Here is a 228327-nt window from a genome sequence, read left to right as displayed (position 1 = left end):
AAGCCGCGCAATCAAGAGATCGGCGGCAGTCACGATGAACAGGTAAAAGGCCGTCATGAACAGCACGCATCCCATCACGACCGGATAGTTGCGCTTTTCCACGGCCCCCGTGATCAAGGTTCCGATACCCGGACGCGAGAACACGCTTTCGACGAAAACCGCGCTCGACAGGATCGACCCAAAGCCGATGGCAAGCACGGAAATGGTGGGAACGATGGCCACGCGCAGGGCGTGACCGAAGATGATGTCGCGCTCTGTCATGCCAAAGGCACGGGCTGTGCGGATATGCGGGGCCTCCATCACCTCAAGCAACGAGGCGCGGATCAGCCGGGCAAGATAGCCGACCCAGCCGATCCCCACCGCGAAGGCGGGCAGGATCAGCGCGCGGATCTGGCTGCCGATGTCGCCCTTTTCGCCCGCGCCGATGGCGGGCAACCAGTTCAGCCAGACAGCGAAGACGATCAGCGCATAAAGCGCCACGACGAAGGACGGGACCGAAATCATGCTGACCGACAACACCCCGAGCAGCCGATCAGCCCAGGAATCGCGCCAGACCACGGCCGCACATCCCAGAAGGACGCCCATGATCAGCGCCCAACCCAGTGCCACGATCCCAAGGATCAGCGTATTGGGAAACACCTCAAGGATCTGGTCAAGAACCGGGCGCCTCGACCAGACATCGACACCCAGATCGCCCTGCAGCACATTGCCGAAGAAATAGAGGATCTGCGTCAGGATCGGTTGATCCAGCCCCATCCTTTCGCGCAGCGCCTCTTTCAGTTCCGGCGTCGCACGCGGGCCCAGCGCCAGCGAAGCCGGATCCCCCGGCACCAGAAAGACCATGCCATACATGGCCGTCATGACCACGATCAGGATCAGGACCGAAAGCCCCAGTCGCCGGATCGCATAGGCCAGCATCAGCCCGCCCCCCGCTTGCTACATGTGATCACGCGCTATCCTTTCGTGCCAGTCGCGGGAAAAGACGGGCCTGCCGTTCTCGGTAATCCTCAGCCGCATCTCCACGATGAAATGGGTGGCATCACAGGAGAGGGATCCTTCGCTCTCATGCCGGATCGTGGTGTCGGCGCGCTCGATCTGCACGGTATATCCCGTCTCGCAGCGCGCGCTCAGCGGATCGCCCTCGGTGATGCGATAGCGGGCATAGCCGGTGCCGCGATGCGTCTGCCCGATGGCAGGCATTTCGGTTGCATAGGTCCAGCGTGGGAAATCCACGACGCTTTCCCCGGACAGAAGATCACGCCGGACGGTTCGCCGGATCGCGGGCAGCGCCGGGTCGATGGGCAGATCGTGCTGCGGGGCGCAATCCGCCTGTTCCGCCGGATCGAAGCGGCGCAGCTTTGCATCCCCTGCCTGCGGCGGGCGGATCGGCAGTTGCAGCGCACTCTCGCCCAGCCGGATCGTCAGGGTTGCCAGTTCCGGGGAAGGCCAGGCAATCGGCCAGTAGACCGTTGAAATGGATACCGCGATCCGATGCCCGGCCGGGAAGCGGTGCGCGATATCATCCAGATCCACAGTTGCGGTGGTCACCTCGCCGGGGATCAGGGCCTGCGGATTGCCATGCCCGAAGCGGTGGCACAGGTTCAGATGGCCAATGGCCACGCGGGTGGATGCCCCGCCGGGCGCCACATCATTGACCCGCACCGAAACCAGCGCCTGCGGCTTGTCGCTGGAAAAGGTCAGGTGCAGTTGGGGCGCGCCCAGGATCTCCAGATCCTCTGCCAGAGGTTCCGTGACGAAGACCAGAGAGCCCCCGTCATCCTCGCGCTGGTCTGGCGCCCATTCCGCGTCATTGCCATAGCGCCCCACCTCGCCCGCGGCCAGACCGACCCAAAGTGGCGAGCAGATGGAAACCATGCCCTCCCCGTCAGCGCCCAGCCTGCCATCGGCCCCGAGGGGCAGTTGCCGCTGTTCGATCCGGGAAGATGGCCACTGATCCTCGGCCACCCAACGGCCCGGGCGTTCGGTATAGCAAGTCTTCGGTGGCACGCTGTCCTGCATCCAGGCCCGCAGAAGCGGCTCGTCCATGATGCCGGTATCGCGCCCCTTCATCCAGTGATCGCACCAGCGCAGCACCTCTTGCAGCCAGCCGATGGCAGGTTCAACGGTCACGTCTTGCGGGTAGGAATGCGCCCAGGGGCCGATCAACCCGCGCCGGGGGCCGGAAAGGCCCGCCAACAGGCGTGGCACCGCTTCCGAGTAATTGTCGGCCCAACCCGACACCGCGTAGACGGGAATGGTGATCCGGCTGAAATCCTCGCAGACCGATCCCTGCTTCCAGTAGTCATCGCGCGACTGGTGGCGCAGCCATGTCAGGATCCAGGGGGTGTTCGCCTCCATCCGCGCCTGCCACATCTCGCGCCAGGCATCGCCCACGATGGCGGGATCGGGGGGCAGATCCTGATGCGCGAACATGGTCGAGGACCAATCGAAATTGTCCTTCGACAGGCAACCGCCGACCCAGTGGATGTCGGTCGCATAGCGATCGTCGGTGGAACCCACGGTGATGATCGTCTTCAGCGCGGGCGGCTGGCGGGCGGCGATCTGCAGCCCGTTGAACCCGCCCCAGCTGATGCCGATCATCGCCACCTGCCCGTCGCACCATTCCTGGGCAGCGAGCCAATCTATCGCGGCGACGCCATCCAGCTGTTCCTGCACCGAATATTCGTCGTCGATGATGCCTTCGCTGTCTCCTGTCCCGCGGATATCCAGCCGCAGGCAGGCATAGCCGTGGCGGGCAAGATAGCGATGCATCTTCTCGTCCCGCGCCCGTGTCCCGTCACGCTTGCGATAGGGCAGATATTCCAGGATCAGCGGCACCTTTCCCGCCCCTTCGGGCAACCACAACCTTCCTGCCAGACGCACGCCATCAGGCATCGGCACCCAGATGTTCTCGATCTCCCTTAGCCCGTAGGGATACTCTGTCCGAACCGTCGCCCCCCTGCCCTTCGCCATCAGTTCATCGGTGCCCCGCCTTCGGCCTTGCGCCGCGTGACATAGGCGCTCAGCGCCTCGTCCACTGCGGCATCAAGGGGTGGATCCTCGGCCTGCGCCAAAAGCTCTTTCCAGACCGTATTCGCCCGCGCCCGCGCGTCGATCCCGCCGCGCTGCAGCCAGTTCGGGTAGTTGTCCCAGTTCGACACCATCGGCGCATGAAAGGCCCGCTCATAGCGTTCCATCGTATGCGCCGTGCCGAAGAAATGCCCGCCCGCCCCTGCCTCCAGAATGGCATCCAGCGCCAGGTCGGACTCGGTCGTTGTCAGCGGTTCGAACCAGGCATCCATCATCTGCAACATCTCGGCATCGAGGATCAGCTTCTCGAAGCTGGCCGTCAGACCGCCATGCAGCCATCCCGCCGCATGTTCCAGAAGATGCGCCCCTCCGGTCAACGCCCCCCACAGCGCCATCTGCGATTCATAGGCGGCCTGCGCATCCACCGCATTCGCGGCCGTCACATTGGATGATCGGAACGGCACGCCGATATGGCGGGCCAGTTGCCCCGATGCCTGCGCCGCCTTGGCATATTCGGGCGTGCCGAAGGCAGGCGAACCGGACCGCATGTCCACATTCGACGTGAACCCGCCATACATCACCGGCACGCCCGGCCGCACGATCTGTGTGAGGATAATACCCGCCATCGCCTCGGCATGCTGCAGCACCAGCGCCCCGGCCAGCGTTACCGGCGCCATCGCCCCAGCCAAGGTGAAAGGCGTGATCACATTCACCTGCCCATGCGCCGCCATCGCGATCAGGCCCTCGGCCATCGGCACGTCAAGTTGCAGCGGAGAGTTGGTGTTGATGATCCCCAGCAGAACGGGCCGCCCGCGCAGCCCGTCCACCGTTGTCCCCAGCATGATGGCCGCCATCTCGATCCCGTCCATGGTGCGCGCATGGCCAAGGGTCTGGGTCTGCCAGTTCTTGTCCAGATGCCGGATCTGCGCGTGGTAGATGTCCAGATGGCGCGTGTTCGCGGGCAGGTCCAGCGGCTCGAACGGACCGCCGCCCTCTTGGTGGATGACGTTCAGACCCTGCACGAGACGCAGGAAATCGCACATCTCGGCGAAGGTGCCGTCGCGGCGGCCCTTGTCATTGCACATGACATAGGCCGGCCCCCCGACCGAGGCATAGACGCAATGGCCGCCCCCGATCCTCAACGATTTCGCCGGGTTGCGCGCAGCCAGCGTGAAAGAGGCCGGCACCGTCGCCAGGCGTTCCGCCACCATCGCCGGGTCCAGGCGGACCGTCTCACCCTCTACCCGCGCCCCGGCCCCGGCGAACAGATCGCGCGCCGGACCATGCAGCACCCGCATGCCCTGCCGCGCCAGCACATCCAGCGCCGCCGCATGGATTGCTGCCACCTGATCATCGGAAATCACCCGGACCCATTCGGTCCGCCGCTCCACCTGGCCGAAGGGTCGTTGCGGAACCCCGCCCGAGGGGCGGCCGGCCTGCCGTCTGCGCCCCTCGACCCGTGTCATTCGGCGGCCTCCGGCATCTGGAAATCCCGCGGCGCGAAGGGCGCGTCCCGGCGCGGCACCGCTTCCGCCGCCGTCAACCCCAGTTCACGCGCCGTCTTGTGCCCCTGATAGACCGCATGGACGATCGCCCCCGGCGCCAGCGCATCCCCCGTCAGATGCAGCCTTTCGCGCGGCATCGTCCCGGCCAGCGCCTCATGCAGTGCGCTGCCCCCGGCCCGATAGCCCACGATCACCAGCGACCGCGCCGCCATTTCCCGTGCCTCGCCACTGAAGATCTGCGCAAGATGCAGGCGTTCCCCGTCGAACCCTGTCACCACCTCCAGCGTCCGCAGCCCGATGCCCTTCTTCGCAAAGGATTGATGCACCAGGGGCTGTTCATTTGTCATGAACCCCCAGGCCGCCGCCGCGCCTGCCGTGGTGATGTAGGTGACTGCCCGGCCTTGCCCCGCCAGATGCTCTGCAATCGCAGAGCCGAGGTAATAGTTGTCATAGTCGAATACGGCGACAGGGCCTTCCGGCACGACACCTGCCGCGATGTCATCGGGTGTATAGACACGCGGCGCTTCCAGCGGCACCGAGGGCAGTTCATTTGCCCCGCACAAATGCGGCAGCCACCTTGCGCCTGTGGCGATGACCACATGATCGGCCCCGAAATCCCGCACATCTTCCGCCGACAACGCGCTTTCCGGGTAAAGCGACACGTTGGGCAGTTTCTGCAACTGCCCCATCCGGTAATCCACCACCCGGTGCCACTGGTTCAGCCCGGGCAACCGGCTTTCCCAGCGCAGCCGCCCCCCGAACTCTCGCGCCCTGTCGGCCAGCGCCACCTGATGCCCCCGCCGTGCCAGCGTCAGCGCGGCCTCAAGTCCCGCAGGCCCAGCACCCACCACCAGAACCTGCCCCTTGCCGTCCTTGCGCACCACCTCGGGATGCCAGCCGCGCCGCCATTCCTCGCCTGCCGTCGGGTTCTGCGTGCAGCGCACCCAGACGCCGTCATGCCAGCTTGAAATGCACATGTTGCAGCCGATGCATTCGCGGATATCCTCGACCCGGCCTTCCTCGATCTTCTTGGGCAGGAACGGATCGGCAATCGAAGGCCGCGCGCCGCCGATCAGATCCAGAACCCCGCGCCTGACCATCGAAACCATTGTATCGGGGCTGGTGAACCGCCCCACCCCCACCACAGGCTTGTCGGTGATGGTCTTCAGGAAATCGACAACCGGCTCGTGGCTGCCTTCTGCCGTATAACGGCTGGCGGCGCAGTCGGTGGCGGAATAGTCCATCTTCACATCGAACAGGTCCGGTGCATTCTTCAGATGGCCGATCACCTCATGCGCTTCGCTCGGTGCCGTCTCGGACGGGCGGGCACGCAGTTCCTGCATCGACATGCGCAGCGCCACGGCGCATCGGCCATGCGTCGCTTCGCGCACGGCGTCGATCAACTGCTCCACCAGACGAACCCGGTTGCGGACGGAACCGCCATAGTCATCGGTGCGATGATTGTAGTCGGAAAGCAGGAACTGATAGGGCAGATAGCCCATCCCGGCATAGACATAGAGGATATCGAACCCCGCCCGTTCCGCCATCACTGCCGCTTCGGCATGCCAGCGGATCAGATCCCGGATATCCTGCGCGTCCATGACCTTGGGTCGCGCCGAGGACATGAATCCCACATGCGTTGCCATCCACGGCACGCCCGAGGGCGACAGCGGCGCGTGGCGCGTCGTGCGGTTCACCGCCGCCGCGCCGCCATGCCAAAGCTCGATCGCCGCCAGTGCCCCGTGCCGATGCGCAGCTTCCGTCATCAGTGCATGAGACCGCAGATCCGCCGCGTCCCACATCGTCGCGCAGGGGAAAGGGCTGTCATCGGAACTGGGATGGATGGAGCAGGCGCCGGTCGACACGACCGCCCATCCCCCCTCGGCCTTCGTTTCCCGAAAGGCCGCCCGCACATGCGGCGCGGCGTTCGTCATCCCCGAGGCATGAGGCACCTGAAAGAAACGGTTCCGCGCGACCTTTGGCCCGATCTGCACGGGCTGGAAGAGAAGGTCGTATCGCGGGTCGCGGGGCATGTGCCCTCCTGCCATCGAATCCTTGCTGAACGGTTGTATAGTATCAGCGTCGCAAGGTCTGGCAAGTCATTCCTTTCAGTCGGGCCGCCCTCCCTGCCTGGCCCCGCTTGACCCTCCCGCATCAAGGCCAATCAGGCGATCCAGTGACAGCCTGCCCGGCCCGAAAGCGATGATCGCCAACAGTGCCGCAGCCCAAAGCCCATGCGTGATCCATGCCCCCGGATAGACAAAGACCTGAATCACGGCCGTCATGCCAAGCAGGCCCAGCGCGGAAAGACGGGTGAAAAGCCCCAGGATCAGCAGGACCGGCAGGACATGTTCGGCAGCGGTTGCAAGGATGGCGGCAAGATCCGGCGGGATCAGCGGCAGGGCATATTCGTTCTCGAACAGGAAATAGGTCGATGGCTTTATGCTGATCAGGCCTTCCACCTTGGTCCGCCCGGATTGAAGGAAGACCATTGCAGGAAAGACGCGCAGGGCAAGGGTCACGGCATCGCGCGGCAGGCGGTCCAGCCGGGTGTTGAGGATCCGCACAAGGGAAAGCATCATTCGGTCTCCTGCAGGTCTGTGATTGCGCCACTTCCGATCAGGTAAAGCAGCAAGGGTTGCGGATCGTGGTCCGGATCTGCGGCAACCGCCGCCTCTGCCGCCACACCCAGGGTTTCTCCGCGGCCCAGGCCTTCCACCATCCGCGCCTCGGCCCCGGTCACAGGGCGCACAGGCACGTTGAAGGCCCGATCCCGCAGGATCAGGGCGATCTCTGCTCCGGCGGGGGCAACCGTCCCGGGGGCCGTGCCGGGCTGATTCTGCAGCCAGATCGACACCGCCGGATGGCCGAGGTGCAGCACGCGCACCGATGGTGCAAGCCGCAGCCGCAGTGCATATGGATCTGCCCCGGCAAGGCGCACCGGATCCATCGGGGGCGCATCGGCCGAATGAAAGGCCAATCCCCGCGCATATTCGATGCGGGCCACGTCGGCCATGTAGGGATAGCCCTTCAGGGGGGCAAACCCGGCCAGGAAATCCGGAAAGCTCTGCCCCCATTCCAGAAGGACAGGTGATGTCGGGCGATGGTCTTCCGCATAGATCCGCGCCATGGCGGCAAAGAACTCTGCCCCGACAAGGCGGCGGATGACGGGAAAGCGTCTCGCCAGCGCCTCGATCAGGCTGGTTGCCACGTTGTTGCGATAGACGGCGAAGCGGCGTTCAGCCTCGGCCGGATCGGTGGCGGTCAATCCGGCCGGAAGGGGCGCACCCTTCAGCGCGGCATCAAAGGCAAAGGTAAGCGTGCCATGCGCGGGGAAATCAGGAAGCCCGGGCAAGGTGATGCTCTCCCTGATCAAGAATGTGCTGCGCGCGCGCGGCCTCGGCGCGCAGCGTGGACCAGTCGGGAAGATCGTTGTCCCATTCGACAAGCGTCGGAAGCGGGCCTGTCCGCGCGATCACTTCGGTGAAGAGCGTCCAGACAGGATCGGCAACTTCGCTGTCATGGGAATCGATCAGGAACGGGCCTGAAGGCAACTCCTCCGAGGCGTGACCGCCAAGATGGATCTCGCCCACCAGATGCAGTGGAAAATCGGCAAGCCAACGGCGCGGATCCGTCCGGTGATTGGTGCATGAGACAAAGACGTTGTTCACATCCAGAAGCAGGCCACAGCCCGTCCGCCGGGCGATCTCGTACAGGAAATCGACCTCGGGGATCACGGATTGTTCGAACAGGACATAGGTGGAAGGGTTCTCGATCAGGATCCGGCGGCCAAGGGCAGCCTGCGCCTCGTCCACATGATCGCAGACAAGCGCGAGCGTCTCATCGGTATAGGGAAGGGGCAGCAGATCGTTCAGATAGTCCGTGCCATGGCTGGACCAGGCAAGATGTTCGGAAAAGCTTTCCGGCTGATATCGGTCGCACAGGCGCCGCAGCCTGGCCAGATGATCCGCATTCAGGCGACCCGGCCCGCCAATGGACAGGCCCACACCATGCAGCGACAGGGCATGATCCGCGCGGATCGCGGCTAGCTGGGCATGCGGCAGCCCGCCCGCTCCCATGTAGTTCTCGGCGTGAACCTCGAAGAATCCCAGGGCCGGGGGTTCGGCCATGATCGCGGCGAAATGGTCGGGCTTGAAGCCAAGGCCCGCGGCTTTGGGGAGGGTCTTCATCTGCGATATCCGGTCTGGCTGGGGGCGGGGCGGCAGGGCCGCCCCACCGATGCGGTTCAGGCGGGAATGTCGCGATCCAGTTCCTCAAGCGAGCCGCTGCGCGCCATGCCATCGGCACCGGCGGGCAGTTCCATCGTCACGCAGGTGCCGGCCGGAACCAGCTTCCAGGCATTGCCCTGATAGTCCACTTTCGAGGTGCCGGCGCAGGTCGTGCCCGGCCCTGCGGCGCAGTCGTTCTGGCCAGCCAGGGCCACGCCAAAGCACTTCTCCATGCCTTCCTCGGCATGAACGCCGGTCGCAGCGGCCATCGACAGCGCGCAGGCCAGCGACGCACCAAGGCCAAGGGTCGTTTTCGCAAGGGTCATCGGTATCTCCATGTCAGAACAAGCGGGCCACTTCCGGGCCACGGCTGTCCTTTCGCGAAGGGGGGCAGGGGCGTTACAGCCCGCTTCCATCACGGAGTCGTGTCCGCTGTCTGACAGGGCCGCCCGGTCGGGATTCAGCGCGCAAGTGCCAGCATTGCAGCGACGTCCACATGCGCTTCCAGGTGGTCGGCAAGGTCGTCCAGCACCTGTTCCACGCCCTGCGCATAGGACAGACCAGAGGCCTGCACGCCAAGCCCCGCAAGCCAGGCGCCGCGGAAGGCATCATCGGTAAACAGACCGTGAAGATAGCTTCCGGTGACGCGGCCATCCGCGCTGGTCGCACCTTCGGGCCTTCCCTCCAGCATGGCGAAGGGCCTCGCGCAATCGGGGCCCTCGCTGCGCCCGATGTGGATCTCATAGCCGGTCACCGTCAGCCCGGTGGCACAGTGCCGGGCCGAGGATCGGGTCAGGCGCTTGTCTTTCGTCATCACCGTCCGGATATCGAGATAGCCGAGACCCGCCGTTTCGCCCGGCGGCCCTTCGATCCCGTCCGGATCGGCGACAGACTGGCCCAGCATCTGATAGCCGCCGCAGATGCCAAGGATATGACCGCCCCGCCGCCTGTGGGCCATCAGATCGACATCCCAGCCCTGGGCGCGCAGGAAGGCCAGATCGCCGCGCGTGGATTTGCTGCCCGGCAGGATGACGACCACGGCATCGCCCGGAATCGCCTGCCCCGGCATCACCATCTGCACCGCAAGCCCGGGTTCCTGCTTCAGCGGATCGAGATCGTCGAAATTCGCGATCCGCGACAGGCCAAGACAGGCCACCTTGATCGGGCCGCCCTTTCCATTGTCGACCAGATCCAGCGCGTCTTCTGCCGGCAGCCGTGCAGCACCATGGAACCATGGAATGACGCCAAACCCCCACCATCCCGTGCGCGCCTCGATCAGGTTGTAGCCATCATCGAACAGACGGGGGTCACCCCGGAACTTGTTGACGAGGAAACCCGCGATCAGGGCGGCATCTTCGGGATCGAGGATCGCCTGCGTCCCCACGATCTGCGCGATCACGCCGCCCCTGTCGATATCGCCCGCCAGAATGACGGGCACATCTGCCGCGCGGGCAAAGCCCATATTGGCGATGTCATTGGCGCGAAGGTTCACCTCGGCCGGGCTGCCCGCGCCCTCGACAAGGACAAGGTCGCATTGTGCCTGCAGACGATGAAAGCTTTGCAGGACCGCCTCCATCAGGCGCGGTTTCAGCAAGGCATAGTCGGCGGCGCTGGTCGATGTGCGCCGCTGCCCCTGCACAACGACCTGCGCCCCGACACCGGTTTCGGGCTTCAGCAATACGGGATTCATGTCGCTGAGGAGGGCAACACCGCAGGCCAGCGCCTGCAGGGCCTGCGCGCGCCCGATCTCGCCCCCGTCGGCGGTGACGGCGGCATTGTTCGACATGTTCTGCGGCTTGAACGGCATCACCTTCAGACCGCGCCGCCGCGCTGCCCGGCACAGGCCAGCCACCAGAAGCGACTTGCCCACATTGGAGCCGGTGCCCTGAATCATGAGTGCAGGCATGGTGTCGGTCTTTCAGCCAGCGCGGCGCGTCATCGGGCCACGGCGTTCGATCTGGCGGAAAAGAAGCACGATCAGCCCGGCAAGGCAAAGGTAGACCAGCGCCAGCAGCAGAAGCGGTTCATAGACGATGAACGTGTCCTGCCGCACGCGGCTGGCCACGGCATAGATCTCCACCACCGTGATCGTGGCCACCAGTGGCGTGGCCTTCATCTGCAGCACGGTTTCGCCGCCAAGCGTCGGCAATACGGCGCGCACCGCCTGCGGCAACCAGATCCGCCACAGGATCATGTGGCGCGGCATCCCCATGGCGCGCGCCGCCTCCAGCTGGCCGCGCGGCACGGAACGGAAGGCCCCGCGCATCACTTCGCCCTCATATCCCGCATAGGACAGGGTCAGCGCCAGCAGGGCATAGGGCCAGGCCTGCCGCAGGATCGGCCACAGATCGCTTTGCCGGATCCACGGAAACTGCGGGAAAAGCGAACCCAGCCCGTAGTAGAGAAGCCAGATCTGCAACAGAAGCGGCGTGCCCCGGATCACCGTGCAGAAGATGCGGGCAGGGGCCGCCAGATACCAGGGCCCCGCCGCCTGCGCGAGGCCAAGGGGAATGGCAAGCATCATGCCCAGCACGGTGGACAGAACCAGCAGCCAGATCGTCCGCCAGATGCCTTCGGCCATCAGGGGCGCGTATTTCGGCAGCCAGTCCCAGCGCATCTGGGTTGCGCACCAGACAACCAGCGCCGCGCCGATCAGGCAAAGGAAGATGCGGTGGGGTTGCAGCCAGTCGCGCATCGGATCAGCCCCCCGCATTTCGCGGCTCGCCGCGGCGCGCCCAGGCTTCGATCCGGGCAAAGGCCCAGCCCGACAGCAGGGTGATGATCAGGTAGATCACACCGGCCGCAAGGAAGAAGGTGAAGAACGCCTTGGTGGTTGCCGCGGCCTGCCTTGTGGCGAAGGTCAGTTCGGAAAAACCCACGACAGCCAGCAGCGCCGTATCCTTTGTGGCAATCAGCCAGAGGTTCGCCAGCCCCGGCATGGCCAGCCCCAGCATGGCCGGAAAGATGATCCGCCGCGCCATCAGAAGCGGCGGCATCCCCATGGCCTTTGCCGCCTCCACCTGCCCCTGCGGGACAGCCAGAAGCGCGCCGCGAAGAACCTCGGTCGCATAGGCGCCCTGCACCACACCAAGCACGGTAATCCCGGCAGCCACGCCGGAAATCTGGATACGTTCATGGCCGAAGGCGATCAGGATCTGGTTCACCAGATCAGTGACGCCGAAGTAAAGGATCAGGATCAGGATCAGTTCCGGCACGGCCCGGACGATCGTCGTATACATCGCCAGCAGGTCGCGCGTGATGGGCCCGCCATGGATCTTGCCCCATGCGCCAAGCCCGCCCAGAACCAGACCCATGGAAAACGCCCCGACCGCGATCAGAAGCGAATTCCACAGCCCGGCCAGCAGCGTTGCCCCCCATCCGGGGGGCGAGAGGGCCAGAAGGTCCAGCGTTTCCATGCTGCCCCTCTCCTGCTTGCGTCAGCCCATCCTCAGTTGCCGTAGATGGACGAGGCGAAGTAGCCCGCAGTCACCTTTTCATAGGTGCCGTCGGCCAGAACCCCGGCAATGCCCTTGTTGAAGGCCGCCTTCAGCTCTTCCTCGCCCTTGCGCAGACCCACGCCGACGCCAAGGCCAAGGATCGCCGGGTCATCCGCGACGGTCCCCTTCACTTCGCAGCAGGCGGCGCCTTCGGGCGTGGCAAGGAAGGCGTCCAGCGCGATGCTGTCGGCCTGCGTTGCGTCGATCCTGCCCGCGATCAGATCCTGGTTGGCCTCATCCTGCGTCTGATAGGTCTTCACCTCGCCCGCAACAGGGGCAAAGTATTTCTCCACATAGGCCTGATGCACGGTCGAGACCTGAACCCCGATCACCTTGCCGGTCAGTCCCTCAGGTGTGGCATCCATCTCAACGCCCTTGGCACCGACAACGACCGTGGGGGTGTTGTAATACTTGTTCGAAAAGTCGATCGTCTGCATCCGCTCTTCCGTGATCGACATCGACGCCATGATCGCGTCGATCTGCCCTGCGGTCAGCGCCGGGATGATGCCATCCCACGCCACGGGAACGATTTCGCACTGCAGTTCCGCAGCGGCGCAGATCGCACCGATCATCTCGACCTCCCAGCCGACCCAGGCGCCGCTGGCATCCTGGCTGGCAAAGGGGGGATAGGCTTCTGCGGCAATACCCACCTTCACGGTTTGCGCGCTGGCAGCACCGGCGATCAGGCCAAGGCTCAGCGCAAGGGCGGCGGTCATGGTTCTCTTCATTGGTCAGACTCCCTGTTCTGGTTTCTTGTTTGTCCCTCTCAGCCCACGGACCGGAGGAATTGTTGCAGGCGCGGCGATTGCGGCGCACCGAAAAGCTGTTCTGGCGGACCCTGTTCCTCGACCAGACCGCTGGCCAGAAAGACGACATGGCTGGCCACTTCGCGGGCGAACTTCATCTCATGTGTCACAAGGATCATCGTCCGCCCTTCGGCCGCAAGGGCCCGGATCACCGCCAGAACCTCACCCACCAGTTCGGGATCAAGCGCCGAGGTCGGTTCGTCAAAGAGCATCGCCTTGGGTTCCATGCACAGCGCCCGCGCAATGGCGGCCCGCTGTTGCTGGCCACCTGACAGGAAGGCAGGATAGGCCCCGGCCTTTTCCGCCAGGCCGACCCGCGCAAGCAAGGTCATCGCGCGCTCCGTCGCCTCGGCCCTGGGCACGCCCAGAACATGGACCGGCACCTCGATCAGGTTGTCCAGAACCGTCTTGTGCGTCCAGAGATTGAAGTTCTGGAACACCATTCCCAGGCTGCGCCGGATACGTTCGATCTGTCGGCGATCCGCCGCGCCGCCTTCGGGGCGCTGGCGCACCTCTTCGCCTGCGATCACGATCTTTCCAGCGCTGGGCGTTTCCAGAAAGTTGATGCAACGCAGCATGGTGGATTTTCCGGATCCCGACCCACCGATGACGGCGATCACATCGCCTTCATGCGCGGTCAGATCGACACCCTTCAGCACTTCATGCGGACCAAAGGACTTGTGCAGCCCTTCGACGCGGATCGCTTCGGGGGCCTCGCTTGTCCTGCTTTGCGCGGCGGGTGCTGCCAAATCTGCGCTCCTGTACGTTTGGGGAACAAGTTAGACGGGCCATCCCGCCATCTGGCAAGCAAAATCGCGCAGCCGCCCGGGGCGGTTGAACTTGCCGTGAGGTCAACAGCCATTTGCCTTCATTCCGGGCCCTTTCGCCGGGATGCGGCAGGCTGCCGCACTTCCGCAGCGCTTCCCGCTTTCCACGTTGAACGGGAAACCACAACGCAAGCAGGAGGAGAGCGGAATGCCAAGACTTCATCGGGGAACATGGATCGTCGTTGCCTGTTCCGAAGGGGCGATGATTCTGGAGAATGCGGGCTGCGTTCGAAATCCCGACCTTCGCCTGATCGACAGGATGGATGCACCGGCCCCGCGTGTGCCTGAAACGCGCCGCCCCCTGCCGGAAGTGACGGATCGCGGGCGGCTCGCCACGTCGGCCTTTGCCGCCCAGGTCGTCAGCCGCCTTGCACGCGAAGCGGCGCGCGGCGGGGCACAGCGCCTTGTGCTTGCGGCATCTCCTCCGCTTCTGGGCGCGATCCGCGACCGGCTGGATGAAGACCTTCGCGCACGGGTCGTTCTGACGCTGCCCAAGACCCTGACAAGGCAGCCGCTCGGAAAGATCGTCGCCGTGGTGAACGAGGCACTTGATCGCGCGGCCTAGGCCCGGATCGTTTCAACCGTCAGATTGCCGTTGGTATAGACGCAGATATCGGCGGCAATCGCCATGGCACGGCGGGCGATGTCTTCGGCAGGCAGGTCGGCCTGCATCAGACCGCGCGCCGCCGCCAGGGCGAAGTTTCCGCCCGATCCGATGGCGGCGATGTCATGTTCGGGTTCCAGCACATCGCCTGCGCCGGTGATGACGAAAAGATCACGCCCGTCGGTGACGATCAGCATCGCCTCGAGATTGCGCAGATACTTGTCCATCCGCCAATCCTTGGCCAGATCGACACAGGCCCGCGCAAGCTGACCGGGGGCAGCTTCAAGCTTCTTCTCAAGCCGTTCCAGCAGGGTAAAGGCATCGGCGGTAGATCCGGCAAAGCCGCAGACGACATCGCGTCCACCCGGCGACAGGCGGCGCACCTTGCGCGCCGTTCCCTTGATCACGGTCTGACCAAGGCTCACCTGGCCATCGCCCGCGACGACCACTTCACCGCCTTTGCGCACAGCAAGGATCGTAGTGCCGTGCCAGCCGGGAAACTTGTCATCGGACATTGGGGCCTCCTGTCTTTCGCCCAATATGGGCATGCGCGCGGCAAAAGGAAAAGGGCGGCCACACCGGGCCGCCCCATCCTTGAGGGTGAGTCGGATCAGATCGCCGACTGGATCCAGGTCGCCAGCGCGGCCTTGGGTGCTGCGCCAACCTTGTTCGACACGACCTGCCCGTCCTTGAACAGGAACAGCGCAGGAATCCCCCGCACGCCAAGCTGCGCCGGGCTGTCGGGGTTTTCGTCGACATTGACCTTCACGATCTTGACCTTGCCCGCATATTCAACGGCAAGTTCCTCCAGCGCCGGGCCGATCTGGCGGCAGGGGCCGCACCATTCGGCCCAGAAATCCACCACCACCGGAACGTCCGACTTGCGGACTTCGGCATCGAAGGTGGCATCGGTGACGGCGACGGTCGCAGCGCCCATCTGACATATCTCCTGAATGGAATATCGGCCCGTGAAGCTATGGACCGCAGCGAGACTCGTCAAGGGATCGTGGTGCGGGAGAGTGCCGCACTCACGATATCGGGATCGAGGGGCATCAGGCGCGCGTGCCGGGTCCAGAGTATGGCGGTTTCGATCCGGCGATCAGGGTAGATCTGCGCCAGTGCCGCAGCATAGGCCCCCATCTGGCGCAGGATGCCTTCGGGCACTTCTGCGGATGTGGCGGGAAGCGTGCGGTTCGACTTGAAGTCGATGGCAAGAAGCCGGTCGGGGTGCAGGATCAGCCTGTCGATCGTGCCCCGCATGGGCTGCCCCAGCAGGGTTGCGGTGATCTCGACCTCTGTCAGGGCATCGTTCCGGAACAGGGCGGGATGGGCCTCGATGACGGCCTGCGCCTCGGCCAGGAGTTCGACGCGCGTTTCAGGATCCGGGATCAGGGTCGCGGCAAGCGCCGGATGATCGGCGACGTCGGCACCCGGAAGATGTTCCAGAAGCAGATGCAACGCCGTGCCGCGTGCCTTCGCGGCCTCTTCGTCCAGCCCTTCGCCAGGCAATGCCTTGGCCCCTCCAAGATCCGAGGGTGACAAGGGTTGTGGCGGGCGGGGCGGTTGCTCAGCGGGCTGAACTGCCCAGCCGGGCAAAGGTGGCAGGCTGTCGGCCTGAACCAGACCTGGCTTCGGATCAGGCCAGGCCCCATAGGCATGCCGCAGGCGGCCGCCGGGCAGCGCTTCGGCCCCGGCAGCCTCGATCCCCTGCGCAACCATGCGATACCAGGATTGTTCCTGCCGTGCCTCGCCCGCGCCGCAGACGATCAGCCAGGACCGCGCCCGTGTCAGGGCGACATACAGCAGGCGAAGGCGCTCCTCCGCGTCGCGTTCCTTGCGGCGGGCGCGGGCAGCGGCGATGCCGGCCGGGCTTTCCTCGGCGGGGGTGCGCCAGACAGGAACGATCTGGTCGGACAGAGCTTCGATCTCGACCACCTCATCCCTGTCGCGGGGGGTGGTGTCGCAGGTATCGGGCAGGATCACGATGGGGGCCTCCAGGCCCTTTGCGCCATGCACCGTCATCACGCGGATCCGATGGCCTTCACTGTCCATCTGGCGCTTCACCTCGACCTCGTCGGTCGCAAGCCAGACCAGAAAGCCGGTCAGGCTGGGTATGTCCGTCCGTTCATAGGCCAGTGCCTGCGACAGCAGTTCGTCGATGCCATCCTCGGCCTCTGGCCCCAACCTTTGCAGCAGGCGGCGGCGGCCGTCATGGCGCGTCAGCAGGCGCTCGATCAGATCATAGGGCCGCAGATAATCGGCCTGATCGCGCAGATCGGTCAGCATGGCATGTGTCGAGGCATGGATCGCGGCCTGGTCGCGCAGCGCCTCCCACAGATAGCCCTTTCGCGGATGGGCCAGGGCAAACAGCTCTGCCTCGGTCCAGCCACACAGAGGCGAACGCAGTACAGCGGCCAGGGACAGGTCATCCTCGGGCGTCGCAAGAAAGGCGAGAAGGGCCGAAATATCCTTCACCGCCAACTCTGCCCCCAGCTTCAGCCGGTCTGCCCCGGCAATCGGCAGGCCACGGGCCTTGCAGGCGCGGATGATCTCGGCGAACAGGTCAGACCGGCGTTGCACAAGGATCAGGAAATCGCCCGCATGCACGGCGCGGGAGGAGCCGTTTTCAGGGATGGCGATGCCGTCGCGGATCAGGCGGGCAATTTCATCGGCGATCTGTGCCGCAAGGCGGGCGGTGTGATGTTCTTCGGTGATCAGGTCGACGGGATTGCGCCAGTCATCCTCTTCGCCCGACTCGGCCTTTTCCACCAACGGCCAAAGGTCCACCCTGCCCGGCATGTCATCCCAGAAAGCGATATGGCTGGATCTGCCCCCCAGCGCCGCCGGGTAGCGATCACCAAAGGTCTCATCCACGACACGCAGGATCGCGGGCGACGAGCGGAAGGAATGTTCCAGTTCCAGCGACTGGAAGAATCGCTCCACAGCCTGAAATCTGGCGCGAAAGGCGGCCTGCTTTTCGTCAAAGGCCGCCACATCCGCGCCCTGGAAGGAATAGATGGATTGCTTCTTGTCCCCCACGACGAAAAGCGTCCTCTCCACCTCGCGCGCCCCGGAACCTGCGGTAAATTCGGCAGCCAGGCTTTCGATCACGCGCCATTGGTCCGGGCTGGTATCCTGTGCTTCGTCCACCAGGATATGGTCGATCCCGCCATCAAGCCGGAACAGAACCCAGGCCGCGACCGTGGGATCGGTCAGCAGGCCGGATGCGCGGGTGATCAGGTCGTCGAAATCCAGCCATCCGCGCTGCGCCTTGCGCTGTTCGTAAAGCGGCAGGAAGGCAGCGGCAAAGCGATGCAGCACCAGCGCCCGCTCCATCGCATTCAGCGCAATCCGCTTGCTGCGCGCCGCTTCGACCCGGCGCATCAGGTTCTCAAGGCGGTCAAGAAGCGGACCAAGGGCCGTGCGGGTGTCCTTGGTGGGAAAGCTGCCGATCTTTGCGGTAAAGGGTTCCTTGGCCTTTGCTCCGTTCAGAAAGACATCTTCCAGCACCGACAAGGTGGCTAGCCCCGGATCAAGCAGATCGAGCGGGGCCAGCTTCCCGGCTGCCTTGGAATCATTGCCACCCTTGGCCACCAGCGCAGAAATGACATCCGGCATCCAGGCCGGTTCGTCCCCCAGAAAGACCTCTGCCAGCAACCTGTCTGCAGTGTCATCCGGCTTCAGGCCGAAAAGGCGGCGGGCATCCTCTGGGGAAAGGGGCGTTGCGAATTTCGCGCGCCTGGCAGTGATCTGCCGGATCAGGGTTCCGAAATCCTCTCCCGTCCAGGCCCGGGCAACATCACCGATCACGTCCGGGGCCAGCCCTCCGGCCAGTTCCTCAAGGATGTCATCCTGCAGCAGGCGGGCGCTTCGGTCATCCAGTTCCACGAATTGCGGGGATACCCCGGCCTCAAGCGGAAAGCGGCGCAGCAGGCTGGCGCAGAAGGAATGGATGGTCTGGATACGCAGCCCGCCGGGCGTCTCGATGGCGCGCGCGAACAGGCGGCGGGCCTGGGCCAGCGTATCCGCATCCAGCCGCCCGCCCTCGCCCAGTTCTGCAAGGGCAGACCGCAGGGCCGCGTCCGGCTTCATCGCCCATTCGCCAAGACGGCGGAACAGCCGGTTCTGCATCTCGGTCGCGGCAGCCTTGGTATAGGTCAGGCACAGGATGTGCTGCGGCTCCACCCCACCCAGAAGAAGGCGCGCCACGCGATCCGTCAGCACGCGGGTCTTGCCGGATCCGGCATTGGCCGACAACCAGGTCGATGCCACGGGGCTGGCGGCCTGCACCTGTCTTTCTGAAGCGGCATTCGTCATGCGTCGGGGCCTACCGTTTCGGGGCTGGGTGGCGAGGTCGTGTCCCACTCGCCATGGCGCGAGAGATGGTCATAGTCGCCTTCGAACCGCTCCTTCAGAACGGCCCGCCGGGCGGTATAGCCTGCGCCGGGCCGCGCATAATGAGAAACAAGCGCGATCAGGCCCTCCCATGCCTCATCCGTGATCTGGGGCGTGATCTCGGTCTCTTCCACCTTCGGCTTCGATCCGAGTCCGACATAGGTGATCCGGGCCACCTCGGATCCTTCAAGCCCCGCAAAGGCATCCCGCTCGGCCATCGCAGCGGCCAGAAGCAATTGCTTGTCAAAGGCCTTCTGCATGGCCTGCGTTGGTGGCGTTCCGGTCTTGTAATCCATGATGTGCAGCCGCCCGTCCGGCAGGCGGTCGATCCTGTCGGGCGTGCCGACAAGCCGAAAGTCGAGAGGGGCAACAGCAACACCCCCCTTGCCTTCCAGGGCAACCGATGTGCCGCCATCCCGGCTGTCGACGGAAAGAAAGAAATCCGCCGCCCGCTCCAGCCGCGAGAGCCAGAGCGCGCGGGCAGCGGGCCATGGCACCTGTTCCCCAAGAATGCGGGCGGCCGTCTCCAGCAACCTTGCCCTGCCTCCGGCCGGATCCTCGCCAGCAGGTCGATCCTTGACGAAGGATTCAAGGATCAGGTGCAGGATCTGCCCCCGCAGGGCGGCATCGGGTTCATGCCGCAGCGGATCAAGCCGCCGCAACCGAAGGACATAGCGGCAGTAGATCGCATAGGGGTCGCGGATCAGAAGGCTGATGCGCGTCAGGGAAAGCTCCTTCGGGCGCGCGGTCAGGGGCGGCCGCGGTGACGGACGGCCCGCAGGTTGCAGCCTTGGATCCGCCTGCATCTCGGGCGTGGGCTGTTCAAGCGCCGCCGCCAGGGCAAGCCATTGGCGGCCCCGCGCGCGCATGGCGGCAAGCGCCTGGCGGCCCTGCCTTTCGGGCAACCCCTCCATCAGGTTCACCAACCTGTTGATCCAGCGCGAGGGGACAGTCTCCGCCTCGGCATCCCGAAGGGCGCGGGTCAGCACCACGCGCGGCGCGGCACAGGCGATCTGATAGTCATGGGCCGAAAGGCCAACCTGCCGCTCCGGCAGAAGAAGCCCGGCTTCCTTGCGCATCCGGCGGTTCAGCCACGGGTCGGGTTCGGGCAGTCTAGGCCATGCGCCATCGTTCAGCCCCCCAAGGATCACCAGATCCGCGCCCTGCTCGCGGGCTTCGCGCGGGCCGAGGATCAGAATTCCGGGATGTGCGGCGACAGTTTCCCGCACCTCTCCCCGCGCAATGACGGCATCGAACAAGTCGCGGTATTCGACAGGCGCAAGCACGCCTCCTGCATCCGCCTCGGTCGCGAGGCCGGACATGAGCTTTCGTGCCTCAACCCCGGCCTCCTTGTCCCACAAGGTGCCGCTGCCTTCCGCTGCCGTGCCGCGGGCAAAGGCTTCGGCCAGTTCGCATTGGGCCGCTACCAGATCGGCAAGGGTGCCGGTCGTGATCCCGGCTGCCCGTTCGATCAGGGTGGCAAGGGTCTGGGCCCATGGCAAAAGCCCGGTTTCCTTGCGCGTCGCGGCCCATGTCAGCAGGGCTTCCCCAGTCGGGAAGGCCGGGCCCTTGCGGCGAAGCTGCATCTCCAGAAGCCGCGTGAACAGCAGGTGATCCCCTCGATCCGCGCCGGAAAAGGCTAGCGGATGCTTCAGCACGGCAAGCAAGGCGTCCGAGGTCAGCCTGCGCCCCATGAGCGACGCGACATGGCGCAAAAGTCTCCCGGGGGCAGACAAGGCAAGCGGGCGCCCCGCGCTGTCATCGGGCAGGATCCCCCAACGATCCAGTGCAGCCGTCACCTGGCGGGTCAGCATCCGGTCAGGACTGATCAGCGCGGCGGTCGTCCCTTCTTCCGCCGCCTGGCGAAGGATCAAAGCAATGGCCAGGGCTTCGGTGCGCGGCGTCGGTGCCTCGATCAGGGTGACAGTCTCGGTCGCCTCGGCCAGATCAGGCAGTCCTGCCCCTTCGACCAGCCATTGATCCGTCACCGGTGCTGGCCGCAGCGAAAGGGAAATCAGGCGATTGCGCGCCGGGGCAGGGGCCTTGGCATCCGTCCAGGGGCGGATGGCACTGGCGGGGATGTCCAGCCGTTCCATCAGCCGCCGAAAGCGGAACTGCGGATGGTCCTCGCCCGTCATCGCATCGGTCAGCCGTTCCCAGACCCAGTCCGGCATGTCCGGATCAAGGCCCGGCAGGACAAGCGCCCCTTGCGGCAGGGCGGCGACGGCCTGCATCAGGGCCGCCGTGGTGCCGCGTGATCCGGTAGAGCCCGCAACGATGACGGGCCCCTCAGGCGGATCTGCCTGCCAGAGCGCGGCAATGCGGCTCACGGCAAGGCGCTGCCGCGTCTCTGAATCCGGCGCGCCTTCGCCCGAGAAATAGGGTGCGACAATCGAAAGAAAGGCCCGCGTGCGGGCCCAATGGGCGGAATGATCCGAAACATCCAGCGCGCCGATGATCTCTGGTGAAACGCCTTCCCCCTGCATTTCGTCCATCAGCCCGGCAAGACTGTCCGCCAGATCGAAAATCGCTGCGCGGGGTGCAAGGTCGGGTTGTGCATCCAGCAATCGCGCGATGAGTTGCGACAGTTCCAGCCGTCGGCGCAGGGGCGATACGGCGCTGGGCAGGCCCGGCAGGGCCATGCCTTCAGAGATATCGGTCAGGACGCGCAGCCGGGGAAGAAAGCCCGGCCCATCAGCACAGAAGGCGTCGATCACGCGGCGGCGCATCCTGTTGGTATTCAGGAACAGCGTAACGCCCGCCATCGCCTCTGGCGGGTGGGGGGCGAGGCGGGCACGCAGCCCGGCCACAAGGGCCGGCGCGAAATCGACGCCGGGTGGCAAGTGAAAGACGCGCGGGCCGGGTTCACGGAAGATCACGCTGCGCCCCCAAGCAGGTTCTCGGCCAGCACAATCCCTTCGGGCCGCCCCACATCGCACCAGCCCCCGTCATGGATCAGGCCATGGAGCCGCCCCTCGGCAATCATCCTGTCCCACAGAAGGTTCAGCGAGAAGACCTCATCGCTGATATCGGCAAGCGCCCCCGTCCGCAGAATCTGCGCGCCCAGATACACAAATCCCGCGGCACCCCTGGCTCGGTCCAGACGGCCATCCGGCCGCATCACGAAATCGCCCGTGCCGCCATGACCCGTGGCCTTTGCTGCGGGCAGCAGCAGCAGCAGCCCGTCCATGCGCGCGCCGTCCCATCCTTCGATCAGTTGGGTCAGGGCATTGGCCCCCGTCCAGACGGCATCGGTGTTCAGCGTCAGGACGGGATCCGATCCCAGCAGCGGCAGGGCAGCCTTCAGCCCGCCCCCGGTTTCCAGGATGCGTGGGGATTCCCGGGAAATCGCCACGCCGCGCGGGGCGAGATGTGCTTCCATCCGCGGGGCGAGGTAGTGGGTATTCGCCACGATGCGGGTGACGCCTGCCCCGTCGGCCAGCGCCAGGGCATGGTCGATCAGCGGCCTTCCCGCCACGCGGATCAGCGGCTTGGGGCAATCCGCCGTCAGCGCGCCCATCCGCGTGCCGAGGCCCGCGGCAAAAAGCATCAGCGGTGGGGATGAAGGCCGCATTGCGCGCCGATCCTTTCAAGCATTTCGGGGCTTGGTGCGGGCAGGTGATCCCTGCAGATCGCCGCAAGGGCCGACAGTGCCGGATGGTCCAGATTCCGCCAAAGCTGCGACCAGACACGGGGAAGCAAGGCAAGATAGCCGGGTTTTCCCGCCTTCAGGCAGAGCCGCGCGAAGATGCCTATGATCCGAAGCGCGCGCTGGGCACCAAGCGTGGCATAGGCGGCGGCGAAATCGCCGGGATTCACCCCGCCTGCGGCACAGAAACGGGCGATCATCGCCGCCTCGACCGGGGCGGATACATCGCGTCGCGCGTCCTGCAGCAGCGAGACCAGATCATATCCTGGCTGCCCCATCTGGGCGAGTTGGAAATCCAGCAGGCCCACCCGCGCCACTCCGACTCGATCCGGCAGCCAGAGCAGGTTTTCGGCATGGTAGTCACGCAGAATCATGATGCGCGGGCCGTCTGCAAAGGTCCGGATCAGCCCTGTCAGGGTCGCGATGAAATCCGCAGGGTCCGGGCTCTGCCCGGTGGCAGCAAAGGCATACCAGTCAAGCGCATAGGCCGCGCCCTCGGCCCAGTCGGCGGCCGAAAGATCCGGCAGGCCCGCCGGGGCCTCATGCGCCTGCAGCCGGACAAGCACATCCGTTGCCGCGGCATAAAGCGGGGCTTCCATGGCCGGATCCCTCGCGATCAGGCGGGCAAAGAGATCATCGCCAAGATCCTCAAGCAAAAGGAAGCCGTGATCGAAATCCTCGGCCAGGATGGCGGGCGGCGAAAGGCCCAGCCCGGCAAGATGATGTGCGATGCGGGCAAAGGCGCGGGGGTCGTCCCCCTTTCCCGGGGGCGCATCCATCAGAACGGCGCTGCGGTCCGGCCGCGTCAGGCGATCATAGCTTCGGTCCGAGGCATCCCCCGCAAGAAAGCGCCGCTCGGCACCGCCCCATCCGGCGCGGGCAAGAAAAGCGGTGGAAAGCGCCTGCCTGCCGCTCATGGCGCAAATCCTGCAATCGCGGCCCTCAGGTCCGCCCGGCCGCCGCTGATCGCAACGCGCCGCCCGTCCCCATCGACCGCAAGCCGCAGGCGAAGGGCGCCTTGCGGCAAATGCGCGCCCAATCTGTCCGGCCATTCCACAAGGCAGATCGCCTTTGAAAAGGCATCCTCAAGCCCAAGTTCCAGAACCTCGTCCGGGTGTGTCAGACGATAAAGATCCGCATGCCAGATCTCGACATCTCCGGCATCATAGGTCTGCACCAGGGTGAAGGTGGGCGAGGGGATATCTTCGAAACGGCCAAGCCTTTCCCGGATCAGCGCGCGGGCCAGATGCGATTTCCCTGCCCCGATCGGCCCTTCCAGCAGCAGGCAATCCCCGGCGGCAAGGCGCGGTGCCAGAAACGCCCCCAGGGCCGCGGTGGCGGCATCATCCTTCAGAAGGAATTCGGGATCAGGCAACGGCGCATCGGTCATGCCGACAGTCTTACCGCCCTGCAACGCCACCGCAAGCCGAAGGGTCCGCATCATCGGGCGGGGCGCTGATGGCCCGTGGCAGGCCAGCGCTGATGACCGGCTGAAATCCCACCAGCACTGCGCCATCGGTCAGCGGGGCAAAGCGGCAGGTGATCAGCCGTCCGTCCAGAAGTCGCGCTTCTGCCTGCCAGGGCAGGCGGCTTTCCAGGGTGGCGAAGTAATCCTCGGCTTCGGTCCACAGGTTTGTCGGCGCAGATCCTGCCTTCCACTGCGACAGCAGCGTGGAAACGGAAACGGCAACCATGCGCGTGCCGGGATCATGCCCCCAGAGCGCGGCATAGGCCGCGTTCGAAAGCACAAGCTGGCCGGTGATGGAAAACACCGCAATACCTTCCTCCATCCGGTCGATCACGGCCTGGCAAAGGTCCAGATCGGCCCGAAAGCGGCGATTGCGGATGATCTCGGTCGAGATGTCGTTGATCATCAGTGCAAGCCCACCGTCGATATGGCGGCGGCCCGTCACGCGATAGGTTTGTCCCCCTGGCAGTGCCCAGGTTTCGTCGAACTGGCTGCTGGCGGCGGCACGCTCCATGTCTGCGATCTGGCGTCGCCAGCTTTTCCAGTCCTTCGGTTCGGGCACCATGCTCCGGTCCCTCATCGCATCCAACATGGCAAGCAGGCTGGGGCGGCGCGACAGGAAGGCGGGCGGCAACCCCGTCAGATCGGCCAGCGCCGGGTTGAAGCTTTGCAGGTGCCGCGACTTGTCGAAGATCGCAAGACCCGTGGGCAGTTGCGCAAAGGTGCGCGCCATGGATTGCACCATGTCGCGCAGGCTGGCCTCGGCCTCGATCAGGTCGTCGATGGGATAGGCCAGTCCGGTCCCCCCATGAATGGCAAGGGTAAACCAGCGTGGCTTGCCGTTTTGCATGATCTGGAATCGCCCGGGCGTGGCAAGGGCTGCCTTGTCGGCATCCCCCTCCAGAAGGTTCCGGAAGGCGGCATTCGACCAGGTCACCCGCCCCGGAGCATCCAGCCGCCAAATCGGCAGGGGGGCCTGCTCGGCGGCCTGCTCGGCCTGCCGTCTGGCATCTGCCATCCTGCGTGCCCCGCTTCCGGGAAAGGCAGACAAAAGGGCCATCCCCAATGACGCCCCAAGAAGAGCAAGGGCCAGAAATTCTAGCCAGTTCCAGATTGTCAAATGCGTTCCGCCAGGTTGGTGCAACTCAACCCTAGCGTGATCATCCTTAACAATTAGTTAATATTGCGGCTCCGCTTCTGGTCCATGACCGGACGGTTTGCACGCAATGCAGCGAAGTCAGACCATGGCCTGACGGATCGCCCCGGCCCAGCGTCGCCGCGCTGCCTGCCGGTCTGCCAATGCGAGGCACGGCACAAACCGCTCGCTTTCGAACGCGGGCAGATCGGGGCAGCCCATGGCCGCAAGCGCCATTCCGGCAACCCCGATTGCGCCGATTTCCTCGACCCGGGCGGAAAGGACAGGCCTGTCGATCAGGTCGGCCTGAACCTGCATCAGGAACCGGTTCCCCGATGCGCCACCATCGGCGCAAAGGGCGCCAAGCGGCTGGCCGATCTCTGCCTGCATCGCTTCGAACACATCCGCGATCTGATGGGCGATGGCATCTATCGTGGCGCGGGCCAGATGCGCGGGCCCTGTGCCATGCGTCATGCCACCGATGGTGCCGCGCGCGCCATCGTGCCAATGCGGCGCGCCAAGCCCGGCAAGTGCCGGCACGAAGGTCACGCCCCCGGCATCCGGCACGGTCTGCGCCAGTGCAGACAATGCCGCCGCATCCGGAAGGCCCAGCAGCCGCGCGGCAAAGGCGGCGGCCTGAGCGGAAACCGTGATGTTGCCCTCAAGGGCAAAGGCCGTGCCCGCCCGATCCGTCCAGGCGATGGTCCCCGATATTCCGTTGGCCGGGGTCTTGCGGACGGGTGTCAGGGTCATCAGCGATGATCCCGTCCCGTAGGTGGCCTTCACGCCGCCGGGCTTGCGGATGCCATGGCCGTAAAGCGCGGCATGGCTGTCGCCCATCATCGCCCGGATCGGTATGCCTGACCCAAGCGCCGTGGTCCCCTCTGCCGTGTCCCCGAAATGGCTGTCGGATGGCAGGGCCTGCGGCAGGCAATCGACGGAGGCTCCGAACAGGTCTGCAAGCTCCGGGCTGAAGGCAAGGCGCGCCGTATCGAAAAGCTGGGTCCGGCTGGCATTGGAATGATCGGTTGCAAAGGTCCGGCCCGCGGTCAGGTTCCACAGCAGCCAGCTGTCCACGGTTCCGGCGCGCAGCCGCCCCTTGGCCAGAAGCGCCGCCACCTCAGGCAGGTTCCGCATCGCCCAGCCAAGCTTCGAGGCTGGGAACAACGGATTGATCCCAAGGCCGGTGGCCGCGATCACCTGCGCGTCATGGCCTGCCGCAATCAGGGCTGCACAGTCCGCAGCCGTCCGGCGGCATTGCCAGATCATCGCGGGGGCGATGGGCTGGCCGGTCTGGCTGTCCCACAGCACAAGCGTTTCGCGCTGGTTCGCGATGGCGATCGCATCGACCGGCGCAGTCCCTCCGCGGGACATGACCTCGGCAATCGCCGCCTGCACCGACGTCCAGATCTCCGTCGCGGATTGTTCGGCCCAGCCCGGCTGCGGATAGTCCGTCCTCAGCGGCACCGAGGCGCGGGCGATCACATGGCCGGATCCGTTGATCAGCAGCGCCTTTGTGTTGCTTGTGCCCTGATCAAGGGCAAGGATGCGCGGCCCGGTCATGCCTTGCGGTCCAGCGCACGCAAGGCCGCGGCAGCGATACCTTCCGGCGACAGGCCATATTCCTTGAACAGCCAGTCGACGGATCCCGTCGGCAAGAAGCCGGGAAAGCCCACCCGCTCGACCGGGACAGGCCGATGGGCCGCCGTGAACTCTGCGACCGCACCACCCAGCCCACCCCGGATGCTTGCCTCTTCCACGGTGACGATGGCCCCGGTCGCGGCGGCTGCGTATAGCGCCTCCTCGTCCAGCGGGTTCAGGGTCGAGAAGTTCAGGACGCGGGCAGAAATCCCCTGATCCGCAAGGCGCCCTGCGGCCCCCGCCGCCAGATGCACCGTCGTGCCGCAGGCGATCAGGGTGACATCCCCGCCCGGTCGCACCAGTTCGGCCTTGCCGGGCCGGAACTGGCGATCCGCGATGTGAAGATCGGGAACGGGCATCCGCGACAGCCGCAGATAGACGGGCCCTTCATGCGCGGCGGCCCATTTCACGGCCTCTGCCGTTTCCCAGGCATCCGCCGGGGTGATGATGGTCAGGTTCGCCAGCGGTCGCAGCCATGCGAAATCCTCGATCGAATGATGCGTTGCGCCCAGTTCCCCATAGGCCACGCCGGACGACTGCCCCACGAGCTTCACGTTGAAGCCTGCATAGGCGATATCGGCCTTCACCTGCTCCAGCGCGCGCCCGGTGATGAAGCACCCAGCCGCCGAGACGAAGGGGATCTGCCCCCCGTTGGCAAGGCCCGCCCCGATTCCCACCATCGCCTGCTCTGCGATGCCTACATTGATCAGCCGGTCCGGAAACCGTTTCTGGAAACTGTTCAGCTTCGAGGATCCGACGGAATCATTCACAACGGCCACGATCCGGGGATCGGCTTCGGCAAGCTGTTCCAGCGTGGAAACCCAGATGTTGCGGCAATCCTGAAATCCCGCGGCAACAGGCGCTGCATGTGCCATCAGACCAGTTCCTTCATCGCTTGTTCGAATTGCGCATCATTCGGCACGCCATGATGCCAACTGGCGACGTTCTCCATGAAGGACACGCCCTTTCCCTTTGTCGTATTCGCGATCACGCAGCGCGGTTTGCTGCCGGGCGCGGCACCCAGCACCGCAAGCAGCGCGGCGGGATCGTGGCCGTCGACCTCTGTCACGTCAAAACCGAAGGCGTCATAGCGCTTGTCCAGCGGATCGAGGCCCGATGTCTCTTCCGTGCCGGCCCCCTGCTGCAGGCGGTTTCGGTCAATGATCAGGGTCAGGTTCGAAAGCCTGCGATGCCCAGCCACCATCGCCGCCTCCCAGTTGGAACCTTCCTGCTGTTCGCCATCTCCCGTCAGCACAAAGGTGCGATAGCCCGCCCCGGCAAGCTGCCCCGCAATCGCGATCCCGGTCGCCACCGGAAAGCCATGGCCCAGCGGGCCGGTATTGGTTTCAATCCCGGGCAGGTAATTCCGGTTCGGATGGCCGTTCAGCAGGGATCGCGGCTGCATGTAGGTGGCCAGCCAATCCTCGGGAAAGTAACCCGCAGCGCAAAGCGCGGTATAAAGCGCGCCGGTCGCATGGCCCTTTGACATGACGAAACGGTCACGATCCGGCCAGTCGGGCCGCTTGGGATCGAAACGCATCACTCCGAAATACAGCGTCGCCAGTATGTCGATGGCCGAGAAATCGCCCCCCGGATGCCCAAGCTGCGCGCGATGCACCATCGCAAAGGCCGTGCGCCGCATCCACAACGCCTTTTCCCGGATCAACGGGATCTTGTCATTCATATGCATGTCAGAACCGGTTCGGTTGGAAAAGCTGCGGCTCGGGTTCCTGCCCGTGGTGATAGAAGGGCCAGCCGAGGTAACGCGACACGGCCTCGTTCACCACATCGGCATGATGCCCGCGCACCATCGCGACATGATGTTCGAACCCGTTCTGGGTCACGAACTTCATCAGTTTGCGCAGCCCCGCGACCCGCGTCACCGCGATACCGCCATCCATGGCAAAGGGATGATCGGTGAACTCCCCTTCGCCCAGATAGCATTTCACCGTGCCGCGACGATCATCGGTCGACAGCCGGAAGAATGTCATCGGGCCGGGCTTCACCTTGCCCTTCACCGCGCCAAAGCATTTCGACCGACCGATGCTTTCGCCCAGCACATCCAGTTCGCCCACCTCGGGCGTGTCGCCGATGAAGGATTTCGGATAGTTGCCGCAATGGGTGCAGACGCAAAGATCCTGCTCGTCGGCATAGTTGTTGTTCCAGTCAAGGATTGCGGGCGGCGCGCCCGAGGCAAGCGCAAGCGCATACATCGACAACGCCCCCATGATATCCACCTCACAGGCCGAGGGCATCAGATCCTCGCCCATCATCGACATGGTCAGGCAGGTCGCGCAGCCGAAATTGTCCTGCAGCGAACGCCAGCACTGGATGGCCGAGGCGTCGCAACCGTTCTCTTCGATCCAGCGGTTCACGGCCAGGGTCCAGCGGGCCTGCTTCTCGATCTGGGCGGGCTGGATATGGGCAGGGATGCGGCCATAGCCCTTGACGCGTTCAAGCGTGGCGATCAGGGCCGGGTCATCGCCTGCGATGGCGGATGCCGCCCCCATCATCTCGGACAGGTCCACCGTCACGACGGTGACGCCTGCCGCCTGCAGCAGCTTTTCTGAATAGCGCATGGTCTGGAAGGCCCCCGTCCGCGCCCCGATCGACCCAAGCCGCGCATTGCGCAACCCCCTGACCGTGCGGCAGACGCGGGCAAAGCGCTCCAGGTCGCGCCCGAATTCCTCGCCCCAGGTATCGCAGGTGTGGCTGGTGGTTTCCGTAAAGGGAACGCCATACTGCCAGAAGTTGTTGGTCACGCTGATCTTGCCGCAAAAGGCATCGCGGCGGGAATGGACATCGACCTTCGACAACTCGTCATTCGAGGCCTGCAGCAGGATCGGCACATTCAGCCGGGCACGGTTCACCAGTTCCGCCACGGCGATCTCGTCCCCGAAATTCGGCAGGCAGATCACCAGCCCGTCGATCCGCTCCGCCATCGCGCGGAAATGCGCTGCATAGAGATCGGCATCGGCGATGGACTGAACCGCCCCGTTGGCCGTTGCCTCGAAGGGAAGGATGACGGCGTCGATGCCCAGCCGCTCCAGTTGCGCCAGCACATCCTCGCGCGCTGATCTGCAGGGGGCGGGGCTGAAGAAGGCCCGCGATCCGATGACGACCCCAAGGCTGATTCTGCGGCGGAAGATGCTGGTCATGGGCCCCCCTTGAACTGCTGGCGCTGCGTTCCCTGCTGGCGCTGGCACATTTCGATTGCTTGCGTTTGATGCGTTTTACCGGGAAAACGCAAGTCACGCAAGATGGGCGCTGCACCTGCAATCAACGCAGTATTACGGACATCCCGCTACCAAGCCTTGCATTTCAGGGCCAGCATGCCGGGCTGGGCGGAGGAACCGCTTTTCTTTCGAATGCCCAAAAACGAAAGCAAAAGAAAACAATTGACATGATATGCGATGTTATGGGCTGATGAAGCCTAGCGAATCGGATAATTTCGATATCGTTTGAAAGGGAGGACACAATGAATCTGAACCGCCGCCATGTGGTCGGGGGGCTGGCTGCTGTTGTCGCCGGCATTCTGCCCACGCTTTCCTTTGCGCAAGGCAAGGGCGTCATCGCGATCATCACGCCCAGCCATGACAACCCATTCTTCAAGGCCGAAGCCGATGGCGCCGCCGCCAAGGCCGCCGAACTCGGCTATGAGGCGATGGTCCTCGTCCATGACGATGACGCCAACAAGCAATCGCAACTGTTCGATACCGTCATCGCGGCAGGCGTGAAGGCGATCATCCTGGACAATGCCGGTGCCGATGCCTCGGTCGCGGCAGTGCAGAAGGCCAAGGATGCTGGCATCCCCAGCTTCCTGATCGACCGCGAGATCACCGCAACCGGCGTTGCCGTCAGCCAGATCGTCTCGAACAACTATCAGGGCGCCCAGCTTGGGGCCGAGGAATTCGTCAAGCTGATGGGCGAAGCGGGCGAATATGCCGAACTGATCGGCAAGGAATCCGATACCAATGCGGGCATCCGTTCCAAGGGCTATCACGATGTGATCGACCAGTATCCCGACATGAAGATGGTCGCGGCGCAGACCGCCAACTGGTCGCAGACCGAGGCCTATACGGTGATGGAATCGATGCTTCAGGCCAATCCGGGCATCAAGGGCGTGATCTCGGGTAATGACACCATGGCCATGGGGGCCTGGGCCGCGCTCGAGGCGGCAGGTCGGACCGATGTCATCGTCGTGGGCTTTGACGGATCGAACGATGTCCGCGATTCCATCCTGAAGGGCGGGATCAAGGCCACCGTCCTGCAACCGGCTTACGCGCAGGCTCAGATGGCGGTCGCCCAGGCCGATGCCTTCATCACCAGCGGATCGACCGGGGTCGAGGAAAAGCAGCTCATGGACTGCGTCCTGATCAATGCCGACAACGCCGCCCAGCTTGAAACCTTCGCCCTGAAGGGCTGATCCGGATCGGCCCACTGCCCGGCGCGCAGTCTCGTCGCGCCGGGCTTTCCCCTGGAAGACAGACATGGCCCAAAAGACCTTTGTCGCGCTGATCCTTGGCGCAGCGCTTGCCCTTTCGGGCTGCAAGATCGTCAAGACCCCCGCCCCCGGCGCGGCCACGGCGGCCAGCGAACAGGGCGAAGCGGGCGATGACGCCCGGATCGCCGCCCTTCTGGACAGGACATATGAAACAGAGCTTCTGCCGCTTGTCGCCGAACGGGCGCTGCCCGTGGCCGATTTGCGTGCTGCCCTAGCAGGTGGGCTCGAAACAGCCGGTGCCGCACACGGCAACAAGGGATCCGGCGAAGGAGCGGCCTGGAACTTTGCCGTAAGGGGCGAAGGCCGCGTGGTCGAGGCGAACCTCACCTCTCGCGCCCGAAAGGCCATGCTGGATACCGATGGCGACGGCGCCCCCGACCTGACCCTTCAGCTTGGCCCGGTGATCAAGGGAACATCCCTGCGCGACGTCGCCCCCTTCTACCGCTTTGGCGATTTCCGCGACCAGATCGAATTCGCCAAGCTCGCACGCGCCCTGAACGATCGCGCCTCGGCGGCGCTTGACGTGCCAGAGGGCGATCTGACGGGCCGGATCCTCCGTTTCTCTGGCACGGTTGATCTCAAATCGGCGACGGATGCCTGGCTGGTGACGGCGGTCACACTGGATATCCTGCCATGACCGACCATCCGATCGGGCTTTCGATCCGGGGCGGCGTGAAGGTCTATCCCGGCACGCGCGCCCTGAAGGGCGTGGATTTCGATCTGCGCATGGGCGCCGTGAACGTCCTGGTCGGCGAAAACGGTGCCGGCAAGTCCACGCTGATGAAGGTCATCGCGGGCGTCGAAAGCCTGACCGAAGGCCGGATCGAACTGCAGGGCCGCGAAGTCCGCTTTCGCAACAAGGCCGATGCCGTCCGCGAAGGGATCGGCATCGTCTTTCAGGAGCTGAACCTGTTCCCGAACCTGACCGTGGCCGAAAACATCTTCATCGGCCATGAACCCGTCCGGGCCGGCCTCGATATCGACCAGCGATCCCAGGCCCGTGCCACCAGGGCTCTGATGGCCCGGCTGGAACAGGACATCGACCCGGATACCCCGCTCGATCACCTGCGCGTCGGCCAGCAGCAGATCGTGGAAATCGCCAAGGCCCTGTCGCAGGACGCGCGCATCCTGATCCTGGATGAACCGACCAGCGCCCTTTCCGCGGCCGAGGTCGAGGTTCTCTTCGGCGTGATCGAAGAACTGAAATCGCAGGGCGTGGGAATCGTCTATATCAGCCACCGCCTCGATGAACTGATCCGCGTCGGCGACTACATCACCGTTCTTCGCGATGGCGAGATCACAGGATCGCGGCCCATGCAGGGGGTGGATATCCCCTGGATCGTGCGGGCGATGATCGGTGAAAAGTCGAAGGAATTTCCCAGAACGGAAGCTCCGTCCTTCGGTGAGGAAATCTTTCGCGCCGATCACGTCACCCTGCCGCGTGCAGGCGGCGGATTTGCCGTGGATCGCGTCAGTCTCTCTGTTCGCCGGGGCGAGATCGTCGGGCTCTATGGCCTGATGGGCGCAGGCCGGACCGAATTCCTGGAATGCGTCATGGCCCAGCATCCCGCATCGGCCGGACGCATCTTCGTGGACGGCCACCCCGTCATCGAACGTGACGTGGCCGGTCGCATCGCGCGGGGCATCGCCCTGATCCCCGAAGACCGCAAGCGAGATGGCCTGGTCCAGATCATGGCGATCCGCGAAAACCTGACCCTGTCATCGCTGGGCCTCTTCACCCGCGGCTTTCACCTGAACCTGAAGGCCGAAGCCGCCCGGGCGCTGGATTTCGTCCGCCGCCTGGCCATCAAGATCGCCAGCCCCGAAAACCCCGTCTCCTCGCTTTCCGGGGGAAACCAGCAGAAGGTCGTCATCGGCAAGGCACTGATGACCTCGCCGAAGATCCTGCTGATGGATGAACCCAGCCGCGGCATCGACATCGGCGCCAAGGCCGAAGTCTTCACCACGATGCGCGCGCTTGCGGGTCAGGGGTTGGGCATCCTCTTCGTCACCTCCGATCTTGATGAGGTTCTCGCGCTTTCGGACCGCGTCCTCGTCATGGCCAACGGCAGGATTACCGGCGAATTCCCCGCAGGCACGGATCCCGCCACCGTCATCGCCGCTGCGACACCAAGCTTCTTGAAGGAACCCTCCGCATGACGACCAGACAGCAAGCTGCCGCATCAACCCCACAGAACCTGCTGCTTCTGGCCCTTCGCCTGCGGACCTTCGTCGCGCTGATCCTTGTTCTGGCCTATTTCTCGTTCATGGCGCCGAACTTCCTGACCGGCGCGAATGCCGTCATCGTGACAAAGCATGTGGCGCTGAATGCCCTGCTGGCCATCGGCATGACCTTCGTCATCATCACCGGCGGGATCGACCTGTCCGTCGGCTCCATCGTCGGCCTCTGCGCGATGGTGGCGGGTTGGCTGGTGCTGAACGGGGTGGATACCGGTCTGGGCTATACGATCTGGTTCAACACCTATGAAATCGTGGCGCTGACGCTTGCCGTAGGCATCGGGGTCGGCTTTGTGAACGGCCTGCTGATCACGCGCCTGAACGTCGCCCCCTTCATCGCCACGCTTGGCACGCTCTATATCGCGCGGGGGGCGGCGCTGCTCTCTTCGGGCGGGCGCACTTTCCCCAACCTTGGCGGAAGCGAGGAATTCGGAACCACCTCCTTCCCCCTGATCGGCACGGCTAGCGTTCTGGGCCTTCCCGTCATGGTCTGGCTTCTCGTGGTGGTTGCCCTTGCTGCGCATTACGTCTCGCGCCGAACCCCGCTGGGCCGCCACATCTATGCCGTCGGCGGCAATGAACGCGGGGCGGCGCTTTCGGGGGTAAAGGTCAACCGGGTCAAGCTCTTCGTCTACATGTTCTCGGGCTTCTGCGCGGCACTGGTCGGCATCATCATCGCAAGCCAGCTTCAGGCCGCGCATCCGGCTACAGGGGAAACCTTCGAACTGAACGCCATCGCCGCGGCGGTTCTGGGCGGAACCTCGATGTCGGGCGGGCGCGGGCGCGTCCTGGGCACGATCATCGGCGCCTTCGTCATCGGCATCCTGTCGGACGGGCTGATCATGATGGGCGTGTCCAGCTTCTGGCAGACCGTGATCAAGGGCGTGGTGATCGTGCTGGCCGTCGTCATCGACCAGGCCCAAAGCCGGCTGCAGGCGAGGGTAGCCCTGGCACAGGAGGCGTCGGCCAATCGCTAGGGGGCGGTCCCGCTTCACGGCGGTTGGATTTCCCCTTTCGGTCAACTACGCTCGGCCGCGATCACTTTCACTTAAGGGTGGACGAAGTTGAAACCGAAAGCCGATCCCGTGCGGCAGGAACCTGTGACAGGCTTGCTGTCCGAACCCCGCCGCCGCCGTATCCTCGACTGGATCCAGGAGGAAGGCTCGGCCCGTGTCCGCGAACTGGCGGTTGCCTTCCAAGTATCCGAAGCCACGATCCGCCAGGATCTGGAACGCCTGGAACAGGACGGCCAGATCACCCGCGAACATGGCGGGGCCTTTCTGAACACGGTGCCGGCGCAGGTCGGCACCATGACATTGCACCATCAGGAAAACATGGATCAGAAGCGCCGGATCGGCGTTCTCGCCGCCGATCTGGTCAAGGATGGGGAAACGATCATCCTCGACGCCGGAACCACCACGACGGAAATCGCCCTCCGCCTTGTGAACCGCCGAAACCTGACCGTCATCACAAACGCGCTGAACATCGCGATCATCCTTGGTGCCGTTCCGGGAAACGCCGTCCACATGCCGGGCGGGCAGTTCAAGGCCCCCACGCTTTCGCTTTCGGGTGACAAGTCCGTCGACTACTTCCGCAATATCTTTGCCGGGAAACTGTTCCTGGCCACTGCGGGCGTCGCGCTGGATGCCGGTTTGACCTATCCCTCCTTCGCCGACCTGCAATTGAAAGAGGCGATGATCAAGGCGGCCAGCAAGGTCTACCTCGTGGCCGACAGCACCAAGATCAACAAATCCAGCTTCACCCGCTTCGGCTCGCTGGAGATGATCCATTCCTTCATCACCGATTCCGGCATTTCAGACTCCGATGCCAATGCATTCCGCGCACGCGGGATCGAGGTTCTGATCGCCTAGCGCGCCGCGCTGGCGGTCACACGGTGAACCGCTGGTTCTCGCCCAATTCGGCCGCTTCGGGGGCCAGCAGATCCTTCGCCTCCCAGACCAGTTCCACGATCGCGCCGCATCGGTCAGGGCGTTCTTCCGGGGTCAGGAAGGGATCCGAGGCATTGGCAAAGGACAGTTCCGCCCCCGTCCGTTCCAGCAAGGTCTTGGCGATGAACAGGCCCAGACCCATGCCTTCATATTCGGGCCTCTTCTCCAGTTCCTGCGCCGATCTGCGCGATCTGACAAAGGGATCCCCGATCCGGCCGATGACCTGGGGCGGATAGCCTTCGCCATCATCGACGATGCGGATGGTGATGCGCCGGTCGGTCCATTCGCCATCCACCCAGACGGTCGTCCGCGCGAAGTCGACGGCATTCTGGATCAGGTTCCGCAATCCGTGGATCACCTCGGGCCGACGCAGGACGGTGGGCTGCCGTTCGCTGCCCGATGGCCCGGGCGCTAGCGAGAATTCCACCTGCTTTCCCCGCCCCATATGCGGCTCTGCCGCCTCGCGCAGCAGCGATGCCAGCGGCGCCTGCCGCAGATGCAGGTCGTCCTTTCCCGCTCGGCCCATGCCGCGCAGGATATCGCGGCATCTGTCGGCCTGATCCCGGATCAGCCTGGCATCCTCCAGAAGCTCGGGGTGATCGCCCAGTTCTTCCATCATCTCGGCGCTGACAAGCTTGATCGTGGCCAGCGGCGTGCCCAGTTCATGCGCCGCAGCCGCCACCACCCCGCCCAGATCCGTCAGCTTCTGCTCGCGCGCCAGCGCCATCTGCGTCGCCAGCAGTGCATCCGACATGGATCTGATCTCCATCGCGATCCGCCGCGAATAAAGGCCCAGAAAGACGATCCCGATCACGATCGCCAACCAGAACCCGAACTCGAACACAAGCGGCACGCGCAGCATCTCTCCGTCCGCGAAGTAAAGCGGCACGTTCACGAAAGAGATCAGCGAGGTGAAGAGGATGGCCAGCGCACCCAGCAGAAGCGTCGTCCGCAGTTCCAGTGCCGAAGCGGAAATCGTGACCGGCGCAAGGATCAGCAGCGCAAAGGGATTTGTCAGGCCGCCCGTCAGATAAAGCAGGAAGGAAAGCTGAGACAGGTCGAACAACAGCGTCAGCATCGCCTCGAATTCCGAAAGGCGCTTGTTCTCCGGATAGACGAAGATCGAAATAAGATTGGCGATGATGGATGCGCCCACGGCCATGTAGCAAAGGCCAAGCGGAAGCTGGATGCCATAGACATGATGCGCGACAGTGATCGCGGCCAGTTGCCCGGTGATCGCCATCCAGCGCAGCAGGATCAAGGTCCGCAGGCGAACCCAGTCGCTGCGGGTGTCGCGTGCGAAAAGGCCGAGGCTCGGGTTGATCATGGGCGTCTGTTTCTCATGCGCGACAAAGTTACGGATTGTTCCTGCGCCCCGAGTTGGCGATGAATGCAGCAGGGAATGCAAGGAACTTCAGGATGAGCAAACTTTATGCTGGTCTGGCGGCGGCGGTCGTCGTGGGCATGGTCGGTGGCCTGTTTGCCTACGGTCAGCTTGGCAAATCGGATGATCGCTTTGCCGAATGCCGGGCAGGGGCGGTTGGCGGTGATATCGGCGGGCCTTTCACGCTGGTGAATGGTGATGGCGCGACCGTCACCGAAAAGGACGTGCTTGCAAAACCCAGCCTTGTCTATTTCGGTTATACCTTCTGTCCGGATGTCTGCCCTCTGGATAATGCGCGCAATGTAGAAGCAGTCGATATCCTGGAAGAGCGCGGCTTTGACGTCACGCCGGTATTCATCTCCATTGATCCGGCCCGTGATACGCCCGAGGTGGTTCGCGACTTCGCGGCGAACCTTCATCCCAGGATGATCGGCCTGACTGGCAGCGAAGAACAGGTCAAGGCCGCATCCCAGGCATACAAGACCTATTTCCGCAAACAGGATTCGGATGATCCGGATTACTACCTGGTCGATCACTCGACATTTACCTACCTCGTCCTGCCCGAGACCGGCTTCGTGGATTTTTTCAAGCGGGATGAAACCGCCGAACAAATGGCCGAACGCACGGCCTGCTTCCTGACGCATTGACCTTTGGTTCAGTTTGACGCTGCCGCCATTCCCGCCTACCTTTTGCGGCAAGAACAGAACAAAGGGGAACCCGATGGCTGACGACCTGATTGCCGAGCTTGGCGCGGACCGTACGCTCCTGCTCGTCGATGATGACGAACCCTTTGTGAAGCGGCTTGCAAAGGCGATGGAAAAGCGCGGTTTCGTCCCTGAAACGGCGGAAAGCGTGGCGGCTGGCCGGGCCATCGCCATGGCGCGGCCCCCTGCCTACGCCGTCGTCGATCTGCGGCTCGAGGATGGAAACGGACTCGACGTCGTGGAAACCCTGCGCGAACGCCGTCCGGATTGCCGGATCGTCGTTCTTACCGGATATGGGGCAATCGCAACGGCCGTCGCCGCGGTAAAGATCGGCGCCACGGATTACCTGTCTAAGCCGGCAGATGCCAATGACGTGATGAATGCGCTTCTGTCCCGCACGGAAACCCTTCCCGCTCCGCCGGAAAACCCGATGTCGGCGGATCGCGTGCGGTGGGAACATATTCAGCGCGTCTATGAAATGTGTGATCGCAATGTATCGGAAACCGCGCGTCGCCTCAGCATGCATCGCCGGACTCTGCAGCGCATTCTGGCAAAACGCAGCCCCAAATAATCCCTTTATTGAATTCGCGGCGCAATTCGGCAATAACGGCAGGCATTCGCCATAAGGAGTGTGCCGAAATGAACCTCGACCTCAATTCGATGTCGCTGAAGGAATTGAAGGAACTTCAGTCACAGGTCGGAAAGGCAATCGCCGGTTTTGAAGACCGCAAGAAACGTGCGGCCCTCGCAGAACTGGAGGAAAAGGCCCGCGAACTCGGTTTCTCCCTGGCCGAATTGACTGGCGCGACCGCCCCGCGCAAGCGTGCCCCGGCTTCGGCGAAATACGCAAATCCAGCCGACAAATCGGATACCTGGTCCGGCCGCGGGCGCAAACCGCGCTGGTTTGCCGATGCATTGGCTTCCGGCAAAAAGCCCGAGGACATGGCGCTCTGATCAGGCCGCTGATTCGAGCCATTTGAGAAAGGCCCTGGTGGCCGCGCGCTGCGGCCCCGGGCTTGTGACGATGAAATAGGCGGGCAGGCGATCCTTGCTGTCATGCAGCAGGATCAGCCGCCCTTCTTCCAGATCATCCTCCATCAGCGCCAGGCTTTCCACTACTAGGCCCAGCCCCTGGCGCGCCGCGGCAAGCGACAACTCCTCGTTGACAAAATCCGTGCGGCTCAGGGTCCGGGGATCCAGACCAAGACTGCGAAGATAGTTCTCCTGCTCGGGCCAGTCGCGCGCCAGAATCCATTCCATCTCCTGCATCTCGGCAGTCGAAAGGTTCTCGCGCCCATCCAGCAGGTCGGGCGCGGCCGCAATGGCCATCCGCGCCGGGGCCAGAAATCGCGCGGTCACGCCGGGCCAATCGCCGTTGCCATAGCGGATGCCCAGATCCATGCCATCGCGCCGCAGGTCCGAAACGCGCGCGTCGGGATGCAGGGACAGGGCGATGTCGGGATGCAGGTCCCAGAAATCCTTCAACCGTGGCATGAGCCATTGGCTGGCGAAACTGGCCGTCAGCGTGATGCGCACCGGGCGATCCGATCCCCCGGCCCGCAGGGCGGCAACGCCCGATGCGATCGTGCCGAACCCGTCCGCCAGGGCCTGTGCAAGTTGCTGGCCTTCCGCGGTCAGCGCCATCCCGCGCCCATCCCGCGCGACCAGTGGCGTATCCATCAGCGCCTCAAGCGCGCGCACCTGCTGTGCCACCGCCGCATGGGTGACATTCAACGCCCGCGCCGCCTGGGAAAAGCCGCCAAGCTCCGCCACGGCGGCAAAGGCGCGCAGGGCAGAGAGCGGGGGAAGATCACGCCAGTTGATCGCCATATGATAGCCAGACTAACAGTTTTGAAAGTTTTCTGATTAGGAGATAGCAACAGAAAAGGCTAGAAAAGCCAAGTCCAGCGAATGGAAAGGGACATCAGATGTTACAGATCATTGCAGAAGCGCTGCTTCTGGCCACCGGCCAAAGCTTGCAGCACCAGACGAACCACAAGCGCCGCCCCGCCCCGCATGACGGCAGCCGCGGCGCCGAACGGCCGGGCCCCTTCACCCCGCCCAATCAACTGGGTGGCTGAACCGTGCAGGCTGCCAGCAGTTGTTCATGCCTTGCCACATAGTCCGCCCGCACCACAGCGGGCGGACGAAGCCGTATCTCCAGACCGCGCAGGATCAGCGCATCGGGCTTGCCGAAGAAACGATCCGCCTCTTCCCCTGAAAACCCGGCGATCTGCACCGCTTCAAGCCAGGCCGAGATCTTGTCGGCGGCCTTGATTGCCTTCTTGATCGCAGGCGGCAGCGTGGCCGGCAGCCCAAAGCGCAGATGCACCGCCGCCGTCAGACGCTCGTCCAGCGCCCCATAGTCCGGCCCGATGGCGGCCTTCACCGGGCTGATCATGTCGCCGATCACATATTCCGGGGCGTCATGCAGCAGCGCCGCCAACTGCCACCGCGTCGCTATGCCGGGATTTGCGCGGCTGAAGATCATCTCGACCAGCAGCGAATGTTCCGCCACCGAATAGGGCCAGTCGCCCCGTGTCTGGCCATTCCAGCGCGCAACGAAGGCAAGCCCGTGCGCGATATCCTCGATCTCGATATCCACAGGCGTGGGATCCAGAAGATCCAGCCTGCGGCCCGAAAGCATGCGCTGCCAGGCGCGGGGTTGTTTCATGACTGCGCGGCCTTCCCCTGTCGTCCTTCCGTTAATCACCGTTCCATTGTCGGTGACGTCATCCCGTGCTATCTGCCGCCCCAAATAAAGGTTCAAGGAGCAACGGCACATGCCGCAGGATTACATCGTCAAGGATATCGCGCTTGCCGAGTTCGGGCGCAAGGAACTCACCATCGCCGAAACCGAAATGCCGGGCCTCATGGCCTGCCGCGAGGAATTCGGAACGTCGAAGCCGCTGAAGGGCGCGCGGATTGCCGGCTCGCTGCACATGACGATCCAGACCGGTGTGCTGATCGAAACTCTCGTCGCCCTTGGTGCCGATGTGCGCTGGGCCTCGTGCAACATCTTCTCGACCCAGGATCACGCGGCCGCGGCGATTGCCAAGGCGGGCGTGCCGGTCTTCGCCATCAAGGGCGAAACGCTTGAGGAATACTGGGAATACACCGACAGGATCTTCCAGTTCGGCGGCGAAGGCGGCACCTGCAACATGATCCTCGATGATGGTGGGGATGCGACGCTCTACATCCTTCTCGGCGCGCGGGTCGAGGCGGGCGAAACCGATCTGATCGCCGTCCCGACCAGCGATGAGGAGGTTTGCCTCTTCAACCAGATCCGCAAGCGTCTGGCGGCCAGCCCCGGCTGGTTCACCAAGCAGCGCGCCGCGATCAAGGGCGTGTCCGAGGAAACCACCACCGGCGTGCATCGCCTGTATGAACTGCACAAGAAGGGTGAACTGCCCTTCCCGGCGATCAACGTGAACGACTCTGTCACCAAGTCGAAATTCGACAACAAATATGGCTGCAAGGAATCGCTGGTTGACGGTATTCGCCGCGCGACCGACACGATGATGGCGGGCAAGGTTGCCGTGGTCTGTGGCTATGGCGACGTGGGCAAGGGTTCCGCCGCCTCGCTCCGCGGCGCGGGTGCGCGCGTCAAGGTGACCGAAGTCGATCCGATCTGCGCCCTTCAGGCCGCGATGGACGGGTTCGAGGTGACGATCCTCGAAGATGAGGTGAAATCCGCCGACATCTTCATCACCACCACCGGCAACAAGGACGTGATCCGCATCGAGCATCTGCGCGAGATGAAGGACATGGCCATCGTCGGCAATATCGGCCATTTCGACAACGAAATTCAGGTGGCCGCCCTGAAGAACCACAAATGGACCAACATCAAGGATCAGGTGGACATGATCGAGATGCCTTCGGGCAGCCGCATCATCCTGCTGTCCGAAGGGCGCCTTCTGAACCTTGGCAATGCCACGGGTCACCCCTCCTTCGTGATGTCGGCCTCCTTCACCAACCAGGTCCTCGCGCAGATCGAGCTCTGGACCAAGGGCGCGGAATACGTGCCGGGCGTCTATATCCTGCCCAAGCATCTGGATGAAAAGGTCGCCCGCCTGCACCTCAAGAAGATCGGCGTTCGTCTGACGGAACTCCGCCCCGATCAGGCCGCCTATATCGGCGTCAAGCAGGAAGGCCCCTTCAAGCCGGACCACTATCGCTATTGAGCCGACCGGCCTCGATTGGCCCGCCATGCCCCGCCAGACCGCGTGTCTGGCGGGGTTTTTCCTGACCAGTCGATAAATCCTTTTGCATCCCGTGGTCCGCCCCTTAAGATTTCTATGCGGTTGCAGGACAGCCGATGACGTTCAGGGAGTGATTGAAGGCCATGAGCAAACGAGCCGAACTGATAGCGAAATACGCCGAAGATTTGAAAACCAAATGCAAGATGACGCCTGACATGGCCTTGCTTGAAAAGGTGACGATCGGCTGCGGCCCTGCAATCTACAGCGCCGACAGCGAAACCGTCGCAGGCTCCGACCAATCGGAACTCGAAACGGTGAAGAAGAACTTCCTGATGAAGAAGCTGGGCCTGCCGGATTCGCCCAAGCTGATGGAAGCGATCAATGCCGTGATTGATACCTATGGCCGCTCCGAAAGGAACAAGTATCGGCCCGTGGTCTATTACATGCTGGTCAAGCATTTCGGCAAGGAAAAGGTCTACGGCTGACCGGCCCGTCCCCTTCAAGGCATCCCATCCCCTGCCGGGTGGGTGCCTTTGACTAAAATGCCGCGTACTATGCCTTTGCTTCTGCGGTCGAATCCGGCCATCCTCAGACTAGGGCAGCAAGTCCGGATCCCTTCTTCATATCACGCGCGGTGCACGGGGGGCGCGTGGGGTGGATGGGGGGCTCCGTAGGGGTGCGGGCCCCCCATTTCCGTTCATCCTTCCAACCCGCCCAATCGGCACACGATCTGCCATTCCGCGTCAGACACCGGCTGAACGGACAGCCGTGTGTTTTTCACCAGCGCCATCTGCTCCAGCCCCGGCTCCAGCTTGCAACGGTCCAGCGAAACCGGGCGCGGCAGGGGGCGCACGGCCTTGACCATCACGCAATCCCATCTGGGATCATCCGTCGTGCTGTCAGGGGCGCTTTCGCGGATGACTTCCACGATCCCGACAATCTCCTTGCCGATGTTGGAATGATAGAAGAACCCAAGATCGCCGCACCGCATGGCGCGCATGTTGTTGCGGGCCTGATAGTTCCGCACGCCGGTCCATTCCTCGCCCGCCTCTCCCTTGGCTGCCTGTTCTGCCCAGCCAAAGACGTCCGGCTCTGATTTGAACAGCCAGAAGGGCATCAGCCGATCACCTTCTTCCATTCCCGCAGGTCGACTGACTGGAACAACCCCGCCTTCGCATAGGGATCATTCGCCGCCCAGTCCTGCGCCTGTTCCATGCGGTCCACCGACAGCACCACCAGCGATCCGCACATCTCGCCTGCGGCATTCAGAAATGGACCGGCCATCTCGACCAGACCCGAAGCCTCGATATGCGCCAGATGGGCCGCGCGGTTCTCCTGCCGGACATGCAGATGCCCGGGCTTGTCGATGCAGATCAGTGCCACACGCATGGATCACTCCTTCTTCAGCGGTCTGGAAAGCAGGGTCTGCATCGCAGTGGAAAGGTCAAGCCTGCCCTCGATCAATGCAGCAACCATGGCCGTCACCGGCAGGTCGATTCCCGCCTTTTCGGCAATGTCAGAGACTGCTTTCGCCGTCGCCGCACCCTCGACCGTGATTGAAGGATCGAACCCCTTCCCCGATCCGAGCGCCAGCCCGAACCGGAAGTTCCGCGATTGCTCCGACGTGCAGGTCAGCACCAGATCCCCCAGCCCCGAAAGCCCCGCCAACGTTTCGGCTTTCGCCCCCCGGGCGGTCGCAAGGCGCAGCATCTCGGCATAGCCCCGCGTCATCAGCGCCGCGCGCGCACTGTCACCCAGACCGGCCCCGATCACGACGCCCGCCGCGATGGCGATCACGTTCTTAAGCGCCCCACCCAGTTCCGCACCCAGCACGTCATCGCTGCGATAAAGCCGCAGAACCGGGGTCGAAAGCGCCGCCTGCAGGCGTTCGGATGCAGCGTCATCCGCGCAGGCCAATGTCAGCGCGGTGGGCAAACCCCGCGCGATATCCGCCGCGAAACTCGGCCCGGTCAGGATGGCCGCCACGGATAGGGGGCAGCAGGCGGCCAGGATGGCGGAAGGCCCGGTCAGGGCCGCCAGGTCGATCCCCTTGCAGCAGGCAACCAGCGGAAGGCCGTTCAACTGCCGCCCCGGCCCGGCAAGCAGCGGGCGCAGGGATTGCATCGGCACCGAAAGCAGAACCATGTCCGCAGCCGCAAGATCCCCCATTTCCGCTGTAACAGTGACGTTTCCGGGAAGATCGACGCCCGGCAATCGCGCCTCGTTGCGCCTTGTTCGTTCCATCTCGGCCACCTGCGCGGGATCACGTGCCCAAAGCGTCACCCGCCGCCCCTCACGCCCAAGCGCGATGGCAAGCGCCGTTCCAAAGGACCCCGCGCCTGCAATGCCGATCATGCCTTTGCCCCCTTCTTGCCAGACCCGATCATCGGCGCGGCCTGGCTGTCCAGCGGCCATCGCGGGCGGGCGACAAGATCCGCCTCATCGCCAAGCCCGGCGCGGAAGCGTTCGATCCCGGCCCAGGCGATCATGGCGGCATTGTCGGTGCACAAGGGCAGGGGCGGGGCGATGAACCGCACATCAACCTTGCTTGAAACAGTCTCTAACACCGCCCGAATGGCCCTGTTCGCCGCGACTCCCCCGGCCACGGCCAACGCCGGCTCTGCCGGTGAAAGCGCCAGATAGGACAGCAGCGCGCGCCCTGTCTTTTCGGCCAGGACCGCCGCCACCGCCGCCTGGAAACCGGCACAGAGATCCCGCCGATCCTGCACCGTGATCCCGCCCTTCTCGGCCACAAGGGCATCGCGGGCCCGCAGCAGGGCAGTCTTCAGCCCCGAAAAGCTCAGATCGCAGCCGGGCCGGTCCAGCAGGGGCCGGGGAAAGACGAAACGCCCCTCATCGCCCAGCGCGGCCTCGGCCTCCACGCTCGGCCCGCCCGGTTGCGGCAGGCCCAGCAGCTTGGCCGTCTTGTCGAAGGCCTCTCCCGGCGCGTCATCAATGGTTCCGCCCAGCCGATGAAACCTGTCCACGCCTTCCGCGATCAGGAACTGGCAATGCCCGCCCGAAACCAGCAGCATCAGATAGGGAAAGGCCAGCCCATGCGTCAGCCGCGGGGTCAGGGCATGCCCGGCCAGATGGTTGACACCGATCAGTGGCTTTCCCGCACCAATCGCAACCCCGCGCGCCAGCATCACGCCAGACAGCACCCCCCCGATCAGCCCGGGCCCCGCCGTCACAGCAACCCCGTCCACATCGTCAAGCCGCAGCCCGGCAAGATCCAGCGCCTTCTCCACGCAGTCATCCAGCTTTTCCGCATGAGCCCGCGCCGCGATTTCCGGCACGACGCCGCCAAAGGCGGCATGCAGCGCCGTCTGTCCCTGAACCACCGAAGAAAGCACCTCGGGCGCCTGCCCCGGGCGGGAACGCACGATGGCGGCGGCGCTGTCATCGCAGCTCGACTCGATTCCAAGGAAGGTCAGCGTTGTCATATCCGTTGCCCGCAGGGTTCTTGCCGGGGTAACACCCCAGACATGGCCCCGCAACACCAGCCCACGCCCATCCTCCTCACCCGCCCCGCCGCGCAAAGCGATCGCTTTGCCGAAGAACTGGCCGTCCGCTTCGGTTCCGCACTTCGCCCCGTCATCAGTCCGCTGATGGTCACCCGCATGATTCCGGCAGAGTGGCCGCCCGCCGATTACATCGCCGTCATCCTCACCTCCGAAACCGGGGCCGCCGCCGCCGGTCGCCTGCGGCAGGAAGGAAATACCCTGCCGCTGCGCGCCATCTGCGTGGGCGACAGAACCGCCGCTGCTGCCCGCAGCGCCGGCTTCACGCCCGAGTCGGCAAGTGGCGACGCCGAGGCGCTTCTCGCCCGCATCCTCGCCTCCGATGAGCCAGGCCCCTACCTGCACCTTCGCGGAAAGGATGCGCGCGGCGACATCGTTCCAAGACTTCTCGCCAAGGGGCGATCTGCCCATGCGGCCGTGGTCTATGAACAGGCCCCCCAGGAGCTGACCCCTCAGGCACGGTCCCTTCTGGCAGGGGTGCAACCGGTCATCGTGCCCCTCTTCTCGCCCCGCAGCGCGCTGTTGCTGGCCCAGAACGGCCCCTTCACGGCGCCGCTCTGGATCGCAGCGATCAGCCCGGCCGCCGCCGCCCGCGCGCAACAGCTGTCGCCGCAGCGCCTGGAACTGGCCGCTTCGCCAGATGCGCCCGGAATGCTTGATGCCCTGTCCCGGCTCATTCCCGAACCCTCTGCTTGAACCTGCAAGCTTAGGGGGATTAGGTTAGGTCAGAACCGCCCCGGCGGGGTGGCGAAAGGAGCCGGGCATGGCCAGAAACAAGACCGAAGAACCCGCCACCCAGCCGGAAGGCGATCTGATGGACGTGGTCGAGGCGACCGATCCGCAAAAGCAGGCTGAACCAGCCAGCGAAGACGCGCCGCCCCCTCCCGCAGAGCCGCAGCCTGCGCCGCAGAAGGAAATCCCTGCGCCAGCGCCGGCCCGCCAGGGCGGGGCAGGGGCCTTCTTCTCGATGGTGCTTGGTGGTGTGGTCGCCGCGGGCCTTGGCTTTGGCCTTGCCCGCGCCATGCCGGATCTTCTGCCGATTTCCGGCGGGAACGACTCTGTCACCGATGCCCTGGCAACACAGGCCCAGGAAATTGCCGCGCTGCGCGAGGCCGTGGGCGCCCTACCGCCCGCCGCGGCACCCGATCCGGACCTTTCCGCAGGTCTTGCCGATCTAGGCTCGGCCCTTCAGGCGCTGACAGACCGCGTGCAGTCACTGGAAGCGCAGGTCACCGATCTTGCCGGGAGGCCTGCCCCGTCAGGCGGGGCAGTTCCGCCCGAACTCGCCGCCGATCTTGCCGCCCTGAAGGCGCAGGTGGCCAGCCTTGGCGCTGGCGGCAGCCTGCCCGCCGATGTCATCGCCGCAGCCGAAGCCGCAGAGGCCCGCCTCAAGGCCGCCGAAGAAAGCGCCGCCGCCATGGCGGATCAGGCCAGGATCACCGTCGAAGCCACGCAGCGCGAAATGGCGATCGACAGGATTTCCGCCGCGCTGGATAGCGGGGCCGCCTATGCATCGGCCGTGGCGGATCTGCCCGAAGGCACGGTTCCCCCGGCCCTTGCCGATCACGCCGCCTCCGGCCTTCCGACGGTGGCAGATCTGTCGGACAGTTTCCCGCAAGCCGCCCGCGATGCGCTCGAGGCCGCGCTGCGCGCCAATATGGGCGAAAGCTGGACGGAACGGGTGGGCAGCTTCCTGCGCAGCCAGACGGGCTTTCGGTCCCTTTCCCCGCGCGAAGGGAATGATCCCGACGCGATCCTGTCGCGCGCGGAGGCTGCCCTCACCGCGGGCCGCGTTGCCGAAGCCGTGGCAGAACTGCAAGCCATGCCCGAAGCCGGCCAACCGGCGCTGGCAGACTGGCTGGCCCAGGCCCGGATCCGGATCGAAGCCGAAAGCGCGGTTGCCGCCCTTTCGGCCAACTGAAGGGGGGCGGAATGATCTGGTCGCTCACCAAGGTTCTGCTCTTCTTCCTCATCGTTGCCACGCTCACGCTTGGGGCGGGGCTTCTGCTGGATACGGGGGGCGGCATTCGCATCTCGGCCGCCGGATATGAATTCACGCTGGGTCCGCTGCAGGCATTGATCGCCTTCATGGTGATCGTGGTTCTGGTCTGGCTCCTGATGCGGTTCGTCGGGCTGCTGGTGGCCGTCCTTCGGTTCCTGAATGGCGATGAAACCGCCATCAGCCGCTATTTCGACCGCAACCGCGAAAGGAAGGGCTTCCAGGCCCTTTCCGAAGGCCTTTTGGCGCTTGCCGCGGGCGAGGGTCGCCTCGCGCTGAACCGGGCGATCAAGGCCGAGAAATACCTCGCCGATCCGCATCTGACGACCTTGCTCGTGGCACAGGCCGCCGAATCCGTGGGCGACACCGGCCGCGCGACAGAGGCCTACAAGGAGCTTCTGTCGTCCGAGACGACGCGCTTTGTCGCGATCCGGGGGTTGATCCGGCAGAAACTGGCGGAAGGCGATACCGAGACCGCGCAGAAACTGGCCATCAAGGCGCTGGAACTCAAACCCCGCCACCTTGAAACGCAGGATCTTCTGCTGAAACTGCAATCCGAAAGCCGCGATTGGAAGGGCGCGCGCAAGACCCTGACGGCCAAGCTGAAGGCGGGGGCGCTGCCAAAGGATGTCTATCGCCGCCGCGATGCCGTGCTGGCCCTGCAAGAGGCGCAAGGCATCATGGAAGAAGGCGCCAGCATCGACTCGCGCGAAGCGGCGATCGAAGCGAACCGCCAATCCCCCGATCTGATCCCGGCTGCGGCCATGGCTGCCCGCGCCCTTGTCGAAAAGGGCGACAGGAAGGGGGCGACGCGCGTTCTGAAAAAGGCATGGGATGCCAAGCCGCACCCCGATCTTGCCGCCGCCTTCGCCGAGATCGAACCCGAGGAAACCCCGGCTGACCGGGTCCGGCGGTTCCGCACCCTCGTCGCCAACCATCCGCAGCACGAGGAAACCCGTCTGCTGATGGCCGAACTCAACATCGCCGCCGAGGAATTCCCCGAAGCCCGCCGCGCGCTGGGCGATATCGTGGAGACCCATCCCACCCAGCGCGCGCTTGCCATCATGGCCGCCATCGAACGTGGCGAAGGCGCGGATGAGGCGGTGGTGCGCGGCTGGCTGGCCCGGGCGCTGACCGCGCCGCGGGGGCCGCAATGGTGCTGCGACAAATGCCAGGCCGTCCATGCGAAATGGGATCCGATCTGCGACAATTGCGGCGGTTTCGATACGCTTTCCTGGCGCGAACCGCCGGAACGCACCGGCCCCTCGGCAACCGGGGCCGAGGTGCTTCCCTTGATCGTTTCCCCCCCGAAACCAGAGCCGCAGGAAACGCCCGAGCCTTCTGCAACCAGCGCATCGGAACCGGAAACCATAGATCTGGAGGCGATCGTCCGCAGGGGGGGGTGACGGCAGGGCCAATCCACGGGCAGTTGCCTGAAATTCAAGCGTTTACCTAGGGTTAAACAATTTTACCTCAGCAATTAATCGGTGCTGCGTGCCGATTATTGCTTGCGCCACCGATGCATGCGGAAATAAAAATCCTACATGCTAACGTAAGCCGGAATTCTGAACCATAACGGGAGGAACTTTATGGATCGTCGCTCATTTCTGACCAAGGCTGCCGTCGGGGGTGTCGGGGCCGCGGCACTGGCCGCCCCGGCCATCGCACAGACCGCACCCAAGGTGACCTGGCGTTTGACGTCGTCCTTCCCCAAGTCGCTCGACACGATCTATGGTGGCGCCGAAGTGCTGTCGCGCATGGTGTCCGAGGCTTCGGAAGGCAATTTCCAGATTCAGGTCTTCGCGGCGGGCGAACTCGTCCCCGGCCTGCAGGCCGCCGATGAGGTGACTGCTGGCAACATCGAAGCCTGCCACACGGTCGGCTACTACTACTGGGGCAAGGATCCGACCTGGGCCGTCGCGGCCGCCGTTCCCTTCTCGCTTTCGGCACGTGGCATCAATGCCTGGCACTACCATGGCGGCGGGATCGACCTGTATAACGAATTCCTCGCCCAGCATAACATCGTGGCCCTTCCCGGCGGCAATACCGGCGTGCAGATGGGCGGCTGGTTCCGCAAGGAAATCAACACCGTGGCCGATCTCTCCGGCCTGAAGATGCGCGTTGGCGGCTTTGCCGGCAAGGTTCTGGAAAAGCTGGGCGTCGTGCCGCAGCAGATCGCGGGCGGCGATATCTACCCGGCGCTGGAGAAAGGCACCATCGACGCGGCCGAATGGGTCGGCCCCTATGATGACGAAAAGCTCGGCTTCCAGAAGGTCGCGCCCTACTACTACTATCCCGGCTGGTGGGAAGGCGGCCCGACCGTCCACTTCATGTTCAACAAGGCCCAGTACGACGCGCTGCCGCCGCATTACCAATCGCTGCTGCGCACCGCGGCGCAGGCGGCCGATGCGAACATGCTGCAGATGTATGATTACAAGAACCCCGCCGCCATCAAGTCCCTCGTCGCGGGCGGTGCGCAGCTGCGCCCCTTCTCGCCCGAAGTGCTGGAGGCCTGCTTCACCGCCGCCAACGAAGTCTACGCCGAGATGGAGGCAACCAACCCCGCCTTCGCCAAGCTGTGGGGGTCGATCAAGGCCTTCCGCTCCGAGAACTACACCTGGGCTCAGGTGGCGGAATACAACTACGACACCTTCATGATGCTGCAGCAGAACGCCGGAAAGCTCTGATCGCAGCCATCACAGGCCAAAGGAAAACCCCCGGTCGCAGGACCGGGGGTTTTTCATTCAGTCGCCCGCTGCCGGGGCCTGCAGGGCGGCGGGTGGCTGCCCCAGCCCGCCTCCGGGCGGCTGCAGGGCCGGGGGCGCGCCAAGCCCGCCCTGCGGTTGCAGCGCAGGTGGCGTTCCCAATCCGCCGGGGGCCGGGGCCGCGGCCCCGCCCGGTGCCTGCAATCCCGGAGGAGAGCCCAGCCCGCCACCCAATCCGCCCGGCTGTTGGCCAAGGCCGCCACCAAGACCACCACCCAGCCCGCCGCCAAGCGGCTGCAGGGTCGGCATCTCGATCTTCACGGTCGACGGGTCAATCACCGGCGCCTTGTAATGCAACACCAGCTGCGGGAACACGATCACCACCACCACCATCGCCAACTGGATCATGATGAACGGGATCGAACCGGCATAGATCTGATCCGTCCGCACCGGATCCTCCAGCTTGCCCGTCACCGTGTCCTTGTAACGCGATTTCGGCGCGACGGAGCGCAGGTAAAACAGGGCAAAGCCGAAAGGCGGCGTCAGGAACGAGGTCTGCATGTTCAGCGCAAGGATCACGCCAAGCCAGATCAGATCAATCCCCAGCGCATCGGCAGCCGGAACGATCAGCGGCACGATGATGAAGACCAGTTCGAAGAAATCGAGGAAGAAGCCAAGCACGAACAGCACAAGGTTCACCACGAACAGGAACCCGTATTCGCCGCCGGGGACAGAGGTCAGCAGATGCTCTACCCAGACATGGCCGTTCACGCCGTAGAATGTCAGCGAAAACACCCGCGCGCCGATCAGGATGAACATGACAAAGGCCGAAAGCCGCGTCGTCGCCGTCAGCGCACCCGTGATCACGGCCAGCGACAACCGCCGCTTCAGAAAGGCAAGCACAAGCGCGCCCACAGCCCCCATCGCCCCCGCCTCGGTCGGCGTGGCAAGCCCGATGAAGATCGTGCCCAGCACCAGGAAGATCAGCGCAAGCGGCGGGATCAGCACGATGATCACCTGCTGCGCCAGCCGCGACATGGTGTTCAACCCCAGCGCCTTGTCGATCAGCGTATAGGCATAGATCACCAGAACACCCACCACAGCGCCAAGGATATCGGCATTCGCTCCTTGCGTCGGATAAAGCCAGACATGCGCGCCATAGCCGATCGCCATCAGCGCGACAAAGGCCACCATCAGCGATGTCACCCCGCGCCCCAGCGTCCGAACCTCGGGCGGCAGGGCCGGCACGGCCTCGGGCCGAAAGATCGACAACAGGAAGATATAGACCATGTAAAGCCCGGTCAGGATCAGCGCGGGCAGGATCGCCCCGTGATACATGTCACCAACCGACCGCCCCAGCTGATCCGCCAGCACGATCAGCACCAGCGACGGCGGCACGATCTGCGCCAGCGTCCCGCTCGCCGCGATGGTGCCTGCCGCCACCCGCCGGTCATAGCCATAGCGCAGCATGATCGGCAGGCTGATCAGCCCCATCGCGATGACCGATGCCGCCACCACACCCGTCGTCGCCGCCAGCAGCGCGCCCACCAGGATCACCGCATAGGCCACGCCGCCCCGGATGGGCCCGAACAACTGCCCGATCGTATCCAGCAGGTCTTCCGCCATCCCGGATCGCTCCAGCACGATCCCCATGAAGGTGAAGAAGGGAATGGCCAGCAGCGTGTCATTCGACATCACCCCCCAGATCCTGTTGGGCAATGTGTTCAGCAAGGGCCAGTCCAGCGTGATCGACCCGCCCGACAAGGGCGCAAGCTCGACGCCGATGAAAAAGAACAAAAGCCCGTTCGCCGCCAGGGCAAAGGCCACCGGATAGCCCAGGATCAGGAACAGCACGAGGCTGGCGAACATGATCGGGGCCAGGTTCAGCGCGACGAATTCGATCACTTGCGCGCCTCCTCGATCAGGGCCTGCGCTTCAAGCTCGGCCTGTTCCTTGGCATTGTGGAACGGATGGGGGTCTTCGATAAGCCCTTGCATGATCGCGATTTTCTTTATGATCTCGGATAGGCCCTGCAGGCTCAGCAGAACAAAACCGGCCAGCAGGATCGCCTTCGCCGGCCAGATGATCAGCCCGCCGGAATTGGTGGAAACCTCTCCGCTACGAATGGATTGCGCGACATAGGGCACAAGGTAGTAGACCATCAGCAAGGCGAAGGGCATCAGAAAGAACAGATGCCCCAAAAGGTCGATCCACTGCCGCGTCCTGTCGCTGACGCGGCCATAAAGGACGTCGATCCGCACATGTTCGTTCTGCCGCAGTGTATAGGCCGCCGCCAGCATGAAGGCGGCCCCGAAAAGATACCACTGCAGTTCAAGCCAGGCATTCGACGAGGTGGAGAATACCTTCCGGATCACGGCATTGGTCGCACTGACAAGCACCGCCACCAGGATCAGCCATCCCATCACCTTCCCGACGATTTCATTGAACCTGTCAATGAAAGACGAGAGCCCCAACAGACCCCGCATCCGATCCCCCCTGAACTTCGCTCTCTTTTTTCTGTAACCTAGGTAGGGGCGCAGGGCAGGGTGCGTCAACGTTCCTTGTCGGAAATGGCGCAGTTTCTGGCGTATTTGACCCGCCTTTTCTGCTTTCCCCAAGGTCAATCAGGGGCTACCGCGCCCCTTTTGCCCGTTTTTGGCTCAATCGGTTAAACCATCCGCATGCTTGGGTTTTCCCTCGTCGAGATGGCCGGTAATCACCGTTAAGACGTCCCATTTCTGCCGTTATTGACGGGCAGATTCATCTTTGGGGCGTAACCAGAATTAACGCGTGAACCTTCCATCAGGGGGGTGCGTGACCAACCTATAGGACCTTGAACATGAGAATACTGGCGATCGACGACGATCCTGTGTTTCTCGAACTGCTGGCCGGAATGCTGAAGATGATCGGCTACGCACAGGTCACGACCATGCCCTCCGGCGAAGAGGCGCTGCACGAGCTTGATTTCTCGGGGATGCTCTATGATTGCATCCTGTCCGACATGCAGATGCCCGACATGGACGGCGCCGCGCTGACCGCGGCCATCCGCCAGCGCACCGCCTATCGGCAGACGCCGATCCTGATGATCACCGCCATGAACGGCAAGAATGCCGTCGATGATGCCTTCGCTGCGGGGGCCACCGACTACATCACCAAACCGCTCGACATCATCGAACTGCGCGCCCGCATCGGCATGGTGGATCGGCTTCTGGCCGAACGCCGCCGCCTTGCGGAATTCGCGCGCCTTGTCGGCCAGCGCGCCGCCGCCGCCGAAATCAAGGCCGAGTTTGACACCCCCATCCTGATCCCCGGCTTTGACCGTGGGATCGAATTCCTGGCGATGGAGAACTACCTTCTCACGCTGGGCGTGAAGCGGATGTATTCCACCTCGGCCTTCGCGATCAACATCAAGAATGCCAGCATCATCTTCAACAAGGCGACGGGCGCGACCTATGTCCAGATGCTGGGCGATGTCGGCGCGCAGATCGTGGATGCGCTCAAGACCGAAGATGTGATGATCTCCTACGCCGGAAGCGGCAATTTCGTCTGCATGACGGAACGGGATCCCGGCCAGTCGCCGGATGACCTCGAGATCCTGATCAATATCGGGCTGATGGATTTCGAAACCATCTATGCGGCGGATCGCCTGCCGGTGCCGCAGGTCCGCGTCGGGGAACCCGCGCGCAGCGCCTTCCTGTCGCCCACGAAACCGACGCGCATCCTGGAACGGGCCATCCAATCGGCGATGAACCCGCCCGAGAAGCGCTCGAAGAACGGTCAGATGGTCGCATGAACGCCATAGACTTGCGGCCGGGCTGGCAGTCCGACCATCCGCTTGCGCCGGCAGAACGCCTGTTCCGCCAGATGGCCGCGGAACGGCTGGACATCCTCAGCCGGGCCTGGGCGCGTCTGGACAGTGGCCAGCAGGTCCGCGAAGCCATGTTCGACATCCACCACATCGCCCACATGATCGCCGGCACTGCAGGGTCGCTCGGCCATGCGCGGATCGGCCTCCACGCGGCCGAGGTAGAGCGCCTCTCTCTCGAAGATGCGGGCCGCGAGGCCCTGCTTCACGCGCTGCGCCCGCTGATCTCGGGCCTTGCAGACCTGCTCGAGGACTAGGACGAAGGCAGCAGCGACGTGATCGCCTTGATCATGTCCGCCATCGTCAGCGGCTTCGACACACAGCTGTCGAATCCCCAGATCACATATTCGACGATCTGGTGCGACATGGCATTCGCCGTAACGGCGATGATCGGCACCCGCGCCGCGCCTGTCGCCGCCTCCAGCCCGCGGATCGCCTCCAGCGCGGCCTTGCCGTCCATCACGGGCATCGCGATGTCCAGAAGCACCACGTCGAACTTGCCCGGCTCCCAGGCCGTTACCGCCTGAAGGCCGTCTTCCACCGTCGTCACTATCGCGCCACAGCGCGTCAGCATCAGTTCCAGAACCGAACGGTTGGTTCCGTTGTCATCGGCGGCCAGGATGCGCAACCCGTCCAGCCGCGCCTCCACCGCTGCGGCAGGCGCGCGCATCGGCGCCTCCGGCGCAATCTCGGCCACCGGCAAGGGCAGGGTGATCCGGATCGTCGTGCCCACCCCCGGTTCCGATGTCACCGTGATGTCGCCGCCCATGCGCTGCACCAGCGTCCGGGTGATCGACATGCCAAGCCCCGTTCCCCCGAACCGGCGCGTCACCGAACTGTCGGCCTGGCGAAACTCCTCGTGCAGCCGCTCGATCTCCTGCGGAGACATGCCGATGCCGGTATCGCGCACCTCAAGCACAAGCGGCGTCCCGCGCCGCCCGGAAACCTCGACGGTCACCTCGCCACGATCCGTGAACTTGATCGCGTTGGACACCAGGTTGTGCAGGATCTGCTGCACCCGGAACGGATCGCCCATCCGCCGGGTTTCCGCCCCGGTGGAAACCAGCACCTCGAAATCCAGGCCCTTCTCTTCGGCCATCAGCCGGTGCAGGTCCTCGACCCTCTCCGCCAGATCGACCGGGCTGAAGGGCACCTCTTCCAGCTCCATCTTCCCGGCTTCGATCTTCGACATGTCCAGGATGTCGTTCAGGATGTTCAGCAGCGTCTCGCCGGATTTCCGGATCGTGCTGATCATCCGCTTGTGTTCCGGGTCCGTCAGCGCCGATTCCAGCACCTCGGCCATGCCCAGAACACCATTCATCGGTGTCCGGATCTCGTGGCTCATGTTGGCCAGGAACATGGATTTCGTCCGGCTCGCCTCTTCCGCGCGCGCCTTGGCCAGGTAAAGCTCTGTCACATCCGACCCGACCCCGCGATACCCCAGAAAGACGCCCTGGGAATCAAAGACCGGATGCCCGGAAATGCGGAACCACCGCTCCTGCGCATCCGGCGCATTCGGCGCGCGATAGACGAAGTTCCGATAGGGCCGATGCTCCCGCTGCGCATCCAGAACGATGCTCCAGTCGGCGCTGGCCCTTACCTCCGGATGGGCATCCAGCCATTCCTCGCGCGTCTTGCCGATCACGGATCTGGAAGTCAGCCCCAGCCGTTCGATATGTTCCGACCCCGAAAGGAAGGAAAACCGCATGTCCTGGTCGATTTCCCACAGCCAGCCATCCGTCACGGCGGCAATGTCGGAAAAGCGCTGCTCGGCGCTGGCGCGCTGTGCAAGGGCCTTTTCCAGATCGGCCTTCGCCCGCATCAGCGCGGCCTCGCGCGATTTCATCTCGGAAATCTCGATCTGGATCCCCGCCATGACCTTGGGCTTGCCATCCGCCTTGCGCCGCACCACGCGCGCCCGGTCCAGCACCCAGATCCAGTGCCCCTTGCGGTGGCGCATCCGGTATTCGGCCTCGTAGGAATCGTTCACGCCGCTGGTGCAAAGACGCAGTTCCGCCTCGACCCATTCCTTGTCATCGGGATGGATCAGTCGGCTCCAGGTCTCATAGGTGATAAGCGGCATCTCCTTCAGGTCATAGCCCAGCATCGCCGCCCAGACGTCGTTCACGATCTGGCCGACCGAATCGAAATCCCAGGTCCAGGTCCCGACCTGCGCCCCGTCGATCACGTCACGCAGGCGACGCTCCGCCAGCAGCAGCGCCTCGGGTGTCACTGCGGCGGATCCGGGTTCGAACCCGTCCCGCTCTTCGCTGTTGCGCTGTTGTTGCATCCGCCTCCCCAGAACCGACGCGTGAACGTCGTTCATCCCAACTGCAGGATGGTTTCTATCGTGGACAGGAAGGTTTCTGCTTTCAACGGTTTCGGCAGTGTCGCGTCAATCAGTCCGCCATTGCTGCGGATATCGGCCCGGTCCGCATCCGCGGTAAACCGGATGACCGGCGTGCCTGCATTGCTGGAATTTCCCGAACGCAGATAGCGGATGACGCGGTCGCCGGTGATGTGGGGCATGTTGTGATCGAACAGCATCAGGTCGTATTTCGTGCCCAGCGCCGCCTCCAGCGCGCTGCGGCCATCTCCGACGATGGTCAGTTCGATATTCGTCGTCCCGGCCAGGAACGCCATGACAATCTGCTGATTCACCTCGTCATCCTCCGCCAGGAGGACGCGGTATTTGTGATTCGGTTCAGCCGCGCTCATACTTTGGACCCTACTTGCGATCTCTCGCTCGAAAGCACCACACCACAACTCATGGGCGAGAATGTGGTGAAAAGACGGAAGGAAATAATTATTAAGAAAGAACCGGAATCCGGTTCTGATCAAGCCTGTTCTGATGGGCGGAATGCCTCAGTTCCGCAACAGTGTCTTCAGGGCATGCAGCAGTTCCTTTCGCTTGAACGGCTTTGCCAGATGGGTATCGAACCCGCCGATGATATAGTCCGCCACCTGATTTGGCATGGCATTCGCCGTCACGGCTATGGCCGGAACCGGCGCCATCCCTTGCCGCATTTCCCTGTCGCGGATCTCGGACAGGGCGCTCAGCCCGTCAAGAACCGGCATGGTGATGTCCAGCAGCAGCAGGTCGAACGGATCGCCTTCTTCAAGCGATCTGTTCCAGGCATGGATGGCCTCCCGGCCGTTCTCCACCATCGTGACCCGCACGCCGGTCCGGGCCAGCATTTCCGAAAGCACAAGGCGATTCGTCAGGTTGTCATCTGCCACCAGCAGGTTTCGCCCGGCCAGGCTGCTGATGTCGGGGGCAACTTCGGCAATCGGTGGCGCGATTGTGCGGGGGTCTGCCTCGGGCAGGGGAATGATGACCCGCACCTCGGTTCCCTCTCCCGGGCGGCTTTGCATCGTGATCATCCCGCCCATCAGCAGCACCAGCTGGCGCACGATGGAAAGGCCAAGCCCCGTGCCGCCAAAGCGCCGCGTCATCGACCCGTCCGCCTGTTCAAAGCTTTCGAAAACCCGTGACAGCTGCGCCTCGGTCATGCCCACGCCGCTGTCCACGATGTCGATGGTCACCGGCTTGCCCGCGCGGCAGGACAGTTTCAGCCGCACCCGCCCGGCCTCGGTGAACTTGATCGCATTGCTCAACAGGTTGTTCAGGACCTGAGTCAACCTATGCGGGTCACCCATGCGCGGAAGGTCAGCCCCCGCGCTGGTCAGAACCTGCAATTCCAGCCCCTTCTCCTCGGCCTTGACCCGATGCATCGCCTCGACCTGCGCCAGCACGTCCGACAGCACGATGGGCACGACCTCAAGCTCCATCTTCCCGGCCTCGATCTTCGACATGTCGAGGATGGAGTTCAGCACCGTCAGCAGCGTTTCCCCCGATCGCCGGATCGTCGCGACCATCTGCTTCTGTTCCGGCGGGGTCACGATACTGTCCAGCACTTCCGCCATCCCCAGCACGCCGTTCAGCGGGGTCCGGATCTCGTGGCTCATATTGGCAAGGAAGATGGATTTCGCGCGGCTCATCTCTTCGGCCTTCGCGCGGGCCTCCTCCAGCCGCGCGGTCGAGGCCAACTCATCCGTGATGTCGGAAAAGGACACGACAACCGTCTGCTCTCCATCCGCCGGGGTCAGCGGCACGGCATTCGCCGAAAGCACCCGCCGTTCCCCCTCTGGCAGATGCAGGGCAAATCGGATGTCCCGCACGATGCCGCCCTTGTCCATGGCCTGCCGGAACGGCAGCGCCTCGTCCGGCAGCGGCCCGCCATCGACGCATTCCAGCCGCCATTCCGGATCGTTGTGGCCCCGCCCGTGCAGTGCAGAGCGATCCAGATGCAGGATGCGTTCGGCTTCCTGATTGGCATAGGTGATCTGTCCGCGCTCGTTCAGCACCGCCAGCGCGGCGATGGAGGTATCCATCACCTCCGACAGATAGGCGCGGCCCGCCTGCAACTGCCGTTCAAGCCTCTTGCGCTCCGACACGTCCAGATGCACCCCGGCCATCACGCGCGGCAGGCCGTCCGCGCCCCATTCCGCAACGCGCGACCGCGACAGAACCCAGATCCAGTGCCCCGCATCATGGCGCATCCGGAACTCGATCTCGCTGAACCCGTCCGCGGCCGTGTCATGGTGCTGGTTCGGATCGGGCAGCAATCCCACGTCGTCGGGATGAACGATGTCGCGGAAATCCGCGATGTTGAAGATGCCCGGTTCGGATATGTCGCGGCCCAGCATCTCGGCCCAGTTGCCGCCCACGATCAGGGTGCCGGTGGCGATATCCCATTCCCAGGTGCCGACATCGGCCCCTTCCATGATGCCGCGCAGCCGCCGTTCGGCCCGGTCGCGTTCATCCAGCGCGGCGCTCAGCTCGCGGTTCGCCGCATCCAGCGCCAAAAGGTGATTGCGCCGCGCCGTGACATCAATCGCCAGCGCCACCGCCCCCCCGTCCGAGGTGCGGGTATGGATCCGGCGCATCCAGCGGCCATCGGGCAACTGGATCTCGTCCAGATCGAAAGACCGCTTGTAGGTCTGCAGTCGGTCCTTCACCCAGTCGTCGGGCGCCCCGTCCCCTTCCCTCGGTCCGAAAACCCCCAGTTCGACCCCCTTCCTCAGGATCGATTCCAGCGTCGTTCCGGGATGCACGAAGGGCGCAATCTCGGGGAACAGGTCGCAATAGGCCTTGTTGGCCACCACCACCCGCTCGCTGTCATCCAGGATGATCACCCCGTCCGGCAAGGCGCGCACCGCGTTCTCCAGCCGCTCGCGGGCTTCCGTCGCGCTCTGCGCCAGAAGCGCCATCGCCGCTTCCTGTTCCTTGATCTTCGTGACCACCGTCTCGATCGTCACGAAACCGGCCAGTTCCCCCGCGGAATCATGCAGCGGCAGCACGTTGAACTCGATCCAGTAGCGATTGCCATGCCGGTCCTGGTTGACGGTCTGCCCCGAATAGGCCTCGCGGCGCTGGATCGCCTGCGAAACCGCCAGCGAATTCCCGCGATCCTCGCCCGGCACGCGAATGATGTCGGGCAGGTACTTTCCCCGGATCTCGGCCAGTTGCCAGCCTGTCTGCCGCTCGAAGGCCGCATTGCACCAGACCACATTCTCATCCAGATCGGTGATGCAGACGAGGTTCGACATCGTCTCGACGATCTTTCCAAGCTGGACAAGCTCGTCCCGCATCCGCGTATCCGCGGTCACATCGCGCACCAGAAAGATCACGCTCGGGCGCTCATCCGGCGATTCCGACGGTTTCAGCGCGCCGGTCAGTTCAAACCACCGCGGCCCGTCCGAAAGATCCAGCCGATAGCGAACCCCTTCCACGCGCCCGGTCTCCAGCACGGTATCGAGGGCGCGCTGAACGACACGGCTGACATCGGGCGGCAGCAATGTGGCGAAATGCCGATGCCGCAGCACATCCGGCGGCACCATCATCAGATGCGCAGGGCCTGCAGAGAATTCCGCGAAATGCCCATCGGCCGAAACCTCGAACAGCAGATCGGGCAGGGCGGCCAGCGTCGCCTCCAGCCGCCGCGCGGTATCCTGATGGGCCTTCTCCACCTCGCGCCGCGCGATCACCGTCTCGATCACCTCGGCCGCGGACTTCAGACAGTCCAGCGTGGATGCATCAAGGCCGGTCTGGGGGCGGACATAGGCAAAGGCCAGAACCCCCGTCAGAACGCCTGAATTGTTGATGGGAAGCGCCACCAGTGCCCGCGCAGGCCGCAGCATCTGCAACGGAGACTCCGCCGGAAGGTCATTCAGATCCGCCAGAACCAGCGGCCGGTTCGCCTCCAGTATGTCGATGCCGGGACCAAGCATGTAATCCGGCGGGCAGTTCAGTTCTGCCATCCCTGGCGCGGTGAATTTGTGCGTACTGGTCAGATGCAGGCCATCCAGGCGGAACAGGCTCGCCCAACTGGCACCGGCATGTGTGGCAAGCTCTCCGATTGCGCCGGTCACCGCACCATCCAGTTCCGGCAGGGGCGTTCGCACCAGATCGCTCAACATGCGAACGACAGAGAATTCGTCGGGCACCCCGATCCTCCCGCTGAGCAACCGGAACACCACACCCGGCCACGTAACCCCCGTCGTCATATTCCTTAAAATGCCTGAAAGCACAATATCCCCAAGGTTGTATGCGGTGATCCACCGCAACAGCGATGCCTTCTTGCCGACGCCGCGAATAGGCGTAGCCTGCCGCCATGCACGAAGACTCGCTCTCAGATCGCCTTGGCACTGCCCTGACTGCCGTCACCGTTGCGGGCATGGCCATCGCGCTTTCTGCCCTCGTTCTGCCCGCCGTTCCGCCCGCCCTTTCCGATGCCGCCCTCCTCGCGGTCTATCTTGCCGGCGGTCTGCCTGCGGCCCTTGCCGCCCTGCGCGAACTCTGGTCGGACCGCAGGCTCGACATCGACCTTCTCATGGTTCTGGCGGCCCTTGCCGCGGCCTCTGTCGGGGCCGCCCTCGAAGGGGCGGTCCTTCTGACATTGTTCTCTCTCTCCTCCACACTCGAACACCGCGCCATGGGAAAGGCCCGCCGCGCGGTCGAGGCGCTGATGGCCCTCCGTCCGGAAAACGCGCTGTTGCGCGGCGATGACGGGCAGATCCGTGAAACTGCCGTCGGCGATCTGCAGATCGGGGATGTCGTCATCCTGCGTCCGGGCGCGCGAATCCCGGTCGACGGCACCCTGATCGAAGGCGAAGGCGATCTCGACGAATCCGCCATCACCGGCGAATCCCTTCCCGCGCACAAATCCCCCGGCGCCCGTCTCAGCGAGGCGACCGTCAACCTGAACGCCGTCCTTGCCATGCGGGTCGAACGCCCGCTTTCCGCATCGACCGTGGCCCGCATGATCGCCCTCGTGACCGAGGCCCAGGCGATGAAGGCCCCCTCCGAACGCTTCTCGGAATGGTTCGGCCAGCGCTACACCGTCGCGGTCCTGCTCGGCTCGGTCCTGCTGTTCCTGCTCTTCATCCGCATCGGCTGGCCGGTCGAAAAGTCGCTCTATCGTGCCGCCACCATCCTGGTGTCCGCCAGCCCCTGCGCCATCGTCATCTCCGTCCCCGCCGCCATCCTGTCGGCCCTGTCGGCGGCGGCCAGGGGCGGGGTCCTGTTCAAGGGCGGCGGCGCGCTGGAAACGCTGTCCGAAGTGCGGATCTTCGCCTTCGACAAGACAGGCACACTGACCACCGGCAAGGCCACCGTCACAGGCATCCTGCCGCTCGAAGGCGACGAAGCCGCGCTTCTCGCCCTTGCTGCCGGGGTCGAACGGCATTCCGAACATCCCATCGCCGCGGCAATCCTGATGGCGGCCGAGGAACGCGGGATCCGCCCGAATCCCGTCTGGAACACCCGCGCCTCGCCAAGCGAGGGGATCGAGGGGATGGATGAGACAGGCCCCCTCTGGGCAGGCAACCCCCGCCTCGCCGCCCGGATGGGCGCGCCACTCGATCACCCGCGACTGGCCCCCTTGCAGCAGGGGTCGCAGACGGTCGTCTATTTCGGGCGCGGCTCGCAACTCCTCGGCGCGATCTCCCTCGCCGACCAGCCACGCGAAACCTCATCCAGGGGGCTTGCAGCCCTCCGCAAGGCGGGCATTGAACGCCTCGTGATGATGACGGGCGATCGCCGCCCCGTCGCCCTTGCCATCGGGCAGAAGCTCGGGCTGGAAGATGCCGCAATCCACGCCGATCTTCTGCCCGGCGACAAGGTCCGCCTCGTGGACGGTCTGGCACAAGAAGGCCGCGTCGCCTTTGTCGGCGATGGCGTGAACGATGCCGCAGCCCTTGCCCGGGCGGATGTCGGCATCGCCATGGGCGTCGCCGGCAGCGAAGTCGCCCTTCAGGCGGCCGAAGTGGCCCTTCTCTCCGACAACATGGAACGCCTCGCTGCTGCCCATCGCCTCGCCCGCCGGACCGCGGCCGTGATCCGGCAGAACCTCGCCTTCGCGCTTGGGGCCATGCTGGTTCTGGTGATCGGCAGCACCTTCTTCGAACTGCCCCTGCCGCTGGCCGTCATCGGCCATGAAGGCGGGACGCTGCTCGTCGTGCTGAACGGCCTGCGCCTGCTCTTCGATCCGATCCGCGCCGACGGCAGGGCCTGATCCGGCCGCCACCTCATCCGGGCGCCGACCAGCCCTGCGCAAAAATGCCTATCTTTGGCCCAATCCCCGACATGCCGCGACGATTTCCTGAACGCCTCTCGTGCTGCCGCACCATAGGGGAGATCTGCGTTTGGAACATCAACGCGCACGGACCTGGGGCCGTCGTCTTGGCATCACCTGGCTGGCATTCGTCGCCGGGATCAGTGCCACCATGCCCGCCTTGTCGATCGACGCCCGTCGATCCGAGGCGCAACTCATCGCCTTCCGCGGCGAAGCGCATGCCCCGCCCGGCGCTGCCGCCCTCTGCGACACCTACGCCTGGGCCTGCATGCGCAGCGGCAAGCAGATGCTGATCGGCGAAGACACGCTTTCCGTCGTCCGCGCCATCAACTCCCGTGCCAACCGGTCCATCCGTCCCGTGACGGATGTCCAGCAATACCGCGTCGCGGAACGCTGGTCCCTGCCCACGGCGCGCGGCGGCGACTGCGAGGATTACGCCCTCTACAAGAAGCAGGCCCTGATCAAGGCGGGCATTCCGGCCGAACAGCTTCTCATCGCCACCGTCCTTGATCGCAAGCGCCAGTCGCATGCCGTTCTGGTGCTGCGGACGGGCGCGCAGGATCTGGTCCTCGACAACATGACCAACCGCATCCTCTCGTGGGAGAAGACGGGTTACACCTTCCTCCGTCTTCAGGATCCGCGCCAACCTTCGCGCTGGGTCTCGGTCCTTGCAGGGGGCATGTTCCCCGACAGCTGATCCCGCGGCAGGACTTCGCCACCCCCGCCCGCCGATCCCCCTGCCGGATTGACGCGATGTTCTCCGGCCCTTCCTTATGCAGGCGGTGCCAACTGCATGCCGGACAAGGGGAAGGATGGATCAACAGGATCACCAGGCCGCGCTGGACGACGCGGCCGATCTCGAATCCGACGGTCGCCACGACCAGGCCCTCGCGCTGTGTGATGACATCCTCCGCCGCGATCCGCGGCAAAGCGCCGCCTGGAAGATCCGCACGAAAGCGCTCATCGGCCTGCGCAGGCTGGATGACGCCCTTGCCTCGGCAGGCGAAGCCGCATCGCTCTTTCCCGCCTCGATCACCCACCGCCTGATGCAGGCCCGGATCCACGTCCTCAACCGCGACATGGCCACCGCCGCCGCGCTCTATCGCGGCATTCTCGCGGATCACCCCCGCAATCTGAACGCCATCCGCGAACTGATGGATCTTGTCCCCCTGACCCCCGGTGATGACATCCTCCGTCACCTCGCCGCCGCGGGCGAGGACGCCTCGCTCAAGCCCTTCGATCGCGCAACGACCTGGTTTCTCAGGGCGCAGGCCCACATGAACGCCAATGACGACGATCAGGCCTTCGCGCTGTTCGATGAAGGCAACCGCCAGATGCGCGCCCTGCACGGGCCGGACCGGCTGGAATATGTCTTCAACCGCTACCTTCCCGAACTGGATGCCGCCTTCCAGCGCCGCCACGCGCCCGCTGCCGCCGGGGATCCCTGCCCCCTCCTGCTGGTGGTGGGCCTTCCCCGATCGGGCAAATCGCTGATGGAAAAGCTGCTGGCCACGCAGCCGGGCCTCCTTGCCGTGGGCGAGACGACCTTCCTCTACGATCTCTTCCTCGAACTTGGCCGATCCGGCGGCCCGGACAGCAGCATCCGCCTGCTGCGCGCGCTCCCCCACGCTCCGATCCGCACGCATTTCGCCGCACGCATCCGCTCCGGCCCCGACAGATCCGCCACACGCTGCATCGACACGACACCCGGCAACCTCGAACAGCTTGGCCTCCTGGGCCCGCTTCATCCCGACGTGCCCATCATCTTTGTCCGGCGCGAACCGCGTGATCTGGTGGCCTCGCTCTACTTCAAGCAGTTCAACACCGCCCATCGCTACAGCTACGGGATCGAGACAGCGGCCCGCGCGGTCGCCCGCACGGAATACCTGGCCCGGCGCTGGCAGGAAACCATGCCCAATCCCATGGTCGAGATCTGCCATGACTCGCTGGTATCGGATCCCGTTTCCGTCGCCGCGTCTGCCCTGCGCCGTTTCGGCATGCCAGTCGACGAACCGGCCCTCCGCCGTGCGGCAGGCGAAAAGGGGGCCGAGATCGCCCTCTCGCCAGGTCGCTCCCTTGATGGCATCGGGGCGATCCGGCCAGACCTCGTCGGCTTCTCCGCGCGTTTCGCGCGCCAGCTTGCGCCATGCCTCCCGGCCTATGAGGCGGAAGCGGCCCGCCTGCGCTGATCCCGTCGGAAAAGCAGAAGGCCCGCACGATGTGCGGGCCTTTGCCATTCTTCCGAAGCGAGGGCTTACTTCTCGCCGGTTTCGACCTTGCCGTCGCCACCCTTGCCGTCACCACCCTTGCCGTCGCCACCTTTGCCGTCGCCACCCTTGCCGCCGCCATGGCCGTGACCATCACCACCGCCGGGTCCGCCGTTACCGCCGGGGCCACCCTTGCCGCCACCAGGTCCGCCGTTACCGCCGGGGCCACCATTGCCGCCGCCAGGTCCGCCGTTACCGCCGCCGGGGCCACCGTTGCCACCGCCAGGTCCGCCGTTGCCACCGCCGGGGCCACCATTGCCACCGCCAGGTCCGCCGTTGCCACCGCCGGGGCCACCATTGCCACCGCCAGGTCCGCCGTTACCGCCGGGGCCACCGTTGCCACCGCCAGGTCCGCCGTTGCCACCGCCGGGGCCACCGTTGCCACCGCCAGGACCGCCGTTACCGCCGGGGCCACCGTTGCCGCCACCAGGCCCGCCGTTACCACCGCCGGGGCCACCATTGCCGCCACCAGGCCCGCCGTTACCGCCGCCGGGGCCACCATTGCCACCGCCAGGTCCGCCGTTACCGCCGGGGCCACCATTGCCACCGCCAGGTCCGCCGTTACCGCCGGGGCCACCATTGCCGCCACCAGGTCCGCCGTTACCGCCGCCGGGGCCACCATTGCCACCGCCAGGTCCGCCGTTACCGCCGCCGGGGCCACCATTGCCGCCACCAGGTCCGCCGTTACCGCCGGGGCCACCATTGCCACCGCCAGGTCCGCCGTTGCCGCCGCCGGGGCCACCATTGCCACCGGCACCGCCGGCACCACCGGCGCCACCGGGACCACCGTTGTCGCCGCCAGGTCCGCCATTGCCACCGCCAGGCCCGCCGTTATCACCGCCGTCACCGCCGTCACCGCCGTCACCGCCGTCACCGCCGTCACCGCCGTCACCGCCGTCACCGCCGTCACCGCCATCACCACCGTCGCCGCCATCACCGCCGCCGCCCGGTGCGCCACCGCCACCCGGGTTGCCCGGGCCTTGCGTCGGATTGTCATTGCCGGGGTTCCCGCCCGCCGCCGGGATCGCGCCGGTCGGGCCGATCAGCTGTCCGCCGAGCGCGCCGCAGGTTTCTTCCACATATTCCAGGATGTCGACGAAATCGGGCCGGTTCCGGATCTGCGCCAGCAGCGCCTGATCCAGGGGCCTTTCGTTCAGGATATCGCACATGTCCTCGGGCAGGTTGATCGACCGGACCTGCGCGCCGGCCGTCTGCGGAAGGATGAACAGGGTGCCCATGAGAATGAAGGCAGACCCGAAACCACTGACCATACGCTTGCTGGGAATGTAGCGAGAACGACGATTTTTCATGACTGAACTCCTGAATCGCCAAACATCCAAACGGATGCCTGTAATTAACTTTCGTTAACGCCAGAGCCGCCATTCGGTCAAATTTTCGCCTTTTTGACGTCACTTTCCCCCCTGAATTGCGCCACATTTCACGCCCGGCGGTATTCTCGTGGAAAAATTCACAACCTGAAGTTGCCAACTGTTGAGAAAATCCGAACAGTGTTCCTGAATCTTGAAACGAATCGCTTGCGCGATCCCCGGTTTTCGGACTCAGCGGGTCCCAAGGCGGCCGAATCCCGGTCTGGCGGGGCCTTCTGACCAAAATTTCACATAATCTTGCCGCGCTTTTGCCAAACTTGTGGCAAAGCGGCAACATTTTGGCCGCAAACTGGACATTTTCCCTATCCCCACCTCACGCCAGACCGGGGGTGATCGCCGGAGCAGAGCCGGGAAAATCGTCCGGTATCACGGGGTTGCAGGCCCCGATCTGGCGCGGCGCGATAGTTCGCAACGCCATAAAACAACCGCAGATAGATTTAACCTCCAGGGCCGAAACGCCGCCCCCGCACCCTGCCCATCCTGTGATCAAAATTCCGGATCTGCCGCCGAAAATGGCCTTTCGGGCCCTGTCTCCAAGAGAAATTCCTTGACGGATGCCAGCGTCGACGTATGTGTGAATGAACGTTCATTCGCAGCTGCCAGACAAGAAGCCGGACACTTGACCCAGACCGATCGCATCCCCCCCCAGACTGAACACCGCACCGTCGAGATTCTCGACGGCGTGCGTCAGGCTTTTGCCGAAAAGGGGTTCGACGGGGCCTCGATGCAGGATCTCGCCCGCGCCTGCGGCATGAGCGTGGGGAACTTCTACCGTTACTTCCCCTCCAAGGCCGCCATCGTCGCCGCCCTCGTGACCCGCGACCTGACCGAAGTCGAACAGGAATTCAGCCAGATCATCGAAAGCCCTGATCCGATGATCACCCTGCGCCGCGCGCTTCAGCATCGGATCGAGGGGGAATGCTGCGCCACCGAAGGCCGCATCTGGGCCGAGATGATGGCCGCCTCCCTGCGCAAGCCCGAAGTCGCCGAGATCACGCTTCAGATGGAAACCGAGATCACGCGCTATCTGACCATCGTCTTCGCGCGCGTCCGGGGTATTTCGGCCGAAGAGGCGCGTCTGCGCTATGGCCCCCATGCCAGCCTTCTCGTGATGATGATCAAGGCCAGTTCCATTCATCGCGCCCAGGCGCATCACACCGGCCCTGATCTGGTGGCGCTCATCAGCCGTACACTCAACCACGTCCTCGATGAAATCGAAGTCGACGGCCCGAAAGGTCAGTAAATGCGTCTTGCGTTCCTTGTCCCTGTTCTGATTGCCCTCGCCGCCCCGGTTCACGCCGCCGATGACACGGCCGCAGAGGCCACGTCACCCATCCTTCCCGCCATCACCGTATCGACCGTGGAATCACGGATGCTGCAGGACAGGGTCATCGTCTCGGGCCTCGTGAACCCCGTGGAAGAGGTGCAGGTCGCCCCCCTGATCGAAGGTCAGCCCATCGAAACCCTTCTCGCCGATGTGGGCGACCGGGTCACGGCGGGCCAGACCCTCGCCACCCTGTCCAAGACGACGCTGGAACTTCAGAAAAGCCAGTATCTCGCCTCCCTCGCCTCCGCCCGGGCCACCATCGCCCAGGCCGAGGCGCAGCTGCTCGAGGCGAACGCCGCCGCGGACGAGGCGCAGCGCGTCAATGAACGCACCGCCGCGCTCAAGGCCCAGGGAACCGCCTCTCAGGCCGCGGCCGATCAGGCCAGCGCCAATGCCATCGCCGCAACGGCCCGTGTCACCGTCGCGACCCAGTCGCTCGAAGCGGCCCGCGCCCAGCTTGCCCTGGTCGAGGCGCAGCTCGCCAATGTCGATCTGCAACTGTCCCGGACCGAGGTGAAGGCCCCGGTCGCGGGCGAAATCACCCACCGCAACGCGGTTGTCGGCTCCATCGCCTCGGCGGCCGGTCAGCCGATGTTCACCATGATCCGCGACGCCGCGCTGGAACTCTCTGCCGATGTGGCCGAGATTGATCTGATGCGCCTCGCCTCCGGCCAGACCGTCAGCATGGTCGCCGTCGGCGCGCCCGACCGGCTTGCCGGATCTGTGCGCCTTGTCGAACCCACTATCGACACGACCACGCGCCTTGGCCGCGCGCGCATCACCATCGACAATCCCGAAGGCGTCCGCGCCGGGATGTTCATGGATGCCGAAATTTTGGTGGCCCAGCGCGAAACCATCGCCGTTCCCGTCACCGCCGTCGGATCCTCCCCCGAAGGCGCGACGGTGATGAAGGTGACGGGCGGAGAGGTCCGGCGAATCCAGGTCAAGACAGGCATCCGCGATGGCGGCTGGGTGGAAATCGCCGAGGGCCTGGCAGAGGGCGACATGGTGGTGACAAAGGCCGGTGCCTTCGTCCGCGATGGCGACCGCATCAATCCCGTCGTCGCCGCCACCAACTGATCAGGGGATCCGCCATGAACTTTTCCGCCTGGTCCATCCGAAACCCGGTCGCGCCGCTTCTGGCCTTTGTCCTTCTGCTGGTCCTGGGCTGGCAAAGCTTCAACACCCTGCCCATCACCCGCTTTCCGAATATCGACGTCCCGCTTGTCGCCGTCACGGTGAACCAGTCCGGTGCCGCCCCGGCCGAGATGGAAACGCAGATCACCAAGGAAATCGAAGATGCCGTCGCCGGGATTACCGGCGTCAAGAACGTCATCTCCACGGTGACCGACGGGGTTTCCACCACGGTCGTCGAATTCCGGATGGAGGTGCCCACCGACAAGGCGGTTCAGGATACCAAGGATGCCATCGACCAGATCCGCGGCGATCTGCCCGGCTCGATCGAGGCCCCTGTCGTCAGCCGGATCGACGTCGAGGGCCAGGCCATCATGACCTTTGCCGTCAGCGCCCCCGACATGACGATCGAGGAACTGTCCTGGTTCGTCGACGATACCGTGATCCGCAGCCTGCAGGGCCGCGCCGGTATCGGCCGGGTGGATCGTTACGGCGGGGCGGATCGCGAGATCCGCATCGAACTCGATCCCGTCAAGCTTGACAGCTACGGTATCACGGCCAGCGCGGTGAATGGCCAGTTGCGCGCCACCAATGCCAATCTCGGCTCGGGCCGGTCCGAACTCGGGGCAGGGGAACAGGCCATCCGCACGCTGGGCGATGCACGGACGGTGGAAAACCTCTCCAACACCACCATCGCGCTGCCCTCCGGCCGCCATGTCCGCCTGTCGGAACTGGGCCAGGTGAGCGACACCTATGAAGAACTCCGCTCGCTCTCGCGTCTGAACGGCGAACAGGTGGTCACCTTCGCGGTCTTCCGCGCGAAGGGCGCATCCGAAGTGTCCGTCGCCGAAACGGTGAATGCCCAGCTGGATGACCTGCGCGTCGATCATCCCGAGGTGCAGATCAAGCTTGTCGATGAAACCGTCTTCTACACCTACGGCAACTACGAATCCGCCCTGCACACGCTGATCGAAGGGGCGCTTCTCGCGGTTCTGGTGGTTCTGGCCTTCCTCAAGAACTGGCGCGCGACGCTGATCTCGGCCATGGCGCTGCCGCTTTCGGCCATTCCTACCTTCTACGTGATGGATCTGCTGGGCTTCTCGCTGAACCTCGTCAGCTTCCTCGCCATCACCCTGGCCACCGGCATCCTCGTCGATGACGCCATCGTCGAGGTGGAGAATATCGCCCGCCACATCCGCATGGGCAAGTCACCCTACCGCGCCGCCATCGACGCCGCCGATGAGATCGGCCTCGCCGTCATCGCGACATCGGCCACCATCGTGGCCGTCTTCGTGCCCGTTTCCTTCATGCCGGGCATCCCGGGCCAGTATTTCCGGCAATTCGGCCTGACTGTCGCCATCGCCGTGATCTTTTCGCTGATCGTCGCGCGCCTGATCACGCCGATGATGGCCGCCTACCTCATGCGCGCCAAGGACGCCGAGGAAGACCACCACGAAGACGGCCCCATCATGAAGGGCTATCTCCGCCTTGTCAGTGCCACCACCTCCGGTAGCTTCCTCCGGATCCCGGCCCGCTACCTCACGATGCTGGGCGCGATTGCCGTTCTGGCCGTCTCTGTCCACTTCATGCTCAAGGTTCCGGGCAGCTTCATCCCGCCCGAAGATGTCAGCCGTATCCCGATCTCGGTCGAACTGCCCCCCGGCACCACGCTGGAAGAAACCGACCGCACCACCCAGGCCATGGTCAAGGCCATCCAGCAGGTGGAATGGGTCGACAATGTCTTCGTCCTCGTCGGCTCCTCGCCGACCGGCGACCGCGACATCCGCCGCGCCTCGGTGACGGTGCTGCTCACCCGTCTGGATCACTCGCTGCTTCTGAAACTCTCGCAGATCGTGAATGGCGTGCCGCTCCTCGGGGCCATCGTGCCCGATGTGGAAAACACCGGCCGCACCGTGCCGCAGAACGTGATCGAGGCGCAGATCTTCGAAAAGCTGGCCCTCGTTCCCGATGTGCGGGCCTTCAAGCTGAACGACAGGGGCGAACGCGATCTGTCCTTCTCGATCCTTGCCGACAACGAAGCCGATCTGAACACCGCCGTCGCCCGCCTCGAAGAGGCGCTCTCCGGCGATCCGCTGCTGGCCAATGTCGCCTCGGAAGGGGCGCTTCCCCGGCCCGAAATCCAGATCACCCCCCGCGCGAACGAAGCCGCGCGCCTGGGCATCACCACCGCCCAGATCGCCGAAGTGGTCCGCGTGGCCACCATCGGCGATGTCGACGCGGCTTTGGCGAAACTGTCCATCGACAATCGCCTGATCCCGGTCCGCGTCCGCCTGAACAATGCCAGCCGCGAGGATCTGGGCCGCATCGGCGCGCTCAAGCTGACAACCGCCACGGGCGCCGCCGTGCCGCTTTCGGCCGTGGCCGACATCGCCATCGCCGAAGGGCCTTCGATGGTGGATCGCCTCAACCGCGAACGCCGCGCCACAATCGGCGCGAACCTTCCCGTCGGCGTGGCGCTGGGCACCGCGACCGCGCGCTTCAACGAGTTGATCGCCAGCGTCGAACTGCCCCCCGGCGTCCGCGTGCAAGAGGCCGGCGATGCCGAGGTGCAGCAGGAACTCATGGCCGCCTTCGGCAATGCCATGATCATGGGCCTGATGCTGGTGCTGACGGTGCTGATCCTGCTCTTCAAATCGGTGATCCAGCCCTTCACCATCCTCCTCTCGCTTCCCCTTGCCATCGGCGGGGTGGCGGCGGCGCTGATCCTCACCAACTCCGCCCTGTCCATGCCCGTGCTGATCGGCATCCTGATGCTGATGGGCATCGTCACGAAGAACGCCATCCTCCTGATCGACTTCGCGATCGAGATGCGCAATCAGGGCATGACGCGCTATGCCGCCGTGATCGAGGCCGGGCACAAGCGGGCAAGGCCCATCGTGATGACGTCCATCGCCATGTCGGCGGGCATGCTGCCCTCGGCGCTGGGCGTGGGCGAAGGCGGCTCCTTCCGCGCGCCCATGGCCACCGCGGTGATCGGCGGCATCATCGTATCAACGGTGCTGTCGCTGGTGATCGTGCCGGCCTTCTTCCTGATCATGGATGATCTGTCGCGCCTGATCACGCGCCTGTTCAGCCGGTTCATCGGCCCCAAGGAAGCCGAACCCGAAGATCCGCCCGCCCATGTCTTGGCCCAACGGATCGACGCGCTCGAAGCCCGTCTCGATGGCAGGCCGCCGACGCGCGGCGCACCCACGCTGCACGTCGCGGAATAGGAAAAGGCCCGGGGTTCGCACCCCGGGCCTTTCGCCTAAGCTATGCGCTCTGCGCGCACCCCCCTAAAACGTCAGCCCTGAAAACCGCGACGGATGCTGCGGCACCCCCGGCAGCACGCAAAGCATCTCATACAGAAGGTTCGCCCCGATCAGCGCGGTATTGCCCGAAGGATCATAGGGCGGCGACACTTCCACCAGATCGCCCCCCACGATGTTCAGCCCCGCGCAGCCCCGGATGATCTCCAGCGCCTGCCAGGTGGACAGGCCCCCCGGCTCCACCGTCCCCGTTCCCGGCGCGAAGGCGGGGTCAAGGCTGTCGATGTCATAGCTGATATAGACCGGCAGTTCCCCGATCCGTTCGCGCACGATCTCCATCAACCGCACCAGCGATTTGCCCCAGCATTCCTCGGCCTGCACCACCGTCCAGCCCTGCCTGCGCGCCCAGTCGAAATCATCCGCCGCATAGCCCGTGCCACGCAGCCCGATCTGGAACACGCGGTCGTTGATCAGGCATTCATCCTCCCACGCCCGGCGGAACGGGCATCCATGCGCCACCGTCTCGCCGAACATGTGTTCGTTGATGTCGGCATGGGCGTCGATATGGATCAGCGCGACCGGCCCGTACTTCTCCTTCATCGCGCGCAGGATGGGCCATGTCAGCGTATGATCGCCCCCCAGCGTCAGCGGGATCACGTCATGGGCCAGAACCTTGCGGTAATGGTCGGTGATGATGTCCACCGTCTTCTTCAGATCAAAGGTGTTGATCGCCACGTCGCCCAGATCGGCCACCTGCAGGTGATCGAACGGCGCCGCCCCCGTCGCCATGTTATAGGGGCGCAGCATCCGGCTTTCGTCCCTGATCTGACGCGGCCCCAGCCGCGTGCCAGAGCGGTTGGAGGTGCCATGATCCATCGGTATCCCGATGAACCCCACATCCAGCCCCTCGGGCGATGCCGCCGCAGGCAGGCGCATCATCGTGGCAGGCCCACCGAATCGCGCCATCTCGTTCCCGCCCAGCGGTTGGTTGAACACCTTCATCGGCCTTTTCCTTTCAGCCAGTCCCGGATGATCGCGTGATGCCGTTCCCCCGAATAGCTTGGGAAATGCCCGCCATGCACCACCCGCACCGGCAGCGCCAGAAGCCGTTCCATGGACGCGATGTATTGTGCCTGCTCCTGCGCGCTCGTCCCCTCGATCAAATCGCCATCATAGACGATGTCGCCCGAAAACAGCACGCCCGTCGCCGCCTCCCACAGCGCGATCCCCCCCGGCGAATGGCCGGGCGTGTGGATCACCTCGAACTGCCGGTCGCCCAGATCGACCACATCCCCATCCCACAAGAGCCGCGTCGCAGGCGCGGCCTGCACCGCATAGGTGGACGATTGGTAAGGATCAGGCGGCAGCGCGGTGAAGATGTCATCCGTCACATATTTGTCGGCAAAGGTGTTCTCGCGCGTCGGCGCGCGCAGCAGATGCGCCTCTGCCCCGTGGCAGGATCGGCAGGGGAATTCGTGATGGCATCCCACATGGTCAAAATGCGTATGGCTCGCCACCGCCTCAAGTGGCCGCTCTGTCACCACCGGCACCCATTGCCGCAGGCTGACCACACCCATCCCGCTATCCACCAGCATGTCGCGGTCCCGCCCCCGCACATGCCAGACGTTGCAGCGATAGAATTCCCGCACATGCGGCTCGTCGATCCAGGTGACGCCATCGCCCACCGGCCGCACGCGCCACCAATCCCCCGGCCCCATCCGTTCCATCATGCCTCCAGCACCACGAAATCCGTGGCCCCCAGATCCATCACCGCCCCCACAGCCACTTCTGCCCTCTGCGGCAGATGCACCACCAGCCGCAACCCGGGTGCAGCCACCGGCGCCACATGCGCCCGCAGATGCGTGCCAAAGAACACCGTCTCCACCACCCGGCAGGGGCCCAGCCGCAGCGGGCCCCCCTCCGAAATCGCCTCCGGCCGGATGCACAGCACCCCGTCCGGCACCGCCACCGGGCCAAATTCCGCCGCGCCGCCCTTCACGGGAACCTTGTTCACCTCGCCCATGAACCCCGCCGAAAACAGGCTTTTCGGGCGCAGATACACCTCCCTTGGCGGACCCTGATCCGCGATCCTGCCACCATTCATCACCACGATCCGGTCGGCAATCGCCATCGCCTCTTCCTGATCATGCGTCACATGGACAAAGGTCGTCCCCACCCGCCGCTGGATCGCCTTCAACTCATCCTGCATCGCCCGCCGCAGCTTCAGGTCCAGCGCCCCCAAGGGCTCGTCCAGCAGCAGCACATCCGGCTCCACCGCCAGGGCCCGCGCCAGCGCCACCCGCTGCCGCTGCCCGCCGCTCAGCTCATGCGGCCGCCGCGCACCGCGCCCCGCAAGCCCCACCAGCGCCAGCATCTCCTCGGCCTTGGCATCCCGCGCCGCGCGCGCCACCCCCCGCATCCGCAGCCCGAACCCCACATTCTCGGCCAGCGTCATATGCGGAAACAGCGCGTAATCCTGAAACACCGTCGTCGTCGGCCGATCCTTCGGGGCGACGCCCCCCATGTCCCGCCCGCCGATCAGGACGCTGCCGGACGTGGGTTCGGCAAACCCGCCGATGATGTTCAGAAGCGTGGTCTTGCCGCATCCTGACGGGCCGAGCAGCACGACGAATTCCCCTGCCGCGATCTCCAGATCGACGGCATCCAGCGCCAGTGCGCTGCCATAGCGCTGCGTCACCGCGCGGATGGATACACCGGCCGTCATTTCGTCCTCCGGAACACGAAAACCTCCAGCAGGACCACCAGCGTCACGGAAACCAGAAACACCAGCGACCCCACCGCGTTGGTCGCGGGCGAAATGCCCGACCGCAGCATCGACCAGATCTCCACCGGCAAGGTCACGTCGAACCGCGTCAGCAGGAAGGCGATGATGAATTCGTCCCAACTGAACGTGACCGACAGGAAAAAGGCCGCCGCCAGCGGCGCCGCCAGCATCGGCGCCGATACCAGGGCCAACACCTTCCATTCCGGCGCGCCAAGGTCACGCGCCGCCCGTTCGGCGTTTCTCTGATGATCCCCCATCGCCGCATAGGTGATGGCGAAACACAGGGGCAGGTTGATCACCACATGCCCCACCCCCGCCGTCCACAGCGACAGCCGCACCCCGGCCTGATTGAACACCGTCAGCAATCCCAGCGCGATGATCAGGTAATTCACCGTCATCGGCGCGATCAGCACGCCCCGCATCAGCACCGATCCCGGCAGCCGCACCCGCGCCAGCGCATGCGCCGCCAGAAACCCCAAAGTCAGCGCGATCAGTGACGAAATCCCCGCCACCAGCGCCGAATTCAGCAGCGCTTCCATCAGGTCACGCTCACCCAGAACACGGCCATACCACTCCAGCGTAAAGCCCTGAAAGGGCGGCACGGGCAAGCGGCCATCCTGAAAGGAAAAGGCCACCAGCACCACCACCGGCAGGAACACAAAGGCATAGGCAACCGCCAGATAGGCCCATGACAACGCGCGCATCGCTACACCCGATCCAGCCGCAGCCATCGGCTGCTTGCGAAATAGGCCAGCGTCACCACCGCCATCAGCACCACCGACAGGGCCGAGGCCAGCGGGAAATTCCCGCTTCTCCCCAGTTGCAGCATGATCAGTTGCGGCAGCGTCAGTTCCGCATTCCCGCCCAAAATCTGTGGCGTGATGTAATCCCCGATGCACAGCACGAATGTCAGAAAGGCCCCCGTCACCACCCCCGGCAATGTCAGCGGCAGGATCACATGCCGGAAGGTCTGCCACCGCCCCGCCCCAAGATCCGCCGCCGCGCGGGCATAGTTCGGCGATAGCTGGATAAGGTTCGCATAGATCGTCAGCGTCAGCAGCATCACGAAGAAATGCACGAAGCCGATCACCGTCGCCACCCGGGTTGCAGCAATCTCCAGCGGCTCGGCAATCAGCCCCAGCGACAAAAGCGCCTTGTTCACCACCCCGTTCTGCCCCAGCACCAGAAGCCACGCATAGGACCGCACCACATAGGATGTCCAGAACGGCAGCACCGCCAGCAGCAACGCCAATCGCTGCCACCGCGCGGGCACCCGAAAGGCGATGATCGCCGCCAAGGGCCAGGCCAGCACCACCGAAACCACCGTAACAACCACCGTGATCTCAAGGCTGTTCAACAGGGCCTTCAGCATCGTCCAGTCGGTGAAGATGCGGATGTAATTGCCGGGATCAAAACCCCGCACCACCTCGCGCCCTTCCATATGCGCGAAAGACAGCGCCACCATGGCGGCAAAGGGCAGCACGAAAAAGGCTGCCGTCCAAAGCAGGGCAGGGGCCACAAGGCCCCAACCCATCCGCCGTTCCGCCGCCGCCAATGTCACGGCGTCACTGGTTCAGCATTTCGGTCCACAGATCCTGCATCGCCGTATCCAGCGCGGCATCCGGGATCGGGTAAAGCTGCGCGCGCTTCAGGAAATCGGGCTGCTCCTGCCAGCGCAGGATCGCGCGCTGTTCCATCGACAGGGCATCGCCCGTCTTGGCATTCGCGGGCATCCCCCAATAGCAGGAACTCGTCGCCAGCTTCGCCTGCCCCTCGGGCGAGACGATGTATTTCACGAATTCCAGCGCCAGATCCGGCTGGGTGGACCCGGCCACCACCCCGATCGACTGCGCCCAGCGCAGCCCGCCCTGCTTCGGGATCGTCCAGTCCAGGTTGGGGTTGTCGGCGGCCAGCACCGCCGTCAGCCATTCCCCCCCGCCCACGACGATATCCACCTCGCCCGTGGCCAGCGCCGTCTGCGCCGAAACCACGTCCGACACCTGCTTCGATGCCGCCCGCAGCGCCATCAGCGGATCCTTCAGGCTGCCTAGCGTGTCGGGCGTGATATCGGCGGTGTTGATCCCCTGTCCCAGCGCCACAAGGCCCAGCACCGGCAGATAATAGTCATAGATCCCGATCCGTCCGTCATATTTCCCGCTGGTCAGGCTGGCCATGTCCTCCATGTCCGCGGGATCAACCTTGGTCTTGTCATAGGAGATCGTGTTGTAGCCGAACTTCTCGGTCACGGCATAGGTCTTGCCATCCACCATGTTGTTCTCGGCCATCACCAGCTCGGGAAAGAAATTCTGCGTCGGCAACTGGTCAGCCGGCAACTCGGCCAGATACCCCGCCTCCACCGCACGGCCCACATCCACCGCGTCGATGACCAGCACATCCCAATCCCCGGGTTGCGACTGGTCAAGGATCGCCAGCCCCGCCGCGGTGCCCTCATATTCCTTCAGGTTCACCTTCACCCCGAACTTCTCTTCAAAGGGTTCGATCAGCGCGGGATCGGTATGATCGCACCACACCAGCGCATTCAACTCCTGCGCAAGACCGGGGCAGGACATCGCAGCAAGGGTGGCTGCGGTCATCGGAAGGATCGCTTTCAGGGCCATTGTCGTCTCCATGTCGGGCTTCGGTCTGCGCTTCTCGTCGGCGCGATGTTGAAAAGAATTGAGTTCGTTCATTTTTGAAGTCAATGTCAAAATTCGGGCAATTCGTGAACGGAACCGATGGCTGGACTGCGCGAGAAACAGAAGGCAGACCGCACGCGCCGCATCCTCGAGGCGGCCTCGCGGCTTTTCCGCGACCGCGGCTATGGCGCGATCCGGATCGAAGACATCGCCCAGGCGGCCGAGGTCTCGGTCGGCACGCTCTACAACTACTTCACGAACAAGGGCGACCTCCTCCTCGCCATCGTCTCGATGGAGGTGGAAGAGGTGCTTGAATCCGGCCACGCCATCGTCGAAAACCCACCCTCCGACATTGCCGATGCCCTCGCCGCGCTGATCGGCATCTACTACGACCACTCCCTGATCTACCTGTCGAAAGAGATGTGGCGCACCGCCATGGCCCTGTCGATCGAGGCCCCCGAAACCCCCTTCTCTGCCCGCTATACCGAACTCGACAGCAAGCTCGCCGCCCAGGTCTGCGATCTGATCGCCCGGCTTCAGGCGCTGGGCTATGCCCGGGCTGGCGTGGATGCCCAGGCCATGGGGCAGGTCATCTTCAACAACCTGAACCAGATGTTCATCGAATATGTGAAGCAGGACGCCATGCCCCTCGCCACGCTGCATGCCCGCACCACCCGCCAGAACCGGGCCTTGGCGGAAATGCTGCGCCGGGGCTGACCCGCCCTTTACGCCCGACACCCGACGCGCCTACCTTTCCCCGATCACAGGGGGAACCCATGCTGCATGCCTACCGCGAATCCCAGGGCCGTCTCGTCGCCCTCTCCCCAGACTCCGCGCTTGCCGATGCGATCTGGATCGACCTGCACGCACCCACCCCGGACGAGGCCGCCGCCACCGCCGCGCTGGGCCTCCACGTCCCCACGCTCGAGGATATGGAGGAAATCGAAATCTCGAACCGCCTCTACCGTGAAGGCGGCACCGATTACATGACGATCCAGCTCACGGGCCATTCAGACACCAACGCCCCCACCGCTGGCCCCGTCACCTTCATCCTGACACCCGGTCGGCTTGTCACCGTCCGCCACCATGCCAGCCGCCCCTTCGAAACCTATCCCACCCGCGCCGACAAGGTCGGCCCCGGCTGCACCTCCGCCAACGCCCTGTTCCTCTCCCTGCTGGAAGAAATCGTAGGCCGCCTCGCCGACTTGCTGGAAAGCTCGGGCCGCAGCCTCGATCATGTCTCCCGTTCCGTCTACACCCCGGGCAAGCGCGGGCAGAACCAGAAGCGGCTGGAAGTTGCCCTCCGCCATATCGGGCGCGAGGCGGAATTGCTGGGCAACATCCGCCTTGCCCTGCTCACCCTGTCCCGCGCGCTGGGCTTCTATGGCCAGACCGCCCGCGAAAGGACGGGCGATGAAGGGCTGTCCGGCACCGTCGCCAACCTGACCCGCGACATCGATTCGCTCGAGGTGCATACCGATTTCCTGTCCCAACGCGTGGGCCTCGCCTCCGACGCGACGCTGGGGATGATCAACCTCGCCCAGAATTCCACCGTCCGCATCGTATCGGTCGTGGCGGTGCTGTTCTCGCCCCCCACGCTGATCGCGTCGATCTATGGGATGAACTTCGACATCATGCCCGAACTGGCGCAGCCCTTGGGCTACCCGTCCGCCCTCATCGCGATGCTCGCCTCCTCGGCCATCGCCTATCTCTACTTCCGTTGGAAGAACTGGCTCTAGACGGCCACGCCCTGCCGCCAGACACCCCGCAGCGCCCAGTCGGGCGACAGATGCACCATATCCGCCCGCGCGCCCGGGCGCAGATGCCCCAGATCGCCCCGCCCGATCACGGCAGCAGGCACCGAAGATGCCATGGCCAGCGCCCGCTCCGGCGCAATGCCCACCGCCTCCACCAACACCTGCACCGCACGCGGCAGCGTCAGGTCCGCCCCCGCCAGCGTCCCGTCCTCCAGCGTCAGCCGCCCTCCCGCCCGCAGGATACGCCGCCCACCAAGACGGAACTCCGTCCCATCCGTGCCCGCCAGCGCCATGCAGTCCGATACAAGGAACACACCCTCCCGCTTCGCCGCCAGCGCCACTCGCATCGTCAACGGATCCACATGCACCCCGTCCGCGATCAGCCCGGCAAAACCGCCCGCGCCCAGCACAGCCCCCACCATCCCCGCTTCGCGGTTGCCCATCTGGCTCATCGCGTTGAAGAGATGCGTCGCGCACCGCGCCCCCGCCGCCATCGCCGCCCGCGCCACCCCCGCGCTGCAATCCGTATGGCCCAGCGACACGATCACCCCGGCCGCCGCCATGGCGACGATCTGCGCTTCCGTCACCGATTCCGGGGCCACCGTCACCATCAGCGCGGGCAATTCCGCCGCCGCCTCCAGGATCAGCGCCAGATCGCGGGCCTCCATCGGCCGGATCAGGGCCGGATCATGCGCCCCCTTCCGGCGCGGGTCCAGATGCGGCCCCTCCAGATGCAGCCCCAGGAACCCCGGAACCTGCGCCTTGGTCGCAGCAATCCCCGCCTCAACCACCCGCGCCGTGGCATCGTAGGTATCGGTGATCAGCGTGGGCAGGCAGCCCGTCGCCCCCAACCTCGCCTGAACCGCACAAACCGTCTCTAACACGGCCCGATCCGTGGCCCCGTCAATGGCCACCCCGCCCGACCCGTTCACCTGCAGATCCAGGAACCCCGGCGCCAGCACCCCGCCGCCAAGGTCCACCACCTGCCCCTCGGCCGCGCCGAAACCCACGACCGCGCCATCCTCGACGATCAGCGCCCCCTCGCGGAACTGCGCCCCGTCAAAGACCCGCGCCCCGGCATAGGCGATGCGCCCCATCACACCGTCTCCGTCACCTTGCGCAGATGCGGCGGCGTATCGGGATCGAACCCCCGCCGCCGCGCCAGCGCCTCGACAAACCCGTAGAACCCCACCGCCAGAACAAGCGGCGCCACCAGCGGATGCAGCCCCCCGACCGAAGGCAGAGTCACGCAGCCCTTCGCCCCGGCCCCGGTGACGAACACATCCGCCCCCTGTGCCGCCAGCCGTTCCGCCGTCTGCACCACCCCCGCCTGCGCGGCATCCTCCACCGCCAGCGCCAGCACCGGGAACTGCGCCTGCACGATGGCCGAAGGCCCATGCAGCACCTCTGCCGCGGAATAGGCCTCTGCATGCAGGCCGCAGGTCTCCTTCAGCTTCAGCGCGCATTCGCTGGCAATCGCGAAGGCAGGCCCCCGTCCCAGCACATAGCCCGATTGCGCCCGCGCCATCCGCGCCGCCAGCGGCGACCAGTCCAGCGCAAGCGCGGCTTCAAACGCCTCAGGAATCGTCTCTATTGCAGCCAAAAGCGCCTCATCCTCGCGCCACTGCGCCACCAGCGTCAATCCCGCCAGGACCGAGGTCACAAAGGTCTTGGTCGCCGCCACCGATTGCTCCACCCCCGCCTGCAGGGGCAGGCAATGGCTTGACGCCTGCGCCATCGGGCTGTCGGCGAAATTGGTGATCGCCACCGACAGCGCGCCCCCCGCGCCCGCCGCGCGCATCATCTCCACGATATCCGGACTGCGCCCCGATTGCGAAATCCCCACGCAGACCGCGCCTTTCAGGCGCAAGGGCCGCCCATAGACCGATGCCACCGATGGCCCGACCGAGGCGACAGGCACCCCCGCCAGCAATTCCACCGCATATTTCAGATAGGTCGCCGCATGGTCCGAAGATCCCCGCGCCACGGTCACCACCAGCCCCGGATCAACAGCCCGCATCGCAGCCGCCGCCGCCATCAGCGCATCCCGCGATTCCGTCAGGAATCGTCTCGAAACCTGCGGAATCTCGCCCACTTCCCGCGCCATGTGACTTGTCATCATCCGTTCCTTTCCGCTTCGGGTGCCAGCTTCAGCTCCACCGCGAAGTCATAGGCGTCACCCCGGTAGAGCGACCTTGTGAATTCCACCACCCGCCCGTCCGGCAGATATCCGATCCGTTCGATCTTCAGCCCCGCCGCGCCGGGCGGCACATGCAGCAACTCCGCATCCCGCACCCCCAGATTGGCCGCCGAAATCCGCTGCACCGCCCGAACCGGCCGCATCCCCCGCGCCTCCAACGCCGCATAAAGCGAGGCATCCACCCGTTCCGGTTCCGGCAGGACCTGCGCCGAAATCGAGGCGCGCTCGATCGCCAGGGGCACCCCGTCCGACCTCCGCACCCGTTCCAGCCGCGCCACGCGATCCCCGGCGCCAAGGCCAAGTGCCATCACCTCTTCCGGCGCGGGCGCGTGCAAACCCCGCGCCAGCCATACCGATTCCACGCTCTTGCCACGCCGGGCCATATCCTCGGTAAAGCTTGTCAGCAGGCTCAGCGCCTGTTCCAGGCGCTCCACCCGCTGTGCCACGAATGTGCCAGACCCCCGCTTCTGCACCAGTTGGCCAGACCCGACCAACCCCTCCACCGCCTTGCGCACCGTGACCCGGCTCAGCCCCGTCATCGCCGCCATGTCCCGTTCGGCGGGCAGGCTGTCCCCCGGCTTCAACCGGCCTGTGTCGATGGCCTCTCCGATCCGCCTTTGCAGCTGCAGGTAAAGCGGCCCGCTTCCCACTTCCTCGAACCCGTCGGGGGAAAAGATCTGCTCCATCACGCCGCCTCCCGCGCCAGCATCAGCGCGCCATCCAGCGCCGTGCCAAGCGCCGCTTGAACAGGAAAGCGTCCCGCCATGCGTGCGGCAAAAACAGTCCCTAAACCGCCCAAAAACACCAGTGGCAGGTCATCGCCGCCCCGCAACAGACAGGCGGCCTCTGCTACATCCGCCTCGGCCCGCGCCATCACGGCCATCGCGGCCGGATCGTCGCTCTGCGCCACCCGCGGCGCCAGCGCCGCGAAATCCGCGGGCCGGGCGCGCAGCGAAAAGGCCACCACGCCATCCGGCCCGCCAATCTCTTCCACCAGTTCCGCCAGCAAGGGTGTCATCACCGTGAACCCGTCCACCGCCCGCAGGCTTGCGGCCAGCATCGCCCGCCCGATCCAGGCCCCGCTTGCCTCATCCCCCAGCACCAGCCCGCGCCCGCCGATCTGCCGGACCATGCCCGCCCGCTGCACGGCAAAGACCGACCCGGTCCCCAGCGCCGCCACCACGCCGTCACCGGCACCCAGCGCGCCCTTCACCGCCGTGATCGCATCCGTCACCACCGTGACGCGGGCAAAGGGCAGGGTCGCGCGCAGGCGTTCCGTGGCGCCCGCCGCATTCGCCCCGGCAAGCCCCAGCCCCGCGGCGGCAATCTCGCCGCCCCCGGCCTCGGCCAGCGCGCCTTCCATGGCGGCAATGATGTTCGCCGCCGCCCCCGCCGGATCCGACGCGATATTCGCAGGCCCCGCCGCGCCGCGCCCAAGGATCGCGCCGGCGGCATTCGCCACAGCTGCCCGGCACCCCGTGCCGCCCCCGTCGATCCCCAGAAAAAGCTGCATGGCGAATCCTTTCCCCCGCAAAGATACCAAAACAATACCAAATGGAAAGAACCTTTGCGAAAAACCCCAAAAACTGAATGCTGCACCTGCGAAATCACAAGAGGCTTTACAATTGGTATTATTTTGGCATTGTCAGGGAAACAGGAAGGGAATCACATGGCCGACCGCCCGACAGAGGCACGTCATCCCCATTCGGCAGGTCTGCATGGCCTGCCGGGCGCGGTTGCGCTGTCGCATCTGCTCGATGCGCAACTCGCCGCGCTGGCCATGGTCCGCCCTGCGATCCCGATGATCGACGCTGCCGCCACCGCCGCCGCCAGCAGCCTGCGCGCCGGTGGAAAGCTTGGCTATGCGGGGGCGGGATCCTCGGGCCTCATGGCGCTGGCCGATGCGCTGGAACTGGCGGGCACCTTCGGCATTCCGCCACAGGCCACGCCCATGCTCTTTGCCGGCGGAACCGATGCGCTGATCCACATGGTCGGCTCTGTCGAGGATGATCCCACCCTGGCCCTGGCCGATTTCCGCAGCTCCGGCCTGGGGCAGGGCGACACGATCCTCTGCGTCTCGGCCTCCGGTTCCACGCCCTATACACTGGTGATCGCCGATCTGGCCCGCAAGGCGGGGCTCACGGTGGTTGGCATCGCCAATGTCGCGGGCTCGAAACTGCTGGAACAGAGCCACATTTCCATCCTTCTGGACACGGGTCCAGAGGTGGTGAACGGCTCCACCCGCATGGGGGCTGCCACCGCGCAGAAGGTGGCGCTGAACATGCTGTCGGTCCGCATGGGCATCCTTCTGGGGCATGTCCATGACGGCTACATGGTCAATGTCCAGGCCGACAACGCCAAGCTGATCGACCGCGCCGCCCGCATCGTGGCGGCCATCTCCGGCCGTGACAGCGAAACCGCGAAACAGGCGCTCGCCCAGACGGGCGGCGCCGTGAAACCGGCGGTGCTGATTGCCGCCGGGGCCACGCCCGAACGGGCTGCGGCCGAACTCCGGAACAGCGACGGGGCACTCGGCCCGGCCCTCGCCGCTTTGAACCCATAAGGCCACCAACAGGGAGTATCTCCATGACGAAAACCTTCCGCTTCGCCCTTCTTGCCAGCACGCTGCTTGGCGGCGCCGCCTCGGCACAGGACGTGACGCTGACGATCGAAAGCTGGCGCAATGACGACCTGACGATCTGGCAGGACACCATCATCCCGGCATTCGAGGCCGCAAATCCCGGCATCAAGGTGGTCTTCGCCCCCACCGCCCCGGCGGAATACAACGCCGCGCTGAACTCCAAGCTGGCCGCAGGCAGCGCCGGTGACCTGATCACCTGCCGCCCCTTCGACGCCTCGCTGGAACTGTACAATCAGGGGCATCTGGCCGATCTCACGGGCCTTGCCGCCATGGCCAACTTCTCGCCCGTCGCCAAATCGGCCTGGCAGACGGATGACGGCGCGGCCACCTTCTGCGTGCCCATGGCCTCGGTGATCCACGGCTTCATCTACAACAAGGATGCCTTCGATGCGCTGGGCATCGCTGTGCCCACCACCCGCGACGAATTCTTCGCCGCGCTCGACAAGATCAAGGCAGACGGCACCTATATCCCCATGGCGATGGGCACCAACGACCAGTGGGAAGCCGCGACGATGGGCTACAACAACATCGGCCCGAACTACTGGAAGGGCGAGGAAGGTCGCCTCGCGCTGATCAAGGGTGAGCAAAAGCTGACCGACGCGCCATGGGTCGCCCCGTTCGAGGAACTGGCCCGCTGGAAGGACTATCTGGGTGACGGTTTCGAAGCCCAGACCTATCCCGACAGCCAGAACCTCTTCACCCTTGGCCGGGCGGCGATCTATCCGGCCGGTTCCTGGGAAATCGCGGGCTTCAACGCCCAGGCGGGCTTTGCCATGGGGGCCTTCCCGCCCCCGGTCGCGGCGGCGGGGGATACCTGCTACATCTCGGATCACACCGACATCGCCATCGGCATGAACGCCAAATCGCCGAATGCCGAGGCCGCGAAGACCTTCCTCGAATGGGTGGGCAGCGCGGAATTCGCGGCGATGTATGCCAATGCCCTGCCGGGCTTCTTCAGCCTGAATTCCACCCCGGTGGAAATGCAGGATCCGCTGGCGCAGGAATTCGTGTCCTGGCGCGGCAAGTGCCAATCGACGATCCGGTCCACCTACCAGATCCTGTCGCGCGGCACGCCGAACCTGGAAAACGAAACCTGGAACGCCTCGGCCAATGTGATCCGCGGCAGCGAAGCGCCCGCCGACGCGGCCAAGCGTCTGCAGGACGGGCTGGCAAGCTGGTACGAACCGCAGAAGTGATCTGCCAAAGGCCGGGGGGCCGCATCGGCCCCCCGGACCCCCCCCATCCCCAAACCGACAAGAGGGCGTCATGGCACGACGGAAGCCTTTCCGCTGGCATATCGGCGTATTCCTGGCACCTGCCGTGCTGGTCTACACCGCCATCATGATCATCCCGCTTTTCGGGACGCTGAACCTGTCGCTTTTCAATCTCGAAGGCCAGAACCGCATCTTCGTGGGCCTTGCCAATTTCGCCACGCTCTTCGGCGATCCGCGCTGGTCCGATGCCTTCTGGAACGCCTTGGGCAACAACTGCTGGTTCTTCATCATCCACATGATCGTGCAGAACCCCATCGGCATCCTGCTGGCCGCCCTGCTGTCATCCCCCCGCCTGCGCATGGCGGCCTTCTACCGCACCGCGATCTTCATCCCCACCATCCTGTCCTTTGTCATCGTGGGCTTCGTCTGGAAGCTGATCCTGTCGCCCATCTGGGGCATTGCCCCCGGAATGCTCGATGCGGTCGGTCTGAAATTCCTCTTCGCCCCCTGGCTGGGGAAAGAGGAATACGCGCTGACCACCCTTGCCCTCATCTCCGTCTGGCAATTCGTCGGCATCCCGATGATGCTGATCTATGCTGCCCTCCTCTCCATCCCCGATGACGTGATCGAGGCGGCCGAGATGGATGGCCTTACCGGCTGGGCGCAGTTCTGGAAGATCAAGCTTCCCCTGATCCTGCCGTCCATCGGAATCATCTCCATCCTCACCTTCGTCGGCAATTTCAACGCCTTCGACCTGATCTATGTGGCGCAGGGGGCGCTGGCCGGCCCGGATTTCAGCACCGACATCCTCGGCACCTTCCTCTATCGCACCTTCTTCGGGTTCCAGTTGCAGCTGGGCGATCCCTACATGGGGTCTGCCATTGCCACGGCCATGTTCGGGATCATCCTCGTGGGGGTGTGCATCTACCTCTTCGGCATCCAGACGCGGCTGCGCCGCTATCAATTCTGAAGGGGCGCGCCATGTCGAAAACCCGCAGCCACGCCGGACGCAGCATCGCCGCCCATGCGATCCTGATCACCTACACGCTGATCGCGCTGTTTCCTGTCTTTGTCATCGTCATCAACAGCTTCAAGTCCCGCCGCGCGATCTTTGCCGAACCCCTGATGCCCCCCATGCCCGGCAACTGGGATCTGGTCGGCTATACCACCGTGCTGGAGCAGGGGGATTTCTTCCAATACTTCCTCAATTCCATGACCGTGACGGTCGCCAGCCTGTTCTTCGTCCTGCTCTTCGGCGCCATGGCGGCCTTCGCGCTGTCGGAATACCGCTTCCGTGGCAACCTCCTGATGGGTCTCTACCTCGCGCTCGGCATCATGATCCCCATCCGCCTTGGCACGGTGGCCATCCTCGAACTGATGGTTTCGGCCGGTTTGGTGAATACCTTGACCGCCCTGATCCTCGTCTACACCGCGCAAGGCCTGCCGCTGGCGGTGTTCATCCTGTCGGAGTTCATGCGCAGCGTCTCTGACGACCTGAAGAACGCGGGGCGCATCGACGGGCTGTCGGAATACCGCATCTTCTTCACCCTCGTCCTGCCGCTGGTCCGTCCCGCGATGGCGACGGTCGCGGTCTTCACCATGATCCCGATCTGGAACGACCTCTGGTTCCCCCTGATCCTTGCGCCGAGCGAAGAAACCAAGACCATCACCCTTGGCAGTCAGGTCTTCATCGGCCAGTTCGTCACCAACTGGAACGCCGTGCTTGCCGCCCTATCCCTCGCCATCGTCCCGGTGCTGGTGCTGTATCTGATCTTCTCGCGCCAACTCATCCGCGGCATCACCGCAGGAGCCGTCAAATGACCATCCGCACCCTCGTTGCAGGCCTTGGCACCATGGGGCGCAGCCATGCGCTGGCCTATCACCGCAATCCCGCCTTCGATCTGGTCGGGCTGGTGAACAGGTCAGAGCCACGGTTGGACCCGGAAATGGCTGGCTACACTATCGAACCGGATTACAAAGCGGCTCTGACACGGCTGAAACCGGATCTCGTGAATATCTCCACCTATTCCGACAGCCATGCCGATTACGCCTGCATGGCGATGGAACAGGGCGCGCATGTCTTTGTCGAAAAGCCGCTCGCCACCACCGTTGCCGACGCCCGCCGCGTGGTCGATTGCGCCCGCGCCAACAACCGCAAGCTGGTGGTGGGCTACATCCTGCGCCATCACCCGTCCTGGATGCGCCTCATCAATGAGGCGCGCGCCTTGGGCGGCCCTTACGTCTTTCGCCTGAACCTGAACCAGCAATCGTCAGGCCCGACATGGGAGGTTCACAAGACCCTCATGCAGACCACATCGCCAATCGTCGATTGCGGTGTCCATTACGTCGATGTCATGTGCCAGATCACCGATGCCAAACCGGTAGAGGTGCGCGGGATGGGCCTGCGCCTGTCGAACGAAATCGCGCCCGACATGTACAATTACGGCCATTTCCAGGTGCTTTTCGCCGATGGCTCCGTCGGGTGGTATGAGGCGGGCTGGGGCCCCATGATGTCCGACACCGCCTTCTTCGTGAAGGACGTGGTCTCCCCCAACGGCGCCGTTTCCATCCGCATGCCGGAAAGCGCGCGGTCGGATGACCACGATACCCACACCAAAACCTCCACCATCCGCGTTCATCGCATAGGCCAGCCCGACGAAGACCTGAGCATGGCCGATGAACCCGGCCATCAGGACCTGTGCGAACGCGAACAGGCCTACATGGCCCGCGCGATCACCGAAGACATCGACCTGACCCGTCACATGGAAGACGCGGTCCAATCCCTCGCCATCTGCCTTGCCGCCGACGAAAGCGTCCGGTCCGGCCAGCCCGTCAAACTGTAAAGGACCTGCCCATGGGTGCCCTGACGCTCTCCCAAGTCACCAAATCCTTCGGCAAGACCGATGTCATCAAGGGCGTCGACCTGCATGTCGCGGAAGGCGAATTCTGCGTCTTCGTCGGCCCCTCGGGCTGCGGGAAATCCACCCTCCTGCGGATGATCGCAGGGCTCGAGGATGTCTCCTCCGGCAGCGTCACCCTCGATGGCCGCGACATCACGGATGAGGCCCCCGCGAAACGCGAAATCGCCATGGTCTTCCAGACCTACGCCCTCTACCCCCACCTGACGGTGCGCGACAACATGAGCCTCGCGCTGAAACAGGCGGGCGAACCGAAGGCTGCCATCGACAAGGCCACCGCCCGCGCCGCCGCGATGCTGGCGCTGGACCCCTATCTCGACCGCCGCCCCTCGGAACTCTCCGGCGGCCAGCGCCAGCGCGTCGCCATCGGCCGCGCCATCGTGCGGACGCCGAAGCTGTTCCTGTTCGATGAACCGTTGTCGAACCTCGACGCCGCCCTGCGCGTGCAGACCCGCATCGAAATCGCCCGCCTGCACCGTGATCTCGGCGCCACCATGATCTATGTGACGCATGATCAGGTCGAAGCGATGACACTGGCCGACAAGATCGTCGTCCTGCGCGCAGGCATCGTGGAGCAGGTCGGCTCCCCGATGGAGCTTTACAACAACCCCGCCAACACCTTCGTCGCGGGCTTCATCGGCAGTCCGCAGATGAACTTCCTGAAATCCGCCGCTCTGGGGGAACGGGGCGAAAGCACCGGCATCCGCCCCGAACACCTGACGCTGTCTCGCGAAACCGGCACAATCCCCGGCACCGTCAGCCATGTCGAGAAACTGGGTGGCGAAACCCTCGTCTATGTCCGCGCCGAACCCCATGGCCTTCTGACTGTCCGCCTCTTCGGGGAACATGATTACGCGGTGGATGAACCCGTCCACATGACACCCGATGCCAGCCGCGCCTTCCACTTCGATGCCGCCGGCCTGCGCCTGCGCTGATCCCTCATCTTGCAGTGACCTGAGTCCTTTTCGCCATATGCTGGGGGCAACCACCGGTCGTTGCGGATGGAATGTTCGAAAAATGCTGGAAATCGCCCTGATTTGGGGGTATGCGTTTTTGCAAGGCCCATGAATAGGGCCAATCAAGAGCGGTGCGCCGGCACATTTTCCGGCGGTTGAGGCGGAGTAGTGTCATGAGTTCGGCGATTGATTTCGCCGTCCGCACAGCAGCGGGCGGTACCACATATGGGCATGTTGCAGCCCCCGGCGAAAGCAGCTTCATTCAGTCAGGCCTGGGCGACAAGCTGTCGCTCAACATCAGCCCGCAAAGCGTGATCGGCTACACGCGCGAGGGCAATGATCTGGTGATCGAACTGGTCGATGGCCGCACGATCACCGTGGCCGACTGGTTCGATGCCCCCGCGGAAACGCCCAACCGGCTTTTCCTTTCCACCGATGGCATGGTGACAGAGGTCGCCCTCGCCGATGCGGGCAATGGCCAACTGGTCCCCTCCTTCGCCCTCGCCGTCGGCGGCGAGAAGTGGAGCCCGCTCGATGATCTCCGCTTCGGCGACGGCGATCCCGTCGTCACCCTGGCCGGAACGGGCGAGGATGATCCCGCCGGCATGGGCATCTTCGCACCCGCCCTTCTGGGCCTTGGCGGCGCGGGTGCTGCTGGCGCGGCGCTGATCGGCGGCGGCCTGCTCCTTGGCGGCGGTGGTGGCGGCGGCGGCGGTTCCAACCCGACCCGCAGCATCGACGGCACCGGCACCACCACCACGATCACCACCAACACCGCCCAACCCGCGATCGAGGTGACAGGCACCGGCATCCCCGGCGAAAGCGTTGTCGTTACCATCGGCACCCGCAGCGAAACCGTCACCGTGCAGCCCGATGGCACCTGGACGGCGGGCTTCTCCGGCGCCACCCTGCCGCTTGACGGCAATCACACCGTCACCGCCACCTTCGGAACGGGTGGCACCGCCACCACGCTGACCGGCGGCGCCTATATCATCGACATGACCCCCCCCACTGCCACCGTGACCGAGGGGACGCAGTCCACCGGCGATATCGAGAACCTCGCCGAATATGCCAATGGCGTCACCCTCCGTGGCACCAGCGAGGCCGGGGCGACGGTCTCCGTCACCCTCGGCGTGCCGGGCACCCCCGGCGCGATTACCCGCGACGCGGTGATGAATGCCGATGGCTCATGGTCCGTCACCTTCACCCCGCAGGAAATCGCGGGCGGCGAACGCACCCAGACCGTGACCATCATCGCCACCGACCGTCTCGGCAATGTCGGCACCCCGCTGACCGAGGTGATCGAGCTTGATACCATCGCCCCGCCGCTCTCCCTCAATGCCGTCACGGGCGACGATCTGGTGAACCGTGCCGAAAGCCTGTCCCAGGTCCTGATCACCGGCACCGCCACTGCCAACACCACCGTCACCCTGCAGATCCAGGGCATGGCCACGCCCGTCACCCTGCAAGTGAACGATCAGGGCCAATGGTCCCATGCCATCGCGGCGAACACGCTCACCGATGGCACCTACAGCTACACCGTCCGCACCGCCGATGCCGCAGGCAACCCGACGGAACGCACCGGCTCCTTCCGCGTCGATACCCAGATGTCCGTCGCCATCGACGGGGGCTTCGCCTTCGATGGCGTGGTCAACCTCGCCGAATCCCGGGGCGCGCTCACCCTCACCGGCACCGCCCCCGCCGATTCCACCCGGGTCGAGGTGCAGTGGCTCGGCCAGACATATCCCGCCACGCTGAACGGCAATGGCACATGGTCGCTCCAGTTCCCGGCCGGGCTGGCGACGGCCTCGCAGATGTCGGAAATCCGCGTCACCGCCTGGGATGCCGCCGAAAACAGCAACTTCGCCACGCTTCCCGTCCGGATCGACCTTGAAACCGCGCTTTCCGTCGAACAATACCCCGTCGGCTCCGATCAGGTCCTGTCCGGCAGCGAACAGCGCAGCGGCTTCACCCTCGATGGCGAAGGCGAGGCGGGCGCGCGCGTCTACCTCAACCTCAACGGCCGCGACCTTGGCCCCGTCACCGTGGCCGATAACGGGATCTGGTCCTACACCTTCACCGCCACCGATCTGCAGGGCCTGTCCCATGGCCAGCAGGCCACCATCACCGCCTATGCCGTGGACGCCGCCGGAAACCGCAGCACGCCCGACGTGACTCGCAGTTTCACCCTCGACACGCAGGTCGGCGACTTCACCTTCGCCGCGCCCGATCTGCAACTGGGCGCCACCCCCGACAGCCCGCGCGATGCCACGGTCCTGAACGCCACCGAACGCAGCGCGGGCCTGCCGGTCCAGGGCACCGTCGAACCCGGCGCAACCGTCACGCTCCGCGTGGTGGAAACCGGCTGGACAACCACCATCCCCGCCAGCCAGACGCAGGGCGGAACCTGGACCTTCACCCTTCCCGCCGCCGCCCTCCCGCAAGGCGCGGCCCAGACGGCCACCATCAGCGCCACGGCGACCGACGCGCAGGGCAACACCACCGCGCAACCGATGGAGCGGACCATCGCCATCGACACCGTCGTCGCCGATTTCAACGCCGCCGACATCCGCCTTGGCACCGGCACCGACAATGTCCTGAACGCCCGCGAACATGCCGTGGGCCTGCCCGTCGAAGGCCGGGCCGAGGCGGGCTCTTCCATCAGCGTCACGATGAACGGCCATACCGAACGCACCACGGCCAACGCCCAGGGCATCTGGTCCGTGACCTTCACCCCCGACCAGATCCCCACCGGCGAACGCACAGGCATTCCCGTCTCCGTCACCGCCACCGATACGGCGGGCAATGTCAGCGAAACGATCACCCGCAGCTTCGATCTGGATACCGTCGCGCCCACGACCCCCTCGGTCCTCAGGACCGAGGATTTCGCCGGCGGCTACAGCGCGATCACCACCACCAACACCAACGACGCCTATTCCTTCCACCGCGTCGATGCGACGGGCGCCGCCACGCGCGTCATCGCCGATGAAAGCCTGACGAACCGCGGCGAAGACCGCTTCGATTTCCGCAGCGACGTCCCCGATGGCAGCTATCTTGTCATCAACACCCGCGATACGGCAGGGAACGAGGCGAACACCCTCTTCATCAAGAACACCGCCACCGGCGTGGCCGTAGATCTGACGCGCGAAGGGCTGGCGGGCTTCGATCTCTCGGCGATCGACCTGACCCGCGCCCCCGATGCCCGCCTCACCATCACCGCCCAGCAACTCGAATCCCTCACCGGCCCCGATCAGCAACTGATCGTGAAGGGCGAGGCGACAGATCAGGTCACGCTGCACAACGTCACGCATCAGGAGCACAATGTCCGGGATGCGGTGACAGGCCAGGTCTACGACATCTACACCCTGGGCGATTCCGGCGCGCGCATCCTGCTCGAAGATGACGTGTCGCGCACGGTGATCGTCTGACGCACAGGCCATGATCCCCCCGCGCCGCCCCTTCCCATCGGCCAGAGCGGCACCGCTCCCCTTCCCCCGTGCCGTTTCCGGGGCGCTTCTGGCCGCGGCGGTGCTGCTTTCGGGCTGTCAGGGCGGGTTGCAGCCGCCCTCGATGCTGGCCATCGGCAGGGGGCAAGCCCCGTCCGATCCCGCCGCGATCCAGCGTCTCGCCCCCGAAGGCGGCACCGCCTCTCCGCTGATTGCCGATCTGGCCGCGCGGCCCTTCATCCTGCCCCAGGGCGGCACCATGGCCCGCCTCGCCGATGCCATCCTCGCCGCCGATCCCGGCGCGGATGCGGCAGAGCTTGGCCTTGCCCGCCTGCGCGCCGATGCCGTGGCCCGCAACGCCTGGCCCAGCCTCACCCCGACGCTGACGCTCGACAGTCTCGCCGGGCTGGCGGCCAATCTGGTGATCGACCAGCCCCTGCTCGACAATGGCCGCCGCAAGGCCGAACGCGCCCGCGCCCGCGCCGAGATCGACCTCGCCGCCGTGACATTGGCCGCCGGGCGGAATGCCCGCATCCACGAAGGCCTGTCGCTCTACCTCACCGCCGAACAGGCCCGCGCCCAAGAGGCCATCTCCACCCGGGCCACCGCGCGCCTTTCGGAATTCCACAGCATCGTCACCCAGCGCATCGCGGGCGGCCTCTCGGATCGCACCGAAGAACAGATCATCGCCCAGTCCCTTGCCGAAATGCAGGCCACCCTCGCCAGCGACCGGCAGACCCGCACCCAGGCCCTGGCCGATCTCGCACAACTCACAGGCGGGCAGGGCGCGGCCGATCTGACCGGCATCGACAGGCTTCCCCCCCTGCCCGCGGCCGAGGCGCTCTCCCTCCTGCGCGCAAGGGCCATCGCCGCCCGCGACCTGGCCGAGGCCGACATCACCCGCGCCGATGCCCTTCCCGGCCTTTCCGCCAATGCCCGCGTCACCGAAGACGGCGTCACCCCCGGCCTTGGCCTCGGCGGTGTCCGCCTCGGACTTGGCAGCCCCGCCATCCTGCGCTCTGCCGAAGCCATCCCTGACCTCGTCCGCCGCCAGACGGCCGAGGCCGAAGAACAGGCCGCCCGCCGCCGGACCGAACTGCAAGGCCGCCTCGAACAGCTCCGCACCCGGCAGGAACAGGGGCAGACCGTCCTCGCCCGCACTCTGGAAAACCTCGATCTCTATGCCGAACAATACCGGCTTGGCCGCCGCAGCCTGACCGATCTCACCATGCAGACAGCCGCCGCCGCCCGGCTGGAACGCGATCAGGTCGCATTGGCCTATGATGCCGCGCGGATCGAACTGGAACTCGCCCGCGATGTCGGGGCGCTTGTCGCTGGGGGGCGGCTGTGACGGAACGGCAGTCACCGCGCGTCATTTCCTTCGACATGCATCCCGCCCGCGCGGCGCAATCTCCGACCATGGCCCCGACCATGGCCCCCGTCCCGCAGCCCGCGCCCCCGCCTGCGGCCCCCTCCCATGCCTTCGCCCCGGCAACGCCCCCGCAACCCGCCGCGGGCCTGCGGTCGCGGGCGGAACTGGCCTCCATCCTCTCGGCCCGGCTGGGCGGGCGGCTGCTGACGTCGGATGTCGTTGACCTGCTCACCCTCACCGGCGCGCCCGACAGGCCCGGTCTCGATCACCTCTCCGCCGCCTTCCGCCGCGCGGGCTATTCCGTCGCGCTCGATCACGATCCCGCCCTTGGCGCGCTGCCCGCCCTGGCCGAAATGCAGACCGGCCAGATCGTCCTGATCCTCTCGCGCGACAGCGACACCCTCACCCTTTACGATCCCACCACCCCCGACCGCAGCGCCGAGGTTCCCCTCGCCGACTTCGCCCCCCATCACAGCGGCTGGGTGCTGCGCGCCCGCCTTCCCTTCGCCGAGGTCGAGGCCCGCCACGCCGAACCCGCCGCCGCGCCGCACTGGTTCTGGTCCGAATTCCGCACCCATCGCCGCCCCATGGCCGAAGTGGCCGCCGCCTCCCTCACCGCCAATATCCTGGCCACCGCCATCGCGCTCTATGCGCTGCAGATCTATGACCGCGTCATCCCCAACCAGTCGGAACCGACACTCTGGGTCCTGACGCTGGGCGCGCTTCTGGCCATCGCCTTCGATGGCGCGCTGCGCATCGCCCGCGCCGCGCTGATGGATACGACAGGGCGCAAGATCGAACTCGCCGTTCAGGATCGCCTGATGCACCGCCTTCTCGGCATGCGCGCCGCCCCCGGCGAACGCCAGCCCAGCCAGGTCTTCGCCGCCATGCGCGATTTCGGCTCGGTGCGCGAATTCTTCACCGCCTCCACCATCGGCACCCTGGCCGACCTGCCCTTCCTCGTGATCTTCCTCGCCCTTGTCACGCTGATCGGCGGCCCGCTCGTCTGGGTGCTGATCCTTGGCGGCATCCTCATGGTCGCCCCCGGCCTGCTCCTGCAACGCCGCCTCATCGCGCTGACCAACTCCACCCAGGGGGCCAATACCCGCGCGGCAAAACTGCTGTATGAAGCCGTCTTCGAACACGAAACCCTCACCACCCAGCGCGGCCAGGATCGCGTCCGCCGCCTCTGGGGCGAACTCGTCGCCCTCTCCGCCCTGCGCGCCTCCGACCAGCGCCACCTCACCACCCTGCTCTCCTCCTGGGCGCAGGGCGTGCAGCAGGCCACCTATATCGCCACCATCCTGATCGGCACCTTCATGGTCTTTTCGGGCAGCTTCACCGTCGGCACGATCATCGCCGTCTCCATGCTCACCTCGCGCACCCTCGCGCCGCTGTCGCAACTGGCGGGCATCCTTGCCCGCTGGACGCAGGTCAAGGCCGCCCTCACCGGGCTCGAGGCGATCGCCCAGTCGAAACAGCAGGAAGATCCCGCCCGCCGCTACCTCCGCCGCGAAACCATCACCGGCCAGTTCGACCTGCGCGAACTCACCTTCCGCTACGGCCCCGATTCCGCCCCCTCGGTCGATGTCCCCGCCCTTGCCATCCCCGCCGGCCAGCATGCCGCCATCCTGGGGGCCAACGGCTCGGGCAAGTCGACCCTGCTCAAGCTGCTTGCCGGCCTTTACGAACCCGGCGGCGGGCGCATCATGCTCGACGGGCTCGACATCGCCCAGATCCACCCACGCGACCTGCGCCGCCATATCGGCTATCTCGGGCAAGAGGTCCGCCTCTTCTCGGGCAGCCTGCGCGACAATCTCTCGATGTCCGATCTGGAACGCGACGATGACCGCCTTCTCGCCGCGCTCGATTTCGCGGGCCTCGGCCCCTTTGTCCGCAACCACCCCCACGGCCTTGATCTGGAAATCCGCGAGATGGGCGAAGGTCTCTCCGTCGGTCAGCGCCAATCCATGGGCTGGGCGCGGCTCTGGCTGCAGGATCCCCGCGTCGTGCTGCTCGACGAACCCACCGCCGCGCTGGACCAGACGCTGGAAACCACCCTCGTCTCGCGCCTGTCGCACTGGCTGCACGGGCGCACCGCCATCATCGCCACCCATCGCGTGCCGATCCTGCAACTCACCACCCGCACGCTGATCCTGCAGAACGGCCGCCTTGCCGTCGATGGCCCGCGCGATGCCGTGCTGGCGCATCTGGCACAGGGGGCGCGATGACCCTCTCCACCTTCACCCCCCCGCTCGAATCCCGCCTGCGCCTGCCCTCCGTCACCGTCCGCCTGATCGCGGCCACGGTTCTGGTCTTCCTCCTCTGGGCCGCCTTCGCCTGGGTCGCCGAAATCGTCCGCGCGCCGGGGCAGGTGATCCCCTCCTCACGCCCCCAGATCATCCAGAACCTCGAAGGCGGCATCCTTGCCGAACTCAACGTCTCCGAAGGCGACACGGTCGAGGCAGGCCAGATCCTCGCCCGCCTGCACGGAACGCAATACCAATCCACCGTGGATGACCTGACCGATCAGATCGCAGCGCTGGATGTCCGCCGCCTGCGGCTCGAGGCCGAGATTGCCGGGGCCGAGGATTTCACCCCCCCCGCCGATCTGGCCGCCCGGGTGCCTGACATCGTCGCCTCCGAACGCGCGCTGCTGGCCGCCCGCCGCGCCGATCTGCACGCCCGCCTGCAGGGCGCGCGCGCCATCCTCGTTCAGGCGGAAGAGGAAGAAGGCATGATCCGCCGCATGGCAGATCGCGGCCTTGCCCCCGAAATCGAATGGACCCGCGCCGAAAAGGCCCGTGCCGATGCCCGCGCCCGCCTGGACGAGATCATCACCCAGACCGATCTTTCCCGCGCCGACGATTACGCCAAGGCGCAGGCCGAACTCGCCTCGCTGCGCCAGCGCCTGAAACTCGGCCAGGATCAGCTGTCGCGCACCACCCTCACCGCACCCATGCGCGGCATCGTCAACCGCATCGCCGTCACCACCATCGGCGGCGTCGTCCGCCCGGGCGAAGAGATCCTGCAGATCATCCCGCTCGACAGCGGCCTCTTTGTCGAGGCCAAGGTCAAACCCGCCGATATCGCCACCCTGCGCGAAGGCCAGCCGGCCACGATCAAGCTTTCGGCCTATGATTACACGATCTGGGGCACGCTGCCCGCCACCGTCACCTTCGTTTCCGCCGATACCTTCCGCGACGAACGCACCCGCGATGCCGAACCCCATTACCGCGTCACCCTGCGCGTCGATCTGGCGGAACTGACCGATCGCCAGAAGGGCCTCTCCATCCGCCCCGGCATGCAGGCCGAGGTGGAATTCCAGACCGGCGGCAAGACCATCCTCAGCTATCTCACCAAACCGCTCTGGCGCGGGTCCGAGGCATTGCGCGAACGCTGACAGGCCAGCTTGTCGCAGGTCCGACAAACATATTGCGTTCTGTATATATGTTTGCCATCCCTCCCGCATGACTGCGCCCCGCCTGATCATGGCCCGCCTCCGGGCCATCGTCCTGTCCGCCCTTGCACTGCTTCTGGCCGTGCAGGTGGCGCTGGCGACCTTCCCGCATGAGGCACCGGTCGCCCCCGGCGAAATGCGCCTCACGCTCTGCGCCGATGGCACCGGGCCGAAATCCGTCGTCATCCGCATCGCCGATGGGACGGTCGTCGAAGGCAAGGGCAGCATCGCCAATGCCGATTGCCCGCTCTGCGTCATGGGCGCGGCGCAGACCACCGCCGAATTCGCGCCGCTGCAACGCCCCCTTTTCCGGGGTGTGGCCGTTGTCCACCCGTCCGTCGTCATCGTATCGGGCCATAGGGCACGCGACGCGGCCCATGCCATCCGCGCGCCCCCTATCCCTGTCCTGATCGCCTGAACCCGCCCCGCCAACGGGGCCAACAGATCAAGACGGACAGTGAACACCATGAAAACCCGAACCCTGCGCCTCGGCGCATGTGCCGCGCTGCTGGCCAGCGTCGCCCAGATCCTTCCCGCCCAGGACGTCACCGCCCTCGATCCCATCGTGATCCAGGCCCAGCGCCAGGCCCAGCTTCTGCGCAACCGCGCCAGCCGCAGCACCCTGATCCCGCAACAAAGCCTTGCCGCCCCCATGGCCGATGGCGGCGCGCTGATCTCCACCCTGCCGGGCGTCGATTTCAACCGCATGGGCGGCCATGGCGTCGATCTCGTCATCCGGGGCCAGCAGGCCAACCAGCTGACGGTGATCGACTCCGGCTCGCTCACCTATGGCGCCTGCCCCAACCGGATGGATCCGCCCTCGTCCACGCTCTCCATCCTCCGCGCCGACCGCATCATCGTCGATCGCGGCTATGCCAGCGTCACCAACGGGGCGGGCGGAACCGGCGGCACGGTCCGGCTGGAACGCGACACCCCCGAATTCGCCGAAGCCCGCCGCTGGACCGGCACCCTTGCCGCCGGGGCGAATTCCAACGGAAACGGCTACGAAACCGCCGGAACCTTCGCCTATGATCTGGGCGGCGGATTCTTCCTCGAAGCCTCGGCCGAGGTGAAGGGCGCCGACAACTACACCGATGGCGCTGGCCGCGAAGAACGCAGCGCCTATGATCAGCGCAGCACCGGCCTCACCTTCGGCTATGATGACGGCAGGCTCGACCTTGCCTTCGATATCGAACGCGACCTTGCCGAAGATGTCCTCTTCGCCGGCGCAGGCATGGACAGCCCGTTCTCCGAAACCGATGTCTACCGCCTGCGCGGCGGGATCGACCTGAACATGGGCGCGCTGACCCGGATCGAAGGCAGCCTCTATGCCAGCACCGTCGATCACGTCATGGACAACTTCACCCTGCGCCCCAATGCCGGAATGCGGATGCGCGTTCCCAGCACCTCCGATACAACCGGCGGCCGGATCGAGGCGCAACTCGCCTTCGGTGCCACCACGGCGAAGATCGGCCTCGATCACCAGGCGAATGACAAGCGCGCCATCGCCTATGGCGGCGGCGCGCCCCTGATCCCCCAGATCCTCGCCAGCGATCCCGCCGTGGCGCGCTTCGTGATGTGGCCCGATGTCACCATCGCCCAGACCGGCCTCTTTGCGGAAACCGAAACCGCGCTCTCCCAGTCCACCACGCTGAAACTCGGCTTGCGCTACGATCATGTCCGCGCCAGCGCCGGGCTCGCGGGCGGCCTTGCCGGTGCCCCGGCGCCCACGCCGAATTCGCTCTATACCCTGCGCTACGGCACCACCTTCGATACCGCCCGCCACGAAGACAATTTCGGCGCCCTCGCGCGGATCGAACAGCGGATCACCCCCGATCTGATGGTCTTCGCGGGCCTGTCCACCTCGGCCCGCACGGCCGATGCAACGGAACGCGCCATGGCCCGCAGCGAATGGGTGGGCAATCCCGACATCGCCCCCGAACAGCACAACCAGTTCGATCTGGGGGTCGAGGCGACAGGCAATAGCTGGGCGCTCAACGCCACCGCCTGGGTGGACAAGGTCGATGACTACATCCTTCGCGATCAGTTCTCCGTCGCGGGCGTCAGCACCTATCGCAACGTCTCGGCCCTGCTCGCCGGGGTGGAACTGTCGGGAAGCTGGGCCCGTGACGGCTGGGTGGTGAACGGCGATCTGGCCTGGACATGGGGTGACAACCGCAGCGACAACCGCCCCCTCGCGCAGATCCCGCCCCTGCAGGGCAGCCTCTCGCTCGCCCGGGATCAGGGCCTCTGGCAGGCGGGCGGCCGGGTGAACTTCGCCTCATCCCAGAACCGCATCGACCCGTCCCGCGATCCGGGGGCGACGGCGGGCTATGCCACGCTGGATCTCTTCGGCAGCTATGACCTCTCCGAAAAGGCCGTGCTGATCGCTGGCGTCGACAATGTCTTCGACAAGCAATATGCCCGCCACCTCAGCCGGTCCAACACCTTCGATACATCGGTGACGCGCGTCGCCGAACCGGGCCGCAGCTTCTATCTCAAGGTCGAAGCCCGGTTCTGATCCCTCGCCGGGACGGGCGGCACGTTGCCGCCCGTCTTGCACAGCCCCGGCCCGAGTGTCAAAAAGCACCGCCGGATGGCGGCAAACCGCTTGTGAACCGCCTGAAAACGGCTACTTTCTGCATCCCCGGATGATGCACGATGTCGGGGCAAGACCAAGGGGATGGTGACCATGAAACTCTCGATCGAACGCGGCACGCTGCTCAAGGCGCTGGCACAGGCGCAATCCGTCGTGGAACGCCGCAACACCATCCCGATCCTCGCCAACGTCCTGATCGAGGCGGATGGAAATCAGGTCAGCTTCCGCGCCACCGATCTGGATATCGAAGTGGTCGACCGCGCCCCCGCCATGGTGGAACGCGCCGGGGCCACCACCGTATCCGCCGTGATGCTGCATGAAATCGTCCGCAAGCTGCCCGATGGCGCGCTGGTCAACCTGGCCGAGGATGGCAGCGCAGGCCGCCTGACGATCACCGCCGGCCGCTCGACCTTCAGCCTGGCCACCCTCCCGCGCGAGGATTTCCCGGTCATGGCGACCTCGGAATATTCCACCAATTTCTCCGCCCCCGCGGGCATGCTGCGCCGCCTCTTCGACAAGGCAAAGTTCGCCATCTCTACCGAAGAGACGCGCTATTACCTCAACGGTGTCTACATGCACACCGCCACCGGCGAAGACGGCCCCGTCCTGCGCTGCGTGGCCACCGATGGCCACCGCCTCGCCCGGATCGACGCGCCCCTTCCCGAAGGCGCGCAGGGCATGGCGGGCGTCATCGTCCCGCGCAAGACGGTTGGCGAATTGCGCAAGCTTCTGGATGATGACGATGCCGCCATCGCCGTGTCCGTGTCGGAAACCAAGGTCCGCTTCGCCACCCCGGCGATCACCCTGACATCCAAGGTCATCGACGGCACCTTCCCCGACTACACCCGCGTCATCCCCACCGGCAACACCCGCCGGCTCGAGGTGGACGCCTCCGAATTCGCCAAGGCCGTGGACCGCGTCGCCACCGTCTCCTCCGAACGCTCGCGCGCGGTGAAACTCTCGCTCGACGAGGATCGCCTGATCCTCTCCGTCAACGCCCCCGACAGCGGCGCCGCGGAAGAGGAACTCGCCGTGGCCTATGGCGATGAACGCCTGGAAATCGGCTTCAACGCCAAATACCTGCTGGAAATCGCCAGCCAGGTAGACCGCGAAAACGCCGTCTTCCTGTTCAACTCCTCCGGCGACCCCACCCTCATGCGCGAAGGAAACGACACCAGCGCTGTCTATGTCGTCATGCCGATGCGGGTTTGATCGGATCCGAGGTTCTGGCTCTGGGAAACCATCCAATTCAAGACCCTTCGGGGCCATCGGGCAAGCCCGATGCAGACAAGCCCTCGCCAAAGGCGGGGGCTTTCTTGTTTGTCCCGACGCTTGCCGCTAATCCGGGCGCATGGGCCTGACCATCGCCACCCTCACCCTCTCGCATTTCCGCAGCCACCGTGCCGCGCGGATGGCGCTGGACGGGCGGCCCGTGGCCATTTCCGGCCCCAATGGCGCGGGCAAGACCAACATCATCGAGGCCGTCTCCCTGCTGTCCCCCGGTCGCGGCCTGCGCCGGGCCAGCGCGGATGAACTGGCCCGCAGGCCCGATGCCATCGGTTGGAAGATCCGCGCCGAAACCGCCGCCCCCCTGCACGAGCTGGAAACCTTCGCCGAAGGCGCCGACTCCCGTCAGGTCAGGATCGACGGCAAGCCCGCCCCGCAGGCGGCGCTGGGCCGCATCCTGCGCATCCTCTGGCTTGTCCCCGCCATGGACAGGCTCTGGATCGAATCCGCCGAAGGCCGCCGCCGCTTCCTCGACCGCATGACCCTGTCCTTCGCGCCCGACCATGCCGATGCGGTGCTGGCCTATGAAAAGGCCATGCGCGACCGGAACCGCCTGCTCAAGGACATGGTCAGCGATGCGCATTGGTATGTCGCGCTGGAATCGCAGATGGCCGATGCAGCCACCCGCATCACCGCCAACCGCCACCACGCCCTCTCCCGCATCGCTGCCGCGCAACAGGGCGCGGAAACCGCCTTTCCCGCCGCCGAACTGGCGCTGATCGGCCCCGAAGGCGAAGACATCCCCGAAGACCTCGCCCCCGCGCTTGCCGCGAACCGCCGCCGCGACATGGCCGCAGGCCGCACGCTTCTTGGCCCGCACCGCGCCGATCTCGCCGCCCGCTACGCCACAAAGGGCGTGCCCGCCGATCAATGCTCCACCGGCGAACAGAAGGCGCTGCTGATCTCCCTCATCCTCGCCAATGCCCGTGCGCTGGCCGCCGATCTCGGCACGCCCCCCATCCTCCTGCTCGACGAAGTCGCCGCCCATCTCGATCAGCACCGCCGCGCCGCGCTTTATGACGAGATCTGCGCCCTTGGCGCGCAGGCCCTGATGACAGGCACCGAACCCGGCCTGTTTGACAGTCTGGGAAACAGGGCGCAAAGCTTCGCCGTCGTCGAAGAGGGCGGCATGTCAAAGGTCAGCGAAACATGACACCCCAGCGCATCACCCTCATCACCCTCGGCGCGCGCGACCTGCCCGCCGCCCGCGCCTTCTATGCCCGCCTCGGCTGGCAGGAACACGGCGAAAGCCAGCCGGGCGTGGCCTTCTACCAACTCCACGGCATGGCCCTTGCCCTCTTCGGCCTGTCCGACCTCGCCAAGGACCAGGGCCGCCCCGATGCCCCCCTCGGCACCGGCGCCGTCACCCTGGCCCAGAACTTCGCGACCGAGGCAGAGGTGGACACCGCCTTCGCTGCGGCAATCGCCGCGGGCGCCACCGCCCTCAAACCCCCGGAAAAGGTCTTCTGGGGCGGCTATTCCGGCTATTGGGCCGACCTTGATGGCCATGTCTGGGAAGTCGCGATGAATCCCTTCTGGCCACTCGCACCCGACGGCTCCCTCACCCTTCTGGATCCGAAATGACTGTCACCGCCTACCAGCTCCTCCTCTATGCAGGCGGCATGGCCGCACTCTGGGCCGTTCCCGGCCCCGTCTGGGTGGCGCTCACCGCCCGCGCCCTGTCAGGCGGCATGGCGGGCGCATGGCCGCTTGCCGTTGGCGTTGCCTTGGGCGATCTGGTCTGGCCGCTCATGGCGATCCTCGGCCTGTCCTGGGTTCACAGCGTCTATGGCGATTACCTGACGGTCCTTCGCTGGGTCGCCTCGGTCATCTTTATCTTCATGGGCGTCATGCTCATCCGCAAACCGGCCGCCACCTTGAACGCCGATAGCCGCCTCACGAAACCCGGCCTCTGGGCGGGCTTTTCCGTCGGCGTCGCCGCCGTCATCGGCAACCCCAAGGCGATCCTCTTCTACATGGGCGCGCTGCCGGGCTTCTTCGATCTCGGCTCTCTCACGACCCCCGACATCATCGCCATCATCTGCATCTCGGCCTTCGTCCCGATGCTCGGCAACCTCGGCCTCGCCTGGTTCCTCGACCGCGCGCGCCGCCTCCTCTCCAGCCCCGCCGCCGTCCGTCGGCTGAACATCGGTTCAGGCGTCCTCCTCATCCTTGTCGGCCTCGTCATCCCCTTCACCTGACCGCAATATCTTGTGTCCAAGGCGTGACATTCCCCACCCGCCCCGCTATAAATCGCGGGCAATTCAAGGGATGCCCGACCTATGGCCGAAGCCGCGAAGAAACCCGCCGAATACGGCGCCGATTCCATCAAGGTTCTCAAGGGGTTGGAGGCAGTTCGCAAACGCCCCGGCATGTATATCGGCGACACCGACGATGGGTCGGGCCTGCACCACATGGTCTATGAGGTCGTGGACAACGGCATTGACGAGGCATTGGCAGGTCACGCCACCGCCGTCACCGTGAAGATCCACGCCGATTCCAGCGTTTCCGTCCGCGACAACGGCCGCGGCATCCCCGTCGACATCCACCCCGAAGAGGGCGTTTCCGCCGCCGAAGTCATCATGACCCAGCTGCATGCGGGCGGCAAATTCAACAACACCGATGACAGCGGCAACGCCTACAAGGTGTCGGGCGGCCTGCATGGCGTGGGCGTCTCGGTCGTCAACGCCCTGTCGGAATGGCTGGAACTGACGGTCTGGCGCAACGACACGGAATATCGCGCCCGCTTCGAACATGGCGAATGCGTCACCCACGTCTATCCGGTCGGCCCCGCCCCCGGCCAGCGCGGGACAGAGGTCCGCTTCCTCGCCTCGGCCAAGACCAACACGCCGGACGGCACCTTCTCCAACCTTGAATACAGCTTCAAGACGCTGGAAACCCGCCTGCGGGAACTGGCCTTCCTCAATTCCGGGGTCCGCATCATCATCGAAGACGAACGCCCTGCCGAACCGCTGCATACCGAGCTGTTCTACGAAGGCGGCGTCAAGGAATTCGTCAAATACCTCGATCGCTCAAAGACTTCCGTCATGGCCGAACCCATCTACATGCTGGGCGAAAAGAACGGCATCGGCGTGGAAATCGCCATGTGGTGGAACGACACCTACCACGAAACCGTCCTTCCCTTCACCAACAACATCCCCCAGCGCGACGGCGGCACCCACCTCGCGGGCTTCCGCGGCGCGCTGACCCGCACGATCAACGCCTATGCGCAGTCGTCGGGGATCGCGAAAAAGGAAAAGGTCGATTTCACCGGCGATGACGCCCGCGAAGGGCTGACCTGCGTGCTGTCGGTCAAGGTCCCCGATCCGAAATTCTCCAGCCAGACCAAGGACAAGCTGGTATCCTCCGAAGTCCGCCCCGCGGTGGAAAACCTGGTGAACGAAAAGCTGGCCGAATGGTTCGAAGAAAACCCCGGCCCCGCCAAGATCATCGTCGGCAAGATCATCGAAGCAGCACTCGCCCGCGAAGCCGCGCGCAAGGCGCGCGAACTCACCCGCCGGAAAACCGCGCTGGATGTGGCCTCGCTGCCCGGCAAACTGGCCGATTGTCAGGAACGCGATCCCGCCAAGTCCGAGCTTTTCCTTGTGGAAGGGGACTCGGCAGGTGGCTCCGCCAAACAGGGCCGCTCGCGCGCGAACCAGGCTGTCCTTCCCCTGCGCGGCAAGATCCTGAACGTCGAACGCGCCCGCTTTGACAGGATGCTGTCCAGCCAGGAAATCGGCACGCTCATCACCGCCATGGGCACCGGCATCGGGCGCGATGAATTCGACATCAAGAAACTGCGCTACCACAAGATCGTCATCATGACCGATGCCGATGTCGACGGCGCGCATATCCGCACGCTGCTTCTCACCTTCTTCTTCCGCCAGATGCCGGAACTGATCGAAGGCGGCTATCTCTACATCGCTCAACCCCCGCTCTACAAAGTCTCGCGCGGGAAATCCGAGGTCTATCTCAAGGATCAGGCCGCGCTTGAGGATTACCTCGTCGAAATGGGCATCGAAGGGGCCGTCCTGCGCCTGAACGACGGTCAGGAAATCGCCGGGGCCGACCTCGCCCGCGTCATCGAAGGGGCGCGCAGCTTCCGCCGCGTGCTGGATGCCTTCCCGACGCATTACCCCAAGAACATCCTCGAACAGGCCGCCATCGCAGGCGCCTTCGACCCCGGCCGCGCCGATGCCGATCTTCAGGCCGTGGCCGATCAGGTCGCGCGCCGGCTCGACCTCGTCGCCGCCGAATACGAAAAGGGCTGGACGGGCCGCATCACCCAGGACCATGGCATCCGCCTGTCCCGCGTCCTGCGCGGGGTCGAGGAACTCCGCACCCTCGACGGCGCGGTCCTCCGCTCGGGCGAGGCGCGCAAACTCTCCTCCGTCGCCGCCAACCAGCGCGAATACTACCGCGACCCCGCGCGCCTTGTCCGCAAGGACCGCGAACAGATGGTCTACGGCCCCACCGACCTGCTCAAATCCATCCTTGCCGAAGGCGAAAAGGGCCTCTCCCTGCAACGCTACAAGGGTCTGGGCGAGATGAACCCCGAACAGCTCTGGGAAACCACGCTCGATCCCGACGCGCGGACGCTGTTGCAGGTCAAGGTCGACGATCTGGCCGAAGCCGACGACATCTTCACCAAGCTGATGGGCGATGTGGTGGAACCCCGCCGCGAATTCATCCAGCAGAACGCGCTGAACGTCGAAAACCTGGATTTCTGATTGACACAATATGTAGCGTTTTCAGCTGAAATTCCAGAACCGGAACGGCAGAGTAGCGGAACGCGCTACATGTTGTGTATATCTTGCGAATCGGATCGAATTGTATGAAAATGGATAGGGCGCAGAGTTGCAGCTCTGCGCCCTATCGTAACCATCGTTGCCCGATGGTCGTGTGAGTACACACCGTGGATGTTGCATGCACGGATTCGCGCGTCAAGTCGGGTAACTCCACAACGGAGTCTACCGAATGCGGAACACCAAAAGTAACCGGCAGCCGAGCAACAAACTCAGCTATGAAGATGCGATCAATATTCACCTGCGGCATCGGGCAGGCGAATTCCAGAATCGCATTGCAGCGTCGTTTGACGTCAATCCCGGACGCGTAAACGAGGTCATCAAAGGCAAGCGTTTCCCGGAAGCACTCTCCGATCCGCGTCTCGCTTAGCAGTTTTCTTCGAGCGAAATGCTTAACTGTTCACCAACATCCGGGCGGCACGGTCAAAGGCCGTGTCGATCCGGGCCCGCGCTGGCCCGTGGATCCCCACATCATCCAGCGCGCGGCTCATGCAGCCCAGCCAATCCTCCGCGTCCCGCAACCGGATCGGTACATGGGCATGCAATTCGCGCAGGTTCATATGCCCGTGGCGTTCCGCATAATACCGCCGCCCGCCAAAGAACCCGCAGAGGAAATCGAACTGCTCCACCCGCACATGCGCCAGCCCATGCCCCTGGAAATGCAGATCCAGGATCCGCGCCCCTTCGGGTGCCGTCTCGATGATGTCGTAAAACCGCTCCACCAGCGCACGCACGACCGGCTCTCCGCCGATCTCTTCCACCACGGTCGTCATGGGGGCCTCCATCGCTGCCCCCATCAGACGCCGCCGCAACCGCCGCCGCAATGCGACACCCGCCCACAGCCCCCACATTTCCGACCTTGGGAAAACTGGCGATCCCGGCAGGACTTGAACCTGCAACCTTCCCCTTAGGAGGGGGACGCTCTATCCGTTGAGCTACGGGACCAACCGCCGCCTTGATGCGCGAAAACGCGAAGGCGCGCAACCATGCGGGATGTCAGGAAAGGAAAAAGGGGGAAGTGAATTTTGGCCCACCACTTCCCCCTCATGTCCGTTGCGTCTGGGTTGAGAGCTTGCAGGACGCGCAGGATATATGTCAGCCTATGGCTGTTAGCGGTAACATAACCCATGATCGCCCCTTGGACAAGGGGGTAGTTTAGGGCTAACAATGGCCCGAGACATGCAGTTCAGGATCATTCCCTGTGACCAAACCCCCCGTGATCGACCCTCGCCGCACCCTCACGCTTCGCGACGTCTCCGAAGCCTCGGGCGTAAGCGAGATGACGGTCAGTCGCGTGCTGCGCAATCGCGGCGATGTCTCCGACTCCACCCGCGAACGCGTGCTGGAGGCTGCGCGCACCCTGGGCTACGTGCCGAACAAGATCGCGGGCGCCCTCGCCTCGCAGCGCGTCAACCTCGTCGGCGTCATCATCCCCTCCCTCTCCAACATGGTCTTCCCCGAGGTGCTGACAGGCATTTCCGACATGCTGGAAGATACCGGCCTGCAACCCGTCGTCGGCGTCACCAACTATTCCCCCGAACGCGAAGAGGCGGTGATCTACGAAATGCTGTCATGGCGCCCCTCGGGCATGATCGTCGCAGGGCTGGAACATACCGAAGCCTCCCGCGCCATGCTGGCCCAGGCGGGCATCCCGATTGTCGAGATCATGGATATCGACGGCGAGGCCGTCGACAGCGCGGTCGGCATCTCTCACCGCCGCGCAGGCCGCCAGATGGCCGAGGCGATCATCGCCGCGGGCTACCGCCGCATCGCCTTCTGCGGCACGATGATGCCCTATGACCACCGCGCCCGCAAACGGCTCGAGGGCTTCGAAGAAGCGCTCGCCAAGGCCGGGCTCACTTTGGCCGACCGCGAATTCTATTCCGGCGGCTCCGCCCTGCTGAAGGGCCGCGAAATGACCGAGGCCGTCCTGAAACGCACGCCCGATGTCGATTTCCTCTATTATTCAAACGACATGATCGGGGCAGGGGGCCTGCTCTGGTGCCTGGAAAAGGGCATCGACGTGCCGGGCAAGATCGGCCTTGCGGGTTTCAACGGTGTCGAACTGCTGGATGGCCTGCCCCGTCGTCTGGCCACCATGGATGCCTGCCGCCTCGAAATCGGCCGCCGCGCGGCGGAAATCATCGCAGGCAAGCATGACGGCGTCATCGGGGGCGAGGTGATCGAACTCACCCCCACCCTGCAACCGGGCGACACGATCCGCCGCTAGGCCACCAACCGGCCGCCGGCAAATCCGGTAACACGCGCCGTCACGATCTGCCCTTCCGGCTGATCCGCGCCGAAATCGACTTCGGTGAACTGCTCCGTCCGCCCCATGCGCGGCCCTTCCATCAGCACGCGATGGGCAACCCCCACCTGCGCCGCCAGATGCACAGCCAGCGCGGCATCCCCCACCGCCCGCAGCCGCGCCGCGCGCTCCTTGATCTCTGGCCCCCGGACCTGAGGCATCCGCGCCGCAGGTGTCCCCTTGCGGGGCGAAAACGGAAAGACATGCAGGAAGGTCAGCCCGCAGTCCCGCACCAGATCGACAGACCGCGCGAACATCTCCTCCGTCTCGGTCGGGAAGCCCGCGATGATATCCGCGCCGAACACCATGTCGGGCCGCAACCGCCGCGCCTCTTCGCAGAAGCGGATCGCATCATCCCGCAGATGCCGCCGCTTCATCCGTTTCAGGATCAGGTCATCCCCCGCCTGCAAGCTCAGATGCAGATGCGGCATCAGGCGTGGCTCGGTGGCAATCGCCCCCATCAGCGCCTCATCCGCCTCGATGCTGTCGATCGACGAAATCCGCAGCCGCGGCAGATCCGGCACCAGACGCAGGATCCGCATCACCAGATCGCCCAGCCGGGGCTGCGCGGGCAAGTCGGCGCCCCAGGATGTCAGGTCCACCCCGGTCAGCACCACCTCGTTGAACCCGCGATCCACCAGCCGCTTGATCTGCTCCACCACCACGCCCGCAGGAACCGACCGCGAATTCCCCCGCCCATAGGGGATGATGCAGAAGGTGCAGCGATGATCGCACCCGTTCTGCACCTGCACATAGGCCCGATGCCGCCCGAACCCGTCGATCAGATGCCCCGCCGTCTCCCGCACCGACATGATGTCATCGACCTGCACCTTCTCGGTCACCCCGATCAGGTCAGCTCCGGGGATGGGCGCGCGCAAGCCCGCCCAGGTCTCCGCCTGCATCTTCTCGTGATTGCCGATCACCCGCGCCACTTCGGGCATCGCCGCAAAGGTCTCCGGCTCCGTCTGCGCCGCGCAGCCCGTCACGATGATCGTGGCCCCCGGATTCTCCCGGCTCAGCCGCCGGATTTCCTGCTTGGCCTTCCGCACGGCTTCCGCCGTCACCGCGCAGGTGTTCACGATCACCGCATTCTCCACCCCCGCAGCAGTGGAAAGCTCCTTCATCGCTTCCGTCTCGTATGCATTCAGACGGCAGCCCAGCGTGGCAAAAACCGGCGCACTCATCCCGCTGCCGCCAGAAAATCCGCCGTCAGCACCGCATCGAACACATGCGCCACCGGCCCCGTCATCCAGACCCCATCCGCGCGCCAGTCCAGCTCCAGCCGCCCGCCATCCACGTCGATCACCACCCGCCGCCCCGTCAGGCCCCGCAGATGCGCCGCCACCGCCGTCGCACAGGCGCCAGACCCGCAGGCCAGCGTGATGCCCGCCCCCCGCTCCCAGACCCGCATCCGCAGGTGATCCGGCCCCGTCAGCGACACGAATTCCACATTCGTCCGCGCCGGAAACAGCGGATCATGCTCCACCCGCGCGCCCCATCCCGCCACATCCACCGCCTCGGCATCCGGCACGAAGAACACCGCATGCGGGTTCCCCATCCCCACCGCCACCGGATCGCCGTCCATCGGCAGATGCTCCACATCCACCTCGCGCGCCAAGGGCACCTCGCGCCAGTCCAGCTGCGGCGGCCCCATGTTCACCGATACCAGCCCGTCACCCCGCCGCACCGCCGACAACCCGCCGCGCGCCGTCACCAGCGTCACCGCCTCGCGCCCCAGCTGCCGCATCATGTAATCCGCAACGCAGCGCGTCGCATTCCCGCAGGCCCCGGCCCGGCTGCCATCGCTGTTCCAGAAATCCAGCGCGAAATCCGCACCCTCGGCATCCCGGATCTCGGCCAGCTGGTCAAAGCCCACCCCCCGATTCCGGTCCCCCAGCGCCCGCGCCAGCCCCGGCGTCGTCACACCAGCCGCCGCCGCCCCGCGCCCGCGCGAGTCGATCACCACGAAGTCATTGCCAAGCCCATGCATTTTCATGAAGGGCAGGCCATCAGGGGCGCGCGTTTCCATCATGTCCGCCCATATACGCCCGCCCCCCCGAATTATCCAGAGCCGCGCATTTTTTGCCCTTGACCCCCCCGCGCGCGGCCACTAATCACCCCCCTCGTGGGGCCGGTAGCTCAGTTGGTAGAGCAGCTGACTTTTAATCAGCGGGTCACAGGTTCGAATCCTGTCCGGCTCACCACTTTCCAGATCAGCGCGAATGCCTGGGCTTCCCTGCCAGATCGGCAAGGATGATGGAAAGCCACAATGCCCCGTAATCCGCATTCATGTGATTGAATTCGCTGTCCGGATGCATCGCGCCCGGCGCCATCCCGATCACTCCGGCCAGCGTGGTTGACCCTTCACTCCATCGCCGGTCCGTTGTCCATTCGGATGACAAGGTCTCTTCAGGCTGCCGCAGGATCTGAAGGCCATTCAGGCCCAACGCTGACTGCACATCCCGCAGGCAATCTTCCTGGCGCATGAGACGGCCTTCCGTCTCGTCGGGGGTCGGCTGCCTTGCCGGAAGCGGGTTCGGCAGCATCAGGATGGGGGCCTCGCTAACCATGCGGATCATCCCGGCGACACGGCAGGCAAGGCATCTCGACAGCTCCGAGGTGACTGCGCGATAGACCTGCGCGCTTAGCCGCCGGTCCATCTTCGGCGGTCGCAATCCCAGGCCGACGATCAGGAACAGGTCATGGGCCTCTGGTCGAATCTCGGTCTGCCCCCCGCTCGAAAGCGTCACGAACTCTGCCAGCAACGGCTCCGTCGCGACCATCCTCCCTTCGAAAAGCTTCAGGCCATCCATATTGTCCCCGGGTGCCGCGAAAAACTGCACCGCCACGCCGGGATGATCCGCGGCGATCCGGTCCCACCCTTCCTTGATGGCACCGGCATGGCTGTTGCCGATCACGCAGATCCGCATGGCTCAGCCCCCCGCCTTCGTGCCAAAGGCCGCCAGCAGCGCCTCTTCACAGGCGACATCGCCCTTCGCCTTTCCCGGCTTTTTCCCCGTCGCCACCGGCAGCGGATATTTCGCCATCAGGCAGGCAAAGAACATGTCCATCACATGCGCCACGCCCGCCGGATTCACCCCGCGCTGGTTCGGTTCAAAGAAACTGCCGCGATAGGGCGTCGAACTGATGATCTCGTAAGACGGGAAATAATCCACGAAAGGCAGCGCCCGGCTCACGCTGCCCGCCACCGCCCGCAGCACCGCTTTCGATTCCGTCGTCGCCAGCAGCACATGATTGCCCGACATCGTCGCCGTCAACGGCACCGGCGACACCGTCAGCAGCACCGAAAGCCGGGGATTGGCCTGCCGCATCCGCCGGATCGCCTCCACCAGCTTTCGCCGGATGAAGACATAATCCTGATTGCGGAATTCATGCCGATCCGCGTCGAACTCCCCCGCCGCCGTGCCGGGGCACATCGGGTATTCATGGCCCTCCTCGCGGTTGAACCAGCTTTCCGTCAGGCCCAGCGTAAAGACGAAGACCCGCGCCTCGGTGATGCATTTCCGGAACGCCTCGATCGCCATCTCGCGCCCGGCCAGCATCTCCTGGGCCGAGGCGAATCCCCCCGGCTCGATCACCGGGCGGAACGGATCGTAGAACCGCCCGTCCTTCTCCCACACCTCCTCGGGCGGGGCGCTGTCGCCCAGCGCCCAACCCACCCATTGCGCCAGCAGCGAGGCCGTATAGATATTGCCCGTCCGCGCCGAAAAGACGCCAAAGCCGAAGGTCTTCGCCACATCCGCCGGCAATCCGGTTGGCGCGGGCTCGGCATCCATCCAGTTGAAACCCCGCCCTTTCAGCGCCCGCCCGATATGCTGCGCGAAACAGGAACCGAAGGTCGCCACCGGCGCGCGTGGCCCGATGCGGAATTTCGGCTCCCACAACCGCTCGATGTCGAACATGTTCTTCTGCGCCACGGCAGGCGACCAGAAATATCGCTCGTCCAGCGATTGATAGGGGTTCATCGAAAACTCCAACTCGTTACAGACAGGGCAGGCGGGCCATCACCCCCGCCGCACCACGCAAGGGTGAATAGGGCATGACAAGGCCCCCCCTTGCAACCCCCGCCGCGCCCGCGCGTCAGGTCGTCGCCACCACCGCATCCGGCACGATCCCCGACCGCGCGATATATCCCCGCACGTCCCGCCCCGCGAACAGGCCGTGATCGGCCACCAGCACCGCGCCCATCCCCGCCGCGCGGCCACCCAGCACATCGGTATGCAGCGTATCCCCCACCATGGCCAGCCGCTCCGGCGGCAGCCCCGTCCGCGCGCAGGCATCGTGGAACCCGTCGGCAAAGGGCTTGCCATACCAATGCGCCACGCCCCCCACATGATCCAGCACCGCATGGGCAAACAACCCCGGCTCCTGCGACAGCCCATCTTCGCGCGGGGCCACCAGATCGGGATTGGCCACCACGATGGGAATGGGCCGCCGCGCCATGGCCTCCATCAGCCGCGCCTGAAGGGCAGGGGTCCACCGCGCCGAAGACAGGAACAGCACCCCATCCGCCACATCGAACAGCGCAGGCTCCGCCACCGCATCCCCCACGCGCCCCGGAATGTCGGAAAACCCGTCCCCCTCTGCCGCGATCGCCGCCCAATGCGCGCCGGGCATCAGCATACCGATCCGGCTGACGGCGACATCCCGGCTCGACACCACCTCATCCTCGGTGAAATCAAAGCCCAGCCGCCGATACTTCACCAAGGCCTCCGCCCGCGTGTAACTCGCCGCATTGGTCAAGACGCACAGCTTCTTGCCCCGCGCCCGCAATTCCGCCATCCGCGCCACCGCGCCCGCAATCGGCGTCTCGCCCACGTTCAGCACGCCAAAGGCATCCAGAACGAACCCGTCCCAGCGATCCGCCACCTCGGAAAGATCCCGCGCAAACACAGGCTCCGCCGGAAACCGCGCCGCAGGCAGCCGCGCCCGCACCGCCTCATAGCGCAGGAACGCCGCTTCCGCGTCCCGCAATTCCTCAGACACTGGAATAGCCCCCTTCGATCATCATCAAGGCCCCGTTCACCAGCCCCGACGCAGGCGAGGCCAGATACAGCGCCATATCCGCCACCTCCACCGTTTCCCCGAACCGCCGCGCGGGCGTGGCCGCGCGCATCGGCCCGCCCTTCTCCTCCGGCCCCCAGACCGCCTTTCCCATCGGCGTCAGGATCACCGTGGGGCAGATCGCGTTCACCTGCACATTATGCCGCGCCCATTCCGCGCAAAGCGACTTGGTCAGCGCATTCAGCGCCCCTTTTGACGTCGCATAGGCCGCATGGTCATCCAGCGCGATCACCCCCGTCTGCGAGGATATGTTGATCACCTTCCCCCAGCGCTGCGCGATCATCGCAGGCCCCAAGGCCTGCGCCAGCAGGAACGGCGCGCGCACATTCACCGCCATCGTCTCATCCCAATCCGCCAGCGACAGCTCCACCGCCGGTGCAATCCGCGCAATCGCCGCGTTGTTCACCAGAATGTCGATGGTCCCCCAGGCCTCCAGCGCCTCGCGCGCGGCCCGCACAGGCCCTTCCGCCGTCGCCATCTCCGCCTCGATCACCAGACAGCGCCGCCCCCGCGCCTCAACCTCGCGCTTCACCTCCAGCAACCCGTCCGCATCCCGCGCCACGGCCACGATATCCGCGCCCGCATCGGCAAAGACGCGGGCAATCTCGAACCCGATCCCCTTGCTTGCCCCGGTGACCAGCGCCTTGCGCCCCGCCAGCGAAAACCGCCCCTCCCATTCCGCCACGGCATTCACTCCAGATTGGTATGCCGCGCGCGCATCGCATCGGGGGAAACCCCCAGCCGGTCGCGCAGCATCAGGATCAGCATTTCGAACACCAGATACTGCGCGCCCTCGAACAGCGATCCCATGGGCAGCACGCTCGCCACCGCAGGCCCCGTATCATCTGCCATCGTCTGCGCCGGGATCACCAGCACCCGGTCAGACCCCGCAGGCACCGCCGCCCCCGGCTGCGCCGTGACACAGGCCACCCGCGCCCCGGCCCCCTTGGCCACGCCCATCAACCCCAGCACCGTGGAAAAATTCCCCGGCCCCGCGCTCACCACCAGCACATCCCCGGCTCCGACCGGAGGGCAGGACATATCCCCCACCACATGCGCATCCATCCCCATGTGATAAAGCCGCATCGCCAAGGCCCGCATCATCAGCCCCTCACGGCCCACGCCGTAACAGACCACGCGCCGCGCGCCCGCCAATTCCTCCACCATCCCCGCCAGCGCGGCAGGGTCCACCCCCGCCGCCGCAACCCGCAACTCCTCTGCCGCGCGCGAAACCTGATCCGCATACCTCATGCGCGCCCCTCCTTCCGCGCGGGCAGGGGCAAACTCGCCTCCACCGCCGCCTCCAGCATCCCGCATTCGTCCAGCAGGTCCAGCACCGTATAGCGGCTCCGCAGGAACCGCGCGTTCAGCGTGGTCCGACGCAGGTAATCGCGCCCCACCCCGATCTCCTCTGCCTCGGCAGGCGCCCCCGCGCGGTGCAGCATCCCCACCATCGCCTCGGGCGCCAGAACCTGCGCCCGCAACCGCTCCGCCAAGACGGGCCAGCCATCCCGCACCCGCTCCAGCCGCGCCCGCAACGCGGCCCCTTCCACATGCTTGGCCCGCACTTCCTCCACCGCCCGCGCGGCAATCTCGCCGGGGCCAAAGGCCGCATGCACCGCCGCGATCTTCACGCCCAGCGACGGTGCCGCCGCCACCGCCGCCGCCACGTCCAGCCGCGCCAGATCCTGCCCCAGCAGCCAGTCGAACAGCCGCAGCGCCATCACGCAGCCCACCGCCACGCAGGCCCCATGGCTCACCCGCTCGCCGCCGAACTTCAGGTCATCCATCTCCCACAGATGCGCGATCTGGTGATCCGCGCCCGAGGCAGGCCGCGAAGACCCGTGCAACTCCATCGCCAGCCCCACCAGCGTCAGCCCGGTAAACAGCCCCTCCAGCGCCTGCGCCTCCCCCGCTGCAATCGCATCCGCCGCCCCAAGCCAGCCGCGCAATCCGCCCTGCACCAGGGGCCAGGCCACATCATCCACCGCCTCGATCCCCAGCGCATCCGCGATGATCCAGTCGCCCCCGGCAGGCACCTTCCCCGCAAGGTCGCCATAACCCCAGCCCGTCATCTCTGCAGGTGCCGCCGCGATCACGTCCAGATCGCCGATCACCGCCCTGGCAGGGCGGCACTGGATCGTCTTCTTGAACCCCCGGTCCGACAGGGGCGACCCGGCCGAGGTATAGCCGTCCATGCTCGCCGCCGTGCCCACGCAGAGATAGTCTCTATCAAGGCCAAAAGCCGCGTGTTTCACCACATCGTTGATCACGCCCGATCCCACCGCCACCGGCACCGACCCGTCCTTCGCCAGCACATCCCGCAGGCTGTTGGCCAGATCGACGGTCGGCTTCAGCCGGGGCCGCCCGGGCAGCACATGCCGCCGCACTTTCACCCCCGCCGCCTGCAGCGCCGCCTCGACCGCCGCTCCCGCCGCCTTCCAGGTATTCTCATCCGCGATGATACAGGCCAGATCGCCCCTGAACTGCCGCCGGAACAGGTTGCCCGCCTCCGCCAGCACCCCGCGCCCCACCAGAACCTCTGCCACCGTGGCCGACCGGGCCACCGCCCCCGCGATCAGATCCGCCGTCATGCCGTCACACCCCCCGAAGACAGCGTCACCCCATCCGCGCCAAACAGATGCAACCGATTCGCGGGCATCGACAGCCCGACCGTATCGCCATGGTCCAGCGCCGTATCCCCATCCGCGCGCACCACCACCTGGCCCGCCGCCGTCCGAACATACAGATAGGCATCCCCCCCCAGCGTCTCGCGCAGCACCACCGTGCCGCCCATCTCGCCCGCGCCCGCCGCCACCAGCCCCACATGTTCGGGCCGTATTCCCAGCCGCACCGCGCCCGGCACGGGTGCGGCTGTCCCGATCACCGCCTCCCCGCAGGTGATGCGACCACCCACGGAACGGATGTCGAGGAAATTCATGCTCGGCGCGCCGATGAAGCCCGCCACGAACTCCGTCCGCGGCCGGTGATACAGCTCCATCGGGCTGCCCACCTGCTCGATCCGGCCCGCATTCAGCACCACGATCTTGTCGGCCATCGTCATGGCCTCCACCTGGTCATGCGTCACATAGATCATCGTGGCCTTCAGCTCCGAATGCAGCGCCTCAAGCTCCACCCGCATCTGCACCCGCAGCTTGGCATCCAGGTTCGACAAAGGCTCGTCGAACAGGAACACCTTCGGCTGCTTCACGATCGCCCGCCCGATCGCCACCCGCTGCCGCTGCCCGCCCGACAATTGCGAAGGCTTGCGGTCCATATAGGGCTCCAGCTGCAAGACCCGCGCCGCCTCGGCGATTCGCCGTTCCCGGTCTGCCGGGGTGAAGTTGTTGATCTTCATCCCGAAATCCATGTTCTCGCGCACCGTCATATGCGGATACAGCGCATAAGACTGGAACACCATCGCCACATCCCGCTCCGATGGGGCAAGGCCGGAAACATCCCGCCCGCCAATCGAAATCGTCCCCCCGCTGATCGATTCCAGCCCCGCGATGGATCGCAGCAGCGTGGATTTCCCGCATCCCGAAGGCCCCACGAAAACCGCGAATTCCCCATCGGCAATGTCCAGGCTCACGCCATGCAGTGCCTGTTGGCCGCCATAGAACTTGTTCACCCCGACCAGCTTCACCTCGGCCATCCGCCGACCCTCCCCTTCCGCGACCTGCGCATTTTCCCGTTGACAGGATGCGCTTGCGATACATTTATATGCTAAGCGTTACAAATGGAAGTCAACCGTTCAAAACGCTCAACCGCTGGGAGGAAACCATGAAACTCAAGATGCACGTCAGTGCGCTGGCGCTTGCCGCGTCCGCATTCGCCATCGGTGGCCAGGCACAGGCCTGGACGCTGGAAGAAGCCGCCAAACCCTATGCCGGAACCGAACTCGAGGTGCTGTTCCTTGATCGCCCCGGCTACAACGCCGCGATCCAGATGCTCCCGGATTTCGAGGCAGCGACGGGGATCAAGGTCAACTACACCGTCGTTCCCTATGAAAACGCGCTGGGCGAACAAGTCCGCGATTTTGCCGCTGGCGGCGATCTCGACATCGCGCTGATCGACCTCGTCTGGATGGGCAACTTCGCCGAAAACGGCTGGGTCGTGCCGTCGGAAACCTTCATCAACAATCCCGAACTGGCCGATCCCGAACTCGACATGGCGGATTTCTTCCCGCTGGTCCTCGATGCCTTCGGGTCGTGGAATGGCGTGAACTACGGCCTGCCCTTCGACAACTATTCCGGCCTTCTCTTCTACAACCGCTGCATGCTGGAGGCCGCGGGCTTCGACAAACCCCCGGCCACCTGGCAAGAGGTGATGGATACCTACGGCCCCGCGCTCACCAAGGATGGCAAATACGCCTATGCCCTGCAGTCCAAGCGCAACGAAACCCAGTCGGCCGACAGTTTCGCCCGCTTCCTCTGGCCCTTCGGCGGATCCTTCCTGAACGCGGAATTCAAGTCGAACCTCAACTCGCCCGAATCGCAGGCGGGGCTGCAATTCCGTCAGGATCTGATGAAGTTCATGCCCGAAGGCATCGTCGCCTATGACCATGCCGAAACCGTCAACGCCTTCGCCCAGGGCGATGTGGCGATGATCACCGAATGGTCGGCCTTCTATTCCACCGTGGTTTCGCCCGAAACCTCGACCGTGGCCGATTGCGTGGAAATCGCGCCCGAACCGACCGGCCCCGCAGGCCGCAAACCCGCGCTGGGCGGCTTCTCCCTTGCAGTCGCAAGCCAGGCGGATGAGGCAGAGCAGGCCGCAGGCTGGCTCTTCATCCAGTGGGTGACGTCCAAGGCCAATGCGGGCAAGTATCTTGAAATGGGCGGCGTCCCGGCCCGTCAGTCGGCCTATGCCGATCCGGCATTGGCCGAAAAGTTCAAGTTCATCCCCGCCCTGGTCGAATCCTGGCAGGAAGGCGTGCCGGAATTCCGTCCGCGCTTCGCCGAATGGCCCGCCATCACGGAAATCGTGCAGGAATGGGGCACCAAGATGATGCTGGGCGAAGTCAGCATCGAAGAGGGCGCAAAGACCATCGGCGAACAGATGGAAGCCGTCCTCGCCGAAGCCGGATACTATGACGGCAAGAAGCCGCTGGCCCAGTAATCCGGCCTGCTGACAGTCTCTTACGTTCGAACCAAAGCCCCCGGCCCGCCATGGGCCGGGGATTTCCACCCGGAAGGACCGCCCGAATGACAGCCCAAGTGCCACGAAAGACGGTCATCGCCTTTCTCGGCCCCGCCGTCGCCGCCCTGCTGATCGTGGGGATTGCACCGCTGCTCTATGCGGTCTGGAAAAGCCTGCATTACTTCAACCTCACAAAGCAGGCCCAGTCGCGTTTCGTCGGGCTCGACAATTACATCAACGTCCTGACCGATATCACCTTCTGGCAGGCCATGGGCCGCACCGCGACGCTGTTCCTGATCTCCGTCCCGATCCAGCTTGCCCTCGGCCTGCTGATCGCCATCGTCCTGCACCGCCCCGGGCTCACCTTCTTCAAGACGCTGACCCGCCTCTCGCTCGTCCTGCCCATGGCCACCACCTATGCCGTGGTGGGCCTTCTGGCGCAGGTCATGCTCAACCAGAAATACGGCGTGGTGAACCAGATGCTGGGCTGGTTCGGCGTCGACGCGATCAACTTCATCGGCGACCCCACCAACGCCTTCATCGCCGTCATCATCTGGGACATCTGGCAATGGACGCCCTTCGTGGCCCTCGTCCTGCTGGCGGGCCTCTCCACCGTGCCCCCGGAAATCGAGGAAGCCGCGCAGCTTGAAACCAAATCCCAATGGCTCGTCCTGCGCTATGTGCAGCTTCCCTTCCTGATCCCCTCGCTCGTCGCCGTGCTGATCCTGCGCACCGCCGACACGCTGAAACTCTTCGACATGCCCTTCACCATGACACGCGGCGGACCGGGCGCCGCCACCGAATTCATCGCCGTCCTGATCGAACGCGTGGGCAACCGGCAATTCGACATCGGCCTCGCCTCGGCCCAGGCGATCATCATGCTGGCGATCACCATCTTCCTCGCCCGCCTCTACATCCGCTTCTTCTACCGCGAGGTGAACTGATGGCCGCCCCGATCCAACGCCGCGCCTATCTTGCCGAAGGGCTGCTGCTCGTCGCCATCTGCGCCTTCTGCATCTTCCCCTTCTACTGGATGGTCACCACCAGCCTGAAGACACAGGTCATCGCCCTGCAATCCCCGCCCGCCTGGATATTCACCCCCACATTGGCGAATTACTGGGAGGTGCTTTTCGAAGACAAGGTCGGCATCTCCCTCATCAACTCCATCATCGTGGCCACCTGCACCACCACCCTCGCCGTCATCCTCGGCACCCCCGCCGCCTATGCGCTGGCCCGCTTCGAATTCCGCGGCAAGCAGGACCTGTGGTTCTGGTTCATCACCAACCGCTTCGTCTCGCCCGTCGTCCTCGCCTTCCCCGTCTTCCTGCTCAGCCGCGAACTGGGCCTGCGCGACACCCATCTCGCGCTGATCCTGATGTATCTGACCTTCACCCTCCCCATCGTCATCTGGATCTGCACCGATCAATTCCGCTCCATCCCCCGCGAACTGGATGAGGCCGCGCTTCTCGAAGGCGCCTCGCAATGGCGCATCTTCCGCTCCATCTGCCTTCCCCTCGCCATGCCGGGCGTCGCCGTCTCCTCCATCCTCTCCTTCATCTTCTCCTGGAACGAACTTCTCTTCGCCTACATCCTCGCCCCCAAGGCCGCGAAAACCGCGCCCGCCATGGCCGTCACCTTCATGGAAGGCTATGACGTGCCCTACGGAAAGATCATGGCCACCTCGACCCTGATCGTCATCCCGGTGTTGATCTTCGCGCTCATCGCGTCGAAACATCTGGTGCGCGGCCTGACGATGGGCGCGGTGAAGTGATAGGATACGGATGGCCCGCGCCCCCAAACTGCCCCAGATCGACGCCGAACAGCGCTTTCTCGCGCGCGTGGCCTGGGCCTATTACGTCGAAGGCCTGACGCAGGAAAAGGTCGCCGAAAAACTCGGCGCCACCCGCCTCCGCGTGAACAAGGCCCTGTCCGAGGCGCATCGCATCGGCCTCGTCCGCATCACCTTCAACACCGCCTATGCCGCCTGCTTTGACCTTGAACAGGCGCTCTGCGCCAGGTTCGGCCTGAAACAGGCCTACGTCGCCCCCGCCCCGGCACAGGACAGCGACGTGCAGACGATCACCGGCGCAGCCCTTGGCAACCTCCTGTCCGAAATCCTCGCCGAACCCACGGTGAAAAGCTTCGGCATGTCCTGGGGCGGCACGCTGAACATCGCCACCCGCTTCCTTGCCGCCATCGAACGCCCGGATCTCGAGGTGATCTCCGTCATGGGCGGCCTGACGCGCGGGTCAGATCTGAACAGCTTCGAAATCACCACCCGCCTCGCCGATCTCCTCGGCGCGCAGCACAGCTACTTCACCGCCCCCCTCTACGCAGGCAGCGCCGAAAGCCGCGACACGATCATGCAACTCGACGTCTTCCGCGACATCCTCGAACGCATCCGCGCCGTCGATGCGCTGGCCATGGCGGCGGGCGATCTGTCCAAACGCTCCCTCCTCATGCGCGACGCCCTGCCCGGCGGCACCACGATCGAAGAACTCCGCGCCGCAGGTGGCGTCGGCGACATCCTCGGCACCGTGATCGACGCGGCAGGCCGCCCCATCGACCACCCGATCAACGAAAAGGTCATTGGCATCGGCATCCCCGACCTCGCCCGCATCCCCAACGTGATCCTCGCCGCTGGCGGCGCGCATAAGGTTCCCGTCTGCCGCGCCATCCTCGGCCTCGGCCTGATTGACACCTTCGTGACAGAAGAAAACACCGCCCGCGCCTTGGTGGCCGCATGACCCTGACCATCGGCATCGACCTTGGCACTTCGGGCGTGAAGGCCGTTATCCTGCAAGACGCCGAAACCGTGCTGGCCGATGCCGCCCAACCCATCGCCGTCTCCATCCCCCATGTCGGCTGGTCCGAACAGGAGGCCGACGATTGGGTCGCCGCCGTCTGGTCCTGCCTCGACCGCCTCGCCGCCACCGCGCCGCGCGAAATGGCCGCCGTTTCCGCCATCGGCCTCTCGGGCCAGATGCTCTGCGCCCTTCTCCTCGACAAATCGCTGAAACCCCTGCGCCCCGCGATCCTCTGGAACGACCAGCGCAGCATCGCCGAATGCGCCGAACTCCTGCAACGCTGCCCCGACATCGGAAGCCGCACCAACGGCACCCCCGACCCCGGCATCACCGCCCCGAAACTGCTCTGGCTGGCAAAGCACGAACCGCAGGTCATGCGCGACGCCCGGATGCTGCTGCTCACCAAGGATTACGTCCGCCTCGCCCTGACAGGCGAAGTCGCCACCGAACCCACCGACGCAGGCGGCACCCAACTGATGGATTGCCGCACCGGCGAATGGGACGCGCAGCTTTGCGAACTCGCAGGCTGGAACCCCGACCACCTGCCTCCCGTCACCTCCGCATGGAAAGCTGCCGGAGGACTCCGCCCCCACCTCGCCCAGCGCTGGGGGATGAAGCCCAACATCCCCGTCGCCGCAGGCGCGGGCGACAACATGGCCTCCACCCTCGGCGCAGGCGCCGCCCGCCCCGGCGACGCGGTCCTCACCATCGGCACATCCGGCGTCGCCTGCATCGTGGACGCCACCTTCCACCCCGGCCCCCAACGCGCCATCCTCACCTCCGCCCACGCCGCGCCCGACACCTTCCTGTCGATGGGCGTCGTCATGTCCGCCACCGCAGCACTGGATTGGACCGCCCGCCTCTCCGGCACCACCGCCGCCACTCTGGCGGGTGAGGCCGAGGCGATGGATGCCCGCAAGACCGACGCCTCCCCCGTCTTCCTCCCCTGCCTTACCGGCATCCGCACTCCGGCCAACAGACCACAGGCCACAGGCCGCCTCGAAGGCCTCCACCCCGGCGTGGACCGTGCCATGATGGGTTACGCCACGATGGAAGGCGTCGCCTTCCAGTTCGCCGATTGCATCGCCGCCCAACGTGAAGTGGGCGCCATCCCCCAACGCTTCGTCGCAGTCGGCGGTGGCACCCGCTCCGCCCTCTGGACCACCCTCATCGCCACGGCGATTGGTGAACCCGTGGCCCTTCCCGCGCGCAGCGACATCGGCGGCCCCGCAGGGGCAGCCCGCCTTGCCGCCGTGGCCGCAGGTGCCTCCACCGACGTCCTCTCCGCCCCCTTGCCCATGCGCGGCACCGTGGACCCCGACCCCGCGCTCGCCCAACGCCTCGCCCCCAGAAAAGCCCGCTTCGACGCACTGGTGGAAAGCGCCCGCCGCGGCTAGCCTGCCGCCATGAAGCTCACCACCTGGAACATCCAATACGGCTTCGGCGCGGACGGCACCTACAGCCTCGCCCGCATCGCCGACACGCTCCGCACCCGCGACCTCATCGCTTGCCAAGAGGTCGACCGCCACTGGTCCCGCACAAACCAAGACGACCAGCCCGCACTCCTCGCCTCACTCCTCCCCGACCACCACATGGTCTACGCCCCCGCCTTCGACATGGCGCTTCCCGGCGAGAAGGTGAAACGCCGCCAGTTCGGCCCGCTGATCCTCTCCCGCTGGCCCATCCTCTGGTCCCGCACATGGCCCCTGCCCAAGCGCCGCATGCTCGACCCCATCAACACCCAGACGGCGGCGCTCGAGGCCGTCATCGCCCACCCCTCCGGCCCCCTCAAACTGGTCAACCTCCACCTCGCCCATGTCGGCGTCGAAGAACGCCTCGACCAGATCGCTTTCCTCCAACACGTCCTCGCCAACCCAACCGTCGAAGGCGGCCCGTGGAGCGGCACCGACGACGAACCCTCCCGCAACTGGACCGAAGGCGAAGCCGAACCCCCCAACCCCAGCCGCGCCATCTGGGCGGGCGATTTCAACATGGAACCCGGCAGCGCCGAATACCGCGCCCTCGTCGCCCAAACCCCCTACCACCCCGGCGCACGCTACGCGGGCGGGCTGATCGACCCCGCCGCAGGCATGGGCCTCTACACGCATGAAAAGGTCATCGCAGGTCAAACCCGCCTCCGCCAACTCGACCACATCTTCCTGACCCCCGACCTCGCCCCTCTGGTCACCAAGGTCTGGACCGAAAACGAAAACCCCGCCTCCGACCACCACCCCCTGCACATCGACCTGGCCCTGTAGGGCGGGGTTCACCCCGCCCCCCAGCGCAAGGCGGGGTCAACCCCGCCCTACCACACCCACCAAAGAAAAAGGGCGCACCCGCAGGCGCGCCCCCTACCGTAGGGCGGGGTTAACCCCGCCTTACGTCAAAACGCCAATTCCCGATCGCCGCCCGCATCCTTCACCCGGTTCGGCAGACCCATCACGTTCAGCAGGTTCATGAACGGCTTCGGATTCAGCTCCTCCACATTCACCATCGTCCCCACATCCCAGGTCCCATCCGCCACCAGCAGCGCCGCCGCGACCGGAGGCACCCCCGCCGTATAGGAAATCCCCTGCGACCCGACCTCGGCAAAGGCCTCGGCATGGTCCGCCACGTTATACAGCATCACTTCCGCAGGCTTCCCGTCCTTCACCCCCCGCGCAATCGTCGCGATGCAGGTCTTCCCCGAATACCCCGGCGCCAGCGAGGCCGGATCAGGCAGCACCGCCTTCACCACCTTCAACGGCACCACCTCAAGTCCCTCCGCCGTCCGCACGGGCTTCTCCGACAGAAGCCCAAGGTTCTTCAGCACGGTGAACACGTTGATGTAATGGTCCCCGAACCCCATCCAGAACCGCACATCCGCCCCCGGATAGCGCGCCGACAGCGAATGCACCTCGTCATGCCCGGTCAGATAGGCCTTCTGTTCGCCCACCACCGGCATGTCCCAGACGCGGCCCACCTCGAACATGCTGTTCGATTGCCACTTGCCGCCCTGCCAGGAATAGACCGTCCCGGTAAACTCGCGGAAATTGATCTCCGGATCGAAATTCGTCGCGAAATACTTCCCGTGCGACCCGGCATTGATATCAACGATATCAATCGACGTGATCTCATCCAGAAACTCATCCTCCGCCACCCGCGCCCAGGAATTCACGACACCCGGATCGAACCCCACGCCAAGGATCGCCGTCACCCCCGCCGCCTTGCACCGATCCCGCCGCTTCCACTCGTAATTCCCATACCACGGCGGCGTCTCGCAGATCTTCCCCGCATCCTCATGGATCGCCGTGTCCATATAGGCCACGCCCGCCTCGATACAGGCCTCCAGCACCGGCATGTTCACGAAGGACGACCCCACGTTGATGACGATCTCCACCCCCAGCCGCCGGATCAGCGCGACAACCGCCGCGCTGTCCATCGCATCCACCGCATGGGCGGCAAAGACGCCGGGCACCTTCATCGCGCCCTTCTCATGCACCGACGCGATGATCGCCTCGCACTTCCCCACCGTCCGGGACGCGATATGCAGATCGCCCAGCCGGTCATTGGCCTGCGCGCATTTATGCGCCACGACCTGCGCCACACCGCCTGCGCCGATGATCAACACGTTGCGTTTCATGGAATTCACCCCCTAGAGGAAGGGCCGGACAGACCGGCAAATTCAGCCAAGATTCCCGGCAAAATCGGCATAGCCGAATTCCCGCGCGACAGTCATCGAACCGTCCAGCTCCTTGATGACGATGCTCGGCATCTTCACCCCGTTGAACCAGTTCTTCTTGACCATCGTGTAACCCGCCGCATCCGCGATGCTCAGCCGGTCACCCACATTCAACGGCGCAGGGAAATTGAACTCGCCGAACACATCCCCCGCCAGACAGGACTTCCCGCAGATCATGTAGGGGTGATCCCCCGCGACCTCCATCTTCCCCGAAATGCGGTAGATCAGCAGGTCCAGCATATGCGCCTCGACCGAGGAATCCACGATCGCCAGATCCTTGCCGTTGTTCATCACGTCCAGCACCGTCACCTCCAGCGACGCCGCCCCCGTGATCGCCGCCTCGCCAGGTTCCAGATAGACCTGCACCCCGAACCGCTCTGAAAATGCCCGCAGCCGCGCCGCCAGCCTGGCCACCGGATATCCTTCGCCCGTGAAATGGATCCCACCGCCAAGGCTCACCCATTTCAACCGCGCCAACAGGCCGCCGAACTCTTCCTCGATCCGCGTCAGCTGACGGTCGAACAGGTCGAAATCCGCATTCTCGCAATTGTAATGGATCATGAAGCCGGAAACCCGGTCCATCACCCGCTCGATCTTCCCCGCATCCCACTCGCCCAGGCGCGAAAACGGCCGCGCCGGATCGGCAAGGTCAAAGCCGCTGGTGGAAAACCGCGGGTTCAGCCGCAGCCCCCGCGCGATGCTGGCCGACTGGTTGTCGAACCGCTCCAACTGCCCCACCGAATTGAAGATGATCTTGTCGGCATGGCCCACGGCTTCCGCAATCTCATGTTCCGGCCAGGCCACCGAATAGGCATGCGTCTCCTTGCCGAACTTCTCGCGCCCCAGCCGCAATTCATAAAGGCTCGAAGATGTCGTCCCGTCCATATGCTCCCGCATCTGGTCGAAGACCGGCCATGTCGCGAAACATTTCAGCGCCAGCAGGACCTTCGCCCCCGACCCGGCGCGCAACTCGTCCATCACGGCCATGTTCCGCGCCAGCTTTGCGCGGTCGATCAGATAGAACGGTGTCTGGATCATCCGAAACCCCCCGGGGCCAAAGGGAAACAAGAGCGGGGGTATTTAGGGGCATCCCCCCCCCCGCGCAAGCCCCGTATGCCCCCCGCATGACACCCCCATGACAGGAGAGCCGCAATCTCCCTCCCCCGCCTGCGGGGGAGGGCAGGGGAGGGGGTTGCCCCGCCGCCATCCCGATCCCGCCTGAAACAAGGCGTCACCATCCGGTGATCTCCCTTGGCGCCCCGCACCCCCGCCCCTAGCTGCATCTGAAAGATGCATGGTCAAAGGTCACCGCAGATGAAGAAACCCGCCCCCTTCCGCGTCCTCCTCCTCGCCTCCGCCCTCGCCGGGGCCTCCGTCACCCTCGCGACCCCCGTCCTCGCCCATCACGGCTGGTCCTGGGCCGAGGCAGAGGAAACCACCCTCCAGGCCACCATCACCGCCATCTCCCTCGCCCCGCCCCACCCCGAACTCACCGTCACCGATGAGACGGGCCGCGAATGGGTGATCGAACTCGGCAATCCCGGCCGCACCGAACGGGCGGGCTTCGGCGAAGCCACGGCGAAACCGGGCGATGCCATCACCATCCTCGGCAATCGCGCCCTGGACGGCACCGCCCTGATGAAGGCCGTCCGCATCACGCTGAACGGCACGGATTACGACTTCTACCCCGAACGCATCGGCGGCTGATGCTCGACCTTCTGGCCGACAGCGCGCTATCCACCCTGCTGCGCCGCTCGGCCACGGCCTATCTCCTGGTCAATGCCAGCCATATCCTCGGCATCGCGCTGCTCATCGGCGCGATCCTGCCCCTCGACCTGCGCCTCGCCGGGGCCTTTCCCCGCACAGCCCTTCCCGCCATCGCACCCCTGCTGCGCGGCATGGCGCTGGCGGGCCTGACCCTTGCCCTCCTCACCGGCGCGGCGCTTTTCGCCACCAACCCGGCGGAATATGCCACCAACCCCGCCTTCCGGATAAAGCTCGCGCTTCTCGCCGCGGCCCTCCTGAACGCCGTCCTTGTCACCCGCAGCCGGGCATGGGCGCAGGTGCTGTCGGGGGCGCAGCCCCCGCCCGCGCTGCGCCTCATGGCCGCGGCATCGGCGCTGCTCTGGCTTTCCATCCTCCTCGCAGGCCGCTGGATCGGCTTCCTCTGACCCGCGCCGCGCGCCCGGCTAAACCTTCGGGAAAGCTTTCGCGCCATCCTGCCCGCGAAACCCGCCCTTTACCCTTCGCCATCCTTCACGCAACCGGCCCGCACCCCATCTGCACCATGCCCTGCACCGCGCCTCTGCACCGCCCGTTGCACCACCCTTCTGCAAGGCCCGGCCCGCCGCCGTCCGCCCGGCCTGAAAAGGAATGAAGACACCGCGCGTATGCACGCCCTGCTGCACGGAAAGCTGCCCATCGGGCGCAGGCTCAAAGGTCAGAAGAAATACAACGTAAACAGCCGCTTAGACCATCCGTATCGCATCCTTGCCCACCGCCAGCACATAGCCGCGACGGGCAATCGTCTTCACCAGCAACTCGCTCACCAGCTGATTGCCCAGCGCATCGCGCAGCCGCTTCACCCGCGTCGCCCCCGCCGCCTCGTCGCAATCCGCCTCGTTCCGCCCCGAAATCACCGCCTCGATCTGCGCGCCGGTCAGCACCTCGTCATCCATCCGCGCCTCGGCCAGCACGGCCATCGTCTCCAGCGCGGCTTCGGTCAACTGGAACTCCATGTCATTGATATAGACGGCCCTCCCCTCGCGGCTGATCAACAGGCTCGCCACCTGGATCCCCGACCGCTGGATCGCCGAAATCCGCCGGTTCAGCGCGATGATCGTCACAAGGAAAACCAGCGCCGCCACCATTAGCGCGGTGGAAAACACCAGCAGGACAAAGATCACCATGCGATAGCTTGCCAGCACCTCGGAAAAGGCCGTCCCCGATTGTGCCAGTATTTCCAACAGCTTGATGTCGGCGAAACTGGTCAGGTCGTCATTCTCGACGAACAATCGCTCCACCTTGGCGTTGAAGGCATTCGCATCCGGCAGGTTGATGAACAGGAACACCGCCGCCCCCAGCAGGATCGCGACAATCGCCGCGATCCCCCCGGCAACAACCCGGTTCCCCGCCTTCAGACTTTCAGAAGCGGAGGAAATATTCTCCTGCACTCGATTTCCTTTCCCCAAGTCCCTCGGGTCCAAAGACCGACAGCACATTCAGCAAGGTCCAGCCGCCAGAGGCCAGCCGCGGCGCCAGTTCCCCCGCCGCCGCCCCCGGCCCGCCTGCACAGGCCCCGTCGCTGACCTGCGCCACCCCATAATGCAGGCGCAGGGGATCGTCCTGCTTTGCCTTGTAATCGGCATAGCACTCGGCAGAAGCCTGCTGCCCCAGGGCCAGCAGCACCGTCGCGGCAAGGAAAAGGCGTTTCATCGGACGTCACCTCCGTTCTTGCCCGCACCATGCCCGCAGCCCGCCCGCTAGGCAATGACAATGCCCCCCGGCGGCGGCGCGGGGCGGCTGTTATCCCATATCAAGCCGCCGTTATTGCCTGTCCGGCCCGCCTCGCCCCACCCTCATCGCATCGAAGGCCCGGGTGCCACACCACCCCGGCAACATACAGGAAACACAGGCGAATCCAGACAGGAGGCCGCGATGACCACCCCGCTGAACCTGGCCGAAACCTCGGCCCTGACATCCAACCTTCCCCGTCCCTCGCCTGATGCGCCGCGCCGCATCGGCCGCCGCCTCGTGGCAACCGTCGCCGCCGCGGCCACCGTGCTGGGCCTGCTCGCGGGCAGCGCGATTCCCGCCCGCGCCGACAATGACGATCTCGCCAAGGCGCTGGCGGCGCTGGCCATCGTGGGCATCATCGCAAGCCAGGTGAACAAGAACCGCAACCGCGCCCAGGCCCAGCAACCCCTTGATCCCTATCCGCATCACAAGCCCCGGCCCTCGCATCACCCGCGCGTGCCCTCGGTCTGCGCCATCGAGATTTCGGGCAATTCCGGCACCGCCACCGTCTATGGCGAAAGCTGCCTGCGCGACGAAGGCTTCACCTACCGCCTGCCGCAGCACTGCGCCCGCACCGCGCGGATCTATGGCCGCAACGATCGCATCTACTCGGATCAATGCCTGCGCGATGCAGGCTTCCGGGTGGGCGGCCCCCGCTACTGATCCGGGGGTCGATCCGGGCACGGCATCCTGCCCCAGCCGTGCCCCTTCCGGGGGTGGAGGGGTGAGCAGCCTCCATCCCCATCCTTTTCCCGCTTCCCCGGCGCGGGCCCATCCGCTAGGCCATCCCCATGTCCCCGCGCACCTTTCCCGATCTCAGCTTCGAATCCGCCGCCCGCGCCCAGGGCTTCGCCGCCATCTGCGGCGTGGATGAGGTGGGTCGCGGCCCCCTTGCAGGCCCCGTCACCGCCGCCGCCGTGATCCTCGATCCCGACCGCATCCCCCCCGGCCTGAACGATTCCAAAACCCTGACAGAGGCCCGCCGCGCCGCCCTCTTTCCCGCGATCATGGCCACGGCCCAGGTCTCCATCGCCCATGCCAGCGTCGAGGAAATCGACGCACTCAACATCCTCCGCGCCAGCCATCTGGCGATGGAACGCGCGATAAACGGCCTGTCAACCAATCCCGATCATGCTCTGATCGACGGCAACCTCATCCCGAAAGGCCTCACCATCCCCGCCACGGCCATCGTCAAGGGCGACGCGCGCAGCCTCTCCATCGCCGCAGCCTCCATCGTGGCCAAGGTGACGCGTGATCGGATCATGGTGGATTTGGCGCAACAATACCCCGCCTACGGCTGGAATGTTAACGCAGGCTACCCAACACAGGCCCATCTCAAGGCGCTTCTAGATTTTGGAATTACCCCACACCATAGACGTTCCTTCAAGCCCGTCCACAACATCTTGTATCAAGATATTTCTGTAACCCCTTGATTCAAAAAAGAATTTGACGGCGAATCGCTCCTGACTCATCTTTGACCGCAACAAGAACGGCGCAACAAGCAGCCGACACGAGGCAGAGATGACGACGAAATCCAAGGCAGCAGAGGCGGCACCGCTTCCGCTCAACCAGATTCTGGCTGGTGACTGCATCGACCTGATGAACAGCCTGCCCGCAGGCTCCATCGACCTGATCTTCGCGGATCCCCCCTACAACCTGCAACTCAAGGGCGATCTTCACCGCCCCGACAATTCCAAGGTCGATGCCGTCGACGACCACTGGGACCAGTTCAGCAGCTTCGCCGCCTATGACCAGTTCACCCGCGACTGGCTGAAAGCCGCGCGCCGCCTGCTCAAACCCAACGGCGCGATCTGGGTCATCGGCAGCTATCACAACATCTTCCGCGTCGGCACCGCCCTGCAGGATGCGGGCTTCTGGATGCTGAACGATGTCGTCTGGCGCAAGTCGAACCCGATGCCCAACTTCAAGGGCAAGCGTCTGACCAATGCCCACGAAACCCTGATCTGGGCCAGCCGGGACGAGGCCGCCAAATACACCTTCAACTACGAGGCGCTGAAGGCCCTGAATGACGGCGTGCAGATGCGCTCTGACTGGGTAATCCCGCTCTGCACCGGCCATGAACGCCTGAAGGACGAAAACGGCGACAAGGCCCATCCCACCCAAAAGCCCGAGGCGCTCCTGCACCGCATCCTCGTCGCCACCACCAATCCCGGTGATGTGGTGCTGGATCCCTTCTTCGGCACCGGCACCACCGGCGCCGTGGCCAAGATGCTGGGCCGCGATTACATCGGCATCGAACGCGAAGAGGCCTATCGCCGCGCCGCCACCGAACGCCTCTCGCGCATCCGCAAATTCGATGCCTCCGCGCTGGAAATCACCGGCTCCAAACGCGCCGAACCGCGCGTTCCCTTTGGCCAGGTCGTCGAACGCGGCATGCTGCGCCCCGGTGAGGAACTGTTTTCCATCGGCAACCGCTTCAAGGCCAAGGTCCGCGCCGATGGCACGCTGATCGGCAATGATATCAAGGGCTCCATCCACCAGGTCGGCGCGCATTACGAAGGCGCCCCCTCCTGCAATGGCTGGACCTACTGGCACTTCAAGCGTGATGGAAAGATGATCCCCATCGACATCCTGCGCCAGCAGATCCGGGCCGAGATGGAGGCCGATCAGGGCCGCCCGCACTGATCCCACCCGCATGACAGTTTACGCCTGCGCCGTGGTCCGCCCGCGGCGCCACTGCCCCGCCATGTCCGCATGGCGGGGCCTTTTCCGTTTCGGCGCGGCCGCTTGACGATCCGCTAACCTGCCTCTGCAAGGGTGGCAGAGGCCGCCTGCGCGCGTGGTGTGACCCGCACCCGTCGTCAAGCCCCCCTCCTGCACAGCTCACGTGAATTTAATGAACGCAACCGTTCATTTTTTATATTGCATACGACATCGTTCAGTATATCTATCCAGCATCGAAACGCGAACAGCAGGAAAGATGCAGGAACCCAGAATGTGCTGATCCCCCAACTCACCCCCATTGCTTCCTGAACAGGGGCCATCGCGCCCCGTCGAACTGAAACCCACCGCATCGCCGAACCGCTTGCCGGGCACTCCTGCACGGGCCGGTGGATGCATGCCGACACCTCCCAAAGATGAAAGGGAAATCCAATGTTCCGTAACCTTACCGCTTCGGCCCTGATCCTCGCTGCCCTGACGGGTGCCGCCTCTGCCTCCAGCGCCCAGCCGGGCCTGAATGCGGGCGATGTGCAACTCGCCCTCTCCGCCGGCGTCGAACCGGGCCGCTACACGCGCACCGAACTGATCAACATCCTCGAAGCCCGCCAGGAAGGCGAAACCACCCGGCTGAACTTCTATCTCTCCGGTGCCAACCGCACGAGCCGGGCCACCGGCGATGCCCAGCTTGCCGCCGCCGCGGGCGTTGAACCGGGCGAATACAGCGCCAGCGAACTGCAACGCCTGATCCGCGCCCGGGAAGATGGCGACACGGCCGAGATCCGCTTCATCCTCTCGGGTGACAGCCGCCGTGCGCCCAACCCGGCCGAAGTGGTCACCCCCGGCGAAGCGCAACTCGCCGCCTCCATCGGTGTCGATCCGGCGCAATACACCCTGGCCGAACTCGTCGCCCTGCAGCCGCATGACGACTGATCCCCGCCCCTGACAAGGGCAGCCAAGGCCAGCCGTCCCCGGGGCGGCTGGCCCTTTGCCATCGGAGTGTCCCCATGCCTTGCCCCGAATCCGATCCGCGCGTAGCCTCCGCCCCGTTGGTTTCCCCCTGCGAGATGGATGCAATGGCCCTTCGGTCGCCCGGCCGCCCCAAGGATCTGGAAAAGCGCGAGGCGATCCTCGACGCCGCCCAGTCGCTCTTTGCCGAACGCGGTATCGACGGCGTCGCGATCGAGGCGATCGCCGCCCGCTCGGGCGTGTCCAAGGTCACCGTCTATGGCCATTTCGGCGACAAGGCGACGATCTTCGATTCCATCGTCGAACGCGAAACCGAACGCCTGCGCGAAAAACTCGCCACCCGCATCCCGGATGACGGCACGCTGGAAGACCGTCTCACCGGCTTCGGCATGGCGTTGATCTACATGCTTACCCAGCCCTGCCACCTCGCCCTCGACCGCGCAGTCAGCCTTGAGGCGCAGCGCAACCCCACCCTCGGCCGCCGCTTCTTTGACGCAGGCCCCGGCCAGGTGCGCAAGCTGCTTTCCGCGATGATCGCCGAAGCGCAGGCCCAGGGCCGCCTCGCGGTGGACGATCCCGATTACGCGGCCGAGGATCTGCTGGCCCTCTGGCTTGGCTTCGATGCGATGGAGCGCCGCTTCTGCGGCGGCTGCGATCACAGCGACGCGGACATCCGCGCCCATGTCCTGCGCGCGGTGCGGCTTTTCCTGCGCGGCCACGCCCCCGCCTGATCAATCCCCGCCCGATCAAACCCCGCCTGAACCCCGCTCATTGCCACGGCATCGGGTTCAGCCCCTTGTTATAGGCATGCCAGTCGGTGATGTCGGGATAGAACCGCCTGCGCCAGTCCTTCACCCGCGGATTCATGATCCGCTTCCACAGGGGCGGGATCATCGCCGCAATCGTCATCACCGGATAGCCCAGCGGCAGTTGCGGGGCCTCGTCCGCATCGTAGGTCTGCAACAGCGGAAAGCGGCGGTCGGGCTTGTAGTGATGATCCGAATGCCGCTGCAGGTTGATCAGCAGCCAGTTCGATGCCTTGTAATCGGTATTCCAGGAATGGCGCGGCAAGACATGCTCGTATCGCCCCTCGCCCAGATGCCGCCGCGTCAGCCCGTAATGCTCGATGTAATTCACCAGCTCCAGCTGCCAGATCGCAACCGCCGCCTGTACCAGGAACAGCCCCAGCCCGGCCCATCCCCCCAGCCCAAGTGCCAGCAGGCACATCCCCGCCTGCAACGCCCCGTATCGCCAGAACGGATTTGCCCGGTCCCACCACGGCCGCCCCCGCCGCGCCAGCATCGCCGCCTCGGCGCTCCAGGCCGACCGCGGGCATTGCACCAGAACCCGCGGGAAAAAGCGGTGGAACCCCTCGTTATAGCGCGCCGTCACCGGATCGCGCGGCGTGCCCACCCAAAGATGATGCACCCGCAGATGTTCGGATCGGAAATGGCTGTAAAGCACCGTCGCCAGCAGCAGATCCGCCAGCCAGCGTTCCAGCCGCGATTTCTGATGCATCAGCTCATGGCTGTAGTTGATCCCGACAGCGCCCGAAATCACCCCCATGCCAAAGAACACGCCCAGCCGCTCGATCAGGTCCAGATGGCCTGCCCGTGGCACATACCACAACAGCCAGACCAGCAGCGCGAACTGCACCGGAAACCAGATCAGCGTCACCGCCCGATACCACCCCAGCGCCGCCTCCGGCGTGGACAGGTCGGCGTTCTCCTCTTCCTTGCCGGTCAGCCGATCCAGCAGCGTGAACAGCCACCAGGTCGCCGCCGGCACCAGAAGGATCGTCCAGCCCCCCCGCACGGCCCCCAGAACGACCAGCGGCACAAGGGCCAGCGAAATCCAGAACGGCAGGGCATGCGACAGTCTTTGAACGTCAACCGTGGGAATCGTCATCAATTCACCTGTCAGGCACCATCACCCCAACAGATACGCCGCCGCCCCGCCCGGCTCAAGGCGGCGAAAGCGCGCCCTTGGCCAGGTCATGCGCCTTGCGCATCACGGTGGGCAGATCCGCCGGGCGAAAGGCATCCCCCGGCAGGAACATGCCCCGCTCTGGCACCGCCTCCATCCCGGCGCGGCCAACCAGAACCCGCAGGACAAGGTGGAAATGCGTGAAGGTATGCCGCACCTCGCCGATCTCCTGCCAAGGCAGGGACAGCGGCGCATCGCCCCCCCCGCCATCCCAGCCCGATCCGGCAAATCCCAGCATCCCGCCCAGCAACCCGCGCTCTGCCCGCCGCTCCACCAGCCAGGCGCCATCCGCGCGCCGGGCGATCCACAGCACCCCCTCGCGCACCGGCTTGGCGGCCTTCGCCGCCTTGCGCGGCAGGCTCGCCTGCACCCCCTCCGCCTCGGCGCGGCAGGCGCCACGCCACGGACAGATCCCGCAGGCCGGATTGCGCGGCGTGCAGATCGTGGCCCCCAGATCCATCACCGCCTGCGCATGATCCCCGGGCCGGTCCTCCGGCGTCAGCAGCCCGGCCAGCCGCGTCAGTTCCGCCTTCGCCCCCGGCAGCGGCGCCTCCACCCGCCACAGCCGCGCCATCACGCGCTCCACATTCCCATCCACCACAACCGCCGCTTCGTCATGGGCAATCGCGGCAATCGCCGCCGCCGTATAGGGCCCGATCCCCGGCAGGCCCAGCAGCCCCTCGCGCGTGGCCGGAAACACCCCGCCATGATCCCGCACCACCGCCCGCGCACAGGCCAGCAGGTTCCGCGCCCGCGCGTAATATCCCAAGCCCGCCCATTCCCCCATCACCTCGGCATCCTCGGCGGCGGCAAGGTCGGCCACCGTCGGCCAGCGCTCCGTAAACCGCAGGAAATAGGCCCGCACCGCCGCCACGGTCGTCTGCTGCAGCATCACCTCCGACAGCCAGACGCGATAGGGATCGGGCCGCACCCCGGCCATCTTCTGCTCGGGCGGCACGCGCCAGGGCATGACCCGGGCATTCCGGTCATACCAGGCCAGCAGCAGGGCCGAGAGATCGCTCGCAGGCATGTCACGCATTCTTTACGCCCTTTCCCGCGCCCGCGTTTGCACCGCCGCGCCCTGTCGCTAGAATAGCGGCGAACCCCGGAAGGACCAGATGACCCGCAAGCCGCTTCCTCCGCCAGACCCGCACCGCCGCATGCGCGGATTCGAGGCGGCCGCAGGCTTCCTGCGCGATCCGATCCGCAACGCCACCGAAAGCCGCGGCTTTGCCGTCACCCGCCTGCTCACCCACTGGCCCGAAGTCGTGGGGGCAGATCTCGCCGCCATGACGCGCCCGGTCAAGATCGGCCATACCCGCGAAGGCATGGGGGCCACGCTGACGCTTCTCGTCGCCTCTGCCCATGCGCCCATGGTGCAGATGCAACTGCCCCGCATCGTGGAAAAGGTCAACGCCATCTACGGCTACCGCGCCATCTCGCGCATCTCTCTCACCCAGACCGCCGCCACCGGCTTTGCCGAAGGTCAGGCCGAATTCATGGCCAAACCGAAAACCACCCCGGCCCCCGCGCCGGACGTGCTGGCCGAGGCCCGCGAAACCGCGGCACCGGTTGCCGATCCCGGCCTCAGGGCCGCCCTTGAAGCCCTGGCCCAAAACATCTTAACTCGCCGCAAAACATGAGAAGGCAGAAACCGATGCTCCAGAAATTCGCCGCCGCCGCCACTGTCGCCCTGATCGGGCTTCTCCCTCTGGCCGCCCCGGCGCAGGAAACCGAAGCCCCCGCCACGGTCGAGATCACGGATTTCGCCCTCGGCGCCGCCGATGCTCCGGTGCAGATCACCGAATACGCCTCCTTCACCTGCCCGCATTGCGCCACCTTCCACGCCAATGTCTGGCCGCGGCTGAAGTCGGAATATGTCGATACCGGCAAGGTCCGCTTCACCTACCGCGAGGTCTATTTCGATCGCTACGGTCTCTGGGCCGCCATGGTCGCCCGCTGCGGTGGCGAGATGCGCTATTTCGGCATCGTCGACATGCTCTTCGACCAGCAGCAGGAATGGGCCGCCTCGGATGATCCGAATGTCGTGGTCGGCAATCTGCGCACCATCGGCAAATCCGCCGGGCTTGACGATGCCGCGCTGGATGCCTGCTTCAAGGACGGCGCCAAGGCCGAAGCCATGGTCGCCCATTTCGAAACCAACATGGCTGCCGATGGCATCGAAGGCACGCCCAGCTTCATGATCGACGGCGAAAAGCATTCCAACATGTCCTTCGAGGACATGAAGGCGATCATCGACGCCAAGCTGGCCGAATGACATGTCCGCCCCGCTGGCTGGCATAAGGGTCATCGAACTCGCCCGCATCCTGGCCGGTCCCTGGGCCGGCCAGACCCTGGCCGATCTGGGGGCCGAGGTGATCAAGGTCGAATCCCCCGAAGGTGATGACACCCGCCAATGGGGGCCCCCCTTCATCGAACGCGAAGGCGACCGTTCCGCCGCCTATTTCCATGCCACGAACCGCGGCAAACGCTCCGTCACCTGCGATTTCCGCACGCCCGAGGGGCAGGAAACCGTGCGCCGCCTGGTGGCCGATGCCGATGTGGTGATCGAGAATTTCAAGGTCGGCGGGCTGGCGAAATACGGGCTCGACTGGCCCTCGCTGCAGAAGGTCAATCCCCGGCTGGTCTATTGTTCGATCACCGGTTTCGGCCAGACCGGCCCCTATGCCCATCGCGCGGGCTATGATTTCATCATCCAGGGCATGGCCGGTTTGATGAGCGTGACAGGCGAAAAGGATGGCCAGCCACAGAAGGTGGGCGTCGCCGTGACGGACGTCTTCACCGGCGTCTATGCCGCCACGGCGATCCTCGCCGCCCTCGTGCAGCGCGGGGTCACCGGGCGGGGCCAGCAGATCGACATGGCGCTGATGGATGTGGCCACCGCCATCATGGCCAACCAGAACATGAACTACCTCACCACCGGAAAGGCCCCCGCCAAGATGGGCAATGCCCACCCCAACCTTGCCCCCTATGCCGTGTTCGACTGCGCCGATGGCTGGATCATCCTCGCGACCGGCAACGATGGCCAGTACCGCAAGCTCTGCGCCATCCTCGGGCTGGAAGCCATGGCCGAACATCCCGATTACCTCACGAATGCCGACCGCGTTCGCAACCGCGAAGCCATGACCGCCGCCATCACCGCAGCTACGGTGAAATGGACCAAGGCCGATCTCCTGCAGGCCTGCGAAGACAGCGGCGTTCCCGCAGGCCCGATCAACACCCTGGCCGAGGTCTTTGCCGATCCGCAGGTCATCGCCCGTGGCATGCGGCTGGACATGGGCGGCATTCCGGGCGTCCGCTCCCCCTTCACCTTTTCAGAGGCATCCCTGTCGCTGGACAGGCCCGCCCCGAAACTGGGCGAACATCAGGACGAAATCCTGGGCTGAACCCCGATCCGCGCCAGCGCCGCATCCAGCGGCGCGGCGTCGCCGATCCGCAGCCGGACCGGCAGGGTCAGCACCTTCATCCGGAACGCGGCAGGCAACCGCACGGCATCCTTCTCTGTCGTCACCAGTTGCGCGCCCAATCCCCGCGCCTCCAGCTCCAGCCGCGCCATCAGCGCATCGCTCAGCGGCTGGTGATCGTCCAGCGGCACCGCGCGGATCACCTCCGCCCCCTCTGCCCGCAGCGTGGCAAAGAACTTTTCCGGATTGCCAATCCCGGCAAAGGCGATCACGCGCAGCCCCTGCCAGTCCATCCCCATCTGCAACGGCTCCAGCCGCCCCGTCAGATGCGGCACGCGGATCGCCGGCCCCCAATCTGCCGCAAACCCCGCCTGCGCCGCCGCATCGCCAATGGACAAAAGCAGATCCGCCCGCGCCATCCCCACCGCCACCGGCTCGCGCAGTGGTCCCGCAGGCAGGCAGCGCCCATTGCCGAATCCCTGCCGCGCATCCACGACGATCAGGCTCAGGTCCTTCTCCACCGACGGGTTCTGAAACCCGTCATCCAGCACGATCACGCCCGCCCCGGCCGCCTCGGCCGCCCGCACCCCGGCGGCGCGGTCCTTCGCCACCCAGACGGGCGCAAAGGCCGCCAGCAGCAGCGGCTCATCCCCCACATCGGCAGCGCCATGCCGCCGCTCTTCCACCCGCACCGGCCCTGCCAGCCGCCCGCCATGCCCGCGCGACACGACATGCGCCGCCACGCCCCGCGCGGCCAGCCGCTCCAGCAGGGCGATCACCGTGGGCGTCTTCCCCGTGCCGCCCGCGTTCAGGTTCCCCACGCAGATCACCGGCACCCCGGCCCGATAGCCCCCGCCCTGCCGCAGCCGCCGCGCCGTGGCCGCCGCATAGGCCCGCCCCAGCGGCCCCAGCAGCCGCGCCAGCAGCGCGGGCCGCGCCGGTTCGGTGAACCAGAACGCCGGCGCGCGCATCACGCCTCTCCGTCCATGACCCTGCGGATCAGGTCCATCACGCGCTCCGTGGCCTCCGCCCCGTCAGATGCCACGGCCCAGGCCGCCTGCGCCAACCGCGCCGCCCGGTCGGGCGACAGCAGATCCGCCAGCGCCTCCGCCAGATCCGCGGCCGATCCCACCGCCCGCGCCGCCCGCGCGGCGCCCAGCCGCCCGAAGGTGCTGCCATGGATACCGGGCCGCGGGCCGTAAAGGATCGCCGATCCCAGCGCGGCAGGCTCCAGCGGGTCGCGCAGGCAGCCGCCCCCTGCCAGACTGCCGCCCAGAAAGGTGATCGGTGCCAGCCGGTACCACAGCCCGAACTCCCCCTCGCCATCGGCGATATAGACCTCGGTCTCCGGCTCCGGCTCTTCCTCCGCGCTGCGCCGGGCAACGGTCCAGCCCTCTTCCTTCTCCATCTTCTGCGCCAGCGCCTCGATCCGTGACGCCTCCTTCGGCACCACGATCAGCAGCAACCGATGCGCCAGCCGCAAGGCCGACCGATGCGCCGCGATCACCGCCGCCTCCTCGGCCTCGGGCAGGGCGGCGGCCAGCCAGACTGGCCGCGTCGCCAACTGCCGCGCCAGCGCATCGCGCTCTGCCTCAAGGCAGGGCAGGGCCGCGCTTTCCTCTTCCAGCTTGCCGATCACCTGCACGGCCGAAGGCACCGCCCCCGCCTTGCGAAAGGCCCGCGCCGCGCCCTCATCAACCGCCAGCACGGCGCGGAACTCGGCCAGCAATCCCCGCATCAACCCCGGATACCAGCCGTCCCGCTCTTTCAGGAAGGCCGGGTTCCGCGCCCCCACCATCAACAACCCGATCTTCCGGTCCGCCGCCTCATGCAGCAGGGCAGGGCGCAACTCCCCTTCGGAAAACACCGCCACATCCGGCCGCCAGTGATCGAGAAAGGCCGCCGCCTCCGGCTGGGTATCGGGCGGCGGCGCCTGCAGAATCACGCCCTCCCGCGCGGGCAGCGGATCGGCACAGGTCAAAAGCACGCCAACCCCATCCTCTGCCACCAGCCGCCGCGCCAACTCCAGCAGCGACCGCGCTGCCTCCGCCCCCGGCGCATGCAGCCAGACCAGCGCCCCCGCGGGCCGCGCCGGCCTTTCGGCCACGGACCCGAAGTCACGCCGGTTCGACAGGTTGTAAAGCGTCAGCCCGATGGAATAGGCCATTCGGGATCAGGTCTTACTGGCTGAAGGCTTCGGTCGCGGATCCCGCATGTTCTTCATCCCGCAGCCGGTGCAGATGGGCGATGAAATACCGCATATGGGCATTGTCCACCGTCTTCTGCGCTTCTGCCTTCCAGGCCGAAAAGGCCGAGGCATAGTCGGGATACATCCCGACGATATGGATCTTGGAAACATCCCGGAAGACATTCTTCTCGGGTGTCACCAACTCGCCGCCAAAGACGAGATGCAGGCGCTGTGTCATGGTTCTCCGCTCCGCGGGGTAAGAGTCGTGGAAATCCGGCGCAGGGTAACGAGGCGGGCCGCAGGGTCAAGCCGCCCATCGGCGGCGGCCCGGGCAAAGCATCGCTATACATTCCCGCGCTTTTGCCCTATGCCCCCAGCACGGCCCGAGGATTCCGGGGCAGGCGGCGGTTTGGGAGGCCGGTCCTGCGAAGGGGAATGAGGTGCCGATCACTGGTGCTTCACGGGCGCATCAAGCCGCCCCTTCAGGAAATGACATGACAGACAAGACGATTGCCGCGCCTCTGGCTGCGGCCCTTTCGGCCAAGGGCTATGAAACCCTCACCTCCGTCCAGACCGCGATGCTCGCGCCCGAAGTCGCGGGCCGCGACCTGCTGGTCTCTGCCCAGACAGGCTCGGGCAAGACCGTGGCCTTCGGCATCGCCATCGCCCCCGACGTTCTGGCAGGCCAGGACCGGCTTCTCTTCGCCGATCGCCCGCTGGCGCTGATCGTGGCCCCCACGCGGGAACTGGCCCAGCAGGTGCAGCGCGAATTCCAGTGGCTCTATGCCGAAGCCGGGGCGATGCTGGCCTCCTGCGTGGGCGGGATGGATTACCGCACCGAACGCCGCGCCCTCGAACGCGGGGCGCATGTCGTCGTCGGCACGCCGGGCCGCCTGCGCGATCACATCGAACGCGGCTCGCTCGATCTTTCCGGCGTCCGCGCCGTGGTGCTGGACGAGGCCGACGAGATGCTTGATCTCGGCTTTGCCGAAGATCTGGAATTCATCCTTGCCGCCGCCGCCGAAGACCGCCGCACGCTGATGTTCTCGGCCACCGTGCCGAAAGAGATTGAAAAGCTGGCCGCCACCTTCCAGCGCGATGCCCTGCGCATCGCCGCCCAGGGCGAGGCCCGCCAGCATGTCGACATCGAATATCGCGCGCTTTCGGTTCAGGCCCGCGACAAGGAACATGCGATCTTCAACGTCCTGCGCTTCTACGAGGCGCAGACCGCCATCGTCTTCTGCAAGACGCGGGCGAATGTGAACCACCTTTATGCCCGCATGGCCAATCGCGGCTTTCAGGCCGTGGCCCTGTCCGGCGAACTCAGCCAGTCGGAACGGATGCACGCGCTGCAGGCGCTGCGCGATGGCCGGGCGCGGGTCTGCATCGCCACCGATGTCGCCGCCCGCGGGATCGACCTGCCGGGTCTGGAACTGGTGGTCCATGCCGATCTGCCGTCGAATTCCGAAACCCTGCTCCACCGTTCGGGCCGCACCGGCCGCGCCGGTCGCAAGGGCGTTTCGGCCCTGATCGTGCCGCCCGCCGAATTCCGCAAGGCACAGCGCCTGCTGCAGGGGGCAAAGCTTGTCGCCGAATGGGGCAAGGCCCCCAGCGCCGAAGAGGTGCAGGCCAAGGATGATCTCCGCCTGATCGAACATCCCGCCCTCGCGCAGGAACCGGGCGATGAGGCCGAAATGGCCGCCACCCTGCTGGATCGCTTCGGCGGCGAACAGGTGGCCGCGGCCTTCATCCGCCTCTGGCGCGAAGGCCGCTCCGCGCCCGAGGTTCTCTCCGACAGCCTGCCCCCGCCCGCCGCCCTGCCGCCACGCGAACGCGGCGACTTCGGCCCCTCGGTCTGGTATCGCCTGTCCGTCGGCCATACCGGCCGGGCCGAGGCGCGCTGGCTCCTGCCCAAGATCTGCGAAACCGGCTCCATCTCGAAGGACGGGATCGGCGCGATCCGGGTGCAGCAGGATTTCACCCTTGTCCAGATCGCCGAACCGCTTTCCGGCCGCTTTGGCGCGATGGTTGAAATCGAACCGGGCCTGATGATGGAACGCATGGAAGGCGAACCCTCGCTGGAACGCCCGCAGCGCCCCGCGCCCTCTGCCCGCCCCGAACGTGCCGAACGGCCCGAACGTCGCGTCACCCCGCGCCCCCTGCGCGAGGACCGCGCCGACAAGCCCAGCTATTCCGGCAAGCCCCCCCGCATCGTCGAAGACGATGAGTCCGGCCCCGCCGCTTCTGCACCGGCCCCTGCACCGGCCCCTGCACCAGCCGCGGCACGCAAGCCCAAGGCCGATTGGCACCCGGATGGCGACCGCCCCTCTGCCCCGCGCAAGCCCTATGCCCCGCGCGACGGCGCGCCGGAACGCAAGCCTTACGAAAAGCGCGCCACCGCCCCCCGCGAAGAGGGCGACCGCAAACCCTATGCGAAAAAGCCTTACGCCCCGCGTGAGGACGGCGACCGCAAACCCTTTGAAAAGAAACCCTATGCCCCGCGCGACGATACCGAACGCAAGCCGCGCTGGAAGGCCGAAGGCGGCGCTCCGCGCTCCGCCGGATTCAAAAGCCATGGCGGCCCGTCACGCGGATCGGAAGGCACCGATCGCCCCGCAGGCCGCGCCACCGGCTTCAAATCCCACGCCAACGCCGCCTCGGGCGGCAAGGCCGAATGGGCCCCCAGAAAGCCCCGCGCCGAAGGCGATGCACCCCGCCCGAAAGGGGATTGGGCCGCCAAGGGCGACAAGCCCTTCAAGCCGCGCGCCGAAGGGGCCGAAGGCAAGCCCTTCCGCGCCAAGCCCGGCGGCAAACCCGCCCCGGCAAAGCCCGCGGCACGCCCGGCCAAGCCCAAGGCGGATGCGCGCGACACGTCCAAACGCTTTGTTCCGCCACGGAAAAAGTGATCCCGGCCGTCCATCGTCGTGCCAATGAAAAGGGGGCCGGTCAGGCCCCCTTTTTCCTTGCAGGACAGGGCTTCAGCCCGCCGCCTGCAGGCGTTCCAGCAGCGCCGCATGCAGGCCCGGCGCCGCCGCGATCAGCCCGTCCGCCTTCGGCACCGCCATATTGAACCGCAGCGCCCGGCCCGCCCGATCCGTCACCCGCGCCCCGGCGCGGCTGGCGATCAGGCTGCCCGCCGCGATATCCCATTCCCAGCCCTGCCGGAACGACAGCATCCCGTCGAACCGCCCCTGCGCCACCAGCGCCAGCCGATAGGCGACCGAGGCGCGGAAACTCCGCTTCAGATCGGGCACGCCCCCGGGCCAAAGCTCGGGCTTCATGTTGGCCGAAGGCGTCAGGATATTGGCCCCCTCGATCCCCGGCAGACGGCTCGCCTCGATCACTGCGCCATTCAGCGTCGCGGCACCATCGCAGGTTGCCGCAAACATCCGCCCCAGCGCCGGCAGATAGACAACCCCCGCCGTTACCACCCCCTGCCGCGCCACGGCGATGGCATGGCTGAAACTGTCCTCGCCCGCGATGAAGGCCCGCGTCCCGTCGATAGGATCAAGGATGAACTGATGTTCCGTCTCCAGCCGCGCCGGATCGTCGGGCGTCTCTTCCGAAAGCCAGCCATAATCCGGCCGTGCCGCCCGCAGGCGGCGCAAAAGCGCCTCGTTCACGGCATGATCCGCCTCGGTGACGGGGCCCTCCTCGCCCTTGTCCCAGACACGCGGGTTGCGCTTCCAGAACCGCAGCGCGATCCGCCCCGCCTCTTGCGCCGCCCCGATCAGCAGCGCCAGATCCTCGTCAGGCCCCGGCAAGGGTCAGCCCGTCGATCAGGCAGGATGGCACCCGCGTCGAAAGATGCGCCCGCGCGTCATTCGCCGGGATCAGCCGCAGCAGCATCTCGCGCAGATTGCCTGCGATGGTGCATTCGTTCACCGGATGGGAAATCTGCCCGTTCTCCACCCAGAACCCGGCGGCCCCGCGGGAATAATCGCCCGTGGTCGGGTTGATTGTCGACCCGATCATCGAGGTGACATAAAGCCCCCGCCCCATATCGCGCAGCAGCGCCTCGCGCGTTGCCGTCCCCTGCGTCAGGTCGATGTTCGATGTGCTGGGCGAGGGCGGCGAAGACGTGCCCCGTGCCGCATTGGCGGTGCTTGCCATCCCCAGCTTGCGCCCCGTCGCCAGATCCAGCGTCCAGCCCGTCAGGATGCCATCCTCGACGATGGCCCGCCGCCGCGTCGGCAGCCCCTCGCCGTCAAAGGGCCGCGACGATCCGATGCGCGGCCGATGCGGATCCTCGATCACCGAAAGCCCCGCCGGCAGCACCTGCTGCCCCAGCGCATCGCGCAGCCAGCTTGCCCCGCGCGCAATCGCCGCCCCGTTCACTGCCGACAAGAGATGCCCGATCAGCGATGATGCCACCCGTTCATCGAACAGAACCGGATAGACACCCGTCACCGGCTTGACAGCCCCGCTCCGCGCCAGCGCCCGCTCTGCCGCCAAGGCGCCGATGCCCTCTGCCGCAGGCAGATCGCCCTGATAGACCCGGCTTTCCCCGGCCCAGTCCCGCTCCATCCCGGTGCCGCTTCCGGTAAAGGCCACCGCCGAGATGGACCGCGAACTGCGCGCATAGCCACCGGAAAACCCGTTCGACGCGGCCAGATGCATGGCCCGCGCCGAATAGCCTGCCGATGCCTCGACCTGCGTGATCCCGGATCGCGCCAGGGCGGCAGCCTCGGCCGCGCGGCAATCGGCCTCCAGCGCCGCGGCATCCGGCTCGGGCGTGGGATCCACCAGATCCAGCGCCGCCAGATCCCAGCCCCGCGCCAGTTGCCCCGGATCGGCCAGCCCGACACAGGGATCCTCGGGCGCCTCGCGCGCCATCGCCACGGCCCGTTCCGCCAGCGCGGCAATCGTCCTGTCCGACAAATCCGATGCCGATACGCAGGCCTGTTTCCCGCCGAACAGCACCCGCAGCCCGATTTCCGTGCCTTCCGCGCGCTCGGCCTGTTCCAGCTTGCCCTGCCGGACATCTATCGTCAGCGACGTGCCCTGCACGGCCAGCGCATCCGCCGCCTCGGCCCCGGCGCGGCGTGCGGCCTCAAGCAGGCGGTCCGTCAGGTTTGAAAGCATATCTGTCATGGCCGATCCTCTGGCGGGTGCCCTTTGCAGGTAGTCCGCCACAGGCCGCAGCGCAAGCGCCGAGGAACGCGCCTGTCACAGACGCATGAAGACGGGCTGTTGCCCTTCATCCAGCGATGGATCGGGTGCAAGGCCCGCATCTTCCGAACGCGCTGCGCGCAGCGTGTTGCCCCGTTCCAGCAGGCCCTCCGTCCCGGCAGTCAGCCAGAAGGCCGCGGTATTGGCAAAGATGTCAAACCGGGTTTCCAGGGCCGCGGGGTCAAGTTCCGACAGGTTCCAGCTTTCGCACAGGATCACATCCCCCGTGTCCCCATCCAGCGCAAGGCGCCCCGCCCCGACGGCCCCGCCAAGATGGTTCGCCTCAAGCATCGCCTGCATCATCGCGGCATCGGGATGGCCAAGATGTTCGATCAGGCAGCTTGCCTCCAGGGTGGTGTCATCCAACCGGCTGAGGAAGATGGTCAGTTCGGGCATCACGTCGATACCGACCTGATCCTCGGTAAAGGCAAGCGCGGGAAGGCCAAGCTTGCGGGCCAGCGTATCCAGGGCGTGATTGGCACTGATCATGGGTTCGGGCTCCCGTATGAAAGGGTTGCGGTGGGTAGGGCAGGCCCCTTGCGGCGCCCGCCATGGACATGTCGGGTCAGTTGGGTTTCTTGTCCTGCGCGGGCGCGTCGAGGTCCTTCAGGAACTCGTTGAAGTCGTCCAGCACCTTCTGGTCCTCTTGCGAAATGGGCGGGTTCACGCGGCGCTCTTCGATCTGCACCTGACCGGTATTCGCAGTGTCGTCTTCCAGCAGTTCATCAAGATCGAGGCCATCCCCCCCGATCACCTCACTTCCCGTCCCGACGTCCTCGTTGCTTGAAGGGTTCGGAAGCGTTTCGAGAAGCGAGTCGATTTCATCGAACACATTGTCCTCCTTCGATGCGACCGGTTTCGTCGCAAAGGTGGATTTGGCATCGACCAGCCTTTGCGCGTTCAGCGTTTCAAGATCGACATCGCCCGTTTCGACCAGAATCTCCTCGTCGTCATCGTCGGTGATGATGGTCGGATCCATCACCTCCTTCATTTCGTTCTCATCGACACGGCTTTCCTTGATAAGGTCGATCTCCTTCAGATCCTTGCTGAATTGCTCTGGCGTCGGAACCTTGAGGAAGACCAGGAAATCCTTCAGTCGTTCGCGAAGGCTGGTCTTCACTTCGTTATAGGCCTGCGTCATTCCCTGATCGAAGCCATCCGGTGCATCGTTGTCGTTTGCGACCGCCTGGATGAACTGGCTCAGCACGATCAGCGCGCGCTGCGCGTCTTGCCCGTCCAGTTTGCCAATCGCCACTTCGGGTGTAACGAAGCGCAGGACGACGCTGGATTCGGAAAAGATCCTGTGGGCGCGCAGGGCAATGTCGCTGTCGATTTCCTCCGCGCTGTACTGCGACTTGATCGTATCCATGACATCCGCGACGAAGCGGCGGAATTCGGTTGCCATGTCTTCCTTGCGGATCGCCGAGATCAACTGATTGGCCAGCGTGCCCAGATTGCGAACAGTGACCGGAGAGGTCAGATTGGCAAACTTGATCTGGCTGCCGGGCAGCCGCTCGCCCATTTCGGCAACCGTTTCCCGAAGCGACACAAAGCCGTTGTTCTGCGGCAGGGTGCTGATGAAATTCCGGGTCAGATTGGCCATTTCGTAACCGCCCATCGCGGCTCCGGTCAGGTTCAGTTCATTCGACGCTGTATCGCGAAGAAAGTTGGTCTGGCCTTCGGCTGGAAGATTCTGCAGTTCGCCGACGAAATTCTCGAAACCCGTCACCTTGATCCGCATGGCCAGATCCGAATCCGGGTTGCGCAGGTCAGACAGGGTATCGGCGATGATCTGCATGATCTCGGCCTTGTCCATGCGCGAGTCAGAGGTGAAACGCCGCGCGGCCTCTTCGAACTGGGCCGGGTCAAGCAGCTTTGACCGGGTCAGATCCATCATCTTGACCACCAGTTCCGGGAAAACCTCCCCGAAGACGGCCCCCCGGTTCTCGGGTTCAATTCCCTTCAGATCCAACTCGCGGATGATCCTTTCGGCCACATTCGCGAAATGTGCAGCAGTGGCATCCTTGTTACCGGACAATTCCTTCTTGGGCGCAAGGTCACCAAGTTCGGATACATGTTCGTGCAGGCCCTTGGTCTTGCCTGCGGCCTTCATTTCCATATTGTCCAGCACGTTCAGGAAACCTGTCGGTTTCGTCGGCAGGTTGAACTTGCGGGCAAAGTATCCATCCTTCCATTCTGCCAGATGGCGGGACTTTTCCTCATCCGGGGCATGGAGCCGGGTGGCAAGCCGCTCCATCCGGTCTTCCATCTTGGTCTTGATGACCTCGGCCTTCAGCTCCTGGCGGATGCTGGAATAGGATCCCTCGCCCAAGGCAAACTTGCCGAATGCCTTGATGCCTATGAACAGCTTGTCGACGCCCAGGCGCGGCGCCTTTTCGGTATGCGTGGTAAGACTTGCGCCATTGCCCGGCGCATCGGGCAGATTTGCCAGGTTCAGGTTGGGGATGCGGACCTTGCCTACGTCATTGACCATCGTGTCCCTCGTAAGATCATGGGTGAACTTGCACGGAGCATGATCCTCTGAAGGGGCGGACCGTGTGCTTTACGGCACTCGTCCAGAGACTGGCGCACAGCCGGAAGTGACGATCGACACAAAGAGAAAGGCCCCCGCCGATGGCGGGGGCCTTGCCGGGCCGCGCGGACCCTTGGCCTTACTGCAGCCGCTGGCCGTTTGCGAAGAACCCGCCATCCTTGAATTCCAGCGTCGAGGAAAGCTCGTCCTCGCCCGTGGCATTGGCGAACATCGACAGCATCATGCGGAAGCCCATCACCTGATCCTCGGGCAGCAGGCCCATCGCCACCAGCTTGTCCATCAGCGTGTTGCCGCCCACCAGCTTCAGATCCACCTTGCCGGTCGGGGCGGGCACGCCGCCAAAGGTCACCAGATCGCTGTTGTCAAAGGTCAGCGCGCCCGAACCCGTCAGTTCCGCACCCGCGATCTTCGCCCGCAGTTCGGTGATGTCGAGCGAGTTCAGTTCCCCCGGGGGCTGTTCGCCCATGGCTTCCATCGCCGCCGGATCCATGATGTCGTAGGAAAGCTTGCCCGTCCCCTTGGTGTCGATCACCAGCGTCGCCGGGTCGCGCGGCAATTGGTTGGTCGGGTCGATCATGGCCCAGATTTCCTCGGAAACCGTCAGGTCAACCAGCCGCGTCAGGAACGAGAATTCGGCAGGCTCATCGGTCTTGGAAACCGGCATCCTGAAGCCGAAGGAAGCCTCGGAATAGGCGATGTTCAGCGACGGGAAGGGGATCTCGGGCGCGGTCATCGTCATGGTCACGCCGGTCGCCCCGCCCGAATAGGCAAGCTGCGTTGCATCCATCGCAAAGCCCAGCGTGCTGCTCTCGCCCGTGCCGGTGATCTTGGTCACGCCGGCGGCTTCGGTCACTTCCATGTCATAGGTCGTGGCCCCTGCATTGAAGGTGCCGTCCGTCGCGAAACCGGCCTTCAGCGCCGCCGCCATGTCGATCATCGCCGCCGAACCAAGGAAGGTGCCGTTGGTCGTGCCGGTCAGATCTGCCATCGTCAGGTTCAGCTTCAGCGCCGACGGACCGGCCATCTCGGGCGCCTCGCCCTCGGTGGCCAGATCGGCCCCTTCCGCGGTCACGGTCATGCTCTCGGCGGCAAAGCTCGACACCAGCGTCGATTCCTCGCCCTCGCCCGGCGAGACCAGATACTTGCCGGTCACATTGGCCAGCACCGCCTCGGCGGTCAGGTTGACGGCCTCGGCATCGACGCCCTCGATGCTGTCCAGCGCCACGGTGATTTCCGGTGCTGTGAAATCATAGCTCGTCTCGGTCTCGTCGCCGCTGGCCGTCACCGTCATGCCGGGCTGGTTGATCTCGATCCGCAGGCTCGTCGGTTCCTCGCCCTCTTCAACCGGATCAATCGTCATGTCGAAGGGATAGCTGTCCGACATGGTCACGACGACGGTGCCATCCCCGGCATCCTGAAAGCGCAACTCGTCGATGCTGCCGCTGCCCGAAACGCCTTCCTGCGCGAATTCCATCTTCATGCCGGTAACGACCAGCGTATCCCCGTCGCGTTCCACGCTTTCGGTGGTCACGGTCTGGCCGCTGCTCTGCGACAGGGCCAGCCAGTTCTCCCAAACCTGCTCCGGGGTGACGTCGGCAAGGGCCGGCGCGGCGAAAAGCATGACAATGGCAGTGCTGCCAGCCAACCTGCGGATGATCATAATGAACCTCGTTTCGGTGCAAAAAGAATTCGGGGCGAAGCATCCTCTCCCGGTCTTTTCGGGTCAAGGCATTCCATCGCCGTGCGTGCATGTGTTAACTCGGTGGCAAAATTATGGAAGCCGAAAGTGAGGCGGGCAAGATGAATCGCAACCTGTCGGGAAAAGTCGTCGTGATCACCGGGGCAAGCCGGGGCATCGGGGCGGCCGCGCTGCAGGCCTTCGCCGCGCAGGGGGCCCATGTGGTGGCCATGGCCCGCGATGCGGCGCGGATCACGGCCCTTGCCCGGGACATCGGCCCCGATGCCATGGCTCTGCCCTGCGACATGGCCGATTGGGGTGCCGTCGATGCGGCCATCGGGGCCGTTCTCGCGCGCTTTGGCCGGATCGACGTGATGATCAACAATGCCGGGGTGATCGACCCGATCTCCCACATTGCCGAGGCCGATCCCGCGGCATGGGGCCACAGCATCGACATCAACCTCAAGGGCGTCTTCCACGGCATGAAGGCGGTCATCCCCCCCATGCGCGCGCAGGGTGGTGGCACCATCATCAACGTCTCCTCCGGCGCCGCAACCAACCCGCTGGAAGGCTGGAGCGCCTATTGCGCCGGCAAGGCCGGGGCGCTCATGCTCACCCGCGCCGGGCATCTGGAGGAAGGTGCACATGGCCTTCGCATCCTTGGCCTGTCGCCCGGAACCGTCGCCACCGACATGCAGGTCAGGATCAAGGCATCCGGCATCAACCCGGTCAGCCAGCTTGACCCTTCGGTCCATATCCCGGCCGACTGGCCGGCAAGAACGCTCGTCTGGATGTGCGGGCCCGACGCCGATCCCTGGCTGGGGCAGGATGTTTCCCTGCGGGATGTCGGGGTGCGCAAGGCCGTGGGGCTGATCGCATGATCCGGGCAGAAGATCGGCAGGGCGCGCGGCTGCTCATCCTTGATCGCGCCGACAAGGCCAATGCCCTGACGCGCGACATGCTCGCCGCGCTTGATACCGCCGTGGCCCGCGCCGCGGCTGATGGGATCTCCGTCCTGATCCTGACTGGTGCGGGCAAGGTCTTCTCCGCCGGGGCCGATCTCGATGGCATGGCGCAGGGCCTCGGCTCCGCCCCGGAATGGGAGGTGCTGTCCGCCCGCATCGCCGCCTATCCCGGCCTGACCATCGCCGCCCTGAACGGCACGCTGGCCGGGGGCGCCTTTGGCATGGCGCTTGCCTGCGATCTGCGCGCCGCCGTTGCCCGGGCGGAATTCTTCTATCCCGTGATGAAGCGGGGCTATCTTCCCCAGCCCTCCGATCCCCGCCGCCTTGCGGCGCTCGTGGGGCCGTCGCGGGCGCGGCGCATCCTTTTGGCCGGTGAACGCATCACGGCGGATATGGCGCTGGACTGGGGCCTTCTGGATGCCATCGGCGAGGATGCCGTCGCCACCGCATTGGGTCTGGCGGCGGATGCGCTGGGGGCCGATCCGGGCCATGTCCGGCGCATGAAGGCCATGTTCTGATCCCGCGCCTCTGGCCTTGGCCCGGTCGCTGGCGTAGAACCGCGCCGCTTGGGCAGGCGAACCGCCGGAAGGGGGCAGGATGGACGCGCTGGTGATCGGGGCAGGCCCGGCCGGGCTCATGGCGGCCGAGATGCTGGCCGCCGCCGGCAGACAGGTCACGATCTGCGAAGCCTGCCCCTCGGCGGGGCGCAAGTTCCTGATGGCCGGCAAATCCGGCCTGAACGTGACAAAGACCGAACCCCCCGCCCGTTTCGCCGCTGCCTATGACAGCGACTGGCTCGCCCCCATGCTGGCCGAATTCGGCCCCGATCAGGTGCAGGACTGGTGCCGCGCGCTGGGGCAAGAGGTGTTCGTCGGTTCCTCTGGCCGCGTCTTTCCCACCGCGATGAAGGCGTCGCCGCTGCTGCGGTCCTGGCTCGCCCGGCTTGGCGCGGCGGGGGTGGACCTGCGCACCCGCTGGCGCTGGACCGGGATCGAAGAAGGGGGAAAGACGCTCCGCTTCGAAACCCCCTCGGGGGCCGCGCTTCTGCGTCCTGCCGTCACCGTTCTGGCGCTGGGCGGGGCCAGCTGGCCCCGTCTCGGCTCTGACGCGGCCTGGGTGCCGTGGCTGCGCGCGGCAGGGGTCGACATCGCCCCGTTCCGCCCGGCCAATATGGGCTTTCGCGTCGCCTGGTCCGCCCATATGGCCCCGCATTTCGGCCAGCCGGTCAAGGGGGCCATGCTGATGGCAGGGCCCTTCCGGGATCGCGGCGAATTCGTCGTCACGGCGCGCGGCATCGAAGGCGGGGGGATCTACGCCCTCTCTCGCCCGCTGCGCGACGGCGCGCCGCTCGCGCTGGATCTGATGCCGGATCTTCCCCTGCCGGGTCTCGTTGCCCGCATCGCCCGCCTCCGCGCCGGGCAATCGCGCGCCAACCATCTGCGCAAGCTGGGCCTCTCCCCCGTGGCGGCGGCCCTTGTCATGGAATTCGGCCGCACCCTGCCGCTGGAACAGGCGATCAAGGCCCTTCCCATCCCGCTTTCGGAACCCAACCCCCTGGCCGAGGCGATCTCGTCAGCCGGGGGTATCCGCCGCGACGCCCTGACCGATGCGCTGGAACTGCGCGCCCTGCCGGGCATCTTCGCCTGCGGCGAGATGCTGGACTGGGAGGCCCCGACCGGCGGCTATCTTCTGACAGGCTGCTGGGCCACCGGGCGCTGGGCCGGGCGGGCGGCGGCGAAGGCGGGGTAAACCCCGCCCTACCCGTGCTTCACCATCACATGCCGGACGACGGTGTAATCCTCCAGCGCATAGGCCGACATGTCCTTGCCATAGCCGGATTGCTTCAACCCGCCATGCGGCATCTCGTTGGTCAGCATGAAATGCGTGTTGATCCAGGTGCAGCCATAGCGCAGCCGCGCCGCCGTCGCCATCGCCCGGCCGACATCGCGCGTCCAGACCGATGACGCCAGACCGTAATCGCTGTCATTGGCCCAGGCCACGGCCTCATCCACATCCGTGAACGGCGTCACCGAAACCACCGGCCCGAACACCTCGCGCCGGACGATCTCGTCCTGCTGGGTGGCCCCTGCCACCACCGTCGGCTTGTAGTAATATCCCTGATCCATCACCTCGCCGCCCGTGGTGATCTGCACATGGTTCAACTCGCGCGCGCGGTTCACGAAACTCGCCACCCGGTCGCGCTGGCGCTGGCTGATCAGCGGGCCGATCTCGTTCGTCGTGTCATCCTCTGCCCCCAGCACGATGGACGCCGCCGCCGATGTCAGATCGGCCACCAGGTTCTCATAAACCTTCTTGCCCGCATACACCCGGCAGGCCGCCGTGCAATCCTGCCCGGCATTGTAAAAGGAAAACGCCCGCAACCCTTCGACGACCGAACCGATATCGGCATCATCGAACACCAGAACCGGCGCCTTGCCGCCCAGTTCCAGATGCGTGCGCTTCACCGTCTTCGCCGCGGCATCCAGCATCTTCTTGCCCGTCGCCACATCGCCCGTCAGGCTGATCATGTCCACCTGCGGGTGGTTGATCAGATAGTTGCCCACCGTCTGCCCCCGGCCCGCGATCACGTTCACCACGCCCTCGGGCAGTTCCTCGGCCAGGATGCGCGCCATCTTCAGCGCGGTCAGCGGCGTCTGTTCCGAAGGCTTGAAGACAACCGTATTGCCGCCGCCGATGGCCGGGCCCAGCTTCCACGCCATCATCATCAGCGGATAGTTCCACGGCGCGATAGAGGCGATCACCCCCACCGGATCGCGCCGGATCATGCTGGTATGGCCCGAGAGATATTCCCCCGCCACGGCGCCATGCTGGCAGCGCACCGCCCCGGCAAAGAAGCGGAAGCAATCCACGATGGCCGGGATCTCGTCATTCAGGGCGGCATTGATCGGCTTGCCGCAGTTCAGCGCCTCCAGCGCCGCGAATCCCGCGGCCTCGGCCTCGATCCGGTCGGCAATCCGCAAAAGCGCCCCCGCGCGTTCCGCGGGCGTGGTGCGTGACCAGCCGTCAAAGGCCGCCCGCGCCGCCGCCACCGCCCTGTCCACCTGCGCGGTCGATGCTTCGGGCACCTCAAGGATCAGCCCCCCCGTCCGCGGGTTCAGGATCTGCTCCTTCGCTTCCTGCCCGGCCTCGAAGGCAGAGCCGATCAGAAGCTGGGTGTCGATGGTCTTGGCTGCGCTGTCCATGTGGACCTCCCTTTTGTCATTTGCCCGCGCCGGCGGTCTCGGATCCGCCGCGGGTCAGGTAATAGGCGATGAGGATCGGCACGAAGGTGGCAAGGAAAACGACGATGGCCACCACATTGGTCACCGGCCGCTGGCGCGGGCGAACCAGTTCCTGCAGCATCCAGATGGGCAGGGTGCTTTGCTGGCCTGCGGTGAAGGTGGTCACGATCACCTCGTCGAAGGACAGCGCGAAGGCCAGCATCCCGCCCGCCAGCAGCGCCGTGCCAAGGTTCGGCAGCAGGACATAGCGGAAGGTCTGGAAACTGTTCGCGCCAAGATCGGCAGAGGCCTCAAGGATCCCGCCCGACAGGCGGCGGAACCGGGCAACCGCATTGTTGTAGACGATCACGATGCAGAACGTCGCGTGGCCGAGGATGATGGTCCATGTGGAAAACGGGATATCCATGATCGAAAAGGCCGATCGCAGCGACATGCCGGTGATGACGCCCGGCAGGGCGATGGGCAGGATGATCAAGAGGCTGATCTGTTCGCGCCCGAAGAACCCCGTCCGCGCCATGGCGGCAGAAACCAGCGTGCCAAGGATCATGGCGATGAAGGTCGCAACACTCGCCACCCAAAGCGAAAGGTAAAGCGGCGGCCAGATATCCTCGCGGTTCCAGGCCACAGCGAACCACTGGGTCGTCAGTCCGGGCGGCGGGAACTGATAGGATTTGTCCTCGGTCGTGAAGGCGTAAAGGAAGATCAGAAGGATCGGCAGATGCAGGAACAGCAGCCCCCCGATGGCGGCGATCTTCAATCCCCATGACGCGCGGTCAGAGTGCATCGAACGCCCCCTTCCGTTTCGCGATGGTCAGATAGACCAGCATGATCAGGATCGGCACCACGGCAAAGGCCGCGGCCAGCGGGATGTTCCCCGCCGTGCCCTGCAATTGATAGACGGCCAGCCCGATGAAGCGCGCCGATGTCCCCACGATCTGCGGGATGATGTAGTCGCCCATGGTCAGCGAGAAGGTAAAGATCGACCCGGCGATCACCCCCGGCATGGCCAGCGGCAGGATCACCGTGCGGAAGGTCTGTGCCCGCGATGCGCCAAGATCGGCCGAGGCTTCCAGCATGGATGTGGGCACACGCTCCAGCGAGGCCTGCATCGGCAGGATCATGTAGGGCAGCCAGACATAGACAAAGACGATGAAGGTGCCCATCGGGCTGGTGGACAGGGAATTCCCGCCGATCCCCGGAATGGCAAGGATGGCATTCAGGATCATCGAAAGGCCCACCCCTTCGGCAGCCCAGGTGATGATGCCTTCCTTCGCCAGGATCAGCTTCCACGCATAGACCTTCACCAGATAGGAAGACCACAGCGGCAGCATGACCCCCAGATAGAACACGGCCTTCCATTTGCCCTTGGCAAAGCGGGCCGCGTAATAGGCGATGGGAAAGGCGATCACCGCGCAACCGATGGTGACGGCAGCCGACATCAGCAGCGTGCGCAGGATGATATCCAGGTTCTGCGCCCGGAACAGTTCGGCATAGGTCTTGAGGGTGAATTCCTCCTTCACCATGCCCGAGAACTCGTCGATCGAATAGAAACTCTGCAACAGCAGAGCGAACAGCGATCCCAGATAGACCACCCCCAGCCACAGCAGCGGCGGTGTCAGCAGCACCGCCAGCAACAGCCGCGGATGCCGCCAGAACAGCGCGGTCAGCCGGTCACCAAGGCCCCTCTCGGGCAGGATGGCGGGTGCGTCGGTCATGCCTCGTCCATGATGTGCAGGGCCGCCGGATCAAAGGCCAGTCCGACCGTCGCGCCCTGTTCCGGCAGGGCCTCGCCCGCCGGCACCAGAAGGGCGATCTCGCTGCCCGGCAGGGCCACGGAAACCCGGCTTCCCGCCCCCAGATAGCGGATCGCCGTCACCTGCCCCGCAAGCGCCACGCCATCCGCCGCCGTCAGGCGCAGCGCCTCGGGCCGCAGCGAAGACCATTTCGCAGGCCCGCCGAAGGCGCGCGTCACCTCGGGTGTCAGAACGTTCGAAGATCCCACGAAATCCGCAACGAACCGCGTGCGCGGACGGGCATAGATATCTGCGGGCGTCCCGATCTGTGCAATCTTGCCTTCATTGAACACGGCAAGGCTGTCGGCCATCGACAACGCCTCGCCCTGATCATGCGTCACGAAGACGAAGGTGATGCCAAGCCGGGTCTGCAAGGCCTTCAACTCGTCCTGCATCGCTTCGCGCAGCTTCAGGTCCAGCGCGCCCAGCGGTTCGTCCAGCAGCAGCACGCGCGGCTCATTCACCAGGGCCCGCGCCAGCGCCACCCGCTGCCTCTGCCCGCCGGACAATTGCCCCGGCTTGCGGTCGGCATATCCGTCCAGCTTGACCAGCGACAGCATCTCTTCGGCCCGGTCATTGCGGCTGCGCCGATCCACGCCCTTGACCATCAACCCATAGGCCACGTTGTCGCGCACATTCATGTGCGGAAACAGCGCGTAATCCTGGAACACCGTATTCACGTTGCGCCGGTTCGGGGGAATGTCGCTGACATCCTGCCCGAAGATGCGGATCACCCCGCCCGTCGGCTTCTCGAACCCCGAAATCAGCCGCAGGCAGGTTGTCTTGCCAGAACCGGATGGCCCCAGCATCGCGAAGAATGACCCTTCCGCTATGGTCAGATCGACGCCGTCCACCGCCTTCACGGGGGCAGAGGCAGTGCCGAAATGTCGTGAAACGCCTGAAAACTCGACGGCAGCGGTCATGGATCGGGTCCGATGGGGTAAAGGACAGGAACGGGTGCGCGCGCCTGGGCGCGCACCCCATTTTCTGCGATGAAGGGCGCTCAGCGCCCGCCGATCACGCCGATATAATCCGAGACCCAGCGATAATAGGGCACGCAGGTATCCTCCCCCTGCGAGCAGTCGGCAACCGGCGTCGTCCAGAAGCGGACCTTGTCGAAATCATCCAGCCCGTTCGTGGTGCAGCCCTCGGCCGTCTGCATGCCGCGCCCGTCGGTGCAGGCGGCAGGAACCGACGGGTTCGCCCCGAACCAGACCGAAAGATCGGATTGCAGGTTCGACGAAAGCTGATGCTCGAACCACATATAGGCGCAATTCGGATGTTCGCTGTCGACATGCAGCATGGTCGTATCGGCCCAGCCCGTCACGCCTTCCTGCGGGATCACCGAAGCCACCGGCGCGCCGCCGGCCTTCAGCAGGTTCACCTGGAACGGCCAGGAACCCGAGGCGACCACCCCCTCGTTCTTGAAGTCGTCGATCTGGATGAAGGCGTCATGCCAGTAACGCCCGACAAGCTCACGCTGCCCGCGCAGCAGATCCAGCGCCGCCTTGTACTGATCCTCGTTCAACTCATAGGGCGAGGTGATGCCCAGTTCCGGCTTGTGGAACATCAGGTACTGCGCCGCATCGGCGATATGGATCGGGCCGTCATAGGCCTGCACCCGGCCCTTGTTCGATGCGCCATCGGGCAGCGTCTGCTCCTCGAACACCACATTCCACGAGGTCGGCGCTTCCTTGAACACCTCGGTATTGTACATCAGGACATTCGGCCCCCACATATAGGGCACGCCATAATGCTTGCCGTCCACGGTATGCCAGGGCGCATCCTGCAGGCGCGGGTCGATGGTCGACCAGGACGGGATCAGGTCCTTGTTGATCTCCTGCACCCGGCCCCCCGCGATCAGCCGCAGCGACGCGTCGCCCGACGCCGTCACCAGATCGAAGCCCCCCTCGTTCATCAGGGCAACCATCTCGTCCGAGGTATTGGCCGTCTTCACGCTGACCTTGCAGCCCGAGGCTTCCTCGAATTTCGTCACCCAGTCGAAGGCCGGATCCGTCTCGCCCCGCTCCACATAGCCAGCCCAGGCCACGATCGAAAGCGCGCCTTCGCCGGGCCCCACCTCGGTCATCTGCGCAAGGGCAGGGGACATCGCCGAGACCAAGGCGATGGCGGTTGTAGCCGTCAGTTTCAACGTTTTCTTGTTCATGCCGAATTTCTCCCTGTGAGAGCGCCGCACGCGCGGAAAGCCGGTTGCCCGATCATGCCACGGAACGGTATTCGCCTTGGGCCAATTCGCAATATCAAAACGCTGATGGGTGCTTTCGGAAATTCCGATAGCTCATCCCCGGTTCACGCGTGAAAGACGAAGGATCGCATCGACACCGAACCCAGGTCGATCGCATCGGTCATGAAGGTCAGCCTGTCGCGCGCATCCGATGCGCCCGCGATCGTCAGCGCGGGCATGTAGTGATCCACCGTCGGATGCGCCATCTGCAGCAGCGTCCCCAGTCCCGCCCGGTCTGCCAGCCGGTCCAGATCGCGCGCCTCCAGCCTGTCGGCGAAAAGCTTGTCGAACTCCACCGCGAAATCCAGCGGCTGTCCGCCCATCCGCATCGCGCGCAGGTTGTGAACCACATTCCCCGATCCAAGGATCAGCACGCCCCGATCCCGCAATTCCGAAAGGGTGCGCCCCACCTCAAGCTGATGCGCAAGCCCACGCCCCATGTCGATGGAGATCTGGAAGACCGGCACCTTCGCATCGGGATAAAGAAACCGCAGCACCGTCCAGGCCCCGTGATCAAGGCCCCAGGTATCATCCTCGGCGGAATGGTGGCTCGACAGCAGGCTTGTCACTTCCCGCGCAAGCTCCGGCGCGCCGGGGGCGGGATAGTCCATCGCATAAAGCGCATCGGGAAAGCCGTAGAAATCATGGATCGTGCGCGGCAGGGCCGAAACATCGACCAGCGTCGTCCCCTTCGTCATCCAATGCGCCGAAACGACAAGGATCGCCGCCGGCTCGGGCAGGCTTTTCCCAAGCGCCGTCCAGGCACGGCTATAGGCCGTATCCTCCAGCGCGTTCATCGGGCTGCCATGGCCCAGAAAGACAACCGGCATCCGCGCCGATGGTTTCAGCCGGTCCCGCAATGCCTGAAGATCGCTATGGGCGCTCATCGGTTCTCTCCCGTTCTTTGCCTTCGGGAAAAGCTAATCCTTGACCGCTATGTATGAAATGAAGATTTTATGGAATGAATGGGAACAAAACATTCCAGATAGAAGATGGACCTCATCGACCAACTCCGCGCCTTCGTGGCCACGGCGCAATCGGGCTCCTTCACTGCTGCGGCGGCGCAACTGGGCATGTCCAACCGCCTGGCCTCGAAATACGTGGCCGAACTCGAATCCCGCCTCGGCACGCGCCTCTTGCAGCGCACCACCCGCCGGGTCGGCCTTACCCCCTCGGGCGAGGAATTGCTCGCCCGCGCCCCGGCGCTGCTTGACGATCTGGCCGATCTCATCGGCAGCGTGTCGGAAGGCGCGCGCGGCTTTTCCGGGGTGATCCGCATTTCCGCCCCCGTCACCTTTGGCGAAATCTGGGTCTGCGGCATGCTGGAACGCTTCTCGCGCCGCCATCCCGGCCTGTCCTTCGATCTTCGCCTGACGGATCGCCATGTCGATCTTGCGGTCGAAGGGACGGATCTCGCCTTTCGCCTTGGCCGCATCGACACCCAGTCGCTCAAGGCGCGCAGGCTGGGCCTGTTCCGCTCCATCCTCGTGGCCAGTCCGGATTACATCGCCCGCCACGGCGCGCCCCAAAGCCCGGCCGACATTGCCGCGCATGCCTGCATCATCGACAGCAACCGCAGAAACCCGCGCCTTTGGGTGTTTGGCACAGGTCCGGACGGCATCGCAAAGGTCCGTGGCAGGTTCCATGTCAATTCGGCCCGCGCGGCGGTGGAACTCGCGGCAAAGGGGCAGGGCCTTGCCTTTGTTCCACCCTTCGCAGCGTCCCATGCCCTTGCTGCCGGGCAACTCGTGCAGCTCTTGCCCCAGTGGCCCGCCGAGGAAAGCCCCCTCAGCGCCGTCTATCTCGAAGGCCGCGTCCTGCCGCGCAAGATCCGCGCGCTGATCGACTTCGCCGCCGAAGACCTTCGCGCCTCCGGCCTTCTGTGAATCCGCGCCCAGGATCGCGCGGTTGCCATGCGGACGCTGCCTGATCGGCAAGATAAACTTGTCGATCGCATGGATTACTTGATTTCTTCCGCACCCGACCTGCGGCAAGAATGGGCGATGATGGCGGCATGGCCCCCGCCAGGATCCGGGGAAAAGGGTGAAGAACATGCAAAACGGCGGGCAGCTTCTGGTTCAATCCCTCGTCGCACTCGGGGCAACCAGGGCCTTTGGCGTTCCGGGCGAAAGCTATCTCGCCGTTCTGGATGCCTTGCATGATACGGCGGGCAAGCTGGATTTCGTTCTCTGCCGGAACGAAGGCGGCGCGGCCTTCATGGCGGCCGCCTGGGGCAAGCTCACGGGCCAGCCCGGCCTTTGCATGGTCACGCGCGGCCCCGGCGCCACCAATGCCTCCATCGGCATTCACACTGCCATGCAGGACAGTGCCCCGATGCTTGTCTTTGTCGGGCAGGTCGGAACCGACATGCGCGGCCGCGAGGCGTTTCAGGAAATCGACTATCGCGCCATGTTCGGCACCGTCGCGAAATGGGCGGTCGAGATCGACCATGTCGACCGCATCCCCGAAATCCTGGCGCGCGCCTGGTCCACCGCCCTTTCGGGGCGGCCCGGCCCCGTTGTCATCGCCCTGCCCGAAGACATGCTGACAAGCCTCTCCTCCGCTGCACCGCTGGCGGCACCGCCCCGGCTGACGGAACCCGCCCCCACCGCCGATGCCGTGGCCGAGACATTGGACATGCTGCGCGCCGCGCAACGCCCTGTCGTCCTGATCGGGGGGTGCAACTGGTCGGCCGAAGGCCGCCGCGCCCTGCAGATTTTCGCCGAAACCTCCGACATCCCCGTCATCGCGGCCTTCCGCTATCAGGACCAGTTCGACAACTTCTCCCCCGTCTATTCCGGTGAGGCGGGTGTCGGCATGCCCCCGAACGTGCGCGCCCTGATCCGCGACGCCGACACGATCCTCGCCATCAACATCCGCTTTGGCGAGATGACGACCGATGGCTACACCCTGCTCGATGTGCCCGTTCCAAAACAGAGGCTGATCCATGTGCATGGATCCGACAGGGAGATCGGCAAGATCTATCAGCCCGTCCTGGGCATTCATGCCGGCCCCAACGCCTTTGCTGCCGCCTTGCAGCCGGTTTCGGGGCCATGGGCAGACTGGCGCGCGCGCGCCCGGGCCGCATGGGAGGCAGGCTTCGACCTGCCGCTGCAGCCGTCGCCCGTGGACATGGGCCTTGTCACCGCCCATCTCCGCGACGTGCTGCCCGCCGACGCGATCCTCACCAACGGGGCGGGCAACTTCACCGTCTGGCCCAACAAGTTCTACAAGTTCGGCCCCGAAGCCCGCCTCCTTGCCCCGCAATCGGGCGCCATGGGCTATGGCCTTCCGGCGGCCATCGCCGCCAAGGTCGCCCATCCCGGGCGCACCGTCGTCTGCTTTGCCGGGGATGGCGATTTCCAGATGAACTGCCAGGAACTCGGCACGGCGATGCAGGCCGGGGCACAGCCCATCGTCCTGATCCTGAACAACGGCACCTATGGCACGATCCGCGCCCATCAGGAACGGAACTACCCGGCCCGCGTTTCGGGCACGACGCTTGAGAACCCGGATTTCGCGGCCCTCGCCCGCGCCTATGGCTTCCACGCCGAACGCGTCGCCCGGACCGAGGATTTCGCCCCCGCCTTCGCCCGCGCCCTTGCCTCCGGCACCGGCGCCGTCCTCGATCTCGACATCTCGCCCGAAGCCCTGACTCCGCGTCAGACCCTCTCCCAGATGCGCGCCGCGGCCCTTGCGGCAAAGGAAAAGAAATGACCTCGGCCATCCGGCTTGGCGCCGATATCGGCGGCACCTTCACCGACATCGCCCTGGAATGCGGTGGCAGGATCTTTTCCACCAAGATCCTCACGAACTATGCCGCGCCCGAACAAGCCATCCTCGACGGGATCGACATCGTGCTGGGCGAGGCGGGCATTCCCATCTCCGACCTCGACATCGTCATCCACGGCACCACCCTCGCCACCAATGCGCTGATCGAACGGCGCGGCGCGCGCACGGCCTTTGTCACGACCGAGGGGTATCGCGACGTCCTCGAGATGCGGACCGAAAACCGCTTCGAACAATATGACCTGAACCTTCGCCTGCCCGAACCCCTCGTTCCGCGCGAAGACCGCTTCACCGTGGCCGGGCGTATCGGCGCGCAGGGGCGCGAACTGGCCCCGCTGGATGAAGAAGGCCTGCGCAGGGTGGCCCGGCAGATCGCCGAAGGCGACTATCGCGCAGTCGCCATCGGGTTCATCCATTCCTACGTCAATCCCGATCACGAACGCCGCGCGCGCGACATCATCGCCGCCACCGTGGATCTGCCGATCTCCCTTTCCTCCGACGTCTCGCCCCAGATGCGCGAATTCGAACGGTTCAACACCGTCTGCGCCAATGCCTATGTCCGCCCCCAGATGGCCGATTACCTTGGCCGCCTGCAATCCCGGCTCCGGGCGATGGGTGCGCGCTGCCCGGTCTTCATGATCCATTCCGGTGGCGGGCTGATCTCCGTGGAAACCGCTGCCGAATTCCCGGTGCGCCTTGTGGAATCCGGCCCGGCAGGCGGGGCGATCTTCGCCGCCGACGTGGCCCAGCGCTTCGAACTCGAAAAGGTCGTCAGCTATGACATGGGCGGAACCACCGCCAAGATCTGCCTGATCGAAGGCTTTCAGCCCAAGACCGCTCGCAGCTTCGAAGTCGCGCGCACCTACCGTTTCCGCAAGGGATCGGGCATGCCCATCTCCATCCCCGTGATCGAGATGATCGAGATCGGCGCAGGTGGCGGTTCCATCGCCTGGGTCGATTCCCTCGGCCGCATCCAGACTGGCCCGGAAAGCGCCGGCTCCGAACCCGGCCCCGCCTGCTATCAGCGTGGCGGGGAACGTCCGGCGATCACCGATGCCGACCTTGTCCTCGGCAAGATCGACCCCGACAATTTCGCAGGCGGTGCCATTCCCCTGTCGTCCGAAAAGGCCGGGGCAGCCATCGCACGCGATGTCGGCGCAAGGCTTGGCCTTGATATCCTGCCCGCCGCCTTCGGCATCTCCGAGGTGGTCGATGAAAACATGGCCAATGCCGCCCGTGTCCATGCTGTCGAGAATGGCAAGAACATCTCGGACAACATCATGGTCGCCTTCGGCGGCGCGGCCCCGCTGCATGCCGCGCGGCTGTGTGAAAAGCTGGGCATCGACCGCTGCCTGATCCCGCCGGGTGCGGGCGTCGGTTCTGCCATCGGCTTTCTCAAGGCCCCCTTCGGATACGAGGCGCTCGCCTCTCGCGTGATCCGGCTTTCAGCCTTCGATCCCGCCACCGTCAACGCCCTGATCGACGATCTGAAATCCACCGCCGAAGGCTTCGTGCGCAAGGGAACGGATGGCGCGATCGGGCGCGAGATCACCGCCTTCATGCGCTATGCGGGGCAGGGCTGGGAAATCCCGGTCACCCTGCCTGACCGTGCCTTCACCGCGGCCGATACCGCCCATCTCGCCGACAGCTTCCGCCAATGCTACGCCCGCTTCTTCGGGCGCGCGATCGACGGGCTGGATGGGCTGGAAATCGAGATCGTCACCTTCTCGGTCAAGGCGCAGGACAGGCGCCCCGCCGCAACCCCCGTCCGCCTGACCGAAGGCCGCGGCACCGTTGCTGCGCCGGAAACCCGCCTTGTCTTCGATCCGACCCGGGGCGAAAGCCTGCCAACCGGCATTCTCGACCGTGCCGCCCTGGGCGCAGGCATGCGCGCCCATGGCCCCGTCATCATCGTCGAACGCGAAACCGCGACGGTCGTCACCTCACCCTTCGATGTGGTGATGCAGGATGACGGCTCGCTCCTGATGATCCGCAAAGGGGTGCAGGCATGACCGACTCGACCCTTGAAATCCGCATGCAGGTGATGTGGAACCGCCTGATCTCGGTGGTGGAGGAACAGGCGATGACCCTGCTCCGCACCGCCTTTTCCACCAGTGTCCGCGAGGCGGGCGACCTTTCCGCCGGGGTCTTCGATCCGCAGGGCCGGATGCTGGCGCAGGCCGTCACCGGCACGCCCGGGCATGTGAACACCATGGCCGAGGCCGTGCTGCATTTCATCGAAGAGATCGGCCGCGATGCCATGTATCCGGGCGATACCTATGTCACCAACGATCCGTGGAAGGGCACGGGCCACCTGCACGACATCACGATGGTCTCTCCCTCTTTCCTGGGTGACAGGCTGGTGGGGTTCTTCGCCTGCACCGCCCATGTCGTCGATGTCGGCGGGCGCGGCTTCGGGGCCGATGGCAAATCGGTCTATGAAGAGGGGATCCAGATCCCCATCATGAAATTCGCAGAACGCGGCAAGGTAAACGAAACCCTGATCGCCCTGCTGCGGGCCAATGTGCGCGAACCCAATCAGGTGGTGGGGGATTTCTACTCGCTGGCCGCCTGCAACGATGTCGGCCACCGCCGCCTGATCGACATGATGTCGGAAATCGGCCTGACCAGCCTTGATGACCTCGGCGCGTTCATCTTTGCCCGCACGGCTTCCGCCACGCTTGACCGTATCCGCGCCCTGCCGCAAGGGGCATGGGACAATGTGCTGGATACCGATGGCTATGACGAACCCGTCCGCCTTGCCGCCCGGGTGCGGATCGCGGGCGACAGCGTGAATGTGGATTTCGACGGCTCATCCCCGGTCAGCCGCTGGGGCATCAACGTGCCCATCATCTATACCAAGGCCTATGCCTCCTACGCGCTGAAATGCGTGATCGCGCCCGATATCCCCAACAACTGGGCCTCGCTGGCCGCCTTCACCATCTCCTCGCCCGAAAACATCCTGAACGCCCCGTTCCCCGCCCCCGTCTCGGTCCGCCATGTGATCGGCCATCTGGTGCCGGATCTTGTCCTTGGCGCGCTGGCCAAGGCGCTGCCCGGCCGCGTCCTTGCCGAAGGCGCGGCAGCGCTCTGGAACATCCACATGTCGGTGCGCCCCGCCGCCGGCAAGACCGGCCGCCGGGCCGAAATCCTGATGTTCAACTCCGGCGGCATGGGGGCAAGGCCCGGGCTCGACGGTCTGTCTGCCACAGCCTTCCCCTCGGGCGTGATGACCATGCCGATCGAGGCGACGGAACAGACCGGCCCCGTCATCATCTGGCGCAAGGAACTCCGCCCCGACAGCGGCGGCGCGGGCGAATATCGCGGCGGCCTTGGCCAGATCATCGAGATCGAGGCCGATACCGACCATGAATTCGACTTCTCCGCCATGTTCGATCGCGTCAACCACCCCGCGCTGGGCCGCGATGGCGGCCGTCCCGGCGCAGCAGGCAGCGTGGCGCTGGACGATGGCACCCGGCTTCGGCCAAAGGGCTGGCAGCATGTCCCCGAAGGACGCCGCCTCGTGCTGCAACTGCCCGGCGGCGGTGGCTTCGGCGATCCGGCCCGCCGCAGCCCCGAGGCCCACGCAAACGACCTGTCCAAGGGCTATGTGACGGAAAAACCGGAATGACCGCGTCCGAAATCCAGCTGGCAAGCCGCCTTTCCGCGGTCAAGCCGTCTGCCTCCATGGCGGCCTCGCTCGCCGCGCGCGCCCTGCGGGCGCAGGGCACCGACGTCATCGACCTGGGCCTTGGCGAACCCGATTTCCCCACGCCCCGCCATGTGATCGAGGCAGCCCACGACGCCGCGCTTGCCGGGCAGACCCTCTACACCGCCGCGGCAGGCACACCCGCCCTGCGGGCCGCCATCGCCGCGAAGTTCCGCAACGAGAACGGCTTCGATTGTTCGCCCGATGACATCACCGTGGCGAACGGGGCCAAGCAGATCATCTTCAACGCCCTGATGGCCACGCTGAACGACGGGGATGAGGTGATCCTTCCCGCCCCCTACTTCGTCAGCTATCCCGAAATGGTCAAACTGCTGGGCGGCACACCCGTCATGCCGGTCTGCCCGGCGGAAGGCGGCTTTCGCCTGACCCCGGAAATCCTGCAATCCGCGATCACCCCGCGCACACGCTGGCTGTTCCTGAACATGCCCGGCAATCCCTCGGGCGCGGTCTATTCCGAAGCGGAACTTCAGGCGCTCGGCGCGGTTCTGGCACGGCATCCGCAGATCATGGTCCTCTCGGATGAGATTTACGAACATATCCTCTTCGACGGGCGCTCCTTCCTGTCCTTCGCCCGGGCCTGCCCCGACCTGCGCCCGCGCAGCCTGATCGTGAACGGCGTGGCCAAGGCCTATGCGATGACGGGTTGGCGCATAGGCTATGCTGCCGGGCCGTCCGCCCTGATCCGGGCGATGAACACCGTGCAAAGCCAGTCCGTCACCTCGGTCGCCGCCCCGATGCAGGCGGCGGCGCTGGCGGCGCTGACCGGCCCGCAGGATTGCGTCGCCACCTTCCGCGCGGCCTTCGAACGCCGCCGCGATCTTGTGGTGCGCGGGATCAACGCCATCCCCGGCCTGACCCTCGCCCCGCCCGAAGGCGCCTTCTACGCTTATATCGGCTGCGCGGGCCTGATCGGCCGCCGCACCCCTGCGGGCGGTCTTCTGGCCGATGACACGGCCGTCGTGCAGTATCTTCTCAACCACGCCCATGTCGGCGCGGTTCCGGGCGCGGCCTATGGCCTTTCCCCCTATTTCCGCATCTCGACGGCGACATCCGACGTCCTCTTGCAAGACGCAATCGACCGCATCGCCCGCGCGGTCTCGGCCCTATCGGAGGCAAAATGACCAAACCTTTCCAGACGATCCTGATCACCGGCGCTGCGGGCCGCCTCGGCACCGAGCTTCGCCATGGCCTTGCCCCGCTGGCCGAACGGCTGCGCCTTTCCGACATCAACCCCATCGCCGACCTCCGCCCGAACGAAGAGTCGGTGATCTGCGATCTCGCCGATGAAGCCGCCATTCTCAGGCTGTGCGAGGGCGTCGATGCCATCGTCCATTTCGGTGGCGCCCCCCTTGAACGCCCCTGGGACGAGGTGCTGAACGCCAATATCCGCGGCAGCTATCACATCTACGAAGCGGCCCGGAAACACGGTATCCGCCGGGTCGTCTATGCCTCATCCGTCCATGCCATCGGCTATCACGCGCTGGAAGACCGGATCGACGCCCACGCCCCGCATCGCCCCGACAGCCTCTATGGCCTTTCGAAATGCTTCGTCGAAGATCTCGGCCGTCTCTACTGGGACAAGTTCGGCATCGAAACCGCCGCCCTGCGCATCTTCTCGTCCTTCCCGGAACCGGCGGATCGGCGCATGCTCTGGTCCTGGTTGTCCTTTGCCGATTGCGTCCGCCTTGTGACTGCGGCGCTCACCGCCCCGCGGGTGGGTTTCACGGTCGCCTTCGGGATGTCCGACAATGCGGTGAAACCCGTCGACAACCGCCTTGCAGGGCATCTCGGCTTTCACCCGCAGGACAATACCGAACCCTTCCGCGCCGGGGTCGAGGCGCGCACCCCGACACCCGATCCGAAAGCCCCCGCCGTGCAATGCCTCGGCGGCTGGTTCGTCGATCTCGGCCACCCCGATGACGAGCCTGCAAGATGACGCGCCGCTATGACGTGGTGATCGTCGGCGGGGCGGTGATCGGTTCTGCCGTCGCCTATTTCCTCGCGGCCAATCCCGATTTCGGGGGATCCATCCTCGTGGTCGAACGCGACCCGACCTATTCCCGCGCTTCCACCTCGCTGTCCTCTTCCTCGATCCGCACGCAATTCTCCAATCCCATCAATGTCCGGATCAGCCAGTTCGGCAGCGCCTTCATCCGCGACTTCGCCACAACGATGCAGGTCCGGGGCGAAGCACCGCCCGATCTGAACTTTCACGAAGGCGGCTATCTCTTCCTTGCCCGAACCCCGGCGCAAGAGACGACCCTGCGCGAAAACCATGCCGTGCAGCGTGATTGCGGTGCCGACGTCGTGCTGTGGGATCGGGACGAACTCTCACGCGCTTTCCCGCATCTGCGCGTCGATGACATCCGCCTGGCCTCCTATGGCCGCTCGGGCGAGGGCTGGTTCTCCAACACCGGCCTTATGAACGGCTTCAAGGCCAAGGCGCGCGAACTTGGCGCGGAATATGTCACCGATGAAGTCATGGCCATCACCCGGCAAGGCGACAGCGTCACCTCCGTCACCCTGCGTTCGGGCGAGGTCATCGCCGCAGGCACCATCGTCAATGCCTCTGGTCCCCGCGCGGCGCTGACCGCGCGCATGGCGGGCCTCGACATCCCGGTCGAACCGCGCAAGCGCACCCTTTTCGTGATCGACTGCGCCACCTCTCCCGAAGGAACCGCCACGGTGAATGGTGGCCGCCTGCCCCTGATGATCGACCCGACAGGTGTCTTCTGCCGCCCCGAAGGCCGCTTCTTCCTGACCGGGGCCGCCCCGATTGAGGATCCGGCGGTCGACTGGGATGATTTCGAACCGCGCTGGGAGGAATTCGAAACCCTCATCTGGCCCGCGCTGGCCGAAAGATCCCCCGCCTTCGAGGCGATCAAGGTCGTGAACCAATGGGCCGGGCACTATGATTTCAACACCCTCGATCACAACCTGATCGTCGGTCGCCATCCCGAAGTGCGGAATTTCATCTTCGCCAACGGCTTCTCGGGCCATGGCCTGCAACAGGGCCCGGCCGCCGGGCGCGGCGTCAGCGAACTGATCACCTATGGCGCTTTCCGCTCCCTCGATCTGTCCGAAGTCGGCTATGAACGTGTTGTCGAAAACCGGCCTTTCCTGGAAAAGGCCGTGATCTGAACCTGGCCGGAGTGTCCCGCTTGCCCCGCATCTCTTCCACACACGGCCTGACGGGACGCCATCGCAGATGAAAGGCGACCGCGCGCTTCGCATGCTGCCGCTGAACGCGCTGCGGGTCTTTCAGACCGTGGTGCGCCATCGCAGCTTTCGCAGCGCCTCGGAAGAACTGCTCGTCTCGCCGCAGGCCGTCAGCCAGCAGATCAAACTGCTTGAAGACAGCCTCGGCGTCGTGCTGTTCGAACGAAAGGGCAGGGCGATCGAGCCGAACGCTCAGGCCATCCTTCTGGCCCATCACGTGCAGGCTGGCCTTGACGAAATCGCCGAAGGCGTGCGCCGCGTCACCCGCGCGGGTCAGCGCAACCGGATCAGCGTCAATGTCAGCCCCTATTTCGCCACCCGCTACCTGCTCGACCGTCTGGCCCGCTTTCGCGACATCATGCCCGATGCCGATCTGCGCCTGACGACCATGGTCGATCTGCCCGATTTTGTGGCCGAAGACATCGACGTTGCGATCCAGTGGGGCTATGGCACCTGGAAGCCTTTCGATCAGGTCCTTCTCCTGCAGGACAGGAAGGTGGTCTGCTGCACCCCCGATCTGGCCGCGCGCATCACCCGCCCCGCCGATCTTCTGCAACTTCCCCTTCTCCATCCGGTCAATTCCGATCAGCTCTGGTCGCGGCTTCTGGCCAGCCTTGGTGTCGCGGGCGAAGGCGGGCGCGGCGACATCCGCTTTCAGGACGCCGCCACGATGCGCCGCGCCACGCTGGCCGGGCTTGGCGTGGGGCTGATCTCGATGATCGACGCGACCGAGGATATCGCCGCAGGTCGAGTCGCGGCACCCTTCGGGCTCGATGTCATGTCCGGCATGGCCGATGACCAGATCCCCGGCTTCTATCTGGTGCTGCCGAAATCCCACCGCCGCGACAGGACGGTCGCCACCTTCTGCCGCTGGATCGAAGAGCAGGACTGGTCGGCCCTGCCGGAACCATGATGCAGAAGGATCGCAGGATGCAGCCGCAGGCAATCGTCACAGGGGCCACGGGGGGAATAGGGCGCGCCATCGCGCTGGCCCTGCGCGATGGCGGCTATTCCGTCCTCGCCCTTGGCCGCTCTGCCACGGCGCTTGCCGAACTGGCGCGCGAGCCGGGCCTTACCCCGCTTGCCGCGGACATGACACAGGATGATGCGGTCATGCGCGCCATCGCGGGCTGGCAGCCCGATGTCCTTGTCAACAATGCCGGTCTCATGCCGCCGCCCGGCAACTTCTGCGATCTGGACGCCTCCGGGATCGACCGCGCCCTTGCCGTGAACCTTGGCTCGGTGCTGAAAGTCACCCGCCAGATCGCGCCCGGCATGCGGGCGCGGGGACGGGGGCATGTCTTCTTCACCGGCTCTACCGCAGGCCACGCCCCCTTTCCCGGCATGGCGCTGTATTGCGCCACCAAATCCGCCATCGCGGGCTTTGCCCAGGCCCTGCGCCTCGATCTGGCCGCCAGCGGTGTCCGCGTCACCGAAATCGTCGCAGGCCGGGTCGAGACGGGCCTCTACCGCGATGTCCTGTCCGAAGAGGCCCGCGCCGCCATGTATGCCGGGCATTCTGCCGTGCAGCCGGCAGATGTCGCCGCCATGGTCATGGCCGTGATCGGCCTGCCGCAGACCGTCGATGTCAGCCGGTTCGACATCCTTCCCACACAGCCCGCCTCTGCCACCGGCAGCAAATAGAAGGGACATCCGCATGAAGAATATCAGCCTTGTCATCGTGGGCGGGGGGGCGGGCCTTGGCGCGCTTCTTGCGGAAATGGCCGTGGCCGAAGGGGCCTCTGCCATCGGCATCATCGACCTCGATCCCCGCGCGGCGGAGGCGGCCCTCGCCCCGGCGCGCAAGGCCGGGCTGCCCACAGCCTTCGCCGCCTGCGATATCCGCACGGCGGATGCGGCCCATGCGGCCTTTGCCACGGTCGCCCGGTCGCTTGGCCGCGTGGATACGCTGGTCAATGCGGCAGCCATCTATCCGCGCAAACCCATCCTCGAGATAACCGATGCGGATTGGGATGCCTCGCTCGCCGTCAACATCAAGGGCACCCATCACATGATGGTGGCCGCCATCCGGCAGATGCGCCTTCAGCCGCCGGTCGGCATGGTTCGGGGCAGGATCGTCAACATCACCTCGGTCGATGCCTTCAAGGCCCATCCCCAGAACGCCCATTACGCCGCCACCAAGGCCGCCGTCGTCAGCCTGACGAAAAGCATGGCGCACGAGGTCGCGCCCGACGGCATCCTCGTGAATTCCGTCGCCCCCGCAGGCATGGCCACGGAACGTGCCAGACAACTGGGCTTTCTGCCGGAACTGGCCAAGGCCAGCCCCCTCGGACGTGGGGGCGAACCGCAGGAGATGGCCGAATGGGTTCTCATGGCGGGGGGGCCGAAGAATACCTACATGACGGGCGAAACCATCATCGTCTCGGGCGGCTACATCTACGCCTGATCCGCCCACCGCCCGAGGGATCAGCGGTTGGGCACGTTGCTCTGGGCCGACCGGATGAAATTCAGCGCAGGCCCGCTCAGCGGGGCACCGCGACGCCATGCCAGCCCCACCTGAACCGACGGCAGATCGCCCGAAACATCCCGGATCTCGATCCGGTCCCCTTCCAGCGACCAGGGCCGATAGACAAGGCTGGGCAATATCGCCAGCCCTGCGCCCGTCGCCACCAGGCTGCGCACCGCCTCGACCGATCGGGTGCGAAAGGCCACCTCGGGCTTCACCGGCAAGGCTTCCGTCAGCCTGCGGGTCGATTCCTCGATCTCGTCCACCATCAGCTGGATCAGCGGCTGCCCCGCCAGTTCCTCCAGCGCAATGGCCTCCTGCTGCGCCAGCGGATGGCCCAGCGGCAGCCACAGCCGATAGGGCGATACCAGCAGCGTTTCCACCTGCAGCGCCATCCTGTCCCGGACCGAGGATGTCAGCAGCACCGCCACATCCAGCTCGCCCCCGATCAGCAGATGCTGAAGATAGTCGCCGCTATCCTCGATCACGTTCAGCTCCACCCGCGGAAAGGCCCGGCGAAAGCGCGACAGGATATCCGACAGCACATATCCCGCCACCAGTGAGGTCACCCCCAGCGACAGCCGCCCGCTCGCGGTTTCGGCCTCGTCGCGAAAGGCGGTCCGGGCCGTTGCCACATCGGCAAGGATCTGGCGCGCATGGCGCAGGAAGGCGCTGCCCTTGTGGGTGATCAGCAGGCCGCGCGCCTGCCGGTCGAACAGGATCACCCCCAGATCATCCTCCAGCGCCCGGATCGCCTCGGTGACAGAGGACTGCGAGATGGACAGCGCCCGCGCCGCACCCGACACGCTGCCCGCCTCGGCGGCCGCAACGAAGAACTGAAGCTGACGCAGCGTGAATGCCATGGCACCTGTCCAGATTGGCAACCCGGCCTGGGTTACCCGCCCGGGCCCCCTTCCGAAATCCTGGAACGCATATCGGACAGGATCGCAGATCGAAAGCGCGACACAAGCCCGCCATAGGCCGTCAGGCGGGCTGTCGTGAAATGCCCCGTCTCCGCCAGAAGGTTGACCGTCCCCGGCACGCTGCCATCCGCATCGACAAGCGGCAGATTGGCGGCAGAACCCAGCCCCATGGAGGTGATCAGCGCATGATCGAAGAACACCGTGGCGAAGGCCGCCGGTTCATTGGCGATGAACGGCTCGCCTCGAACAACGCAAAGATCGAACCAGGCATCCCGCTCCAGCGGCTTGGTGCCATGCAGCGGATATTCCACCGGATGTGAACTGTGGATCCGGCGAAACAGGCCCCTGTCCAGATCATGGGTCGTGATGGTGAAAAGCCGCGTCCCCAGATCCGCGCAGGCGCGCTCCAGCGCGACGAAAGCTTCGGACGGGGCGGGTTCTGCACTGGCGTGCCGCATCTCCCTACCCCTCCCGCAGCCGGGCGGCCAGCAGCGCCAGCAGGTCCGATCTGGTGACCAGACCTACCAGCTTGCCCGCCGCCACGATGGGCACCGCCTGTTGCCGCCCCACGGCAAGCAGCGCCATCAGCGCCGCCGCATCCGCATCCGGGCCAAGCGTGGCCACGTCCCTGGCAAGATCGCCCGCCGTCAGATCAGGGTCCAACTGCCCCAGCAACATGCTCTGGTCGATCAGCCCGACATGATCCCCCGCCGCCGTCGCCAGCGGCAAAGTCTTGAACCCATGCCTGCGGAACAGGTCGGCCAGTTCGCCGACCGTCATGTCGGCATCTGCCGTCACCAGGTCGCGCGTCATCACATCGGCCGCCGTCAGCCCGCCCAGATGATGCGAGGCCGCCTCCATCTCGGCAGCATCCAATACGCGGGCCAGATCCTCCACCCCGATATTCGGCGCCATGCGCAGCCGGTCGATCAGCGTCGCCAGTTCCTCTGGCCGCAGGCCCAGCCGCCGCTCGGGCGGGGGATCCGCCTTTCCCTGATCGGGCGCATGCGGCTGGCGGAACGGATAGAACCGCCCGGAGAAATGGTGCCAGACGATCCCCGCTGCCACCAGGAACACCGACCCGAGCCCCACCGGAATGATCGCAAAGCTCAGGCCCGGAAAATCCGCCTCGCCCGCCGCCAGCACTGTGGCCAGCGCCACCGCCCCCGCCGGAGGATGCAGCGCGCGTGCCATTCCCATCAGGACAATGGCCAGCCCCACCGCAAGCGGTGCCGCGATCAACGGCACATCCGTCACCCGCATCACCGCCAGCGCCGCAAGCGCCGCGACGGTGTTCCCGATCACCACCGACCAGGGCTGCGCCAGCGGGCTGTTGGGAATGACGAAGATCAGCAGGGCCGATGCGCCGAAAGGGGCCACCAGCAGCAGATGGCCGATCTCCGCCCCTTGCGCGATCAGCCAGAGCAAAAGGTCACAGGCCAGCAGACCCACCGCTGCGCCAATCCCGGCAGACACCGCCACGCCCGGCTTCATCATCGGCATCGCCGGGCCAAGTGCGCGCAGTCGCATCATGCCATGTCTCTGTTCCACGCCCGCACCTTCGCGCGTTTTCCCCCCGGGGGAAACCCCGGGTCAGACCGATCCCCGCCCGCTTCCGACCTAGCCACGCATCATCGCCAAACGGATCAGCGCGCGCTCCATGACGGCCATTCCCGGCGCGCGGGAGGCAGATCGCAGCGTCAGATCCGTCTCCAGCAGATGCGCGATCGCCTCTTCCAGCCGGTGCGAGGGCCAGATCTGCGCCTGTCGGATCAGCGCATCCCGGGTCTTGTAATGCACCCCCCGCATCCGCCCGATGGCCGAGGCCGCCCCTCCGGGCTCGCTCACGGCCATGTGCAGCGCCCGGAAATGGCGCAGGGTGGAAATGCACAGCGTCACCGGCTGCGTGCCCTGTCCCTCCAGCCGCCGCAGCAGCGGCCCGATGGCCTGCACCTTGCGATCCGCCACCACGGCAACAAGTTCATCCACCTCTGCCTCAACCGTCGCCGGGGCCAGGGCCGCAATCTCGGCAGGGGTCAGCGGCGTGCTGTCGCCATGCTTGTAAAGCGCGATCTTCTCGACCGTCTGGCGGAAATCGCCCGGATCCAGCGCCCGCGCCAGCGACAGAAGATCCGTCATCGCCTCGCGGTCGATGGCGGCAAGCCCCGCCTTCTTCAGCGTCTCCTCGATCTCTTCCCGCGAGGGCGGATCGTCGTAAAGGCCGATGCAGAAGGTCGAGGGGTGCTTCTCGAACAGTGTCTTCAGCGACGATTTCCCGGTCAACCCGCCCGCCGTCACGATCACCTGCGCATCGCCGGGCTTCCAGTCCGCCAGCGCCGCCGTGATCGTCGCCGTCAATGTATCCGTGGCATCCTCGACAAAGGCCACCCGGGGGCCGGGAAAGAACCCCTGCGCCTTGATCGCATCCAGAAGCAGCGCCGCATCCTTGCGCAGGTCCGCGCCCGGAATGCGCGTCAGGCGCATTTCGGCCTCTCCCTCGGGCCCGATCAGCGCGGCGATCACTTCCTGCCGCCGCAAAGCCACCCGCATCGGATCCGCGCCAAAGATCAAGAGCCCGGTCTTGCCCGGATCCGGCCGGGCGCAATAGCGGCTGACCTCCGCCCCCTTCAGGATCATCGGTTCAGGGTGGGGGCAACGGCCAGAAGGCGGATCACCACCTGATCTGCCAGCATCACCATCAACCGCCGCGCGGCATCATCCTCGGCGGCAAGTCCCGCCACAGTCGTTCCCGTCGCCGACCAGGACGTGAAGGCCGAAACCTCGCCCCCGGCCACGCGGCTGCCGCTGGCGCGGTCCGTCAATGTCCATGTCGCCGTTCCGCGCAGCGTATAGCGGGTCGTCTCGTTCGCGGCGGTGATCCCGCCCGATTGCCGCGTCACCGCGATGGAATAGCCCAGGTCATAGGCCACGGCCTCGCCCCGCCCGATCCGCGATTCCAGCCGTGCCACGAAATCGAAATCGCCCTTGCTGACGGGGGCCTGCACCGCAACACGCCCGCGCAGCGCAGCCGCCCCGCCTTTCGGCCCATAGGCCGGGGTAAAGCCGCAGGCGGCAAGGGGCAGGGCGGCAAGGCCCAGAAGGAAATGGCGGCGGTCAGACGACGACATTGATGATGCGCCCCGGGACGACAATGATCTTCTTCACCGGCTGCCCGGCAAGGAACTTGATCACAGCTTCATCCGCCAGCGCGATCTTTTCAACCTCGGAGGCGGGCATATCCTTCGGAACGGTGATTTCCGCCCGCCGCTTGCCGTTGATCTGGATCGGCAGGGTCACATCATCCTCCACCAGCAGCGCCGGATCGGCCTTGGGCCAGGGGGCCAGCGCCACCAGCCCCGCGCCGCCCAGCATCGACCAGACCTCTTCCGCCAGATGCGGGGTCATCGGTTGCATCAGCTGCGCCATGGCCCGCATCGCCGCGCGCCGTGCCTCTGCCCCGGCCTGCGACCGCTGCAGGGTGTTGGTGAATTCGTAAAGCTTCGCGATGGCCTTGTTGAAGGCGAATCCCTCGATCCCCTTCGTCACCTCGTCGATGGCCTTCGCCGTGGCGCGGGCCAGCGCCGCATCCTCGGCCGCATTGGCGGCGGCATCCGACCCGGCAATCTCATCGGCGATGCGCCACACGCGCCCCAGATGCTTGAAGGCCGCCTCCGCGCCGGACGATGTCCATTCCACATCCCGTTCGGGCGGGCTGTCCGACATCACGAACCAGCGCGCCGTATCCGCGCCGAACTGGGCGATGATGTTCATCGGATCGACGACATTCTTCTTCGATTTCGACATCTTGGCCGAAGGAATGATCTCCACCGCCGTGCCGTCCTTCAGCGTGGCCCCTGCATCGCTGCGGATCACATCCTCGGGCAGGTGATAGACGGGGCGGCCATTGGCATCCCGCGTCAGATAGATCTCATGCGTCACCATGCCTTGGGTGAACAGCGCGTTGAACGGCTCCACCGCCTTTTGCGGCAGATGGCCGGTCTTCTGCATCGCCCGTGCAAAGAACCGGGAGTAGAGCAGGTGCAGGATCGCATGTTCTATCCCGCCGATATACTGGTCGACATTCATCCAGTATTCGGCATCTTCCGCGATGGTGGGCGTGGTGGCCCGTGGCGCGGTGAAGCGCGCGTAATACCAGGACGAATCGACGAAGGTATCCATCGTGTCCGTCTCGCGCCGGGCCTTCGCGCCGCATTTCGGGCAGGTGCAATCGCGCCAGGTCGGGTGGCGATCCAGCGGGTTGCCGGGAACGTCAAAGGTCACGTCATCGGGCAGCGTGACGGGCAAATTCGCCTTCGCCTCGGGCACCACGCCGCAGGTCGCGCAATGCACAACCGGAATCGGGCATCCCCAATAGCGTTGCCGGCTGATGCCCCAGTCGCGCAGGCGGAACTTGGTCACGCCGGTCCCGTAGCCCTGCGCCTCGGCATGGGCAATGGCGGCAGCGATGGCCTCTTCCCCCGTCTGCACCTCGGCCCCGGCAAAGCCGCGCACATAGCGCACCCGCTCCGATTTCATCGGAACAAAGGCTTCGGCCAGTGCCGCATCCTCGGCCCCTTCGGCCACGAAGACCGCCTTGATCGGCAGGCCGTATTTCGTGGCGAAGTCGAAATCGCGCTGGTCATGCGCCGGGCAGCCGAAGATCGCGCCGGTGCCGTAATCCATCAGGATGAAATTCGCGATCCAGACCGGCAGTTCCCAGGCCGGGTCCAGCGGATGCTTCACCCGGATGCCGGTATCAAGGCCGATCTTCTCGGCCGTCTCGATCTCTTCCGCGCTGGTCCCGCCCTTGCGGCATTCCGCGACAAAGGCCGCAACCTTCGGATCATGCTCCAGGGCCTTGGCCAGCGGATGATCCGCCGAAATGGCGGCAAAGCTTGCCCCCATCAGCGTGTCAGGCCGGGTGGTATACACCTCCAGCGTCTCGAACCCTGCCGGCGCCCCCACGGTTTCAAAGCCGAACTGCAAACCGCGCGACTTGCCGATCCAGTTGGCCTGCATCAGCCGCACCTTTTCGGGCCAGTCGGTCAGCGTATCCAGTGCGTTGAGCAGGTCTTCGGAATAGTCCGAGATCTTGAAGAACCACTGCGTCAGTTCCCGCCGCTCCACCGCCGCGCCCGACCGCCAGCCCTTGCCGTCGATCACCTGTTCATTGGCCAGAACCGTCATGTCGACCGGGTCCCAGTTCACCACCGCGTTCTTGCGATACACAAGGCCCGCTTCCAGCATGTCGATGAACATCGCCTGCTGCTGGCCGTAATATTCCGGGTCGCAGGTGGCGAATTCGCGGCTCCAGTCGATCGACAGGCCCAAGGGCTTCATCTGCGCGCGCATGTCGGCGATGTTGCCATAGGTCCAGTCCTTGGGATGGCCGCCCCGCTCCATCGCGGCATTCTCGGCGGGCATCCCGAAGGCATCCCAGCCCATCGGATGCAGCACCGAATACCCCGCCGCCGCCTTCTGCCGCGCCACCACATCGCCCATGGTATAGTTGCGCACATGGCCCATATGGATGCGCCCCGACGGATAGGGGAACATCTCCAGCACGTAATATTTGGGCTTTGCCGGATCGCGCCGCGCCGTGAAGGCCCCGGCCTGATCCCAGGCGGCTTGCCATTTCGGTTCGGTCCGGCTCGGTTCGTAGCGCGACATCACTTGCCCTCGGCATTCGGTTTCGCGCGTGGTTATACAAGCCGCGCGGCCAAGGTCCAGTGATGCCGCAGCAAAAGCCTTACAGCTTGCTGTCCTGAATGCGCAGCTGGCGCGCCCGGGTCAGGATCGCGTCCTCGATCGCCCGCACCGTTCCGGGATCGACCGCACCGCCGCCGGAAGATTGCAGCGCCACCTTCAGGCTGCGCGCATCCAGCGCCGGGTCCTGCACATAGATCGTCGCGCGATAGGCGCGGCCACCGCCGGGCGGGGTGCCATAGCCCGTCACGATCACGCCGGTAAAGGGATCGACCGATTCGATGGGCAGGAAATTCAGCACGTCCTGCGCCGCAACCCACAGATACTTGTTCACCTCGACGGTGGTATTCGGGTCCGTGCCGTTGCGGAACAGATCGAAGAAGGACGAACGGTTCGTCTTCGTTCCCTGCGCCCGATCCGCTGCCGCGCGCTGCGCCTCGGCCCGTTCGCGCCGCTCCAGCGTCTCCTCGGCGGGGATCGAGGGGGCCGCGTTCCGGCGGAACAGGCCGCTGTCGCCGCTGCCGATCCCGGTGCCGCACCCCGAGACAGAGATCAGAATGCCGCCGATCAGCGCGCCTTTTGCCAAGCGATGCAGGTTCATCCAGACCCCCGTTACCCTTTGGTCCGTTGTCTAGCCCAGCCTTTCCGGCGTGCCAAGGCTTTTCCCCGCAGCGCCCCCTCGCCCGCCTGCCCACGCGCAGGCATTCCCCTGTTCGCGCAGGGGCTGAGAATGGACTGTGGCAAGACTGCACCACGAATTCGGGCATTAACTTTTACTAAAGCTCCGTCGTTGCAATCCGGGGCGTTAAGATTGATGAAAGCTGCATCCCCTTCCCGGATTCCCCTGGGTTGGGCGCTCCTTAAGACAACGAGGGAAAACGATGAAAAAGATTCTTCTCGCGACCACGATGCTCGCTGGCACCGCTGGTATCGCTGCTGCCGAAGTGGCAGTCACGGGCTACGCTGAAATCGGGATCATCCGCAGCGAAGCAGGCTTCGCCGGCTCGACCAACGCTCAGTTCCATCAGGACGTTGAAGTGACCTTCACCATGTCGGGCGAAACCGACGGTGGCCTGTCCTTCGGCGCCGCGATCGACCTGGACGAAACCAACGTCGCCGCTGGCGATGACTCGGGCACCACCGTGTTCGTGTCGGGTGCTTTCGGCAAGCTGACCATGGGCGACACCGACGGCGCTCTGGACTGGGCCGTGGCTGATGCCGGCGCTCTCACCTCGATGGGCGACGACCACACCACCCACCTGTTCTACTTCGCAGGCAACGGCCTCGACGGTTCGCATGACAACCAGGTCGTCCGCTACGAGTACTCGTTCGGTGACTTCGGCGTCGCTCTGTCGTACGAGCAGGCTGGCAACAACGCCACCGGCACGCTGGCTGACGACAACGTTGCCATCGGTGCGACCTACTCGATGGACATGGGCGGCACCGCTCTGAAGTTCGGCCTCGGCTATCAGGCTGGCTCGGATGCTCCGACCGCTGCTGCTGTCTACACCAACGGCGATGCGATCGGTGCGTCGGTTTCGGCCGAGCTGGCTGGCGGCTTCGCTGTCTCGCTGGGCTACATCAAGTACGACTTCGACGCGACCAACGTCGCTGGCGGCGCTGCCACCATGGCTGACTTCGCGCACACCGGCCTCGGCGTGACCTACACCACCGGCGCTCTGTCGCTGCACGCCAACGTCGGCCACTTCAACCCCGATGTCGGCGCGAGCGACTCGACCTATGGTCTGGCCGTGAACTACGATCTGGGTGGCGGTGCTGTCGTGATGGCTGGCTACGGCTCGGACGTGGGCGCTGCTGCTGGCGACCAGTCGCAGTACTCGATCGGCCTCGGCCTGTCGTTCTGATCTGACGGAAGTCACGATCTGATGGAAGAGCGGGCGAGAGCCCGCTCTTTTCATTTGAACACCCGCCCTGACAGCCTTTCTCGACTTCCCCGATCCCGGGCGTTAAGGGCTGGATGCAAAGGCTCCGCCACGAGAGAGGCCCCATGTCCGCCGCCACCCTTTCCAATGCCGAGATCAAGTCGCTCTATGCCGAAGCCTTGGCAAAACTCGGTGCCGGTCAGCCGGAAGAGGCCCTCCCGATCTTCGGTCGCATCATCGAAAGCAATCCCCGTCTGCCCGAACCGATCTGGCAGGCCGCCCGGATCTTCGGCGAATTCGACATGTATGACCGCGCCCTCGACCACGCCGCCGCCGCCGCGCGGCTGAAGCCTGCGGAACCGGCCGTCTGGGCGACATGGGCCGATCTCGCCTCCCTCGACGGCAGCAAGGAGGCCGAGCGCGCCTTCCTCGACGCCGTGAAATCGTCGCAGCTTCCCCCGGCCATCCGCATCCGCCTGCAGGACCGCTTCGGCGCGCAGCGCCGCGCCTCGCGGCCCGATGTGGCGGGCGTCCCGGACCAGGCCCTTGCCCGCATCTCGCAGCTCATCGCCCGCGGCGACTTTCCCGCCGCCCGCCAGACCGCCGCAAAGCTCCTCTCCGCCCATCCCCGCTCGGCCCTTCTGCACAACATGCTGGGCACCATCCTCAGCGGCCTGGAAAGGGGCCCCGAATCCCTCGCCGCCCTGCGCAGCGCGCAGAAGATCGACCCGTTCTACGCCGAAGCCTGGCTGAACGAGGCCAACGAACTGCGCCGCCAGGGCCGCATGGAAGACGCCCTGCGCGCCTATCGCGCTGCCATCGCCCGCGCCCCCGACATGGAGGCCGCGCTGCAGCGCTATGTCACCCTCCTCAACCAGCAGACACAGCCGGGCCGCGCCGCCCGCTATGCCGAACGGCTGGTCCGCCTCTACCCCGATTCCGTCCCCGCCCGCATCGCCTATGGCAACACGCTGATGCTTCTGCGCGATCACCACCGCGCGGCCGAGATGCTGGAGAAGGCGCTCGTCCTTTCCAAGAATGGATCGGCCGAAGCGATGGTCGTCCTCTCGCAGGTCTATTCCCATCTGGATCGCGATGCCGAAGCCGCCGATCTGATCGAACGCGCGCTCATCCTGCGCCCCGACAACGTGATGGCCCTGAACAAGAAGGCCAGCCTCCTGCAGACGGCAGGCCGCTTCGAAGAAGCCGACCGTATGTTCCGCATCGCGCTGGATCATTCCCCGCTTGATGGCGATCTCTTCCGCAACTTCATCGTCAGCTACAAGGTAAAGCCGGGCGATCCCATCGTCGGCCAGATGCAGGCGGCCATGGCCCGCCCCGATCTGCCGGATCGTTCGCGCCTCTCCTTCGCCTTCGCGCTGGGCAAGGCGCTGGAGGATCAGAAGGACTACACCGCCGCCTTCCCCTATATCCGCCAGGCCAACGATCTGACGCGCAAGCTATATCCCTATGACATTTCCGTCCGCCTGGCCGAGGTGGCAGCCATGCAGAAATCCATGCGCGGCTTCGATTGGGCCGGAACGCGGGTTCCCGGCACCTCGGACGCCGCCCCCGTCTTCGTGACGGGCATGCCCCGCTCGGGCACGACGCTGGTGGAGCAGATCATCGCCAGCCATTCCCGCGTTACCGGGGCGGGCGAACTTGCCGTGCTGCAGGGCGCCTGCCAGCGCCTGTTGATGACGCGCCCCGATGGCTATGACGATATCCGCCGCCTCGTCGATGTGGCCCATCCCGATATCGCCGCCATGGGCCATGCCTTCATCCGCGAACTGGGCGAACGCTTCCCCGGATCGGACATCATCACCGACAAGTCGATCACAACCTACATGTATATCGGCCTGGTCAAGCTGGCCCTGCCCAACGCGCGCATCATCGTTGTCCGCCGCGATCCGCGCGATACGCTCCTGTCGATCTACAAGAACCGCTTCCCCGAAGGCACCCATCTCTACGCCTACGATCTGCGCGATCTGGCGAACTACTACGCCACCTTCGTGGAGATGGTCGAATTCTGGCGCGGCGAAACCCCCGACTGGTTCACCGAGGTGCAATACGAAACCCTCGTCGCCAATCCGGAAGAGGAATCGCGCAAGCTGATCGCCGCCGCCGGGCTGGATTGGGAAGAGGCCTGCCTGAACTTCCACCAGAACAAGCGCAAGGTTGACACCCTCAGCGTGTATCAGGTGCGTCAGCCCATATCCGGTGGATCGGTAAAGGCCTGGCAGCGCTATGAGGCAGAGCTTGCCCCGATGATCGACACCCTGCGCGAACGCGGCCTTCTGCCGGACTGATCCGCGCAAGCATCAGAAATAACTGTAAAAAATGCGCATGTGGCCGCCTGCAAGGGGGATGGCCCCTCATGCCGTCATGGCATCACTGTGGCGGGAATGCATCGTTAACCTTTGTTAATCATAACAGCAATATCCATAACACTTTATCATGCACGCCTTGCAGGAGTAGGTTCCGCCCATCGGTTCATTACCTAGTAAGGAGAATACCAATGAAAAAGGTACTGCTGGCGACCACCATGCTGGCTGGCACCGCCGGGTTCGCTGCCGCCGAAGTGGCCGTGACCGGTTATGCCGAAATGGGCATCCTGGCGACGGAAAACGCCGCTGGGAAAACCACCACCCAGTTCCACCAGGACGTTGAAGTGACCTTCACCATGTCGGGCGAAACCGACGGCGGCCTGTCCTTCGGCGCGGCGATCGACCTGGACGAAACCAACGTCGCCGCTGGCGATGACTCGGGCACCACCGTGTTCGTGTCGGGTGCCTTTGGTAGAATCACCATGGGCGACACCGATGGCGCCTTCGATTGGGCCGTTCAGGATGCGGGCTCGCTCACCTCGATGGGCGATGACCACACCACCCACGTCGCCTATTTCAACGCCAACGGCTTCGACGGTTCGCATGACGGCCAGATCGTCCGCTACGAGTATTCGTTCGGCGATTTCGGCGTGGCCCTGTCCTACGAGCAGGCCAACAACGGCAACGCTGCCGTTCTCGGTGGTGTGACCGCTGATGACAACGTCGGCATCGGTGCGACCTACTCCGCCAACTTCGGCGGCACCGACCTGCGCTTCGGCCTTGGCTACATGGCTGGTGCGATCACCAACCGTGCGGCTCATGCCGGTGGCCCTGGCCCGGACGGGATCAATGGCACGGCGGATGACGTTGCTGCTCAGGCTGCTGCCATCTCGAATGGCGATGTCGTCGGTGCTTCGGTCGGCGCAACCTTTGCGGGTGGCTTCTCGGGCATGATCGGCTACAGCAAGACGTCGCCCGACGTTGGCGCGGACACCAAGCGCACGGGTCTGGGTCTGACCTACACCACCGGCGCACTGTCGATGACCGCCAACTACGGCGAATCCAAGACCGCCGCTCTGCCGAAGGTGAAGTCCTACGGTCTGGCCGTGAACTACGATCTGGGCGGCGGTGCCGTCGTCATGGCTGGCTACGGTAACGACGTCGATGGCGTCACCCCGGGCGCGCAGCAGCAGTACTCGATCGGCCTCGGCCTGTCGTTCTGATCCCTCCCGGATCATCGGAAAGGGCGGGCCTTGGCCCGCCCTTTTTCGTTCCTCGCTTCCAATCCGCGCGGCGCTATGATTCTGATGCGGCAAGGACGGAGGGCATCATGGCACTGGCAGAAATCACCGCGCGCCTGCAACAGGCGGAACAGGCGGCGGGGCGTGCGGCGGGATCGGTCACGCTGATCGCCGTATCAAAGGTGCAGCCCCTGGAACGCGTCGTCGCGGTGCTGGAACAGGGCCACCGTGTCTTCGGCGAAAACTACGTGCAAGAGGCGGCGGCCAAATGGCCCGACCTGCGCGCCCGCTTCGGCCCCGTGCAGGTTCACATGATCGGCCCGCTGCAAACCAACAAGGCCAGGCTTGCCGTCGACCTTTTCGATGCCATCCACACCGTCGACCGCCCCTCGCTGGCCGAAAAACTCGCGCGGCTTGCACAGGATCGCGGCCGCAGCCCGCAGCTTTTCGTGCAGGTGAACACCGGCGAGGAACCGCAGAAGGCGGGCGTCCTGCCTGCCGATCTGGATGGCTTCATCGCCACCTGCCGGGCGATGGACCTGCCGATTTCCGGCCTCATGTGCATCCCGCCCGAATCCGAATCCGCAGACCCCCACTTTGCTGCACTGGCAGGTATGGCGTCGCGCAACGGCCTTGCGGGGCTTTCGATGGGGATGAGCAGCGATTTCGAAGCCGCCATCGCCGCAGGCGCGACCCATGTCCGCGTGGGATACGCGATCTTCGGCGCGCGGGATTATGCGAAGTGATAATCTGACCCTGTCCCGGGCCTGACCCGGGACAGGGTCAGCCTTGCATCACCCCAACCACACCCGCGCATAGGGCGGCAGGGCGATATTGCCGTGATGCAGCTCGACCGGATGGTTCGACAATTCGTCATGCATCCGCACCGCCCCCTGCGCCCGCGCCCAGCCCTCTGATACATGCGCCCAGCCTTCGGAAAAGTTGAACAGACACAGCAGGTTGCCCGTCGGCGCCTCACGCCGGAAGGCCAGAACCTGCGCCATGTCGCAGCCCACCACCCGGATGGGATGGGCCGCATGCAGCGCGGGCGTCGCGCGGCGGCGGGCCAGGATATGCCGCACCCCCAGCCAAAGGCGCGACCCATGGCCCCTCCCGTCATGCCGCGCCTCTGCCGCCGCCCAATCCATCCGGGGCCGATGGATCCACCGGCTGTCATGCGCATGTTCGGGAACGTCGCGATAGCCATGATCGTTCAGCAGGGCCAGTTCATCGCCCATATAGATCAGCGGAATCCCTCCCCAGGCCGCGATCAGCGCATGCCCCATCAGGATGCGCTGCACCGCCAGTTCCGCCGCCGCGACATCCCCCTCATCCAGCGCCTTCTCCAACCCGGCGAGCGAGGCGAATGTCCCCGAAATCCGCTTGTCCCCCGTCGCCGGGTTCTCCTGGAACAAGGCCCCCCGCGCGAAACTGCCCGGGAAGGTGCCGTCGTAGAAATCCGAAAGGAATGCCCGATGCCCCGGCCCCGACAGATGCAGCGCCGCCGCATCCTCATCCGTCACCGCCCAGCCGATATCGTCATGGCAGCGGATATAGGTGGCATAGGTCGCATTGGTCAGCCGGTCGGGGAAATGCGTCCCCAAGACATGTGTCATCAACCGCGTGTCGCGCGTGGCCAGCGATGACCAGAACTGCACCATCAGGCTGTTGTGATAGGCCAGATTGCCCTCTTTCCCGTCATGCTTCCCGCGCCCCAGATAGGGCAGCATCTCGGCCGGCGCGACGATGGCCTCTTCCAGATGCAGCACGGCGGGGCAGGCGATGCGGCAGACCGCCCGCAGGGCCTGCAACAGCATATGCACCTCAGGCTCTGACTGGCAGCGCGTTCCCATCCGCTTCCACATGAAGGCCACGGCATCCAGCCGCAGCACATCCACGCCGCGATTGGCCAGGAACAGCATGATCTCCGCGATCTCCAGAAAGACCTGCGGATTGGCCCAGTTCAGATCCCACTGATGTTCGTTGAACGTCGTCCAGACCCATTTCCCGAAATCGGGATAATGGGTGAAATTGCCCGGCGCATTGTCGGGGAACACCTCGACCAGCGTCTCCTCATAGCGCTTTGGAAGGTCGGGCGAGTCGAACATCAGGTAATAGTCCTGATACTTCTCCTCCCCCTTCGCGGCCTTCTTCGCCCAGGCATGTTCCTTGGCGGTATGGTTCAGCACAAGGTCGATGCAGACCGAAATCCCCCGCTTGCGCAACTCCTCCGTCACCGCCTCGAACTCTGTCATCGTTCCATAGGCGGGGTTGATGGCGCGGTAATCCATCACCGAATAGCCGCCATCGCTGTCACCGGGGCGCGGCTTCAGACAGGGCATGAAATGGACATAGGTGATGCCCAGCTCTTCCAGATAATCCAGCTTTTCCAGAACCTTGGACAGCGTCCCCGCAAAGCGGTCGATGTAGAAGACATAGCCCGCCATGTCGCTGCGCTGAAACCAGTCCGGTTCCAGATCGCGCTTCAGGTCCAGCCGCTTCAGATCGGGCGCGCGGTCCTTCCAAGCCTTCCGCATGGCCTTCAGCAGTGCCTCGCGGAACGCGCCATACTCCGCGCGCTGCCCGTACAGCGCCTCCAGCATCGGCCACAGGTCCGGCGCGCTGCGCGCAAGGCGCAGGTCAAAGATTTCGTCATCCGCAACGGACGGCGTGCGCGCCATGATCGTCCTCCCCCCATGACCGCCCGCAGACTAGGCAATCCAAAGCGGTTTGGAAAGGGCCAATCAACCCCGCACGATCAACCGCGTCTCATGCCGGATGCGGTTCGCGATCCACAGCAGGTCGCGCCGCGCAAAGGCCACGCAGCCCGCCGTCCCGCGCCGGGGCCTGCGCCAGCTGTGCACGAATATGGCCGACCCCCGCCCCGGTTCGGCATGGGGCCAGTTCCAATCGGTCAACAGGATCAGGTCATACATCGGATCGGGCCGCGTCAGCCGCTCATGCGACCATGCATGCGGCGCGCGGACCATCAGGTTGTAATCCGGATCCCGGCTGTCATCCGACCACAGGTCCGACGGCCCGAAGGGCAGCGCCCAATCCGGCAGTTCCGATGCCGAAAGACGATCCGGCCGATAGAGCATTCCCACGAACCGATGCACGCCCGCAGGCGTGGCCCCATCCCCCTCGTGCTTGTCGCGCGCAGGCACGATCCCGCCCCGCCCCACCGAACAGGGAAACCGTCGCCCCATGAAGCGCGCGCCCCAGCGCGTCACCACCAGATCACTGGGCTTCACAGCAGATGCCCGGATTTCGCGGCCTTGGTCGCCAGATAGCCCGCATTCTGCGCCGTCAGCCCCACCTTCAGCGGCACCCGCTCGGCCACGGCGATTCCGCAGGATTCCATCATCGCCATCTTCTTCGGATTGTTCGTCAGCAGACGCACCGCCGAAAATCCCATCTTCCGCAGGATGCCCGCGCCGATGCGGAAATCCCTCTCGTCATCCTCGAAGCCAAGGCGATGGTTCGCCTCCACCGTGTCGAACCCCTGATCCTGCAACGAATAGGCGCGCATCTTGTTCGCCAGCCCGATCCCGCGCCCTTCCTGATTGAGGTAAAGCAGAACCCCCGCCCCCTCTTCGCCCATCTGCGCCAAGGCCGCGCGCAATTGCGGCCCGCAATCGCATTTCAGGCTGCCCAGCACATCGCCCGTGAAACAGGCCGAATGCAGCCGCGCCAGAACCGGCTGGCTGCGGTCGGGCCGCCCGATCTCGATCGCGTAATGCTCCTCGCCGCCATCCTCGGGCCGGAAGATATGCACCCGCCCCGCCTGCGCCGCCTGCATCGGCAGCCGCGCATTCACCACCGGATGCAGCGGCGACATCCGCGCCAGTTCCGGCATGATCTCGACCAGGGGCAACAGCGTCAGCGAATTCTCCTCGGCCAGCGCCAGCCCATGCGCCACCGGCACCAGCAGCGCCGCCGGCAGAAGATGCGCCGATTTCACCAGTTGCAGCGCCGCGCGGTGCAGGTCCGACGATCCGTCCCGCAAGGCCCGCAGCGGCCCCTTCAACGGCACCCGCAGGTCATCCGCCGGATCGGCCAGCGCGCGCAGCCACTCCACCCCCATCCCCTCGGGCACCAGAACCCGCGCGATATCCCCGTCATAGGCGGGGGTCTTCAACGTCTCTGCCCGCCGCGCCGTCAGCGCCAGTTCCGGCTGCCCCAGCGCCCGCAGCGCCGCCAGCCGCTCCGGCTCCAAGGCCTCCACCGCCACCACCAGCATGGCGCGGCCGTCCCCCGTCATCACCACGGGAACACCCATGCGCAGATCACCCCGCGCGCGGGACAGGCGTTCGATCGCATTGGGGGCAAGGGTTGGGCGGGTGGATGGCATCATGTCCTCTGCCGCCCTATCTAGGCCCAAGCGCAGAAAATTGAAACATTTCCCCACAGCGTCACACGACCGCGTGAGTCAGCCGTTGCAATTCTTGTCGCCGCCGCGACCCGGGCGCATGTGGTTTCGCAACAGAAGCGAAGGGAGGTTCCCATGGGCACGCTGCGAAAGATCCTGCTGGTCGATGACGATGACGATCTGCGCGAAGCGCTGAGCGAGCAACTGGTGATGACCGAAGATTTCGACGTGTTCGAGGCCCGCACCGGCGCCGAAGGCATGGAAAAGGCCAAGGTCGGGCTTTACGATCTGGTGATCCTCGATGTCGGCCTTCCCGATACCGACGGCCGCGAACTTTGCCGCCGGATGCGCAAGGGTGGGGTGAAATGTCCGGTCCTCATGCTGACCGGGCATGATTCGGATGCAGACACGATCCTGGGCCTCGATGCAGGCGCGAACGACTACGTCACCAAGCCATTCAAGTTCCCGGTGTTGCTTGCGCGCATCAGGGCGCAACTGCGCCAGCACGAACAATCCGAAGACGCGATCTTCCAGCTTGGCCCCTACACCTTCAAGCCCGCGCAGAAGATGCTGGTCGACGAAAAGGAAAAGAAGATCCGCCTGACGGAAAAGGAAACCAATATCCTGAAGTTCCTTTACCGCGCGCAACAAGGGGTAGTAGCCCGCGACGTGCTGCTGCATGAGGTCTGGGGCTATAACGCCGGGGTGACCACCCACACGCTGGAAACCCACATCTACCGCCTGCGCCAGAAGATCGAACCCGATCCCTCGAATGCGCGCCTGCTGGTCACCGAAAGCGGCGGTTACAGATTGGTGGCGTGACAGACTTAAATTCGCCGGATTCACTTCCCATATACGATTTCATGCGAGGTTGATCGCACCCAAGGTTCCCCTTGCCGTGTCGGGGTTATGGCACGGCATCCTCCCTGTTGGACTTGGCCGGGCAATGCGCCCGGCCTTTTTTTTCTGCGCCCCGCATCATGCGTCGTATCAGGTCTGGAAACGATGCCTCCGGAATGTTGATTTACGTCAAGGCGGCATCTGCCGTTCAGGATCATACACGTTGTACCTCCCTGTTGGACTGTCGGCCCGGGCGCCTTGCCCGGGCCTTCTTTTTCCGCGGCCTCGGGCGAACGATACTTCAGTATAGTCAGGTTCCACCTCCTGAAATGGCACGATTCGTGTATGACCACGGCGCCGCGACTCGTGCGGTGTTCAATGTGGAGTATTCCATGCGTCTCGCTTTCGCGCCTGTTCTCGCGGCGCTGCTTGCCACCCCCGCCCTTGCCGAAGATCTCGTCTTCACCCTCGTCAACGACAGTTCCCACACCATCGTCGAGATGAACGTCTCCCCGGTGGATGAAGAAAACTGGGGCGAAAACATCCTCACCGTCGATGCCGTCGAACCCGGCATGTCAGGCGACGTGACCATCGCCGATGGCCTCGATGTCTGTGACTACGACCTGCGTTTCGTCACCGACGAAGGTGCCGAAGCGACCAAGGAACAGAACCTTTGCGAGATCAATACCTTCACGATCAACGATTGATCCGCCTCCGGGCTTGAGCGTCGGGACGGTCGGCCCTAGGGTCTGCCGTCCCTGATCCCGGAGCACGCAATGCCCTTCACCCTCGCCACCTGGAACATCAATTCCGTCCGCCTGCGCGAAGGTCTGGTCGCCCGTCTCATGCAGGAAGAGACGCCCGATATCCTCTGCCTTCAGGAATGCAAGAGCCCGGTCGAGAAGATCCCGCTCGATCAGTTCAGGGCGCTTGGCTATGGCCATATCGTGGCGCGCGGGCAAAAGGGTTACAACGGTGTCGCCATCCTTTCGAAGCTGCCGCTTCAGGATGCGGGTTCCATGGATTTCGCAGCCATGGGCCATGCGCGCCACGTGGCCGCGCGGCTGGAAAACGGCGTCGTGATCCACAATTGCTATGTGCCCGCCGGGGGCGACATCCCCGACCGCACCCAGAACGAGAAATTCGGCCAGAAGCTCGATTTCCTCACCCATATGCGCGATCACTTCCATGCCGAACGGCCCACCCGCTCCATCCTCGTGGGCGATCTGAACATCGCCCCGCGCGAAGATGACGTCTGGTCGCACAAGCAACTCCTGAAGATCGTCAGCCACACCCCGATCGAGGTGGAACACCTCGCCCAGGCCCAGGACGCGGGGGCATGGGTCGATGTCACGCGCCAGGATATCCCCCAGGGCCTGCTCTATTCCTGGTGGTCCTACCGCTCTGCCGATTGGGATGCCGCCGACAAGGGCCGCCGGCTGGATCATGTCTGGGCCACCCCCGACATCGCCACCGCCGCCCATGGCAGCCGCATCCTGCGGCCCTGCCGGGGATGGGAACAGCCGTCGGACCACGTCCCCGTCTTCGCCACCTTCGACCTTTGATCCCCTTTCGCGTGGCGACCAATCTGCTAATCCATGCCCCGCAACGGCAAGACGGAGCCGGACAATGCTGACCTTCCTCATGCTGCGCGACACGCGCCCGCGCCCCCGGTTCTACCGGGTCGAGGTCAGCTACAACCTCTTCGGCGAGTATTCCGTGTTGCGCGAATGGGGCCAGAGGGGAAAGCGGGGGCAGGCCCTGCTCGTGTGGTTCTCCAATCTGCGCGAGGCCTGCCTTGCCGCCGAACGCTGGCGCAAAAGGGCAGGGCGGCGCGGCTACCGCCCCATGGAAGGATAGAGGATGACGCATCTCTGGGTCCGCGCCGAACAGCGCCCGAACGAAGAACGCGTGGGGCTAACCCCCGAAGGTGCCGCCGCACTTGTCAAGGCCGGCATCCGCGTGACGGTCGAGGAAAGCTCGGTCCGTGCCATCCCGATCGTCGGCTACAAGGCGGCGGGATGCGAGATCGCGGCAGAAAACCTCTGGCCCCGCGCCCCGCAGGACGCCATCATCTTCGGGCTGAAGGAACTGCCCGAAGACGGCACGCCGCTCATCCATCGCCACATCATGTTCGGCCATGCCTACAAGGGGCAGCCCGCAGGGCGCGAACTCCTGAAACGGTTCAAGGCGGGTGGCGGCACGCTTTACGATCTTGAATATCTCGTCGATGAAACCGGCCGCCGCGTCGCGGCCTTCGGCTATTGGGCAGGCTTTGCCGGTGCCGCCGTGTCGCTGAAATGCTGGGCCGCGCAACAGCGGGGCGGCATCGCAGGCCCCGTCGCCAAATACCCCGGCAGGACCGCGCTGATCGCCGATCTGGAACGCGAACTTGCGGGCATGCCCCGGCCCCGCGCCATCGTCATCGGCGCGCTGGGCCGCGTCGGCACGGGCGCGTCGGACCTCTGCACCCAGATGGGCGTTGCCGTCACCAAATGGGACATGGCCGAAACCGCCAGCGGCGGCCCCTTTCCGCAGGTGCTGGAACACGAAATCTTCCTCAACTGCATCCTCGCCCGGCCCGGCTGCCCCGTCTTCGTCCCCGCCAGCGCCAAGACCGACCCCCGCCAACTCACCGTCATCGGTGACATTGCTTGCGATCCCACCTCGGATTTCTCGCCGATCAAGGTCTATGACCGCGCCACCGACTGGGACGCCCCCGCCCTGCGCGTGGCCGATAACCCGCCGCTTGATGTGACGGCCATCGACAACCTGCCCTCCCTCCTGCCCGTCGAAAGCAGTGAGGATTACGCAACCCAGCTCCTGCCCAGCCTCTGCACGCTGACTGACCTGTCATCGGGCGTCTGGGGGCGCGCAAAGGTGGAATACGACCGACATATCGCCGGGCTGTGACGTTCCGGGAACAAATTCCGCTCTCGGAATTTGCAAAAATCTTCGAAGATTTCTGTGGGGCGCGACCCCACGCAGGAGGATGAAGACATGACGATCCATTGGTGCGGCACCGGCCTTTCCTCGGTTCCCGGCTTGCGGCGGCTGATAGAAGGGGGCCACAAGGTCGTGGTCTGGAACCGCACCGTCGAAAAGGCGCGCGAGGCCGTGGGCGACCTCACGCAGGATATCCGCCCCTACAGCCTCGACGCGCTTGCTGCCGCCCTGCAACCGGGCGACGTGGCCATCTCCATGCTCCCCGCGGATCAGCATGTCGGCATCGCCAAGACCTGCCTCGCCAAGGGCGCGCATTTCGTCTCCTCCTCCTACATCGCGCCGGAAATGCGCGCGCTGGATGACGACTTCCGCGCCAAGGGTCTGGCTTGCGTGAACGAAGTCGGCCTCGATCCCGGCATCGACCACCTGATGGCGCATGACCTCGTCGCCCGCTATCGCGCCTCGAAGGCTTACGATCCGAAGAACACGCTCTCCTTCACCTCCTATTGCGGCGGTGTGCCGAAGATCCCGAACCCCTTCCGCTACAAATTCTCTTGGTCGCCCCTCGGCGTCCTCAAGGCCCTCCGCTCCCCCTCCCGCAGCTTGCGGAACTTCTCCGAACTGCGCGTCAACCGCCCCTGGGACGCCATCACCGCCTATGACGCGCCGCTCCCCACCCCCGAAAGCTTCGAGGTCTACCCCAACCGCGACAGCTATCCCTTCATGCAGGACTACCGCTTCGATCCCGACTGGCAGGTGAAGGATTTCGTCCGCGGCACCATCCGCCTGAATGGCTGGGCCGAGGCATGGGCCCCCGTGTTCCGCGAAATCGAAACGCTGGAAGGCCCCGCAGGCGATGCCCGCCTTGCCGAAATGGCCGCCCAGTTCTGGGCCGAGAATTCCTATGATGACGGCGAACCCGACCGCGTGATCCTCTTCGTGGCGCTCAAGGCCGAACGCGATGGAAAATCCGTCTGGCACGAGGAATGGGCGCTCGATGCCTGGGGCGATGCCCGCGGCACCGCCATGGCGCGGCTGGTTTCCGTTCCGGTCTCGCTGGCCGTCGAATCGGTTCTGGCCCGCGAAATCCCTGCCGGGGTCCATGCCGCCCCGCATGATCCGGCGCTGATCGACAAGTGGATGGGCCAGATCCGTAGCCTGTCGCAGTATCTGGAACGCGTCGACCACCTTGCAAAGTGATCGGTGGCCGGGCGGTTGTCTGGTGACAGCCGCCCCCCCGCGCGGGTAGACTGCACCCAAGACCCGGGACAACAGCCGGGCAGGGCAGCAGGATACGGGCAAGGCATGGCCGTCATCACCGGTGACAGACCGAAAAGGTCCATTGCAAGGCGCTTCGCCATCTGGCGGGCGGGTCTTGCACGCCCTGCAACGGCCTTCCGCCTGCAGCCCGAACCCCGCTCCATCGGGCTTTTCGCCCGCGGCCGCCAACTCGTCGCCGGAAACTTTCTCTTCGTCGGAAAGCTGGTTCAGGCCCCGGGCAAGGATATCTGGGACGTGCCCGCCCCCGACGCCGCCTTCGCCGCCGAAACGCAGGGCTTCGTCTGGCTGGATGATCTGGCCGCTTTCGGCGACGCCGCCGCCCGCAAGCGCGCGCAGGACTGGACCTATGCCTGGATAGACGCCTTCGGTCGCGGCCAGGGCCCCGGCTGGACACCCGATCTGATCGGACGTCGCCTGATCCGCTGGATCAACCATGCCGTCCTTCTCCTGCAAGGTCAGGACAAGGCCAAGGCGGATGCCTATTTCCGCTCGCTTACCCTGCAGACCCATTTCCTCGCCCGGCACTGGTCCAGTGCCACGCCCGGCCTGCCCCGGTTCGAGGCCCTCACCGGCCTGATCGTCGCGGCACTTGCACTGGAAGGAAAGGCCGGCCTCGTGCAGGGGGCCATCGCCGCGCTGGCCCGCGATTGCGACCGCGAGGTGGATGCAGGCGGCGGCATTCCGACGCGCAACCCCGAAGACCTGCTCGAGGTTTTCACCCTGCTCAACTGGGCCGCGCAGGCCCTGCAAGAGGCCGGCCATGCCGCGCCGCTGGAACTGGTCAACGCGATCGGCCGCATCGCGCCCACCCTGCGCGCCCTGCGCCATGCCGATGGCGGGCTGGCCCGGTTTCACGGCGGGGGCAGGGGGATCGAAGGCCGTCTCGATGCGGCCCTGTCGGCCTCGGGCGTCCGCGCGGGCGTCGCGGGCAGCCTGCCCGCCATGGGCTTTGTCCGCCTCTCCTCCGGTCGTACCTCGGTGATCATCGACGCCGCCACCCCGCCCGATGGCCGGGCCGGGCGCGCGGCCCATGCCTCCACCCTCGCCTTCGAACTGACATCCGGGCGCCGACCGCTGATCGTCAGTTGCGGCTCCGGCCGCCCCTTCGGCGAAGACTGGGAACTCGCCGGTCGCGCCACCGCCTCGCATTCCGTCCTGTCGCTCGATGGCTCCTCCTCTTCCCGCCTCGGAACGGGCGGGCCGGAATTCGCCATGCGCGCTGCCGTGACGGCCCTGCAACTGGCGCAGGACAGTGGCGGCCATCACGTCTCTGCCGCCCATGCGGGCTGGCAGGCCAGCCATGGCCTGTCCCATGCCCGCATCCTTACGCTCGATGGCCATGGCCGGCGTCTCACCGGCACCGACATGCTCGAAGCCCGCAGCCCGGCAGACCGTAAGCGCCTCTCGGCCATCCTCGCGCAGAACCCCGGCGGCATCGGCTTTTCCATCCGCTTCCATCTTCATCCGGATGTGGATGTGGCGCTCGACATGGGCGGCAATGCCGTATCCATGGCGCTCAAATCCGGCGAGATCTGGGTCTTCCGCCATGACGGCGTTGCCAAACTGTCGCTAGATCCATCGGTCTACCTTGAAAAAGGGCGTTTGCAGCCCCGCGCTGCGCGTCAGATCGTCCTTTCCGCGCATGCAGGCACCTTTGAAACCCGGATCGGCTGGACCTTGGCCAAGGCACAGGATACTCCCCTCGCCATCCGCGACCTGGACCGCGAGGAATTGCCGGTTCCGGTCTGACCGTATCCGTTACCCCGGGGGGTGCCGCCCATGACCAACCTCGTTCCCATCGGCCGCGCGCTGATTTCCGTCTCCGACAAATCCGGGCTTCTCGACCTCGCCCGCGCCCTTGCCGCGCGGGGGGTGGAACTCATCTCCACCGGGGGCACCTCCGGCATGCTGCGCACGGCGGGCCTGCCCGTCCGCGACGTCTCGGATGTGACGGGTTTCCCCGAGATGATGGATGGCCGGGTCAAGACGCTGCATCCCAATGTCCATGGCGCACTTCTGGCGCTGCGCGACGATGACGAACACCTCCTGGCCATGGCCGCACATGGGATCGAACCGATCGACCTCCTCATCGTGAACCTCTACCCGTTCGAGGAAACGGTGGCCAAGGGCGCCGACCACGCCACCTGCATCGAGAATATCGACATCGGCGGTCCCGCCATGATCCGCGCCGCATCCAAGAACCACAAATTCGTCACCGTGCTGACGGACCCCGCCGATTATCAGCCCCTGCTCGATCAGCTCGCCGCCCATGACGGGGCCACCACCATGGCTTTCCGCCAGAAGATGGCGCTGACGGCCTATTCCCGCACCGCCGCCTATGATGCCGCCGTGTCGAACTGGCTGGCGGTCCAGATCGGCGAAACCGCCCCCCGCTTCCGTTCCTTCGCGGGCAAACTGGCCCAGACCCTGCGCTATGGCGAAAACCCGCACCAATCGGCGGCCTTCTACACCGATGGCTCCCGCCGCGAAGGCGTGGCGACCGCGCGCCAATGGCAGGGCAAGGAACTCTCCTACAACAACATCAACGACACCGACGCCGCCTTCGAACTGGTGGCCGAATTCGTGGGCGACCAACCCGCCTGCGCCATCATCAAGCACGCCAATCCCTGCGGCGTCGCCACCGGCGCAACCCTGGCCGAGGCCTACGCCCGCGCCTATGACTGCGACCGCACCTCCGCCTTCGGCGGCATCGTCGCCCTGAACCAGCCGCTCGACGCCGCCACGGCGGAAAAGATCACCGAAATCTTCACCGAGGTCGTGATCGCCCCCGGCGCGTCCGACGAGGCCCGCGCCATCTTCGCCGCGAAGAAGAACCTCCGCCTCCTCACCACTGCGGGCCTCCCCGACGCCAAGGCAAAAGGCACCGCTTTCAAACAGGTGGCAGGCGGCTTCCTCGTGCAGGACCGCGACGCAGGCATCCTCCACCCCGCCGACCTCAAGGTCGTCACCAAACGCGCGCCGACCGATGCCGAACTGGCCGACCTCCTGTTTGCTTGGAAGGTCGCGAAACACGTCAAATCCAACGCCATCATCTATGTCCGCAACGGCGCCACCGTCGGCGTCGGCGCAGGCCAGATGTCGCGCATCGATTCAACCCGCATCGCCGCCCGCAAATCGCAGGACATGGCCGAGGCGCTGGGCCTTCCCGCGCCCCTCACCAAGGGGTCCGTCGTGGCCTCCGACGCCTTCTTCCCCTTTTCCGACGGCCTCCTCGCCGCGGCCGAGGCCGGGGCCACCGCCATCATCCAGCCCGGCGGCTCCATGCGCGATGACGATGTCATCGCCGCGGCCGATGCCGCGGGCCTTGCTATGGTCTTCACCGGCATGCGCCACTTCCGCCACTGAAAGGGTCGCCCATGCGCATCGCAGCCATCACCGCGACCGTGATCTTCCTGCTCGACCAGATCACCAAGCTGATCGTGGTCCAGGGCATGAACCTCATCGAACGCGGGGTGATCGACGTGCTGCCGCCCTTCCTGACCTTCCGCATGGCCTGGAACACCGGCATCAACTTCGGCCTGTTCAGCAACCAGGCCGAATTCGCCCGCTGGCTGCTCATTGCCGTGGCTCTGGTGATTTCCGCCTGGGTCTGGATCTGGATCCGCCGCGAAGGGGCAGGGCGCTGGGCGCAGATCTCGGCCGGGCTGCTGGTCGGCGGGGCGCTCGGCAATGTGATCGACAGGATCGTCTATGGCGCGGTGGCCGATTTCCTCAACATGTCTTGCTGCGGGATCGAAAATCCCTATGCCTTCAACGTGGCGGATATCTCCATCTTTGCCGGTGCCATCGGCCTGATCCTCTTCACCGGCGGGACGGGCAAGCCCGGCAAGACAGGTTCCGCCCGGACAGGCAAAGGCAAGGGAAAGACCTCGTGACGCGCGGCGCGACATGGGTTAAGACGGGTCCAAGACGGATGACGGAGGCAGGCATGCAGGCACAACGGCGTTTCCCCGCCATCGCAATGGCGATGGTGCTGACGCTTGCGGCATGCGGCAGTGGCGACAAGGTGCCTTCGCTCATGAATGTGCGGTCCACCTCTGCCGGGCCTGACGAATTCGGCATCGTCCCGCCCAAGCCGCTGGAAATGCCCGAAGACATCGCAGCCCTCCCCGAACCCACGCCGGGCGGCCTGAACCGCACCGACCGCGATCCCCAGGCCGAGGCTGTCGCAGCCCTTGGCGGCAATCTCGGCGCGCGGGAAGGCGTCAATTCCGCCCATTCCGGGCTTTATGCCTATGCCGCACGCTATGGCGTGACCTCCGGCATCCGCCAGACCCTCGCGGCCGAGGATCTGGAATATCGGCGCAAGAACGATGGCCGCCTGCTGGAGCGGATCTTCAACGTCAACGTCTACTTCAAGGCCTACAAGCCCATGTCGCTGGATCAGCAGGCCGAACTCTGGCGCTGGCGCCGGGCCGGGGTGGCCACACCCTCTGCCCCGCCGCCGCAACCCGGCGAAGACGGGTAACAAGCGCGTAGGGGCGGGTTGAACCCGCCGCCTGTCCGGCGCACCTTCCTTGCCGAAAGGTCCGTCTGACCGGACCATGCGGAGGATCGAATGAAGCCATTCCCGGGCCTGGCCCTCATCGCGGCCTGCCTTCTGGCCGTTCCGGCACAGGCGGCCGAGAACGTCACCGATTTCACCCTCGACAACGGCCTTCAGGTCGTCGTGATCGAAGATCACCGCGCCCCCGTCGTGGTACAGATGGTCTGGTATCGCGTCGGGGCCGCGGATGAAGCGCCCGGCAAATCCGGGATCGCGCATTTCCTCGAACATCTGATGTTCAAGGGCACCGATGAGATCGGCCCCGGCGAATTCTCTTCCATCGTCGAAGCGCAGGGTGGCAACGACAATGCCTTCACCAGCTGGGATTACACCGCCTATTTCCAGCGCGTCGCCGCGGACCGGCTCGATCTGATGATGAAACTCGAATCCGATCGCATGTCCGACCTGCGCCTCGCCGAAGAAGACGTGCTGACAGAACGCGATGTCATCCTCGAGGAACGCAACCAGCGCACCGATTCAAACCCGGGGGCGCTGCTGGGCGAACAGATGCGCGCGGCACAGTTCCTCAACCATCCCTACGGCATCCCCATCATCGGCTGGCGGCACGAGATGGAACAGCTCTCCAAGGACGACGCCAAGGATTTCTACCGACGCCATTACGCCCCGAACAACGCCGTCCTCGTTGTCGCCGGGGATGTCACCCCTGATCAGGTCCGCGACATGGCCCAGCGTCACTACGGCCCCATCCCGGCCGCCACTGACCTTGCCCCCCGTGCCCGCGTGACGGAACCGCCGCAGCTTTCCGAACGCCGGCTGACACTGTCCGATCCCCGCGTCTCCGAACCCTATGTCTCGCGCAGCTACCTCGCCCCCGAACGCGACCCGGGCGATCAGAAGACCGCCGCCGCGCTGACGATCCTCGCCGAATTGCTCGGCGGCAACGGCACCACCTCGGTCCTGGCCCGCGCGCTGCAATTCGATCAGCAGAAGGCCGTCTACGCCGCCGCCTTCTACGATGGCTCCAGCGTCGATGACACCACCTTCAACTTCGTCGTCGTGCCCACCCCCGATACCACGCTTCCGCAGGTCGAAGAGGCGCTCGATGCAGCCCTGACCGCCTTCCTCGAAACCGGCCCCGATCCCGAAGATCTCGCCCGCATCAAGACCCAGATCCGCGCCGCCGATATCTATGCCCGCGATGATGCAGACGGCCTCGCCCGCCGCTATGGCGAGGCGCTGGCGAACGGCCTCACCATCGACGATGTCCGCCAATGGCCCGAAATCCTCGGCGCCGTCACCGCCGACGATATCATGGCCGCCGCGCGCCTTGTGCTGGATCGGCGCAAGTCCGTCACCGGCTATCTCCAGCGTGAAGAGGCCGCCCAATGATCCGCCATCTCTCTGCAATTGCCTGCTTCCTGCTGCTCGCCCTTCCGGCCCGGGCCGCCGTCGATATCCAGACCGTCACCTCCCCCGGCGGCATCACCGCCTGGCTGGTGCAGGAAGAAAACATCCCCTTCACCGCCATCGAAATCCGCTTCCGGGGCGGATCAAGCCTTGATCCCGTCGGCAAGGAAGGGGCCGTCAACCTGATGACCGCCCTGATCGAGGAAGGCGCAGGCGATCTCGATGCGCAGGGCTTCGCCCGGGCGCGCGATGATCTCGCCGCGTCCTTCCGCTTTTCCTCCGATATCGACACCGTCGCCATATCGGCCCAGTTCCTGACCGAGAACCGCGATCAGGCGATCGACCTGCTGCATCTCGCGCTGACCGAACCACGCTTCGATCCCGATGCCGTGGAACGCGTCCGCGGGCAGGTGCTGGCCGGGCTGCGCTCGGATGAAAAGGATCCCGCCAGCATCGCCAACCGCCTTTTCCGGCAGCAGGCTTTCCCGGGTCACCCCTATGCCCATGATGGCAGCGGCACGCTGGAAACCGTCCCCGCCCTCACGGTCGAGGATCTGCGCGCCGCCCATGCCGCCAGCATCGCCCGCGACCGGCTCTTCGTCGCCGCGTCGGGCGACATCTCGGCACAGGATCTGGGCCTGCTGCTCGACCGGCTTTTCGCCGATCTTCCCGCCACCGGCGCGGCCTTGCCGGGCCGGGTGGAACCGGCCCTGACCGGGGGCATCACCGTGCAGGAATTTCCCGGTCCGCAATCCCTGCTTCTCTTCGGTCATTCCGGCATCAAGCGCGACGATCCCGATTTCTTCGCCGCCACCATCCTGAACGAGGTTCTGGGCGGCGGCCGCTTCTCGGCCCGGCTGATGACCGAAATCCGCGAAAAGCGCGGCCTGACCTATGGCATCGGAACCTCGCTCATGGGCTATGACAATGCCGAGGTGGTCGTCGGCCAGACCCGCGTCGCCAATGCCAGCACGGCCGAGGCCGTCGATCTGATCCGCAAGGAATGGGCCCGGATCGAAACCGAAGGCATCACGGAAGCAGAGCTTCAGGCCACCAAGACCTATCTCACCGGGGCCTATCCCCTGCGCTTCGATGGCAACGGCCCCCTCGCCACGATCATGGTCAACATGCAACTGATCGGCCTGCCGCCCGACTATCCCAAGACCCGCAACGACAAGGTCAACGCCGTCACGATCGAGGATGTCCGCCGCGTCGCCGCGCGTCTCTACCATGCCGATGACCTGCGCTTCATCATCGTGGGCCAACCCGAAGGCGTGGCCAGCACCAACTGACACCGCCCCCTCCCGGCGGGGCGCCTTGGGCGCCCGAATCTGTGGCCCTTCCCGGCCATGCCTGCTACATATGGCGGTATGAACCTTTCCGCCCCCAAAATGACCGGTTCCGCGCCGCGTCCGCAGATCCGCCAGCTCGACGAAGCGGCGATCAACCGCATCGCCGCGGGCGAGGTGGTCGAACGCCCTGCCTCGGCGGTAAAGGAACTGGTGGAGAACGCCCTTGATTCCGGTGCCAGCCGCATCACGGTGGACGTCGCCGATGGCGGCAAGACCCTGATCCGCGTCACCGACGATGGCTGCGGCATGGCGGGCGATGACCTGCCGCTTGCCCTGTCACGCCACGCGACCTCAAAGATCGACGGATCCGATCTTCTGAACATCCGCAGCTTCGGTTTCCGGGGCGAGGCTCTGCCCTCGCTCGGCGCGGTGGGGCGGCTCACGATCACCTCGCGCGCGCATGGACATGAGGCCGCCACGATCACCGTCGCCGGTGGTCGCATGGCCCCTGTCAAACCCGCCGCCCTGACGCGCGGCACGGTCATCGAACTGCGCGACCTCTTCTTCGCCACGCCCGCCCGGCTGAAATTCCTGCGCTCCGACAGGGCCGAATCCCAGGCCATCACCGATGTCATCCGCCGCCTCGCCATGGCCGAACCCACCGTGGGCTTCACCCTGCGCGATGTGACAGGCGGCGCCGAGGGCCGCGTGATCTTCCGCGCCGATCCGACGGGCGGCGATTTCTTCGATGCGCTGCACGCCCGCCTGGCCGTGGTGCTGGGCGCGGATTTCGTCGCCAATGCCCTGAAGATCGACGTGGAACGCGATGGCATGCGCCTGTCCGGCTATGCCGCCCTGCCCACCTATTCGCGCGGCTCTTCGGTGCAACAATTCGTCTTCGTCAACGGCCGCCCCGTGCTGGACCGCATGCTTCTGGGCGCCCTGCGCGTGGCCTATTTCGATTTCCTCAGCCGCGACCGCCACCCCGCCGCCGTCCTGAACCTGATCGTCGATCCCGAACGCGTCGATGTGAACGTCCACCCCGCCAAGGCCGAGGTCCGCTTCCGCGAACCCGAAGCCGCGCGCTCGCTCATCATCACGGGCCTGCGCACGGCGCTTTCCGGCGCGGGCCACCGGGCCAGCAGCACCGTCGCCGATGCCACCCTGGCCGCCTTCCGCCCCGAACCTGCCTCTGCCCCGCGCATCTACCAGATGGACCGCCCCTCGCAGCCGTCCCTCTCTCGCGCCTTCGCCTTCCAGGCCCCGCTGCCCACCCCCGGTTTCGCCGAGGCCCCCTCCGCCCGCGCCGAAGCCCCCGCCCCGGAACCCGAGGCCATCCACCGCCCGCTGGGGGCGGCCCGCGCGCAGATCCATGAAAACTACATCATAGCCCAGACCGAGACAGGCCTCGTCATCGTCGATCAGCATGCCGCCCATGAACGGCTGGTCTATGAACGCCTGAAACGCCAGATGGCGGAAACCGGCATCCCTGCCCAGGCCCTGCTGATCCCCGAAATCGTGGACCTCTCCGCCACAGACGCGACCTGCCTCCTCGATCACGCCGAAACCCTCGCCCGGATGGGCCTTGTGCTGGAACCCTTCGGCGGCGGGGCCATCGCCGTGCGCGAAACCCCGGCCATCCTTGGCACCGTCAATGCCACGGCCCTCATCCACGACATCCTCGACGAACTCGCCGATCAGGGCGACAGCCTCCTCGTCCAGGCCAGGATCGAGGCCGTCCTCTCCCGCATGGCCTGCCACGGCTCTGTCCGCTCCGGCCGCCAGATGCGCGCCGAGGAAATGAACGCCCTCCTGCGCGAGATGGAGGCAACCCCCCATTCCGGCCAGTGCAACCACGGCCGCCCCACCTATGTGGAACTGAAACTCGCCGATATCGAAAGGCTCTTCGGTCGCCGATGATCACCATTGCCGGAACCCAATACAGCCTGACCGATCCGCCGATCTTGATCGCGGGCGGCATCGCGCTGGCGCTGATCCTTGTCCTTCTGCTCACCCTCCGCGCGGCGGCGGCCTCGGCCCGCATGGCGCAGCCGATGTTGCGGCAGATGGAATGGATGACGAACCGCGTGCAATCCCTGTCCGAAGGCCAGGAACGTCTTTCCGGCGGCCTGCACCACGTCTCCGAAGCGGCTGCCGTCAGCCAATCCTCCATGCTGAAACTGATGGAACAACGCCTCGCCGATGTGCAGCGCCAGATGACCGAGGCGCTGCATGGCACCTCCACCCGCACCGCGCGCAGCCTGGGCGAACTCCAGCAGCGGCTGGAAACCATCGACCGCGCCCAGGCCAATATCGAAAAGCTGTCGGGAAACGTCCTGTCCCTTCAGGATATCCTGTCCAACAAGCAGACACGCGGCGCCTTCGGCGAAATCCAGCTGCACGACATCGTGCTGAAGGCCCTGCCCTCCGACAGCTTCACCATGCAGGCCACGCTGTCCAATGGCCGCCGCGCCGATTGCCTGATCCACCTGCCCAATCCGCCCGGTCCCATCGTCATCGACGCGAAATTCCCGCTCGAGGCCTATGAATCCCTCCGCCGCGCCGACAGTGCCGCCCTCCTGGCCGAGGCGCAAAGGAACCTCCGCACCGCCGTCCGCACCCATATCAGGGCGATCGCCGAGAAATACATCATCGAAGGCGAAACCGCCGATGGCGCGCTGATGTTCCTGCCCTCCGAGGCGGTCTATGCCGAACTCCACGCCAATTTCCCCGATGTCGTCCGCGAAGGGTTCGCCGCAAAGGTCTGGATCGTCTCGCCCACCACCTGCATGGCCACGCTCAACACCATGCGCGCCGTGCTGAAGGATGCGCGGATGCGCGAACAGGCAGGCGCGATCCGCAAGGAACTGGCGCTGCTCTACGCCGATGTCGAAAGGCTGGGAACGCGCGTCGATAACCTCGATCGCCATTTCGGCCAGGCCCAGCGCGATGTCGAAGAGATCAAGATCTCCACCGAAAAGGCCACCAAACGGGCCCGCCGCCTCGACAATTTCGATTTCGAGGAACTCGCCCCTTCCGACGCGCCCCTCCTTGGCCCCCGGGCCGCGGAATGAGGCACCTCACCCAGGCCGATTACACCCGCCAGCCCTGGAAGAACGGCAAGGGCATCACCGTCGAACTGGCCCGGGCGGAACAGGATGGCGCGCTGCTCTGGCGGCTCTCCATGGCCACCGTGGCCGAGGATGGCCCCTTTTCCCTCTTTCCCGGCATCGAACGGAACCTGACTGTCCTATCCGGCCCCGGCTTTCGCCTGTCAGGTCCCGGCATCGCGCTGGATTGCCGCCCCCTGCAACCCGTGGCCTTTCCGGGCGATACGCCCGTCGCCGCCACCGGCACCGCTTCCGGCCCCTCCGATGATTTCAACGTGATGACGGCGCGCAACCTGCCCCTGCCCAGCGTCACACTGCACCACGGCCCTGCCATGATTGCTGCGGGCGGCCTGACGGCGCTTTTCGCGCTCGAACCGCTCCGGGTTTCGGGCCGTGCCCTTGCCCGGCATGATCTGATCCTGACCGAAGGCCCCCTCGATCTGCAGACCGCCTCCCGCGCACTGTCCGTGCGCCTCGCCGTCCCCGCCTGATCCCGCGCCTCAGCGGCCCCGCGCGGGCTCACCCGCCCCGCTCACCCGCCCTGCCTGCATCTGCCGCAGCACCACAAGGCAAAGGCAGGCGATCACGGCCGATGCATAGCCATCCACCGCATAGTGGAACCCCGTCACCACCGATCCATACTGGATCAGCAGCGGAAACACCGCCCCGATCAGCCCGCGCCAGCCGAACCTGTCCACCAGCCACAGAAGCGGCAGCATCGCCGCGCCCACATGCAGGCTGGGAAAGGCGCTGATCCCCGTTCCCAGCGCACCGCCCGAATGCTCGATCCACAGCTTGTTCTGCAATTCGATCACGCCCGCGAAAACCGCGCGATCCTCGCGCAGGAAGGCGTTCACATAGTCGAAATCGCCTCGCCCCGTCACCAGTTCAAAGAATACCGGCCCGGCCGACGAAAACACCGTCGCCATCAGATTGCCCAGCAGGATCCAGATCACCGCATGCAGCCGGATATGCCGGATCGCCCGCGTCTCGTCCTTTTCGATGGCCGCGATCACGGCGGGATAGATATAGGCCACCGCCACCCAGACCGGGAAATAGACCGTCACGATCAGGCTTTCCGGAATGATGCCGCCCAGCATCCCGTGATACAGCCGAAATGCATCCTGCCCGCCATGCAGGGCCCGGTCCAGATCGGCAAAGGCCGGATCCGCCCAGAAGGCGACGATCTCGGGGATGCAGACCTTGTTCATGTGAAAGGCGGAAAAGAACGGGATCTGCGCCAGCGCGATGATCAGTACCGGCAGCAGCTTGCGGAAATCATACCGCCCGCGCCCCGCCACAAGGATCAGGATCGAAATCCCCGTCAGCGCCAGCACGACCCGCGCATTGAAAAGCCCCGCCGCGCTTTCCAGAAAACTGGTCGAGATATTGGCGACCGATCCGAAACACAGGAAGTAAACGCCAACGGACGCCGCCCAATAGGCCAGAACGAAGGCAGCATATCTCTGGGCGAAACGAAGCATGAACCACAGGTTGAACCGATGTCCGCCCTGTATCCCTCAGCCCGCCCCCCTTTGGCAAACGCTTTCTGCCCGGGGCCGCGCCTCAGATCCGCAGAAAGGGCTGGGCCAGCCGCGGGATGATCGCGTTGAACTTCAGCGGCGCATCCGTCGCCGCAAGGCAGATGCACACCTCGCCATGTTCGGCAACGGGCGTGTGCTGCATCGCTTCATCCGCAATCTCGATATCGCCGGGGCCAAAGCGATCCGTCTCGTCGCGGAACGCGCCCTGCAGAACCAGCGTCAGTTCCAGCCCTCGATGCCCGTGATCCGGCACCGCCTGCCCCCCCGGGATATACAGCAACCGGGCCGAGGCATCCTTGCCCGTCGGCAGGATCGCCTGCTTCACGCCCATCCCCAGATTGCGCCATTTCACCTTGTTCACCCCGCCGCCGACATAATCGGCCAGCGGCGCGGGAAAGATGCCATGCCGCCGCATCGGGCTGCGCGACGTGGCCTGCGACAGCCCGTCGATCCGGTCCAGACAGGCCGCAAGGCTGTCTTCCGACATTGGCGTCGCATCGGCCGTTTCCAGCAACGCCCCGCCCAGCGCATCCAGGGTTTCCAGCCGCGCCCGGCAGTCATCGCACAGCGACACATGCGTCGCCACGACCAGGTTGAACGCCTCGGGCAGTTCGCCTGCCGCATAGGCCGTCAACAACTGCTCCGAAAGGTGGTGCCTGATGGTCGTCATCATTCTTCGCCTTCAACTCATCTGCTGGCGCAACCGCTCCAGCGCCAATCTGATGCGCGACTTGATCGTTCCCAGCGGAAGGCCCGTTTCGGCGGCAATCTCGCTATGCGAAAGATCGCCATAGAAGGCCCGTTCGATCAAGGCGCGCTGTTTCTCTGGCAACTGGGCAAGCGCGACGCCCAGCCGTTCGGTATCCTGCTGCACCTCAAGCGCCTCGGCCTGATCGGGTTCAGGCTCCGGCCCCCAGGGCAGGTCTTCCGGTTCGGGCCGCCGCGCCTTGCGCAGCGCGTCGATCCTCCGGTTGCGGGCGATGGTGAAGACCCAGGTCGCCACCGAAGCCCGCGACGGATCGAAAAGCGCCGCCTTCTGCCACAGCGTCGCCATGACATCCTGCGCACATTCCTCGGCCAGCGTGGCATCCGCGCCCGACTTCATCAGAAAGGCCTTCACCCGCGGGGCAAAGTGCCGAAACAGCGCCGCAAACGCCGCCCTGTCCTGATGGTCGCGCACCCGAAGAACCAGCGCCGCCCAATCCGTCTCGATCCCATCCGCCTGCACGGCAGACCCATCCTTCCGGCTTCTAACCTTATGTTCCGCCACAGCATATTGCCGCGCGACCAAAGGCGCATCCGTTTTTTCGGTCTGATGTGCATCAAGCATCATGCAACTTCTACGCTGCATGCTGTCGAATGGATCACAGTCGGGGAAATGTTCCGCCGAAAGCGAATGTCAAGTTTCTAATGTCCAGAAAAATTTACAGATTGATCCAATCCCGTCGCCCCAGCGTAGAAGGATCCAAAGACCAACATCGGAGTGTCCCTTTCCATGCCGTTTGAAATCCCTGGTTCCCTTCCCCGTCGTATCGCTGTCATCGGGGGGGGCATTTCCGGCATGGCCGCCGCGCATCTTCTGGCCGACGATCAATCCGTGGTCCTCTTCGAATCCGAGAACCGCCTCGGCGGCCATGCGCGCACCGTCATCGCGGGCCGGAACGGGGATCAGCCGGTCGATACCGGCTTCATCGTCTTCAACAAGGTGAACTATCCCAATCTGCTCGGCCTCTTCGACCGCCTCGAAGTCCCCTATGTCGAAAGCAACATGAGCTTTGGGGCCTCCATCGACGGCGGCCGCCTCGAATACGGCCTCGCCTCGCTTGACGTGATCTTCGCCCAGCGCCGCAACTGCCTTTCGCCGCGCTTCCTAGGCATGCTGACCGACATCATGCGCTTCAACAAGCACGCCGCTTCCGTCGTCCGCCCCGGCATGACGATCCGCGATCTTCTCCTGACGCTCGGCACCGGCGACTGGTTCCGCGATTACTACATCACCCCCTTCTCCGGCGCGATCTGGTCCACCCCCACGATGGGCATCCTCGATTTTCCGGCCCATGCACTGGTGCGCTTCTTCGAAAATCACCGCCTGCTTGATTTCGAAGGGCAGCATCAGTGGTATACCGTCAAGGGCGGCTCCATCGAATATGTCCGCCGCCTTCAGGCCTCTCTCGCCACCCGCGGCGTGGACATCCGCCTTGGCGCCGCCGTCGCCGCCGTCCAGCGCGAGGCAGGCGGCGTGATGATCCGCTGCCATGGCGGCGAATGGGAAATGTTCGACGAGGTGGTCTTCGCCACCCATTCCGATGTCTCGCTGCGCCTGCTGGCCGATGCCACCCCCGATGAACGCGCGGCCCTTGGCGCGGTGCGCTATCAGCCGAACCAGGCGATCCTGCACCGCGATCCCTCGGTCATGCCCAAGAACCGCAAATGCTGGTCCTCCTGGGCCTATGTCGAACCCGCGGGCGGCGGCTCCGGCAAGATCGACCTGACCTACTGGATGAACTCGCTCCAGCCGATCCCGCAGGATGATCCGATCTTCGTCACCCTGAATTCCAACGGCGGCATCGACGACCGGCTGATCGACGACGTGGTCACCTTCGAACATCCCGTCTACGACCTCGCCGCGATTGGGGCGCAGGATCGCATCCGCGCCATGAACGGCACCCGGAACACCTGGTTCGCCGGGGCCTGGATGCGCAACGGCTTTCACGAAGACGGCTTCGCCTCGGCCGTCGATGTGGTCGAAGCGATGCGTTCCGGCGCGCGCGAAAGGCTCGCCGCATGACCGATGTCGAACTGATCCGCGGTGAAACCTATCACGGACGCAAGGGCGCGGTGGCCAACAGCTTCCGCTATACCGTGGATTACCTGCTCCTCGATCCCGATACCGCGCGTGGGCCTGGCCTTTTCTCGCGCAACCGCCGCAACCTCACCGCCATCCATGACGCCGATTTCGGCGGCCCCCCCGGCCAGGGCCGCGGCACCGCCTGGGTCCGCGATATCCTCGCCGCCCATGATCTGCCCGGGGCCGACCGCATCCTTCTTCTCGGCCAGCCCCGCGTTCTCGGCCATGTCTTCAACCCGGTCAGCTTCTGGCTCTGCCATGATGCCGCAGGCGACCTGCGCACCGTCATCGCCGAAGTGTCCAACACCTATGGCGACCGGCATTCCTATCTCTGCCACCGCGACGATCACGCCCCCATCACCCGGACCGACACGCTCACCGCGCGCAAGATCTTTCACGTCTCGCCCTTCCAGCCGATCGAGGGCGGCTATGCCTTCCGCTTCGATCTGCGCCCTGATCGCATCGGCATCTGGATCGACTACACCTCGCAGCAGGGCGGGCTCTACACCAACCTCATCGGTCCCCGCGTGCCGCTGACCAACGGCGAAATCATTCGCGCCGCCATCCGCCGCCCGCTGGGCAGCCGCCGCGTGCTGGCGCTGATCCATTGGCAGGCTCTGAAACTCGCGCTCAAGGGCGTGAAGTTCCGCAACCGTCCCACCCCCCCGCCCGAGGAAGTCACCCGATGACCGCGGCCCTGCCTGCCACCACGCCCCGGGCAGGGCTTGCCGGGTGGAGCTTGTTCGCCGCCCTCATCGCAATGGCGGGGCTGCCCATCTATATCCATGCCCCGAAATTCTATGTCGACAGCTACGGCCTGTCGCTTGCCGCCCTCGGGGGGGTTCTGGCGCTGCTGCGCCTCTTCGATGTCGTACAGGATCCCGTTCTCGGCTGGCTGGCCGAACGCGGCCGCGCCCGCCGCGGGCTCTGGGTTGCCCTCGCGACGGCCATCATGGCCTGCGCCATGCTGGCCCTGTTCGCCATCACCCCGCCCGTCGCGCCGCTCCTGTGGTTCGCGCTTACGCTTTCGGCGCTGTTCACCGCCTTCTCCTTCCTGACGATCACCTTCTATGCCGAAGGTGTGGCCAAGGCCGCCACGCTCGGCCCGCAGGGCCATCTTCAACTGGCAGGCTGGCGCGAAGGCGGCTCGCTGGCCGGGGTCTGCATCGCCGCCGTCGCCCCCGTGGCGCTCGCTGGCCTGACCGGCAACCCCTTCGCCGCCTTCGCCGCGCTCTTCGTGCTGCTGGCGATCCTCGCCACAATCGCGATGCGCGATCAGTGGTCGGGGCAGGGGGGCAGCTTCGACAACCCCCTCGCCGCCTTCCGCCCGGCCTTGGGCGATCCCCTCGCGCGGCGCCTGCTGCTGATTGCGCTGCTGAACGCCGCCCCCGTGGCCGTCACCTCCACGCTTTTCCTCTTCTTCGTCGAAAGCCGCCTCATGGCCCCCGGCATGGAAGGCCCGCTCCTCCTGCTCTTCTTCCTGTCGGCCGCGCTTTCCACCCCGCTCTGGTCGCGCGCCGCCCGCAACCACGGCGCAAAGCCCGTCCTGCTTGCCGGCATGGCGCTGGCCATCGCCTCCTTCCTCTGGGCAGCCACCCTGGGCGCGGGCGATGTCCTGGCCTTCGCCGTGATCTGCGCCGCCTCCGGCGCGGCGCTCGGGGCCGACATGGTGCTGCTGCCCGCGCTCTTTGCCCGCCGCCTCGGCCAGATCGGGCAGGGCGGCGAAGGGGCCGCCTTCGGCCTCTGGTCCTTCGTCTCGAAACTCTCGCTCGCCCTTGCCGCAGGCACGCTCCTGCCCGCGCTGCAGGCGGCAGGCTTCACCCCCGGTGCGGAGAACGCGCCTTCCGCGCTTTTCGCCCTATCTGTTTCCTACGCGCTGGTTCCCTGCGCCCTCAAGGTGCTGGCCATTGCGCTTCTGGCTGCCACCAAGGTTCCGGAGGTCTGACATGACACCCTTCTTCTCGCTTCTCCTCGGCGTCCTGATCACGCTCGTCCTCATCGCGATGAAATCCCGCTTCATCGGCTTCCGCACCCAGCGGCCCGCCGATCTGGCCGGGCGCGGCCCGCGCTTCGACCTGCGCACTCATCTTTCCGGCCCCATCCTCTGCGAAGGCGTCATCTACGGCCCCACCGGCCGCGTCGCCTCGCGCTTCGTGGCGGAAATGGAGGGCGTCTGGGATGGCAATGTCGGCATCCTCAAGGAACGCTTCCACTACGATTCCGGCCGCAAGCAGGATCGCGAATGGCGGCTCTACCTCTCCAATGACGGCTCCATCAAGGCCGAGGCCGCCGATGTCGTCGGTCCCGGTGCGGGCCGTGCCGAAGGGGCCGGCGTCCAGTTGCGCTACCGGATCAAGCTGGACGAAGAGGCGGGCGGCCACGTCCTCAACGTGACCGACTGGATGTATCTGATGGAAAACGGCACGATCATGAACCGCAGCCAGTTCACCAAGTTCGGCATCACCGTGGCCGAACTCGTGGCTACCATGCGCCGGATCCCGGCATGAGGGAGTTTCGCGGCAAACGCTACTGGCTTGTCGGGGCCTCCGAAGGCCTAGGCCTCGCCCTCGCGCAGCGCCTCTCCAACGCCGGGGCCGAACTGATCCTCTCCGCCCGCTCGCCCGACAGGCTGGCCGAGGCCATAGCCCGCCTGCCAGGCCGCGCCACCCCCATCCCCTGCGACGTGGCCTCCACCCAATCCGTCCGCGAAGCGGCGGCGCAGGCCGGCCATCTGGATGGCGTGGTCTTCCTCGCCGGGGTCTATACCCCGATGAAGGCGCAAGCTTGGGATCCCGACGCGGTCGAGGCGATGTGCAACATCAACCTCACCGGCTGCGCCCGCGTCATGGGCGCGGTGATCCCCGGCATGGTGGAACGCCGCAGCGGCCACGTCGTCATTACCGGCTCGCTCTCGGGCTTCCGCGGCCTGCCCGGTGCCATCGGCTATTGCGCCTCGAAGGCAGGCACGATGTCGCTGGCGGAATCGATGTATTGCGACCTGCGCGGCACGGGCGTCGAGGTGCAGCTCTGCAATCCCGGCTTCATCAGGACGCGCCTCACCGACAAGAACGATTTCAACATGCCCCAGATCATGGAGCCGGGGCAGGCGGCGCAGATCATGTTCGAACACATGAACACCGACCACTTCTCCAACAGCTTCCCCATCCCCTTCGCCTGGGTGTTCCGCCTGTCGCAATTCCTGCCGGATTGGGCCTATTACCGGCTGTTCGCACCGAAGTAGCGTTTTCTGTCGCAGAAAACGCGCCGAAATCTGACGCAGATTTCGGGGAACCGCGCAACGTCGGTCAAATTCCTGCGTCAGGAATTTGCGCGTTTTCTGCGTCAGAAAACGCCTTCCAACCGCGCCATGAAGAACCCGTCCATCCCCCCGCGCGCGGCCCACAGATCGGGCCGCAGCCGCAGCCCGCCCGCCTCCGTCCACCAGGCCGGATCGACCCCCGGCACCTCCACCCGCTCCACCCGCAACCCCGGATGCCGCGCCAGCGCGGCGGCCAACTGCCCCTCGCCTTCCTCGGGCAGAAGCGAGCAGGTGCAGAACACCACCCGCCCCCCCGGCTTCACCATGCCCAGGGCCCGGTCCAGCAGCGCCGCCTGCAAGGCGACCAGCCCCTCCACCTCCGACCCGTCCTTCACGAAGGGCAGGTCGGGATGCCGCCGGATCGTCCCCGTCGCCGAACAGGGCGCATCCAGCAGCACCGCGTCGAACCTCTCCCCCGGCTCCCAGACCAGCGCATCAGCCACCACCAGCTCCGCCTGAAGACCGCAGCGCACAAGGTTCTCCCGCACCCGCCCCATCCGCGCGCCCGACAGATCGACCGCCACCACCTGCGCCCCGCTCGCGGCGATCTGCAACGTCTTCCCCCCGGGTGCGGAACACAGGTCCAGCACCCGCTCCCCCGCCACCGGTGCAAGCAGCCGCACGGCCAGCGCAGCGGCGGCATCCTGCACCCACCAGCCCCCGGCCTCATATCCCGCCAGCGCCGATACCTGCCCCTTCTCCTCCAGCCGCAGCGATCCCGTCGGCAGCATTTCGCCCTCCGGCGCCACCGCCCCCGCGCGCAGCGTCAGGTCCAGCGGCGGCACCCCCGCCTGCACCGCCTCGATCGCGGAAACCGCCTCGCGCCCATAGGCATGCACAAGGGGCTGGCGCAGCCAGCGCGGCATGCGCTGTGGCACCATTCCGGCAAAGGGCGCCTCCGGCACCTTGCGCAGCACGGCATTCACCAGCCCGGCATAGGCCCCGGTCCGCTTCCCGCGCCGGACGATTTCGACCGCGGCATTCACCGCGCCATGCGCCGCCCCGCCCATGCCGATCTCTACCACCGCCAGGCGCAGCACATCGCGCACCATGCGCGGCGGGGCCTTGCGCAGATGCGGCTCCAGCAGCCGGTCCACGCCCTCCACATGTCGCAGCACCGCCAAGGTCAACCGCTGCGCCCGCGCCCGCTCGGCCGGAGGCAGGCCCTGCAGCGGGCCCTGCGGATCCGCCAGAACCTCGGCCAGCATCCGCCCCTCGCCCAGCACCGCGCCCAGCAATCCCACCGCCGCCGCCCGCGCCGCCAATCCCTCAACCGCCATGCCGTCACCCTTGTTCCGCTGCCGCAAGGGCGTATATCAACGGGGCGTCACAAGGAACCCTTGCCATGATGGATGAACCGTCCGCCCGGCCCGATCTGCCCCCCGCCGCCCTGCGCGCCCTGGCCGAGGCGGAAGAACGGCGCAAAGCCGCCAAGGCGCAGCCCCTGCCCCCCGAACTGGGCGGGCGTGACGGGCCCGAACCTGTGCGTTACGGCGATTGGGAGAAGAAGGGCCTCGCCATCGACTTCTGATCCCTGGACCACGGCCCGTCTGCAAGTCTCCTCGCCCCGCGCCACGGAAAAGGTCCGGTTGCAAACCGGACCCCGATTTTTCGCAGAAAAATCGTTCCTGCCCGCGCCTCAGCGCAGCTTGAACGAAGCGGAATCACCCGCCCCCTTGTCGACGGTGAAGCGGATCTCCTCGCCCCCCTTCGCCTCGACCAACTGGCAGTTCTTCGGGATCGGATAGCCCGACCAATCCATCTCGCGGCAGAAATACCCGTCCTGCCACTCCCAGGTGCCCGTCACATCCCAGCCCAGCGCCCGGCCCCGGATCTCGCCATCCTCTTCAACCTTCAGCGAAATCCCGAACATGCCCAGCCGCAATTCGCGGCCCTGCACGGTTTCGATGAAATCCGAACGGTCGCTGATGCGCGAAAAGCTCTCCGCCTGGGCGGGCAGGGCGGCAAGGCAGATCAGACTGGCGGAAAGGCAGCGGATGAACATGACGACGGCTCCGATCACGGATGACAGAAGGCATACGACGCGGCGTGCAGACCAGATCAATACCGCAACAGGCGGGCCTGTCAATTTCACAGGCAAGTGATGGTTGCAGGGGCGTTAAAGCCCCAGCACATCCATCATGTCATATTGCCCCGGCTTCGCGCCCTGCCCCCAGATCGCCGCCCGCAGCGCGCCCCGCGCAAAGATCGCGCGGTCGGTCGCCACATGCCGCAGGATCACCCGCTCGCCATCGGCGGCAAAGATCACGTCATGCTCGCCCACGATATCCCCGCCCCGCACGGCGGCAAACCCGATCGCCCCCCGCTTGCGCGCCCCGGTGATGCCGTGCCGCCCGCTGTCCATCGCCGCCTCCAGATCGACGCCCCGCCCCTCGGCCGCCGCCTGACCCAGCATCAGCGCCGTCCCTGACGGCGCATCCACCTTCATCCGGTGATGCGCCTCGACGATCTCCACATCCCAATCCTCGTCCAGCGCCGCCGCGATCTTCTGCGTCAACCGCACCAGCAGGTTGACCCCAAGGCTCATGTTCCCCGCCCGCACGATCACCGCATGGCGCGCCGCCGCTTCGATCTTGGCCAGATGCGCCGCCTCCAGCCCCGTCGTGCCGATCACATGCACGGCCCGGGCCTGCGCCGCCAGTGCCGCGAATTCCACCGTCGCGGCAGGCGCCGTAAAGTCGATCACCGCCTGCGCCTTCGCGAAAGCTTCCAGCGGATCATCCGTCACCACCACGCCGACTGCCGCCCCCCCCATGCATTCCCCGATGTCGCGCCCCACCCAGGCGTGGCCGCTGCGCTCCACACAGCCCACCAGCCGCGCCTTGTCCGACGCCCCGATCGTCCGCACCAGCATCTGGCCCATCCGGCCCGACGCCCCCGTCACCACAATCCCCGGCAGATCGGCCATGCTGTCCTCCACGCGCTTTCCGCCCCTTTAGCCGCTCCCCGCCCCCCGCGAAAGCCCGCCGTTGCGGGCGGGGCGCAAAGGGCCTATGTGGAACCCATGTCGAACAAGCGCTTCTCCTCGGGCAACGGCCCCTCGCAACGCCAGCTCCGCGTGGGCGAACTCATCCGCCGCACGCTGTCTGACGTGCTGAACCGGGCCGAAATCCACGACCCCGACCTGAACCGCATGTCCATCACCGTGGGCGAGGTGTCCTGCTCCCCCGACCTCAAGGTCGCGACCGTCTATGTCATGCCCCTCATGGGCTCCGTCACCGTGGAAGAGGCCATCGCCGCCCTTGCCCGGAACAAGCACGAACTCCGCCGCCGCCTCGGGGCCGAGATGACGCTGAAATACGCCCCCGACCTGCGCTTCCGCCCGGATGAAACCTTCGACCGTCTGGATGAAACCCGCCGCCTCTTCTCCGACGAAAAGGTCCAGCGCGACCTCTCCGCCCCGGGCGACGACGCCGAACCTGATCCCGACGCGCCGTAGGGCGGGGTTCACCCCGCCATTGAAGGGGTTCACCCCGCCACGCTAACGGTCGTGGAAATAATCATGGATCGCCTGCGCCATCGCCTCGCTGATCCCGTCCACCGCCATCAGATCCGACAACCCCGCCCGCGACACCGCCTTCGCGCTGCCGAAATGCGCCAGCAGCGCCCGCTTGCGCGTCGCCCCCACGCCCGGAATATCGTCCAGGGGCGTGGCCCCCACCGCCTTCGCCCGCTTCGCCCGATGCGCGCCATTGGCCCAGCGATGCGCCTCGTCCCGCAGGCGCTGCACGAAATAGAGAACCGGATCGTTGCGTTGCAGGGCAAAGGGCGGCTCTCCGGGGCGGTGGAATTCCTCCTTCCCGGCATCCCGGTCGATCCCCTTGGCCACCCCGATATAGGGCACGTCATCAACCCCAAGCTCTGCCAGAATCTCGCCCACCGCCGATACCTGCCCCGCGCCCCCGTCGATCACCAACAGGTCCGGCCAGGCATCCGATTTCCGCTCCGGGTCCTCCTTCAACAGCCGCTCGAACCGCCGCGTCAGCACTTCCTTCATCATCCCGAAGTCGTCCCCGGCACGTCCCGCCTCGCCCTTGATGTTGAACTTGCGGTACTGCCCCTTGATGAACCCCTCCGCCCCGGCGACGATCATCCCCCCCACGGCATCCGCGCCCTGGATATGCGCGTTGTCATAAACCTCGATCCGCCGCGGCGGAGCATCAAGGTCGAAAGCCTCCGCCAACCCCGCCAGCAGCTTGGACTGCGCGGCCCCCTCCGCCATCCGCCGCGCCAGCGATTCCTTCGCGTTGCGCGCGGCATTCTCCACCAGCTCCGCCTTCTCGCCCCGCTGCGGCACGGCGATCTCCACCTTCCGTCCCGCCCGTTCGGCCAGCGCCGCCGACACCAGATCCTCATTCTCCACCGGATGCGACAGCAGGATCAGGCGCGGCGGGTCCTTGTCGTCATAGAACTGGGTGACGAAGGCCTCGAGTATCTCGCTCTCCTCCGCCCCCGAACCCGTGCGCGGATAGAAATCCCGGTTCCCCCAGCTTTGATTGGCCCGGATGAAGAAGACCTGCACGCAGGCCTGCCCGCCTTCCAGATGCAGCGCGATCACATCCGCCTCGGCCACCCCGCGCGGGTTGATCCCCTGCGCCTGCTGCACCTGAGTCAGCGCCCGGATACGGTCGCGCAGCGCGGCCGCCCGCTCGAACTCCATCGCCTCCGCCGCCTCGGCCATCTGGCTGGCCAATTGCGCCTGCACCTCGGTCGTCTTGCCCTCCAGAAACCGCTCGGCATCCGACACCTGCGCCGCATATTGCTCGGCCGTCACTCGGCCCACGCAAGGCGCGGAACAGCGCTTGATCTGGAACAGAAGGCAGGGCCGCGTCCGGCTTTCGAACATGCTGTCCGAACAGTTCCGCAGCAGGAACACCTTCTGCAACTGGTTCAGCGTCCGGTTCACCGCCCCCGCACTGGCAAACGGGCCGAAGTAACTTCCCTTCTCGCTCCGCTTGCCGCGATGCTTCTTGATCTGCGGAAAGGCATGTTCCTTCCCGATCAGGATGTTCGGAAAGGATTTGTCGTCACGCAAAAGCACATTGTAGCGCGGCTTCAACTGCTTGATCAGGTTCTGCTCCAGCAGCAGCGCCTCGGTCTCCGTCCGCGTCGTCAGGAACATCATCGACGCGGTTTCGCTGATCATCCGCGCGATGCGCCCCGAATGCTGGGGCGAGGGGCGGGAATAATTCGACACCCGCGCCTTCAGGTTCCGCGCCTTGCCGACATACAGCACCTCGGCCTTGGCGTTCAGCATCCGGTAAACCCCGGGCGAGGAATCCAGCGTCCGCAGATAGCCGTGGATCACATCATGGCCCAGCGGGGCCTTCTCGCCCGCCTCGGGGGCACCCTGCACCCCGTCCTCAGTCCCGTCCTGCACCCCGTCCTGCACGCCTTCCGCCTTCAGGTTTACACCTGCATCTGAAACTCATCGATTCCCCCCTCTGGCTGCAACGGTCAAGGACCGAGGGCAAGAGGAAAGCTGTCCACCCTTTTTGTGGATAACTCTGCGGGAAAGTTTTCGACACCGCAGAATTTCCCTTGTTTTCCGCCCCCTTCCTTGACTTGCCCAATTTTTAGGCAGTTTTTTAAGCCTTTGATATGATTGAAAAGATTTTCATCCACATGGCAAATCCCTGATAATCTTAGGGATTTTGTAACGGTTCGGTAACCAAGTCGTCAGAAGTGGACAACTTTGCCGCACCAGCCTGACAGATGCCTGTCACGGCTATTCGACATTCATCACATCGGGCGTTTGCCAGGCCAGATGCTGCCCGCCATCCACCGCGATCATCTGCCCCGTCACCGCCGGCGCATCGACGAAAAATCCAAGCGCCGCGCAGATATCGGCGGGGTTCGCGCCGCGCCCCAGAACCGTCGCCGCGCGCTGGGTGGCGAAGGCTTCGGCGCTCTGCCGCCCGCCCTGTAGGGTCGGCCCCGGCCCGATCGCATTCACCCGCACCCGGGGCGCCAATCCCTGCGCGGCGGTCTGGGTCAGCGCCCAGAGCCCCGCCTTGGCGATGGTGTAGCTCGCGAATTCCGGGGTCAGCTTCCACACCCGCTGATCGACCATGTTCACGATCAACCCCTGCGCCACGGGTTCCCCCGCCGCATCCCGCGCGGGCTCCGGCACCTGCGCCGCGAAGGCTTGCGTCAGAACGAAAGGCGCGCGCAGGTTCGATTCGACATGCCGGTCCCAGCTTTCCCGCGTGGCCGTGGCGAAATCGTCATGTTCGAAGATCGAGGCATTGTTCACCAGAACCGTCAACGGCCCGCCCAGCGCCTCCGCCGCCCGTGCCACCAATCCCTGCACCTCGGCCTCGATCAGCACATCGGCGGACAAGGCCACCGCCCGCCGCCCCATCGCGGCGATCTCCGCCACCACGCCCTCGGCCTCGTCCTTGCTGCCCGCATAATGCACGGCCACATCGAACCCCCGGCCCGCCAGATAAAGCGCCATCGCCCGCCCCAGCCGCCGCCCGGCCCCCGTCACCAATGCCCGCATCTCAGCCCTTCCCGCAGTCGCACCCGCCCTTGCCGATCAGATAGCGCCCGCACGCCCGGCAGCGAGCGGCTTTCGCGAAACCCACCCGTTTCTTCACCGACCGCGAAATCGCGCCCGGAAACAGCGCCTTGCCGATCAGCCCGATCACCGCCATGCCGCCCAGAAACAGGATGAAGATCTTCAGCAGCATGCCGTCACAGCCCGAACCGCGCCCAAAGCGCGCGTTCCTCCACCCCCTGCATCACCCCATCCGTCGCGGCCATCCCCAACCGCTGCATCAGGCTCCGCTTCTGGCCATAGGGCACCAGCCGCACCTTTTCGCCGTACATCTCCATCAGCTTGGGCCGCAGATGCGCCACGCCATCCACAAGGCCAAGGGGCACCGCCTCCGCCCCCACCCAGACATCGGCGTTGAACAGATCCGCCGTCAGGTCCAGCCGCGCGCCGCGCCGCGCCTTCACATGCTCGATGAAGGCCGCATGTATCGGCTCCTGCAACTTCCGCAGCCGCTCCACATCCTCCGGCTTCTGCGGTAGGAACGGATCGGCGAAACTCTTCGATTTCCCCGCCGTCACCACCCGCCGTTCGATCCCCTGCCGCGCCATCAGTTCGGGGAACCCGAAGGACGCAAAGATCACCCCGATCGACCCCACGATCGAAGACGCATCCACCCAGATGTCATCCGCCGCGCAGGCCAGCCAATAGCCACCGCTCGCCGCCACATCCTCGACAAAGGCATGGACCGGAACCTTCTTCTCCTCCGCCAGCCGCCGGATACGCGCCGCGATCAGCGACGACTGCACCGCCGACCCGCCGGGGGAGTTGATGACAAGCGCCACCGCCGCAGGCTTGCCCCGCGCAAAGGCCCGTTCGATCAGCGGCGCCACGGATTGGTCATTCAATCCCCGCGTCCCCACACCAATCGCGCCCTGCAGGCGGATCACGGGAACAAGGGCGGGTTTCGGCACAAAGGGGATGAAGCGTTTCATCCCCCACAGCTAAGCGCGGCGGGCCTTGCGGACAAGGGCGGATTAGGGGCAGGGTCGCTCACATGATCGACAAGCTGGAAATGTTCATCGCGCTGGCCAACGAACGCCATTTCGGCCGCGCGGCCGAGGTCTGCGGTGTCACCCAACCCACCCTCTCCTCTGCCATCAAGCAGTTGGAAGACCAACTCGGCGTGCAACTCGTCTTTCGCGGCTCCCGCTTTCAGGGCCTCACCCCCGAAGGCCAGCGCGTGCTGGACTGGGGCCGCCGCATCGTGGGCGACATGCGCGCGCTCAAGGACGAAATGCGCACCGTCCGCTCAGGGCTTTCCGGCAACCTCCGCATCGGCGTCATCCCCACCGCCCTGCCGATGGTCGCCCAACTCACCGGCCCCTTCACGGCGAAACACCCCAATGTCCGCGTCTCCATCCTCTCGCGCACCAGCACGGAAATCCTGACCGGCATCGAATCCCTCGATCTCGACGCAGGGATAACCTACCTCGACAACGAACCGCTCGGCCGCGTGGCCCAGGTCCCGCTCTATGCCGAATTCTACCGCCTGCTCTGCGCCCCCGGCACCCCGCTCGCCGACCGCGATCAGGTGACATGGGCCGAGGTCGCCGACCAACCCCTCTGCCTCCTGACCGGCGACATGCAGAATCGCCGCATCGTCAACCAGCACCTGGCCGAGGCCGGGGCCGCCATCACGCCACAGATCGAATCGAACTCCACCATCGCGCTGACCAGCCATGTCCTGACGGGCCGCTGGTCCTCCATCGTCCCGCGCCAACTGGCGCAGATGTTCACCGCGGGCGGCCAGTTGCGCGCCATCCCCATCGTCGCGCCCGAGGTGGAACACCTCGTCGGCCTCATCACCGCCCGCCGTGACCCCCTCACCCCCGTCCTCGCCGCCCTGATCGGCGAGGCGGAGCGGTTTGCCAAGGCGACCAACCCCTCCATCTAGCCAACCCCGCCCCGGGCCTGACCCGGGGCCTCCCCTCCCCACGGGCATCGCGGCCAGATCAGAGGTCCCGGCTCAGGCCCGGGACGGGGTTTCAATAGACATCATCTATCAAACAACGGGAATTCATTATTGAATCCTCTATCGACTCGTATATCCCGGTATACAGCTACCAGGGAAGGCCGCCGACCATGCAGACCAGCACCGAAATCGCCGCGCGCGTTGGGGAAATCCTTGACGCGCATGAAGGGATGGAGGGGCCTCTCCTGCCGATCCTCCACGCCATCCAGCATGCCTATGGCTATGTCCCGCGCGATTCGCTGCCGATCATCGCGAAACGGCTGAACCTGACCCGCGCCGAAGTGCATGGCGTCATGTCCTTCTACCACGATTTCCGCGAAGACCCGGCAGGCAAGCACGTGCTGAAACTCTGCCGGGCAGAGGCCTGTCAGGCCATGGGCGGCGACCGCGTGGCGCAACATGCGCAGAACCGCCTCGGCATCGAATGGCACGAAACCACCAAGGACGGCCAGATCACGCTGGAACCCGTCTTCTGCCTCGGCCTCTGCGCCTGCGCCCCCGCCGCCTTGGTGGATGGCAAGGTGGTGGGCCGCGTGGACGAAGCCCGCCTCGACGCGATCATCGAAGGGGTCCGCTGATGAAGATCTACGTCCCCCGCGACGCCGCCGCCCGTGGCCTTGGCGCCGATGACGTCGCCGCCGCTATCCTCTCTGAAACCGCCAAGCGCGGCCTGACCGTGGACCTCGTCCGCAACGGCTCGCGCGGCATGGTCTGGCTGGAACCGCTGGTCGAGGTCGTCACCGATGCGGGCCGCCTCGCCTTTGGCCCGATGACTCCCGCCGATGTCCCCGCCCTCTTCGACGATCTGGCCAAGCACCCCAAGGCGCTGGGCCTGACCGACGCCCTGCCGTGGATGGCCAAACAGACCCGCCTGACCTTCGCCCGCGTCGGCGTGATCGACCCCCTCTCGCTGTCGGACTACGAAGCGCATGGCGGCCTCACCGGCCTGCGCCGCGCCCTGACAATGGACAGCGCCGCCATCGTCACTGAGGTCACCGATAGCGGCCTGCGTGGCCGTGGCGGCGCGGGCTTCCCCACCGGCATCAAGTGGAAGACCGTGGCCGAGGCGAAAGCCGATCAGAAATACATCGTCTGCAACGCGGATGAGGGCGACAGCGGCACCTTCGCCGACCGCATGCTGATGGAAGGCGACCCCTTCACCCTGATCGAAGGCATGGCCATCGCAGGCATCGGCACCGGCGCGACCAAGGGCTACGTCTACACCCGCTCCGAATACCCCGACGCGATCGAGGTGATGACCGCCGCCGTCGAAATCGCCCGGCAATCAGGCGTCCTCGGCACCTCCGTCCTCGGGTCGGGCAAGGCCTTCGACATGGAAATCCGCACCGGCGCGGGGGCCTATGTCTGCGGCGAGGAAACCTCGCTCCTCAACTCCCTCGAAGGCAAGCGCGGCATCGTCCGCGCCAAGCCGCCGCTGCCCGCGCTGCAAGGCTTCATGGGCAAACCGACGGTGGTGAACAACGTCATCTCGCTGGCCACCGTCCCCGTGATCTTCGAAAAGGGTGCCGCGCATTACAAGGATTTCGGCCTCGGCCGGTCGCGCGGCACGATCCCGCTGCAGATCGCGGGCAACGTGAAATTCGGCGGCCTCTTCGAAGTCGCCTTCGGCCTGACGCTGGGCGAAATCGTGGATGAAATCGGCGGCGGCACCGCCACGGGCCGCCCCGTCAAGGCCGTGCAGGTCGGCGGCCCGCTGGGGGCCTATTTCCCCCGCGCGCTCTTCGACACCCCCTTCGGGTATGAGGAATTCGGCGCGAAGGAAGGTCTGATCGGCCATGCCGGCCTCGTCATCTTCGACGACTCCGCCGACATGCTGAAACAGGCCCGCTTCGCGATGGAATTCTGCGCCATCGAAAGCTGCGGCAAATGCACCCCCTGCCGCATCGGCGCGGTGCGCGGCGTGGAAACCGTGGACCGCATCGCCAAGGGCGACACGGGCGCGATCCCACTGCTGACCGACCTCTGCAACACGATGAAATCCGGCTCGCTCTGCGCGCTGGGCGGCTTCACCCCCTATCCGGTGATGTCCGCGCTGACCCACTTCCCCGACGACTTCACCCCCGCGATGAAAGAGGCGGCGGAATGACGGAAAAGGTGCAGGGACCCGCGTCCTACTTCCCCTCGATCGAGGCGAAATACGGCCAGCCGATGCAGCACTGGTTCGACCAGATCGCCGCAATGCTGGACCGCCCGCATATGCAGATCGTTTCCTTCCTGAAGGAAACCCACGCGATGGGCCACGGCCATGCCAATGCCATCGTCGCCCACCAGCTTGCCCAGAAGAAGAAGGGTGCCTGAGATGAAAGACTTCATCATCCCCGACCGCGATTTCGGCACGCCCGCCGCGAAATCCAAGACCATGGTGACGCTCACCATCGACGGCTTTGACGTCACGGTCCCCGAAGGCACCTCCATCATGCGCGCCGCCGCCGAAATCGGGATCTCCGTCCCGAAACTCTGCGCGACCGACAGCCTCGACGCCTTCGGCTCCTGCCGCCTCTGCCTTGTCGAAATCGAAGGCCGCAACGGCACCCCCGCCTCCTGCACCACGCCCGTCGCCCCCGGCATCAAGGTCCACACCCAGAACAGCAAGCTGAAACAGCTCCGCCGCGGCGTGATGGAGCTTTACATCTCCGACCACCCGCTCGACTGCCTGACCTGCGCCGCCAATGGCGATTGCGAATTGCAGGACATGGCGGGCGCGGTGGGCCTGCGCGACGTGCGGTATGAGAAGGGCGAGAACCACTTCGAAGTCCGCAACACATCGGGCGAGGCCAACCCCAACTGGATCGCCAAAGACGACTCCAACCCCTACTTCACCTACGACCCGGCGAAATGCATCGTCTGCTCCCGCTGCGTCCGCGCCTGCGAAGAAGTGCAAGGCACCTTCGCCCTGACGATCGAAGGCCGCGGCTTTGACAGCCGCGTGTCGGCGGGCATGGCGGGCGACAACTTCCTGTCGTCCGACTGCGTCTCCTGCGGCGCCTGCGTGCAGGCCTGCCCGACCGGGACGCTGCAGGAAAAATCCGTCATCGACATCGGCACCCCCGAACGCTCCGTCATCACCACCTGCGCCTATTGCGGCGTCGGCTGTTCCTTCAAGGCGGAAATGCGCGGCGACGAACTGGTCCGCATGACGCCCTACAAGCACGGCAAGGCCAACCGTGGCCATTCCTGCGTCAAGGGCCGCTTCGCCTATGGCTACGCCTCGCACAAGGACCGCATCCTGTCGCCGATGATCCGCGAGTCCATCAACGATCCGTGGAAAGAGGTCACCTGGGCCGAGGCGATGGAATTCGCCTCGAACCGCATGAAGGGCATCATCGCGAAACACGGGCGGCATTCGGTGGGCGTCATCACCTCGTCCCGCTGCACGAATGAAGAAGCCTATCTCGTCCAGAAACTGACCCGCGCGGTCTTCCGCAACAACAACACCGACACCTGCGCCCGCGTCTGCCATTCGCCCACCGGCTATGGGCTGGGCCAGACCTTCGGCACCTCGGCAGGCACGCAGGACTTCGACTCGGTCGAGGAAACAGACGTCGTCATCCTGATCGGCGCTAACCCGACCGACGGCCACCCCGTCTTCGCCTCGCGCCTGAAGAAGCGCCTGCGTCAGGGCGCGAAACTGATCGTCGTCGATCCCCGCCGCATCGACCTTGTCGACAGCGCCCACATCAAGGCCGCGCATCACCTGCAACTGACCCCCGGCACCAACGTCGCCGTGGTCACGGCCATCGCCCATACCATCGTCACCGAAGGCCTCTTCGATGAAGAGTTCATCCGCACCCGCTGCGACTGGGACGAATTCCAGGACTATGCCGAATTCGTCTCCGACCCCCGCCATTCACCCGAGGCGACGCAACTCCTCACCGGCGTCCCGGCCGAGGAACTGCGCGCCGCCGCCCGCCTCTATGCACGTGGCGGCAACGGCTCCATCTATTACGGGCTGGGCGTGACGGAACATTCCCAAGGGTCCACCACCGTCATCGGCATCGCCAACCTTGCCATGCTGACCGGCAATATCGGCCGTCCGGGCGTGGGCGTGAACCCGCTGCGCGGGCAGAACAACGTGCAGGGCTCCTGCGACATGGGGTCCTTCCCGCACGAACTGCCGGGCTACCGCCATGTGAAGAACGACGCCGTCCGCGACGTCTTCGAATCCCTCTGGGGCGTGCAGATCGACAATGAACCCGGCCTCCGCATCCCCAACATGCTGGACGCCGCCGTCGAAGGCACCTTCAAGGGCCTCTACTGCCAGGGCGAAGACATCCTGCAATCCGACCCCGACACGAAACACGTGGCGGCCGGCCTTGCCGCGATGGATTGCGTCATCGTCCACGACCTCTTCCTGAACGAGACCGCAAACTACGCCCACGTCTTCTTCCCCGGCTCCTCCTTCCTTGAAAAGGACGGCACCTTCACCAACGCCGAACGCCGCATCAACCGCGTGCGCAAGGTGATGGCCCCGAAACAGGGCTATGCCGACTGGGAAGTCACGCAGCTGTTCGCACAGGCGATGGGCGCGGACTGGCACTATACCCACCCGTCCCAGATCATGGACGAAATCGCCATGCTGACCCCCTCCTTCGCGGGCGTCAGCTATGAAAAGCTGGAGGAAATGGGCTCCGTCCAATGGCCCTGCAACGAAAAGGCGCCGGAAGGCACGCCGCTGATGCATATCGACGGCTTCGTGCGCGGCAAGGGCAAGCTCATCGTCACCGAATATGTGGCGACCGATGAAAAGACCGGCCCGCGTTTCCCGCTCTTGCTGACGACGGGGCGCATCCTGTCGCAATACAACGTGGGCGCGCAGACCCGCCGCACGGAAAACGTGGCCTGGCACCCCGAGGATGTGCTGGAGATCCACCCGCATGACGCCGAACTCCGCGGCGTGCGCGACGGCCAGTTCGTGAAACTGGCCTCGCGTTCCGGCGAAACCTCGCTGCGGGCGAAAATCACCGACCGCGTCTCGCCCGGCGTCGTCTACACCACCTTCCACCACCCGACGACGCAGGCCAACGTCATCACCACCGATTTCTCGGACTGGGCGACCAACTGCCCGGAATACAAGGTGACGGCGGTGCAGGTCTCCCCCTCCAACGGCCCGACCGAATGGCAGGAGGAATACGAAGCCCAGGCCGCCCAGTCGCGCCGCATCCTCGCGGCCGAGTGATGGAAACCGCCCGCCGCCTTCCCCGCCTGAGCTTCGGTTCAGGCGGCATCGAGCAGGGGTCGCGCCCCCTGCCCGAAGAGGTGGCGGTCGCGCTCTCCTTCAACGGGTCCACGCAGGCGGTGATGATGGCCACGCCCGCCGACCTGACCGACTTCGCCTATGGCTTCGCCCTGACCGAAGGCATCGCTACCCCCGACCAGATCGACAGTGTCGAGATCGTCCCCGCAGGGGACGGCATCGACGTTCAGGTCTGGCTGACTGACGACGCCGAAAAGCGCCTCGCCGCGCGCCGCCGCACGATGGCGGGGCCGGTGGGATGTGGCCTTTGTGGCATCGACAGCATCGAACAGGCCATGCGCCCCGTCGCCCATGTCGCGCCCTCACCCCTGCGGATGACGCCCGCGCAGGTGATGCGCGCCGTGGCCTCGCTGATCGACCGCCAGCCGCTGCATGACCAGACCCGCGCCGCCCATTGCGCCGCCTTCTGGACGCCCGAAGGACTTGTCGCCGCGCGTGAGGATGTGGGCCGCCACAACGCGCTGGACAAGCTGGTAGGCCATGTGATCCGCGCGGGCTATCCGCAGGGCGCGGTGGTGCTGACCAGCCGCGTCTCCATCGACATGGTGCAGAAGGTCTGCGCCCTTGGCGCGCCGATCCTGATCGCCGTATCCGCCCCCACCGCCCATGCCGTCGATCTGGCGGAAGAGGCGGGCCTGACCCTGATCGCCCTCGCCCGGCCCGACCGGTTCGAGGTTTTCACCCATTCCGACCGAGTGACGGAGACTGCCCATGTCCGCTGATCCCCATGCAAAGCTGATCTACATGGCGAACCAGATTTCGAAATTCTTCGAATCGAAGCCGCAGGCCGAAGGCGTGGCGGGCATCGCCGCCCATATCAACGATTTCTGGGAACCCCGGATGCGGCGTCATCTGTTCGAGGTGGTCGATGCCGGTGGCGCGGGCCTGCGCCCGCTGGTGCTGGAAGCCACCCGCTCCATCCGCCGCCCCACCCCTGAACACGCCTGATCCCACCGCGCGGTGATCTTGCGGCGCGGCGTGCCGCCGCAAGCCTTTCCTGTCGTCGGCGCCTGCGCGCCTCCTCCGGTGTCAGGGGGCGTTCCGCCCCCTCTGTCCGCGCGTGCCGCGCGGCCATTCACCCCCTGAGGGTATTTTCACCAAGATGAAGAAACGATGAAGAATCAGGTCGCTCGGGGGCGGGCGAACATGGTTAACGCAAAATTCGCCCCCCGCGCGTATGCACGGGCTGCTGCACTGGCCATCTGCACCGCGCGTTGCACGCCAAAAGGGCCATGTGCCGGGATGTTAATGTAGCGTTCTCAAAGGGTTGATCTGCGCTGATCCGGCACGTCGCGGCAAATCCGCATATAGGTGAACATCCCCGTCAGGAACCCGGCAAAGGCCAGAAAGCCCGCCGTCACCATTTGCGTATGATCCTGGATTTCCGCCGAAAGCGCCAGATAGCCAAAGGCCCAGAAGCCCGACCAACTGACGACACAGATGATGGCAATGATCTTGTTCATCCCGTGACTCCCTCCTCCCAAAGGGCGGGCCGACAGGGGTGACTCTCCGGCCCGACTGCGACAGGTTAACGCAGGTCAGGCAAAAAGAATAATGATTTTTGCATATATCATTCCGATGCGATTCCAAGCAGATAGCGCCCGTAATCGTTCTTGCGGAAGATGTCGGCCCGCTTGAGCAGATCCTCGCGCGTGATGAAGCCGGCCCGCCAGGCGATCTCGTCCGGGCAGCCCACCTGCAGGCCTTGCCGATCGGTCAGCGTGCGCACGAAATTCCCCGCATCCAGCAGGCTGCCATGGGTGCCGGTGTCCAGCCAGGCATAGCCGCGCCCCATCCGTTCCACCTGAAGGCAGCCTTCGCTGCGATATTTCTCAAGCAGATCAACGATTTCCAACTCTCCCCGCGGGGATGGGCGGATCGTTTCGGCCAGATCGGGGGCCCGCCCGTCAAGGTAGTAGAGCCCGGTCACCGCATAGTTGGAGGGCGGTCGTTCCGGCTTTTCGATGATGGCGCGGACTTGCCCCTTGCCGTCGAATTCCACCACGCCATAGCGTTCGGGATCGGCGACCCGATAGCCGAAGACCGTGCCGCCTTCCTGCCGTGCATCCGCCGTCGCCAGCGCCTCGGGCAGGCCATGGCCGAAAAAGATGTTGTCGCCCAGCACCATGGCCGAAGGGGCCCCATCCAGGAAGTCGCGCGCCAGAAGATAGGCCTGCGCCAGCCCGTCCGGCGAGGGTTGCACGATATAGGTGAAGGACAGGCCCCACTGGCTGCCATCGCCCAGAAGTCTTTGAAATTGCGGCTGATCATCCGGTGTCGTGATGACGGCGATCTCACGGATGCCGCCCAGCATCAGCACCGAAAGCGGGTAATAGATCATCGGCTTGTCATAGACTGGCAGCAACTGCTTTGACACGCCCATGGTGATCGGCCAGAGCCGCGTGCCCGAACCGCCTGCCAGAATGATGCCCTTGCGTTTCGTCATGCGCGCAACTCCTTGACGATGTCGGCGAGGCCATCCCGCCAGTCTGGCCGGGGGATGCCGAAGCTTCGGGTCAGGCTGGAACAGTCCAGCCGGGAATTCATCGGTCGTGCCGCCGGGGTGGGGTAGGCAGAGCTTGGTATGTCGTTGATCGCACAGCGCAATCTGGCCCTTGCCATGATTGCGCGGGCGAAATCGGCCCAACTGGTATCGGGATGTCCCGCAAGGTGATGGGTGCCGCCATCGGCCCCATCGCAAAGCGGGATCACCGCCCGATACAGGGCATCCGCAATGGCCGCAGCCGGGGTCGGCCCGCCGATCTGATCCGCCACGACGTTCAGTTGATCGCGTTCTGCGCCAAGGCGCAGCATCGTCTTGACGAAGTTCTGCCCATGCGCCGAAACCACCCAGCTTGTCCGCAGGATCAGATGCCGCGCGCCGCTGGCCCGGATTGCCATCTCGCCTGCCAGCTTTGATCTGCCATAGGCATTCAGGGGTGCCGTGGGATGGTCGGGAAGAAAGGGCTGATCGCCCTGCCCGTCAAAGACGTAATCCGTTGAAATATGAAGGAAAGGCACGGATTTCCCGGCACAGGCGCGGGCCATGGCGCCAGGGCTTTCGCCGTTCACGATGGTCGCGGCCTGTTCCTCTGCTTCGGCCTTGTCGACCTGGGTCCAGGCCGCGGCATTGATCACGGCATCCGCGCGATGGGTCTGAACGGCTTCGGCGCAGGCCTTGGGATCGGCCAGATCGGCCTGATCGCGCCCCAGGAAGGCGGCCTCGATCCCGGCGGGCATCCTGCGGGCCAGTTCCCGCGCGACCTGCCCACTCTGGCCGAAGACCAGCAGTTTCACGCCTTCACCCCCAGCCGCTGCCCCACGCCCTGCCTGTCCTGCAAGGGGCGCCACCATGCCTCGTTGTCCAGATACCAGCGCACGGTGCGGCGCAGCCCTTCCTGCAGCGTGACCGAGGGGCGCCAGCCCAATTCCGTTCTGATCCGTGTCGGATCAATGGCATAGCGCAGGTCATGCCCCGGCCTGTCCGTCACGAAGGTGATCAATCGGTCATGCGGGGCGCCCTGGGGGCGCATCTCATCCAGCAGGGCGCAGATCAGGCGCACGATGTCGATGTTGCGGGCCTCGTTCTCGCCTCCGATGTTGTAGCTGCGGCCGACTGGACCCTTTTCCAGCACCGTCAGCAGGGCATCCGCGTGATCTTCCACATACAGCCAGTCTCGCACATTCTCGCCCTTGCCATAGACGGGGATGGCCTTCCCCGCCAAGGCATTCAGGATGACCACCGGGATCAGCTTTTCGGGAAAGTGGAAGGGCCCGTAATTGTTGGAACAATTCGTCAGGACGACGGGCAGCCCATAGGTTTCGTGCCAGGCGCGGACCAGATGGTCGGATGCCGCCTTTGACGCCGAATAGGGGCTGCGCGGATCATAGGGCGTGTCTTCCGTGAACTTGCCCGTCGCGCCAAGGCTGCCAAAGACCTCGTCGGTCGAGATGTGGTGAAACCGGAAGGCTTCCGGCTTGCCCTTCGCGATCCACCAGGCCCTGACCGATTCAAGCAGGGTGAAGGTGCCGGTGACATTGGTTTCGATGAAATCGGAAGGCCCGTCGATCGACCGGTCGACATGGCTTTCGGCGGCAAGGTGCATGACGGCATCGGGGTCATGCGTTGCAAGAATGCGGTCCAGCGCGGCCCGGTCGCGGATATCGGCCTTTTCAAAGACATAACCCGGAGCGTTGTCCACAGAGGCAACATTCGCCAGGCAGGCCGCATAGGTCAGCGCATCAAGGTTTACGATGGAATGCCCGCGCGCGATGGCGGCCCGCACC

The 228327-nt window shown here is 65.4% G+C and carries 211 protein-coding genes and 2 tRNA genes (2 of these 213 cut by a window edge); 110 read left to right on the top strand and 103 right to left on the bottom strand.

What is annotated here, in order from left to right:
- The 13 genes from G5V65_RS02270 to G5V65_RS02210 form a co-directional block, all read right to left on the bottom strand.
- Positions 1–918, bottom strand: the 5' portion of a protein-coding gene (locus tag G5V65_RS02270; protein WP_165046787.1) for an ABC transporter permease. It extends 33 nt beyond the left edge of the window; 918 of the gene's 951 nt are visible here — the first part of the coding sequence; the start codon lies at positions 916–918; its stop codon lies off the left edge, out of view.
- Positions 919–936: 18 nt separating this feature from the next.
- Positions 937–2973: a CocE/NonD family hydrolase gene (locus G5V65_RS02265; protein ID WP_165046786.1), complete on the bottom strand. Its 2037-nt coding sequence runs from the start codon at positions 2971–2973 to the stop codon at positions 937–939.
- Positions 2973–4496 carry a trimethylamine methyltransferase family protein gene (locus tag G5V65_RS02260; RefSeq protein ID WP_165046785.1) on the bottom strand — a complete coding sequence of 508 codons (1524 nt, stop codon included), beginning with the start codon at positions 4494–4496 and terminating at the stop codon, positions 2973–2975. The genes G5V65_RS02265 and G5V65_RS02260 overlap by 1 nt, the downstream gene beginning before the upstream one ends.
- Entirely contained in the window at positions 4493–6568 is a 2076-nt protein-coding gene (locus G5V65_RS02255) for an oxidoreductase (protein WP_165046784.1), read from the bottom strand. Before G5V65_RS02255 ends, G5V65_RS02260 begins: the two co-directional genes overlap by 4 nt.
- A 75-nt stretch (positions 6569–6643) precedes the next feature.
- Positions 6644–7117: a DoxX family protein gene (locus tag G5V65_RS02250; RefSeq protein WP_165046783.1), complete on the bottom strand. Its 474-nt coding sequence runs from the start codon at positions 7115–7117 to the stop codon at positions 6644–6646.
- Positions 7114–7890, bottom strand: coding sequence for an HvfC/BufC N-terminal domain-containing protein (locus G5V65_RS02245; protein ID WP_165046782.1), 777 nt, complete (start codon positions 7888–7890; stop codon positions 7114–7116). The genes G5V65_RS02250 and G5V65_RS02245 overlap by 4 nt, the downstream gene beginning before the upstream one ends.
- Complete coding sequence (gene bufB, locus G5V65_RS02240; RefSeq protein WP_165046781.1) at positions 7874–8725, bottom strand: MNIO family bufferin maturase; 852 nt, start codon at positions 8723–8725, stop codon at positions 7874–7876. Before bufB ends, G5V65_RS02245 begins: the two co-directional genes overlap by 17 nt.
- A 56-nt stretch (positions 8726–8781) precedes the next feature.
- Positions 8782–9090 (bottom strand): BufA1 family periplasmic bufferin-type metallophore, encoded by a 309-nt coding sequence (locus G5V65_RS02235; protein ID WP_165046780.1) that lies wholly within the window; start codon positions 9088–9090, stop codon positions 8782–8784.
- Positions 9091–9224: 134 nt separating this feature from the next.
- The gene (locus G5V65_RS02230) at positions 9225–10670 is read right to left on the bottom strand and encodes a cobyric acid synthase (RefSeq protein WP_165046779.1); all 1446 of its coding nucleotides are present in this window, start codon (positions 10668–10670) and stop codon (positions 9225–9227) included.
- A gap of 12 nt (positions 10671–10682) precedes the next feature.
- Complete coding sequence (locus tag G5V65_RS02225) at positions 10683–11459, bottom strand: ABC transporter permease (protein ID WP_165046778.1); 777 nt, start codon at positions 11457–11459, stop codon at positions 10683–10685.
- A 4-nt stretch (positions 11460–11463) separates the two neighbouring features.
- On the bottom strand, positions 11464–12180 hold the full coding sequence (locus G5V65_RS02220) for an ABC transporter permease (RefSeq protein ID WP_165046777.1): 717 nt from the start codon (positions 12178–12180) through the stop codon (positions 11464–11466).
- Positions 12181–12212: 32 nt separating this feature from the next.
- Entirely contained in the window at positions 12213–12989 is a 777-nt protein-coding gene (locus G5V65_RS02215; RefSeq protein ID WP_165046776.1) for a transporter substrate-binding domain-containing protein, read from the bottom strand.
- A gap of 38 nt (positions 12990–13027) precedes the next feature.
- A complete protein-coding gene (locus tag G5V65_RS02210; protein ID WP_165046775.1) occupies positions 13028–13816 on the bottom strand; it encodes an ABC transporter ATP-binding protein in 789 nt (262 codons plus the stop codon).
- Between the two features lie 226 nt (positions 13817–14042).
- Between G5V65_RS02210 and G5V65_RS02205 the strand changes: the two genes are divergently transcribed.
- Positions 14043–14459 (top strand): host attachment protein, encoded by a 417-nt coding sequence (locus G5V65_RS02205; RefSeq protein ID WP_165046774.1) that lies wholly within the window; start codon positions 14043–14045, stop codon positions 14457–14459.
- Here G5V65_RS02205 and hslV read toward each other — a convergent pair.
- The 12 genes from hslV to G5V65_RS02145 all read right to left on the bottom strand — a co-directional run bounded on the left by hslV (position 14456) and on the right by G5V65_RS02145 (position 29944).
- Complete coding sequence (gene hslV / locus G5V65_RS02200; RefSeq protein WP_165046773.1) at positions 14456–15013, bottom strand: ATP-dependent protease subunit HslV; 558 nt, start codon at positions 15011–15013, stop codon at positions 14456–14458. The two genes, G5V65_RS02205 and hslV, sit on opposite strands and share 4 nt — an antisense overlap.
- A gap of 95 nt (positions 15014–15108) precedes the next feature.
- Positions 15109–15435: a thioredoxin gene (gene trxA / locus G5V65_RS02195; protein WP_165046772.1), complete on the bottom strand. Its 327-nt coding sequence runs from the start codon at positions 15433–15435 to the stop codon at positions 15109–15111.
- 59 nt (positions 15436–15494) lie between these two features.
- The gene (gene addA / locus G5V65_RS02190) at positions 15495–18815 is read right to left on the bottom strand and encodes a double-strand break repair helicase AddA (protein ID WP_165046771.1); all 3321 of its coding nucleotides are present in this window, start codon (positions 18813–18815) and stop codon (positions 15495–15497) included.
- Positions 18812–21769 carry a double-strand break repair protein AddB gene (addB, locus tag G5V65_RS02185; RefSeq protein WP_165046833.1) on the bottom strand — a complete coding sequence of 986 codons (2958 nt, stop codon included), beginning with the start codon at positions 21767–21769 and terminating at the stop codon, positions 18812–18814. The genes addA and addB overlap by 4 nt, the downstream gene beginning before the upstream one ends.
- Complete coding sequence (locus tag G5V65_RS02180) at positions 21769–22467, bottom strand: nucleotidyltransferase family protein (protein ID WP_165046770.1); 699 nt, start codon at positions 22465–22467, stop codon at positions 21769–21771. The genes addB and G5V65_RS02180 overlap by 1 nt, the downstream gene beginning before the upstream one ends.
- Positions 22443–23459: an aminoglycoside phosphotransferase family protein gene (locus tag G5V65_RS02175; protein ID WP_165046769.1), complete on the bottom strand. Its 1017-nt coding sequence runs from the start codon at positions 23457–23459 to the stop codon at positions 22443–22445. Before G5V65_RS02175 ends, G5V65_RS02180 begins: the two co-directional genes overlap by 25 nt.
- Positions 23456–23932, bottom strand: a complete 477-nt coding sequence (tsaE, locus tag G5V65_RS02170; protein ID WP_165046768.1) for a tRNA (adenosine(37)-N6)-threonylcarbamoyltransferase complex ATPase subunit type 1 TsaE — start codon at positions 23930–23932, stop codon at positions 23456–23458. Before tsaE ends, G5V65_RS02175 begins: the two co-directional genes overlap by 4 nt.
- Before the next feature lie 10 nt (positions 23933–23942).
- Positions 23943–25028: a PAS-domain containing protein gene (locus tag G5V65_RS02165; RefSeq protein ID WP_165046767.1), complete on the bottom strand. Its 1086-nt coding sequence runs from the start codon at positions 25026–25028 to the stop codon at positions 23943–23945.
- 219 nt (positions 25029–25247) lie between these two features.
- The gene (locus G5V65_RS02160) at positions 25248–26708 is read right to left on the bottom strand and encodes an FGGY-family carbohydrate kinase (RefSeq protein WP_165046766.1); all 1461 of its coding nucleotides are present in this window, start codon (positions 26706–26708) and stop codon (positions 25248–25250) included.
- Positions 26705–27661 carry a transketolase family protein gene (locus G5V65_RS02155; protein ID WP_165046765.1) on the bottom strand — a complete coding sequence of 319 codons (957 nt, stop codon included), beginning with the start codon at positions 27659–27661 and terminating at the stop codon, positions 26705–26707. The genes G5V65_RS02160 and G5V65_RS02155 overlap by 4 nt, the downstream gene beginning before the upstream one ends.
- Positions 27661–28470, bottom strand: a complete 810-nt coding sequence (locus G5V65_RS02150) for a transketolase (protein ID WP_241250404.1) — start codon at positions 28468–28470, stop codon at positions 27661–27663. The genes G5V65_RS02155 and G5V65_RS02150 overlap by 1 nt, the downstream gene beginning before the upstream one ends.
- Before the next feature lie 7 nt (positions 28471–28477).
- Positions 28478–29944, bottom strand: a complete 1467-nt coding sequence (locus G5V65_RS02145; RefSeq protein WP_165046763.1) for an L-fucose/L-arabinose isomerase family protein — start codon at positions 29942–29944, stop codon at positions 28478–28480.
- 320 nt (positions 29945–30264) lie between these two features.
- On the opposite strand from G5V65_RS02145, the gene G5V65_RS02140 reads away from it, so the two are divergent.
- From G5V65_RS02140 to G5V65_RS02120, 5 genes are all read left to right on the top strand, one after another.
- Positions 30265–31212, top strand: coding sequence for a D-ribose ABC transporter substrate-binding protein (locus G5V65_RS02140; RefSeq protein WP_165046762.1), 948 nt, complete (start codon positions 30265–30267; stop codon positions 31210–31212).
- A gap of 64 nt (positions 31213–31276) precedes the next feature.
- Positions 31277–31927 carry a DUF2291 family protein gene (locus tag G5V65_RS02135; RefSeq protein ID WP_165046761.1) on the top strand — a complete coding sequence of 217 codons (651 nt, stop codon included), beginning with the start codon at positions 31277–31279 and terminating at the stop codon, positions 31925–31927.
- Complete coding sequence (locus tag G5V65_RS02130) at positions 31924–33450, top strand: sugar ABC transporter ATP-binding protein (protein ID WP_165046760.1); 1527 nt, start codon at positions 31924–31926, stop codon at positions 33448–33450. The genes G5V65_RS02135 and G5V65_RS02130 overlap by 4 nt, the downstream gene beginning before the upstream one ends.
- Positions 33447–34505, top strand: coding sequence for an ABC transporter permease (locus G5V65_RS02125; RefSeq protein WP_165046759.1), 1059 nt, complete (start codon positions 33447–33449; stop codon positions 34503–34505). Before G5V65_RS02130 ends, G5V65_RS02125 begins: the two co-directional genes overlap by 4 nt.
- Positions 34506–34592: 87 nt before the next feature.
- The gene (locus tag G5V65_RS02120; protein WP_206526622.1) at positions 34593–35399 is read left to right on the top strand and encodes a DeoR/GlpR family DNA-binding transcription regulator; all 807 of its coding nucleotides are present in this window, start codon (positions 34593–34595) and stop codon (positions 35397–35399) included.
- 16 nt (positions 35400–35415) lie between these two features.
- Here the strand turns inward: G5V65_RS02120 and regB are convergent, their stop codons facing one another.
- Positions 35416–36804 carry a sensor histidine kinase RegB gene (gene regB / locus G5V65_RS02115; RefSeq protein WP_165046758.1) on the bottom strand — a complete coding sequence of 463 codons (1389 nt, stop codon included), beginning with the start codon at positions 36802–36804 and terminating at the stop codon, positions 35416–35418.
- Positions 36805–36896: 92 nt separating this feature from the next.
- On the opposite strand from regB, the gene G5V65_RS02110 reads away from it, so the two are divergent.
- The 3 genes from G5V65_RS02110 to G5V65_RS02100 all read left to right on the top strand — a co-directional run bounded on the left by G5V65_RS02110 (position 36897) and on the right by G5V65_RS02100 (position 38519).
- Positions 36897–37508 (top strand): SCO family protein, encoded by a 612-nt coding sequence (locus G5V65_RS02110; RefSeq protein WP_165046757.1) that lies wholly within the window; start codon positions 36897–36899, stop codon positions 37506–37508.
- Between the two features lie 73 nt (positions 37509–37581).
- Positions 37582–38136 (top strand): ActR/PrrA/RegA family redox response regulator transcription factor, encoded by a 555-nt coding sequence (locus G5V65_RS02105; RefSeq protein WP_165046756.1) that lies wholly within the window; start codon positions 37582–37584, stop codon positions 38134–38136.
- Positions 38137–38204: 68 nt separating this feature from the next.
- Positions 38205–38519, top strand: a complete 315-nt coding sequence (locus G5V65_RS02100) for an H-NS histone family protein (RefSeq protein ID WP_165046755.1) — start codon at positions 38205–38207, stop codon at positions 38517–38519.
- Here the strand turns inward: G5V65_RS02100 and G5V65_RS02095 are convergent, their stop codons facing one another.
- The gene (locus G5V65_RS02095) at positions 38520–39395 is read right to left on the bottom strand and encodes a LysR family transcriptional regulator (RefSeq protein ID WP_165046754.1); all 876 of its coding nucleotides are present in this window, start codon (positions 39393–39395) and stop codon (positions 38520–38522) included.
- 98 nt (positions 39396–39493) lie between these two features.
- On the opposite strand from G5V65_RS02095, the gene G5V65_RS02090 reads away from it, so the two are divergent.
- Entirely contained in the window at positions 39494–39646 is a 153-nt protein-coding gene (locus tag G5V65_RS02090; protein ID WP_165046753.1) for a hypothetical protein, read from the top strand.
- Here the strand turns inward: G5V65_RS02090 and G5V65_RS02085 are convergent.
- The gene (locus G5V65_RS02085) at positions 39631–40239 is read right to left on the bottom strand and encodes an HD domain-containing protein (protein ID WP_165046752.1); all 609 of its coding nucleotides are present in this window, start codon (positions 40237–40239) and stop codon (positions 39631–39633) included. The genes G5V65_RS02090 and G5V65_RS02085 overlap by 16 nt on opposite strands.
- 109 nt (positions 40240–40348) lie before the next feature.
- Between G5V65_RS02085 and ahcY the strand changes: the two genes are divergently transcribed.
- Positions 40349–41749, top strand: a complete 1401-nt coding sequence (gene ahcY / locus G5V65_RS02080) for an adenosylhomocysteinase (RefSeq protein ID WP_165046751.1) — start codon at positions 40349–40351, stop codon at positions 41747–41749.
- A gap of 161 nt (positions 41750–41910) precedes the next feature.
- On the top strand, positions 41911–42252 hold the full coding sequence (locus G5V65_RS02075) for a DUF2853 family protein (protein WP_165046750.1): 342 nt from the start codon (positions 41911–41913) through the stop codon (positions 42250–42252).
- Positions 42253–42464: 212 nt separating this feature from the next.
- Here G5V65_RS02075 and G5V65_RS02070 read toward each other — a convergent pair whose 3' ends face one another.
- Genes G5V65_RS02070 through tsaD form a run of 4 tightly spaced genes read right to left on the bottom strand, consistent with a single transcriptional unit; the run spans position 42465 to position 45213 of the window.
- The gene (locus G5V65_RS02070) at positions 42465–42884 is read right to left on the bottom strand and encodes an EVE domain-containing protein (RefSeq protein WP_165046749.1); all 420 of its coding nucleotides are present in this window, start codon (positions 42882–42884) and stop codon (positions 42465–42467) included.
- Positions 42884–43156, bottom strand: coding sequence for a YciI family protein (locus G5V65_RS02065; RefSeq protein WP_165046748.1), 273 nt, complete (start codon positions 43154–43156; stop codon positions 42884–42886). Before G5V65_RS02065 ends, G5V65_RS02070 begins: the two co-directional genes overlap by 1 nt.
- 3 nt (positions 43157–43159) lie before the next feature.
- A complete protein-coding gene (locus tag G5V65_RS02060) occupies positions 43160–44122 on the bottom strand; it encodes an NAD(P)H-dependent glycerol-3-phosphate dehydrogenase (protein ID WP_165046747.1) in 963 nt (320 codons plus the stop codon).
- Positions 44119–45213 carry a tRNA (adenosine(37)-N6)-threonylcarbamoyltransferase complex transferase subunit TsaD gene (gene tsaD / locus G5V65_RS02055; RefSeq protein ID WP_165046746.1) on the bottom strand — a complete coding sequence of 365 codons (1095 nt, stop codon included), beginning with the start codon at positions 45211–45213 and terminating at the stop codon, positions 44119–44121. The genes G5V65_RS02060 and tsaD overlap by 4 nt, the downstream gene beginning before the upstream one ends.
- A gap of 42 nt (positions 45214–45255) precedes the next feature.
- On the opposite strand from tsaD, the gene G5V65_RS02050 reads away from it, so the two are divergent.
- The 4 genes from G5V65_RS02050 to G5V65_RS02035 all read left to right on the top strand — a co-directional run bounded on the left by G5V65_RS02050 (position 45256) and on the right by G5V65_RS02035 (position 49977).
- Entirely contained in the window at positions 45256–45987 is a 732-nt protein-coding gene (locus G5V65_RS02050) for a uroporphyrinogen-III synthase (RefSeq protein WP_165046745.1), read from the top strand.
- Between the two features lie 67 nt (positions 45988–46054).
- On the top strand, positions 46055–47212 hold the full coding sequence (locus G5V65_RS02045) for a COG4223 family protein (protein ID WP_165046744.1): 1158 nt from the start codon (positions 46055–46057) through the stop codon (positions 47210–47212).
- A gap of 11 nt (positions 47213–47223) precedes the next feature.
- Entirely contained in the window at positions 47224–48696 is a 1473-nt protein-coding gene (locus G5V65_RS02040; RefSeq protein WP_165046743.1) for a heme biosynthesis protein HemY, read from the top strand.
- A gap of 183 nt (positions 48697–48879) precedes the next feature.
- Entirely contained in the window at positions 48880–49977 is a 1098-nt protein-coding gene (locus G5V65_RS02035) for a TRAP transporter substrate-binding protein (protein WP_165046742.1), read from the top strand.
- A gap of 57 nt (positions 49978–50034) precedes the next feature.
- Here G5V65_RS02035 and G5V65_RS02030 read toward each other — a convergent pair whose 3' ends face one another.
- The gene (locus G5V65_RS02030) at positions 50035–51900 is read right to left on the bottom strand and encodes a TRAP transporter large permease subunit (protein WP_165046741.1); all 1866 of its coding nucleotides are present in this window, start codon (positions 51898–51900) and stop codon (positions 50035–50037) included.
- Complete coding sequence (locus G5V65_RS02025; protein WP_165046740.1) at positions 51897–52481, bottom strand: TRAP transporter small permease subunit; 585 nt, start codon at positions 52479–52481, stop codon at positions 51897–51899. Before G5V65_RS02025 ends, G5V65_RS02030 begins: the two co-directional genes overlap by 4 nt.
- Before the next feature lie 353 nt (positions 52482–52834).
- Between G5V65_RS02025 and G5V65_RS02020 the strand changes: the two genes are divergently transcribed.
- Complete coding sequence (locus G5V65_RS02020) at positions 52835–53788, top strand: response regulator (protein ID WP_165046739.1); 954 nt, start codon at positions 52835–52837, stop codon at positions 53786–53788.
- Positions 53785–54117, top strand: a complete 333-nt coding sequence (locus G5V65_RS02015) for an Hpt domain-containing protein (RefSeq protein WP_165046738.1) — start codon at positions 53785–53787, stop codon at positions 54115–54117. Before G5V65_RS02020 ends, G5V65_RS02015 begins: the two co-directional genes overlap by 4 nt.
- On the opposite strand, the gene G5V65_RS02010 is transcribed toward G5V65_RS02015, so the two are convergent.
- The 3 genes from G5V65_RS02010 to G5V65_RS02000 form a co-directional block, all read right to left on the bottom strand.
- Entirely contained in the window at positions 54114–56186 is a 2073-nt protein-coding gene (locus G5V65_RS02010; RefSeq protein WP_165046737.1) for a hybrid sensor histidine kinase/response regulator, read from the bottom strand. The genes G5V65_RS02015 and G5V65_RS02010 overlap by 4 nt on opposite strands.
- On the bottom strand, positions 56183–56578 hold the full coding sequence (locus G5V65_RS02005; protein WP_165046736.1) for a response regulator: 396 nt from the start codon (positions 56576–56578) through the stop codon (positions 56183–56185). The genes G5V65_RS02010 and G5V65_RS02005 overlap by 4 nt, the downstream gene beginning before the upstream one ends.
- 147 nt (positions 56579–56725) lie before the next feature.
- The gene (locus G5V65_RS02000; protein WP_165046735.1) at positions 56726–60370 is read right to left on the bottom strand and encodes a PAS domain-containing protein; all 3645 of its coding nucleotides are present in this window, start codon (positions 60368–60370) and stop codon (positions 56726–56728) included.
- Between the two features lie 167 nt (positions 60371–60537).
- On the opposite strand from G5V65_RS02000, the gene G5V65_RS01995 reads away from it, so the two are divergent.
- The 7 genes from G5V65_RS01995 (at position 60538) to G5V65_RS01965 (ending at position 71848) form a co-directional block, all read left to right on the top strand.
- Positions 60538–62439, top strand: coding sequence for a heavy metal translocating P-type ATPase (locus tag G5V65_RS01995; protein ID WP_165046734.1), 1902 nt, complete (start codon positions 60538–60540; stop codon positions 62437–62439).
- Between the two features lie 130 nt (positions 62440–62569).
- Entirely contained in the window at positions 62570–63196 is a 627-nt protein-coding gene (locus tag G5V65_RS01990) for a transglutaminase-like cysteine peptidase (RefSeq protein WP_165046733.1), read from the top strand.
- 115 nt (positions 63197–63311) lie between these two features.
- Positions 63312–64688 (top strand): tetratricopeptide repeat-containing sulfotransferase family protein, encoded by a 1377-nt coding sequence (locus G5V65_RS01985; RefSeq protein ID WP_165046732.1) that lies wholly within the window; start codon positions 63312–63314, stop codon positions 64686–64688.
- A gap of 41 nt (positions 64689–64729) precedes the next feature.
- Complete coding sequence (locus G5V65_RS01980) at positions 64730–66082, top strand: hypothetical protein (protein WP_165046731.1); 1353 nt, start codon at positions 64730–64732, stop codon at positions 66080–66082.
- A 691-nt stretch (positions 66083–66773) separates the two neighbouring features.
- Complete coding sequence (locus G5V65_RS01975) at positions 66774–67397, top strand: TetR/AcrR family transcriptional regulator (protein ID WP_206526621.1); 624 nt, start codon at positions 66774–66776, stop codon at positions 67395–67397.
- Positions 67398–68561, top strand: a complete 1164-nt coding sequence (locus G5V65_RS01970) for an efflux RND transporter periplasmic adaptor subunit (protein ID WP_165046730.1) — start codon at positions 67398–67400, stop codon at positions 68559–68561.
- A 14-nt stretch (positions 68562–68575) separates the two neighbouring features.
- Positions 68576–71848 (top strand): efflux RND transporter permease subunit, encoded by a 3273-nt coding sequence (locus G5V65_RS01965; RefSeq protein WP_165046729.1) that lies wholly within the window; start codon positions 68576–68578, stop codon positions 71846–71848.
- 63 nt (positions 71849–71911) lie between these two features.
- Here the strand turns inward: G5V65_RS01965 and speB are convergent, their stop codons facing one another.
- Genes speB through G5V65_RS01935 form a run of 6 tightly spaced genes read right to left on the bottom strand, consistent with a single transcriptional unit; the run spans position 71912 to position 77263 of the window.
- On the bottom strand, positions 71912–72886 hold the full coding sequence (gene speB, locus G5V65_RS01960; protein WP_165046728.1) for an agmatinase: 975 nt from the start codon (positions 72884–72886) through the stop codon (positions 71912–71914).
- The gene (locus G5V65_RS01955; RefSeq protein WP_241250403.1) at positions 72883–73614 is read right to left on the bottom strand and encodes an MBL fold metallo-hydrolase; all 732 of its coding nucleotides are present in this window, start codon (positions 73612–73614) and stop codon (positions 72883–72885) included. Before G5V65_RS01955 ends, speB begins: the two co-directional genes overlap by 4 nt.
- Complete coding sequence (locus tag G5V65_RS22915; protein ID WP_165046727.1) at positions 73611–74609, bottom strand: ABC transporter ATP-binding protein; 999 nt, start codon at positions 74607–74609, stop codon at positions 73611–73613. Before G5V65_RS22915 ends, G5V65_RS01955 begins: the two co-directional genes overlap by 4 nt.
- Entirely contained in the window at positions 74606–75373 is a 768-nt protein-coding gene (locus G5V65_RS01945) for an ABC transporter permease (RefSeq protein WP_165046726.1), read from the bottom strand. The genes G5V65_RS22915 and G5V65_RS01945 overlap by 4 nt, the downstream gene beginning before the upstream one ends.
- A 2-nt stretch (positions 75374–75375) precedes the next feature.
- Complete coding sequence (locus G5V65_RS01940) at positions 75376–76230, bottom strand: ABC transporter permease (RefSeq protein WP_343162808.1); 855 nt, start codon at positions 76228–76230, stop codon at positions 75376–75378.
- Positions 76231–76234: 4 nt separating this feature from the next.
- Positions 76235–77263 (bottom strand): polyamine ABC transporter substrate-binding protein, encoded by a 1029-nt coding sequence (locus tag G5V65_RS01935; protein ID WP_241250402.1) that lies wholly within the window; start codon positions 77261–77263, stop codon positions 76235–76237.
- Positions 77264–77404: 141 nt separating this feature from the next.
- Between G5V65_RS01935 and G5V65_RS01930 the strand changes: the two genes are divergently transcribed.
- Positions 77405–78022 (top strand): TetR/AcrR family transcriptional regulator, encoded by a 618-nt coding sequence (locus G5V65_RS01930; RefSeq protein WP_165046724.1) that lies wholly within the window; start codon positions 77405–77407, stop codon positions 78020–78022.
- 59 nt (positions 78023–78081) lie between these two features.
- A complete protein-coding gene (locus tag G5V65_RS01925) occupies positions 78082–79044 on the top strand; it encodes a magnesium transporter CorA family protein (RefSeq protein ID WP_165046723.1) in 963 nt (320 codons plus the stop codon).
- Here G5V65_RS01925 and nagA read toward each other — a convergent pair.
- From nagA to G5V65_RS01905, 4 genes are read right to left on the bottom strand one after another with little or no spacing between them, the layout of a single operon-like run.
- The gene (gene nagA / locus G5V65_RS01920; RefSeq protein ID WP_165046722.1) at positions 79041–80159 is read right to left on the bottom strand and encodes an N-acetylglucosamine-6-phosphate deacetylase; all 1119 of its coding nucleotides are present in this window, start codon (positions 80157–80159) and stop codon (positions 79041–79043) included. The two genes, G5V65_RS01925 and nagA, sit on opposite strands and share 4 nt — an antisense overlap.
- Positions 80159–81184, bottom strand: a complete 1026-nt coding sequence (locus G5V65_RS01915) for an SIS domain-containing protein (RefSeq protein WP_165046721.1) — start codon at positions 81182–81184, stop codon at positions 80159–80161. The genes nagA and G5V65_RS01915 overlap by 1 nt, the downstream gene beginning before the upstream one ends.
- On the bottom strand, positions 81181–81948 hold the full coding sequence (locus tag G5V65_RS01910) for a GntR family transcriptional regulator (RefSeq protein WP_165046720.1): 768 nt from the start codon (positions 81946–81948) through the stop codon (positions 81181–81183). Before G5V65_RS01910 ends, G5V65_RS01915 begins: the two co-directional genes overlap by 4 nt.
- Positions 81948–82775, bottom strand: a complete 828-nt coding sequence (locus G5V65_RS01905) for a BadF/BadG/BcrA/BcrD ATPase family protein (RefSeq protein WP_165046719.1) — start codon at positions 82773–82775, stop codon at positions 81948–81950. Before G5V65_RS01905 ends, G5V65_RS01910 begins: the two co-directional genes overlap by 1 nt.
- 156 nt (positions 82776–82931) lie before the next feature.
- Between G5V65_RS01905 and G5V65_RS01900 the strand changes: the two genes are divergently transcribed.
- From G5V65_RS01900 to G5V65_RS01815, 18 genes are all read left to right on the top strand, one after another.
- Positions 82932–83825, top strand: a complete 894-nt coding sequence (locus tag G5V65_RS01900) for an N-acetylmuramic acid 6-phosphate etherase (protein WP_165046718.1) — start codon at positions 82932–82934, stop codon at positions 83823–83825.
- A gap of 23 nt (positions 83826–83848) precedes the next feature.
- Positions 83849–85099, top strand: coding sequence for an ABC transporter substrate-binding protein (locus G5V65_RS01895; RefSeq protein ID WP_165046717.1), 1251 nt, complete (start codon positions 83849–83851; stop codon positions 85097–85099).
- A gap of 70 nt (positions 85100–85169) precedes the next feature.
- Positions 85170–86087 (top strand): carbohydrate ABC transporter permease, encoded by a 918-nt coding sequence (locus G5V65_RS01890; protein ID WP_165046716.1) that lies wholly within the window; start codon positions 85170–85172, stop codon positions 86085–86087.
- A gap of 11 nt (positions 86088–86098) precedes the next feature.
- Complete coding sequence (locus G5V65_RS01885) at positions 86099–86938, top strand: carbohydrate ABC transporter permease (RefSeq protein WP_165046715.1); 840 nt, start codon at positions 86099–86101, stop codon at positions 86936–86938.
- Positions 86935–87960, top strand: a complete 1026-nt coding sequence (locus G5V65_RS01880) for a Gfo/Idh/MocA family protein (protein WP_165046714.1) — start codon at positions 86935–86937, stop codon at positions 87958–87960. The genes G5V65_RS01885 and G5V65_RS01880 overlap by 4 nt, the downstream gene beginning before the upstream one ends.
- An 11-nt stretch (positions 87961–87971) precedes the next feature.
- Complete coding sequence (locus G5V65_RS01875; RefSeq protein ID WP_165046713.1) at positions 87972–88970, top strand: ABC transporter ATP-binding protein; 999 nt, start codon at positions 87972–87974, stop codon at positions 88968–88970.
- Positions 88971–89164: 194 nt separating this feature from the next.
- Positions 89165–92419: an Ig-like domain-containing protein gene (locus tag G5V65_RS01870; RefSeq protein ID WP_165046712.1), complete on the top strand. Its 3255-nt coding sequence runs from the start codon at positions 89165–89167 to the stop codon at positions 92417–92419.
- Between the two features lie 10 nt (positions 92420–92429).
- On the top strand, positions 92430–93788 hold the full coding sequence (locus tag G5V65_RS01865; protein ID WP_165046711.1) for a TolC family protein: 1359 nt from the start codon (positions 92430–92432) through the stop codon (positions 93786–93788).
- Positions 93785–96040 (top strand): ATP-binding cassette domain-containing protein, encoded by a 2256-nt coding sequence (locus G5V65_RS01860; RefSeq protein WP_343162807.1) that lies wholly within the window; start codon positions 93785–93787, stop codon positions 96038–96040. Before G5V65_RS01865 ends, G5V65_RS01860 begins: the two co-directional genes overlap by 4 nt.
- Positions 96037–97212, top strand: coding sequence for an HlyD family efflux transporter periplasmic adaptor subunit (locus G5V65_RS01855; RefSeq protein ID WP_165046710.1), 1176 nt, complete (start codon positions 96037–96039; stop codon positions 97210–97212). The genes G5V65_RS01860 and G5V65_RS01855 overlap by 4 nt, the downstream gene beginning before the upstream one ends.
- A 67-nt stretch (positions 97213–97279) precedes the next feature.
- Positions 97280–97687 (top strand): hypothetical protein, encoded by a 408-nt coding sequence (locus G5V65_RS01850; protein WP_165046709.1) that lies wholly within the window; start codon positions 97280–97282, stop codon positions 97685–97687.
- Positions 97688–97735: 48 nt separating this feature from the next.
- On the top strand, positions 97736–99790 hold the full coding sequence (locus tag G5V65_RS01845; protein WP_165046708.1) for a TonB-dependent receptor domain-containing protein: 2055 nt from the start codon (positions 97736–97738) through the stop codon (positions 99788–99790).
- 171 nt (positions 99791–99961) lie between these two features.
- Positions 99962–101080, top strand: coding sequence for a DNA polymerase III subunit beta (gene dnaN / locus G5V65_RS01840; RefSeq protein ID WP_165046707.1), 1119 nt, complete (start codon positions 99962–99964; stop codon positions 101078–101080).
- Positions 101081–101219: 139 nt separating this feature from the next.
- Complete coding sequence (gene recF, locus G5V65_RS01835) at positions 101220–102308, top strand: DNA replication/repair protein RecF (RefSeq protein WP_165046706.1); 1089 nt, start codon at positions 101220–101222, stop codon at positions 102306–102308.
- Entirely contained in the window at positions 102305–102739 is a 435-nt protein-coding gene (locus tag G5V65_RS01830; RefSeq protein ID WP_165046705.1) for a VOC family protein, read from the top strand. The genes recF and G5V65_RS01830 overlap by 4 nt, the downstream gene beginning before the upstream one ends.
- Entirely contained in the window at positions 102736–103356 is a 621-nt protein-coding gene (locus tag G5V65_RS01825; protein WP_165046704.1) for a LysE family translocator, read from the top strand. The genes G5V65_RS01830 and G5V65_RS01825 overlap by 4 nt, the downstream gene beginning before the upstream one ends.
- 81 nt (positions 103357–103437) lie before the next feature.
- Positions 103438–105888 carry a DNA topoisomerase (ATP-hydrolyzing) subunit B gene (gene gyrB / locus G5V65_RS01820; RefSeq protein ID WP_165046703.1) on the top strand — a complete coding sequence of 817 codons (2451 nt, stop codon included), beginning with the start codon at positions 103438–103440 and terminating at the stop codon, positions 105886–105888.
- 247 nt (positions 105889–106135) lie between these two features.
- On the top strand, positions 106136–106333 hold the full coding sequence (locus tag G5V65_RS01815; RefSeq protein WP_165046702.1) for a hypothetical protein: 198 nt from the start codon (positions 106136–106138) through the stop codon (positions 106331–106333).
- Between the two features lie 22 nt (positions 106334–106355).
- Here G5V65_RS01815 and G5V65_RS01810 read toward each other — a convergent pair whose 3' ends face one another.
- Together G5V65_RS01810 and G5V65_RS01805 are read right to left on the bottom strand one after the other, a co-directional pair.
- Positions 106356–106736 (bottom strand): group II truncated hemoglobin, encoded by a 381-nt coding sequence (locus tag G5V65_RS01810; protein WP_165046701.1) that lies wholly within the window; start codon positions 106734–106736, stop codon positions 106356–106358.
- A 96-nt stretch (positions 106737–106832) separates the two neighbouring features.
- Positions 106833–106908, bottom strand: a tRNA-Arg gene (locus G5V65_RS01805).
- Positions 106909–107164: 256 nt separating this feature from the next.
- On the opposite strand from G5V65_RS01805, the gene G5V65_RS01800 reads away from it, so the two are divergent.
- Positions 107165–108193 carry a substrate-binding domain-containing protein gene (locus tag G5V65_RS01800; RefSeq protein WP_165046700.1) on the top strand — a complete coding sequence of 343 codons (1029 nt, stop codon included), beginning with the start codon at positions 107165–107167 and terminating at the stop codon, positions 108191–108193.
- Here G5V65_RS01800 and mtaB read toward each other — a convergent pair.
- Both mtaB and dapF read right to left on the bottom strand, forming a co-directional pair.
- Positions 108190–109455, bottom strand: a complete 1266-nt coding sequence (gene mtaB, locus G5V65_RS01795; RefSeq protein ID WP_165046699.1) for a tRNA (N(6)-L-threonylcarbamoyladenosine(37)-C(2))-methylthiotransferase MtaB — start codon at positions 109453–109455, stop codon at positions 108190–108192. The two genes, G5V65_RS01800 and mtaB, sit on opposite strands and share 4 nt — an antisense overlap.
- On the bottom strand, positions 109452–110303 hold the full coding sequence (gene dapF, locus G5V65_RS01790; RefSeq protein ID WP_165046698.1) for a diaminopimelate epimerase: 852 nt from the start codon (positions 110301–110303) through the stop codon (positions 109452–109454). The genes mtaB and dapF overlap by 4 nt, the downstream gene beginning before the upstream one ends.
- Positions 110304–110399: 96 nt before the next feature.
- Between dapF and G5V65_RS01785 the strand changes: the two genes are divergently transcribed.
- A tRNA-Lys gene (locus tag G5V65_RS01785) sits at positions 110400–110475 on the top strand.
- A 9-nt stretch (positions 110476–110484) separates the two neighbouring features.
- Here G5V65_RS01785 and G5V65_RS01780 read toward each other — a convergent pair.
- From G5V65_RS01780 to G5V65_RS01750, 7 genes are all read right to left on the bottom strand, one after another.
- The gene (locus G5V65_RS01780; protein ID WP_165046697.1) at positions 110485–111201 is read right to left on the bottom strand and encodes a hypothetical protein; all 717 of its coding nucleotides are present in this window, start codon (positions 111199–111201) and stop codon (positions 110485–110487) included.
- Positions 111202–111204: 3 nt separating this feature from the next.
- Positions 111205–112257 carry a GSCFA domain-containing protein gene (locus G5V65_RS01775; RefSeq protein ID WP_165046696.1) on the bottom strand — a complete coding sequence of 351 codons (1053 nt, stop codon included), beginning with the start codon at positions 112255–112257 and terminating at the stop codon, positions 111205–111207.
- Positions 112258–112372: 115 nt separating this feature from the next.
- Positions 112373–113278, bottom strand: a complete 906-nt coding sequence (locus G5V65_RS01770) for an HAD-IIA family hydrolase (RefSeq protein ID WP_343162806.1) — start codon at positions 113276–113278, stop codon at positions 112373–112375.
- Positions 113271–114041: an SDR family oxidoreductase gene (locus G5V65_RS01765; protein ID WP_165046695.1), complete on the bottom strand. Its 771-nt coding sequence runs from the start codon at positions 114039–114041 to the stop codon at positions 113271–113273. Before G5V65_RS01765 ends, G5V65_RS01770 begins: the two co-directional genes overlap by 8 nt.
- A gap of 5 nt (positions 114042–114046) precedes the next feature.
- Positions 114047–114607, bottom strand: coding sequence for an SIS domain-containing protein (locus G5V65_RS01760; protein WP_165046694.1), 561 nt, complete (start codon positions 114605–114607; stop codon positions 114047–114049).
- Positions 114604–115950, bottom strand: coding sequence for a sn-glycerol-1-phosphate dehydrogenase (locus G5V65_RS22600; RefSeq protein WP_165046693.1), 1347 nt, complete (start codon positions 115948–115950; stop codon positions 114604–114606). Before G5V65_RS22600 ends, G5V65_RS01760 begins: the two co-directional genes overlap by 4 nt.
- Positions 115947–117011, bottom strand: coding sequence for an ABC transporter ATP-binding protein (locus G5V65_RS01750; RefSeq protein WP_165046692.1), 1065 nt, complete (start codon positions 117009–117011; stop codon positions 115947–115949). The genes G5V65_RS22600 and G5V65_RS01750 overlap by 4 nt, the downstream gene beginning before the upstream one ends.
- Positions 117012–117139: 128 nt before the next feature.
- On the opposite strand from G5V65_RS01750, the gene G5V65_RS01745 reads away from it, so the two are divergent.
- The 6 genes from G5V65_RS01745 to G5V65_RS01720 all read left to right on the top strand — a co-directional run bounded on the left by G5V65_RS01745 (position 117140) and on the right by G5V65_RS01720 (position 123563).
- A complete protein-coding gene (locus G5V65_RS01745; protein ID WP_165046691.1) occupies positions 117140–118477 on the top strand; it encodes an ABC transporter substrate-binding protein in 1338 nt (445 codons plus the stop codon).
- Positions 118478–118563: 86 nt separating this feature from the next.
- Positions 118564–119442, top strand: coding sequence for a carbohydrate ABC transporter permease (locus G5V65_RS01740; RefSeq protein ID WP_165046690.1), 879 nt, complete (start codon positions 118564–118566; stop codon positions 119440–119442).
- Positions 119442–120269, top strand: coding sequence for a carbohydrate ABC transporter permease (locus G5V65_RS01735; protein WP_165046689.1), 828 nt, complete (start codon positions 119442–119444; stop codon positions 120267–120269). The genes G5V65_RS01740 and G5V65_RS01735 overlap by 1 nt, the downstream gene beginning before the upstream one ends.
- 10 nt (positions 120270–120279) lie before the next feature.
- On the top strand, positions 120280–121245 hold the full coding sequence (locus G5V65_RS01730; protein ID WP_165046688.1) for a sugar-binding transcriptional regulator: 966 nt from the start codon (positions 120280–120282) through the stop codon (positions 121243–121245).
- Positions 121242–122702 carry a xylulokinase gene (gene xylB, locus G5V65_RS01725; protein WP_165046687.1) on the top strand — a complete coding sequence of 487 codons (1461 nt, stop codon included), beginning with the start codon at positions 121242–121244 and terminating at the stop codon, positions 122700–122702. The genes G5V65_RS01730 and xylB overlap by 4 nt, the downstream gene beginning before the upstream one ends.
- Before the next feature lie 9 nt (positions 122703–122711).
- The gene (locus G5V65_RS01720; RefSeq protein ID WP_165046686.1) at positions 122712–123563 is read left to right on the top strand and encodes an endonuclease/exonuclease/phosphatase family protein; all 852 of its coding nucleotides are present in this window, start codon (positions 122712–122714) and stop codon (positions 123561–123563) included.
- A 125-nt stretch (positions 123564–123688) separates the two neighbouring features.
- On the opposite strand, the gene G5V65_RS01715 is transcribed toward G5V65_RS01720, so the two are convergent.
- On the bottom strand, positions 123689–124927 hold the full coding sequence (locus G5V65_RS01715) for a saccharopine dehydrogenase family protein (RefSeq protein ID WP_165046685.1): 1239 nt from the start codon (positions 124925–124927) through the stop codon (positions 123689–123691).
- 42 nt (positions 124928–124969) lie between these two features.
- Positions 124970–126064, bottom strand: a complete 1095-nt coding sequence (locus tag G5V65_RS01710; RefSeq protein ID WP_165046684.1) for a carboxynorspermidine decarboxylase — start codon at positions 126062–126064, stop codon at positions 124970–124972.
- A gap of 276 nt (positions 126065–126340) precedes the next feature.
- Here G5V65_RS01710 and G5V65_RS01705 point away from each other — a divergent pair, with 276 nt between their 5' ends.
- Positions 126341–126733, top strand: a complete 393-nt coding sequence (locus G5V65_RS01705; RefSeq protein ID WP_165046683.1) for a DUF6152 family protein — start codon at positions 126341–126343, stop codon at positions 126731–126733.
- Positions 126733–127197 carry a DUF6644 family protein gene (locus G5V65_RS01700; RefSeq protein ID WP_165046682.1) on the top strand — a complete coding sequence of 155 codons (465 nt, stop codon included), beginning with the start codon at positions 126733–126735 and terminating at the stop codon, positions 127195–127197. Before G5V65_RS01705 ends, G5V65_RS01700 begins: the two co-directional genes overlap by 1 nt.
- 297 nt (positions 127198–127494) lie before the next feature.
- Here G5V65_RS01700 and G5V65_RS01695 read toward each other — a convergent pair whose 3' ends face one another.
- The gene (locus G5V65_RS01695) at positions 127495–128199 is read right to left on the bottom strand and encodes a response regulator transcription factor (protein WP_165046681.1); all 705 of its coding nucleotides are present in this window, start codon (positions 128197–128199) and stop codon (positions 127495–127497) included.
- On the bottom strand, positions 128171–128461 hold the full coding sequence (locus G5V65_RS01690; RefSeq protein WP_165046680.1) for a hypothetical protein: 291 nt from the start codon (positions 128459–128461) through the stop codon (positions 128171–128173). The genes G5V65_RS01695 and G5V65_RS01690 overlap by 29 nt, the downstream gene beginning before the upstream one ends.
- A gap of 222 nt (positions 128462–128683) precedes the next feature.
- On the opposite strand from G5V65_RS01690, the gene G5V65_RS01685 reads away from it, so the two are divergent.
- From G5V65_RS01685 to G5V65_RS01665, 5 genes are all read left to right on the top strand, one after another.
- Positions 128684–129205: a hypothetical protein gene (locus G5V65_RS01685; protein ID WP_165046679.1), complete on the top strand. Its 522-nt coding sequence runs from the start codon at positions 128684–128686 to the stop codon at positions 129203–129205.
- Positions 129206–129333: 128 nt separating this feature from the next.
- Complete coding sequence (locus G5V65_RS01680; RefSeq protein ID WP_165046678.1) at positions 129334–129975, top strand: ribonuclease HII; 642 nt, start codon at positions 129334–129336, stop codon at positions 129973–129975.
- 88 nt (positions 129976–130063) lie between these two features.
- Entirely contained in the window at positions 130064–131188 is a 1125-nt protein-coding gene (locus G5V65_RS01675) for a site-specific DNA-methyltransferase (RefSeq protein WP_165046677.1), read from the top strand.
- A 468-nt stretch (positions 131189–131656) separates the two neighbouring features.
- Positions 131657–132154: a hypothetical protein gene (locus G5V65_RS01670; RefSeq protein ID WP_165046676.1), complete on the top strand. Its 498-nt coding sequence runs from the start codon at positions 131657–131659 to the stop codon at positions 132152–132154.
- Between the two features lie 143 nt (positions 132155–132297).
- Positions 132298–132921: a TetR/AcrR family transcriptional regulator gene (locus tag G5V65_RS01665; RefSeq protein WP_165046675.1), complete on the top strand. Its 624-nt coding sequence runs from the start codon at positions 132298–132300 to the stop codon at positions 132919–132921.
- A 37-nt stretch (positions 132922–132958) separates the two neighbouring features.
- Here the strand turns inward: G5V65_RS01665 and G5V65_RS01660 are convergent, their stop codons facing one another.
- Together G5V65_RS01660 and G5V65_RS01655 are read right to left on the bottom strand one after the other, a co-directional pair.
- Complete coding sequence (locus G5V65_RS01660; RefSeq protein WP_165046674.1) at positions 132959–134098, bottom strand: alkane 1-monooxygenase; 1140 nt, start codon at positions 134096–134098, stop codon at positions 132959–132961.
- A gap of 55 nt (positions 134099–134153) precedes the next feature.
- Positions 134154–135215, bottom strand: coding sequence for an A/G-specific adenine glycosylase (locus tag G5V65_RS01655; protein ID WP_165046673.1), 1062 nt, complete (start codon positions 135213–135215; stop codon positions 134154–134156).
- Between the two features lie 79 nt (positions 135216–135294).
- Between G5V65_RS01655 and G5V65_RS01650 the strand changes: the two genes are divergently transcribed.
- Genes G5V65_RS01650 through G5V65_RS01640 form a run of 3 tightly spaced genes read left to right on the top strand, consistent with a single transcriptional unit; the run spans position 135295 to position 137583 of the window.
- On the top strand, positions 135295–135819 hold the full coding sequence (locus G5V65_RS01650) for a DUF721 domain-containing protein (protein ID WP_165046672.1): 525 nt from the start codon (positions 135295–135297) through the stop codon (positions 135817–135819).
- 14 nt (positions 135820–135833) lie between these two features.
- On the top strand, positions 135834–136454 hold the full coding sequence (locus G5V65_RS01645; protein ID WP_241250401.1) for a DsbA family protein: 621 nt from the start codon (positions 135834–135836) through the stop codon (positions 136452–136454).
- Position 136455: 1 nt separating this feature from the next.
- Entirely contained in the window at positions 136456–137583 is a 1128-nt protein-coding gene (locus G5V65_RS01640) for a CaiB/BaiF CoA transferase family protein (RefSeq protein ID WP_165046670.1), read from the top strand.
- Here the strand turns inward: G5V65_RS01640 and lpxK are convergent.
- Genes lpxK through G5V65_RS01625 form a run of 3 tightly spaced genes read right to left on the bottom strand, consistent with a single transcriptional unit; the run spans position 137562 to position 140027 of the window.
- Positions 137562–138572 carry a tetraacyldisaccharide 4'-kinase gene (gene lpxK, locus G5V65_RS01635; RefSeq protein ID WP_165046669.1) on the bottom strand — a complete coding sequence of 337 codons (1011 nt, stop codon included), beginning with the start codon at positions 138570–138572 and terminating at the stop codon, positions 137562–137564. The genes G5V65_RS01640 and lpxK overlap by 22 nt on opposite strands.
- Positions 138572–139768 (bottom strand): 3-deoxy-D-manno-octulosonic acid transferase, encoded by a 1197-nt coding sequence (locus tag G5V65_RS01630; protein WP_165046668.1) that lies wholly within the window; start codon positions 139766–139768, stop codon positions 138572–138574. Before G5V65_RS01630 ends, lpxK begins: the two co-directional genes overlap by 1 nt.
- A gap of 13 nt (positions 139769–139781) precedes the next feature.
- Positions 139782–140027 (bottom strand): DUF4170 domain-containing protein, encoded by a 246-nt coding sequence (locus G5V65_RS01625; RefSeq protein WP_165046667.1) that lies wholly within the window; start codon positions 140025–140027, stop codon positions 139782–139784.
- 256 nt (positions 140028–140283) lie between these two features.
- Here G5V65_RS01625 and G5V65_RS01620 point away from each other — a divergent pair, with 256 nt between their 5' ends.
- Positions 140284–142695: a DEAD/DEAH box helicase gene (locus G5V65_RS01620; protein ID WP_165046666.1), complete on the top strand. Its 2412-nt coding sequence runs from the start codon at positions 140284–140286 to the stop codon at positions 142693–142695.
- 72 nt (positions 142696–142767) lie between these two features.
- Here G5V65_RS01620 and G5V65_RS01615 read toward each other — a convergent pair whose 3' ends face one another.
- From G5V65_RS01615 to G5V65_RS01595, 5 genes are all read right to left on the bottom strand, one after another.
- On the bottom strand, positions 142768–143553 hold the full coding sequence (locus G5V65_RS01615; protein WP_165046665.1) for a 3'(2'),5'-bisphosphate nucleotidase CysQ: 786 nt from the start codon (positions 143551–143553) through the stop codon (positions 142768–142770).
- Positions 143540–144883 (bottom strand): TldD/PmbA family protein, encoded by a 1344-nt coding sequence (locus tag G5V65_RS01610; protein ID WP_165046664.1) that lies wholly within the window; start codon positions 144881–144883, stop codon positions 143540–143542. Before G5V65_RS01610 ends, G5V65_RS01615 begins: the two co-directional genes overlap by 14 nt.
- Before the next feature lie 75 nt (positions 144884–144958).
- Complete coding sequence (locus G5V65_RS01605; protein WP_165046663.1) at positions 144959–145450, bottom strand: type III secretion system chaperone; 492 nt, start codon at positions 145448–145450, stop codon at positions 144959–144961.
- Positions 145451–145526: 76 nt separating this feature from the next.
- On the bottom strand, positions 145527–147455 hold the full coding sequence (locus G5V65_RS01600; protein WP_165046662.1) for a hypothetical protein: 1929 nt from the start codon (positions 147453–147455) through the stop codon (positions 145527–145529).
- 178 nt (positions 147456–147633) lie between these two features.
- On the bottom strand, positions 147634–149136 hold the full coding sequence (locus G5V65_RS01595; RefSeq protein ID WP_165046661.1) for a DUF2125 domain-containing protein: 1503 nt from the start codon (positions 149134–149136) through the stop codon (positions 147634–147636).
- 179 nt (positions 149137–149315) lie between these two features.
- Between G5V65_RS01595 and G5V65_RS01590 the strand changes: the two genes are divergently transcribed.
- The 3 genes from G5V65_RS01590 to G5V65_RS01580 all read left to right on the top strand — a co-directional run bounded on the left by G5V65_RS01590 (position 149316) and on the right by G5V65_RS01580 (position 151907).
- Positions 149316–150074, top strand: a complete 759-nt coding sequence (locus tag G5V65_RS01590) for an SDR family oxidoreductase (RefSeq protein WP_165046660.1) — start codon at positions 149316–149318, stop codon at positions 150072–150074.
- Positions 150071–150676 (top strand): enoyl-CoA hydratase/isomerase family protein, encoded by a 606-nt coding sequence (locus G5V65_RS01585; protein WP_165046659.1) that lies wholly within the window; start codon positions 150071–150073, stop codon positions 150674–150676. Before G5V65_RS01590 ends, G5V65_RS01585 begins: the two co-directional genes overlap by 4 nt.
- Before the next feature lie 79 nt (positions 150677–150755).
- On the top strand, positions 150756–151907 hold the full coding sequence (locus G5V65_RS01580; RefSeq protein ID WP_165046658.1) for a TIGR03862 family flavoprotein: 1152 nt from the start codon (positions 150756–150758) through the stop codon (positions 151905–151907).
- Positions 151908–151915: 8 nt separating this feature from the next.
- On the opposite strand, the gene G5V65_RS01575 is transcribed toward G5V65_RS01580, so the two are convergent.
- The 6 genes from G5V65_RS01575 to ygiD all read right to left on the bottom strand — a co-directional run bounded on the left by G5V65_RS01575 (position 151916) and on the right by ygiD (position 158325).
- On the bottom strand, positions 151916–153340 hold the full coding sequence (locus G5V65_RS01575; protein ID WP_165046826.1) for a gamma-aminobutyraldehyde dehydrogenase: 1425 nt from the start codon (positions 153338–153340) through the stop codon (positions 151916–151918).
- 37 nt (positions 153341–153377) lie between these two features.
- Entirely contained in the window at positions 153378–154184 is an 807-nt protein-coding gene (locus G5V65_RS01570; RefSeq protein WP_165046657.1) for an ABC transporter permease, read from the bottom strand.
- Positions 154174–155115, bottom strand: a complete 942-nt coding sequence (locus tag G5V65_RS01565) for an ABC transporter permease (RefSeq protein WP_165046656.1) — start codon at positions 155113–155115, stop codon at positions 154174–154176. The genes G5V65_RS01570 and G5V65_RS01565 overlap by 11 nt, the downstream gene beginning before the upstream one ends.
- The gene (locus G5V65_RS01560) at positions 155112–156116 is read right to left on the bottom strand and encodes an ABC transporter ATP-binding protein (RefSeq protein ID WP_165046655.1); all 1005 of its coding nucleotides are present in this window, start codon (positions 156114–156116) and stop codon (positions 155112–155114) included. Before G5V65_RS01560 ends, G5V65_RS01565 begins: the two co-directional genes overlap by 4 nt.
- Positions 156117–156196: 80 nt before the next feature.
- The gene (locus G5V65_RS01555; RefSeq protein ID WP_165046654.1) at positions 156197–157360 is read right to left on the bottom strand and encodes an ABC transporter substrate-binding protein; all 1164 of its coding nucleotides are present in this window, start codon (positions 157358–157360) and stop codon (positions 156197–156199) included.
- Positions 157361–157503: 143 nt separating this feature from the next.
- Complete coding sequence (ygiD, locus tag G5V65_RS01550) at positions 157504–158325, bottom strand: 4,5-DOPA-extradiol-dioxygenase (protein ID WP_165046653.1); 822 nt, start codon at positions 158323–158325, stop codon at positions 157504–157506.
- Positions 158326–158430: 105 nt separating this feature from the next.
- Here ygiD and G5V65_RS01545 point away from each other — a divergent pair, with 105 nt between their 5' ends.
- The 10 genes from G5V65_RS01545 (at position 158431) to G5V65_RS01500 (ending at position 170583) form a co-directional block, all read left to right on the top strand.
- Positions 158431–159324: a LysR family transcriptional regulator gene (locus G5V65_RS01545; RefSeq protein WP_165046652.1), complete on the top strand. Its 894-nt coding sequence runs from the start codon at positions 158431–158433 to the stop codon at positions 159322–159324.
- 166 nt (positions 159325–159490) lie between these two features.
- Positions 159491–161155, top strand: a complete 1665-nt coding sequence (locus G5V65_RS01540; protein ID WP_165046651.1) for a thiamine pyrophosphate-binding protein — start codon at positions 159491–159493, stop codon at positions 161153–161155.
- Positions 161152–163239, top strand: coding sequence for a hydantoinase/oxoprolinase family protein (locus G5V65_RS01535; protein ID WP_165046650.1), 2088 nt, complete (start codon positions 161152–161154; stop codon positions 163237–163239). Before G5V65_RS01540 ends, G5V65_RS01535 begins: the two co-directional genes overlap by 4 nt.
- Positions 163236–164858, top strand: a complete 1623-nt coding sequence (locus G5V65_RS01530) for a hydantoinase B/oxoprolinase family protein (RefSeq protein WP_165046649.1) — start codon at positions 163236–163238, stop codon at positions 164856–164858. Before G5V65_RS01535 ends, G5V65_RS01530 begins: the two co-directional genes overlap by 4 nt.
- Positions 164855–166078 carry a pyridoxal phosphate-dependent aminotransferase gene (locus tag G5V65_RS01525; protein WP_206526617.1) on the top strand — a complete coding sequence of 408 codons (1224 nt, stop codon included), beginning with the start codon at positions 164855–164857 and terminating at the stop codon, positions 166076–166078. The genes G5V65_RS01530 and G5V65_RS01525 overlap by 4 nt, the downstream gene beginning before the upstream one ends.
- Positions 166075–166893: an NAD-dependent epimerase/dehydratase family protein gene (locus G5V65_RS01520; protein ID WP_165046648.1), complete on the top strand. Its 819-nt coding sequence runs from the start codon at positions 166075–166077 to the stop codon at positions 166891–166893. Before G5V65_RS01525 ends, G5V65_RS01520 begins: the two co-directional genes overlap by 4 nt.
- Positions 166890–168098 (top strand): NAD(P)/FAD-dependent oxidoreductase, encoded by a 1209-nt coding sequence (locus tag G5V65_RS01515; protein ID WP_165046647.1) that lies wholly within the window; start codon positions 166890–166892, stop codon positions 168096–168098. Before G5V65_RS01520 ends, G5V65_RS01515 begins: the two co-directional genes overlap by 4 nt.
- Before the next feature lie 91 nt (positions 168099–168189).
- Positions 168190–169089: a LysR substrate-binding domain-containing protein gene (locus tag G5V65_RS01510; protein ID WP_241250400.1), complete on the top strand. Its 900-nt coding sequence runs from the start codon at positions 168190–168192 to the stop codon at positions 169087–169089.
- A gap of 17 nt (positions 169090–169106) precedes the next feature.
- Positions 169107–169820 carry an SDR family oxidoreductase gene (locus G5V65_RS01505; protein ID WP_206526616.1) on the top strand — a complete coding sequence of 238 codons (714 nt, stop codon included), beginning with the start codon at positions 169107–169109 and terminating at the stop codon, positions 169818–169820.
- Between the two features lie 13 nt (positions 169821–169833).
- Complete coding sequence (locus tag G5V65_RS01500) at positions 169834–170583, top strand: SDR family NAD(P)-dependent oxidoreductase (protein ID WP_165046644.1); 750 nt, start codon at positions 169834–169836, stop codon at positions 170581–170583.
- A gap of 20 nt (positions 170584–170603) precedes the next feature.
- On the opposite strand, the gene G5V65_RS01495 is transcribed toward G5V65_RS01500, so the two are convergent.
- From G5V65_RS01495 to G5V65_RS01465, 7 genes are all read right to left on the bottom strand, one after another.
- Positions 170604–171506, bottom strand: a complete 903-nt coding sequence (locus G5V65_RS01495) for a LysR family transcriptional regulator (protein ID WP_165046643.1) — start codon at positions 171504–171506, stop codon at positions 170604–170606.
- A 32-nt stretch (positions 171507–171538) separates the two neighbouring features.
- Entirely contained in the window at positions 171539–172024 is a 486-nt protein-coding gene (locus G5V65_RS01490; protein ID WP_165046642.1) for a GAF domain-containing protein, read from the bottom strand.
- Positions 172025–172028: 4 nt separating this feature from the next.
- On the bottom strand, positions 172029–173099 hold the full coding sequence (locus G5V65_RS01485; protein WP_165046641.1) for an HPP family protein: 1071 nt from the start codon (positions 173097–173099) through the stop codon (positions 172029–172031).
- An 87-nt stretch (positions 173100–173186) separates the two neighbouring features.
- Positions 173187–174203, bottom strand: a complete 1017-nt coding sequence (holA, locus tag G5V65_RS01480; protein ID WP_165046640.1) for a DNA polymerase III subunit delta — start codon at positions 174201–174203, stop codon at positions 173187–173189.
- Positions 174200–174694, bottom strand: a complete 495-nt coding sequence (lptE, locus tag G5V65_RS01475; protein ID WP_165046639.1) for an LPS assembly lipoprotein LptE — start codon at positions 174692–174694, stop codon at positions 174200–174202. Before lptE ends, holA begins: the two co-directional genes overlap by 4 nt.
- A complete protein-coding gene (leuS, locus tag G5V65_RS01470; RefSeq protein ID WP_165046638.1) occupies positions 174681–177236 on the bottom strand; it encodes a leucine--tRNA ligase in 2556 nt (851 codons plus the stop codon). Before leuS ends, lptE begins: the two co-directional genes overlap by 14 nt.
- Before the next feature lie 79 nt (positions 177237–177315).
- Positions 177316–177873, bottom strand: a complete 558-nt coding sequence (locus G5V65_RS01465) for a DUF3576 domain-containing protein (protein ID WP_165046637.1) — start codon at positions 177871–177873, stop codon at positions 177316–177318.
- A 280-nt stretch (positions 177874–178153) separates the two neighbouring features.
- Between G5V65_RS01465 and G5V65_RS01460 the strand changes: the two genes are divergently transcribed.
- The 4 genes from G5V65_RS01460 (at position 178154) to G5V65_RS01445 (ending at position 183469) form a co-directional block, all read left to right on the top strand.
- Positions 178154–179137, top strand: a complete 984-nt coding sequence (locus tag G5V65_RS01460) for a porin (RefSeq protein ID WP_165046636.1) — start codon at positions 178154–178156, stop codon at positions 179135–179137.
- A 143-nt stretch (positions 179138–179280) separates the two neighbouring features.
- Positions 179281–181464 carry a tetratricopeptide repeat-containing sulfotransferase family protein gene (locus G5V65_RS01455; protein ID WP_165046635.1) on the top strand — a complete coding sequence of 728 codons (2184 nt, stop codon included), beginning with the start codon at positions 179281–179283 and terminating at the stop codon, positions 181462–181464.
- A gap of 209 nt (positions 181465–181673) precedes the next feature.
- The gene (locus G5V65_RS01450) at positions 181674–182705 is read left to right on the top strand and encodes a porin (RefSeq protein ID WP_165046634.1); all 1032 of its coding nucleotides are present in this window, start codon (positions 181674–181676) and stop codon (positions 182703–182705) included.
- A gap of 107 nt (positions 182706–182812) precedes the next feature.
- Entirely contained in the window at positions 182813–183469 is a 657-nt protein-coding gene (locus tag G5V65_RS01445) for a YggS family pyridoxal phosphate-dependent enzyme (RefSeq protein ID WP_165046633.1), read from the top strand.
- Positions 183470–183517: 48 nt separating this feature from the next.
- On the opposite strand, the gene G5V65_RS01440 is transcribed toward G5V65_RS01445, so the two are convergent.
- From G5V65_RS01440 to ribA, 3 genes are all read right to left on the bottom strand, one after another.
- Positions 183518–185404 carry an amylosucrase gene (locus G5V65_RS01440; RefSeq protein WP_165046632.1) on the bottom strand — a complete coding sequence of 629 codons (1887 nt, stop codon included), beginning with the start codon at positions 185402–185404 and terminating at the stop codon, positions 183518–183520.
- 63 nt (positions 185405–185467) lie between these two features.
- Complete coding sequence (locus G5V65_RS01435; RefSeq protein ID WP_165046824.1) at positions 185468–185932, bottom strand: L,D-transpeptidase family protein; 465 nt, start codon at positions 185930–185932, stop codon at positions 185468–185470.
- Between the two features lie 41 nt (positions 185933–185973).
- Positions 185974–187080, bottom strand: a complete 1107-nt coding sequence (gene ribA, locus G5V65_RS01430) for a GTP cyclohydrolase II (RefSeq protein ID WP_206526615.1) — start codon at positions 187078–187080, stop codon at positions 185974–185976.
- 150 nt (positions 187081–187230) lie between these two features.
- Between ribA and G5V65_RS01425 the strand changes: the two genes are divergently transcribed.
- The 15 genes from G5V65_RS01425 to G5V65_RS01355 all read left to right on the top strand — a co-directional run bounded on the left by G5V65_RS01425 (position 187231) and on the right by G5V65_RS01355 (position 202990).
- Positions 187231–187917 (top strand): response regulator transcription factor, encoded by a 687-nt coding sequence (locus G5V65_RS01425; protein WP_165046631.1) that lies wholly within the window; start codon positions 187231–187233, stop codon positions 187915–187917.
- Positions 187918–188264: 347 nt separating this feature from the next.
- Positions 188265–188642, top strand: coding sequence for a hypothetical protein (locus G5V65_RS01420; RefSeq protein ID WP_165046630.1), 378 nt, complete (start codon positions 188265–188267; stop codon positions 188640–188642).
- 69 nt (positions 188643–188711) lie between these two features.
- A complete protein-coding gene (locus tag G5V65_RS01415) occupies positions 188712–189500 on the top strand; it encodes an exodeoxyribonuclease III (RefSeq protein ID WP_165046629.1) in 789 nt (262 codons plus the stop codon).
- A 64-nt stretch (positions 189501–189564) separates the two neighbouring features.
- A complete protein-coding gene (locus G5V65_RS01410; RefSeq protein ID WP_165046628.1) occupies positions 189565–189795 on the top strand; it encodes a WGR domain-containing protein in 231 nt (76 codons plus the stop codon).
- Between the two features lie 3 nt (positions 189796–189798).
- Entirely contained in the window at positions 189799–190848 is a 1050-nt protein-coding gene (locus tag G5V65_RS01405) for a saccharopine dehydrogenase (RefSeq protein ID WP_165046627.1), read from the top strand.
- Positions 190849–190935: 87 nt separating this feature from the next.
- On the top strand, positions 190936–192081 hold the full coding sequence (locus tag G5V65_RS01400; protein ID WP_165046626.1) for a saccharopine dehydrogenase family protein: 1146 nt from the start codon (positions 190936–190938) through the stop codon (positions 192079–192081).
- A 105-nt stretch (positions 192082–192186) separates the two neighbouring features.
- Positions 192187–193911, top strand: a complete 1725-nt coding sequence (locus tag G5V65_RS01395; RefSeq protein WP_165046625.1) for a heparinase II/III family protein — start codon at positions 192187–192189, stop codon at positions 193909–193911.
- Between the two features lie 30 nt (positions 193912–193941).
- Entirely contained in the window at positions 193942–195528 is a 1587-nt protein-coding gene (gene purH, locus G5V65_RS01390; protein ID WP_165046624.1) for a bifunctional phosphoribosylaminoimidazolecarboxamide formyltransferase/IMP cyclohydrolase, read from the top strand.
- A gap of 11 nt (positions 195529–195539) precedes the next feature.
- Positions 195540–196058: a signal peptidase II gene (gene lspA / locus G5V65_RS01385; RefSeq protein WP_165046623.1), complete on the top strand. Its 519-nt coding sequence runs from the start codon at positions 195540–195542 to the stop codon at positions 196056–196058.
- A 53-nt stretch (positions 196059–196111) separates the two neighbouring features.
- Positions 196112–196651, top strand: coding sequence for a DUF3035 domain-containing protein (locus tag G5V65_RS01380; protein WP_165046622.1), 540 nt, complete (start codon positions 196112–196114; stop codon positions 196649–196651).
- A gap of 90 nt (positions 196652–196741) precedes the next feature.
- On the top strand, positions 196742–198079 hold the full coding sequence (locus G5V65_RS01375; RefSeq protein WP_165046621.1) for a M16 family metallopeptidase: 1338 nt from the start codon (positions 196742–196744) through the stop codon (positions 198077–198079).
- Positions 198076–199389 carry a M16 family metallopeptidase gene (locus G5V65_RS01370; RefSeq protein ID WP_165046620.1) on the top strand — a complete coding sequence of 438 codons (1314 nt, stop codon included), beginning with the start codon at positions 198076–198078 and terminating at the stop codon, positions 199387–199389. Before G5V65_RS01375 ends, G5V65_RS01370 begins: the two co-directional genes overlap by 4 nt.
- Positions 199390–199467: 78 nt before the next feature.
- A complete protein-coding gene (gene mutL / locus G5V65_RS01365; RefSeq protein WP_165046619.1) occupies positions 199468–201309 on the top strand; it encodes a DNA mismatch repair endonuclease MutL in 1842 nt (613 codons plus the stop codon).
- The gene (locus tag G5V65_RS01360) at positions 201306–202463 is read left to right on the top strand and encodes a DNA recombination protein RmuC (protein WP_165046618.1); all 1158 of its coding nucleotides are present in this window, start codon (positions 201306–201308) and stop codon (positions 202461–202463) included. The genes mutL and G5V65_RS01360 overlap by 4 nt, the downstream gene beginning before the upstream one ends.
- Positions 202460–202990 carry a HutD/Ves family protein gene (locus G5V65_RS01355; RefSeq protein WP_165046617.1) on the top strand — a complete coding sequence of 177 codons (531 nt, stop codon included), beginning with the start codon at positions 202460–202462 and terminating at the stop codon, positions 202988–202990. Before G5V65_RS01360 ends, G5V65_RS01355 begins: the two co-directional genes overlap by 4 nt.
- Positions 202991–202999: 9 nt before the next feature.
- Here the strand turns inward: G5V65_RS01355 and G5V65_RS01350 are convergent, their stop codons facing one another.
- The 3 genes from G5V65_RS01350 to G5V65_RS01340 all read right to left on the bottom strand — a co-directional run bounded on the left by G5V65_RS01350 (position 203000) and on the right by G5V65_RS01340 (position 205376).
- Complete coding sequence (locus G5V65_RS01350) at positions 203000–203983, bottom strand: phosphatase PAP2 family protein (RefSeq protein ID WP_165046616.1); 984 nt, start codon at positions 203981–203983, stop codon at positions 203000–203002.
- Positions 203984–204065: 82 nt separating this feature from the next.
- Positions 204066–204713, bottom strand: a complete 648-nt coding sequence (locus tag G5V65_RS01345) for a ChrR family anti-sigma-E factor (protein WP_165046615.1) — start codon at positions 204711–204713, stop codon at positions 204066–204068.
- A gap of 12 nt (positions 204714–204725) precedes the next feature.
- Positions 204726–205376, bottom strand: a complete 651-nt coding sequence (locus G5V65_RS01340) for a sigma-70 family RNA polymerase sigma factor (RefSeq protein ID WP_343162804.1) — start codon at positions 205374–205376, stop codon at positions 204726–204728.
- A 162-nt stretch (positions 205377–205538) separates the two neighbouring features.
- Here G5V65_RS01340 and G5V65_RS01335 point away from each other — a divergent pair, with 162 nt between their 5' ends.
- Genes G5V65_RS01335 through G5V65_RS01315 form a run of 5 tightly spaced genes read left to right on the top strand, consistent with a single transcriptional unit; the run spans position 205539 to position 210132 of the window.
- Complete coding sequence (locus G5V65_RS01335; RefSeq protein WP_165046614.1) at positions 205539–206831, top strand: NAD(P)/FAD-dependent oxidoreductase; 1293 nt, start codon at positions 205539–205541, stop codon at positions 206829–206831.
- Positions 206828–207580, top strand: coding sequence for a DUF1365 domain-containing protein (locus G5V65_RS01330; RefSeq protein ID WP_165046613.1), 753 nt, complete (start codon positions 206828–206830; stop codon positions 207578–207580). Before G5V65_RS01335 ends, G5V65_RS01330 begins: the two co-directional genes overlap by 4 nt.
- Positions 207577–208836, top strand: coding sequence for an MFS transporter (locus G5V65_RS01325; protein WP_165046612.1), 1260 nt, complete (start codon positions 207577–207579; stop codon positions 208834–208836). Before G5V65_RS01330 ends, G5V65_RS01325 begins: the two co-directional genes overlap by 4 nt.
- Position 208837: 1 nt before the next feature.
- A complete protein-coding gene (locus G5V65_RS01320; RefSeq protein ID WP_165046611.1) occupies positions 208838–209398 on the top strand; it encodes a DUF3833 domain-containing protein in 561 nt (186 codons plus the stop codon).
- On the top strand, positions 209395–210132 hold the full coding sequence (locus tag G5V65_RS01315) for an SDR family NAD(P)-dependent oxidoreductase (protein ID WP_165046610.1): 738 nt from the start codon (positions 209395–209397) through the stop codon (positions 210130–210132). The genes G5V65_RS01320 and G5V65_RS01315 overlap by 4 nt, the downstream gene beginning before the upstream one ends.
- 101 nt (positions 210133–210233) lie before the next feature.
- On the opposite strand, the gene G5V65_RS01310 is transcribed toward G5V65_RS01315, so the two are convergent.
- Positions 210234–211490 (bottom strand): RsmB/NOP family class I SAM-dependent RNA methyltransferase, encoded by a 1257-nt coding sequence (locus G5V65_RS01310; RefSeq protein ID WP_165046609.1) that lies wholly within the window; start codon positions 211488–211490, stop codon positions 210234–210236.
- Positions 211491–211558: 68 nt separating this feature from the next.
- Here G5V65_RS01310 and G5V65_RS01305 point away from each other — a divergent pair, with 68 nt between their 5' ends.
- A complete protein-coding gene (locus G5V65_RS01305; RefSeq protein ID WP_394352226.1) occupies positions 211559–211741 on the top strand; it encodes a DUF1674 domain-containing protein in 183 nt (60 codons plus the stop codon).
- Between the two features lie 108 nt (positions 211742–211849).
- On the opposite strand, the gene G5V65_RS01300 is transcribed toward G5V65_RS01305, so the two are convergent.
- Both G5V65_RS01300 and dapB read right to left on the bottom strand, forming a co-directional pair.
- Positions 211850–212215: a dihydrodipicolinate reductase gene (locus G5V65_RS01300; RefSeq protein WP_165046607.1), complete on the bottom strand. Its 366-nt coding sequence runs from the start codon at positions 212213–212215 to the stop codon at positions 211850–211852.
- Positions 212216–212329: 114 nt separating this feature from the next.
- Positions 212330–213139, bottom strand: a complete 810-nt coding sequence (dapB, locus tag G5V65_RS01295; protein WP_165046606.1) for a 4-hydroxy-tetrahydrodipicolinate reductase — start codon at positions 213137–213139, stop codon at positions 212330–212332.
- A gap of 96 nt (positions 213140–213235) precedes the next feature.
- Between dapB and rbfA the strand changes: the two genes are divergently transcribed.
- Positions 213236–213670, top strand: a complete 435-nt coding sequence (rbfA, locus tag G5V65_RS01290; protein ID WP_206526614.1) for a 30S ribosome-binding factor RbfA — start codon at positions 213236–213238, stop codon at positions 213668–213670.
- 42 nt (positions 213671–213712) lie between these two features.
- On the opposite strand, the gene uvrC is transcribed toward rbfA, so the two are convergent.
- The 5 genes from uvrC to G5V65_RS01265 form a co-directional block, all read right to left on the bottom strand.
- Entirely contained in the window at positions 213713–215587 is a 1875-nt protein-coding gene (uvrC, locus tag G5V65_RS01285) for an excinuclease ABC subunit UvrC (protein ID WP_165046821.1), read from the bottom strand.
- A 101-nt stretch (positions 215588–215688) separates the two neighbouring features.
- Positions 215689–215856 (bottom strand): hypothetical protein, encoded by a 168-nt coding sequence (locus tag G5V65_RS01280; RefSeq protein ID WP_165046604.1) that lies wholly within the window; start codon positions 215854–215856, stop codon positions 215689–215691.
- Positions 215857–215959: 103 nt separating this feature from the next.
- On the bottom strand, positions 215960–216736 hold the full coding sequence (locus G5V65_RS01275) for an SDR family oxidoreductase (RefSeq protein ID WP_165046603.1): 777 nt from the start codon (positions 216734–216736) through the stop codon (positions 215960–215962).
- Position 216737: 1 nt separating this feature from the next.
- Positions 216738–216926, bottom strand: a complete 189-nt coding sequence (locus tag G5V65_RS01270; protein ID WP_165046602.1) for a hypothetical protein — start codon at positions 216924–216926, stop codon at positions 216738–216740.
- 4 nt (positions 216927–216930) lie between these two features.
- Entirely contained in the window at positions 216931–217725 is a 795-nt protein-coding gene (locus G5V65_RS01265) for a S49 family peptidase (protein ID WP_165046601.1), read from the bottom strand.
- Between the two features lie 62 nt (positions 217726–217787).
- Here G5V65_RS01265 and G5V65_RS01260 point away from each other — a divergent pair, with 62 nt between their 5' ends.
- From G5V65_RS01260 to G5V65_RS01230, 7 genes are all read left to right on the top strand, one after another.
- Positions 217788–218687, top strand: a complete 900-nt coding sequence (locus G5V65_RS01260; protein ID WP_165046600.1) for a LysR family transcriptional regulator — start codon at positions 217788–217790, stop codon at positions 218685–218687.
- A 188-nt stretch (positions 218688–218875) separates the two neighbouring features.
- A complete protein-coding gene (locus G5V65_RS01255; RefSeq protein WP_165046599.1) occupies positions 218876–219343 on the top strand; it encodes a formate dehydrogenase subunit gamma in 468 nt (155 codons plus the stop codon).
- The gene (locus tag G5V65_RS01250) at positions 219343–220872 is read left to right on the top strand and encodes a formate dehydrogenase beta subunit (RefSeq protein WP_165046598.1); all 1530 of its coding nucleotides are present in this window, start codon (positions 219343–219345) and stop codon (positions 220870–220872) included. The genes G5V65_RS01255 and G5V65_RS01250 overlap by 1 nt, the downstream gene beginning before the upstream one ends.
- The gene (locus G5V65_RS01245) at positions 220869–221084 is read left to right on the top strand and encodes a DUF4287 domain-containing protein (protein ID WP_161766063.1); all 216 of its coding nucleotides are present in this window, start codon (positions 220869–220871) and stop codon (positions 221082–221084) included. Before G5V65_RS01250 ends, G5V65_RS01245 begins: the two co-directional genes overlap by 4 nt.
- A gap of 1 nt (position 221085) precedes the next feature.
- Positions 221086–223962 (top strand): formate dehydrogenase subunit alpha, encoded by a 2877-nt coding sequence (gene fdhF / locus G5V65_RS01240; protein ID WP_165046597.1) that lies wholly within the window; start codon positions 221086–221088, stop codon positions 223960–223962.
- The gene (gene fdhD / locus G5V65_RS01235; protein WP_394352224.1) at positions 223959–224762 is read left to right on the top strand and encodes a formate dehydrogenase accessory sulfurtransferase FdhD; all 804 of its coding nucleotides are present in this window, start codon (positions 223959–223961) and stop codon (positions 224760–224762) included. The genes fdhF and fdhD overlap by 4 nt, the downstream gene beginning before the upstream one ends.
- Positions 224752–224988 (top strand): formate dehydrogenase subunit delta, encoded by a 237-nt coding sequence (locus G5V65_RS01230; protein WP_165046595.1) that lies wholly within the window; start codon positions 224752–224754, stop codon positions 224986–224988. Before fdhD ends, G5V65_RS01230 begins: the two co-directional genes overlap by 11 nt.
- A 311-nt stretch (positions 224989–225299) precedes the next feature.
- On the opposite strand, the gene G5V65_RS01225 is transcribed toward G5V65_RS01230, so the two are convergent.
- The 4 genes from G5V65_RS01225 to rfbB all read right to left on the bottom strand — a co-directional run.
- Complete coding sequence (locus G5V65_RS01225; protein ID WP_165046594.1) at positions 225300–225503, bottom strand: hypothetical protein; 204 nt, start codon at positions 225501–225503, stop codon at positions 225300–225302.
- Positions 225504–225610: 107 nt separating this feature from the next.
- Positions 225611–226486, bottom strand: coding sequence for a glucose-1-phosphate thymidylyltransferase RfbA (rfbA, locus tag G5V65_RS01220; protein ID WP_165046593.1), 876 nt, complete (start codon positions 226484–226486; stop codon positions 225611–225613).
- Positions 226483–227337, bottom strand: a complete 855-nt coding sequence (gene rfbD, locus G5V65_RS01215; protein ID WP_165046592.1) for a dTDP-4-dehydrorhamnose reductase — start codon at positions 227335–227337, stop codon at positions 226483–226485. Before rfbD ends, rfbA begins: the two co-directional genes overlap by 4 nt.
- Positions 227334–228327, bottom strand: partial view of a dTDP-glucose 4,6-dehydratase gene (gene rfbB, locus G5V65_RS01210; protein WP_165046591.1) — the 3' portion only. 47 nt of this gene lie beyond the right edge of the window; 994 of the gene's 1041 nt are visible here — the last part of the coding sequence; its start codon lies beyond the right edge, outside the window; the stop codon is at positions 227334–227336. Before rfbB ends, rfbD begins: the two co-directional genes overlap by 4 nt.

Source organism: Paragemmobacter kunshanensis (assembly GCF_011059185.1).
GTDB classification, from domain to species: Bacteria; Pseudomonadota; Alphaproteobacteria; order Rhodobacterales; family Rhodobacteraceae; genus Paragemmobacter; species Paragemmobacter kunshanensis.
The sequence above is the reverse complement of the archived record's forward strand: the minus strand, read 5'-3'. Positions and strand labels throughout refer to the sequence as shown.

Bases quoted from the DNA above. Each gene is read 5' to 3' on its own strand.
- G5V65_RS02265 (WP_165046786.1), bottom strand. From the start codon at position 2,973: ATGGCGAAGGGCAGGGGGGCGACGGTTCGGACAGAGTATCCCTACGGG.
- G5V65_RS02260 (WP_165046785.1), bottom strand. From the start codon at position 4,496: ATGACACGGGTCGAGGGGCGCAGACGGCAGGCCGGCCGCCCCTCGGGC.
- G5V65_RS02255 (WP_165046784.1), bottom strand. From the start codon at position 6,568: ATGCCCCGCGACCCGCGATACGACCTTCTCTTCCAGCCCGTGCAGATC.
- G5V65_RS02250 (WP_165046783.1), bottom strand. From the start codon at position 7,117: ATGATGCTTTCCCTTGTGCGGATCCTCAACACCCGGCTGGACCGCCTG.
- bufB (WP_165046781.1), bottom strand. From the start codon at position 8,725: ATGAAGACCCTCCCCAAAGCCGCGGGCCTTGGCTTCAAGCCCGACCAT.
- G5V65_RS02235 (WP_165046780.1), bottom strand. From the start codon at position 9,090: ATGACCCTTGCGAAAACGACCCTTGGCCTTGGTGCGTCGCTGGCCTGC.
- G5V65_RS02230 (WP_165046779.1), bottom strand. From the start codon at position 10,670: ATGCCTGCACTCATGATTCAGGGCACCGGCTCCAATGTGGGCAAGTCG.
- G5V65_RS02225 (WP_165046778.1), bottom strand. From the start codon at position 11,459: ATGCGCGACTGGCTGCAACCCCACCGCATCTTCCTTTGCCTGATCGGC.
- G5V65_RS02220 (WP_165046777.1), bottom strand. From the start codon at position 12,180: ATGGAAACGCTGGACCTTCTGGCCCTCTCGCCCCCCGGATGGGGGGCA.
- G5V65_RS02215 (WP_165046776.1), bottom strand. From the start codon at position 12,989: ATGAAGAGAACCATGACCGCCGCCCTTGCGCTGAGCCTTGGCCTGATC.
- G5V65_RS02205 (WP_165046774.1), top strand. From the start codon at position 14,043: ATGCCAAGACTTCATCGGGGAACATGGATCGTCGTTGCCTGTTCCGAA.
- hslV (WP_165046773.1), bottom strand. From the start codon at position 15,013: ATGTCCGATGACAAGTTTCCCGGCTGGCACGGCACTACGATCCTTGCT.
- trxA (WP_165046772.1), bottom strand. From the start codon at position 15,435: ATGGGCGCTGCGACCGTCGCCGTCACCGATGCCACCTTCGATGCCGAA.
- addA (WP_165046771.1), bottom strand. From the start codon at position 18,815: ATGACGAATGCCGCTTCAGAAAGACAGGTGCAGGCCGCCAGCCCCGTG.
- G5V65_RS02180 (WP_165046770.1), bottom strand. From the start codon at position 22,467: ATGCGGCCTTCATCCCCACCGCTGATGCTTTTTGCCGCGGGCCTCGGC.
- G5V65_RS02175 (WP_165046769.1), bottom strand. From the start codon at position 23,459: ATGAGCGGCAGGCAGGCGCTTTCCACCGCTTTTCTTGCCCGCGCCGGA.
- tsaE (WP_165046768.1), bottom strand. From the start codon at position 23,932: ATGACCGATGCGCCGTTGCCTGATCCCGAATTCCTTCTGAAGGATGAT.
- G5V65_RS02165 (WP_165046767.1), bottom strand. From the start codon at position 25,028: ATGGCAGATGCCAGACGGCAGGCCGAGCAGGCCGCCGAGCAGGCCCCC.
- G5V65_RS02160 (WP_165046766.1), bottom strand. From the start codon at position 26,708: ATGACCGGGCCGCGCATCCTTGCCCTTGATCAGGGCACAAGCAACACA.
- G5V65_RS02155 (WP_165046765.1), bottom strand. From the start codon at position 27,661: ATGGCACATGCAGCGCCTGTTGCCGCGGGATTTCAGGATTGCCGCAAC.
- G5V65_RS02150 (WP_241250404.1), bottom strand. From the start codon at position 28,470: ATGAATGACAAGATCCCGTTGATCCGGGAAAAGGCGTTGTGGATGCGG.
- G5V65_RS02145 (WP_165046763.1), bottom strand. From the start codon at position 29,944: ATGACCAGCATCTTCCGCCGCAGAATCAGCCTTGGGGTCGTCATCGGA.
- G5V65_RS02140 (WP_165046762.1), top strand. From the start codon at position 30,265: ATGAATCTGAACCGCCGCCATGTGGTCGGGGGGCTGGCTGCTGTTGTC.
- G5V65_RS02135 (WP_165046761.1), top strand. From the start codon at position 31,277: ATGGCCCAAAAGACCTTTGTCGCGCTGATCCTTGGCGCAGCGCTTGCC.
- G5V65_RS02130 (WP_165046760.1), top strand. From the start codon at position 31,924: ATGACCGACCATCCGATCGGGCTTTCGATCCGGGGCGGCGTGAAGGTC.
- G5V65_RS02125 (WP_165046759.1), top strand. From the start codon at position 33,447: ATGACGACCAGACAGCAAGCTGCCGCATCAACCCCACAGAACCTGCTG.
- regB (WP_165046758.1), bottom strand. From the start codon at position 36,804: ATGATCAACCCGAGCCTCGGCCTTTTCGCACGCGACACCCGCAGCGAC.
- G5V65_RS02110 (WP_165046757.1), top strand. From the start codon at position 36,897: ATGAGCAAACTTTATGCTGGTCTGGCGGCGGCGGTCGTCGTGGGCATG.
- G5V65_RS02105 (WP_165046756.1), top strand. From the start codon at position 37,582: ATGGCTGACGACCTGATTGCCGAGCTTGGCGCGGACCGTACGCTCCTG.
- G5V65_RS02100 (WP_165046755.1), top strand. From the start codon at position 38,205: ATGAACCTCGACCTCAATTCGATGTCGCTGAAGGAATTGAAGGAACTT.
- G5V65_RS02095 (WP_165046754.1), bottom strand. From the start codon at position 39,395: ATGGCGATCAACTGGCGTGATCTTCCCCCGCTCTCTGCCCTGCGCGCC.
- G5V65_RS02090 (WP_165046753.1), top strand. From the start codon at position 39,494: ATGTTACAGATCATTGCAGAAGCGCTGCTTCTGGCCACCGGCCAAAGC.
- G5V65_RS02085 (WP_165046752.1), bottom strand. From the start codon at position 40,239: ATGAAACAACCCCGCGCCTGGCAGCGCATGCTTTCGGGCCGCAGGCTG.
- ahcY (WP_165046751.1), top strand. From the start codon at position 40,349: ATGCCGCAGGATTACATCGTCAAGGATATCGCGCTTGCCGAGTTCGGG.
- G5V65_RS02075 (WP_165046750.1), top strand. From the start codon at position 41,911: ATGAGCAAACGAGCCGAACTGATAGCGAAATACGCCGAAGATTTGAAA.
- G5V65_RS02070 (WP_165046749.1), bottom strand. From the start codon at position 42,884: ATGCCCTTCTGGCTGTTCAAATCAGAGCCGGACGTCTTTGGCTGGGCA.
- G5V65_RS02065 (WP_165046748.1), bottom strand. From the start codon at position 43,156: ATGCGTGTGGCACTGATCTGCATCGACAAGCCCGGGCATCTGCATGTC.
- G5V65_RS02060 (WP_165046747.1), bottom strand. From the start codon at position 44,122: ATGATCGGCATTGCAGGCGCGGGGTCCTTTGGAACGGCGCTTGCCATC.
- tsaD (WP_165046746.1), bottom strand. From the start codon at position 45,213: ATGACAACGCTGACCTTCCTTGGAATCGAGTCGAGCTGCGATGACAGC.
- G5V65_RS02050 (WP_165046745.1), top strand. From the start codon at position 45,256: ATGGCCCCGCAACACCAGCCCACGCCCATCCTCCTCACCCGCCCCGCC.
- G5V65_RS02045 (WP_165046744.1), top strand. From the start codon at position 46,055: ATGGCCAGAAACAAGACCGAAGAACCCGCCACCCAGCCGGAAGGCGAT.
- G5V65_RS02040 (WP_165046743.1), top strand. From the start codon at position 47,224: ATGATCTGGTCGCTCACCAAGGTTCTGCTCTTCTTCCTCATCGTTGCC.
- G5V65_RS02035 (WP_165046742.1), top strand. From the start codon at position 48,880: ATGGATCGTCGCTCATTTCTGACCAAGGCTGCCGTCGGGGGTGTCGGG.
- G5V65_RS02025 (WP_165046740.1), bottom strand. From the start codon at position 52,481: ATGCGGGGTCTGTTGGGGCTCTCGTCTTTCATTGACAGGTTCAATGAA.
- G5V65_RS02020 (WP_165046739.1), top strand. From the start codon at position 52,835: ATGAGAATACTGGCGATCGACGACGATCCTGTGTTTCTCGAACTGCTG.
- G5V65_RS02015 (WP_165046738.1), top strand. From the start codon at position 53,785: ATGAACGCCATAGACTTGCGGCCGGGCTGGCAGTCCGACCATCCGCTT.
- G5V65_RS02010 (WP_165046737.1), bottom strand. From the start codon at position 56,186: ATGAACGACGTTCACGCGTCGGTTCTGGGGAGGCGGATGCAACAACAG.
- G5V65_RS02005 (WP_165046736.1), bottom strand. From the start codon at position 56,578: ATGAGCGCGGCTGAACCGAATCACAAATACCGCGTCCTCCTGGCGGAG.
- G5V65_RS01995 (WP_165046734.1), top strand. From the start codon at position 60,538: ATGCACGAAGACTCGCTCTCAGATCGCCTTGGCACTGCCCTGACTGCC.
- G5V65_RS01985 (WP_165046732.1), top strand. From the start codon at position 63,312: ATGGATCAACAGGATCACCAGGCCGCGCTGGACGACGCGGCCGATCTC.
- G5V65_RS01970 (WP_165046730.1), top strand. From the start codon at position 67,398: ATGCGTCTTGCGTTCCTTGTCCCTGTTCTGATTGCCCTCGCCGCCCCG.
- G5V65_RS01965 (WP_165046729.1), top strand. From the start codon at position 68,576: ATGAACTTTTCCGCCTGGTCCATCCGAAACCCGGTCGCGCCGCTTCTG.
- speB (WP_165046728.1), bottom strand. From the start codon at position 72,886: ATGAAGGTGTTCAACCAACCGCTGGGCGGGAACGAGATGGCGCGATTC.
- G5V65_RS01955 (WP_241250403.1), bottom strand. From the start codon at position 73,614: ATGATGGAACGGATGGGGCCGGGGGATTGGTGGCGCGTGCGGCCGGTG.
- G5V65_RS22915 (WP_165046727.1), bottom strand. From the start codon at position 74,609: ATGACGGCCGGTGTATCCATCCGCGCGGTGACGCAGCGCTATGGCAGC.
- G5V65_RS01945 (WP_165046726.1), bottom strand. From the start codon at position 75,373: ATGCGCGCGTTGTCATGGGCCTATCTGGCGGTTGCCTATGCCTTTGTG.
- G5V65_RS01935 (WP_241250402.1), bottom strand. From the start codon at position 77,263: ATGACCGCAGCCACCCTTGCTGCGATGTCCTGCCCCGGTCTTGCGCAG.
- G5V65_RS01930 (WP_165046724.1), top strand. From the start codon at position 77,405: ATGGCTGGACTGCGCGAGAAACAGAAGGCAGACCGCACGCGCCGCATC.
- G5V65_RS01925 (WP_165046723.1), top strand. From the start codon at position 78,082: ATGCTGCATGCCTACCGCGAATCCCAGGGCCGTCTCGTCGCCCTCTCC.
- nagA (WP_165046722.1), bottom strand. From the start codon at position 80,159: ATGGGGCGCATCGCCTATGCCGGGGCGCGGGTCTTTGACGGGGCGCAG.
- G5V65_RS01915 (WP_165046721.1), bottom strand. From the start codon at position 81,184: ATGATGACAAGTCACATGGCGCGGGAAGTGGGCGAGATTCCGCAGGTT.
- G5V65_RS01910 (WP_165046720.1), bottom strand. From the start codon at position 81,948: ATGGAGCAGATCTTTTCCCCCGACGGGTTCGAGGAAGTGGGAAGCGGG.
- G5V65_RS01905 (WP_165046719.1), bottom strand. From the start codon at position 82,775: ATGCAGCTTTTTCTGGGGATCGACGGGGGCGGCACGGGGTGCCGGGCA.
- G5V65_RS01900 (WP_165046718.1), top strand. From the start codon at position 82,932: ATGGCCGACCGCCCGACAGAGGCACGTCATCCCCATTCGGCAGGTCTG.
- G5V65_RS01895 (WP_165046717.1), top strand. From the start codon at position 83,849: ATGACGAAAACCTTCCGCTTCGCCCTTCTTGCCAGCACGCTGCTTGGC.
- G5V65_RS01890 (WP_165046716.1), top strand. From the start codon at position 85,170: ATGGCACGACGGAAGCCTTTCCGCTGGCATATCGGCGTATTCCTGGCA.
- G5V65_RS01885 (WP_165046715.1), top strand. From the start codon at position 86,099: ATGTCGAAAACCCGCAGCCACGCCGGACGCAGCATCGCCGCCCATGCG.
- G5V65_RS01880 (WP_165046714.1), top strand. From the start codon at position 86,935: ATGACCATCCGCACCCTCGTTGCAGGCCTTGGCACCATGGGGCGCAGC.
- G5V65_RS01875 (WP_165046713.1), top strand. From the start codon at position 87,972: ATGGGTGCCCTGACGCTCTCCCAAGTCACCAAATCCTTCGGCAAGACC.
- G5V65_RS01870 (WP_165046712.1), top strand. From the start codon at position 89,165: ATGAGTTCGGCGATTGATTTCGCCGTCCGCACAGCAGCGGGCGGTACC.
- G5V65_RS01865 (WP_165046711.1), top strand. From the start codon at position 92,430: ATGATCCCCCCGCGCCGCCCCTTCCCATCGGCCAGAGCGGCACCGCTC.
- G5V65_RS01855 (WP_165046710.1), top strand. From the start codon at position 96,037: ATGACCCTCTCCACCTTCACCCCCCCGCTCGAATCCCGCCTGCGCCTG.
- G5V65_RS01850 (WP_165046709.1), top strand. From the start codon at position 97,280: ATGACTGCGCCCCGCCTGATCATGGCCCGCCTCCGGGCCATCGTCCTG.
- G5V65_RS01845 (WP_165046708.1), top strand. From the start codon at position 97,736: ATGAAAACCCGAACCCTGCGCCTCGGCGCATGTGCCGCGCTGCTGGCC.
- dnaN (WP_165046707.1), top strand. From the start codon at position 99,962: ATGAAACTCTCGATCGAACGCGGCACGCTGCTCAAGGCGCTGGCACAG.
- recF (WP_165046706.1), top strand. From the start codon at position 101,220: ATGGGCCTGACCATCGCCACCCTCACCCTCTCGCATTTCCGCAGCCAC.
- G5V65_RS01830 (WP_165046705.1), top strand. From the start codon at position 102,305: ATGACACCCCAGCGCATCACCCTCATCACCCTCGGCGCGCGCGACCTG.
- G5V65_RS01825 (WP_165046704.1), top strand. From the start codon at position 102,736: ATGACTGTCACCGCCTACCAGCTCCTCCTCTATGCAGGCGGCATGGCC.
- gyrB (WP_165046703.1), top strand. From the start codon at position 103,438: ATGGCCGAAGCCGCGAAGAAACCCGCCGAATACGGCGCCGATTCCATC.
- G5V65_RS01815 (WP_165046702.1), top strand. From the start codon at position 106,136: ATGCGGAACACCAAAAGTAACCGGCAGCCGAGCAACAAACTCAGCTAT.
- G5V65_RS01810 (WP_165046701.1), bottom strand. From the start codon at position 106,736: ATGACGACCGTGGTGGAAGAGATCGGCGGAGAGCCGGTCGTGCGTGCG.
- mtaB (WP_165046699.1), bottom strand. From the start codon at position 109,455: ATGAGTGCGCCGGTTTTTGCCACGCTGGGCTGCCGTCTGAATGCATAC.
- dapF (WP_165046698.1), bottom strand. From the start codon at position 110,303: ATGATGGAAACGCGCGCCCCTGATGGCCTGCCCTTCATGAAAATGCAT.
- G5V65_RS01780 (WP_165046697.1), bottom strand. From the start codon at position 111,201: ATGCGGATCTGCGTGATCGGCAACAGCCATGCCGGTGCCATCAAGGAA.
- G5V65_RS01775 (WP_165046696.1), bottom strand. From the start codon at position 112,257: ATGAACCCCTATCAATCGCTGGACGAGCGATATTTCTGGTCGCCTGCC.
- G5V65_RS01760 (WP_165046694.1), bottom strand. From the start codon at position 114,607: ATGAGGTATGCGGATCAGGTTTCGCGCGCGGCAGAGGAGTTGCGGGTT.
- G5V65_RS22600 (WP_165046693.1), bottom strand. From the start codon at position 115,950: ATGACGGCGGATCTGATCGCGGGGGCGGTGGCCCGGTCGGCCACGGTG.
- G5V65_RS01750 (WP_165046692.1), bottom strand. From the start codon at position 117,011: ATGGCCGAGGTGAAGCTGGTCGGGGTGAACAAGTTCTATGGCGGCCAA.
- G5V65_RS01745 (WP_165046691.1), top strand. From the start codon at position 117,140: ATGAAACTCAAGATGCACGTCAGTGCGCTGGCGCTTGCCGCGTCCGCA.
- G5V65_RS01740 (WP_165046690.1), top strand. From the start codon at position 118,564: ATGACAGCCCAAGTGCCACGAAAGACGGTCATCGCCTTTCTCGGCCCC.
- G5V65_RS01735 (WP_165046689.1), top strand. From the start codon at position 119,442: ATGGCCGCCCCGATCCAACGCCGCGCCTATCTTGCCGAAGGGCTGCTG.
- G5V65_RS01730 (WP_165046688.1), top strand. From the start codon at position 120,280: ATGGCCCGCGCCCCCAAACTGCCCCAGATCGACGCCGAACAGCGCTTT.
- xylB (WP_165046687.1), top strand. From the start codon at position 121,242: ATGACCCTGACCATCGGCATCGACCTTGGCACTTCGGGCGTGAAGGCC.
- G5V65_RS01720 (WP_165046686.1), top strand. From the start codon at position 122,712: ATGAAGCTCACCACCTGGAACATCCAATACGGCTTCGGCGCGGACGGC.
- G5V65_RS01715 (WP_165046685.1), bottom strand. From the start codon at position 124,927: ATGAAACGCAACGTGTTGATCATCGGCGCAGGCGGTGTGGCGCAGGTC.
- G5V65_RS01710 (WP_165046684.1), bottom strand. From the start codon at position 126,064: ATGATCCAGACACCGTTCTATCTGATCGACCGCGCAAAGCTGGCGCGG.
- G5V65_RS01705 (WP_165046683.1), top strand. From the start codon at position 126,341: ATGAAGAAACCCGCCCCCTTCCGCGTCCTCCTCCTCGCCTCCGCCCTC.
- G5V65_RS01700 (WP_165046682.1), top strand. From the start codon at position 126,733: ATGCTCGACCTTCTGGCCGACAGCGCGCTATCCACCCTGCTGCGCCGC.
- G5V65_RS01690 (WP_165046680.1), bottom strand. From the start codon at position 128,461: ATGAAACGCCTTTTCCTTGCCGCGACGGTGCTGCTGGCCCTGGGGCAG.
- G5V65_RS01685 (WP_165046679.1), top strand. From the start codon at position 128,684: ATGACCACCCCGCTGAACCTGGCCGAAACCTCGGCCCTGACATCCAAC.
- G5V65_RS01680 (WP_165046678.1), top strand. From the start codon at position 129,334: ATGTCCCCGCGCACCTTTCCCGATCTCAGCTTCGAATCCGCCGCCCGC.
- G5V65_RS01675 (WP_165046677.1), top strand. From the start codon at position 130,064: ATGACGACGAAATCCAAGGCAGCAGAGGCGGCACCGCTTCCGCTCAAC.
- G5V65_RS01670 (WP_165046676.1), top strand. From the start codon at position 131,657: ATGTTCCGTAACCTTACCGCTTCGGCCCTGATCCTCGCTGCCCTGACG.
- G5V65_RS01665 (WP_165046675.1), top strand. From the start codon at position 132,298: ATGGCCCTTCGGTCGCCCGGCCGCCCCAAGGATCTGGAAAAGCGCGAG.
- G5V65_RS01660 (WP_165046674.1), bottom strand. From the start codon at position 134,098: ATGACGATTCCCACGGTTGACGTTCAAAGACTGTCGCATGCCCTGCCG.
- G5V65_RS01655 (WP_165046673.1), bottom strand. From the start codon at position 135,215: ATGCGTGACATGCCTGCGAGCGATCTCTCGGCCCTGCTGCTGGCCTGG.
- G5V65_RS01650 (WP_165046672.1), top strand. From the start codon at position 135,295: ATGACCCGCAAGCCGCTTCCTCCGCCAGACCCGCACCGCCGCATGCGC.
- G5V65_RS01645 (WP_241250401.1), top strand. From the start codon at position 135,834: ATGCTCCAGAAATTCGCCGCCGCCGCCACTGTCGCCCTGATCGGGCTT.
- G5V65_RS01640 (WP_165046670.1), top strand. From the start codon at position 136,456: ATGTCCGCCCCGCTGGCTGGCATAAGGGTCATCGAACTCGCCCGCATC.
- lpxK (WP_165046669.1), bottom strand. From the start codon at position 138,572: ATGCGCGCGCCGGCGTTCTGGTTCACCGAACCGGCGCGGCCCGCGCTG.
- G5V65_RS01630 (WP_165046668.1), bottom strand. From the start codon at position 139,768: ATGGCCTATTCCATCGGGCTGACGCTTTACAACCTGTCGAACCGGCGT.
- G5V65_RS01625 (WP_165046667.1), bottom strand. From the start codon at position 140,027: ATGACACAGCGCCTGCATCTCGTCTTTGGCGGCGAGTTGGTGACACCC.
- G5V65_RS01620 (WP_165046666.1), top strand. From the start codon at position 140,284: ATGACAGACAAGACGATTGCCGCGCCTCTGGCTGCGGCCCTTTCGGCC.
- G5V65_RS01610 (WP_165046664.1), bottom strand. From the start codon at position 144,883: ATGACAGATATGCTTTCAAACCTGACGGACCGCCTGCTTGAGGCCGCA.
- G5V65_RS01605 (WP_165046663.1), bottom strand. From the start codon at position 145,450: ATGATCAGTGCCAATCACGCCCTGGATACGCTGGCCCGCAAGCTTGGC.
- G5V65_RS01600 (WP_165046662.1), bottom strand. From the start codon at position 147,455: ATGGTCAATGACGTAGGCAAGGTCCGCATCCCCAACCTGAACCTGGCA.
- G5V65_RS01595 (WP_165046661.1), bottom strand. From the start codon at position 149,136: ATGCTTTTCGCCGCGCCGGCCCTTGCCGACGTCACCCCGGAGCAGGTT.
- G5V65_RS01590 (WP_165046660.1), top strand. From the start codon at position 149,316: ATGAATCGCAACCTGTCGGGAAAAGTCGTCGTGATCACCGGGGCAAGC.
- G5V65_RS01585 (WP_165046659.1), top strand. From the start codon at position 150,071: ATGATCCGGGCAGAAGATCGGCAGGGCGCGCGGCTGCTCATCCTTGAT.
- G5V65_RS01580 (WP_165046658.1), top strand. From the start codon at position 150,756: ATGGACGCGCTGGTGATCGGGGCAGGCCCGGCCGGGCTCATGGCGGCC.
- G5V65_RS01570 (WP_165046657.1), bottom strand. From the start codon at position 154,184: ATGCACTCTGACCGCGCGTCATGGGGATTGAAGATCGCCGCCATCGGG.
- G5V65_RS01565 (WP_165046656.1), bottom strand. From the start codon at position 155,115: ATGACCGACGCACCCGCCATCCTGCCCGAGAGGGGCCTTGGTGACCGG.
- G5V65_RS01560 (WP_165046655.1), bottom strand. From the start codon at position 156,116: ATGACCGCTGCCGTCGAGTTTTCAGGCGTTTCACGACATTTCGGCACT.
- G5V65_RS01555 (WP_165046654.1), bottom strand. From the start codon at position 157,360: ATGAACAAGAAAACGTTGAAACTGACGGCTACAACCGCCATCGCCTTG.
- ygiD (WP_165046653.1), bottom strand. From the start codon at position 158,325: ATGAGCGCCCATAGCGATCTTCAGGCATTGCGGGACCGGCTGAAACCA.
- G5V65_RS01545 (WP_165046652.1), top strand. From the start codon at position 158,431: ATGGACCTCATCGACCAACTCCGCGCCTTCGTGGCCACGGCGCAATCG.
- G5V65_RS01540 (WP_165046651.1), top strand. From the start codon at position 159,491: ATGCAAAACGGCGGGCAGCTTCTGGTTCAATCCCTCGTCGCACTCGGG.
- G5V65_RS01535 (WP_165046650.1), top strand. From the start codon at position 161,152: ATGACCTCGGCCATCCGGCTTGGCGCCGATATCGGCGGCACCTTCACC.
- G5V65_RS01530 (WP_165046649.1), top strand. From the start codon at position 163,236: ATGACCGACTCGACCCTTGAAATCCGCATGCAGGTGATGTGGAACCGC.
- G5V65_RS01525 (WP_206526617.1), top strand. From the start codon at position 164,855: ATGACCGCGTCCGAAATCCAGCTGGCAAGCCGCCTTTCCGCGGTCAAG.
- G5V65_RS01520 (WP_165046648.1), top strand. From the start codon at position 166,075: ATGACCAAACCTTTCCAGACGATCCTGATCACCGGCGCTGCGGGCCGC.
- G5V65_RS01515 (WP_165046647.1), top strand. From the start codon at position 166,890: ATGACGCGCCGCTATGACGTGGTGATCGTCGGCGGGGCGGTGATCGGT.
- G5V65_RS01510 (WP_241250400.1), top strand. From the start codon at position 168,190: ATGCTGCCGCTGAACGCGCTGCGGGTCTTTCAGACCGTGGTGCGCCAT.
- G5V65_RS01505 (WP_206526616.1), top strand. From the start codon at position 169,107: ATGCAGCCGCAGGCAATCGTCACAGGGGCCACGGGGGGAATAGGGCGC.
- G5V65_RS01500 (WP_165046644.1), top strand. From the start codon at position 169,834: ATGAAGAATATCAGCCTTGTCATCGTGGGCGGGGGGGCGGGCCTTGGC.
- G5V65_RS01495 (WP_165046643.1), bottom strand. From the start codon at position 171,506: ATGGCATTCACGCTGCGTCAGCTTCAGTTCTTCGTTGCGGCCGCCGAG.
- G5V65_RS01490 (WP_165046642.1), bottom strand. From the start codon at position 172,024: ATGCGGCACGCCAGTGCAGAACCCGCCCCGTCCGAAGCTTTCGTCGCG.
- G5V65_RS01485 (WP_165046641.1), bottom strand. From the start codon at position 173,099: ATGATGCGACTGCGCGCACTTGGCCCGGCGATGCCGATGATGAAGCCG.
- holA (WP_165046640.1), bottom strand. From the start codon at position 174,203: ATGATCCTGAAGGGGGCGGAGGTCAGCCGCTATTGCGCCCGGCCGGAT.
- lptE (WP_165046639.1), bottom strand. From the start codon at position 174,694: ATGTCGTCGTCTGACCGCCGCCATTTCCTTCTGGGCCTTGCCGCCCTG.
- leuS (WP_165046638.1), bottom strand. From the start codon at position 177,236: ATGTCGCGCTACGAACCGAGCCGGACCGAACCGAAATGGCAAGCCGCC.
- G5V65_RS01465 (WP_165046637.1), bottom strand. From the start codon at position 177,873: ATGAACCTGCATCGCTTGGCAAAAGGCGCGCTGATCGGCGGCATTCTG.
- G5V65_RS01460 (WP_165046636.1), top strand. From the start codon at position 178,154: ATGAAAAAGATTCTTCTCGCGACCACGATGCTCGCTGGCACCGCTGGT.
- G5V65_RS01455 (WP_165046635.1), top strand. From the start codon at position 179,281: ATGTCCGCCGCCACCCTTTCCAATGCCGAGATCAAGTCGCTCTATGCC.
- G5V65_RS01450 (WP_165046634.1), top strand. From the start codon at position 181,674: ATGAAAAAGGTACTGCTGGCGACCACCATGCTGGCTGGCACCGCCGGG.
- G5V65_RS01445 (WP_165046633.1), top strand. From the start codon at position 182,813: ATGGCACTGGCAGAAATCACCGCGCGCCTGCAACAGGCGGAACAGGCG.
- G5V65_RS01440 (WP_165046632.1), bottom strand. From the start codon at position 185,404: ATGGCGCGCACGCCGTCCGTTGCGGATGACGAAATCTTTGACCTGCGC.
- G5V65_RS01435 (WP_165046824.1), bottom strand. From the start codon at position 185,932: ATGGGGCGACGGTTTCCCTGTTCGGTGGGGCGGGGCGGGATCGTGCCT.
- ribA (WP_206526615.1), bottom strand. From the start codon at position 187,080: ATGATGCCATCCACCCGCCCAACCCTTGCCCCCAATGCGATCGAACGC.
- G5V65_RS01425 (WP_165046631.1), top strand. From the start codon at position 187,231: ATGGGCACGCTGCGAAAGATCCTGCTGGTCGATGACGATGACGATCTG.
- G5V65_RS01420 (WP_165046630.1), top strand. From the start codon at position 188,265: ATGGCACGATTCGTGTATGACCACGGCGCCGCGACTCGTGCGGTGTTC.
- G5V65_RS01415 (WP_165046629.1), top strand. From the start codon at position 188,712: ATGCCCTTCACCCTCGCCACCTGGAACATCAATTCCGTCCGCCTGCGC.
- G5V65_RS01410 (WP_165046628.1), top strand. From the start codon at position 189,565: ATGCTGACCTTCCTCATGCTGCGCGACACGCGCCCGCGCCCCCGGTTC.
- G5V65_RS01405 (WP_165046627.1), top strand. From the start codon at position 189,799: ATGACGCATCTCTGGGTCCGCGCCGAACAGCGCCCGAACGAAGAACGC.
- G5V65_RS01400 (WP_165046626.1), top strand. From the start codon at position 190,936: ATGACGATCCATTGGTGCGGCACCGGCCTTTCCTCGGTTCCCGGCTTG.
- G5V65_RS01395 (WP_165046625.1), top strand. From the start codon at position 192,187: ATGGCCGTCATCACCGGTGACAGACCGAAAAGGTCCATTGCAAGGCGC.
- purH (WP_165046624.1), top strand. From the start codon at position 193,942: ATGACCAACCTCGTTCCCATCGGCCGCGCGCTGATTTCCGTCTCCGAC.
- lspA (WP_165046623.1), top strand. From the start codon at position 195,540: ATGCGCATCGCAGCCATCACCGCGACCGTGATCTTCCTGCTCGACCAG.
- G5V65_RS01380 (WP_165046622.1), top strand. From the start codon at position 196,112: ATGCAGGCACAACGGCGTTTCCCCGCCATCGCAATGGCGATGGTGCTG.
- G5V65_RS01375 (WP_165046621.1), top strand. From the start codon at position 196,742: ATGAAGCCATTCCCGGGCCTGGCCCTCATCGCGGCCTGCCTTCTGGCC.
- G5V65_RS01370 (WP_165046620.1), top strand. From the start codon at position 198,076: ATGATCCGCCATCTCTCTGCAATTGCCTGCTTCCTGCTGCTCGCCCTT.
- mutL (WP_165046619.1), top strand. From the start codon at position 199,468: ATGAACCTTTCCGCCCCCAAAATGACCGGTTCCGCGCCGCGTCCGCAG.
- G5V65_RS01360 (WP_165046618.1), top strand. From the start codon at position 201,306: ATGATCACCATTGCCGGAACCCAATACAGCCTGACCGATCCGCCGATC.
- G5V65_RS01355 (WP_165046617.1), top strand. From the start codon at position 202,460: ATGAGGCACCTCACCCAGGCCGATTACACCCGCCAGCCCTGGAAGAAC.
- G5V65_RS01350 (WP_165046616.1), bottom strand. From the start codon at position 203,983: ATGCTTCGTTTCGCCCAGAGATATGCTGCCTTCGTTCTGGCCTATTGG.
- G5V65_RS01345 (WP_165046615.1), bottom strand. From the start codon at position 204,713: ATGACGACCATCAGGCACCACCTTTCGGAGCAGTTGTTGACGGCCTAT.
- G5V65_RS01340 (WP_343162804.1), bottom strand. From the start codon at position 205,376: ATGATGCTTGATGCACATCAGACCGAAAAAACGGATGCGCCTTTGGTC.
- G5V65_RS01335 (WP_165046614.1), top strand. From the start codon at position 205,539: ATGCCGTTTGAAATCCCTGGTTCCCTTCCCCGTCGTATCGCTGTCATC.
- G5V65_RS01330 (WP_165046613.1), top strand. From the start codon at position 206,828: ATGACCGATGTCGAACTGATCCGCGGTGAAACCTATCACGGACGCAAG.
- G5V65_RS01325 (WP_165046612.1), top strand. From the start codon at position 207,577: ATGACCGCGGCCCTGCCTGCCACCACGCCCCGGGCAGGGCTTGCCGGG.
- G5V65_RS01320 (WP_165046611.1), top strand. From the start codon at position 208,838: ATGACACCCTTCTTCTCGCTTCTCCTCGGCGTCCTGATCACGCTCGTC.
- G5V65_RS01315 (WP_165046610.1), top strand. From the start codon at position 209,395: ATGAGGGAGTTTCGCGGCAAACGCTACTGGCTTGTCGGGGCCTCCGAA.
- G5V65_RS01310 (WP_165046609.1), bottom strand. From the start codon at position 211,490: ATGGCGGTTGAGGGATTGGCGGCGCGGGCGGCGGCGGTGGGATTGCTG.
- G5V65_RS01305 (WP_394352226.1), top strand. From the start codon at position 211,559: ATGGATGAACCGTCCGCCCGGCCCGATCTGCCCCCCGCCGCCCTGCGC.
- G5V65_RS01300 (WP_165046607.1), bottom strand. From the start codon at position 212,215: ATGTTCATCCGCTGCCTTTCCGCCAGTCTGATCTGCCTTGCCGCCCTG.
- dapB (WP_165046606.1), bottom strand. From the start codon at position 213,139: ATGGCCGATCTGCCGGGGATTGTGGTGACGGGGGCGTCGGGCCGGATG.
- rbfA (WP_206526614.1), top strand. From the start codon at position 213,236: ATGTCGAACAAGCGCTTCTCCTCGGGCAACGGCCCCTCGCAACGCCAG.
- G5V65_RS01275 (WP_165046603.1), bottom strand. From the start codon at position 216,736: ATGCGGGCATTGGTGACGGGGGCCGGGCGGCGGCTGGGGCGGGCGATG.
- G5V65_RS01270 (WP_165046602.1), bottom strand. From the start codon at position 216,926: ATGCTGCTGAAGATCTTCATCCTGTTTCTGGGCGGCATGGCGGTGATC.
- G5V65_RS01265 (WP_165046601.1), bottom strand. From the start codon at position 217,725: ATGAAACGCTTCATCCCCTTTGTGCCGAAACCCGCCCTTGTTCCCGTG.
- G5V65_RS01260 (WP_165046600.1), top strand. From the start codon at position 217,788: ATGATCGACAAGCTGGAAATGTTCATCGCGCTGGCCAACGAACGCCAT.
- G5V65_RS01255 (WP_165046599.1), top strand. From the start codon at position 218,876: ATGCAGACCAGCACCGAAATCGCCGCGCGCGTTGGGGAAATCCTTGAC.
- G5V65_RS01250 (WP_165046598.1), top strand. From the start codon at position 219,343: ATGAAGATCTACGTCCCCCGCGACGCCGCCGCCCGTGGCCTTGGCGCC.
- G5V65_RS01245 (WP_161766063.1), top strand. From the start codon at position 220,869: ATGACGGAAAAGGTGCAGGGACCCGCGTCCTACTTCCCCTCGATCGAG.
- fdhF (WP_165046597.1), top strand. From the start codon at position 221,086: ATGAAAGACTTCATCATCCCCGACCGCGATTTCGGCACGCCCGCCGCG.
- G5V65_RS01230 (WP_165046595.1), top strand. From the start codon at position 224,752: ATGTCCGCTGATCCCCATGCAAAGCTGATCTACATGGCGAACCAGATT.
- G5V65_RS01225 (WP_165046594.1), bottom strand. From the start codon at position 225,503: ATGAACAAGATCATTGCCATCATCTGTGTCGTCAGTTGGTCGGGCTTC.
- rfbA (WP_165046593.1), bottom strand. From the start codon at position 226,486: ATGACGAAACGCAAGGGCATCATTCTGGCAGGCGGTTCGGGCACGCGG.